The sequence below is a fragment of the Pseudomonas sp. 1L-B-1-E-C1 genome, assembly GCF_057291835.1.
Window position 1 is genome coordinate 115,344 of sequence record NZ_JBXAWN010000004.1, and the last position, 227,862, is coordinate 343,205.

203 protein-coding genes and 2 pseudogenes (2 of these 205 running past the window's edge) are annotated in these 227,862 nt (G+C 59.7%); 100 read left to right on the plus strand and 105 right to left on the minus strand.

What is annotated here, in order from left to right; all coding sequences use genetic code 11:
* The 4 genes in view from AC0Z4S_RS08795 to AC0Z4S_RS08810 are tightly spaced (at most 20 nt apart) and all read right to left on the minus strand, a layout consistent with a single transcriptional unit that may run on beyond the window.
* Positions 1-904, minus strand: partial view of an osmoprotectant ABC transporter ATP-binding protein OsmV gene (locus AC0Z4S_RS08795; RefSeq protein WP_039759487.1) — the 5' portion only. The gene continues 254 nt to the left of window position 1, outside the view; 904 of the gene's 1,158 nt are visible here — the first part of the coding sequence; its start codon is at positions 902-904; its stop codon lies off the left edge, out of view.
* A complete protein-coding gene (locus AC0Z4S_RS08800) occupies positions 901-1,554 on the minus strand; it encodes an ABC transporter permease (RefSeq protein WP_485622700.1) in 654 nt (217 codons plus the stop codon). Before AC0Z4S_RS08800 ends, AC0Z4S_RS08795 begins: the two co-directional genes overlap by 4 nt.
* 13 nt (positions 1,555-1,567) lie before the next feature.
* The gene (locus AC0Z4S_RS08805) at positions 1,568-2,461 is read right to left on the minus strand and encodes a glycine betaine ABC transporter substrate-binding protein (protein ID WP_485622701.1); all 894 of its coding nucleotides are present in this window, start codon (positions 2,459-2,461) and stop codon (positions 1,568-1,570) included.
* 20 nt (positions 2,462-2,481) lie between these two features.
* Positions 2,482-3,171: an ABC transporter permease gene (locus AC0Z4S_RS08810; RefSeq protein WP_166554532.1), complete on the minus strand. Its 690-nt coding sequence runs from the start codon at positions 3,169-3,171 to the stop codon at positions 2,482-2,484.
* Between the two features lie 449 nt (positions 3,172-3,620).
* Between AC0Z4S_RS08810 and AC0Z4S_RS08815 the strand changes: the two genes are divergently transcribed.
* The 3 genes from AC0Z4S_RS08815 (at position 3,621) to AC0Z4S_RS08825 (ending at position 7,556) form a co-directional block, all read left to right on the plus strand.
* On the plus strand, positions 3,621-5,204 hold the full coding sequence (locus tag AC0Z4S_RS08815; RefSeq protein WP_016771727.1) for a peptide chain release factor 3: 1,584 nt from the start codon (positions 3,621-3,623) through the stop codon (positions 5,202-5,204).
* A gap of 747 nt (positions 5,205-5,951) precedes the next feature.
* Positions 5,952-7,133, plus strand: a complete 1,182-nt coding sequence (locus AC0Z4S_RS08820) for an MFS transporter (protein ID WP_485622702.1) — start codon at positions 5,952-5,954, stop codon at positions 7,131-7,133.
* Positions 7,134-7,292: 159 nt separating this feature from the next.
* Entirely contained in the window at positions 7,293-7,556 is a 264-nt protein-coding gene (locus tag AC0Z4S_RS08825) for a hypothetical protein (protein WP_485622703.1), read from the plus strand.
* A 203-nt stretch (positions 7,557-7,759) separates the two neighbouring features.
* Here AC0Z4S_RS08825 and AC0Z4S_RS08830 read toward each other — a convergent pair whose 3' ends face one another.
* The 16 genes from AC0Z4S_RS08830 to AC0Z4S_RS08905 all read right to left on the minus strand — a co-directional run bounded on the left by AC0Z4S_RS08830 (position 7,760) and on the right by AC0Z4S_RS08905 (position 30,310).
* On the minus strand, positions 7,760-8,740 hold the full coding sequence (locus tag AC0Z4S_RS08830; protein ID WP_329515818.1) for a peptide ABC transporter ATP-binding protein: 981 nt from the start codon (positions 8,738-8,740) through the stop codon (positions 7,760-7,762).
* Complete coding sequence (locus AC0Z4S_RS08835) at positions 8,740-9,708, minus strand: ABC transporter ATP-binding protein (protein WP_039759474.1); 969 nt, start codon at positions 9,706-9,708, stop codon at positions 8,740-8,742. Before AC0Z4S_RS08835 ends, AC0Z4S_RS08830 begins: the two co-directional genes overlap by 1 nt.
* Before the next feature lie 10 nt (positions 9,709-9,718).
* Positions 9,719-10,645, minus strand: coding sequence for an ABC transporter permease subunit (locus AC0Z4S_RS08840; protein WP_016771721.1), 927 nt, complete (start codon positions 10,643-10,645; stop codon positions 9,719-9,721).
* A gap of 11 nt (positions 10,646-10,656) precedes the next feature.
* Positions 10,657-11,667 (minus strand): ABC transporter permease subunit, encoded by a 1,011-nt coding sequence (locus tag AC0Z4S_RS08845; protein WP_007917620.1) that lies wholly within the window; start codon positions 11,665-11,667, stop codon positions 10,657-10,659.
* A gap of 73 nt (positions 11,668-11,740) precedes the next feature.
* Entirely contained in the window at positions 11,741-13,336 is a 1,596-nt protein-coding gene (locus AC0Z4S_RS08850) for an ABC transporter substrate-binding protein (RefSeq protein WP_471879885.1), read from the minus strand.
* A gap of 76 nt (positions 13,337-13,412) precedes the next feature.
* A complete protein-coding gene (locus tag AC0Z4S_RS08855; protein WP_253498995.1) occupies positions 13,413-14,828 on the minus strand; it encodes an OprD family porin in 1,416 nt (471 codons plus the stop codon).
* Between the two features lie 176 nt (positions 14,829-15,004).
* Positions 15,005-16,603: an ABC transporter substrate-binding protein gene (locus AC0Z4S_RS08860; RefSeq protein WP_485622704.1), complete on the minus strand. Its 1,599-nt coding sequence runs from the start codon at positions 16,601-16,603 to the stop codon at positions 15,005-15,007.
* A 301-nt stretch (positions 16,604-16,904) separates the two neighbouring features.
* Positions 16,905-18,530 carry an ABC transporter substrate-binding protein gene (locus AC0Z4S_RS08865; RefSeq protein ID WP_042608790.1) on the minus strand — a complete coding sequence of 542 codons (1,626 nt, stop codon included), beginning with the start codon at positions 18,528-18,530 and terminating at the stop codon, positions 16,905-16,907.
* A 260-nt stretch (positions 18,531-18,790) separates the two neighbouring features.
* Complete coding sequence (locus AC0Z4S_RS08870) at positions 18,791-20,392, minus strand: ABC transporter substrate-binding protein (RefSeq protein WP_485622705.1); 1,602 nt, start codon at positions 20,390-20,392, stop codon at positions 18,791-18,793.
* A 242-nt stretch (positions 20,393-20,634) separates the two neighbouring features.
* Positions 20,635-21,483, minus strand: coding sequence for an aminotransferase class IV (locus AC0Z4S_RS08875; RefSeq protein ID WP_485622707.1), 849 nt, complete (start codon positions 21,481-21,483; stop codon positions 20,635-20,637).
* Between the two features lie 24 nt (positions 21,484-21,507).
* The gene (locus tag AC0Z4S_RS08880) at positions 21,508-22,416 is read right to left on the minus strand and encodes a 2OG-Fe(II) oxygenase family protein (protein WP_485622708.1); all 909 of its coding nucleotides are present in this window, start codon (positions 22,414-22,416) and stop codon (positions 21,508-21,510) included.
* 13 nt (positions 22,417-22,429) lie between these two features.
* On the minus strand, positions 22,430-23,359 hold the full coding sequence (locus tag AC0Z4S_RS08885) for a hypothetical protein (RefSeq protein ID WP_485622709.1): 930 nt from the start codon (positions 23,357-23,359) through the stop codon (positions 22,430-22,432).
* A gap of 47 nt (positions 23,360-23,406) precedes the next feature.
* On the minus strand, positions 23,407-26,586 hold the full coding sequence (locus tag AC0Z4S_RS08890) for an ATP-binding cassette domain-containing protein (RefSeq protein ID WP_485622710.1): 3,180 nt from the start codon (positions 26,584-26,586) through the stop codon (positions 23,407-23,409).
* Between the two features lie 198 nt (positions 26,587-26,784).
* A complete protein-coding gene (locus AC0Z4S_RS08895) occupies positions 26,785-27,870 on the minus strand; it encodes a cupin domain-containing protein (protein WP_485622712.1) in 1,086 nt (361 codons plus the stop codon).
* 20 nt (positions 27,871-27,890) lie between these two features.
* A complete protein-coding gene (locus AC0Z4S_RS08900) occupies positions 27,891-29,054 on the minus strand; it encodes an ATP-grasp domain-containing protein (RefSeq protein ID WP_485622714.1) in 1,164 nt (387 codons plus the stop codon).
* Between the two features lie 539 nt (positions 29,055-29,593).
* A complete protein-coding gene (locus AC0Z4S_RS08905) occupies positions 29,594-30,310 on the minus strand; it encodes an SIMPL domain-containing protein (RefSeq protein WP_329515824.1) in 717 nt (238 codons plus the stop codon).
* A gap of 313 nt (positions 30,311-30,623) precedes the next feature.
* Here AC0Z4S_RS08905 and AC0Z4S_RS08910 point away from each other — a divergent pair, with 313 nt between their 5' ends.
* The 4 genes from AC0Z4S_RS08910 (at position 30,624) to AC0Z4S_RS08925 (ending at position 35,185) form a co-directional block, all read left to right on the plus strand.
* Positions 30,624-31,886 carry an ATP-binding protein gene (locus AC0Z4S_RS08910; protein WP_485622715.1) on the plus strand — a complete coding sequence of 421 codons (1,263 nt, stop codon included), beginning with the start codon at positions 30,624-30,626 and terminating at the stop codon, positions 31,884-31,886.
* The gene (locus AC0Z4S_RS08915; RefSeq protein ID WP_003221630.1) at positions 31,879-32,439 is read left to right on the plus strand and encodes a response regulator transcription factor; all 561 of its coding nucleotides are present in this window, start codon (positions 31,879-31,881) and stop codon (positions 32,437-32,439) included. Before AC0Z4S_RS08910 ends, AC0Z4S_RS08915 begins: the two co-directional genes overlap by 8 nt.
* A gap of 96 nt (positions 32,440-32,535) precedes the next feature.
* Positions 32,536-34,263: an ABC transporter ATP-binding protein/permease gene (locus AC0Z4S_RS08920; RefSeq protein ID WP_485622716.1), complete on the plus strand. Its 1,728-nt coding sequence runs from the start codon at positions 32,536-32,538 to the stop codon at positions 34,261-34,263.
* A 175-nt stretch (positions 34,264-34,438) separates the two neighbouring features.
* The gene (locus tag AC0Z4S_RS08925; protein ID WP_110603732.1) at positions 34,439-35,185 is read left to right on the plus strand and encodes a FadR/GntR family transcriptional regulator; all 747 of its coding nucleotides are present in this window, start codon (positions 34,439-34,441) and stop codon (positions 35,183-35,185) included.
* A gap of 14 nt (positions 35,186-35,199) precedes the next feature.
* Here the strand turns inward: AC0Z4S_RS08925 and AC0Z4S_RS08930 are convergent, their stop codons facing one another.
* Positions 35,200-35,544: a hypothetical protein gene (locus tag AC0Z4S_RS08930; protein WP_485622717.1), complete on the minus strand. Its 345-nt coding sequence runs from the start codon at positions 35,542-35,544 to the stop codon at positions 35,200-35,202.
* 232 nt (positions 35,545-35,776) lie between these two features.
* Here AC0Z4S_RS08930 and AC0Z4S_RS08935 point away from each other — a divergent pair.
* Positions 35,777-35,968 (plus strand): annotated as a pseudogene (locus tag AC0Z4S_RS08935) (FCD domain-containing protein); the annotation flags it as partial.
* Between the two features lie 371 nt (positions 35,969-36,339).
* Here the strand turns inward: AC0Z4S_RS08935 and AC0Z4S_RS08940 are convergent.
* The 3 genes from AC0Z4S_RS08940 to AC0Z4S_RS08950 form a co-directional block, all read right to left on the minus strand.
* A complete protein-coding gene (locus AC0Z4S_RS08940; RefSeq protein WP_485622718.1) occupies positions 36,340-36,708 on the minus strand; it encodes a hypothetical protein in 369 nt (122 codons plus the stop codon).
* 212 nt (positions 36,709-36,920) lie between these two features.
* Entirely contained in the window at positions 36,921-37,271 is a 351-nt protein-coding gene (locus tag AC0Z4S_RS08945) for a hypothetical protein (RefSeq protein WP_485622719.1), read from the minus strand.
* Between the two features lie 172 nt (positions 37,272-37,443).
* Entirely contained in the window at positions 37,444-37,824 is a 381-nt protein-coding gene (locus AC0Z4S_RS08950) for a hypothetical protein (protein WP_485622720.1), read from the minus strand.
* A 298-nt stretch (positions 37,825-38,122) separates the two neighbouring features.
* Here AC0Z4S_RS08950 and kdgD point away from each other — a divergent pair, with 298 nt between their 5' ends.
* From kdgD to garD, 4 genes are all read left to right on the plus strand, one after another.
* Positions 38,123-39,034 carry a 5-dehydro-4-deoxyglucarate dehydratase gene (gene kdgD / locus AC0Z4S_RS08955; protein ID WP_039759443.1) on the plus strand — a complete coding sequence of 304 codons (912 nt, stop codon included), beginning with the start codon at positions 38,123-38,125 and terminating at the stop codon, positions 39,032-39,034.
* A gap of 71 nt (positions 39,035-39,105) precedes the next feature.
* Positions 39,106-40,551: an aldehyde dehydrogenase family protein gene (locus AC0Z4S_RS08960; protein WP_485622721.1), complete on the plus strand. Its 1,446-nt coding sequence runs from the start codon at positions 39,106-39,108 to the stop codon at positions 40,549-40,551.
* Positions 40,552-40,703: 152 nt separating this feature from the next.
* Positions 40,704-42,065 (plus strand): MFS transporter, encoded by a 1,362-nt coding sequence (locus tag AC0Z4S_RS08965; RefSeq protein WP_485622722.1) that lies wholly within the window; start codon positions 40,704-40,706, stop codon positions 42,063-42,065.
* A gap of 11 nt (positions 42,066-42,076) precedes the next feature.
* On the plus strand, positions 42,077-43,630 hold the full coding sequence (gene garD / locus AC0Z4S_RS08970; protein ID WP_253499016.1) for a galactarate dehydratase: 1,554 nt from the start codon (positions 42,077-42,079) through the stop codon (positions 43,628-43,630).
* Between the two features lie 186 nt (positions 43,631-43,816).
* Here garD and AC0Z4S_RS08975 read toward each other — a convergent pair whose 3' ends face one another.
* Positions 43,817-44,329 (minus strand): hypothetical protein, encoded by a 513-nt coding sequence (locus tag AC0Z4S_RS08975; protein ID WP_485622723.1) that lies wholly within the window; start codon positions 44,327-44,329, stop codon positions 43,817-43,819.
* Between the two features lie 246 nt (positions 44,330-44,575).
* Here AC0Z4S_RS08975 and AC0Z4S_RS08980 point away from each other — a divergent pair, with 246 nt between their 5' ends.
* The gene (locus AC0Z4S_RS08980; protein ID WP_485622724.1) at positions 44,576-45,517 is read left to right on the plus strand and encodes an AEC family transporter; all 942 of its coding nucleotides are present in this window, start codon (positions 44,576-44,578) and stop codon (positions 45,515-45,517) included.
* Positions 45,518-45,616: 99 nt separating this feature from the next.
* On the opposite strand, the gene AC0Z4S_RS08985 is transcribed toward AC0Z4S_RS08980, so the two are convergent.
* The 6 genes from AC0Z4S_RS08985 to gatC all read right to left on the minus strand — a co-directional run bounded on the left by AC0Z4S_RS08985 (position 45,617) and on the right by gatC (position 50,834).
* Positions 45,617-45,997 (minus strand): carboxymuconolactone decarboxylase family protein, encoded by a 381-nt coding sequence (locus tag AC0Z4S_RS08985; protein ID WP_485622725.1) that lies wholly within the window; start codon positions 45,995-45,997, stop codon positions 45,617-45,619.
* The gene (locus tag AC0Z4S_RS08990; RefSeq protein WP_485622860.1) at positions 45,994-47,070 is read right to left on the minus strand and encodes a calcium/sodium antiporter; all 1,077 of its coding nucleotides are present in this window, start codon (positions 47,068-47,070) and stop codon (positions 45,994-45,996) included. Before AC0Z4S_RS08990 ends, AC0Z4S_RS08985 begins: the two co-directional genes overlap by 4 nt.
* A gap of 31 nt (positions 47,071-47,101) precedes the next feature.
* Positions 47,102-47,473 (minus strand): septal ring lytic transglycosylase RlpA family protein, encoded by a 372-nt coding sequence (locus AC0Z4S_RS08995; RefSeq protein WP_042608775.1) that lies wholly within the window; start codon positions 47,471-47,473, stop codon positions 47,102-47,104.
* Positions 47,474-47,622: 149 nt separating this feature from the next.
* On the minus strand, positions 47,623-49,068 hold the full coding sequence (gene gatB / locus AC0Z4S_RS09000) for an Asp-tRNA(Asn)/Glu-tRNA(Gln) amidotransferase subunit GatB (RefSeq protein WP_016771702.1): 1,446 nt from the start codon (positions 49,066-49,068) through the stop codon (positions 47,623-47,625).
* A gap of 10 nt (positions 49,069-49,078) precedes the next feature.
* Positions 49,079-50,530, minus strand: a complete 1,452-nt coding sequence (gene gatA, locus AC0Z4S_RS09005) for an Asp-tRNA(Asn)/Glu-tRNA(Gln) amidotransferase subunit GatA (RefSeq protein ID WP_042608774.1) — start codon at positions 50,528-50,530, stop codon at positions 49,079-49,081.
* 16 nt (positions 50,531-50,546) lie between these two features.
* Positions 50,547-50,834 carry an Asp-tRNA(Asn)/Glu-tRNA(Gln) amidotransferase subunit GatC gene (gatC, locus tag AC0Z4S_RS09010; protein ID WP_024011606.1) on the minus strand — a complete coding sequence of 96 codons (288 nt, stop codon included), beginning with the start codon at positions 50,832-50,834 and terminating at the stop codon, positions 50,547-50,549.
* A 211-nt stretch (positions 50,835-51,045) separates the two neighbouring features.
* Here gatC and mreB point away from each other — a divergent pair, with 211 nt between their 5' ends.
* The 8 genes from mreB (at position 51,046) to tldD (ending at position 62,465) form a co-directional block, all read left to right on the plus strand.
* Positions 51,046-52,083 (plus strand): rod shape-determining protein MreB, encoded by a 1,038-nt coding sequence (mreB, locus tag AC0Z4S_RS09015; protein ID WP_002555108.1) that lies wholly within the window; start codon positions 51,046-51,048, stop codon positions 52,081-52,083.
* 305 nt (positions 52,084-52,388) lie between these two features.
* Positions 52,389-53,492 carry a rod shape-determining protein MreC gene (gene mreC / locus AC0Z4S_RS09020; protein WP_485622861.1) on the plus strand — a complete coding sequence of 368 codons (1,104 nt, stop codon included), beginning with the start codon at positions 52,389-52,391 and terminating at the stop codon, positions 53,490-53,492.
* Positions 53,492-53,983, plus strand: coding sequence for a rod shape-determining protein MreD (gene mreD / locus AC0Z4S_RS09025; RefSeq protein WP_042608773.1), 492 nt, complete (start codon positions 53,492-53,494; stop codon positions 53,981-53,983). Before mreC ends, mreD begins: the two co-directional genes overlap by 1 nt.
* Before the next feature lie 37 nt (positions 53,984-54,020).
* Entirely contained in the window at positions 54,021-54,617 is a 597-nt protein-coding gene (locus AC0Z4S_RS09030) for a Maf family protein (protein WP_485622726.1), read from the plus strand.
* Between the two features lie 58 nt (positions 54,618-54,675).
* The gene (gene rng / locus AC0Z4S_RS09035; protein ID WP_016771696.1) at positions 54,676-56,133 is read left to right on the plus strand and encodes a ribonuclease G; all 1,458 of its coding nucleotides are present in this window, start codon (positions 54,676-54,678) and stop codon (positions 56,131-56,133) included.
* A 75-nt stretch (positions 56,134-56,208) separates the two neighbouring features.
* On the plus strand, positions 56,209-60,012 hold the full coding sequence (locus AC0Z4S_RS09040) for a YhdP family protein (RefSeq protein WP_485622727.1): 3,804 nt from the start codon (positions 56,209-56,211) through the stop codon (positions 60,010-60,012).
* 145 nt (positions 60,013-60,157) lie between these two features.
* A complete protein-coding gene (locus tag AC0Z4S_RS09045) occupies positions 60,158-61,018 on the plus strand; it encodes a carbon-nitrogen hydrolase family protein (protein ID WP_485622728.1) in 861 nt (286 codons plus the stop codon).
* A gap of 4 nt (positions 61,019-61,022) precedes the next feature.
* Positions 61,023-62,465, plus strand: a complete 1,443-nt coding sequence (gene tldD, locus AC0Z4S_RS09050; protein WP_093104683.1) for a metalloprotease TldD — start codon at positions 61,023-61,025, stop codon at positions 62,463-62,465.
* 51 nt (positions 62,466-62,516) lie between these two features.
* Here the strand turns inward: tldD and yjgA are convergent, their stop codons facing one another.
* Entirely contained in the window at positions 62,517-63,041 is a 525-nt protein-coding gene (yjgA, locus tag AC0Z4S_RS09055; RefSeq protein ID WP_253499032.1) for a ribosome biogenesis factor YjgA, read from the minus strand.
* Between the two features lie 108 nt (positions 63,042-63,149).
* Between yjgA and pmbA the strand changes: the two genes are divergently transcribed.
* The 6 genes from pmbA to AC0Z4S_RS09085 all read left to right on the plus strand — a co-directional run bounded on the left by pmbA (position 63,150) and on the right by AC0Z4S_RS09085 (position 68,518).
* Positions 63,150-64,496 carry a metalloprotease PmbA gene (gene pmbA, locus AC0Z4S_RS09060; RefSeq protein ID WP_024011613.1) on the plus strand — a complete coding sequence of 449 codons (1,347 nt, stop codon included), beginning with the start codon at positions 63,150-63,152 and terminating at the stop codon, positions 64,494-64,496.
* Between the two features lie 252 nt (positions 64,497-64,748).
* A complete protein-coding gene (locus AC0Z4S_RS09065; RefSeq protein WP_485622729.1) occupies positions 64,749-65,156 on the plus strand; it encodes a FagA protein in 408 nt (135 codons plus the stop codon).
* Positions 65,137-66,513: a class II fumarate hydratase gene (locus tag AC0Z4S_RS09070; RefSeq protein WP_485622730.1), complete on the plus strand. Its 1,377-nt coding sequence runs from the start codon at positions 65,137-65,139 to the stop codon at positions 66,511-66,513. Before AC0Z4S_RS09065 ends, AC0Z4S_RS09070 begins: the two co-directional genes overlap by 20 nt.
* 27 nt (positions 66,514-66,540) lie before the next feature.
* Positions 66,541-66,981, plus strand: coding sequence for a hypothetical protein (locus AC0Z4S_RS09075; RefSeq protein ID WP_065615788.1), 441 nt, complete (start codon positions 66,541-66,543; stop codon positions 66,979-66,981).
* A gap of 1 nt (position 66,982) precedes the next feature.
* Complete coding sequence (locus tag AC0Z4S_RS09080; protein ID WP_485622731.1) at positions 66,983-67,594, plus strand: superoxide dismutase; 612 nt, start codon at positions 66,983-66,985, stop codon at positions 67,592-67,594.
* Positions 67,595-67,624: 30 nt separating this feature from the next.
* Complete coding sequence (locus tag AC0Z4S_RS09085) at positions 67,625-68,518, plus strand: ZIP family metal transporter (protein ID WP_485622732.1); 894 nt, start codon at positions 67,625-67,627, stop codon at positions 68,516-68,518.
* 34 nt (positions 68,519-68,552) lie between these two features.
* Here the strand turns inward: AC0Z4S_RS09085 and AC0Z4S_RS09090 are convergent, their stop codons facing one another.
* The 10 genes from AC0Z4S_RS09090 to AC0Z4S_RS09135 form a co-directional block, all read right to left on the minus strand.
* Complete coding sequence (locus AC0Z4S_RS09090) at positions 68,553-68,828, minus strand: HPr family phosphocarrier protein (RefSeq protein ID WP_071174390.1); 276 nt, start codon at positions 68,826-68,828, stop codon at positions 68,553-68,555.
* A 15-nt stretch (positions 68,829-68,843) separates the two neighbouring features.
* The gene (gene rapZ, locus AC0Z4S_RS09095) at positions 68,844-69,701 is read right to left on the minus strand and encodes an RNase adapter RapZ (RefSeq protein WP_485622733.1); all 858 of its coding nucleotides are present in this window, start codon (positions 69,699-69,701) and stop codon (positions 68,844-68,846) included.
* 2 nt (positions 69,702-69,703) lie between these two features.
* Positions 69,704-70,168: a PTS IIA-like nitrogen regulatory protein PtsN gene (ptsN, locus tag AC0Z4S_RS09100; RefSeq protein ID WP_253499052.1), complete on the minus strand. Its 465-nt coding sequence runs from the start codon at positions 70,166-70,168 to the stop codon at positions 69,704-69,706.
* 12 nt (positions 70,169-70,180) lie between these two features.
* Complete coding sequence (gene hpf, locus AC0Z4S_RS09105) at positions 70,181-70,489, minus strand: ribosome hibernation-promoting factor, HPF/YfiA family (protein ID WP_007912419.1); 309 nt, start codon at positions 70,487-70,489, stop codon at positions 70,181-70,183.
* Between the two features lie 73 nt (positions 70,490-70,562).
* Positions 70,563-72,053 carry an RNA polymerase factor sigma-54 gene (locus AC0Z4S_RS09110; protein ID WP_110603721.1) on the minus strand — a complete coding sequence of 497 codons (1,491 nt, stop codon included), beginning with the start codon at positions 72,051-72,053 and terminating at the stop codon, positions 70,563-70,565.
* A 166-nt stretch (positions 72,054-72,219) separates the two neighbouring features.
* The gene (gene lptB, locus AC0Z4S_RS09115; protein WP_024011621.1) at positions 72,220-72,945 is read right to left on the minus strand and encodes an LPS export ABC transporter ATP-binding protein; all 726 of its coding nucleotides are present in this window, start codon (positions 72,943-72,945) and stop codon (positions 72,220-72,222) included.
* Positions 72,945-73,490 (minus strand): lipopolysaccharide transport periplasmic protein LptA, encoded by a 546-nt coding sequence (gene lptA, locus AC0Z4S_RS09120; RefSeq protein ID WP_485622734.1) that lies wholly within the window; start codon positions 73,488-73,490, stop codon positions 72,945-72,947. Before lptA ends, lptB begins: the two co-directional genes overlap by 1 nt.
* A complete protein-coding gene (gene lptC, locus AC0Z4S_RS09125; protein ID WP_485622735.1) occupies positions 73,477-74,049 on the minus strand; it encodes an LPS export ABC transporter periplasmic protein LptC in 573 nt (190 codons plus the stop codon). The genes lptA and lptC overlap by 14 nt, the downstream gene beginning before the upstream one ends.
* Before the next feature lie 8 nt (positions 74,050-74,057).
* Positions 74,058-74,582, minus strand: a complete 525-nt coding sequence (locus tag AC0Z4S_RS09130; RefSeq protein WP_253499057.1) for a KdsC family phosphatase — start codon at positions 74,580-74,582, stop codon at positions 74,058-74,060.
* On the minus strand, positions 74,582-75,556 hold the full coding sequence (locus tag AC0Z4S_RS09135) for a KpsF/GutQ family sugar-phosphate isomerase (protein ID WP_042608754.1): 975 nt from the start codon (positions 75,554-75,556) through the stop codon (positions 74,582-74,584). The genes AC0Z4S_RS09130 and AC0Z4S_RS09135 overlap by 1 nt, the downstream gene beginning before the upstream one ends.
* Before the next feature lie 272 nt (positions 75,557-75,828).
* Between AC0Z4S_RS09135 and AC0Z4S_RS09140 the strand changes: the two genes are divergently transcribed.
* From AC0Z4S_RS09140 to hisC, 10 genes are all read left to right on the plus strand, one after another.
* Entirely contained in the window at positions 75,829-76,638 is an 810-nt protein-coding gene (locus AC0Z4S_RS09140) for an ATP-binding cassette domain-containing protein (RefSeq protein ID WP_039759369.1), read from the plus strand.
* Positions 76,638-77,435, plus strand: coding sequence for a lipid asymmetry maintenance ABC transporter permease subunit MlaE (mlaE, locus tag AC0Z4S_RS09145; RefSeq protein WP_042608753.1), 798 nt, complete (start codon positions 76,638-76,640; stop codon positions 77,433-77,435). The genes AC0Z4S_RS09140 and mlaE overlap by 1 nt, the downstream gene beginning before the upstream one ends.
* A complete protein-coding gene (mlaD, locus tag AC0Z4S_RS09150) occupies positions 77,435-77,902 on the plus strand; it encodes an outer membrane lipid asymmetry maintenance protein MlaD (protein WP_186547255.1) in 468 nt (155 codons plus the stop codon). Before mlaE ends, mlaD begins: the two co-directional genes overlap by 1 nt.
* An 11-nt stretch (positions 77,903-77,913) precedes the next feature.
* Entirely contained in the window at positions 77,914-78,567 is a 654-nt protein-coding gene (locus AC0Z4S_RS09155) for an MlaC/ttg2D family ABC transporter substrate-binding protein (RefSeq protein ID WP_129999927.1), read from the plus strand.
* Positions 78,564-78,869, plus strand: coding sequence for an STAS domain-containing protein (locus AC0Z4S_RS09160; RefSeq protein ID WP_485622737.1), 306 nt, complete (start codon positions 78,564-78,566; stop codon positions 78,867-78,869). The genes AC0Z4S_RS09155 and AC0Z4S_RS09160 overlap by 4 nt, the downstream gene beginning before the upstream one ends.
* A 114-nt stretch (positions 78,870-78,983) precedes the next feature.
* Positions 78,984-79,223 (plus strand): BolA family protein, encoded by a 240-nt coding sequence (locus tag AC0Z4S_RS09165; RefSeq protein WP_485622738.1) that lies wholly within the window; start codon positions 78,984-78,986, stop codon positions 79,221-79,223.
* Positions 79,224-79,245: 22 nt separating this feature from the next.
* Positions 79,246-80,511 (plus strand): UDP-N-acetylglucosamine 1-carboxyvinyltransferase, encoded by a 1,266-nt coding sequence (gene murA / locus AC0Z4S_RS09170; protein WP_186547252.1) that lies wholly within the window; start codon positions 79,246-79,248, stop codon positions 80,509-80,511.
* Between the two features lie 128 nt (positions 80,512-80,639).
* Positions 80,640-81,275, plus strand: a complete 636-nt coding sequence (hisG, locus tag AC0Z4S_RS09175; protein ID WP_016771668.1) for an ATP phosphoribosyltransferase — start codon at positions 80,640-80,642, stop codon at positions 81,273-81,275.
* 125 nt (positions 81,276-81,400) lie between these two features.
* On the plus strand, positions 81,401-82,738 hold the full coding sequence (gene hisD / locus AC0Z4S_RS09180; RefSeq protein WP_485622739.1) for a histidinol dehydrogenase: 1,338 nt from the start codon (positions 81,401-81,403) through the stop codon (positions 82,736-82,738).
* Between the two features lie 3 nt (positions 82,739-82,741).
* Positions 82,742-83,794, plus strand: a complete 1,053-nt coding sequence (hisC, locus tag AC0Z4S_RS09185; protein WP_485622741.1) for a histidinol-phosphate transaminase — start codon at positions 82,742-82,744, stop codon at positions 83,792-83,794.
* 193 nt (positions 83,795-83,987) lie between these two features.
* On the opposite strand, the gene AC0Z4S_RS09190 is transcribed toward hisC, so the two are convergent.
* The 3 genes from AC0Z4S_RS09190 to algW form a co-directional block, all read right to left on the minus strand.
* Positions 83,988-84,707: a DUF4198 domain-containing protein gene (locus AC0Z4S_RS09190; protein WP_485622742.1), complete on the minus strand. Its 720-nt coding sequence runs from the start codon at positions 84,705-84,707 to the stop codon at positions 83,988-83,990.
* A 12-nt stretch (positions 84,708-84,719) separates the two neighbouring features.
* Positions 84,720-86,825, minus strand: a complete 2,106-nt coding sequence (locus AC0Z4S_RS09195) for a TonB-dependent siderophore receptor (RefSeq protein ID WP_485622743.1) — start codon at positions 86,823-86,825, stop codon at positions 84,720-84,722.
* 88 nt (positions 86,826-86,913) lie between these two features.
* A complete protein-coding gene (gene algW, locus AC0Z4S_RS09200) occupies positions 86,914-88,071 on the minus strand; it encodes a Do family serine endopeptidase AlgW (protein WP_016770590.1) in 1,158 nt (385 codons plus the stop codon).
* Between the two features lie 104 nt (positions 88,072-88,175).
* On the opposite strand from algW, the gene AC0Z4S_RS09205 reads away from it, so the two are divergent.
* A complete protein-coding gene (locus tag AC0Z4S_RS09205; protein WP_485622744.1) occupies positions 88,176-88,934 on the plus strand; it encodes a Nif3-like dinuclear metal center hexameric protein in 759 nt (252 codons plus the stop codon).
* Positions 88,935-89,079: 145 nt separating this feature from the next.
* On the opposite strand, the gene AC0Z4S_RS09210 is transcribed toward AC0Z4S_RS09205, so the two are convergent.
* A complete protein-coding gene (locus tag AC0Z4S_RS09210) occupies positions 89,080-89,496 on the minus strand; it encodes a hypothetical protein (protein WP_485622745.1) in 417 nt (138 codons plus the stop codon).
* 304 nt (positions 89,497-89,800) lie between these two features.
* Between AC0Z4S_RS09210 and cysD the strand changes: the two genes are divergently transcribed.
* Together cysD and cysN are read left to right on the plus strand one after the other, a co-directional pair.
* Positions 89,801-90,718 carry a sulfate adenylyltransferase subunit CysD gene (gene cysD, locus AC0Z4S_RS09215; RefSeq protein ID WP_123375749.1) on the plus strand — a complete coding sequence of 306 codons (918 nt, stop codon included), beginning with the start codon at positions 89,801-89,803 and terminating at the stop codon, positions 90,716-90,718.
* A gap of 9 nt (positions 90,719-90,727) precedes the next feature.
* Positions 90,728-92,626: a sulfate adenylyltransferase subunit CysN gene (cysN, locus tag AC0Z4S_RS09220; RefSeq protein WP_485622746.1), complete on the plus strand. Its 1,899-nt coding sequence runs from the start codon at positions 90,728-90,730 to the stop codon at positions 92,624-92,626.
* Positions 92,627-92,805: 179 nt separating this feature from the next.
* Here the strand turns inward: cysN and AC0Z4S_RS09225 are convergent, their stop codons facing one another.
* From AC0Z4S_RS09225 to AC0Z4S_RS09235, 3 genes are read right to left on the minus strand one after another with little or no spacing between them, the layout of a single operon-like run.
* Entirely contained in the window at positions 92,806-93,708 is a 903-nt protein-coding gene (locus AC0Z4S_RS09225; protein ID WP_485622747.1) for an acyltransferase, read from the minus strand.
* Entirely contained in the window at positions 93,709-95,808 is a 2,100-nt protein-coding gene (gene pta / locus AC0Z4S_RS09230; protein WP_485622748.1) for a phosphate acetyltransferase, read from the minus strand.
* Between the two features lie 51 nt (positions 95,809-95,859).
* On the minus strand, positions 95,860-96,186 hold the full coding sequence (locus tag AC0Z4S_RS09235) for a DUF3565 domain-containing protein (protein WP_485622749.1): 327 nt from the start codon (positions 96,184-96,186) through the stop codon (positions 95,860-95,862).
* On the opposite strand from AC0Z4S_RS09235, the gene AC0Z4S_RS09240 reads away from it, so the two are divergent.
* The 3 genes from AC0Z4S_RS09240 (at position 96,155) to AC0Z4S_RS09250 (ending at position 98,545) form a co-directional block, all read left to right on the plus strand.
* Positions 96,155-96,640, plus strand: a complete 486-nt coding sequence (locus AC0Z4S_RS09240; protein WP_101159261.1) for an FKBP-type peptidyl-prolyl cis-trans isomerase — start codon at positions 96,155-96,157, stop codon at positions 96,638-96,640. The genes AC0Z4S_RS09235 and AC0Z4S_RS09240 overlap by 32 nt on opposite strands.
* A gap of 123 nt (positions 96,641-96,763) precedes the next feature.
* Entirely contained in the window at positions 96,764-97,246 is a 483-nt protein-coding gene (locus AC0Z4S_RS09245; protein ID WP_253499088.1) for a glutathione peroxidase, read from the plus strand.
* A 195-nt stretch (positions 97,247-97,441) separates the two neighbouring features.
* A complete protein-coding gene (locus AC0Z4S_RS09250) occupies positions 97,442-98,545 on the plus strand; it encodes an NADH:flavin oxidoreductase (protein ID WP_485622751.1) in 1,104 nt (367 codons plus the stop codon).
* Positions 98,546-98,673: 128 nt separating this feature from the next.
* Here the strand turns inward: AC0Z4S_RS09250 and AC0Z4S_RS09255 are convergent, their stop codons facing one another.
* Together AC0Z4S_RS09255 and cysZ are read right to left on the minus strand one after the other, a co-directional pair.
* Positions 98,674-99,873 (minus strand): glycosyltransferase family 4 protein, encoded by a 1,200-nt coding sequence (locus tag AC0Z4S_RS09255; RefSeq protein ID WP_485622752.1) that lies wholly within the window; start codon positions 99,871-99,873, stop codon positions 98,674-98,676.
* A gap of 40 nt (positions 99,874-99,913) precedes the next feature.
* Positions 99,914-100,666: a sulfate transporter CysZ gene (gene cysZ / locus AC0Z4S_RS09260; protein WP_253499095.1), complete on the minus strand. Its 753-nt coding sequence runs from the start codon at positions 100,664-100,666 to the stop codon at positions 99,914-99,916.
* A gap of 312 nt (positions 100,667-100,978) precedes the next feature.
* On the opposite strand from cysZ, the gene trxB reads away from it, so the two are divergent.
* On the plus strand, positions 100,979-101,941 hold the full coding sequence (gene trxB / locus AC0Z4S_RS09265; protein WP_042607647.1) for a thioredoxin-disulfide reductase: 963 nt from the start codon (positions 100,979-100,981) through the stop codon (positions 101,939-101,941).
* Between the two features lie 189 nt (positions 101,942-102,130).
* Here trxB and AC0Z4S_RS09270 read toward each other — a convergent pair whose 3' ends face one another.
* The 5 genes from AC0Z4S_RS09270 to AC0Z4S_RS09290 all read right to left on the minus strand — a co-directional run bounded on the left by AC0Z4S_RS09270 (position 102,131) and on the right by AC0Z4S_RS09290 (position 104,646).
* Positions 102,131-102,469 (minus strand): HopJ type III effector protein, encoded by a 339-nt coding sequence (locus AC0Z4S_RS09270; protein WP_485622753.1) that lies wholly within the window; start codon positions 102,467-102,469, stop codon positions 102,131-102,133.
* Complete coding sequence (locus AC0Z4S_RS09275; RefSeq protein ID WP_471877467.1) at positions 102,462-102,758, minus strand: DUF1244 domain-containing protein; 297 nt, start codon at positions 102,756-102,758, stop codon at positions 102,462-102,464. The genes AC0Z4S_RS09270 and AC0Z4S_RS09275 overlap by 8 nt, the downstream gene beginning before the upstream one ends.
* A 104-nt stretch (positions 102,759-102,862) precedes the next feature.
* A complete protein-coding gene (folX, locus tag AC0Z4S_RS09280) occupies positions 102,863-103,234 on the minus strand; it encodes a dihydroneopterin triphosphate 2'-epimerase (protein WP_016771653.1) in 372 nt (123 codons plus the stop codon).
* Between the two features lie 72 nt (positions 103,235-103,306).
* Positions 103,307-104,017, minus strand: coding sequence for a dihydromonapterin reductase (gene folM, locus AC0Z4S_RS09285; RefSeq protein ID WP_485622754.1), 711 nt, complete (start codon positions 104,015-104,017; stop codon positions 103,307-103,309).
* Positions 104,018-104,076: 59 nt separating this feature from the next.
* Positions 104,077-104,646, minus strand: coding sequence for an antibiotic biosynthesis monooxygenase (locus AC0Z4S_RS09290; RefSeq protein WP_485622755.1), 570 nt, complete (start codon positions 104,644-104,646; stop codon positions 104,077-104,079).
* Positions 104,647-104,857: 211 nt separating this feature from the next.
* Between AC0Z4S_RS09290 and AC0Z4S_RS09295 the strand changes: the two genes are divergently transcribed.
* A complete protein-coding gene (locus AC0Z4S_RS09295) occupies positions 104,858-105,817 on the plus strand; it encodes a MerR family transcriptional regulator (RefSeq protein WP_471877464.1) in 960 nt (319 codons plus the stop codon).
* A gap of 3 nt (positions 105,818-105,820) precedes the next feature.
* Here the strand turns inward: AC0Z4S_RS09295 and AC0Z4S_RS09300 are convergent, their stop codons facing one another.
* Both AC0Z4S_RS09300 and AC0Z4S_RS09305 read right to left on the minus strand, forming a co-directional pair.
* Positions 105,821-106,426 carry a hypothetical protein gene (locus AC0Z4S_RS09300; protein ID WP_485622756.1) on the minus strand — a complete coding sequence of 202 codons (606 nt, stop codon included), beginning with the start codon at positions 106,424-106,426 and terminating at the stop codon, positions 105,821-105,823.
* Between the two features lie 54 nt (positions 106,427-106,480).
* Positions 106,481-106,957 (minus strand): PAS domain-containing protein, encoded by a 477-nt coding sequence (locus tag AC0Z4S_RS09305; protein WP_253499107.1) that lies wholly within the window; start codon positions 106,955-106,957, stop codon positions 106,481-106,483.
* A 153-nt stretch (positions 106,958-107,110) separates the two neighbouring features.
* Here AC0Z4S_RS09305 and AC0Z4S_RS09310 point away from each other — a divergent pair, with 153 nt between their 5' ends.
* The 4 genes from AC0Z4S_RS09310 (at position 107,111) to AC0Z4S_RS09325 (ending at position 110,489) form a co-directional block, all read left to right on the plus strand.
* Entirely contained in the window at positions 107,111-107,566 is a 456-nt protein-coding gene (locus AC0Z4S_RS09310) for a flavodoxin (protein WP_485622757.1), read from the plus strand.
* A 172-nt stretch (positions 107,567-107,738) separates the two neighbouring features.
* Complete coding sequence (locus AC0Z4S_RS09315; RefSeq protein WP_485622759.1) at positions 107,739-108,521, plus strand: class II aldolase/adducin family protein; 783 nt, start codon at positions 107,739-107,741, stop codon at positions 108,519-108,521.
* A complete protein-coding gene (locus AC0Z4S_RS09320; RefSeq protein ID WP_485622760.1) occupies positions 108,521-109,423 on the plus strand; it encodes an alpha/beta fold hydrolase in 903 nt (300 codons plus the stop codon). The genes AC0Z4S_RS09315 and AC0Z4S_RS09320 overlap by 1 nt, the downstream gene beginning before the upstream one ends.
* Before the next feature lie 154 nt (positions 109,424-109,577).
* The gene (locus AC0Z4S_RS09325) at positions 109,578-110,489 is read left to right on the plus strand and encodes an SDR family oxidoreductase (RefSeq protein WP_101159275.1); all 912 of its coding nucleotides are present in this window, start codon (positions 109,578-109,580) and stop codon (positions 110,487-110,489) included.
* A 43-nt stretch (positions 110,490-110,532) separates the two neighbouring features.
* On the opposite strand, the gene AC0Z4S_RS09330 is transcribed toward AC0Z4S_RS09325, so the two are convergent.
* Entirely contained in the window at positions 110,533-110,793 is a 261-nt protein-coding gene (locus AC0Z4S_RS09330; protein WP_471877458.1) for a hypothetical protein, read from the minus strand.
* Positions 110,793-112,787, minus strand: coding sequence for an S-type pyocin domain-containing protein (locus AC0Z4S_RS09335; protein WP_485622761.1), 1,995 nt, complete (start codon positions 112,785-112,787; stop codon positions 110,793-110,795). Before AC0Z4S_RS09335 ends, AC0Z4S_RS09330 begins: the two co-directional genes overlap by 1 nt.
* Before the next feature lie 801 nt (positions 112,788-113,588).
* On the opposite strand from AC0Z4S_RS09335, the gene AC0Z4S_RS09340 reads away from it, so the two are divergent.
* From AC0Z4S_RS09340 to AC0Z4S_RS09355, 4 genes are all read left to right on the plus strand, one after another.
* Positions 113,589-115,382: a DUF1302 domain-containing protein gene (locus AC0Z4S_RS09340; protein WP_485622762.1), complete on the plus strand. Its 1,794-nt coding sequence runs from the start codon at positions 113,589-113,591 to the stop codon at positions 115,380-115,382.
* Between the two features lie 23 nt (positions 115,383-115,405).
* The gene (locus tag AC0Z4S_RS09345; RefSeq protein ID WP_485622763.1) at positions 115,406-116,773 is read left to right on the plus strand and encodes a DUF1329 domain-containing protein; all 1,368 of its coding nucleotides are present in this window, start codon (positions 115,406-115,408) and stop codon (positions 116,771-116,773) included.
* 138 nt (positions 116,774-116,911) lie between these two features.
* Positions 116,912-119,467 (plus strand): LuxR C-terminal-related transcriptional regulator, encoded by a 2,556-nt coding sequence (locus tag AC0Z4S_RS09350; protein WP_485622764.1) that lies wholly within the window; start codon positions 116,912-116,914, stop codon positions 119,465-119,467.
* Positions 119,468-119,618: 151 nt separating this feature from the next.
* Positions 119,619-123,068, plus strand: a complete 3,450-nt coding sequence (locus AC0Z4S_RS09355; RefSeq protein ID WP_485622765.1) for a dermonecrotic toxin domain-containing protein — start codon at positions 119,619-119,621, stop codon at positions 123,066-123,068.
* A gap of 31 nt (positions 123,069-123,099) precedes the next feature.
* Here AC0Z4S_RS09355 and AC0Z4S_RS09360 read toward each other — a convergent pair whose 3' ends face one another.
* On the minus strand, positions 123,100-123,888 hold the full coding sequence (locus AC0Z4S_RS09360; RefSeq protein WP_485622766.1) for an IclR family transcriptional regulator: 789 nt from the start codon (positions 123,886-123,888) through the stop codon (positions 123,100-123,102).
* 163 nt (positions 123,889-124,051) lie between these two features.
* On the opposite strand from AC0Z4S_RS09360, the gene hmgA reads away from it, so the two are divergent.
* The 3 genes from hmgA to maiA are packed head-to-tail and all read left to right on the plus strand — an operon-like array spanning position 124,052 to position 127,312.
* Complete coding sequence (hmgA, locus tag AC0Z4S_RS09365) at positions 124,052-125,356, plus strand: homogentisate 1,2-dioxygenase (protein ID WP_485622767.1); 1,305 nt, start codon at positions 124,052-124,054, stop codon at positions 125,354-125,356.
* 3 nt (positions 125,357-125,359) lie between these two features.
* Entirely contained in the window at positions 125,360-126,664 is a 1,305-nt protein-coding gene (fahA, locus tag AC0Z4S_RS09370; RefSeq protein ID WP_485622768.1) for a fumarylacetoacetase, read from the plus strand.
* A gap of 12 nt (positions 126,665-126,676) precedes the next feature.
* Positions 126,677-127,312, plus strand: a complete 636-nt coding sequence (gene maiA / locus AC0Z4S_RS09375; protein WP_485622769.1) for a maleylacetoacetate isomerase — start codon at positions 126,677-126,679, stop codon at positions 127,310-127,312.
* A 14-nt stretch (positions 127,313-127,326) separates the two neighbouring features.
* Here the strand turns inward: maiA and AC0Z4S_RS09380 are convergent, their stop codons facing one another.
* On the minus strand, positions 127,327-128,130 hold the full coding sequence (locus AC0Z4S_RS09380) for a SirB1 family protein (protein WP_485622770.1): 804 nt from the start codon (positions 128,128-128,130) through the stop codon (positions 127,327-127,329).
* 185 nt (positions 128,131-128,315) lie between these two features.
* On the opposite strand from AC0Z4S_RS09380, the gene AC0Z4S_RS09385 reads away from it, so the two are divergent.
* The gene (locus AC0Z4S_RS09385; protein ID WP_253499148.1) at positions 128,316-129,335 is read left to right on the plus strand and encodes a Glu/Leu/Phe/Val dehydrogenase family protein; all 1,020 of its coding nucleotides are present in this window, start codon (positions 128,316-128,318) and stop codon (positions 129,333-129,335) included.
* A 156-nt stretch (positions 129,336-129,491) separates the two neighbouring features.
* Here AC0Z4S_RS09385 and AC0Z4S_RS09390 read toward each other — a convergent pair.
* Positions 129,492-129,746, minus strand: a pseudogene (locus AC0Z4S_RS09390) (YebG family protein); the annotation flags it as partial.
* Between the two features lie 335 nt (positions 129,747-130,081).
* Between AC0Z4S_RS09390 and AC0Z4S_RS09395 the strand changes: the two are divergent.
* Complete coding sequence (locus AC0Z4S_RS09395) at positions 130,082-130,582, plus strand: phosphate-starvation-inducible protein PsiE (RefSeq protein ID WP_016771633.1); 501 nt, start codon at positions 130,082-130,084, stop codon at positions 130,580-130,582.
* Here the strand turns inward: AC0Z4S_RS09395 and AC0Z4S_RS09400 are convergent.
* Positions 130,579-130,896, minus strand: a complete 318-nt coding sequence (locus tag AC0Z4S_RS09400) for a DUF3509 domain-containing protein (RefSeq protein WP_016771632.1) — start codon at positions 130,894-130,896, stop codon at positions 130,579-130,581. The genes AC0Z4S_RS09395 and AC0Z4S_RS09400 overlap by 4 nt on opposite strands.
* A 263-nt stretch (positions 130,897-131,159) precedes the next feature.
* Positions 131,160-132,536: an L-serine ammonia-lyase gene (locus AC0Z4S_RS09405; RefSeq protein ID WP_485622771.1), complete on the minus strand. Its 1,377-nt coding sequence runs from the start codon at positions 132,534-132,536 to the stop codon at positions 131,160-131,162.
* A 135-nt stretch (positions 132,537-132,671) separates the two neighbouring features.
* On the opposite strand from AC0Z4S_RS09405, the gene AC0Z4S_RS09410 reads away from it, so the two are divergent.
* Positions 132,672-133,619, plus strand: a complete 948-nt coding sequence (locus tag AC0Z4S_RS09410; RefSeq protein WP_253499157.1) for a LysR substrate-binding domain-containing protein — start codon at positions 132,672-132,674, stop codon at positions 133,617-133,619.
* A gap of 200 nt (positions 133,620-133,819) precedes the next feature.
* The gene (locus AC0Z4S_RS09415; RefSeq protein ID WP_016771629.1) at positions 133,820-134,227 is read left to right on the plus strand and encodes an HPF/RaiA family ribosome-associated protein; all 408 of its coding nucleotides are present in this window, start codon (positions 133,820-133,822) and stop codon (positions 134,225-134,227) included.
* 305 nt (positions 134,228-134,532) lie between these two features.
* On the opposite strand, the gene fecA is transcribed toward AC0Z4S_RS09415, so the two are convergent.
* The 3 genes from fecA to AC0Z4S_RS09430 form a co-directional block, all read right to left on the minus strand.
* Positions 134,533-136,866 carry a TonB-dependent Fe(3+) dicitrate receptor FecA gene (fecA, locus tag AC0Z4S_RS09420; protein ID WP_485622773.1) on the minus strand — a complete coding sequence of 778 codons (2,334 nt, stop codon included), beginning with the start codon at positions 136,864-136,866 and terminating at the stop codon, positions 134,533-134,535.
* Positions 136,867-137,009: 143 nt separating this feature from the next.
* A complete protein-coding gene (locus AC0Z4S_RS09425; RefSeq protein WP_485622774.1) occupies positions 137,010-137,942 on the minus strand; it encodes a DUF4880 domain-containing protein in 933 nt (310 codons plus the stop codon).
* A complete protein-coding gene (locus AC0Z4S_RS09430) occupies positions 137,939-138,469 on the minus strand; it encodes a sigma-70 family RNA polymerase sigma factor (protein ID WP_485622775.1) in 531 nt (176 codons plus the stop codon). The genes AC0Z4S_RS09425 and AC0Z4S_RS09430 overlap by 4 nt, the downstream gene beginning before the upstream one ends.
* A gap of 146 nt (positions 138,470-138,615) precedes the next feature.
* Here AC0Z4S_RS09430 and AC0Z4S_RS09435 point away from each other — a divergent pair, with 146 nt between their 5' ends.
* The 6 genes from AC0Z4S_RS09435 (at position 138,616) to AC0Z4S_RS09460 (ending at position 145,003) form a co-directional block, all read left to right on the plus strand.
* Positions 138,616-138,921: a DUF3649 domain-containing protein gene (locus AC0Z4S_RS09435; RefSeq protein WP_485622776.1), complete on the plus strand. Its 306-nt coding sequence runs from the start codon at positions 138,616-138,618 to the stop codon at positions 138,919-138,921.
* Positions 138,918-140,501: a PepSY-associated TM helix domain-containing protein gene (locus AC0Z4S_RS09440; RefSeq protein ID WP_485622777.1), complete on the plus strand. Its 1,584-nt coding sequence runs from the start codon at positions 138,918-138,920 to the stop codon at positions 140,499-140,501. Before AC0Z4S_RS09435 ends, AC0Z4S_RS09440 begins: the two co-directional genes overlap by 4 nt.
* Complete coding sequence (locus AC0Z4S_RS09445; protein ID WP_485622778.1) at positions 140,501-140,827, plus strand: DUF3325 domain-containing protein; 327 nt, start codon at positions 140,501-140,503, stop codon at positions 140,825-140,827. Before AC0Z4S_RS09440 ends, AC0Z4S_RS09445 begins: the two co-directional genes overlap by 1 nt.
* A 1-nt stretch (position 140,828) precedes the next feature.
* Positions 140,829-141,395, plus strand: coding sequence for an RNA polymerase sigma factor (locus tag AC0Z4S_RS09450; RefSeq protein WP_485622779.1), 567 nt, complete (start codon positions 140,829-140,831; stop codon positions 141,393-141,395).
* Positions 141,392-142,381, plus strand: a complete 990-nt coding sequence (locus tag AC0Z4S_RS09455; protein ID WP_485622780.1) for a FecR family protein — start codon at positions 141,392-141,394, stop codon at positions 142,379-142,381. Before AC0Z4S_RS09450 ends, AC0Z4S_RS09455 begins: the two co-directional genes overlap by 4 nt.
* 195 nt (positions 142,382-142,576) lie before the next feature.
* Positions 142,577-145,003 (plus strand): TonB-dependent siderophore receptor, encoded by a 2,427-nt coding sequence (locus AC0Z4S_RS09460; RefSeq protein ID WP_485622781.1) that lies wholly within the window; start codon positions 142,577-142,579, stop codon positions 145,001-145,003.
* Positions 145,004-145,096: 93 nt separating this feature from the next.
* Here AC0Z4S_RS09460 and AC0Z4S_RS09465 read toward each other — a convergent pair whose 3' ends face one another.
* Positions 145,097-145,972 (minus strand): helix-turn-helix domain-containing protein, encoded by an 876-nt coding sequence (locus AC0Z4S_RS09465; RefSeq protein ID WP_485622782.1) that lies wholly within the window; start codon positions 145,970-145,972, stop codon positions 145,097-145,099.
* A 140-nt stretch (positions 145,973-146,112) separates the two neighbouring features.
* On the opposite strand from AC0Z4S_RS09465, the gene AC0Z4S_RS09470 reads away from it, so the two are divergent.
* Positions 146,113-147,015 (plus strand): DMT family transporter, encoded by a 903-nt coding sequence (locus AC0Z4S_RS09470; RefSeq protein WP_485622783.1) that lies wholly within the window; start codon positions 146,113-146,115, stop codon positions 147,013-147,015.
* An 18-nt stretch (positions 147,016-147,033) separates the two neighbouring features.
* Here AC0Z4S_RS09470 and AC0Z4S_RS09475 read toward each other — a convergent pair whose 3' ends face one another.
* The 4 genes from AC0Z4S_RS09475 to AC0Z4S_RS09490 all read right to left on the minus strand — a co-directional run bounded on the left by AC0Z4S_RS09475 (position 147,034) and on the right by AC0Z4S_RS09490 (position 151,188).
* Positions 147,034-147,543 (minus strand): DUF2165 family protein, encoded by a 510-nt coding sequence (locus AC0Z4S_RS09475; protein WP_471877437.1) that lies wholly within the window; start codon positions 147,541-147,543, stop codon positions 147,034-147,036.
* Positions 147,544-147,691: 148 nt separating this feature from the next.
* On the minus strand, positions 147,692-148,666 hold the full coding sequence (locus tag AC0Z4S_RS09480) for a 2-hydroxyacid dehydrogenase (protein ID WP_485622784.1): 975 nt from the start codon (positions 148,664-148,666) through the stop codon (positions 147,692-147,694).
* Between the two features lie 789 nt (positions 148,667-149,455).
* Positions 149,456-149,830 carry a DUF6124 family protein gene (locus AC0Z4S_RS09485; RefSeq protein WP_485622785.1) on the minus strand — a complete coding sequence of 125 codons (375 nt, stop codon included), beginning with the start codon at positions 149,828-149,830 and terminating at the stop codon, positions 149,456-149,458.
* Between the two features lie 389 nt (positions 149,831-150,219).
* Positions 150,220-151,188, minus strand: a complete 969-nt coding sequence (locus AC0Z4S_RS09490; protein ID WP_471877433.1) for a LysR family transcriptional regulator — start codon at positions 151,186-151,188, stop codon at positions 150,220-150,222.
* 277 nt (positions 151,189-151,465) lie between these two features.
* On the opposite strand from AC0Z4S_RS09490, the gene AC0Z4S_RS09495 reads away from it, so the two are divergent.
* The 4 genes from AC0Z4S_RS09495 (at position 151,466) to AC0Z4S_RS09510 (ending at position 156,364) form a co-directional block, all read left to right on the plus strand.
* Entirely contained in the window at positions 151,466-152,965 is a 1,500-nt protein-coding gene (locus AC0Z4S_RS09495; protein WP_485622786.1) for an efflux transporter outer membrane subunit, read from the plus strand.
* A gap of 139 nt (positions 152,966-153,104) precedes the next feature.
* Positions 153,105-155,297 carry an FUSC family protein gene (locus tag AC0Z4S_RS09500; RefSeq protein ID WP_485622787.1) on the plus strand — a complete coding sequence of 731 codons (2,193 nt, stop codon included), beginning with the start codon at positions 153,105-153,107 and terminating at the stop codon, positions 155,295-155,297.
* The gene (locus tag AC0Z4S_RS09505; RefSeq protein ID WP_041479478.1) at positions 155,287-155,487 is read left to right on the plus strand and encodes a DUF1656 domain-containing protein; all 201 of its coding nucleotides are present in this window, start codon (positions 155,287-155,289) and stop codon (positions 155,485-155,487) included. The genes AC0Z4S_RS09500 and AC0Z4S_RS09505 overlap by 11 nt, the downstream gene beginning before the upstream one ends.
* Positions 155,488-155,497: 10 nt before the next feature.
* Positions 155,498-156,364, plus strand: coding sequence for an efflux RND transporter periplasmic adaptor subunit (locus tag AC0Z4S_RS09510; RefSeq protein ID WP_485622788.1), 867 nt, complete (start codon positions 155,498-155,500; stop codon positions 156,362-156,364).
* Positions 156,365-156,460: 96 nt separating this feature from the next.
* On the opposite strand, the gene AC0Z4S_RS09515 is transcribed toward AC0Z4S_RS09510, so the two are convergent.
* The 3 genes from AC0Z4S_RS09515 to AC0Z4S_RS09525 form a co-directional block, all read right to left on the minus strand.
* A complete protein-coding gene (locus AC0Z4S_RS09515; RefSeq protein ID WP_485622789.1) occupies positions 156,461-157,456 on the minus strand; it encodes an SEL1-like repeat protein in 996 nt (331 codons plus the stop codon).
* 237 nt (positions 157,457-157,693) lie between these two features.
* Entirely contained in the window at positions 157,694-158,518 is an 825-nt protein-coding gene (locus tag AC0Z4S_RS09520; RefSeq protein ID WP_485622790.1) for an SDR family oxidoreductase, read from the minus strand.
* A 35-nt stretch (positions 158,519-158,553) separates the two neighbouring features.
* The gene (locus AC0Z4S_RS09525; protein WP_471877429.1) at positions 158,554-159,018 is read right to left on the minus strand and encodes a multidrug transporter; all 465 of its coding nucleotides are present in this window, start codon (positions 159,016-159,018) and stop codon (positions 158,554-158,556) included.
* A 169-nt stretch (positions 159,019-159,187) separates the two neighbouring features.
* On the opposite strand from AC0Z4S_RS09525, the gene AC0Z4S_RS09530 reads away from it, so the two are divergent.
* Positions 159,188-162,019, plus strand: coding sequence for an RHS repeat domain-containing protein (locus AC0Z4S_RS09530; protein ID WP_485622792.1), 2,832 nt, complete (start codon positions 159,188-159,190; stop codon positions 162,017-162,019).
* Positions 162,020-162,095: 76 nt separating this feature from the next.
* Here the strand turns inward: AC0Z4S_RS09530 and AC0Z4S_RS09535 are convergent, their stop codons facing one another.
* The 13 genes from AC0Z4S_RS09535 to yaaA form a co-directional block, all read right to left on the minus strand.
* On the minus strand, positions 162,096-163,547 hold the full coding sequence (locus AC0Z4S_RS09535) for a mannose-1-phosphate guanylyltransferase/mannose-6-phosphate isomerase (RefSeq protein WP_186568165.1): 1,452 nt from the start codon (positions 163,545-163,547) through the stop codon (positions 162,096-162,098).
* A gap of 208 nt (positions 163,548-163,755) precedes the next feature.
* Positions 163,756-164,412, minus strand: a complete 657-nt coding sequence (locus AC0Z4S_RS09540) for an alginate O-acetyltransferase AlgF (RefSeq protein ID WP_485622793.1) — start codon at positions 164,410-164,412, stop codon at positions 163,756-163,758.
* Positions 164,413-164,426: 14 nt separating this feature from the next.
* Entirely contained in the window at positions 164,427-165,599 is a 1,173-nt protein-coding gene (locus AC0Z4S_RS09545; RefSeq protein ID WP_471877427.1) for an alginate O-acetyltransferase, read from the minus strand.
* Between the two features lie 10 nt (positions 165,600-165,609).
* Positions 165,610-167,175 (minus strand): MBOAT family O-acyltransferase, encoded by a 1,566-nt coding sequence (locus AC0Z4S_RS09550; RefSeq protein ID WP_065615832.1) that lies wholly within the window; start codon positions 167,173-167,175, stop codon positions 165,610-165,612.
* A 210-nt stretch (positions 167,176-167,385) separates the two neighbouring features.
* Positions 167,386-168,510 carry a mannuronate-specific alginate lyase gene (locus AC0Z4S_RS09555; protein WP_281924680.1) on the minus strand — a complete coding sequence of 375 codons (1,125 nt, stop codon included), beginning with the start codon at positions 168,508-168,510 and terminating at the stop codon, positions 167,386-167,388.
* Positions 168,511-168,518: 8 nt separating this feature from the next.
* Positions 168,519-169,985, minus strand: coding sequence for an alginate O-acetyltransferase (locus AC0Z4S_RS09560; protein ID WP_471877425.1), 1,467 nt, complete (start codon positions 169,983-169,985; stop codon positions 168,519-168,521).
* Positions 169,986-169,996: 11 nt separating this feature from the next.
* Complete coding sequence (gene algG / locus AC0Z4S_RS09565; protein ID WP_485622794.1) at positions 169,997-171,568, minus strand: mannuronan 5-epimerase AlgG; 1,572 nt, start codon at positions 171,566-171,568, stop codon at positions 169,997-169,999.
* A gap of 26 nt (positions 171,569-171,594) precedes the next feature.
* Positions 171,595-173,076 carry an alginate export family protein gene (locus tag AC0Z4S_RS09570; RefSeq protein ID WP_485622796.1) on the minus strand — a complete coding sequence of 494 codons (1,482 nt, stop codon included), beginning with the start codon at positions 173,074-173,076 and terminating at the stop codon, positions 171,595-171,597.
* Positions 173,073-174,575, minus strand: coding sequence for an alginate biosynthesis TPR repeat lipoprotein AlgK (gene algK / locus AC0Z4S_RS09575; protein WP_485622797.1), 1,503 nt, complete (start codon positions 174,573-174,575; stop codon positions 173,073-173,075). The genes AC0Z4S_RS09570 and algK overlap by 4 nt, the downstream gene beginning before the upstream one ends.
* Positions 174,576-174,590: 15 nt before the next feature.
* Positions 174,591-175,760, minus strand: a complete 1,170-nt coding sequence (locus tag AC0Z4S_RS09580; RefSeq protein WP_024011680.1) for an alginate biosynthesis protein Alg44 — start codon at positions 175,758-175,760, stop codon at positions 174,591-174,593.
* A gap of 35 nt (positions 175,761-175,795) precedes the next feature.
* Positions 175,796-177,277 carry a mannuronan synthase gene (gene alg8, locus AC0Z4S_RS09585; RefSeq protein ID WP_371924006.1) on the minus strand — a complete coding sequence of 494 codons (1,482 nt, stop codon included), beginning with the start codon at positions 177,275-177,277 and terminating at the stop codon, positions 175,796-175,798.
* A 254-nt stretch (positions 177,278-177,531) separates the two neighbouring features.
* Positions 177,532-178,848, minus strand: coding sequence for a nucleotide sugar dehydrogenase (locus AC0Z4S_RS09590; protein WP_186551312.1), 1,317 nt, complete (start codon positions 178,846-178,848; stop codon positions 177,532-177,534).
* Between the two features lie 809 nt (positions 178,849-179,657).
* Complete coding sequence (gene yaaA, locus AC0Z4S_RS09595) at positions 179,658-180,437, minus strand: peroxide stress protein YaaA (protein ID WP_485622798.1); 780 nt, start codon at positions 180,435-180,437, stop codon at positions 179,658-179,660.
* A gap of 257 nt (positions 180,438-180,694) precedes the next feature.
* Here yaaA and AC0Z4S_RS09600 point away from each other — a divergent pair, with 257 nt between their 5' ends.
* The 6 genes from AC0Z4S_RS09600 to AC0Z4S_RS09625 all read left to right on the plus strand — a co-directional run bounded on the left by AC0Z4S_RS09600 (position 180,695) and on the right by AC0Z4S_RS09625 (position 185,977).
* A complete protein-coding gene (locus AC0Z4S_RS09600) occupies positions 180,695-181,819 on the plus strand; it encodes a polysaccharide deacetylase family protein (protein WP_485622799.1) in 1,125 nt (374 codons plus the stop codon).
* A 338-nt stretch (positions 181,820-182,157) separates the two neighbouring features.
* The gene (locus AC0Z4S_RS09605; RefSeq protein WP_042607708.1) at positions 182,158-183,552 is read left to right on the plus strand and encodes a PhoH family protein; all 1,395 of its coding nucleotides are present in this window, start codon (positions 182,158-182,160) and stop codon (positions 183,550-183,552) included.
* Positions 183,553-183,779: 227 nt separating this feature from the next.
* The gene (gene moaC / locus AC0Z4S_RS09610) at positions 183,780-184,253 is read left to right on the plus strand and encodes a cyclic pyranopterin monophosphate synthase MoaC (protein ID WP_008080206.1); all 474 of its coding nucleotides are present in this window, start codon (positions 183,780-183,782) and stop codon (positions 184,251-184,253) included.
* Positions 184,250-184,492, plus strand: a complete 243-nt coding sequence (locus AC0Z4S_RS09615; protein WP_016985014.1) for a MoaD/ThiS family protein — start codon at positions 184,250-184,252, stop codon at positions 184,490-184,492. The genes moaC and AC0Z4S_RS09615 overlap by 4 nt, the downstream gene beginning before the upstream one ends.
* Before the next feature lie 3 nt (positions 184,493-184,495).
* Positions 184,496-184,948 (plus strand): molybdopterin synthase catalytic subunit MoaE, encoded by a 453-nt coding sequence (gene moaE, locus AC0Z4S_RS09620; RefSeq protein ID WP_042607711.1) that lies wholly within the window; start codon positions 184,496-184,498, stop codon positions 184,946-184,948.
* Between the two features lie 252 nt (positions 184,949-185,200).
* Complete coding sequence (locus AC0Z4S_RS09625; protein ID WP_485622800.1) at positions 185,201-185,977, plus strand: ABC transporter substrate-binding protein; 777 nt, start codon at positions 185,201-185,203, stop codon at positions 185,975-185,977.
* 83 nt (positions 185,978-186,060) lie between these two features.
* Here AC0Z4S_RS09625 and AC0Z4S_RS09630 read toward each other — a convergent pair whose 3' ends face one another.
* From AC0Z4S_RS09630 to AC0Z4S_RS09650, 5 genes are all read right to left on the minus strand, one after another.
* On the minus strand, positions 186,061-186,687 hold the full coding sequence (locus tag AC0Z4S_RS09630; protein ID WP_253499243.1) for a helix-turn-helix transcriptional regulator: 627 nt from the start codon (positions 186,685-186,687) through the stop codon (positions 186,061-186,063).
* Between the two features lie 91 nt (positions 186,688-186,778).
* Positions 186,779-187,906 carry an NAD(P)/FAD-dependent oxidoreductase gene (locus AC0Z4S_RS09635; RefSeq protein ID WP_485622801.1) on the minus strand — a complete coding sequence of 376 codons (1,128 nt, stop codon included), beginning with the start codon at positions 187,904-187,906 and terminating at the stop codon, positions 186,779-186,781.
* A 139-nt stretch (positions 187,907-188,045) separates the two neighbouring features.
* Positions 188,046-188,990, minus strand: a complete 945-nt coding sequence (locus AC0Z4S_RS09640; RefSeq protein WP_485622803.1) for an ornithine cyclodeaminase family protein — start codon at positions 188,988-188,990, stop codon at positions 188,046-188,048.
* Between the two features lie 117 nt (positions 188,991-189,107).
* Entirely contained in the window at positions 189,108-190,586 is a 1,479-nt protein-coding gene (gene rhlB / locus AC0Z4S_RS09645; protein ID WP_253499252.1) for an ATP-dependent RNA helicase RhlB, read from the minus strand.
* 96 nt (positions 190,587-190,682) lie between these two features.
* Positions 190,683-191,339, minus strand: a complete 657-nt coding sequence (locus tag AC0Z4S_RS09650; RefSeq protein ID WP_485622804.1) for an alpha/beta hydrolase — start codon at positions 191,337-191,339, stop codon at positions 190,683-190,685.
* A 468-nt stretch (positions 191,340-191,807) separates the two neighbouring features.
* Between AC0Z4S_RS09650 and AC0Z4S_RS09655 the strand changes: the two genes are divergently transcribed.
* The 4 genes from AC0Z4S_RS09655 to AC0Z4S_RS09670 all read left to right on the plus strand — a co-directional run bounded on the left by AC0Z4S_RS09655 (position 191,808) and on the right by AC0Z4S_RS09670 (position 195,970).
* Entirely contained in the window at positions 191,808-192,839 is a 1,032-nt protein-coding gene (locus tag AC0Z4S_RS09655; protein ID WP_016771583.1) for an amino acid ABC transporter substrate-binding protein, read from the plus strand.
* Positions 192,840-192,905: 66 nt separating this feature from the next.
* Positions 192,906-194,087 carry an amino acid ABC transporter permease gene (locus AC0Z4S_RS09660; RefSeq protein ID WP_485622805.1) on the plus strand — a complete coding sequence of 394 codons (1,182 nt, stop codon included), beginning with the start codon at positions 192,906-192,908 and terminating at the stop codon, positions 194,085-194,087.
* Positions 194,088-194,097: 10 nt separating this feature from the next.
* Positions 194,098-195,192, plus strand: a complete 1,095-nt coding sequence (locus AC0Z4S_RS09665; RefSeq protein WP_042607719.1) for an amino acid ABC transporter permease — start codon at positions 194,098-194,100, stop codon at positions 195,190-195,192.
* 13 nt (positions 195,193-195,205) lie between these two features.
* Entirely contained in the window at positions 195,206-195,970 is a 765-nt protein-coding gene (locus AC0Z4S_RS09670) for an amino acid ABC transporter ATP-binding protein (RefSeq protein WP_007957337.1), read from the plus strand.
* 54 nt (positions 195,971-196,024) lie between these two features.
* Here AC0Z4S_RS09670 and AC0Z4S_RS09675 read toward each other — a convergent pair whose 3' ends face one another.
* Entirely contained in the window at positions 196,025-196,516 is a 492-nt protein-coding gene (locus AC0Z4S_RS09675; protein ID WP_414870895.1) for a type II TA system antitoxin MqsA family protein, read from the minus strand.
* Positions 196,513-196,824 (minus strand): type II toxin-antitoxin system MqsR family toxin, encoded by a 312-nt coding sequence (locus AC0Z4S_RS09680; RefSeq protein WP_485622807.1) that lies wholly within the window; start codon positions 196,822-196,824, stop codon positions 196,513-196,515. The genes AC0Z4S_RS09675 and AC0Z4S_RS09680 overlap by 4 nt, the downstream gene beginning before the upstream one ends.
* A 166-nt stretch (positions 196,825-196,990) precedes the next feature.
* Here AC0Z4S_RS09680 and AC0Z4S_RS09685 point away from each other — a divergent pair, with 166 nt between their 5' ends.
* The 5 genes from AC0Z4S_RS09685 (at position 196,991) to AC0Z4S_RS09705 (ending at position 200,968) form a co-directional block, all read left to right on the plus strand.
* Positions 196,991-197,650 (plus strand): FadR/GntR family transcriptional regulator, encoded by a 660-nt coding sequence (locus AC0Z4S_RS09685; RefSeq protein ID WP_253499267.1) that lies wholly within the window; start codon positions 196,991-196,993, stop codon positions 197,648-197,650.
* Positions 197,640-198,944 carry a CynX/NimT family MFS transporter gene (locus tag AC0Z4S_RS09690; protein ID WP_485622808.1) on the plus strand — a complete coding sequence of 435 codons (1,305 nt, stop codon included), beginning with the start codon at positions 197,640-197,642 and terminating at the stop codon, positions 198,942-198,944. Before AC0Z4S_RS09685 ends, AC0Z4S_RS09690 begins: the two co-directional genes overlap by 11 nt.
* A 190-nt stretch (positions 198,945-199,134) precedes the next feature.
* Positions 199,135-199,605 (plus strand): nuclear transport factor 2 family protein, encoded by a 471-nt coding sequence (locus AC0Z4S_RS09695; RefSeq protein ID WP_485622809.1) that lies wholly within the window; start codon positions 199,135-199,137, stop codon positions 199,603-199,605.
* Positions 199,606-199,645: 40 nt separating this feature from the next.
* Positions 199,646-199,948, plus strand: coding sequence for a GIY-YIG nuclease family protein (locus tag AC0Z4S_RS09700; RefSeq protein ID WP_485622810.1), 303 nt, complete (start codon positions 199,646-199,648; stop codon positions 199,946-199,948).
* A gap of 84 nt (positions 199,949-200,032) precedes the next feature.
* Positions 200,033-200,968 carry a glutathione S-transferase family protein gene (locus tag AC0Z4S_RS09705; protein ID WP_485622811.1) on the plus strand — a complete coding sequence of 312 codons (936 nt, stop codon included), beginning with the start codon at positions 200,033-200,035 and terminating at the stop codon, positions 200,966-200,968.
* Positions 200,969-201,051: 83 nt separating this feature from the next.
* Here AC0Z4S_RS09705 and AC0Z4S_RS09710 read toward each other — a convergent pair whose 3' ends face one another.
* Together AC0Z4S_RS09710 and yejK are read right to left on the minus strand one after the other, a co-directional pair.
* On the minus strand, positions 201,052-201,402 hold the full coding sequence (locus AC0Z4S_RS09710; protein ID WP_485622812.1) for a glutaredoxin family protein: 351 nt from the start codon (positions 201,400-201,402) through the stop codon (positions 201,052-201,054).
* Entirely contained in the window at positions 201,402-202,406 is a 1,005-nt protein-coding gene (gene yejK / locus AC0Z4S_RS09715) for a nucleoid-associated protein YejK (RefSeq protein WP_039759184.1), read from the minus strand. The genes AC0Z4S_RS09710 and yejK overlap by 1 nt, the downstream gene beginning before the upstream one ends.
* 395 nt (positions 202,407-202,801) lie before the next feature.
* Here yejK and AC0Z4S_RS09720 point away from each other — a divergent pair, with 395 nt between their 5' ends.
* Positions 202,802-203,083, plus strand: coding sequence for an HU family DNA-binding protein (locus AC0Z4S_RS09720; RefSeq protein WP_003221909.1), 282 nt, complete (start codon positions 202,802-202,804; stop codon positions 203,081-203,083).
* Between the two features lie 193 nt (positions 203,084-203,276).
* Here the strand turns inward: AC0Z4S_RS09720 and rlmF are convergent, their stop codons facing one another.
* A complete protein-coding gene (rlmF, locus tag AC0Z4S_RS09725; RefSeq protein ID WP_485622813.1) occupies positions 203,277-204,296 on the minus strand; it encodes a 23S rRNA (adenine(1618)-N(6))-methyltransferase RlmF in 1,020 nt (339 codons plus the stop codon).
* A 253-nt stretch (positions 204,297-204,549) separates the two neighbouring features.
* Here rlmF and AC0Z4S_RS09730 point away from each other — a divergent pair, with 253 nt between their 5' ends.
* Positions 204,550-204,939 (plus strand): hypothetical protein, encoded by a 390-nt coding sequence (locus AC0Z4S_RS09730; protein WP_485622814.1) that lies wholly within the window; start codon positions 204,550-204,552, stop codon positions 204,937-204,939.
* 49 nt (positions 204,940-204,988) lie between these two features.
* Here AC0Z4S_RS09730 and AC0Z4S_RS09735 read toward each other — a convergent pair whose 3' ends face one another.
* The 4 genes from AC0Z4S_RS09735 to AC0Z4S_RS09750 all read right to left on the minus strand — a co-directional run bounded on the left by AC0Z4S_RS09735 (position 204,989) and on the right by AC0Z4S_RS09750 (position 210,398).
* Positions 204,989-207,835, minus strand: coding sequence for a valine--tRNA ligase (locus tag AC0Z4S_RS09735; protein WP_485622815.1), 2,847 nt, complete (start codon positions 207,833-207,835; stop codon positions 204,989-204,991).
* A 191-nt stretch (positions 207,836-208,026) separates the two neighbouring features.
* Positions 208,027-208,413 (minus strand): hypothetical protein, encoded by a 387-nt coding sequence (locus tag AC0Z4S_RS09740; protein ID WP_056783087.1) that lies wholly within the window; start codon positions 208,411-208,413, stop codon positions 208,027-208,029.
* 8 nt (positions 208,414-208,421) lie between these two features.
* A complete protein-coding gene (locus tag AC0Z4S_RS09745) occupies positions 208,422-208,850 on the minus strand; it encodes a DNA polymerase III subunit chi (RefSeq protein WP_485622816.1) in 429 nt (142 codons plus the stop codon).
* Positions 208,851-208,907: 57 nt separating this feature from the next.
* Positions 208,908-210,398, minus strand: a complete 1,491-nt coding sequence (locus tag AC0Z4S_RS09750; protein WP_485622817.1) for a leucyl aminopeptidase — start codon at positions 210,396-210,398, stop codon at positions 208,908-208,910.
* A gap of 574 nt (positions 210,399-210,972) precedes the next feature.
* Here AC0Z4S_RS09750 and lptF point away from each other — a divergent pair.
* The 8 genes from lptF (at position 210,973) to pdxJ (ending at position 219,331) form a co-directional block, all read left to right on the plus strand.
* Positions 210,973-212,094, plus strand: a complete 1,122-nt coding sequence (gene lptF / locus AC0Z4S_RS09755) for an LPS export ABC transporter permease LptF (protein WP_101159337.1) — start codon at positions 210,973-210,975, stop codon at positions 212,092-212,094.
* Entirely contained in the window at positions 212,087-213,148 is a 1,062-nt protein-coding gene (gene lptG, locus AC0Z4S_RS09760; RefSeq protein ID WP_485622818.1) for an LPS export ABC transporter permease LptG, read from the plus strand. The genes lptF and lptG overlap by 8 nt, the downstream gene beginning before the upstream one ends.
* 173 nt (positions 213,149-213,321) lie before the next feature.
* A complete protein-coding gene (gene lepA / locus AC0Z4S_RS09765) occupies positions 213,322-215,118 on the plus strand; it encodes a translation elongation factor 4 (RefSeq protein ID WP_016771564.1) in 1,797 nt (598 codons plus the stop codon).
* Between the two features lie 9 nt (positions 215,119-215,127).
* Positions 215,128-215,982, plus strand: coding sequence for a signal peptidase I (gene lepB, locus AC0Z4S_RS09770; RefSeq protein ID WP_485622819.1), 855 nt, complete (start codon positions 215,128-215,130; stop codon positions 215,980-215,982).
* A 170-nt stretch (positions 215,983-216,152) separates the two neighbouring features.
* On the plus strand, positions 216,153-216,842 hold the full coding sequence (rnc, locus tag AC0Z4S_RS09775) for a ribonuclease III (RefSeq protein WP_024011703.1): 690 nt from the start codon (positions 216,153-216,155) through the stop codon (positions 216,840-216,842).
* Positions 216,835-217,737: a GTPase Era gene (era, locus tag AC0Z4S_RS09780; RefSeq protein ID WP_016771562.1), complete on the plus strand. Its 903-nt coding sequence runs from the start codon at positions 216,835-216,837 to the stop codon at positions 217,735-217,737. Before rnc ends, era begins: the two co-directional genes overlap by 8 nt.
* Positions 217,738-217,855: 118 nt before the next feature.
* On the plus strand, positions 217,856-218,545 hold the full coding sequence (gene recO, locus AC0Z4S_RS09785) for a DNA repair protein RecO (protein WP_485622820.1): 690 nt from the start codon (positions 217,856-217,858) through the stop codon (positions 218,543-218,545).
* A 39-nt stretch (positions 218,546-218,584) separates the two neighbouring features.
* Positions 218,585-219,331: a pyridoxine 5'-phosphate synthase gene (pdxJ, locus tag AC0Z4S_RS09790; RefSeq protein ID WP_485622821.1), complete on the plus strand. Its 747-nt coding sequence runs from the start codon at positions 218,585-218,587 to the stop codon at positions 219,329-219,331.
* Positions 219,332-219,416: 85 nt separating this feature from the next.
* Here pdxJ and mltF read toward each other — a convergent pair whose 3' ends face one another.
* Entirely contained in the window at positions 219,417-220,877 is a 1,461-nt protein-coding gene (gene mltF / locus AC0Z4S_RS09795; protein ID WP_080902468.1) for a membrane-bound lytic murein transglycosylase MltF, read from the minus strand.
* Between the two features lie 285 nt (positions 220,878-221,162).
* Here mltF and purL point away from each other — a divergent pair, with 285 nt between their 5' ends.
* The 3 genes from purL (at position 221,163) to AC0Z4S_RS09810 (ending at position 226,773) form a co-directional block, all read left to right on the plus strand.
* Positions 221,163-225,059, plus strand: coding sequence for a phosphoribosylformylglycinamidine synthase (gene purL, locus AC0Z4S_RS09800; RefSeq protein WP_485622822.1), 3,897 nt, complete (start codon positions 221,163-221,165; stop codon positions 225,057-225,059).
* A gap of 5 nt (positions 225,060-225,064) precedes the next feature.
* On the plus strand, positions 225,065-225,376 hold the full coding sequence (locus AC0Z4S_RS09805) for a YqfO family protein (protein ID WP_095050948.1): 312 nt from the start codon (positions 225,065-225,067) through the stop codon (positions 225,374-225,376).
* A gap of 1,037 nt (positions 225,377-226,413) precedes the next feature.
* The gene (locus AC0Z4S_RS09810) at positions 226,414-226,773 is read left to right on the plus strand and encodes a DUF6124 family protein (RefSeq protein ID WP_485622823.1); all 360 of its coding nucleotides are present in this window, start codon (positions 226,414-226,416) and stop codon (positions 226,771-226,773) included.
* Between the two features lie 95 nt (positions 226,774-226,868).
* Here the strand turns inward: AC0Z4S_RS09810 and AC0Z4S_RS09815 are convergent, their stop codons facing one another.
* A protein-coding gene (locus tag AC0Z4S_RS09815) for a membrane-targeted effector domain-containing toxin (protein WP_485622824.1) crosses the window boundary here: on the minus strand, positions 226,869-227,862 show its 3' end. Its footprint extends 4,736 nt past the window's final position; only the last 994 of its 5,730 coding nucleotides appear in the window; its start codon lies beyond the right edge, outside the window; it ends in the stop codon at positions 226,869-226,871.

Genomic DNA, 227,862 nt, shown 5'->3' on the forward strand with positions numbered 1-227,862 from the left:
CGCGACGGCGCACATAACCCAGTGCCTTGTTCTCGGCACAAGTGACCACGACATAGCGACGGTCGTGCTCGTCCATCAATTCCAGCGCATCGGCCACCGGCGTCTCAGGGCTCACCGACGGCGCGTTGTCCGCCGCATCTTCCGCCTTCACCAGCAACAGACGTTTGAGCGTGCTGTCCTGGCCTACAAAGTTGCTGACGAAATCATCCGCCGGATGCGCGAGCAGCGTGTCCGGGTGATCGATCTGCAGCAGTTTGCCGGCGCGGAAGATCGCGATCTTGTCGCCCAGCTTGATGGCTTCGTCGATATCGTGGCTGACCATGATCACGGTCTTGTTCAGCGCGCGCTGCATCTCGAAGAATTCATTCTGGATCATCTCGCGGTTGATCGGGTCGACGGCGCCGAACGGCTCGTCCATCAACAGCAGCGGAGCATCAGCGGCCAAGGCGCGGATCACGCCGATCCGCTGTTGCTGACCACCGGACAATTCACGCGGATAACGATGCAGATACTGCTTGGGCTCGAGCTTGATCATGCTCATCAGTTCGCGAGCGCGGTCGTGGCATTTCTGTTTGTCCCAGCCGAGCAGTTTCGGCACGACGACGATGTTCTCTTCGATGGTCATGTTCGGGAACAGACCGATCTGCTGGATCACGTAACCGATGTTGCGGCGCAGGGTCACTTCGTCGAGATCGGTGGTGTCTTCGCCGTTGATGAGGATTTTGCCCGAGGTCGGTTTGATCAGGCGGTTGATCATTTTCAGCGTGGTGCTTTTGCCGCAACCCGATGGCCCGAGGAACACGCAGATCTCGCCTTCATTGACGGTCAGGCTTACCGAGTCCACGGCTTTGACATCTTTGCCGTTGCTTTGGAAGGTCTTGCTGAGGTTTTGAAGTTCGATCATTTCAGGAGTCCTTTTGGAGTCAGCGAGCGTTGCAGCCACTGCAAAACGAGATCGGCGAAAATCGCCAGAAGACTGACCAGCTGCGCGCCGACGATAAGCATCGACATGTCACTGCGGCTGATGGAGGCGAGGATCAACACACCGAGGCCGCCGGCGCCGATGGTCGCGGCGATGGTCATTACGCCGATGTTCATCACCACGGCGGTACGCACACCGGCGAGGATCACCGGCACCGCAATCGGCAGTTCGACCATGCGCAGGCGCTGGCCGAAGGTCATGCCGATGCCGCGCGCGGCTTCGCGGATGCCCGGTTCAACGCCGGTCAGGGCGAGGTAGGTGTTGCGCATGATCGGCAGCAACGAATAAAGGAACACGGCGGTGATCGCCGGCAGCGGGCCAAGGCCCTGGCCGAACTTGGAATAGAACGGCAGCAGCAGGCCGAACAGGGCGATCGATGGCACGGTCAGCAGCACCGTGGCGCTGGCCTGCAAGGGGCCGGCGAGGCTCGGAAAGCGTGTCATCAGAATGCCCAGCGGCACGCCGATGACAATTGCCAGGGTCACGGCGATGCCGACCAGGGTGATGTGCTGCCAGGTCAGGTGCATCACCTGCTGCCAGTCGAGATGGGAAAAGGCGTTCAGAAATTCCATGACTTCTCCTCTCTTAATTCAGTGGATGCTGACGCAGGAAATCGGCGGCAACGGACGATGGGCTTTCATGATCGACATCCACCCGCGCATTGAGCTGGCGCATGGTTTCGTCATCGAACAGTTCAGCCAGCGGCTTGAGTTGCTCGGCCAGTTTCGGGTTGGCGTCCAGCGTGGCCTGACGTACTACGGGAGCTGCGGTGTAGTCGGGGAAGTAATGCTTGTCGTCTTCCAGCAATTTCAGGCCGAAGGCGTTGAGGCGGCCGTCGGTGGTGTAGACCAGACCGGCAAACACCTGACCGTTGCGCAGCGCGGTGTAGACCAGGCCGGCGTCCATCTGACGGATGTTCTTGCGGGTCAGGTTCATGTCGTAGAGCTTGACCATGCCGTCGAGACCGTCCGAGCGGTTGGCGAACTCGGTATCCAGCGCCACCAGATGATTGGTCTTGGCCTCGGCGCGCAGCACTTCGTTGAGCTGGCTGATGTTGCCGATCTGCGGATATTCCTCAGCCACCTTCCTGGGGAGGGCGAGGGCGTAGGTGTTGCTGAATTTCGACGGCGTCAGCCAGATCAGGCCTTTTTTCGCGTCGAGTTCTTTGACCCGGGCGTAGGACTGCGCGCTGTCGAGTTTTTCCGTGACGTGGTTGTAGGCCACCAGCGACACGCCGGTGTATTCCCAGAGCAGGTCCAACTGGCCGCTTTCGTGGGCGCTGCGGGCGAGGTTGCTGCCCAGTCCGCCGGTGATCTGCGCGTCGTAACCTTTGCTGCGCAGGTATTGCGCGGTGATTTCGGCGAGCAGGGTCTGCTCAGTGAACACGCGCGCACCGAGGCGGATGACCGGTTTTTCAGCGGCTTGCGCGATTCCTGCGAACAGCATGAGGCAGCCTACGATCAAGCTAAGTCGTTTCATAAATATTCCTTCGCAGAGCCTTAAGACGGGCGCAAACCGCGTTCCAGCCAGAGACGGCTGGCGAGGGTGACCACGCCATCGAGCAGCAGCGCCAGCAGCGCGGTGCACGCGGCGCCGAGCAGCAGTTGCGGCTGATTGTTCAGGGCGATGCCGGGGAAGATCAGGCTGCCGAGGCTGTTGGCGCCGATCAGGAACGCCAGCGGCGCGGTGCCGACGTTGATGGCCAGAGCGACACGCACGCCACCGACGATGATCGGCACGGCGTTGGGCAATTCGACTTTCCACAGCACTTGGCGCGGGGTCATGCCGATGCCGACGGCGGCTTCTTTCAGCGAGCCCTGCACATTTTTCAGGCCTTCGTAGGTGTTGCGCACAATCGGCAACAGAGAGGCGAGGAACAGCGCAAAGATTGCCGGGCCACTGCCGATGCCGAGGATGCCCAGCGCGATCGCGAGCACGGCAAGCGGTGGCACGGTGTTGCCGATATTGAAGATCTGCATGAAGCGTTCGGCGCGGCCGACCATGCTCGGGCGGCTGAGGAAGATGCCGGCGGGGATGCCCACGACAAGGGCGGCCAGCATGGAAGCGAGGACGAGAATCAGATGAGCTTGCAGGTAAAACAACAAATCGTCGCGGTAGTGTTCGATCGTGTTGATGCCGATCCAGTGGACCAGCAGGGCCAGGAGCGCGATCACCACCGCACCTCCCATCAGCCCTTTGCCATAGCGGATAGCCACAGGCGGACTCCTTTTTTTGTAGTCGGCGAGCGCTGCTCCGCGTGGCAAGACCATTCCTGGTTGCCGAAGTCAGCGTTCGCGAAAAGTAGCCGTTTTCCAGCACCGGCCAAGCGGCGTGAAAGCGAGCCATGAGCGCAGCCTCGTCAGGCTAACTTGCTGATTTTTCAGCCCCTGACGAAAATTCGTAACAGGGGATGGACGTCTCCGAGCTTTAAAAGGTTCCCACATAAGATGCCATCTGGCCACCTGTAGGAGCTGTCGAAGGCTGCGATCTTTTGACTTTGCTGGTAAAAAACAGGATCAAAAGATCGCAGCCTGCGGCAGCTCCTGCGGGTTTCGCGCGGCCGAGGGACGGTGGTTCGGCGATCACTTTTTAAGCTATACTCGCCGCCCTTTTTTGAATCACCGCCAGGCGATTTCCCATGACCCAACAGGCCGCCGAAGTCGCGAAACGCCGCACTTTCGCCATTATTTCCCACCCCGATGCCGGTAAAACCACGATCACCGAAAAGCTCCTGTTGATGGGCAAGGCGATTGCAGTGGCCGGTACGGTGAAATCCCGCAAATCCGATCGCCATGCGACATCCGACTGGATGGAGATGGAGAAGCAGCGGGGTATTTCCATTACCACGTCGGTCATGCAGTTCCCCTATCGCGAACACATGATCAACCTGCTCGACACCCCGGGCCACGAAGACTTCTCCGAAGATACCTATCGCACCCTGACGGCGGTGGACTCGGCCTTGATGGTTCTCGACGGCGGTAAGGGTGTCGAGCCACGGACCATTGCGCTGATGGACGTCTGCCGTCTGCGTGATACGCCGATCGTCAGCTTCATCAACAAACTCGACCGTGACATCCGCGACCCGATCGAACTGCTCGACGAAATCGAAGCCGTTCTGAAGATCAAGGCTGCGCCGATCACCTGGCCGATTGGTTGCTACCGCGACTTCAAGGGCGTGTATCACCTGGCCGACGACTACATCATCGTCTACACCGCCGGTCATGGCCACGAACGCACCGAAACCAAGATCATCGAAAAACTCGACTCCGACGAGGCGCGCGCGCACCTGGGCGACGAGTACGAGCGCTTCATCGAACAGCTGGAACTGGTGCAGGGCGCCTGCCACGAATTCAACCAGCAGGAATTCCTCGACGGCCAACTGACCCCGGTGTTCTTCGGTACTGCGCTGGGCAATTTTGGTGTCGACCACGTGCTCGATGCTGTCGTCGATTGGGCGCCGCGTCCGCTGGCCCGTGTGGCCAACGAGCGAACGGTCGAGCCGGTGGAAGAGAAGTTCTCGGGCTTCATCTTCAAGATCCAGGCGAACATGGACCCGAAACACCGCGATCGCATCGCCTTCATGCGTATCTGCTCGGGCAAGTACGAAAAAGGCATGAAGATGCGCCACGTCCGCACCGGCAAGGACGTGCGCATCGGCGACGCCCTGACGTTCTTCTCCTCCGAGCGTGAACAGCTCGAAGAAGCCTACGCTGGCGACATCATCGGTCTGCACAACCACGGCACGATCCAGATCGGTGACACCTTCAGCGAAGGCGAAGTCCTCGGTTTCACCGGTATTCCGCACTTCGCCCCGGAACTGTTCCGTCGCGTGCGTCTGCGTGATCCGCTGAAATCCAAGCAGTTGCGTCAGGGCCTGCAGCAGTTGGCAGAAGAGGGCGCGACGCAGGTGTTCTTCCCGGAGCGCAGCAACGACATCATTCTTGGCGCCGTCGGTGTGCTGCAGTTCGATGTGGTCGCCAGCCGCTTGAAAGAGGAATACAAGGTCGAGTGCTCGTATGAGCCGATCACTGTGTATTCGGCGCGCTGGATCGAGTGTGACGACAAGAAGAAGCTTGAGGAGTTTTCCAACAAGGCGGTGGAGAACCTCGCGCTGGATGGCGGTGGGCATCTGACCTATCTGGCGCCGACGCGGGTGAATCTGGCGTTGATGGAAGAGCGCTGGCCGGATGTGAAATTCCGCGCGACGCGGGAGCATCATTAAGCGTTGAGCTGAGTTGTGCGAAAGCCCCTGAGGTGAAGACTTGGGGGCTTTTTTTTGCCGGGTGTATATCCGTTTCTGCGGGTGTTGCGGCTGGCGGTTTCGCCCTTACGGCGAGTCACCTTTTTCAGACGCCAAAAAGGTAACCCAAAAGGCTTGCTCCTGCGTTCGGCCCTCGCAGGCTCGGGTCCCTTCGCTCCGGGACTGATCCGGGCGCAGCGGCTCCGGTTTGCTTCGCTGCACCTCCTTCCGCTGTGTCTGGCTGCGCCAGACGGTCGCTGCGCTCCCACGCCCGGATCAATCCCTCCGCTCAGCCTTCCGACGTCGCCGGTGGATCAAGATCAAGAGCAGGCGAGCTGACACTCGGCCTATTGAGTGGTGAAAAGCGTGCGATTGGCTTGAGTCTTGTATTGGATTCGCCCCTCACCCCAGCCCTCTCCCGAGGGAGAGGGAGCCGATTTTTGGGTTTTTCAAAAGCTGTGTTCGACGCGGTATCGCGCGTCGGCGTACCTTGCGCGAACAACGCGGTCAGTCCCCTCTCCCTCCGGGAGAGGGCTAGGGTGAGGGGCTTTTGATCTTCAGCGCCGCGTGAAAAACGGAGTTGCATCCAGGTCAGGTGATTTCTCTGTAAGGCATTTTCCTTCAGCGTCGTAGCCATACTCTGCTTTTACGTCGCCTGACCTCACCCCCACGACATTCCAACCCAACCCGTCTACTGTTCAGCGAACCCTCGCCCACAACGGACGTTACATGCTCAAAGGACTGACCCATCTCCTGCGCCCCAACGGCTACTTCACCCCCATGGCCTGGGTCCTCGCGGCTCTGTTGTTCATCAACCGCCTCAGCGCCATGGTCAAACTCTTCATGGCGTTGTACTTGCGTCAGGAACTGGGGCTGGCGATTGAAACCGTTGGCTGGTTGCTCTCGGCGTATGGCGCTGGCTTGCTGGTTGGTTCGATGCTTGGCGGCTGGCTCAGTGATCACGTGCGCACGGCGCGGCTGACGGCGGCGCTGTTTTTCGTTTCGGTGTGGGTGCTGATGCTGTTGGGGCTGGTGACGCAGGTGCCGTGGTTGGCCGGTTTGCTGTTGCTCAGCGGTGTCATCGACGGGGCGATTCGGACGTTGCACCAGCGGCTGATCATGGAGTATTGCGAAGTTGCGCAGCGCTCGCGGGCGCAAGCATTGAGTCGGGTGGCGCGCAATCTGGGCATGGCGGCTGCCGGGGTGGCGGGTGGGGTGTTGGCGCAGGCGGATTTTCGTTGGGTGTTTTTTGTCAGTGCGGCGATGACGATGCTGGCGTTGCTGTGGTTCGTGCGCACGACGTGGCGGCGACCGGTGCTGGTGCTTGAAGACAACTCCACCGATGGCTCGAGCGTGCCGTACCGGGACAAGCCGTTCCTCTGGCTGCTGGCGGCGACGGCCGTGCTCGGCATTGCATTCGACACGGTGTACAGCACGCTGGGCAATTATCTGCGGGATTATTACCACCTGAGCACGGAAGCGATCGGTTGGCAGTTCGCGCTCAATGCGCTGTTGGTGATCGCGTTGCAAATCCCGCTATCACACTCGGTCGAACGCTGGGGCTCGCGTTGGCAGATGCTCGTCGGCAGTGTGCTGTTGGCCTGTGGATTGGGGATGTTGCCGTTCGGTTCCGGCTTGGCTTTTGTCTGTCTGTCGACGCTGATCTGGACGCTGGGCGAGGCGCTGTTCATGCCGCCGTTGAATGTACTGGCAATGCACTTTGCCCAGAGCGGCAAGAGCGGTCAGTACTTCGGGCTGTTCTTCATGAGCTGGAGCGCCAGCGCGTTGTTGTCGCCGGTACTCAGCGGTCAGCTCTACGGCCAGTATGGCGGGCACAGTGTCTGGCTGATGAGTGCGCTGCTGGTGTTGATCTCTATTCCGCTGACCTGGCAGGCCACGCGCGCCGCTTAGCTGTTTCAGTTATTGGCTTTATTCGAAAGCAATCTGTCCGCCGATGGCATTTCTCCGCTAGCTGCCGCGTCCTAAGTGGTGAGCCGGGCGGATCGCGACTAGATTTCACACGGAGCCAGTCCGGCAAGCATGTCTTAGCGCAACAGGATGGAGTCGGCCATGAAAAGCAGATTGCTACGGATATTGATGTTGTTGAAAGTGATGGTGATGCTGTCCCTCGGTACCGCAACGGCGTGGGCCGAGTGTGAGGATCACGATTCGCAGGCGTTTAACGGCCAGGTCGGGCATAGCGGGCTGATGCTCGCCAAGTCCGAGTCGGAGCCGGGGGATATGAATCAGGGCGGCAGCGCCGATGATGACGACCCGACCACTGACGAGCCGGACACCGATGATCCGGATGACGAAGGCGACAGCCAGACCTAGATCGAAGGCCAAAGAAAACCCCTTCTGCCTCGACTGATGCGCAATCGAGGGGGAAGGGGTTTGGTTAACTCGGGTTCGACGCAAAACCCTTGTAGGAGCTGCGGAACGCTGCGATCTTTTGATCTTGCTTCTGAAAATCAAAAGATCGCAGCCTCGTTGCACTCGTCAGCTCCTACAGGTTTTGCGTAGGTCTCGGCATTTGTTTATGCCGCGCCGTCGAGGAACTGCTCGGCGTAATGGCAAGCCACCTGGCGATTATCCAGTTCCCTCAACAACGGCTCTTCCGTGCTGCAACGCTCGGTCGCGTACGGGCAGCGCTTGTGGAAGGCGCAGCCTGATGGCGGGTTCAGCGGGTTGGGCAGTTCGCCGACGATCTTGATTTTCGGCTTGTGCGGGTCCGGGTGAATGGTCGGGGTCGCCGACAGCAGCGCTTGGGTGTACGGATGCAGCGGGCGCTCGTAGATGTCGTTCTTCGGGCCCAGTTCCACCGGGCGGCCGAGGTACATCACCATCACGTCATCGGCCACGTGCTGCACCACCGCGAGGTTGTGCGAGATGAACACGTAGGCGGTGTTGAACTCCTGCTGCAGGTCCATGAACAGGTTGAGCACCTGGGCCTGGATCGACACGTCCAGCGCCGAGGTCGGTTCGTCCGCCACCAGCACTTTCGGTTGCAGCATCATGGCCCGCGCGAGGGCGATACGCTGGCGCTGACCACCGGAGAACATGTGCGGATAGCGCTGGTAATGCTCGGGACGCAAGCCGACCTGCTTCATCATCGCCTGGACTTTCTCGCGACGCTCGGTGGCCGACAGCTTGGTGTTGATCAGCAGCGGCTCGGCCAGTTGATCACCGATTTTCTGCCGTGGGTTCAACGACGCATACGGGCTCTGGAACACCATCTGCACGTCTTTGCGCAGTTGCTTGCGCTCGGCCTTGTCGGCGCCGGCAACTTCCTGGCCGGCGATCTGCAGCGAGCCCGACGACGGCTCTTCAATCAGCGTCAGGGCGCGGGCGAGGGTGGATTTGCCGCAGCCCGATTCACCCACCACGGCGAGAGTCTTGCCGGCTTCCAGTTCGAACGACACGCCGTTGAGCGCGCGCACGGTGGCGTGGCCCTTGAACAGGCCACGGGAGACCTCATAGTGACGGGTCAGGTCGCGGGCGGTAAGTACGACGGCCATTACGCCACCTCCTGATTCAGCGGGTAGAAGCAGCGGGCGAGGCTGTTGGCTTTCGGATCGAGGCCCGGACGCTGGGTGCGGCAGTTGTCCTGCACGTAAGGGCAGCGCGGCGACAGCAGGCAACCCTGCGGACGGTCGTAGCGGCCCGGGACGATGCCCGGCAGGGTCGACAGACGTGTGGCGCCGAGGCTGTGCTCGGGAATCGCCTTGAGCAGCGCTTCGCTGTACGGGTGCGCCGGGATATCGAACAGTTGCGGCACCTGGCCGACTTCCACGGCCTGGCCTGCGTACATCACGCAGACGCGCTGAGCGGTTTCCGCAACGACGGCGAGGTCGTGGGTGATCAGCACCAGGCCCATATTCTGCTCTTTCTGCAACGCCAGCAGCAGATCCATGATCTGCGCCTGAATCGTCACGTCCAGCGCGGTGGTCGGTTCGTCGGCGATCAACAGTTTCGGCTCGCCGGCAATCGCCATGGCGATCGCGACGCGCTGGCTCATACCGCCAGACAGTTGATGCGGGTAGGCGTCCATACGGCTGGCGGCGCCCGGGATTTCAACTTTTTCCAGCAGTTCGATGGCACGCTTGCGCGCTTGCTTGCCGGACATTTTCAGGTGCAGGCGCAGCACTTCTTCGATCTGGAAACCGACGGTGTAGCTCGGGTTCAGCGCGGTCATCGGGTCCTGGAAGACCATCGACAGGTCTTTGCCGACGATCTGCCGACGCTGACGATTGCTCAGTTTGAGCATGTCCTTGCCGTCGAAGCTGAGCGAGTCAGCGGTGACGATGCCGGGATGCTCGATCAGGCCCATCAGCGCCATCATGGTCACGGATTTACCCGAACCCGACTCGCCAACGATGGCCAGTACTTCGCCCTTGTCGACCTTGAGGTCGAGGCCGTCGACCACCGGGGTCGCGGTCTTGTCGCCGAAGCGGACGTTGAGATTCTTGATTTCTAGCAGTGACATTTGAATCTCCTCAGGCGGCGTTCTTGAGTTTCGGGTCCAGCGCATCGCGCAGGCCGTCGCCCATCAAGTTGATTGCCAGCACGCTGAGCAAAATGGTCAGACCAGGCAGACTTACCACCCACCAGGCGCGTTCGATGTAGTCGCGGGCCGAAGCCAGCATGGTGCCCCACTCAGGGGTTGGCGGTTGTACGCCGAGGCCGAGGAAGCCCAGTGCAGCGGCATCGAGAATCGCCGAAGAAAAGCTCAGGGTCGCCTGCACGATCAGCGGCGCCATGCAGTTGGGCAGCACGGTGATGAACATCAGACGCGGCAGACCGGCACCGGCCAGACGCGCGGCGGTGACGTAATCGCGGTTCAATTCGCCCATCACGGCAGCACGGGTCAGACGCACGTAGGACGGCAGGGAAACCACGGCAATGGCGATCACGGTGTTGATCAGGCCAGGGCCGAGGATGGCGACGATCGCCACGGCCAGCAGCAGCGACGGCAGGGCCAGCATGATGTCCATCAGACGCATGATGGTCGGGCCGACCACTTTCGGGAAGAAACCGGCGAACAGACCCAGGAGGATCCCCGGAATCAGCGACATCACCACCGACGACAAGCCGATCAGCAGCGACAGGCGCGAGCCCTGGATCAGACGCGACAGCAGGTCACGGCCGAGTTCGTCGGTGCCGAGCAGGAACTGCATCTGCCCGCCTTCCAGCCACGCCGGTGGCGTCAGCAGGAAGTCACGGTATTGCTCGCTCGGGTTATGCGGCGCGACCCACGGCGCGAAGATCGCGCAGAAAATGATCAGCAGCATGAACAGCAGGCCGGCAACCGCGCCCTTGTTTTTCGAGAACGCTTGCCAGAATTCTTTGTACGGCGAGGGGTACAGCAGGCTTTGATCCACGGCGGACGTGGCGGTGGCTACTGAGGAAGTTGGAGTGCTCATGGGTATTGACCTCAGCGCTGATGACGGATGCGTGGGTTGGCAAAGCCGTAGAGGATGTCCACCACGAAGTTGACCAGAATCACCAGGCAGGCGATTAACAGGATGCCGTTTTGCACCACCGGGTAGTCCCGGGCGCCGATGGCTTCGATCAGCCATTTACCGATGCCGGGCCAGGAGAAGATGGTTTCGGTCAGGACCGCACCGGCCAGCAACGTGCCGACTTGCAGGCCGACCACGGTCAGCACCGGAATCAGTGCGTTGCGCAGACCATGCACGAACACCACGCGCGACGGCGACAGGCCTTTGGCCTTGGCGGTGCGGATGTAATCTTCGCGCAGCACTTCGAGCATCGACGAACGGGTCATCCGCGCGATCACCGCCAGCGGAATGGTGCCGAGCACGATGGCCGGCAGGATCAGGTGATGCAGGGCATCGAAGAACGCGCCGACGTCATCGGCCAGCAGCGTGTCGATCAGCATGAAGCCGGTGCGCGGCTCGATGTCATACAGCAGGTCGATGCGCCCGGAAACCGGGGTCCAGCCCAGGCTCACCGAGAAAAACATGATCAGGATCAGGCCCCACCAGAAGATCGGCATCGAATACCCCGCCAGGGAGATGCCCATCACCCCGTGGTCGAACAGCGATCCTCGTTTGAGTGCCGCGATCACCCCGGCCAAGAGCCCCAGGATGCCAGCGAACAGCAGGGCGGCCATGGACAGTTCCAGGGTCGCCGGGAAAAGAGAGGTGAACTCGGTCCACACACTTTCACGGGTTCGCAACGACTCACCGAGATCGCCCTGGGCCAATTTGCCGATGTAGTCCAGATACTGGGCATACAGCGGCTTGTTCAGCCCCAGGCGTTCCATTGCCTGAGCGTGCATTTCGGGGTCGACCCGACGTTCGCCCATCATCACTTCCACGGGGTCGCCCGGAATCATGCGAATCAACGCGAAAGTCAGCAAGGTGATGCCGAAAAACGTGGGGATCAACAACCCCAGTCGGCGGGCAATAAAACTAAACATCTTGTGTGGTACCTCATCAGCCGGTTAGGCGTGTCCGGCGTCCCTCAGGTCAGGGACGCCGGGCGTTTCTTATCTACTTCACCTGGGTGGTGGCGAAGTTATTAGTGGTGAGAGGGCTGATGTGGTAGCCCTCTACATTTTTGCGCATTGCAGTGAACATCCGAGTATGGGCCATGCTGATCCATGGCTGGTCCTGATTAAACAGCACTTGAGCCTGTTCGTAGAGCGCGGCGCGTTCGGCCGGATCTACTTTAGCCCGTGCTTCATCCAGCAGTGCCTGGAATTTTTCGTTGCACCAGCGTGCGTAGTTTTCGCCGTTCTTGGCGGCCTCGCAACTGAGCATAGGCGTCAGGAAGTTATCCGGGTCGCCGTTGTCGCCCGCCCATCCGGCCGAGACCATGTCGTGCTCGCCGGCTTTGGCGCGCTTGAGCATCTCGCCCCATTCCATCACGCGGATGTCGATCTTGATCCCGACTTTCGCCAGGTCAGCCTGCATCATCTGCGCGCCGAGCATCGGGTTGGGGTTGGTCGGACCGCCGCCGTTACGGGTGAACAGGGTAAACGTAGTGCCTTCCGGAACCCCGGCTTCCTTGAGCAGCTTGCGCGCTGCATCGAGATCGCGTGGCGGGTTCTTCAGGTCATGGTTGTAGCCGAGCAGGGTCGGCGGGTACGGGTTGACCGCCACCGAAGCGTTGCCCTTGCCGAACAGCGCGTTGACGTAGGCTTCCTTGTCGAAAGCGATGTCGATGGCTTTGCGCACGCGCACGTCGCTCATGTACTTGTGCTGAGTGTTCATCGCGACGTACGAAACGGTCATCGCGTCGAGCTCGTCGACTTTCAGGTTGCTGTCTTTCTTGATGCTCGGAATGTCATCCGGTTTCGGATACAGCGCGACCTGACATTCGTTGGCCTTGAGCTTCTGCAGGCGCACGTTGTTGTCGGTGGCGATCGCCAGGATCAACGCGTCGGCCGGTGGCTTGCCACGGAAATAATCCGGGTTGGCCTTGAAGCGTACCTGGGCATCCTTGGCGTAGCGCTGGAAGATGAACGGACCGGTGCCGATCGGCTTGTTGTTGAGGTCGCCGGCCTTGTTGGCCTTGAGCAACTGGTCGGCGTATTCGGCCGGGTAGATCGACGAGAACGCCATGGCGAGGTCGGCGAGGAACGGCGCTTCGCGGCGGGTCAGGGTGAACTTGACCGTGTTGTCGTCGACTTTCTCGACGCTTTTCAGCAGTTCCTTGAAGCCCATGCTTTCAAAGTACGGGAAGCCCACGCTCGACAGTTTGTGCCACGGGTGATTCGGGTCCAGCTGGCGCTGGAAGCTCCAGACCACGTCGTCGGCATTCATGTCGCGGGTCGGCTTGAAATATTCGGTGGTGTGAAACTTGACGCCTTTGCGCAGGTGGAACGTGTAGCTCAGGCCGTCTTCGCTGATGTCCCAGGACTCGGCGAGCGCCGGGATCACTTCGGTGGTGCCGGGCTTGAAATCGGCGAGCCGGTTGAAGATGGTTTCGGCCACAGCGTCCGCCGTGACTGCAGTTGTGTACTGGACCATATCGAAGCCTTCCGGGCTGGCTTCGGTGCAGACCACCAAGGGTTTGGCCGAGGCGCCGACAGCGACACTCAGCAACGCAGCCGCGATGGCCGCACGTAGGGGAAGCATTTTCATCGATAACCCTCTGCAATCGGTTGAAGACAGAAAACCGAACGGCCGACTCATCATGAGTCAGCCGCCGGTTGCGTTTTTACAGAATGTTGAACGGGATGGTGGTCACGAGACGGAACTCGTTGATGCTGCCGTCAGCCTGGTTTTCGCTGGCACGGTGCGCGGTGTAGGTGCCGCGAATCGTCGTGGCTTTGAGCGGGCCGCTTTGTACTGCATAGGCTGCACCGACGCCGTATTCATAGTGGTGTTCGCCGTCCATCGCCTGCACGCCATCGTAGCCGCCACCCTTGTAGTGAGTGCCGTCGATGCCCCAGCCGCGTGCCTGGTAGATGTTGAATTTCAGGCCAGGCACGCCGTATTCGGCCATGTTGATGCCGTAGGAAACCTGGAAGGATTTCTCGTTCGGGCCGTTGAAGTCCGAGAGCAGGGAGTTGGCCAGGTAGATACCGTTGGTTTCGTGCAGGTAATCGAAGTACTCGTTACCGTTCACTTCCTGATAGGAGAAGGTCACGGTGTGCGCCTGATGCGTCAGGCCGAACGACAGCGAGTAGGTGTCGTTGTCGATGTCACCGAGCAGTTTTTTGCCTTCGTCGACCGTCTTGTAGTAGTTCAGGCCGGTGGTCAGGCTCAGGATCGAGCTGTCGCCCAACACATGGGTGGCGCCGAAATAGTACTGGTTCCACAGGTCTTCGGCCTGAGTGCCCCACAGGCTGGTGGTCAGGCTGGCGAACGGCTGGTAGGAAATACCGGCGGTGTTGACGTGATCGGCTTCGGCGTTGATGTCGCCGTATTCGGAGCGGAATTTGCTCAGGCTTTCTTCGGTACGCGGCGAAACGCGGTCGAAGGTCGCGAGGTCGAACGCCAGGTTGTTCAGCTCTTCGCTGTGGATCGCGATACCTTCGAAGCTCGATGGCAACGGACGGTTACCGATCACATCGACTTGCGGGCTGCTGAAGTTCATGCGGCCGGCGGTCAGGGTGGTGTTGGAGATGCGCGCCTTGACGTTGGCCAGGCCCAGCTTGCTCCACTGACCTACCGCGTCACCGCCTTCACGGGTCAGGGTACGGTTGTTGCCCGCGCCTGGGCGGGTGCCCGGAGCGCCGCCGTTGTTCGCGGCGAGGTTCTCGCGGTCGCGCTCAAGAGCGATTGCGTTGTATGCAGCCACTTCGGTGCTGAAGCCGACAGTACCTTCGGTGAAGCCCGAGTTGTACTTGATGATCGTGCCTTGCACCCAGTTGATCCGGCGATCGGTTTCGGTGGACTGGCCGTTCTTGCGGTAAGCGAACTTGCCGCCACGCTTGAGTTGTTCGTTGGCGTACCAGTTACGGGTCGAACCGCTGATCGATTGCCCTTCGACGAAGCCGGTGGCTTCGGCCTGGGCGCTCTTCTCGTTGACCGTTACCGGCGTAAATGCCTGGCTCTGGGTTTCCGCATAAGCCGTGGCGGTGATGCTGCTGATGGCCAAGGCCAGTATCGCGGTGCTGCTCAGTTTCATGGGTGAAGCTCCTTTACTTTCTTTTTATCCCGACTTTTTTTGGTATGCCGGTTATTGGTTTAGAACTCGTTCACACATCGCAAACGTTTGCAAAAGGCCGGATTGGCGAATTTCGGCAAAGCGCTTGCGTGAGGGGAGTAGACGGCTCCCCTCAGCATTGCGGCTAATCGGTTGGTTTAATCGATACTGACACCCGAGAACACGTTGCGGCCGAACGGGCTGACTTTGAACCCTTCGACCCGGGTGCTTAACGGCTGGTTGACCGTCGAGTGGGCGACAGGCGTGATCGGCACTTGCTGTTTAAGCAATTGCTGGGCCTGTTTATAAAGCTCGGTGCGCTGGTCGCGATCGGTGACGACTTTGGCCTGTTTGATCAGCTTGTCGTATGCCGGATCGCACCACATGGAGTAGTTGTTGCCGCCGATCGCGTCGCAGCTGTACAGCGTGCCCAGCCAGTTGTCCGGGTCCCCGTTGTCACCGGTCCAGCCGATCAGGCTGATGTCATGCTCGCCGTTCTTGGTGCGCTTGATGTACTCGCCCCATTCGTAGCTGACGATTTTCACTTTCAGACCGATCTTGGCCCAGTCGGACTGGAGCATCTCGGCCATCAGTTTGGCGTTCGGGTTGTACGGGCGCTGCACCGGCATTGCCCACAGGGTGATCTCGGTGCCTTCTTTCACACCGGCAGCCTTGAGCAGCTCTTTGGCTTTTTCCGGGTTGTAGGCGGCGTCTTTGATGGACTCGTCGTAGGACCACTGGGTCGGTGGCATGGCATTGACGGCCAGTTGACCGGCGCCTTGATAAACAGCGTTGAGAATCCCCTGTTTATTCACCGCCATGTCCAGTGCCTGACGCACTTCCAGTTGATCGAACGGCTTATGGCGCACGTTGTAGGCGATGTAGCCGAGGTTGAAGCCTGGCTTGGAAATCAGTTGCAGCTTCGGATCGGTTTTCAGCGCTTCGACGTCGGCAGGGCGCGGGTGCAGGGTGATCTGGCACTCGTTGGCCTTGAGCTTCTGCACGCGTACCGAGGCGTCGGTGTTGATCGCGAAAATCAGGTTCTTCAGTTTGACCCGGCTCGGATCCCAGTACTGCGGATTGCCGGTGTAGCGAATGTTCGAGTCTTTCTGATAGCTCTTGAACACGAACGGCCCGGTGCCGATCGGCTTCTGGTTGATGTCGCTCGGCTTGCCATCGGCCAGCAGCTTGTCGGCGTATTCGGCGGACAGAATCGAGGCGAAGCTCATGGCGATGTTCTGGATGAACGCGGCGTCAACGCTGTTGAGCGTGAACTCCACGGTCAGCGGCCCGGTCTTTTCGACCTTGGCGATGTTCTTGTTCAGGCTCATCCCGTTGAAGTACGGAAACTCGGTGGGGTAGGCCTTACGGAACGGCTGTTGCGCATCGAGCATGCGATTGAACGTGAACACGACATCGTCAGCGTTGAAATCGCGGCTCGGCTTGAAGTAAGGGGTTGTATGAAATTTCACGCCTTCACGCAGGTGAAAGGTGTATTTCAGGCCATCTTCGGAAATGTCCCATGTGGTCGCCAGACCCGGTACGACGTTGGTCGCGCCCTTTTCGAACTCGACCAGGCGGTTGTACAGCGGCTCGGCGGCGTCGTTGTCGGTGGCCGTCGTGTATTGCGCGGTATCGAAACCCGCCGGGCTGCCTTCCGAGCAGAACACCAGGCTGTCGCTGGCGGCGTAGCTTGCAGACGTGGCGGCCAACAGGCCGGCGCCCAACAGTGCGGAAAAAACCAAGGTATGGCGCATGACGCTCCCTCTTTTTTAGTGTTGTGCAATGCGCCTCGGTCCCGATCCCGGGACTTTCTGGTCACATCGAGCTCAATCCAATACGTACGGCAAAACCGGTGGCCCACGCAGACACTGGTCAGTACGCGACGGTAGGCACCGTGCTGCTGGCAGTAAATACGTAATTGCCTTAATGCTCGTAGGAAAAGTCGACGCACCTATACCGAAGCAATCATCTGCGGCGGATTTAGGTGTAGGCCTTTTCCTTTTTTCCCGGTAGATAAAGCAACGGCGACGTCAGAAACGCCGCCGTTGCAATGTCTTACTTGCTGACGCTGACGCCGTAGAAGGAATTCAGGCCAAATGGGCTGATCTTGAAATCCTGCACGTTGGCGCGCATGGGTTGATACACCGTCGAGTGAGCGATAGGTGTCATTGGAACTGCATCTTTGAGGACGTGTTGCGCCTGTTTGTACAGCTCGGTGCGCTTGCCCTGGTCGGTGGTGCGTTTGGCTTCTTTCACCAGGCCGTCGAACTTCTTGTCGCACCACTTGGAGAAGTTGTTGCCGCTCAGCGAGTCGCAGCCAAACAACACGTTGAGCCAGTTGTCCGGATCACCATTGTCACCGCTCCAGCCAATGATCATGGCCTGGTTCTCACCACCTTTGGAGCGCTTGATGTACTCGCCCCACTCGTAGCTGGTGATCTTCACTTTCAAGCCGATCTTGGCCCAGTCGGACTGGAGCATTTCAGCCATCAGCTTCGCGTTCGGGTTGTACGGACGCTGAACCGGCATCGCCCACAGGACGATCTCGGTACCTTCCTTGACGCCGGCTTCCTTGAGCAGCTGCTTGGCTTTCTCAGGATCGTACTTGGTGTCTTTGATGGTGGTGTCGTAGGACCACTGGGTCGGCGGCATGGCGTTGACGGCCAGTTGGCCAGCGCCCTGGTAAACCGAATCGATGATCTGCGGCTTGTTCACGGCCATGTCCAGCGCCTGACGCACGCGCAGGTCAGCCAGCGGGTTGGCCTCGTTGCTGCCCTTGACCTTGTCCATCACGTTGTAGGCGATGTAGCCCAGGTTGAAGCCGGCCTGATCCGGCATCTTCAGCGACTTGTCTTCTTTCAGCGCTTTCAGATCGGCCGGACGCGGGAACAGGGTGACCTGGCACTCGTTCTTTTTCAGCTTCTGGATACGCACCGACGGGTCGGTGGTGATGGCGAAGATCAGGTTGTCGATCTTCACGTCTTCAGGTTTCCAGTAATCCTTGTTGCCGGTGTAGCGGATGTTCGAGTCTTTCTGGTAGCTCTTGAATACGAACGGGCCAGTGCCGATCGGCTTCTGGTTGATGTCGGCGGCTTTGCCATCCTTGAGCAGCTGGGCGGCATATTCGGCGGACTGTACCGAAGCGAAGCTCATGGCCAAGTTCTGGATGAACGCAGCGTCGACTTCTTTCAGAGTGAACTTGACGGTGTGGTCGTCGACTTTATCGATCTTGGTGATGTTGGTGTCCATCCCCATGTCGGTGAAGTACGGGAATTCGGTCGGGTACGCCTTACGGAACGGGTCGTCCTTGTTGATCATGCGGTTGAAAGTAAACAGCACGTCGTCGGCGTTGAATTCACGAGTCGGCTTGAAATACGGGGTGGTGTGGAACTTGACGCCTTCGCGCAGGTGGAAGGTGTAAGTCAGGCCATCATCGGAAATGTCCCACTTGGTCGCCAGACCAGGAATTACGGCGGTGCCGCCGCGCTCGAACTGGGTCAGGCGGTTGAACATGGTTTCGGCTGAGGCGTCGAAGTCGGTTCCGGTGGTGTACTGGCCTGGATCAAAACCGGCCGGGCTCCCTTCGGAGCAGAACACCAGGTTAGTCGCAGCGGTGGCGAAAGGTGCGGAGGCTAACAAGCCTGCGCCGACTAGAAACGGAATGACCGCGTGTTTAAGCATGTTGGCCTCATGATTTGTTGTCATTTTTTAGTTGTGAGGTACGACCTCGTGAGTCGTGCCTGCGGATACTTATGCAGGGCCCATACCCAATGCAAGATCCAGAGCGGTTGGCGGCGTTAAACGGTGGCACGAACGTACCTTAATGTCGCATCCGTATAACTTTTGACGCATTTAACCGTTTGCGAGTGGTTTTTAAGGTGCAAATGGAGCCCCAAAACGGTGCGGTGGTCGCCTGCAGCGCGCCGCCTTGGGGCCGGGTGTTACTTATTTATACCCACGCCATAAAAAGGGGTTAGACCGAAGGGACTGATACGGAAGTCAGTGACCTCTTTGTGCAACGGTTGGAAGACTGTGGAGTTGGCGATCGGCGTAATCGGCACCTGCTGTTTAAGGATCAGTTGCGCCTGTTGATACAGTTTTACCCGTTGCGCTTTATCCGTGGCCACTTTGGCCTGCTGCACCAGTTTGTCGTAGGCGGGATCGCACCACTTCGCATAGTTACTGCCTTTGACGGCCGCGCAGCTGTATAGCACGCCCAGCCAGTTGTCCGGGTCGCCGTTGTCGCCGGTCCAGCCGTAGATCATGGCGTCATGTTCGCCATTCTTGGCGCGCTTGATGTACTCGCCCCATTCATAGCTGACGATGTTGGCCTTGATGCCGATCCTGTCCCAGTCCTGCTGGATCATCTGCGCCGACATTCGCGCATTCGGGTTCGAGGCGCGCTGCACTGTCATCGCCCACAGGTTGATGGTTGTACCGGGTGCAACCCCGGCTTCCCTGAGTAGCGCCTTGGCTTTGACCGGGTCGTAAGGTGCGTCTTTGATGTTCGGATCGAACGACCATTGCGCGGGTGGCAAAGCGTTCTGCGCCAGTTGGCCGGCGCCCTGATAAACCGCCTTGATGATCGCCGGTTTGTCGATGGCCATGTCTAGCGCCTGACGGACCTTGAGCTGATCAAGCGGCGCGTGGGTGGTGTTGTAGGCGAGGAAGCCAAGGTTGAATCCGGCCTGTTTAAGCACGCGCAGGTTCGGGTCTTTTTCCATCACCTCGATATCGGCCGGGCGCGGGTAACCGCTGACCTGGCATTCACCGGCCTTGAGCTTCTGCAGGCGCACGGCGGCATCGGGTGTGATCGAGAAAATCAGATTGTCGATTTTCACGTCTTCGGGTTTCCAGTAGGCCTTGTTCGCTGCGTAGCGGATCTGTGAATCCTTCTGATAGCGCTTGAACACGAAGGGGCCGGTGCCGACTGGTTTCTGGTTGAGGTCGGCGGGTTTGCCTTTTTTCAACAGTTGGGCTGCGTATTCGGCTGATTGCACCGAGGCGAAGCTCATGGCGAGGTTTTGCACGAAGGCGGCATCGACGTTGTTGAGGTTGAAGCGCACGGTGTGGTCGTCGAGTTTTTCCACCGATTGGATCGTGGTGTTCAGGCCCATGTCGGTGAAGTAGGGGGATTCGGCGGGGTAGGCCTTGCGGAAGGCGTTGTCCGGGTCGAGCAGGCGCTGGAAGGTGAACAGGACGTCGTCGGCGTTGAAGTCGCGGGTCGGGGTGAAGTAGTCGGTGGTGTGGAATTTCACTCCTTCGCGCAGGTGGAGGGTGTAGTGCAGGCCGTCGCTGGAGACGTCCCATTTGGTCGCCAGGCCGGGTTCGATGTCGGTGCCGCCGCGCTGGAATTGGGTGAGGCGGTTGAAGACGGTTTCGGCGGAGGCGTCGAAGTCGGTGCCACTGGTGTATTGGCTCGGGTCGAAGCCGGCGGGGCTGGCTTCGGAGCAGTAGACCAGGGTTGTGGCGGCGTTTGTGATCGGGGCTATGGCTGATAGTGCGAGGGTGATCAATAGTGGTTTCAGGGTGAATCTTTCCATGGAGTTCCCGGGGATCTGGAGGTGGTTGTTCCTTGAGGTTAGCGGGGAACGGGATGTTGGCGGAAATACCGTTTTTCCTGGAGACGCGTCTATCTCGGTATATCCGGCCCAAGTGGGCATCTCCGTTTCTTCGGGGATGAAGACCGGGTACATGCTTTACGTTTGAGATCGGGGCAGGTTTACGGGGACTCGTCATGGTCAGGGAGAGACTGACCATGTGATGGAATCAGTGTCACCGATGCTCAGGCCAATGTGTGCAAAACGCTTTGCTTGTATTGCGTTTCCAGCAATTCGATCCACCGGTTCCTTTTGTAATGCACGTCGTCGATGCAGCTGACTTCAGTGATCTCCATCGCGGTGCCGCACAAGAACGCGCCGTCGAACCCCTGCAATTCCGAAGCGGCAACCTCACGCTCTTTAACTTGCAGATCGAGTGCGGGGGCCAGTTCGTCAATGATGACTCGGCGGGTAACGCCGGCCAGTGCCATTTCTGTGGTCGGGGTGATCAGTTGGCGGCCCTTGACGAAGAATATGTTTGAGCCGCTGGACTCGCACACGGTGTCGGTTGTCGAGAGAAACAGTACGTCGTCGAAGTGTTCGCCCTTGTCACGAAAACTTAGAAAGCTCAGGGCATAGGTCGATGATGTTTTTGCCTGATACGGGTGGCAGTGGGCAGGTGCGCGGCGCCAATCGGCGATCTTCAGCCGGTAGGGCGTGGTGGCGGCCTTGGGTGCGAACGGCTGGACGAAGATCACCACCCGGCTACGACAGCCACGTCCCATGAAACTCACGTCTGCATCGTCAAGGAATACGATGATTTTTATATAGGCGTCCTGAAGGTTGTTGCGCTGCAGAAGCTGCCTGCAGGCATCGTTCAACGTGGCAGTGGAATACTCCAATGGTTGCCTGAACAGTTGGGCAGAGCGCTGCAGGCGCTGCAGATGATCTTCACACTTGAATATTTTCCCGCCGTAACTGCGAATGCCTTCATAGACAGAAGAGGCATACGAAAGTGAATGGGTGACAGGTGACAAGTTGATGTTTTCCTGCGGCAGGAACTCACCGTCCAGCCAAGCGATAGCAGGGGTCATAGTCTGATTCCAGGGTCGGTGTGGTTAGCGCTGGTGCGAAGTGGTCAATGTGCCGGCAACTTCCCGAGCACTGAGGGCATGGTAGAACTCACCCTTGATCAGACCGTCGCCTTCATAGCTGTTGGGAGTTTTACCCTGAAGTTCGAGCTCGCGGATGATGGTCTGGTAGTCATCGATCGGCACGATCCTGAAGTCCATGCTGACCCGAGTGGTGTTTTCAATATTCTCTGCCGTGCCGTGCAGGACCCGAGGATCGAACATCAGGCACTGGCCATAACGCAGATTTGTCGGCATGGCGTCGGCCCGCAGATCCTTCATCAATTGCGGCCGCTGTTTCGCGTAATCGAAAAAGGCGACCCGGCTCTCTTTGTACTGGTCGTAACCGTAACCCTGGTCACTGGCGAATTGCTTCAGGGCAGCGATGCTGACGTCTTTCGAGCAGACGCTGAGCGCCCCGGTGTTTTTCACATCGCAGAAGGGCAGCCACATATTGATCTGCTGGAAGTAGTCACCGAGCAACGTATCGGAGTGGTGAGTAAACAGTTCACCGTCAGCCAGTCGGTAACGGTCATCCAGTCGTCCCGGAATGTGATAACGGACCAATGGGTTGTTCTCGAATACGAAGTCGAATCCCAGGTCTTCGCTGAGCCAGCCGACGAAGCTGTAGTACTGCTCGACCATGGATCGGCCGAGGGTTTGCAGTGGGTCGTGCCAGTGGCCCGAGTCCTCGAGATGAGTGCTGATTTGCTCGGTGTTCAGGCATTCATGGATCTTGTCCAACGCAAAGTCGTTCGCCAGGTTGTACCGTTCGGCGAGGGTTTTTTGCAGCGTTCCCGCCAAGTCGAAAGAAGACGTCGAATAGTCCATGATCGAAACGCCGTTCTGAATGAGATGGGCGCTGCCCAGTTGCCGGTTGATATCAAAAAAAGACATATTGAACTCCTTGTTAGCTGTCTCTGTTGGAAAGTTCGCGCATCTGGTCGGCGCGGGTGGTGCGAAGCGGGATCAACCAGTTTTCCAGGTCGACAATCAGGTTGGCGCCCATGCGCTTCTTGATGTCGATGGCGCCGCGTCCCAGACAATGGGTGCGAAAACCCAGTTCGTCGGCGGTTTTATAGAGCTGGTAGTAATCGCTGACATACAGATTGAGGCCGGCGGCGACGCGATCGCGATCCTGGCCTTGGACCAGTTGGGAGAACACACCTTGCTGCTCATTGACGTAGCTGAGCGAGGCATACACAGGCACGTTGGTGGTTTTCTCGTAGTTGATTTTTATGTAGTACCGGGAGCTGTCCGCCGAGCGCGCCAGTGCCTGCATGGCCGCCAGGGAATACAGGTTTCGCACGTGCCGGTACTTGTCCACGTTCAATGACTGAAGTGTGGAAAACGCCTGCAGCACGGCGCTGTTTTCCGCTAGCCGGTCTAGTCGATGGAGCTCGGTATGGCAAAAGTCCTCGGCGCGACGTGTCAGGCGCACCATCTCCTTGAGTTGTTTTCTGCCCATCGACATCAACAGGCTGTTATCCAGCGTGGTGTCTACGCGCAGATAGGCGACCGGCATGAAGGGCATCGCAATGATCGGCCGGTCGTAAGGGCGATGCAAAGGCTGCGAAGCCTTCAGGGACGGAATCAGCAGCCAGTCGGCCTCTTGTGCTTCACTGACCAGGCGATCCAATTGCAGCGGATCGGGATGCTGCGAAACCGGCAGATAGAAGTAACCGGGCGCCACGCTAGTGAGTTCATCGTGCAGCGGATTTTGCTGGTGCACTGTGCCTTTGAACATCGCCTCCCAGTGGGCGATATTCCGCAAGGGCAATTGAGGGCGCGAGACGTCATAGCTGATACAAAACGCTTCCCGCTGCGCAAGCAACTCCATGTTTACGATCCTTAAATGACTGCGCTGGAAAGGGGGGGCCTTAATCTTCAGACCGGCTGCTCAACCAAGCGTTGTTGTTGATTGAAATTGAATGTTCGATTGCCCAGCTCGCACAGCGCAGGGTTGTGGGTAATGATGAAAAAAAGCGTCTGCGGTAGAGCGCGGACAACCTTGCCGATCAGTTCGACTTCCTCGGTGCTGCTCATTTCCGAAGTCGCTTCATCAAGAATCGCAATCCTCGGGGCAGTGAGTGTCAGGTCGAGCAATGCCAGGCGTTGCAGCTCGGATTTGCTCAGGCCCAGTTCACCGCTCCAGGGAATGTGCTGCTCAAAGCCGTCCTTGAGTCGCTCGACAACATCCGTCAGACCCAGCAACTGCACGTCTCGTTGCAACGCTTCAGGCGACGGACGGTTGAAGTGATCGGCGAGCAGGCCCGGTTTGAAGATGGGGCTGGAGGTCAGCAGGCGAACCTCTTGCGAATGGTGGCGGGACAGATACCCCTCCGTGCCGCCGAGCGTCGAAATCTGCCCTGCACTTGGCAGGAGACTGCCGATCACCAGGTTGGCGAACGTCGACTTGCCAACGCCGCTGGGGCCCATGATGACCACAACGTCGCGTTCTTCGAATGACTGGTTGAATTGTTCCAGCACGGTTGCGCCGCTGGCCGGATTGACGAAGGTGACGTCGCGAAACGACACCAGCGTTGCAGCGGATGAAGGCTGGATGCGGGACGACAGCGCGCGCGCCCCGTCCTGACCGACGATGAGCCGATCAGCGCTGGCCAATACCTGGCGCAGCTCGACGACGCATCTGCCGAGGCGGGCAAAAATCGCGATCAGGCTGTACGAGAGGCTGACCGCCAGCACGTTGGCGGTGCTGACGACGCCTGCGGAGTGAATGGCAATCGTCGACGCGATGATTCCTGACAGGAACAGCACGCCCATCAAGTCCAGCTTGTAGCTGTACCAGCGCCGTGTCGCGGCGTTGTCCAGCGAGGCAAAAGCGCGGGTTGCGAGGCCCGGTGCCAGCCAGTCCAGCGCCTGGGATTGATCCGCTGCAAGATCGAATCTGCCACCCGACCAGTTCAAGGCCTGGACACGGGACAGCACGGCGCCGGAGCTGTCGATCTCGGCGCTGTTGAACTGCGTGAGCAAAGCATCGGAGTGTCGCGCGCTGTTCCAGTAAACCGCGCCGATCACCAGAAATGGCAGCACGACATACGGGTTGCCAAGCACCACGTAGACGGTGCATATCGACAGCAGGGTCAGGGCGCTGATGGTTTCCAGCAGCAGCACGGGCAGCACTTCGTCGACACGTCGCTGATCGCGGGTCAGCTTGTTCTGGCTGTCGCGATCAATGGCTTGTTGGCGATCCCGATTCAGTCCGGGATTCATCAGTTGGCAAAAATACTGCAGGCAATGTGTCGTCGCAGCGTCGATGGTTCTTCTGACGGTCAGCAGGGCGCTGCCGATCGACAGCACGGCGCTGATCAGCAAGACACTGCTCAGCGCGATCAGCGACTCTTTCAGGTGCGAGGTCATGTAGCCGCTGGCAATGATGTAATCACCGGTGATGGTGAATATTTCCTTCATCGCAAGTAGGGCGAACGCCACGAGCGAGAGTTTCCAGATACCGAACTCACGCAGGCTGTCGAGCAGTGGCCGAGCCGTGGCAGCAGTCGTGGCTGGCTGCGGTTCATCGGCGGGTGACGGTTGCGCCCATGCAGGCGCGCTGTCGCCAGTCAATTCGTCGATTGAAGGGGGGCTCGGAACCGTTGTCGACGGTGAATTTTCTCTGACGTTTATCTGCCCGTTCGCGAGCGTCCAGACTTGCTGCGCCGCGTCTATTTCATCCTGGCGCTCGGTAACGAAAATGACCCGGGTGTCGCGCCACGGACCGCTTAGCAATGATTGCAGCAAACCGGCTGCGATGTCGTTGTCCAGGCCGGAAGTGGGTTGATCGATGAATAGCCATTGCGGTTTGTGGATCAGCGCCCGTGCCAGTTCGAGGCGTTTGCCCTGTCCCCTGGAAACGTTCCAGTGCCGATTTGCGCCGTGCTGCCGTTCGTTGAGGTAGTCGAGGTAAAAGTGTCTTGGCAAACGAGCGCAGCCAACGGCAACACGTACGTCTTTGTCGGTAAAGACAGCGCCGTACACACTCAGGTTTTCAGTCAGGCCACCCTCGACGATCCACGGCTCGTCAGGTATCAGCAATGCCTTGTCGTCGTCGGTCAGCCGTTCGGCACAGGACCTCAACAAGCTGGTCTTGCCGCTGCCGGCGGCGCCGACAATCGCGATGTGCCGGGCATTGAGGGGCGGGAGCTGGCGTGGCACGAACGGACTCTGCTCGCGCGTCTCGGCGAGTAAATACTCGGCAATGTTCCTATGTCCGACGACACCCTGCGACAGGCTTTGCACGATGTCCGGAATATTGTTGGCCACCGATCGCAAACCGCCGATCAGAGCGATGGCTGCCAAAACCCCGGGAGCGTCGATCTGGCCGGTGTAGGCCAATTGTAGCAACGCCGCACTCAGCAGCGCGGCAATCGGTGTCATTGACGATATCAGGCTGATGCCTGCGACCAAGCGTGCAGCCCTCTTCAGCGCGTGTTCTTCCAGGTGACGTTTGGTGGCGTATTCGCCGATCAGTGGGGCAGTCCAGTTTTTCAGCCAAGCCTGGTGTCGGTTCTTTACGGCAAACGCGCTGACCTCAAGGCGTTGCCTCGCGCTCAGCGAAAGCGCTTCGTAAGCCTGGTTCAGGCGACGGGCAATCCAGTAGACCGTTATTGAACTGATGGCTATGACCGCCAGCGCCGCGATCGCGCTGACACCCAACGAAAAAAAGAAGAATGTCGAGGTGAAAATGACCGTTGCCAATGCCAGCGAGAGGGTGATCAGGCCTGACCATGAAGACTCGACACGGGCCGCTTCGCGATCAAACAGGCTGGTCAGGTTCGGTGCAGGCGCAACCTTTTGCAACGCCGGTTTTTTGCGCAGCAAGCGTTGTTCCACGTATGAACGGCTGCCGATGCCCACCAGTTCTGCTAGGAAAAACGTATGGTTCAGTGCCAGCCAGGCGCAGTAGGTCAGCACTATGCAGGTGACGCCCAATGTCAGGTTGGACGTAATGTCTGACTCACCCTGCGTCAGTTGAGCAAGCAGTGACTTGAGGGTGACTGCGGCACCGAATGCCGCACTGGTATGCACGGCAATCGTTATCAGCGCCAAGCCGATATCGTGTTTGAGGGCGGCAAAAATCCTCGTAGGCAGCGGTTGTGTTCCAGCGTCCGGTCGAGCATCGCGCCTTGCGGCATTTGACCAGCGTTGCCAGCGATGAGCATGCTGTTGGGCTGCGGCGCGTTTTTTTTCCGGCTCGGGGAGCCGGAACCACAGGACTGCCTTGAGGAATTCTGCAATCTTCATCGGTCAGTTGTACGCCCGCGCTTGGGCGGTGGCAGAAACCGACGGATTATCTGGATGGTCGGCACGGGCAATGTCGGCAAACCGGTCGCACAGCAAGGTCATCATGTTCCAGCCTTCGCTCAAGGTCTCGCGCAGCTCTTCGATTTCCTTGGGAGATGCCTGATTCAACAGCTCGATGCCCATGCTGACGTGGCTGCCGTCGTCTTCGCCGTGTTCCTGGAAATGTGGCATGCCGGCGAATACGCGGGCGGCCTCGCTGTGGAAGATTTCGCCGCTGCCCTCCAGCACGATGTGCATCAGCAGTGTCTTGACCATATCGCTTTTGTAAAGCATCTGGTGCCGGAACCATTCCATCGTGGAAAGGAATGCCGCGTCCCCTACCGGGGTATGCAAGGCCTCGCGCTGGTCGCGCAAATTGTTGTTGTGTCCGAGCTCCTCGACCAAATGTTCGAGGGCAATTTTCTTGTGCGCAGGATCGAGCGTCATGGCGACCCGGATGTGCAGCAAGTCCTGGAACATGTCCGACCAGCTCTGCAGGCAGTCGAGCAGCTTTTCGCGAACCAGAGGGTGCTCGATGTCGGGGGAATTGACCAGCGCCAGTAAACGGCTGTTGCGGAAGTCTTCGAGAAATTGTTCGTTATCTTCCAGCAGCACTTCGGCAGGGCGAGTGCCAGTCGTGTCACGGGACTTGAACACTACATTGGGCTTGCTGCTGTCTTCATACAAAGCCTTGCCATTGAACTGAATGGACAGCGCCCAGAAACCGTCGTGAGTCCCTTTGAAACCATGCTGCGAGTGCGGCGGCACCAATACCATGTCACCGGCCTCGATAGCCTGTTCGGTATCGCCGAGGGTTTTCCCGGAACCGTCGCAGATCAGGACCATGCTGGGCTCGGGATGCTGATGAACGGAAAGTTCCTGATCTTTTTCGAGCCTGACCCAACTGATGGCCAGCTCGCTGTTGGCCGGGATGAATTGAGCCAGCGCGGGATGCCGGGAAAAAATCTTTACTACCCCCAGATCATGCAGGGCGCCGTTGATGGTCACATTGTTGAGGGGCTCGATGTCGCGTCGGGAGATGACTTCCATTTCTTCTTGTTCCTGGTTATTCAGTGTGCAGAAGTGAGTGTGTTCAAACGGCTGATGGCGCGATAGAACTTGTCGCGATCATTGCTGGCAATCACCAGCAGGCCAACTTTGTCGTCGTTGGTGTGCGATCGATCAAGTTGCGGATTGGCGTCGCCCATGATCAATCGAATAATGTCGACTTCCTGCATATAGTCCCTGATGACCTCGACGTCTACAGGTTCATAAAACAGGTGGGAGCCGGCGAATGTATAACGCTCTGGCGGGTTGTCTGAAGCTGGCGTGTTTATTGTGCTGTGGAAACTTAGAGTTTCTCTGAATAAGTCGACGCCCGTTGTCAGTTCGACCAGCAAGCCGATGTAGTCGCCGCCGACTCTATTGTTGATTTCCACCAAGTGTAGATTATTTTCGGAAATCATTATTTCAATATGACACGGGCCATGTCGATGGTTGATGGTAGTCAGCAGTTTTTCGCAGTAACGGCTAATCTTGTCGAACATTTGCTGGTCGACGTTATCCGGTGAAATGATGTGCTGTTCTTCAGCGAGCGAAGTTTCATAAAGTTGTTTGTTGGTGACGGCAAGGACACGATGCCGGGAATCGATCGTCAAGGTTTCCACACTGACTTCTCGTCCGTTCAAAAACTCTTCGGCCAGCAAGGTGAAAGGCGCTTGTCCGACTCTTTCCAGCGCGTGACACAGCGCCGCACGATCTTTGATGATGAAGACATTCTCGCTGCCGGAACCTTTGGGGTCTTTCAGCACGATCCCGTCGGTATGACTGAGCAGAAACTGCTCGACGTCTGCGCGGTTGTGGCAGGCCTTGCTGGAGACAGAGAACTCGCTGCCCTCCAGCCGCGAGCGCATCGAAGTCTTGTTGATGCACAGCTCGCAGGTGTCGAAATCGATCCCGGGGATCGCGAAATGCTTGCTGGCAAGTGCGGCTGGCAACAGACCGTCTTCGGTAAACGAGAAAATGAAATCGACACTTTGCGAGCTCAGGATTTCTTCCATCCTGGCCAGAACTGTCGCTTCGGAAAAATCGTTGACGAGATAAATCCGGTCGGTGAGTTCAGTCAGGTTGGGGCCTACCGAATCTGGAAGTTGCAGCACGGTAAAGTCAAAACCCAAACCGTTGTAGTGCATGAAAGTTTCATCATGCCCACCGATCATTACAATATTTTTCATGGTCAGCCTTATGCGGGGGGCGATGTAATATTGATAGCCGTTATGAAAACGCAGAAAAAAACGAATGGCCGCTGAATGTTGTTATTCGGGCAAGCGAAACTCAGGCTATTGAAAATTAAATGAGAGTAGCCGCGCGACTGGCGGCACAACTTGATGTTGTGAGCAGCCAGCATTCCGAAAAATGTTGTTTGTGGGCGATAGGGGCGTTGGATCCTGCAGCGGGATCGATAGAAAATAAACCGAGTTGGGTTGGAGCGGGCAGTGTGGAGGGTAGGCGAATACTAATCAGGGACTTTGTTTTTGAAGGCGCGGAAGTACGGCTTGAACGGTACATGCTAATCCCTGCTTTTTTAATTTTATTTTGAATAGCGAGTAAGTTCCTTTACTCGTGACGGATACTTTCATTGTTTTTTAAAGAAGTCAACATGGAAAATTAAGTTGACGATGGGTGAAATCTCGGAATGTTGTCCTTCGCTGAGTTTGCGCATCGGCCAAGTTGAAGCGAGGGGGCACCAGCAGTGGCGCCCCTCGTCGGGAAGTTACTGCATCAACACTTCAATCGAGCCATCAGCCGTCATGCTGACCTGGCTGGTGCCCGCTTCGACTTCCGGGGTCACCGGCGCGGAATCCATGGCGGCTGCCTTCATCATCATCGGCGCACGCAGGTACGGTTGTGGGTAACCGTTGCTGTTGAGGTTCAGGTTAACGATTTTATAGCCCTTGCCGCCCAGCGCATCGGTGGCCAGTTGCGCGCGGTTTTTGAAGGCGGTGACGGCTTCTTTTAGCAACTGGTCTTCGCTGGCCTTGCGGGTCGGGTCGGCGATGGCGAAGTCCATGCCGCCCATTTTCAGGTCGGTCAGCAGTTCGCCGGTGAGTTTGGACAGGGCGGCGAAGTCGGTGCTTTCCAGGCGCAGTTCGGCGCGTTCGCGCCAGCCGGTGATCTTCTGGCCTTTGGTGTCGTAGATCGGATAACTGTTGCGGCTGCCCGTGCGCAGGGTGATGTCTTTGACCTGTTTGGCCTGGGCGGTTGCCTTGTTCATGGTGGTGCTGATGGCGGCGGCGAGTTTGGCCGGGTCGGTGTTCTGCTCTTCGGTGTAGAGCGTCACGATCATCTGGTCGCGGGCGACTTCCTGGCTGACTTCGGCGCGCAGGGAAATCTGGTTGTAGTGCAGCTCATCGGCGGCCAGCGCCGGAAGGCTGGCGACGCTGCCGACGGTCAGGGCGAGGAGGGCGGCGCTGCGGCGAAATGTGTGCATGAAGGCTCCTTGAATGAGGCGCAGGTGTTGGGTCTCGGCCTGCGTGAACCATCAGACTCTAACTTCTCTGATCCGGTTCGCCCAGTTACAACTTCTATACACATGCCCGGGGCTGCTGCGCAGCCCTTCGCGAGCAGGCTCGCTCCCACAGAGGAATGCATTTCAAAAGTGGGAGCGAGCCTGCTCGCGAAGAGGTTTTCACAGTCGCCGAAAATCTTTTTGCCATGTGGTCGTTTGCCGCACTTTCGCCTCTGAACCCCGCGCCTTGGTTATACTCCGTGCGATCCGCCTGGAGCGCTCATCAGGAGAGCTCATGCTCGCCCCCGTACAACTGACTTCCGCCACTCGCCAGAACCTCTGGCGGCTGACTTTCATCCGCACTCTGGTGCTGGCCGCGCAGGCCGGGTCCGTGGGCCTGGCGTACTGGCTGCAATTGTTGCCGTTGCCTTGGGTGCAACTGGCGATGACCCTGGGCTGTTCGATTCTGCTCTGCGTGTTCACGGCTGTGCGCCTGCGTACGTCGTGGCCGGTGACCGAGCTTGAATACGCGCTGCAACTGGCCTGCGATCTGGTGATTCACAGTGCGCTGCTGTATTTCTCCGGCGGTTCGACCAACCCGTTTGTTTCCTATTATCTGGTGCCGTTGACCATCGCGGCGGTGACCCTGCCGTGGCGTTATTCGGTCATTCTGTCGGGCATCGCGCTGGCGTTGTACACGCTGATGCTGACGCGTTTCTATCCGCTGGAAACCCTGCCGGTCGCCCGTGAGAATCTGCAGATCTACGGCATGTGGCTGAGCTTCGCCCTCGCCGCTGCGGTGATCACCTTCTTCGCTGCGCGCATGGCTGAGGAGCTGCGCCGGCAGGAAGAGTTACGGGCGATTCGTCGCGAAGAAGGCCTGCGCGATCAGCAATTGCTTGCCGTCGCCACGCAAGCAGCCGGTGCCGCGCATGAGCTGGGTACGCCACTGGCGACCATGAGCGTGCTGCTCAAAGAGATGCAGCAAGACCACCCGGATGCGCTGTTGCAGGATGATCTGAAAGTGCTGCAGGATCAGGTCAAGCTGTGCAAGGAAACCTTGCAGCAACTGGTGCGCGCCGCCGAGGCCAACCGGCGTCTGGCGGTGGAGATGCAGGATGTCACCGACTGGCTCGACGAAGCGCTGAACCGCTGGCACCTGATGCGCCCGGAGGCCAGTTATCGCTTCCAGCGTCTCGGCCAAGGCACCGTGCCACGCATGGCGCCGCCGCCGGATCTGACCCAGGCGCTGCTCAATTTGCTGAACAACGCTGCTGACGCCTGCCCGGAAAATCTCCAGGTGACGCTGGATTGGGATGCGGAGACTTTGACCATCAGCATTCGCGACCACGGCGCCGGTGTGCCGCTGGCCATCGCCGAGCAGATTGGCAAACCGTTTTTTACCACCAAGGGCAAAGGTTTCGGCCTGGGCCTGTTTTTGAGCAAGGCCAGCGTGACACGCGCCGGCGGCTCAGTGAAACTCTATAGTCATGAGGAAGGCGGCACGCTCACCGAGCTGCGTCTGCCCCATGGCGCCCGAGGAGACCAACATGAGTGACGAAATCCAAGTCGAAGGCGAAGAGCTGCCGCATCTGCTGCTGGTCGACGACGACGCGACCTTCACCCGCGTCATGGCCCGTGCCATGGCCCGCCGCGGCTTTCGCGTCAGCACTGCCGGTTCCGCTGAAGAAGGCCTGACCATCGCCCAGGCCGATCTGCCGGATTACGCCGCGCTGGACCTGAAAATGGACGGCGACTCCGGACTTGTCCTGCTGCCCAAGCTGCTGGAGCTGGACCCGGAAATGCGCGTGGTGATCCTCACCGGTTATTCGAGCATTGCTACCGCCGTCGAGGCGATCAAGCGCGGCGCCTGCAACTACCTGTGCAAACCCGCCGACGCCGATGACGTACTCGCCGCGTTGCTATCCGAGCACGCCGACCTCGACAGTCTGGTGCCGGAAAACCCGATGTCGGTCGACCGCCTGCAGTGGGAACACATCCAGCGCGTGCTCACCGAGCACGAAGGCAACATCTCCGCCACGGCCCGCGCGCTGGGCATGCACCGCCGCACTCTGCAGCGCAAACTGCAGAAGCGTCCGGTGCGTCGCTGAACCTGCGCTGAACGACTATCGCCGGCCCTCGCGTTAAAACGCGCCGATCATCTATGATCGGCGCGTGTCTGTTGTTTTTTCTATCGAGCCTTATCCATGAATCAGAACGCTGAATATTCCGCGGTCAACGATGCCGTGCGCGGGCAGTTTTTTCGCAAAGTCTGGGCGATGACCACGCCTTACTGGCGCAGCGAAGAGAAGGGCAAGGCCTGGACGTTGCTGATTGCCGTGATCGCGCTGACGTTGTTCAGCGTGGCAATTTCGGTGTGGATCAACAGTTGGTACAAGGATTTCTATAACGCCCTGCAGAAAAAGGATGAAGCAGCATTCTGGCAGTTGATTCTGTACTTCTGCGGCATCGCCACGGTGGCAATCCTCGGCGCGGTGTATCGCCTGTACCTGACGCAGATGCTGACCATCCGCTGGCGGGCGTGGCTGACCGAGAAACACTTCAAACGCTGGCTCGACCACAAGAATTACTACCAGCTGGAGCAGGGCGGTTACACCGATAACCCCGATCAGCGCATTTCCGAAGACCTCAATACCTACACCGCCAATACCCTGAGCCTGGGCCTCGGGTTGCTGCGCACGATTGTCAGTCTGGTGTCGTTCTCGATCATCTTGTGGGGCGTGTCGGGCAGTATCGAAGTGTTTGGCATCGAGATTCCCGGTTACATGTTCTGGTGCGCGCTGTTGTATGCGGCGGTCGGCAGTTGGTTGACGCACTTGATCGGGCGCCGTCTGATTGGCCTGAACAACCAGCAGCAACGCTTCGAAGCGGACCTGCGTTTCTCCATGGTGCGCGTGCGCGAAAACGCTGAGAGCATCGCGTTATACAACGGCGAACCCAATGAAAACCGCCGTTTGAGCAACCGCTTCGGGCTGGTCTGGCATAACTTCTGGGACATCATGCGCGTGTCCAAGCGCCTGACGTTCTTCACTTCCGGCTACGGCCAGATCGCAATCATTTTCCCGTTTATCGTCGCGGCGCCGCGTTACCTGTCCGGCAAGATCGAACTGGGCGAGCTGATGCAAATCAACTCGGCGTTCGGCAACGTGCAAGAGAATTTCAGTTGGTTCATCACTGCTTATTCGGACCTGGCCGCGTGGCGCGCCACCTGTGATCGTCTGCTGAGTTTCCGTCAGGCCATGACTGACAACGAGGAGCGCACCCCGGCCATCGATGTGCAGAATCAGGGCAGCGAACTGCAGGTGCACAACCTCGGCCTGGATCTGTCCGACGGTCGTCATTTGCTGACCAACGCCGATATGACCGTGGAGCCGGGTGAGCGCGTGATGCTCAGCGGCCGCTCCGGCAGCGGCAAGTCCACATTGCTGCGGGCGATGGGGCATTTGTGGCCGGCGGGCCACGGCAATATCCGTTTGCCGGCAGCGCGTTATCTGTTCCTGCCGCAGAAGCCCTATCTGCCGATCGGCACATTGCGTGAAGCGCTGAGTTATCCACAACCCGGCGACACCTACACGCCAGAGCGTTATGCACAGGTGCTGGAAACCTGTCGCTTGCCGCACCTGGTTGGACGTCTGGATGAAGCCAATCACTGGCAGCGCATGCTCTCGCCGGGGGAGCAGCAACGCCTGGCCTTCGCCCGCGCGCTTCTTTATGCACCGCAATGGCTGTACATGGACGAAGCCACTTCAGCGATGGATGAAGAGGACGAGGCGACGTTGTATCAGGCGCTGATCGATCAGATTCCGGGGTTGAGCATTGTCAGTGTCGGTCACAGAAGCAGTTTGAAACGATTCCATCCGCGGCATGTGCGGATCGACAGCGGGCATTTGGTGGAGCAACCCGTGACTGCCTGACCCCACGGATCCCTTGTAGGAGCTGCCGAAGGCTGCGATCTTTTGATTTTTAAGATCAAGATCAAAAGATCGCAGCCTTCGGCAGCTCCTACATGGAGGTCGTGTTGACAGTGATCGTACAACTCGCTTGAGCTATGATGGCCGCAAGCCGAACTTTCGAGACAAGATGCAGACCATGGAAAAGCTGATCGACACCCCGCGCCTCCCCCGCAAGCGCCGCAGCCTCGCCCAGGAACTGGTGACGGTGTTGAGCGAGCAGATCCGCGATGGCCTGCTCAAGCGTGGCGACAAGTTGCCCACCGAGTCGGCGATCATGGAAGCCCATGGCGTCAGCCGCACCGTGGTGCGTGAGGCAATTTCCCGTCTGCAGGCCGCCGGCCAGGTGGAAACCCGCCACGGCATCGGTACCTTTGTCCTCGATACGCCGAGCCCGAGCGGTTTCCGCATCGATCCGGCCACTGTCGTCACCCTGCGTGACGTGCTGGCGATCCTCGAATTGCGCATCAGCCTCGAAGTCGAATCCGCCGGCCTCGCCGCGCAACGTCGCAGCCCCGAGCAACTGGCAACCATGCGCGCCGCCCTCGACGCCTTGAATGAAAGCGCCTCGCATGCCAGTGATGCGGTGTCGTCGGACTTCGCTTTCCACCTGGAAATCGCCCTGTCCACCGGCAACCGCTATTTCACCGACATCATGACTCACCTGGGCACCAGCATCATTCCGCGTACGCGGCTGAACTCGGCGCGCCTGGCCCACGATGATCAACAGCACTACATGAGCCGGCTGAGCCGTGAGCACGAGGAAATCTACGACGCAATTGCCCGCCAGGATTCCGATGCAGCGCGTGCAGCGATGCGGTTGCACCTGACCAACAGCCGCGAAAGACTGCGCCAGGCCCATGAAGAGGCGCAGGCGCAGGGGTGAAGCTGATCTTATCCTTATTTCACAACAGTTAACTCGAGCAGAGGAGACTTTGCTTTGTTTTGCACGGTTGTGACTGTGTAATAAATATGCGCTCGAGAATCTGATACCAGATTCTTCTCAAAAAAATCCTTCGGGATTAGTAGTTCAATGAGGCCGGGGACATTCTCGACTGTTGCTGACACTCTGTACGCACCGCTGCCTAGCTCCGTAACAAGCTCCACCTTGCTGTCTTTGGTAAAACCTGTTCCCGAAATAACAACCTGAGCGGTCGCATTCGCATCTAGATCACTGAGCTTCAACTGATTGTTTGTTGCTTCTTTAATCACTGGTGCAGGCAGTGCTTTGGTTTCAGCAGTCATATCGATATTCCTTTTCGAGGCTGGAGTAGGTGAGGTTTAGCCGAGCAGCAACCCTGGCTTACAACCTCACCCGCCCAGTTAAATCCGGCGCCCTTCATCCCACACCTGTAAAAACTACTAGTACCGACCAACGGTTAGTCACGATCATTCGTGCCAGTTGTCGGGCCTTTCCGCGCTTTTGAAGCGCACGGCCCGTGGGTATTGAGCAAATATTTCCCATTTTGCCCAGCATCATTCAGCCGGCTTGGCTGACGATGATCAACAGCACTACATGAGCCGGCTGAGCCGTGAGCACGAGGGAATCTATGACGCAATTGCCCGCCAGGACTCCGATGCGACGCGTGGGGCGATGCGCCTGCACCTGACCAACAGCCGCGAAAGACTGCGCCAGGCCCATGAAGAGGGGCAGGCGCAGAGGGGCTGAAGGTTAAGGTTGCAGTTTGAATCTGGCTTCAAGAGAGTCCACTGGAGCACTATCCGCTCTGGTGAATGTGTACGTTAAGGTGGCTTGTTCACCCGCAACCGCGCCTACTGCAAACGCGCTCTTTGGGATCGCAATCACAATGGGCTTCCCGACATGGTGGCCAGTAAGAGTGATTACACCGCTATTCCAAGGGGGCCCACCAGTTCTGTTTAGGGATAGCTTGACGCCGTCACCTACCGAGGCATCCGGTACTACAGGGACTACGGCTTCGGTCGGATCGTCAAGTCGGCTAATGTAGACTGTGTCGTTCTCGGCTCAAACAGCTTTCCCATTTCATGAAGAAGCAGGTGCAGGGTGGATTTCGATGGGAGTCAGGGCGTATCGACAATCGACAGAACCAGCGTGCCTGACGGTGTTGGAATTCCGCCTATCTCTGCGCAATAGCTGATCAAGGCCTGCCCGTCTTGGAAGCGATAACTGAACATGGATGTCCCGAGCTCGACTTGCTCCTCGCCGGCTAGTCGAGTGTCAAATCGAGCCACCCAGACCTGAGGCGGACTGAAGCGGTCGACTTTAACTTCAATGTGAATGTCGATCCGTTGATCGGGGGCTTTTCCCTCATAGAGAAAGTCGAGCAGGAATCCGTCAACCAGTTTTTGTGGATCCAGAATATTGCCTGATGCTTGAGGTGCCAACGGTGCCGCAAGCAACTCTACGGGTGAGGCGGTCAGCGACGTCATGGAAACGTTCTCCTTGGGGGCGGAAGATGTCAGGCAACGTATTGGCTGCCTGATTTTCCAGCTGCCCGTAATGACAGTTGAGAAAAGCGGTAGCTGTAGGCCCGATTCGAACGGGCCTCGAAGGCCCGATGCACCTCAGGCAATGCCTGACCAGCCGCCGCGACAGACTGCGCCAGGCCCATGAAGAGGCGCAGACGCAGGGGTGGCGGCAATTAACGCTCGAGTTGAACTGTCAGTACTTGTGAGTGCGAAACATTACCGGCGCGGCTAACGGTGTAGTGAAGTTTGGCGGTTGCGCCCCTAGCGAGGTTTTTCTCAAAAGTACTTTTGGGAATGGCGAAGATGAGGAGCTGTCCTACCGTCCCTGGAGACAATGTGATTTTCTCGTCAAAGTTGTTGCCGGTAGAGGTTGTTACGTACAGCACAACTTCATCGCCGGCAGCTGAGTTTTGATAAGGCGCCACCTCAGCGTGAGCGTCTTCCTTCAGTTTCCCTACATACAGAACTCCCTTAACCGCTTCTTTGAGTGCTGGTTCAGCAAGTGCTTTAATTTGTACAGTCATGGTCAATTCCTTTTTCGCTATGATTCAAACCGTTGACGGAGCGAAGGTGGGGCCCTGCACTGACGGAGCCGGTTCGTTAACTCCTCAGTCATTAAGGCCGGAACCGGATACCCCAGGCACCTGTAAGAAATACCAGTCCCGACCAACGGTCAGACCTCAAACGCGGAAATGCTTACGCCTCAACCCGCAACCTCAACGCCTGCGAATACGGCTCCATACTCGACTCATCACGAAACTTGTACCTCAGCTCCACCTCGCGGTTCAGGTACGGTTGCAACGCCTCTTTCGGCAGTTGCACCTCGATGTCGAACAGCTTTTCCATCTCGTCTTCGGCGTCGTCCCAGGCGCCAGTGTCCACCTCATCACCTTCCCACTCAGGTTCTTCGGCATCGCTGCCGAGGATCGCGTAGACGCTCCAGTTGGCCGCGAAATCGCTGGAATCCGGCACCTGCACGGTGAGGATGTCCGGCAGTTGCGACAGCTGAACAGTGACGCAATCGTCTTGCGCAGGGGCGGCGTGGGTGAGGGTGGGGGCGGCAAAATGCATCGACATAGCGGCTTCCTTAAAGTGGTCCGCCACGATCCTTCGTGGCAGTCGGCATACTTTACGAGCCGCTGGTCCTTCAGGAATTAAACGAATCCAGACCGGATATTTCCGCGAGCAAATGCTTCAAGAACGGGCCTTCCAGCGATTTCTGCAAGCGCAGAAAGCGATTTTGTCGGACAAAAAACTGCGGCCAACGATGAAATGCTGTTGACGGTTGTTTTTTAAGTTGTACGATGACCTACAACTTCGGCGAAGGCTGAACGGTCCACTCACAATAAAACGTTGCTACCAGGGTGTTCGAATAATGAATCCACAAGAACTGAAGTCCATCCTCTCTGCCGGCCTGCTGTCTTTCCCGGTAACCGATTTCAACGCGCAGGGCGATTTCAACCGCGCGGGCTACATCAAACGCCTGGAATGGCTGGCTCCGTATGGCGCTTCGGCTCTGTTCGCTGCCGGCGGCACCGGTGAGTTCTTCTCCCTGGCCGCCAGCGAATACTCGGAAATCATCAAGACTGCCGTCGACACCTGCGCCACCAGCGTGCCAATCCTCGCCGGCGTCGGTGGTTCGACCCGTCAGGCCATCGAATACGCTCAGGAAGCCGAACGTCTGGGCGCCAAAGGCCTGTTGCTGCTGCCGCACTACCTGACCGAAGCGAGCCAGGACGGTGTTGCCGCGCACGTTGAAGCCGTGTGCAAATCGGTGAAGATCGGCGTGGTCGTCTACAACCGCAACGTTTGCCGCCTCACCGCGCCGCTGCTGGAACGTCTGGCCGAGCGCTGCCCGAACCTGATCGGCTACAAGGATGGCCTGGGCGATATCGAGTTGATGGTGTCGATCCGTCGCCGTCTCGGCGATCGCTTCAGCTACCTGGGTGGTCTGCCGACCGCTGAAGTCTACGCCGCGGCCTACAAGGCTTTGGGCGTGCCGGTCTACTCCTCGGCGGTGTTCAACTTCATCCCGAAAACCGCGATGGACTTCTACCACGCGATCGCTCGCGAAGATCACGCTACCGTCGGCAAGATCATCGACGACTTCTTCCTGCCATACCTGGACATCCGCAACCGCAAGGCCGGTTACGCCGTGAGCATCGTCAAGGCCGGTGCAAAAATCGCCGGCTATGACGCAGGCCCGGTGCGTGCGCCGCTGACCGACCTGACCGGCGAAGAGTACGAAATGCTCGCCGCGCTGATCGACAAGCAAGGCGCGCAATAAACCAGAGAAGCGAAGCCGCTGAGCAATCAGCGGCTTTTTGCGTGAAGGCTTTTAGAGTTGAGGGCTGCCCTGTGACAACTGCAAAACGCTACGACAACTACATCAATGGCGAATGGGTCGCCGGTGCCGATTACTCGGCCAACATCAACCCGTCGGAACTCAGCGACACCATCGGCGACTACGCCAAGGCCGACCTGACCCAAGTCAACGCCGCCATCGACGCCGCCCGCGCTGCGTTCCCGGCGTATTCCACATCGGGCATTCAGGCCCGTCACGATTCGCTGGATAAAGTCGGCACTGAGATCCTGGCTCGTCGCGAAGAGCTCGGCACCCTACTGGCCCGTGAAGAAGGCAAGACCCTGCCGGAAGCGATTGGTGAAGTGACCCGCGCCGGCAACATATTCAAGTTCTTCGCCGGTGAATGCCTGCGTCTGTCCGGCGATTACGTGCCATCGGTACGCCCGGGCGTCAACGTTGAAGTCACTCGCGAAGCGCTGGGCGTGGTCGGTCTGATCACCCCGTGGAACTTCCCGATCGCCATCCCGGCGTGGAAGATTGCTCCGGCCCTGGCCTACGGCAACTGCGTCGTGCTCAAGCCTGCCGATCTGGTTCCGGGCTGCGCCTGGGCACTGGCCGAAATCATCTCCCGCGCGGGCTTCCCGGCCGGTGTGTTCAACCTGGTGATGGGCAGCGGTCGCGTGGTTGGCGAGGCGTTGGTCAACAGCCCGAAAGTCGACGGCATCAGCTTCACCGGTTCGGTAGGCGTTGGCCGGCAGATCGCGGTCAACTGCGTTTCGCGCCAGGCCAAGGTGCAGCTGGAAATGGGCGGCAAGAACCCGCAGATCATTCTCGACGACGCCGACCTCAAGCAAGCGGTCGAGCTGTCGGTGCAGAGCGCGTTCTACTCCACCGGCCAGCGTTGCACCGCGTCGAGCCGTCTGATCGTTACTGCCGGTATCCACGACAAGTTCGTCGAAGCCATGGCCGAGCGCATGAAGTCGATCAAGGTCGGTCACGCCCTGAAAGCCGGCACTGACATCGGTCCGGTGGTGTCCCAGGCGCAGCTTGAACAGGACATGAAGTACATCGATATCGGCCAGTCCGAAGGTGCACGTCTGGTCAGCGGTGGTGGTGTGGTGACCTGCGATACCGAAGGCTACTTCCTCGCTCCAACGCTGTTCGCCGACAGTGAAGCGTCGATGCGTATCAGCCGCGAAGAGATCTTCGGCCCGGTGGCCAACATTGTGCGCGTGGCCGATTATGACGCCGCGCTGGCGATGGCCAACGACACCGAATTCGGCCTGTCGGCCGGCATCGCGACCACCTCGCTGAAGTACGCCAACCACTTCAAGCGCCACTCACAGGCCGGGATGGTGATGGTCAACCTGCCGACCGCCGGCGTGGATTACCACGTACCGTTCGGTGGCCGTAAAGGCTCGTCCTACGGCTCTCGTGAGCAGGGCCGCTACGCGCAAGAGTTCTACACGGTCGTGAAGACCAGTTACATCGGTTCCTGATACACGCAATACCCCTGTAGGGGCTGCCGAAGGCTGCGATCTTTGCTTTTGAAGATCAAAAGATCGCAGCCTTCGGCAGCTCCTACAGGGAATAAATGCAAGACCAAAGAAGCTTCACCCCGCATAAAAATAATCAGTGGGAGTACATCTGCATGCAATCCTCCAAGCCGACTCACGTCCGCTATTTGATCCTGCTCATGCTGTTTCTGGTGACCACGATCAACTACGCCGACCGTGCCACGATCGCCATTGCCGGCTCCAGCCTGCAAAAGGATCTGGGCATTGACGCCGTTACCCTCGGCTACATCTTCTCCGCATTCGGTTGGGCCTACGTCGCCGGGCAAATTCCCGGTGGCTGGCTGCTCGATCGCTTCGGCTCGAAAAAAGTCTATGCCCTGAGCATTTTCACTTGGTCGCTGTTCACCGTGCTGCAAGGCTTCGTCGGTGAATTCGGCATGTCCACAGCGGTGGTTGCGCTGTTCATGCTGCGCTTTCTCGTGGGCCTGGCCGAAGCGCCATCGTTCCCCGGCAACGCGCGCATTGTTGCCGCGTGGTTCCCGACCGCTGAACGCGGCACCGCTTCGGCGATCTTCAACTCGGCGCAGTACTTTGCCACCGTGTTGTTCGCGCCGCTGATGGGCTGGATCGTCTACAGCTTCGGCTGGGAGCACGTGTTCATCGTCATGGGTATCCTCGGCATCGTGTTCTCGCTGGTGTGGCTGAAAGTCATCTACAGCCCGCGCGAACACCCACGTGTCAACGAGGCCGAGTTCAAGCACATCGCTGACAACGGCGGCATGGTCGACATGGATCAGAAGGGCAAGAAGTCCGACGGTCCAAAGTGGGATTACATCCGTCAGTTGCTGACCAATCGCATGATGCTCGGTGTGTATCTGGGCCAGTACTGCATCAACGGCATCACCTATTTCTTCCTGACCTGGTTCCCGGTGTATCTGGTGCAAGAGCGTGGCATGACCATTCTCAAGGCCGGTTTCATCGCTTCGTTGCCGGCGATCTGCGGCTTTATCGGCGGCGTACTCGGCGGGGTGATTTCCGACTACCTGCTGCGCAAGGGCCACTCGCTGACCTTCGCCCGCAAGGCGCCGATCATCGCCGGTCTGCTGGTTTCGAGCAGCATCGTTGCGTGCAACTATGTCGAAGTGGAATGGATGGTCGTGGGCTTCATGGCGCTGGCATTCTTCGGCAAAGGTGTTGGCGCACTGGGCTGGGCGGTGGTCTCCGACACTTCGCCTAAACAGATCGCCGGTCTGAGCGGTGGCCTGTTCAACACCTTCGGCAACATCGCTTCGATCACCACGCCAATCGTGATTGGCTACATCATCAGCTCCACCGGTTCGTTCAAATGGGCGCTGGTGTTTGTCGGTGCCAACGCACTGGTCGCGGTGTTCAGCTACCTGGTGATCGTCGGCCCGATCAAGCGTGTGGTCTTGAAAAAGCCGCCAGCCAAGGGCGGTAATGAAGCCACCGGCAATTTGTCTCAAGCGCATTCCTGAGGAGCGGCGTCATGCAGTTGATTGAACATTCCGACTCGCCGCGCTACATCCGCCTGCACGAGCGGGACAACGTGGTAGTGGTGGTCAACGATCAGGGCGTACCGGCCGGTACCGAGTTTGCCGATGGCCTGGTCACCGTGGATTTCGTGCCGCAGAGCCACAAGGTCACCTTGGAGGACATTCCCGAAGGCGGCCCGGTGATTCGTTACGGGCAGATCATTGGCTACGCGTTGCAGCCGATCCGTCGTGGCAGTTGGGTCAAGGAAGATCAACTGCGCATGCCGACCGCGCCGCCGCTGGACAGCCTGCCGCTGTCCACCGACGTGCCGGCCGCGCAGGCACCGCTGGAAGGCTTCACCTTCGAGGGCTATCGCAACGCCGACGGCACCGTCGGCACGCGCAATATTCTCGGGATTACCACGACCGTACAGTGCGTCACCGGCGTGCTCGATCACGCGGTCAAGCGCATCAAGGAAGAGCTGCTGCCGAAGTACCCGCACGTCGATGACGTGGTGGCGCTGACTCACAGTTACGGCTGCGGCGTGGCGATCACCGCCACCGACGCCTACATCCCGATTCGTACCGTGCGCAATCTGGCGCGCAACCCGAACCTGGGCGGCGAGGCGCTGGTGATCAGTCTGGGCTGCGAAAAATTGCAGGCCGGGCAGGTGATGCATGAGGACGATGCGTCTGTGGATCTCAGCGATCCGTGGCTGTACCGCTTGCAGGATTCCAGTCACGGTTTCACCGAAATGATCGAGCAGATCATGCAACTGGCTGAAGTCCGTTTGAAGAAACTCGACCAGCGCCGCCGCGAAACCGTGCCGGCCTCCGAGCTGATTCTCGGTATGCAGTGCGGCGGCAGCGATGCGTTCTCCGGGATTACCGCCAACCCGGCGCTGGGTTATGCCTCGGACTTGCTGTTGCGCGCGGGGGCGACGGTGATGTTTTCCGAAGTCACCGAAGTGCGCGATGCGATCTACCTGCTGACTTCACGGGCGCAGACGCAGACCGTCGCCGAAGAGCTGGTGCGCGAGATGGACTGGTACGACCGTTACCTGGCCAAGGGCGAGGCTGATCGCAGCGCCAATACCACGCCGGGCAACAAGAAGGGCGGGTTGTCGAACATTGTCGAGAAGTCGCTGGGCTCGATCGTCAAGTCCGGCAGCAGCGCGATCAATGGCGTGCTCGGCCCGGGCGAGCGTTTCAAGCGCAAGGGCCTGATTTTCTGCGCGACGCCGGCGAGCGATTTTGTTTGCGGTACGCTGCAACTGGCGGCGGGGATGAACCTGCACGTGTTCACTACGGGGCGCGGCACGCCTTACGGGCTGGCCATGGCGCCGGTGGTCAAGGTGTCGACACGGACTGAATTGGCGCAGCGCTGGCCGGACCTGATCGACATCGATGCCGGCCGCATTGCTACCGGGCGAGCGACCATCGAGGAACTGGGCTGGGAGTTGTTTCACTACTACCTGGATGTGGCCAGTGGCAAGCAACAGACCTGGGCGGAGAAGCACAAGCTGCACAACGACATCACCTTGTTCAACCCGGCGCCGATTACTTGAGGTGGTCGATACTCTCCGGGAATATGCCGGAATTCAGCATCCATAGGTGATGTATAGCGGCGCCGTTTTTCCATTGCTACCACGATTACTGGTTGCCTGTAGCAATGGAAAACGGCTTCTTGAAACGACTGAAATCCAAAGACTTGTGGATGAAGTAAAAAAGTTTTTTAGTGTGTATCAAGCCGATCAGGTTAGTGTAGTCCAAGTCACATTATCCAAATATAAGTCGCCCGCCGTCAGGGACCTCAATCCACTAAAACCAGTGATAAATAGCGTGTCCAAGGGCCTTGTTGGTGATTTTTCATATTCGACAGTGCCGATAGAGATAGGGTCGCCGCTTATCCCCGCACCACCTCCATATGCCCAAACATAGGCAGTTCCATCTGCGTTTGAGCTCACTGCCTTGACGTTGAAACTAACACTTTTTACCGATTCTCCAAATGAAAGCTTCAATCTGGAGCCAGCGGGCAAAAATAGACATTTAACTCCGAAGCCCGGCTGGTCGATTTTAGCTATCTTTGAATATGTTTCGGTCGGTTGATGCTCGATAGTGATGTCCAATCCGCTACTGAATGAAACTTTTTGACCTGTTTCAAAGGATTGGTAATTTTCATTTTCGAAGTTCTCGATGTGAATGGCTGAAACATCATTGATGTTCGAAGTACCTGAAGTTTTATCGTCTGATGATTGGGTTGACATTGTTGTATCTCCTGTAAGTTATTTTGTTTTGCGGGAGTTATTGAGCGCGCACGGCAGAAAGTCTGCCACTGTCAGATCTGACAGTTACGACGAACGGTCGTATAGGGAGCTGCCTACAATAATGAGATCTTCTATCAGAGGACCGGTACCGGATGTGGGATTGCCTGCCAAGATGTCCTTGCACACATGTGCCTCCCCGTCGCTTATCATTAGCCCCCTATCGACGCTCACCCAAGGCTCCCCGGCATGCTGGCAATCTTTCTTGAAACCCTGAACATCACCGCGCCGGTGTTTGCCATGCTGTTTCTCGGTGTGCTGCTCAAGCGCATCGACTGGATCAACGACAACTTCATTCACACCGCCTCGTCGCTGGTGTTCAACGTGACCATGCCGGCGCTGCTGTTTCTCGGCATCCTCCACGCTGACCTGCACGCCGCGCTGCAACCGTCGCTACTTATCTATTTTTCTCTCGCCACGTTGGTGAGTTTCGCCGTGGCCTGGGGCTGGGCGATTTTCAAGTGTCCGCGTGAAGATCGCGGCATTTACACCCAGGGCGCGTTTCGCGGTAACAACGGCGTGATCGGTCTGGCGCTCGCCGCGAGCATGTACGGCGACTACGGGATTTCCCTCGGCGCGATCCTCGCAGCCCTAGTCATCCTGTTCTACAACACGCTGTCGACCATTGTGCTGGCGGTGTACAGCCCGGTGATCAAGTCCGATCCGTGGAGTATCTCTAAGAGCGTGTTCAGCAACCCGCTGATCATCAGCGTGATTTCGGCGGCGCCGTTCGCCTATTTCAAGATCGGACTGCCGGGCTGGCTGGAAACCTCTGGCCAGTATCTGGCGCAGACCACATTGCCGCTGGCGCTGATTTGTATCGGTGGCACGCTGTCGCTGGCGGCATTGCGCAAGAGTGGCAAAATGGCGCTCAGTTCCAGTCTGGTGAAGATGATCGGTTTGCCGTTGCTGGCAACCGTGGGCGCGTGGCTGTGGGGCTTTCGCGGGGCGGAGCTGGGGATTCTTTTTCTGTACTTCGGCAGTCCGACGGCAGCGGCGAGTTTCGTCATGGCCCGGGCAGCGCAGGGCAATCATGAACTGGCGGCGGCGATTATCGTGATGACCACGTTGATGGCGGCGATCACCACCAATGTCGGGATCTTTGTGTTGCAGTGGGGTGGGTGGATCTGACAAGGATTTGCGGTGTCTGCCAGGGCCTCTTCGCGAGCAGGCTCGCTCCCACAGGGAAGCGCATTGCAAATGTGGGAGCGAGCCTGCTCGCGAAGGCGGTCACTGCGGTTTCCGATAACTGTCGATCACTTCCTGCGCCGCGCGAAACGCATCGATCGCCGCTGGCACGCCGGCATACACCGCGCAATGCAGCAGGGCTTCGCGAATCTCCTCGACGCTGCAGCCGTTGTTCAGCGCACCGCGCACATGGCCTTTCAACTCCTGCGGGCACTTCAATGCAGTCAACGCTGCAAGGGTAATCAGGCTGCGGGTTTTCAGCGACAGACCTTCGCGATTCCACACCCCGCCCCAGGCGTGTTCATTGACGAAATCCTGCAACGGCTGGGTAAATTCGGTGGCATTGCCCAGCGCGCGATCAACGAACGCATCGCCCATGACCTGACGACGGATCTCAACCCCGGACTGCTTCGACTCGCTCATGGCACATCTCTCTTGTGGTGTTGGCGACGCCAGGCGCGGATCGACGTGAACAGCAGAAACGTCAGCAGCGCCGGCAGGACATAAAACAGCATCAAGCGCTCGAGCTTGCCGGCCAGCGGCATGCCGGTGGTGAACGACACCACGTGCAGCCCGTAGACCAGATACAAACCGAGCAGCAGCAAGCCTTCGGCTCGGGTCACGCGATAGCCCGAGTAAAACACTGGCAGACATAGCGCAGCGACGCCGAGCATCACCGGCAGGTCGAAATCCAGCGCATTGGGGGAAACGGACAGTGGCGTCGGTGCGAGCAGCGCGGTCAGCCCGAGCACGCCGAGCAGGTTGAACAGATTGGCGCCGATCACGTTGCCCACGGCAATGTCGCGCTGCCCGCGCAACGCGGCGATCAGCGAGGTCGCCAGTTCCGGCAGCGAAGTGCTGACCGCGACTACGGTCAGGCCGATGACCCGCTCCGACAGGCCAAGGTCGGTGGCCACGACCACGGCGGCGCCGAGCAGCAAGCGGCCGGCGAACACCAGCATGGCCAGGCCAGCGACAATCATCAGCACACTGATCAGCCAGGATTGCTGCGTGTCCTCCGGTCTCGTGCTGTGTGGTCGGGTCGAATGCCGCGACTGGCGGAACAGCAAACCGAGGTACAGCGCCAAAGCCCCGAGCAGCAACACGCCATCGAAGCGGCCGAGGTCTTTATTCCAGGCAAGGATGAACACCAGCAGGCTGGCGCCGATCATCAGCGGGATATCGAGTCGCACCAGTTGTCGCGATACGCGCAGCGGGATGATCAGCGCCGACAGGCCGAGGGTCACCAGAATGTTGAAGATGCCACTGCCGACCACGCTGCCGACGGCAATGTCCGGGTTGTCGGTCAGCGCCGCTTGCAGGCTGACGGTCATTTGCGGCGCGCTGCTGCCGAGGGCGACGATGGTCAGGCCGATGATCAGCGGGCGCACATGCAGGCGCTCGGCCAGACGCACGGCGGCGCGCACCATCAGCTCGGCGCCGATGATCAAAAGAACCAGGCCGCTGAGCAATTCGATGACGTTGATCAGCGGCAGATCGGCTAGTCCGAAAATGGTCGGCGCTCCATCAGTCGAGGGCCTGTACGCGGACCCGTGCGGTGCCGCTGCGCAGCATGCCGATTTCGTCGGCAGCCTCGCGCGACAGATCGATCAGCCGGCCACGGGTGTGCGGGCCACGGTCATTGATACGGACCACGACCGATTCATCGTTTTTCAGGTTGGTGACCTTCACCCGCGTGCCGAACGGCAACTGGCGGTGGGCGGCGGTCAGGGAATGCTGGTTGAACGCTTCGCCGCTGGCGGTGCGTTTGCCGTGGTGTCTGGCTCCGTAATAGGAGGCGACGCCGGTCTGGTCGTAACCGTGCGGGTCGATGGTGTCAGTACTGGCGCAACCGGCCAGCAGGGAGAGCAGGGCGCTGCTCAAAAACAGGCGCTTCATTCAAGGTTTCCCGGATACAAATGTGGGAGCGAGCCTGCTCGCGATAGCGGTTCGACAGTCACTTTTTCAGTGTCTGACATTTCGCTATCGCGAGCAGGCTCACTCCTACAGGGGATGGAGCCAGGCTTTGGATCTGGCTCCATTTGTGGTCAGCCTTCGAGCTTGCTTTTCAGCAGTTCGTTCACCTGCTGCGGGTTGGCCTTGCCTTTGGAGGCTTTCATGGCCTGGCCCACGAAGAAGCCGAACATCTTGCCGCGTTTGGCTTCGTCTGCCGCGCGATACTGTTCGACCTGTTCGGCGTTGGCTGCGAGCATTTCGTCGAGCACCGCGGAGATTGCGCCAGTGTCGGTCACTTGCTTGAGGCCGCGCTTTTCGATGATCTCGTCAGCACTGCCTTCGCCGTTGGCCATCGCTTCGAACACCACTTTGGCGATCTTGCCGGAAATGGTGTTGTCCTTGATGCGCTGGAGCATGCCGCCCAGTTGCTCGGCGGACACTGGCGAATCCTCGATGTCCAGGCCCTGCTTGTTGAGCAGGCTGCCCAACTCGACCATCACCCAGTTCGCCGCCAGTTTCGCGTCGCCACCGATGGCCGCGACTTTTTCGAAGTAGTCCGCCTGCTCACGGCTGGTGGCCAGCACGTTGGCGTCGTAAGCCGACAGACCGAACTGGCTCTGGAAGCGTTCACGCTTCTGCGGTGGCAGTTCCGGCAGGGTCGCACGCACTTCACCGAGGAACGACTCTTCGATGACCACCGGCAGCAAGTCCGGATCGGGGAAGTAGCGGTAGTCGTTGGCTTCCTCTTTCGAACGCATCGGACGGGTCTCGTCCTTGTTCGGATCGTACAGGCGGGTCTGCTGAATCACTTTGCCGCCGTCTTCGATCAGTTCGATCTGGCGCTGGATTTCGGAGTTGATCGCCTTCTCGATGAAGCGGAACGAGTTGACGTTCTTGATCTCGCAGCGGGTGCCGAACTCGACCTGGCCTTTCGGGCGCACCGAGACGTTGCAGTCGCAACGCAGCGAGCCTTCGGCCATGTTGCCGTCGCAGATGCCCAGGTAACGCACCAGCGCGTGGATCGCCTTGACGTAAGCCACGGCTTCCTTGGCGCTGCGCATGTCCGGCTCGGACACGATTTCCAGCAGCGGCGTGCCGGCACGGTTCAGGTCGATGCCGGTGGCACCGTTGAATTCTTCGTGCAGGCTCTTGCCGGCGTCTTCTTCCAGGTGCGCGCGGGTGATGCCGACGCGTTTGACCGTGCCGTCTTCCAGCGCAATGTCCAGGTGGCCCTTGCCGACGATCGGCAATTCCATCTGGCTGATCTGGTAGCCCTTCGGCAGATCCGGGTAGAAATAGTTTTTCCGCGCGAACACGTTGTGTTGGCCGATCTCGGCGTCAATCGCCAGACCGAACATCACCGCCATGCGCACCGCTTCCTGGTTGAGCACCGGCAGCACGCCGGGCATGCCCAGGTCGATCAGGCTGGCCTGGGTGTTCGGCTCGGAACCGAAGGTGGTGGAACTACCGGAAAAGATTTTCGACCGGGTGGTGAGCTGAGTGTGAATCTCCAGCCCGATCACGACTTCCCATTGCATGTGTGTCTCCTCAGAAGCCGGTTGGGGTGCGGGTGTGCCAGTCAGTGTTGAGCTGATACTGGTGGGCAACGTTCAACAGGCGGCCTTCCTGGAAGTACGGCGCGAGCAACTGCACGCCCACCGGCAGACCGTCGACAAAACCGGCCGGCATCGACAGGCCCGGCAGGCCGGCGAGGTTGGCGGTGATGGTGTAGACGTCTTCCAGATAGGCTGCGACCGGGTCGCTGTTCTTCGCGCCGAGTTTCCACGCCGGGTTCGGCGTGGTCGGGCCGAGGATGATGTCGACTTCATTGAACGCAGCCATGAAATCGTTCTTCACCAGACGACGGATCTTCTGCGCTTTCAGGTAGTAGGCATCGTAGTAACCGGCGGACAGCGCATAGGCACCGACCATGATCCGGCGCTGCACTTCCGCGCCGAAGCCTTCGCCACGGGAACGCTTGTACAGGTCGATGAGGTTTTCCGGGTTCTCGCAGCGATGGCCGAAACGCACGCCGTCGAAACGCGAAAGGTTCGAGGAGGCTTCTGCCGGGGCGATCACGTAGTACGCAGGAATGGCGTGCTGCATGTTCGGCAGGCTGATTTCCTTGATCACCGCACCGAGCTTCTGCAATTGCTGGATGCTGTTCTGGATCAGCTCGGCGATGCGCGGGTCGAGACCGGCGCTGAAGTATTCCTTCGGCACGCCGATGCGCAGGCCTTGCAGCGAATCGCCCAGACTGGCGGAGTAATCCGGCACCGGCTCATCGATGCTGGTGGAGTCGTTCGGATCGAAGCCGGCCATGCCTTGCAGCAGAATCGCGCAGTCTTCGGCCGTGCGCGCCAACGGGCCGCCCTGATCGAGGCTGGAGGCGTAAGCGATCATGCCCCAGCGTGAAACGCGACCGTAGGTCGGCTTCAGGCCGGTGAGGTTGGTGAATGCTGCCGGCTGACGGATCGAGCCGCCGGTGTCAGTGGCCGTGGCCGCTGGCAACAGTCGAGCAGCAACCGCCGCCGCCGAACCACCGGACGAACCGCCCGGTACGTGTTCCAGGTTCCACGGGTTTTTCACCGCGCCGTACCAGCTCGACTCGTTGGCCGAACCCATGGCGAATTCGTCCATGTTGGTCTTGCCCAGGGTCACGGCGCCGGCAGCGGCCAGTTTCGCGACCACGGTGGCGTCGTAGGGCGCCTTGAAGTTGTCGAGCATCTTCGAGCCGCAGCTGGTGCGGATGCCCTGGGTGCAGAACAGATCCTTGTGGGCGATCGGCGCGCCGAGCAGGGCGCCGCTCTCACCATTGGCCCGGCGTGCGTCGGCGGCTTTCGCCTGCTCGATGGCCAGGTCCTCGGTGAGGCTGATGAAACTGTTGAGCTGCGGATCGAGCTGGGTAATACGCGCCAGCAGGACTTTGGTCAGCTCTTCGGAAGAAAACTTTTTATCGGCGAGACCGCGGGCGATCTCGGCCAGAGTCATTTGATGCATTGCAGGCTCTTTCCCTTTAGTCGATGACTTTCGGAACCAGATACAGGCCGTTTTCGACCGCTGGTGCGATGGACTGGTAGGCCTCGCGATTATTCGTCTCGGTCACCACGTCGGCGCGCAGGCGCTGACTGGCTTCCAGGGGGTGGGCCAGCGGCTCGATACCGTCGGTATCAACGGCCTGCATTTCGTCGACCAGCCCGAGAATGCTGTTGAGGGCGGAAGTAATGTGCGGAAGATCGGCATCGTTGAGGCCAAGGCAGGCCAGGTGCGCGATTTTTTCCACGTCGGAGCGTTCTAGCGCCATCGGGATTCTCCAGTGGAAAACAGAACGGACGGCGTCCGTGTGTTAGATTGTCGGAACACTACCGCACTTCTACGGTCATAAGGCCGCGATTGTGGGGCTTGGTGCACAGAAAAGCGGCCAATTTAACATATTGGCGCCTTGCCCAAAATCCCTGTCGTTGTTAGAGTTTGCCGCACTTTTTTACCCACGCGTTGCCTAGGGTCCCTTTCCCATGTTCAAGAAACTGCGTGGCATGTTTTCCAGCGATCTTTCCATTGACCTGGGCACTGCCAACACCCTTATTTACGTGCGCGAGCGCGGTATCGTCCTGAATGAGCCATCGGTTGTGGCCATTCGGACACACGGTAACCAGAAAAGTGTCGTCGCTGTCGGCACCGAGGCCAAGCGCATGCTCGGCCGTACGCCGGGCAACATTGCTGCCATTCGTCCGATGAAGGATGGCGTGATCGCCGACTTCAGCGTCTGCGAAAAGATGCTGCAGTACTTTATCAACAAGGTTCACGAAAACAGTTTCCTGCAGCCCAGCCCTCGTGTGCTGATCTGCGTTCCATGCAAGTCCACCCAGGTTGAGCGTCGTGCCATCCGTGAATCGGCCCTTGGCGCCGGTGCCCGTGAAGTGTTCCTGATCGAAGAGCCGATGGCCGCTGCGATCGGTGCCGGTCTGCCGGTTGAAGAAGCACGCGGTTCGATGGTCGTGGACATCGGTGGTGGTACCACTGAAATCGCCCTGATCTCCCTCAACGGTGTGGTTTACGCCGAATCCGTCCGTGTCGGCGGCGACCGTTTCGACGAAGCGATCATCACCTACGTGCGCCGCAACTACGGCAGCCTGATCGGTGAATCCACCGCTGAGCGCATCAAGCAGGAAATCGGTACCGCCTACCCGGGCGGCGAAGTGCGTGAAGTCGATGTTCGCGGTCGCAATCTGGCCGAAGGCGTTCCACGCGCATTCACCCTGAACTCCAACGAAGTGCTCGAGGCTCTGCAAGAGTCGCTGGCGACCATCGTTCAGGCCGTGAAAAGCGCCCTGGAGCAATCGCCGCCGGAACTGGCTTCCGACATCGCCGAGCGTGGTCTGGTGCTGACCGGTGGTGGCGCACTGCTGCGTGACCTCGACAAGCTGCTGGCCCAGGAAACCGGTCTGCCGGTGATCGTTGCCGAAGATCCGCTGACTTGCGTTGCTCGCGGCGGTGGCCGTGCGCTGGAAATGATGGATAAGCACACCATGGACCTGCTTTCGAGCGAATAATCAAACGGCGTGAAAGCTACTCAGGGCTGGGAGCCTTCGGCTTTACGCGCGCAATACTGCATTAAAAACAGGCTCGGAATGCTCATTTACAACCCGTAAACTCCGCTTCCTCGCCTGTTTTTGCCTTGTCTTGCCGTCGCTCGCTACGCTTTCACACCATTTGATGCTTCGAATGCAATACGTGGGTGAGCGCACAGGCAGCACTTTGCAGTGCTGCCTGTTGGCGTTTATCTTCTGTCAGTCTTCATCCAGGCCGGTTTGATGCCGTATGAATAAACAGAACATTTGCCTGGGAGGAGCGGCTTATTAAACCGCTTTTCACCAAGGGCCCTTCGTTGGGCGTGCGCCTGTTGGTGCTGGCCGTGCTCGCGGTCGCGCTGATGGTGGTCGATGCGCGTTTCGACCTGCTCAAGCCCGCGCGCAAACAAGCGTCGCTGGTGCTCATGGACGCCTACTGGATCACTGACCTGCCCGGCCGCTTGTGGGAAGGGGTCGCCAGCCAGTTCGGCAGCCGCACCGAGCTCGTCGCCGAAAACGAAAAACTCAAGACCGAAAACCTGCTGTTGCAGGGACGCATGCAAAAGCTCGCGGCCCTGACCGAGCAGAACGTTCGGCTGCGCGAGCTGCTCAATTCCTCTGCACTGGTCAACGAAAAGGTCGAAGTGGCCGAGTTGATCGGCATGGACCCCAACCCCTTCACCCATCGCATCATCATCAACAAAGGCGAGCGCGACGGCGTGGTGCTCGGCCAGCCGGTGCTCGATGCCCGCGGGCTGATGGGCCAGGTGGTGGAGTTGATGCCTTACACCTCGCGTGTTCTGCTGCTGACCGACACCACCCACAGCATTCCGGTGCAGGTCAACCGCAACGGTCTGCGCGCGATTGCCAGTGGCACCGGCAACCCGGAGCGTCTGGAATTGCGTCATGTCGCCGACACGGCGGACATCAAGGAAGGCGATCTGCTGGTCAGTTCCGGTCTCGGCCAGCGTTTCCCGGCCGGTTATCCGGTGGCCACGGTCAAGGAAGTCATCCACGATTCCGGCCAACCGTTTGCCATTGTCCGCGCCGTGCCGACCGCCGCCCTGAACCGCAGCCGCTACCTGCTGCTGGTGTTCAGTGACAGCCGCACCGCCGAGGAACGTGCCAATGATGCGGCGCAGGCCCAGGAACAGCTCGACGCCCACGGTGGCGGCCCGATGTTGCCGGCCAGCGTGCCGAAACCGTTGATCATGCCTGCCACGCCTTCCACCGCGACCGCCGCGCCGGCCGCCGAAGCTGCAGCGCCTGCCGCCACGCCAGTCAAGCCCGCCGCGAGCAAACCGCCCGCTGCCGCGCCGGCCGCGGCCAAGCCACCGGCCGCCAGCAAACCACCGGCGAAACCGCCAGCGACTACCGGGGGACGAGAATAATGGTCGGCGCGAAAAAATCCGCAAACGGCTGGATGATCTGGCTGACCTTCTTCGTCGGCATCCTGCTCAGCGTTTCACCGTTGCCGATCTTCATGGAAATCCTCCGCCCGCTGTGGCTGGCCTTGCTCGTGACCTTTTGGGCGCTGTACATGCCGCACACGGTCGGCATGGTCACGGCGTTCTGTCTGGGGCTGGCCGAAGATGTCCTGCAGGGTGACCTGCTTGGGCAGAACGCGCTGATCCTGACCCTGATTACCTTCCTGGTATTGTCGTTGCAGCAGCGTCTGCGCATGTTCCCGATGTGGCAGCAGTGCCTGGTGATCCTGGTGATCTTCGGCCTCGCACAATTGGCGCAACTGTGGCTGAGTGCTCTGACCGGCAACCGCCAGCCGACCCTGGCGTTGGTCTTGCCGGCGCTGGTCAGTGCCTTGCTCTGGCCGTGGGTCAGCTTCGCCCTGCGCGGGATGTGCCGACGCTACAGAATCTATTGAGCCGGTGAAGCAGGGCACTGAACAGGGAGATGTTTTGATGAAACTGCTTTACCTCGCCTCCGGCTCACCGCGTCGCCGCGAATTGCTCACGCAGATCGGCGTGCAGTTCTCCGCCATCAGCGCGGACATCGACGAAACCCCGCTTCCTGAAGAATCCCCTTCGGCCTATGTCGAACGCCTTGCGCGTGGCAAGGCTGAGGCCGGTCGCCGCTCGGTCGTCTCTGACCAGCCGGTCTGCGTGCTCGGCGCCGATACCGCTGTGGTGCTCGACGGCAAAATTCTTGGCAAACCGGTGGACGAAGCCGATGCATGCGCCATGCTGATGATGTTGTCCGGCAACGAACACGAAGTGCTGACCGCCATCGCCGTGCGCGAAGGCGAGCGCTGCGAGTCGCGGGTGGTACGCAGTCGGGTGCGTTTCCGCTCCATCAGTCGCGAAGAGGCTGGTGCCTACTGGGCCAGTGGCGAACCGCGTGACAAGGCTGGCGGCTATGGCATTCAAGGCCTCGGTGCGGTGTTTGTCGCCGGGCTCGAGGGCAGCTATTCAGCGGTGGTCGGCCTGCCATTGTGCGAAACCTGCGAGGTGTTGGGCCATTTCGGCATACCCTGTTGGCAAAACCTGAACACGCCCTGAGCGTCGTACGAATCCAGATGCGGCCACTATCGTGAACATGCCTGAACGAGATCCTGCCATGAGTGAAGAGATTCTGATCAACATCACGCCGATGGAGTCGCGCGTGGCGGTGGTCGAAAACGGTGTGCTGCAAGAAGTCCACGTCGAGCGCACGCAGAAACGCGGGATCGTCGGCAACATCTATAAAGGCAAGATCGTCCGCGTCCTGCCGGGCATGCAGGCGGCATTCGTCGACATCGGCCTCGATCGCGCCGCCTTCATTCACGCCGCTGAAATCTCCCTGCGCGAAGGCCCGGCGGTAGAAAGCATCAGCTCGCTTGTGCATGAAGGCCAGAGTCTGGTGGTGCAGGTCACCAAGGATCCGATCGGTTCCAAAGGCGCACGTCTGACCACGCAACTGTCGATTCCTTCGCGCTATCTGGTGTACATGCCGCGCACCGCTCACGTTGGCATTTCCCTGAAGATCGAAGACGAAGCCGAACGCGAGCGCCTCAAGCAGGTGGTCAGTGATTGCGTGGCCAAAGAAGGCATCAAGGAAGCCGGCGGCTTCATTCTGCGCACCGCCGCTGAAGGCGCGGGCGCTGACGAAATCCTTATGGACATCCGTTACCTGCGCCGCCTCTGGGACCAGATCAACGAACAGATCAAGACCATCGCCGCGCCGAGCGTGATCTACGAAGACCTCGGTCTGGCCCTGCGCACCCTGCGCGATCTGGTCAATCCGAAGATCGAGAAAATCCGCATCGATTCCCGGGAAACCTTCCAGAAAACCACGCAGTTCGTCGCCGAACTGATGCCGGAAATCGCTGATCGTCTGGAACACTACCCGGGTGAACGACCGATCTTCGATCTGTACGGTGTCGAAGACGAAATCCAGCGCGCGCTGGAGCGCAAGGTGCCGCTGAAGTCTGGCGGCTATCTGGTGATCGATCCGGCGGAAGCCATGACCACCATCGACGTCAATACCGGGGCGTTCGTCGGTCACCGCAACCTCGAAGAAACCATTTTCAAGACCAATCTCGAAGCGGCCACCGCGATTGCCCGGCAGATGCGCCTGCGCAATCTCGGCGGGATCATCATCATCGACTTCATCGACATGGAAGATGAAGAGCACCAGCGTCAGGTCCTGCGCACTCTGGAGAAGCAGCTGGAGCGCGATCACGCCAAGACCAACATCATCGGCATCACCGAGTTGGGCCTGGTGCAGATGACCCGCAAGCGCACCCGCGAAAGCCTTGAACAGGTGCTGTGCGAACCGTGCAGCAGTTGCCAGGGACGGGGCAAACTGAAAACCGCCGAAACCATCTGTTACGAGATCTTCCGCGAGATTCTGCGCGAGGCTCGTGCCTATCAGGCCGAGGGTTACCGGGTACTGGCCAACCAGAAAGTGGTCGACCGTCTGCTCGACGAAGAGTCCGGTAACGTCGCCGAGCTTGAAGGCTTTATCGGTCGCACCATACGCTTCCAGGTGGAAACCATGTATTCCCAGGAACAATATGACGTGGTGCTGCTCTGAAGCCCTGCAACACCTTTCATTCAACGCGGCTGGCCTCAGCTTTTCGCAGTTTTTTTGCCATGGGAGCCAACTGACATGGAGCGTCTGACACGCATACTGGCCGCACTCACCCGCTGGGGGCTGGGCCTGTGCGCGTTGGTTCTGGTGTTGATGGCGCTATACGTCAGCCTCGGCCGCGAGCTGACGCCTTTGGTGGCGGAATACCGCGCCGACATCGAAGACAAGGCCAGCGCCGCCCTCGGCATGCCCTTGCAGATTGGCGAGCTGGAAGGCAACTGGAGCGGTTTCGCGCCGATCCTGCTGGCCCATGACGTGATGGTCGGTGACGGCGCCAATGCGCTGCGCCTTGATCGGGTGCGGGTAGTGCCGGATCTGTGGGCCAGTGTGTTGGCCCGCGAAGTACGCCTCGCGCATATCGAACTCAACGGTCTGAAGATCAGCCTCAAGGAAGCCGAAGACGGCACCTGGGCGCTGGAAGGCTTGCCGGTGCAGAAGGATCAACCGTTCGATCCGGCGCAACTGTTCCAGCGCTCGCAGATGATCAAGCAACTGTCGGTGCTCGACAGCCAGGTGACCCTGCAACCGCTCGATCACCCGCCCATGACGCTCACCTATGTCGGCCTCAATCTGCGTACCGGCGCCAGCCGCCAGCGTCTCGACGCGCGTCTGACCTTGCCCGATGGCCAGCCCGTCGCGCTGAGCCTGCGCAGCCAGCTTCGTCCCGATCAATGGCAGAACAGCGCCATTGAGGGTTACGCCAGCCTGCCACAGAGCGACTGGTCGAAATGGCTCCCCGAGCGCCTGACCCAGCAATGGAATTTTTCCGAGATCAAGGCCGGCGGCGAACTCTGGATCGATTGGGCCGAAGGCGCATTGCAGAGCGCCGCGTTGCGCTTGAATGCGCCGCAAGTGACGGGGGCCTACGCCGAGCGCAAGCCAATCCAGATCAATAATCTGGCGCTCAACGCCTATTACCGCAACACAGCCGAAGGGGTGAAAGTCACCCTCGATTCACTGGCGATGAGCTTTGGCGAAACCCGCTGGGAATCCCGCGTGCAGATACAGCAGACCCGCGCTAGCGCCAAGGCTGAAGAGCTCTGGCATTTGCAGGCGGATCGCCTCGATCTGACCCCGATCACGCCGCTGCTCAATGCGCTGGGGCCGTTGCCGCAAAGCTTCGCCACAGTGGTCGAGCGTTTGAAGGTAACCGGCGGCCTGCGTAATGTGCTGCTGGACTTCCGCCCGACTGCCACCGACGGCAACAAATTCGGCTTTGCCGCCAACCTCGACAACGTCGGTTTCGACGCCTACCACGGCGCCCCGGCGGCGCGAAATGTCAGTGGCAGCCTCAGCGGCAATCTCGACGGCGGCGAGTTGCGCCTCGACAGCAAGGATTTCGTCTTGCACCTCGATCCGATTTTCGCCAAGCCGTGGCAATACCTGCAGGCCAATGCCCGGCTGACGTGGAAGCTCGACAAGGATGGCTTCACCCTGATTGCGCCATACCTCAAGGTATTGGGCGAGGAGGGCAAGATTGCCGGCGACTTCCTCATCCGCCTGCACTTCGACCATAGCCAGGAAGATTACATGGACCTGCGCGTCGGTCTGGTCGACGGCGACGGTCGCTATACCGCTAAATACCTGCCGGCCGTGTTGAGCCCCGCGCTTGATGAATGGCTGCGCACGGCGATCCTCAAAGGTGCGGTGGATCAGGGCTTCTTCCAGTACCAGGGTTCGCTGAACAAGAACGCCGGTGAGGCTGACCGCAGCATCAGTCTGTTCTTCAAAGTGCACGACGCCGAGCTGGCCTTTCAACCTGGGTGGCCGCATGTGAGCAAGGTCAGCGGTGACGTGTTCATCGAGGACAGCGGCGTGCGCATCTGGGCCAGCAAAGGCCAGTTGCTCGATACGCAAGTCAGCGATGTCTTCGTCAATATTCCTCATGTACCGGCCGGGCAGAACAGCCATCTGTTCCTCGATGGTGCGTTTGCCGGCGGCCTCGGCGATGGCTTGAAAATTCTTCAGGATGCGCCGATCGGTACCGGCGAAACCTTTGCCGGCTGGGAAGGCGCGGGTGATCTCAATGGCAAGCTCAAGCTCGATATTCCGCTGGCCAAGGGCGATCAGCCAAAAATCCTCGTCGATTTCAAAACCGCCAATGCGCGGCTGAAGCTGGCCGAACCGAAGCTGGAACTGAGCCAGCTCAAGGGCGATTTCCGCTTCGACAGTAACAAGGGCCTCAGCGGTCAGAACATTTCTGCGCGGGCCTTCGACAAACCGGTCATTGCGCAGATCTTCGCCGATGGCAGCCCCAACCAGATCAAGACTCGGGTGGCTGCGTCGGGGCAGGTCGAAGTCAAAAAGCTCACCGACTGGCTGGGCGTCACCCAACCGTTGCCGGTGTCCGGGATCATTCCTTATCAGTTGCAGCTGAATCTCTCCGGGGCCGATAGCCAGTTGATGGTCAGCTCCAGCCTCAAAGGCGTGGCAGTGGATCTGCCGGCGCCGTTCGGCATGGCCGCCGATGTCGGGCGGGACACGGTGTTCCGCATGACCCTGCAAGGGCAGGAGCGGCGTTACTGGGTCAACTACGACCAATTGGCCAATTTCACCTTCGCCGCGCCGCCGAGCAATTTCGCCGATGGCCGTGGCGAGCTGTTTCTCGGCACGGGCGAAGCGGTCCTGCCGGGTGCCAAAGGCCTGCGGATTCGCGGCGTGCTGTCGGAGCTGGACGTCGCGCCATGGCAGGATCTGGCCAATAAATACGCCGGCCAGGATCCGGGCGGCAGCGCCAAGCAATTGCTCAGCAGCGCTGACATCAAGGTCGGCAAACTAACCGCGTTCGGCACCACACTGGACCAGGCCTCGGTGCAGATCAATCGCAAGCCCGGCGCATGGAATCTCGCTCTCGACAGCCAGCAGGCCAAGGGCAGCGCCAGTCTGCCGGACGCCAAGGGCGTGCCGATCGCGGTGAATCTGCAATACGTGAAACTGCCGGCGCCGGACCCGGCCGTTCAGGCTGACGAAAACGCGCCGGATCCACTGGCCTCTGTCGACCCGACGAAAATCCCGGCGTTGGATATCACCCTCAACCAACTGTTCCTCGGTCCCGATCTGGTCGGTGGCTGGTCGCTGAAAGTAAGGCCGACCGCCAAAGGCATCGCCCTGAACAACCTCGACATGGGTCTCAAAGGCATCCTCCTGCAAGGCAATGGCGGCTGGGAAGGCACGCCGGGTTCGACCAGCAGTTGGTACAAGGGCCGCATTGGCGGCAAGAACCTGGCTGACGTGCTCAAGGGCTGGGGCTTCGCGCCGAGCGTGACCAGTGAAGAATTCCACATGGACGTCGACGGCCGTTGGCCGGGTTCGCCGGCGTGGCTGGCGACCAAGCGTTTCTCCGGCACTCTCGACGCCTCGCTGAACAAGGGCCAGTTCGTTGAAGTGGAGGGCGGCGCTCAGGCGTTGCGGGTGTTCGGCCTGCTCAACTTCAATTCGATCGGCCGGCGCCTGCGTCTGGATTTCTCCGACCTGTTCGGCAAAGGCTTGAGTTACGACCGGGTCAAAGGTTTGCTGGTGGCGAACAACGGCGTCTACGTTACCCGTGAGCCGATTCGCCTGACCGGGCCTTCGAGCAACCTTGAGCTGGACGGCACGCTGGACCTGGTTGACGACAAGGTCGATGCGAAATTGCTGGTAACCTTGCCGGTGACCAACAACCTGCCGATTGCTGCGCTGATCGTCGGCGCACCGGCGGTAGGCGGCGCGTTATTCCTTATCGACAAGCTGATCGGTGACCGCGTGGCGCGCTTCGCCAGCGTCAAGTACACCGTCAAAGGCCCATGGAAAGAGCCGAAAATCACCTTCGACAAGCCTTTTTAACTAGCAGACACTACCCCGGTAGGAGCTGCCGAAGGCTCGGGCCGCGATCGGACGATCTTTTGATCTTGTTTTTGAAGATCAAGATCAAGAGATCGCAGCCTTCGGCAGCTCCTACACAGTTCTGCGTAAATCCCGAGGAGCGGCCATGTCTTTAGCGGTGATTCAAATGGTCAGCCAGAGCGACGTGCTGGCCAACCTGGCCCAGGCCCGCCGCCTGCTCGAGCAGGCAGCCGCTGGCGGGGCGAAACTCGCGGTGCTGCCGGAAAACTTCGCCGCCATGGGCCGTCGTGACGTTGCCGATATCGGCCGCGCCGAGGCTTTGGGCGAAGGGCCGATCCTGCCCTGGTTGAAACAGACCGCCCGCGACCTCACCTTATGGATAGTCGCCGGTACATTGCCGTTGCCACCGCTGGGTCAACCCACGGCCAAGGCCAATGCCTGCTCGCTGTTGATCAGCGAACACGGCGAATTCGTCGCGCGCTATGACAAGCTGCATCTGTTCGATGTCGACGTGGCGGATAATCGCGGCCGGTACCGCGAATCCGATGACTATGCTTATGGCGGTAATGTAGTGGTGGCCGACACCCCGGTAGGTCGCGTTGGTCTGAGCGTGTGTTATGACTTGCGCTTCCCGGAGCTGTACAGCGAATTGCGCGCCGCCGGTGCCGAGTTGATTACCGCACCGTCGGCGTTCACTGCCGTGACCGGCGCCGCGCATTGGGATGTGCTGATCCGTGCACGGGCCATCGAAACACAATGTTATGTGCTGGCGGCAGCACAGGGCGGCACCCATCCGGGGCCGCGCGAAACCTTCGGGCATGCGGCGATTGTCGACCCGTGGGGACGCCTGCTGGCCCAGCAGGATCAAGGCGAGGCGGTGTTGCTGGCCGCACGCGACAGCGATGAACAAGCGTCCATCCGGGCGCGCATGCCGGTGACGCGTCATCGGCGGTTTTTCTCGCAGGGCGCCCAGCGGCCTGCTTCAGAACACGAATTTAAGGCGTAAACCTATGAGCGAGTTGTTGTCCTCAGTCAGTGATCACCTGTTGGCACCCGGCGGTGTCACGATCGAGAGCCTGCAAGGCGTGCTCGGCGATCTGGCCGGGCCGGGCATCGATGCCGCCGACCTGTATTTCCAGGGCCAGATCTCCGAGTCGTGGGCGCTGGAAGACGGCATCGTCAAGGAAGGCAGCTTCAACCTCGACCAAGGTGTCGGCGTACGGGCGCAGTCCGGTGAAAAAACCGGATTTGCCTACAGCAACGCGATCACCCTCGAAGCCCTCGGTGCCGCGGCCCGTGCCGCGCGCTCGATCTCCCGCGCCGGGCAGAACGGCACCGTGCAGGCGTTCAGCACTCAGGACGTCGCGCAACTGTACGCGCCGGATAATCCGCTGGAAGTGCTCAGCCGCGCGGAAAAAGTCGAATTGCTCAAACGCATTGACGTCGCCACCCGCGCGCTCGATCCACGGATCCAGCAGGTCAGCGTGAGCATGGCAGGGGTCTGGGAGCGAATCCTTGTCGCGTCCACCGATGGCGGTCTGGCCGCCGATGTGCGACCACTGGTGCGCTTCAATGTCAGTGTCATTGTTGAGCAGAATGGCCGGCGCGAACGCGGCGGGCATGGCGGCGGCGGGCGTACCGATTACCGCTACTTCCTAGCCGAAGACCGCGCCATGGGCTATGCCCGCGAAGCACTGCGTCAAGCACTGGTCAATCTGGAGGCGATCCCTGCGCCGGCCGGTACCTTGCCGGTGGTGCTCGGTTCCGGCTGGTCCGGCGTCCTGCTGCACGAAGCGGTAGGCCATGGTCTGGAAGGCGATTTCAACCGCAAGGGCAGTTCGGCCTATAGCGGACGCATGGGCGAAATGGTTGCCTCCAAGCTGTGCACCATCGTCGATGACGGCACCTTGAGCGGCCGTCGCGGCTCGCTGAGTGTCGATGACGAAGGCACGCCAACCGAGTGCACCACGCTGATCGAAAACGGCGTACTCAAGGGCTACATGCAGGACAAGCTCAACGCGCGGCTGATGGGCGTGGCGCGTACCGGTAACGGTCGCCGCGAATCCTATGCGCACCTGCCGATGCCACGTATGACCAACACCTACATGCTCGGTGGCGAAAGCGACCCGGCGGAAATCATTGCCTCGGTGAAGAAGGGCATCTACTGCGCCAACCTCGGCGGCGGTCAGGTCGACATCACCAGTGGCAAGTTCGTGTTTTCCACCAGCGAGGCCTATCTGATCGAGGACGGCAAGATCACCGCGCCGGTCAAAGGCGCGACGTTGATCGGCAACGGCCCCGAGGCGATGAGCCGGGTGTCGATGGTCGGTAACGATCTGGCGCTGGACAGCGGTGTGGGCACGTGCGGCAAGGATGGGCAGTCGGTGCCGGTGGGTGTCGGCCAGCCAACGCTGAAAATCGATGCGATCACCGTGGGTGGCACGGGCGCATAAGAAAGGTGGGGCTTTCGGGTGGCGCGCAGCACGGCCACCCGGTGGCGATTTTCAACGCAGGCCGCGTTGAGTCTCGTCCAGCTCCCGAATGTATTTGAAGATCTTGCGGCTCGAGGCAGGTGGTTTGTTTTGCGCAACCTCATGCTGGGCCTGACGGATCAAGGAACGCAATTGCTGGCGATCGGCGTCCGGGTACTCGACGACGAATTTCTCCAGCACGGCGTCATCGCCCGCGATCAGGCGGTCACGCCAGCGTTCCAGATTATGGAAACGCTCGTTGTACTGGCGAGTGGAGGCATCGAGTTGATCGAGCAGAGTCAGAATCGCGTCAGTGTCCTGATCGCGCATCAGTTTGCCGATGAACTGCAAATGCCGTTTACGCGCGATGTTCGCGGTGTGCTTGGGCGCATCGGCCAGTGCCCGGCGCAGAGCGTCGGTCAAGGGCAGTTTGGCGACCAGATCAGGCTTGAGTGTGGTCAGGCGCTCGCCGAGGTCAACCAGCGCATGCAACTCGCGTTTGACCTGAGATTTGCTTTTTTCTCCCGTATCGAGGGAGTCGTCGTAAGAATCAACCATGGTGGCAGTCCGCAAAGAAACGCCGCCATGATAACCAGTCGGGGGCCGCTTGTCCGGCCCGGTCGCTCGATGACCCCAGCCGAAAGCAGAATTTGAGTGGAGATGAGCATGAGTGCAGTTCAAAGCGTCGGCCCGCAGGCATTGCCGGCACTGCAAGAACAGGTCGAGCAGATCATCGCCGAAGCCAAGCGCCAGGGCGCCAGCGCCTGTGAAGTCGCGGTGTCGCTGGAGCAGGGCCTGTCGACCTCGGTGCGTCAGCGCGAGGTCGAAACCGTTGAATTCAATCGTGATCAGGGCTTTGGCATCACCCTGTACGTCGGCCAGCGCAAAGGCTCGGCCAGCACCTCGGCCACTGGCCCTGAGGCGATTCGTGAAACGGTAGCAGCAGCGCTGGCCATCGCCAAACACACCTCCGAGGACGAAGCCTCGGGCCTCGCCGATGCGGCACTGATGGCCAGGGATGTGCAGGATTTCGACCTGTTCCACGAGTGGGACATCACGCCTGAGCAGGCCATCGAGAAGGCCCTGCTCTGCGAGGCCGCGGCTTTCGATGCCGATGCGCGGATCAAGAACGCCGACGGCACCACCCTCAGCACCCATCAGGGCTGCCGGGTTTATGGCAACAGCCACGGTTTTATCGGCGGTTACGCGTCGACCCGGCACAGCCTCAGTTGCGTGATGATCGCTGAAGCCGATGGCCAGATGCAGCGCGATTACTGGTATGACGTCAATCGTCAGGGCAGTTTGCTCGCCGATCCGGTGAGCATTGGTCAGCGAGCTGCGCAGCGGGCGGCCAGCCGTCTGGGCGCGCGTCCGGTGCCGACCTGCGAAGTGCCGGTGCTGTTTTCCGCGGAGCTGGCGGGCGGCCTGTTCGGCAGCTTCCTCTCGGCAGTGTCCGGTGGCAGCCTGTATCGCAAATCGTCGTTCCTCGAAGGTACCCTGGGCCAGAAACTGTTTCCGGAATGGCTGACCATCGATGAGCGTCCGCATCTGATGCGCGCCATGGGCAGTGCGTCCTATGACGGTGATGGCTTGGCGACCTACGCCAAACCGTTCGTCGAGAAGGGCGAATTGGTCTCGTACATACTTGGCACCTACTCCGGGCGCAAACTGGGCATGCCGAGCACCGCCAACGCGGGCGGTGTGCACAATCTTTTCGTCACCCACGGCGATGAGGATCAGGCAGCGCTGTTGAAACGCATGGGCCGAGGCTTGCTGGTTACCGAGTTGATGGGCCATGGCTTGAACATGGTGACTGGCGATTACTCGCGCGGGGCGGCGGGTTTCTGGGTCGAGAACGGCGAGATCCAGTTCGCCGTGCAGGAAGTGACCATCGCCGGCAACATGCGCGACATGTTCAAGCAGATTGTTGCGGTGGGTAATGATCTTGAGCTGCGCAGCAACATCCGCACCGGTTCGGTATTGATCGAGCGGATGACCGTCGCCGGCAGCTAAATCGAAATTCCGCCCATTCAAAAAGGCGCGCCATCCGTTCTGGATGGCGCGCCTTTTTTATTCGCTTCGCCACAAATTCCTTGTGGGAGCGAGCCTGCTCGCGAAAGCGGTGGACCGGACAAAACATCCCAACCGGCCAGAAGCATTCGCGAGCAGGCTCGCTCCCACAAATGAGCAGCGCAAATTCGATCTCTTGTTTTGGTTCTCATTATCATCTAATAATAAATCTCATCTCCGAACGAGTCCCGGATCATGAGTTCTGCCTTGCACGAGCAGCCCTACCTCGAAAGCTGGCGCTGGATGAGCCGCCAGATCCGTTGCGCACTGGATCCTGACGAACCGCGTCTGATCGAACACTATCTCGCCGAAGGGCGCTATCTGTCCTGTTGCACAGCCACTTCGCCGTGGATCGTCGCTGAAACGTCTTTCCGCCTGCTGCTCGATACCGCCACCGATATCGCGCTGCCGTGGCACTGGCGCAGCGTCTGTCTCGATCAAGCCTGGCGCCCGTTGCGTGAAATGGAGCGCCTGTCGCTGTGCCAATGCCGCTTGCAGCGCTGGCAACTCTACACCTGGCAGCTCGCCACCTGCGAGTTGCAACCGTCGATTCCTCTCATTGATTTGCTGCAAGGACATTCGAATGACCAAGACACGTATTGAGCGCGACAGCATGGGCGAGCTGCAGGTGCCGGTCGACGCGCTCTACGGCGCGCAGACCCAGCGCGCAGTGGACAACTTCCCGATCAGCGGCAAGCCGATGCCGACGCAGTTCATCCGCGCGCTGATTCTCGCCAAAGCCGCTGCCGCGCGCGCCAACGTCGAGCTGAACCAGATCAGCGCTTCGCAAGGCAAAGCCATCAGCGACGCCGCGCAAGGTCTGCTCGAAGGCGATTTCATGCAGCATTTTCCGGTGGATATCTTCCAGACCGGTTCCGGCACCAGCTCAAACATGAACGCCAACGAAGTGATCGCCACGCTGGCCAGCCGCATGCTCGGCGAGCCGGTCAATGCCAACGATCAGGTCAACTGCGGGCAGAGCAGCAACGACATCATCCCGACCACCATTCACGTCAGTGCCGCGCTGGCGCTGCATGAACAATTGCTGCCAGCGCTGTTGCATCTGGTCCAGGTCATCGAGCGCAAGGCTGAACAGGTGCACCACCATGTCAAAACCGGCCGCACCCACCTGATGGACGCGATGCCGGTGCGCATGAGCCAGGTGCTCAACGGCTGGGCGCAGCAGCTCAAGGCCAACATCGGGCATCTGCAGGACTTACTGCCGAGTCTGCAATCCCTGGCGCAGGGCGGTACCGCGGTGGGCACCGGGATCAATGCGCATCCGGAGTTTGCCGCGCGATTCAGTCGGCATTTGAGCCAGTTGACCGACGTGCAATTTACCCCCGGCAAGGATCTCTTCGCTTTGATCGGCTCGCAGGACAACGCCGTCGCTGTCTCCGGCCAGCTCAAGGCCACTGCCGTGTCGCTGATGAAAATCGCCAATGATCTGCGCTGGATGAACTCCGGGCCGCTGGCCGGCCTCGGCGAAATCGAACTCGAAGCGCTGCAGCCGGGTTCGTCGATCATGCCCGGCAAGGTCAACCCGGTGATTCCGGAAGCCACGGCCATGGTCGCCGCGCAAGTGATCGGCAACGACTCGGTGATCACCGTGGCCGGTCAATCCGGCAATTTCGAACTGAACGTGATGCTGCCGATCATCGCGCAGAACCTGCTGAGCAGCATCGAACTGCTGGCCAACTCCAGTCGTCTGCTCGGTGACAAGGCGATTGCCAGCTTCAAGGTCAACGAATCGCGCTTGCAAGAAGCGTTGTCGCGCAACCCGATTCTGGTCACCGCCCTCAACCCCATCATCGGCTACCAGAAAGCTGCCGACATCGCCAAGCAGGCTTACCGGGAAGGCCGCGCGGTGATCGACGTTGCTCTGGAACACACCGACCTGTCGCGCAGCCAGCTGGAAGAGTTGCTCAACCCCGAGAAGCTCACCGCCGGCGGCGTGTAAAACCTGCAACCGCTTTGGAGGCTCACCATGGAGCACTGGAAACGCACGATCGAACGGGCCAATCGCTGCTTCATGCTGGGCGAATTGATCGACGCCCGCGAGGCTTACCTGCAAGCCCTGGCCCTGGCGCAAGTGCTGTTCGAACGCTGGGCGGATGCCGACGAAGCGGTGGCGGCCTGCGTCGTCTCTCATCACAACCTCGCCGACCTGCATCTGCGCCTGAACCAACCGGAGGAGAGCGCCGAGTACCTGTGCGCCATCCATCAACGCCTGTTGCAGACCATGCAGGACGAACGCCTGCGCCCGGCCCTGCGTGAGGCGGCGCTGCGCCAGAGCAGCAAGACCTACGTCGAACTGTTGAATTTCATCAGTGAGCATGGTGAATACCCGCGCACCCAACGCCTGCTGCATCCCGACACCGGCAATGCCCGCCGCGCCTCAACTTCTCATCAGCATGGAGTCCATTGAAATGGCTTTTACCTTGCCTGCCTTGCCTTACGCCTACGATGCCCTCGAACCGCACATCGATGCGCAGACCATGGAGATTCATTACACCAAGCACCACCAGACCTACATCAACAACCTCAACGCGGCGGTTGAAGGCACCGAGTTTGCCGAGTGGCCGGTGGAAAAGCTCGTCGCCAGCGTTGAGCAACTGCCGGAAAAACTTCGCGCGGCGGTGATCAACCAGGGCGGCGGTCACGCCAATCATTCGCTGTTCTGGGAAGTGATGGTGCCCAATGGGGGCGGCAAACCCGACGGCGAGCTCGCCAAGGCCATCGACGAGCAGCTGGGCGGACTCGACAGTTTCAAGGAAGCGTTCACCAAAGCCGCGCTGACCCGCTTCGGCAGTGGCTGGGCCTGGCTCAGCGTGACACCGGAGAAAAAGCTCATCGTGGAAAGCAGTGGCAACCAGGACAGTCCGTTGATGAACGGCAATACCCCGATTCTCGGGCTCGACGTCTGGGAGCACGCCTACTACCTGCGCTACCAGAACCGTCGTCCGGAATACATCAACGCCTTTTACAACGTGATCAACTGGCCGGAAGTTGCTGCGCGCTATCAGGCCGCACTGGTTTAAGCCTTCAATAAAAACAATCCAGGGCTGACTATGGGCACTGAAACACTGGCGATTGGCAGCAGGCGGATGTTTCGTTACGCGGTGGGCTCGCTGTTGCTGTTGGCGGGGATGACTTTGCTGGTCGCCCACGGTTTGCACTGGCTGAATCTGGAACCGAAGCTGCTGCGCGCGCTGCAGGGCGGCGCTATTTGTGCCTTGGGCACGGCACTCGGCGCGGTGCCGGTGCTGGTGATCCGGCGCATGCCGCAAGCGCTCAGCGACACCTTGCTGGGATTTGGTGCCGGGGTGATGCTGGCGGCGACGGCGTTTTCGCTGATTGTACCGGGCATCGCTGCGGCTGAGAGTCTTGGCCTGACGCCGTGGGCCGCCAGTGGCCTGATCTGCTTTGGCATCCTGCTCGGCGCGTTCGGCCTGTATCTGGTGGATCGCAGGGTGTCCGGTGCCTCGCCGGAGATGCTCGTCGGCACGCTCGAGCATCCGGTGATTCCACCGCGCATCTGGCTGTTCGTGTTCGCCATCATCGCGCACAACATTCCGGAAGGCATGGCGGTCGGCGTGTCTGCCGGTGGCGGCATGGCAGACGCCGACAGTCTGGCGATGGGCATCGCGTTGCAGGATGTGCCGGAAGGTCTGGTGATTGCGTTGGTGCTGGCCGGGGCGGGGATGTCGCGGGTCAGGGCCTTTCTGATCGGCGCGGCGTCAGGGCTGGTCGAACCGGTGTTCGCGCTGTTGTGTGCGTGGCTGGTGAGTCTGGCTCAAGTGCTGTTGCCACTGGGGTTGGCACTGGCGGCCGGGGCGATGTTGCTGGTGGTGACTCACGAAGTGATCCCGGAGTCGCGTCGTCATGGGCATGACAAACTGGCGAGTCTTGGTTTGCTGATCGGGTTTTGTCTGATGATGGTGATGGATACGGCGTTGGGTTGAATGGAGGCGAGGAACGTTGTCCTCGCCCCAAGGATTACTCGCCTTCGTCGAAATACCTTTCGATCAGATCGACCAAGGCGTCCATGGCTTCCTGAGCCTGTTCGCCTTCAGTACTCAGATAAATTTTGGTGCCCTTGCCAGCGGCCAGCATCATCATCGCCATGATGCTCTTGCCGTCGACAGTCGTCTCTGGCGTGCGACCCACTCTGATCGTGCAGTCTGGGTACTGACCCGCTACGCCGACAAATTTGGCTGACGCCCGGGCGTGCAGACCCAGCTTATTGATGATTTCGATTTCACGAGCAGGCATCGCGGTGTGAATCCTTTAGGTGAGGTCGCGGTGGCGAACCTGGACGTTCTTCAGGGTTTTCTGCAGGGCCTGACCCAGGCGTTCGGTCAGGTAGACGGAGCGGTGGTGCCCGCCGGTGCAGCCAATGGCAATGGTGACGTAGGCGCGGTTGCTGGCGGCGAAACGTGGCAGCCACTTGTTCAGGTAGGTGTAGATGTCCTGATACATTTCTTCGACATCCGGCTGTTCCGCCAGGTACTCGGCCACAGGTGCATCGAGTCCGGACTGCGCGCGCAGCTCCGGTTTCCAGTACGGATTGGGCAGGCAGCGCACATCGAAGACCAGATCGGCATCGACCGGCATGCCACGCTTGAAGCCAAAAGATTCAACCAGGAATGCGGTACCGGGCTCCGGCTGATTCAACAGGCGCAACTTCAGGGTGTCGCGCAGTTGATACAGATTCAGGTTGGTGGTGTTGATTTTCAGGTCGGCCAGATCGGCGATCGGCCCGAGAAGGGCGCTTTCATCCTGAATCGCTTCGGCCAGTGAGCGATTGGCGTTGCTCAGCGGGTGGCGACGGCGTGTTTCGGAAAAACGCTTGAGCAGGGTTTCTTCGTCGGCGTCCAGATACAGCACATCGCACTGGATATGCTTGGCACGCACATCTTCGAGCAATTCCGGGAAACGTGACAGATGGCTGGGCAGGTTGCGCGCATCGATCGACACGGCAACCAGCGGCTGCGCGAGCTCGGTGTGGATCAGCGCGCGCTCGGCCAGTTCCGGCAGCAAGCCGGCCGGCAGGTTGTCGATGCAGTAGTAACCGTTGTCCTCAAGGACATTCAGGGCGGTACTTTTACCCGAGCCCGAACGGCCACTGACGATAATCAAACGCATGATCAGTGCCCGTTCTGCTCGTCCAGTACGACCTGGTACAAGGCTTCGTTACTCGGGGCGCTACGCAGTTTGTCGCGCACTTCCTTGCGATCGAGCATGCTGGCGATCTGGCGCAGCAATTCCAGATGCGCATCGGTCGCGGCTTCCGGGACCAGCAGCACAAACAACAGGTCTACCGGGGCGCCGTCGATGGCGTCGAAATCAATCGCAGCTTCGAGGTGCAGCAGGGCACTGACTGGCGCCGTGCAGCCCTTGAGGCGGCAGTGGGGAATGGCGATGCCGTTGCCAAAACCGGTGGAACCGAGTTTTTCACGGGCGATCAGCGCCTCGAAGACATCCTGCATCGCCAGATCCGGCACTTCGCGGTGGATCAGGTTGGCAATCTGTTCGAGGGCTTTTTTCTTGCTGCCGCCCGGCGCGTTCACCTGGGAACGGCCGGGGGTCAGGATGGTTTCAAGTCGGATCATGGGATAGGGGTGTTAACGACCGGTCGCGCCCTGGAGGAGGCTCTGGGTCTTTTCCTTATGCTTTTTGAGTTGGCGATCCAGCTTGTCGGTGAGTGAGTCGATCGCAGCGTACATGTCGGTATCTTCTGCGTTGGCGACCACTTCGCTGCCGGGGATATGCAAGGTGGCTTCGATCTTCTGCTTCAGCTTTTCGACGCACATCGTGACTTGCACGTTGGTGATCTTGTCGAAATGTCGCTCCAGTCGTTGGAGTTTTTCCTCGATGTAGGAACGCAGAGGTTGGGTCACTTCCAGTTGGTGTCCACTGATGTTGACTTGCATACAGCTTCTCCTTCGTTGCCAGTGCATAAAGCGGCAGGCCGAAAAGCCTGCCACTGGAACGCTGTAACGTGGCTTACATCAACCGCTTGCGTTCGCTCGAAGGCGCGATTCCGAGGGATTCGCGGTACTTGGCGACGGTGCGGCGAGCCACCTGAATGCCTTGTGCCTCCAGTAAACCAGCGATCTTGCTGTCACTCAACGGCTTTTTCTGATTTTCCGCCGCGACCAGTTTCTTGATGATCGCGCGAATCGCCGTGGACGAGCATTCGCCGCCTTCGGAGGTGCTGACGTGGCTGGAGAAAAAGTATTTCAGCTCATAAATACCGCGCGGGGTATGCATGAATTTTTGCGTGGTCACTCGGGAAATCGTCGATTCGTGCATGCCGACCGCCTCAGCGATGTCATGCAGTACCAGCGGTTTCATCGCTTCGTCGCCGTATTCCAGGAATCCGCGCTGATGTTCGACGATCTGCGTGGCCACTTTCATCAGGGTTTCGTTGCGGCTCTGCAGGCTCTTGATGAACCAGCGGGCTTCCTGCAATTGATTACGCATGAAGGTATTGTCGGCGCTGGTGTCGGCACGCTTCACAAAACCGGCGTACTGGGCGTTGACACGCAGGCGTGGCACCGATTCCTGGTTCAGCTCGACCAGCCAGCGCTCGTTGTCCTTGCGCACGATCACGTCAGGAATGACGTATTCGGCTTCGGTCGACTCGATCTGCGAGCCCGGACGCGGATTGAGGCTCTGCACCAGTTCGATGACCTGGCGCAGTTCGTCTTCCTTGAGCTTCATGCGCCGCATCAACTGGCTATAATCGCGGCTGCCGAGCAGGTCGATGTAATCGGCGACCAGACGCTTGGCCTCGGACAGCCACGGCGTCTTGGCTGGCAATTGGCGCAGTTGCAGGAGCAGGCATTCGCTGAGGTTGCGTGCGCCGATCCCGGCGGGTTCGAATTGCTGGATGCGATGCAGGACGGCTTCGATCTCATCGAGCTCGATATCCAGTTCCGGATCGAATGCTTCAAGAATTTCTTCGAGTGTCTCGTCCAGATAACCCTGATTGTTGATGCAGTCGATCAGGGTGACGGCGATCAGGCGATCGGTGTCGGACATCGGCGCCAGGTTCAGTTGCCAGAGCAGATGGCTCTGCAGGCTCTCCCCGGCGGAGGTGCGGGTGGTGAAATCCCACTCGTCGTCATCGCTGCTGGGCAGGCTGCTGGCGCTGGTCTGGTAGACGTCTTCCCAGGCGGTATCCACCGGCAGTTCATTGGGGATGCGCTCGTTCCATTCGCCATCCTCGAGGTTGTCCACCGTCGGGGCGGTTTCCTGATAGGAGGGTTCCTGGATTTCGGCGGGCTTCTGTTCGGCGTTGTCGGCCAAGGGATCGGCGTTGTCGAAGTCGTCGCCTTCTTCCTGGCGTTCGAGCATCGGATTGGATTCCAGAGCCTCCTGAATCTCCTGTTGCAGGTCCAGGGTCGACAATTGGAGCAGACGGATGGCCTGTTGCAGCTGCGGTGTCATCGTCAGCTGCTGGCCCATTCTCAAGACTAGCGATGGTTTCATGGCAGGGGCTTAACACCTTATTCGCCGGCGCTTTGCGCCATCCACTACAGGGCGCCGAAGCGCCAAACTTAAGCAAATTATATGCCTGAAACTGAAGTGTTTGCCTAGAGCGCTGTAACAATTAAAGCGGATAAATGCGCCTTGAATCGATACAGCGCTGTCGCGCTTACAGGCGGAACTCGTGACCCAGATACACTTCCTTGACCAGATCGTTGGCCAGGATGGTCTCGGCATCGCCCTCGGCGATCAGTTGACCGTCGTTGACGATGTAAGCGGTTTCGCAGATATCCAGCGTCTCGCGGACGTTGTGGTCGGTGATCAGCACACCGATGCCCTTGGCCTTGAGGTGGTGGATGATCTGCTTGATGTCGCCGACCGAGATCGGGTCGACACCGGCGAACGGTTCGTCGAGCAGGATGAATTTCGGCGCAGTGGCCAGAGCGCGAGCGATTTCCACCCGGCGGCGTTCACCACCGGACAAGCTCATGCCGAGGTTGTCGCGGATGTGGCTGATGTGGAATTCCTGCAGCAGGCTTTCCAGCTCCTTGCGACGGCCGGCCTTGTCGAGTTCCGGGCGAGTCTCGAGGATCGCCATGATGTTGTCGGCGACCGACAGCTTGCGGAAGATCGACGCTTCTTGCGGCAGATAGCCGATACCGGCTTTGGCGCGGCCGTGCATCGGCTGGTGGCTGACGTCCAGATCGTCGATCAGCACCCGGCCCTGATCGGCCTGCACCAGGCCGACGATCATGTAGAAACAGGTCGTCTTGCCGGCGCCGTTCGGGCCGAGCAGGCCGACGATCTGACCGCTGTCGATCGACAGGCTGACATCACGCACGACCTGGCGGCTTTTATAGGCCTTGGCCAGGTGCTGAGCTTTCAGAGTTGCCATTACTGGGATTTCTCTTGGGTTTTCTTCTTCGGCTGGATCACCATGTCGATGCGCGGACGCGATTCGGTGACTTTGCTGCCGGTAGCGCGACCGGCGCTGGCCAGTTTCTTCACGGTGTCGTAGACGATTTTCTCGCCCTGGGTGGTGTTGTTGTCTTTATCGACAACCTTGGCCTTGTCGATCAGTACGACGCGATTTTGCGCGGCGAGGTACTGAATCGTCACGCCCCAGCCCTGAACTGGCTTGGTGTCGCCGGCAGTCTGCAGTTGTTCGAAGTAGGCGAGGTTGCCGACCGACGTCACAACGTCGATATCACCGGTCGAGGTGCGGGTGATGGTCACGGTGTTGCCTTTGACGATCATCGAGCCCTGAGTGATGATCACGTCACCTTTATAGGTAGCTACGCCGTTCTTGTCGTCCAGCTGGGCGTCGTCGGCCTGAATGCGGATTGGCTGCTCTTGATCGTTCGGCAGGGACCAGGCGCTCGCGCTTCCCAGTGCTGCGCCCAGACTGAGCAAAATAGGGAGGGTTTTAACGAGCCTCATACTGTCCTCTTACGTTCGATTGCAGGTGTATCCTGCTGTCCTTCAGGTACGCTTTCATTCCGACGCCAGTCGACACGCCGCCAGCGCCCTCGATTCTAACGGGTTGCGCAGTCTGCGCATATTCCTGCTGCGGGAACACGGTCATGCGGGTGCTGGTGATCAGGGTGCCGCGATTTTTCTCATCGGTGCGCTGTACGCGGACCGAGTCGATCAATTCCACCTCGGTACCGCCCGAGTTCACTTCGCCGCGCTCGCTGGTCACGTGCCACGGGAAGTCGGTGCCGCGAAACATGTTCAAATCAGGCTTGGTCACCAGAGTGACATCGGTGGCCTTGACGTGCTCGGCCTTGTCGGAGGTCATCTCGTACTGCACCTTGCCGTCGGGCAGGTACTGAATGGTGTGCGTGTTGGTCGCGTACCAGTCGATAGGGTTCTCGGCAGTCGAGACCGGCGGCTTGTCGAGGAAGCGTTCCGGGCTGATGTTCCAGTAGCCGACCGCGGCGAAAATCGCCGCGATGCAGCCGAACAGCAGGAAGTTGCGAAACTTTTTGCTAAACATGGTCTGGCTCACAGGTACGCGGCGTTGGCCGCTTCGAGGCGGCCCTGGGCGCGCAGGATCAATTCGCAGAATTCGCGGGCGGCACCTTCGCCGCCACGGGCGCGGGTAACGCCGTGGGCGTGTTCGCGGACGAAATCGGCAGCGTTGGCCACCGCCATGCCCAGCCCCACACGGCGGATCACCGGCAAGTCTGGCAGATCGTCGCCCAGATAGGCGACTTCTTCATAGCTTAGGCCCAGTTGCGCGAGCAGGCCGTCGAGCACCACCAATTTGTCTTCGCGCCCCTGAAACAGATGCGGGATGCCGAGGTTCTTCGCGCGGCGCTCGACCACCGGGGTCTTGCGACCGCTGATGATTGCGGTCTCCACGCCGGCATTCATCAGCATCTTGATGCCCTGGCCGTCGAGGGTATTGAAAGTCTTGAACTCGCTGCCGTCTTCGAGGAAATACAGACGGCCGTCGGTGAGCACACCGTCGACGTCGAAGACTGCCAGTTTGATCGCTTTGCCGCGTTGCAGCAGATCGTTGCTCATTACATGACTCCTGCGCGCAGCAGATCGGAGAGGTTGAAGGCGCCGATCGGGCGATCCTCCTCGTCGACGACTACCAGGGCGCTGATTCGGTGGTCTTCCATGATTTTCAGGGCTTCGGCGGCAAGCATGTCGGGCCGCGCGGTTTTGCCGTGTGCGGTCATCACTTCGTCGATGGTGGCGTTGCGAATGTCGATGGTGCGATCCAGGGTGCGGCGCAAATCACCATCGGTGAAGATCCCGGCGAGTTTGCCGTCGGCTTCAAGGATAGCGGTCATGCCGAGGCCCTTGCGGGTCATTTCCATCAGCGCATCCTTGAGCAGGGTGCCGCGTTGTACTTGCGGCAACTCCTCCCCGGCATGCATGACGTTTTCCACTTTCAGCAACAGGCGCCGGCCAAGGGCGCCGCCCGGATGCGAGAAGGCAAAATCTTCGGCGGTAAAACCGCGCGCTTCCAGCAAGGCCACGGCCAGGGCGTCGCCCATGACCAGCGCTGCAGTAGTCGAAGACGTCGGTGCCAGATTCAGCGGGCAGGCTTCGTGCTCGACATGCACGTTGAGATTGACCTCGGCAGCCTTCGCCAGCGGCGACTGCGGATTGCCGGTAACGCTGATCAACTGGATGCCCAGGCGCTTGATCAATGGCAGCAGCGTGATGATTTCGTTGGTCGAGCCGGAGTTCGACAGCGCCAGAATCACGTCGTCGCGGGTGATCATGCCCATGTCGCCGTGGCTGGCTTCGGCCGGATGGACGAAAAACGCCGGAGTGCCGGTGCTGGCCAGGGTCGCGGCGATCTTGTTGCCGATATGCCCGGATTTGCCCATGCCGACCACGACCACACGGCCCTTGCTGGCCAGAATCATCTCGCAAGCGCGTACGAAATCGGCGTCGATATGGGCCATCAAGCCTTGGACGGCTTCCACTTCGAGGCGGATGGTGCGTTGTGCCGATTGAATCAGGTCGCGGGTTTTGCTCATGTCAGAATCGTATGGGCCGATGAAAAGGCGGCGATTATAGCGGTTATGTGGCAAAGCCTCACGCAAGTTCGTCGTGCTTTGTCATTACTGGTTACCAAAACCCTGTGAAAGTCGCTGCGACCCTCATCTGTCGGCGATTCTGGCCGGGTTCTCGCTTGGGCGCTCAGCCTTTGCAGTGATATAGTTCGCCGCCAGTTCGGCCTGCCCGGGATGCAGGTGTTTCCGAGGAAAGTCTGGCATCCCGATGAAAGGCTGCATCGCAAGGAGTTTAGATGAGTGCCGATAACGCCTACGCGGTCGAGCTGAAGGGAGTCTCCTTCAAGCGCGGTGCGCGGAGCATTTTCAATAACGTCGATATCCGCATCCCGCGCGGCAAGGTCACCGGCATCATGGGGCCTTCCGGCTGCGGCAAGACCACGCTGCTGCGCCTGATGGGCGCGCAGTTGCGACCGTCCAGCGGCGAAGTCTGGGTCAACGGGCAGAACCTGCCGACGCTGTCGCGCAGCGATCTGTTCGATGCGCGCAAGCACATGGGCGTGCTGTTTCAAAGCGGTGCGCTGTTCACCGATCTCGATGTGTTCGAAAACGTGGCCTTTCCGCTGCGGGTTCACACGCAGCTGCCGGAAGACATGATCCGCGACATCGTCCTGCTCAAGTTGCAGGCCGTGGGGCTGCGTGGCGCCATCGAGCTGATGCCGGACGAACTGTCCGGCGGCATGAAGCGCCGCGTCGCGCTGGCCCGGGCAATTGCTCTCGATCCGCAGATTCTCATGTACGACGAGCCTTTCGTGGGCCAGGACCCGATCGCCATGGGCGTGCTGGTGCGCCTGATCCGCCTGCTCAACGATGCACTGGGCATCACCAGTATCGTGGTGTCTCACGATCTGGCGGAAACCGCGAGCATTGCCGACTACATCTATGTAGTGGGCGATGGTCAGGTGCTGGGGCAGGGCACGCCGGATGAGCTGATGAACTCGGATGAGCCGCGTATCCGCCAGTTCATGACCGGCGATCCCGATGGCCCGGTGCCGTACCATTTTCCAGCGACGGATTACCGCGCAGATCTTCTGGGGAAGCGCTGATGCGCAGAATTTCATTGATGGAACGCGTGCGTCGGTTCGGCGAATCGGCGATCGACGCGGTCGCGGTGTTTGGTCGGGCGACCCTGTTCCTGTTTCACGCCCTGCTGGGCCGTGGTGGTATCAGCGGTGGTTTCGGCCTGTTGGTCAAGCAGCTGCATTCGGTCGGCGTCATGTCGCTGGTGATCATCGTGGTCTCCGGCATTTTCATCGGCATGGTGCTCGCGCTACAGGGCTTCAGCATTCTTTCCAGCTATGGTTCAGAGCAGGCGGTGGGGCAGATGGTCGCCCTGACATTGCTGCGTGAACTGGGGCCGGTGGTCACGGCGTTGCTGTTTGCCGGTCGCGCCGGCTCGGCGTTGACCGCCGAGATCGGCAACATGAAATCCACCGAGCAGTTGTCCAGCCTGGAAATGATCGGTGTCGATCCGCTCAAGTACATCATTGCCCCGCGCCTGTGGGCCGGCTTCATTTCCCTGCCGGTGCTGGCGATGATCTTCAGTGTCGTCGGCATCTGGGGCGGTTCGTGGGTCGCGGTCGACTGGCTGGGCGTCTACGAAGGCTCGTACTGGGCGAACATGCAGAACAGCGTGACCTTCACCAGCGATGTGCTGAATGGCGTGATCAAGAGTGTCGTTTTCGCCTTTGTCGTGACCTGGATCGCCGTATTCCAAGGCTATGACTGTGAACCCACTTCCGAGGGAATCAGTCGTGCCACCACCAAGACCGTGGTGTTTGCCTCGCTGGCAGTGCTCGGCCTGGACTTTATTCTGACCGCTTTGATGTTTGGAGATTTCTGATGCAAAACCGCACCCTGGAAATCGGTGTCGGCCTGTTCCTGCTGGCAGGGATCCTGGCTTTGCTGCTGCTCGCCTTGCGCGTCAGCGGTCTGTCTGCGACTTCGTCCACCGACACTTATAAACTTTATGCCTATTTCGACAATATCGCCGGTCTGACGGTCAGAGCCAAAGTGACCATGGCCGGTGTGACCATCGGCAAGGTCACCGCGATCGATCTGGATCGCGACAGCTTCACCGGTCGGGTCACGCTGCAGGTGGATAAAAAGGTCGACAACCTGCCGGTTGATTCGACTGCGTCTATCCTCACCGCGGGTCTGCTGGGCGAAAAATACATCGGTATCAGCGTCGGCGGTGAAGACACCCAGTTGAAAGACGGTGGAACCATCCACGACACACAGTCGTCACTGGTACTGGAAGACCTGATCGGTAAATTCCTGCTCAATACCGTTAGCAAAGACGCCAAATGAGGAGCTTTTGAATGATCTCTATCTTGCGACGTGGCCTGTTGGTGTTGCTCGCGGCCCTGCCGTTGATGGCTAACGCTGCACCGGGACAATCGGCTCATGACCTGATTCAGGACACCACGAACCGGATGCTTGCCGATTTGCAGGCCAACAAAGAGAAGTACAAGCAGGATCCGCAGGATTTCTATGCGGCGCTGAATAGCATCGTCGGCCCTGTGGTGGATGCCGAGGGCATCTCCAAAAGCATCATGACCGTGAAGTATTCGCGCAAGGCCACGCCCGAGCAGATGCAGCGTTTTCAGGAGAACTTCAAGCGCGGTCTGTTCCAGTTCTACGGCAACGCTCTGCTGGAATACAACAACCAGGGCATTACTGTTGACCCGGCCAAAGATGAATCGGGCGACCGCACCAGCGTCAACATGACCGTCAAGGGCAGCAACGGTGCGATTTATCCGGTGCAGTACACCCTTGAGAAGATCGGCGGCGAGTGGAAACTGCGCAACGTGATCATCAACGGCATCAACATCGGCAAGCTGTTCCGTGACCAGTTCGCCGACGCCATGCAGCGCAATGGCAACGATCTGGACAAGACCATCGATGGCTGGGCCGGTGAAGTGGCCAAGGCCAAGCAGGAAACCGACAAAGCCGCCGCGAAGCCAGCGCAATGAGTGAGGCGGCAGTACGGATGAGTGATGTCGACGAACTGGTGCTCAGCGGCGTGCTGGATTACCGCACCGGGCCCGACCTGCGCAAGGAAGGTCAGGCACTGATCAAGTCGAGCAAGGCGTCGGCGCTGGTCATCGATTGTTCGGCGGTGCAGAAGTCCAGCAGCGTCGGCCTGTCGTTGCTGCTGTGCTTCATGCGTGATGCGCACGCGGCCGGCAAGTCCGTCAGCATCCGTGCGATGCCCGAAGACATGCGCGAAATCGCTCAGGTCAGCGAGTTGACCGAGCTGTTGGCGCACCCCTGAACCCACATCTATAAAGAAGCCCCCCGTCAGAGTCCTGCGTTGCGGGGTTCGCAGGCGCGGGGCTTTTTTGTATGATGTCCGACCGTGCGCACAGGGCGCCGATTGAGGTTGAGCATGCAGGCCGTAGAAGTGAAGAGCTTCCTTGAAGAAAAGCTGCCAGGAACGCTGGTAGAAGTTGAAGGCGAAGGCTGCAACTTCCAGCTGAACGTGATCAGCGATGAACTGGCGGCGTTGAGCCCGGTGAAGCGTCAGCAGCAGGTCTATGCCCATTTGAACCCATGGATCGTCGATGGCAGCATCCATGCGGTCACTATGAAATTTTTCAGCAGCGCGGCCTGGGCCGAGCGCACCTGAGCCCTAGGGCGTCGAGATACTAATGGATAAATTGATTATTACCGGTGGCGCTCGTCTTGATGGCGAGATCCGCATTTCCGGGGCAAAGAACTCTGCCCTGCCGATCCTGGCCGCGACCTTGCTGTGCGATGGCCCGGTCACCGTTGGCAACCTGCCGCACCTGCACGACATCACCACCATGATCGAGCTGTTCGGGCGCATGGGCATTGAGCCTGTGATCGACGAGAAGCTCAGCGTCGAAATCGACCCGCGCACCATCAAGACCCTGATCGCGCCGTACGAACTGGTGAAAACCATGCGTGCGTCGATCCTTGTGCTCGGCCCGATGGTCGCGCGTTTCGGTGAAGCCGAAGTGGCATTGCCTGGCGGTTGCGCCATCGGCTCGCGTCCGGTCGACCTGCATATCCGTGGTCTCGAAGCCATGGGCGCAATCATCGACGTCGAAGGCGGCTACATCAAGGCCAAGGCGCCTGAAGGTGGCTTGCGCGGCGCGCACTTCTTCTTCGACACCGTCAGCGTGACCGGTACCGAAAACATCATGATGGCTGCTGCTCTGGCCAAGGGCCGCAGCGTGCTGCAGAACGCCGCCCGTGAGCCTGAAGTGGTCGACCTGGCGAACTTCCTCAACGCCATGGGTGCCAAGGTTTCCGGCGCCGGCACCGACACCATCACCATCGATGGCGTCGAGCGTCTGGGTTCGGCTTTCTATAAGGTCATGCCCGATCGTATCGAAACCGGCACCTATCTGGTCGCCGCTGCCGTTACCGGTGGCCGCGTCAAGGTCAAGGACACCGATCCGACCATCCTCGAAGCGGTGCTGGAAAAGCTCCGTGAAGCCGGCGCGGAAATCACCTGCGGTGAAGACTGGATCGAGCTGAACATGCACGGCAAACGCCCGAAAGCGGTCAACGTGCGCACCGCGCCGTACCCGGCGTTCCCGACCGACATGCAGGCACAGTTCATCTCGCTCAACGCCATTGCCGAAGGTACTGGTGCGGTGATCGAGACGATCTTCGAAAACCGCTTCATGCACGTTTACGAACTGCACCGCATGGGCGCCAAGATCCAGGTCGAAGGCAACACCGCGATCGTCACCGGTACCGAAATCCTCAAGGGCGCGCCTGTGATGGCCACCGACCTGCGGGCTTCTGCCAGTCTGGTGATCTCGGCACTGATGGCCGAAGGCGACACGCTGATCGACCGCATCTACCACATAGACCGTGGTTACGAGTGCATCGAAGAAAAACTGCAGATGCTCGGCGCCAAGATCCGTCGCGTTCCGGGCTGATCGCTGCATCGGGACACACGGACGTGTCCACTGAATTCGTTTCGAGTCGAGGGTGTGCGCACCCTCGATGTGTGTCCGGCGCCGATTGCGACCGGGCATGAGTACCTTGATAAGGACTGACGTTTCCCATGTTGACCATCGCACTGTCCAAGGGCCGCATCCTTGACGACACACTGCCGCTTCTCGCTGAAGCGGGCATCGTGCCGACCGAGAATCCGGACAAGAGCCGCAAGCTGATCATCCCCACGACCCAGGACGACGTGCGTCTGCTGATCGTGCGTGCCACCGATGTGCCGACCTATGTCGAGCATGGCGCGGCCGACCTCGGCGTCGCCGGCAAGGACGTGCTGATGGAATACAGCGGCCAGGGCCTGTACGAGCCGCTGGACCTGCAGATCGCGCAGTGCAAGCTGATGACCGCCGGCAAGATCGGCGCCGCCGAGCCCAAGGGCCGTCTGCGCGTGGCGACCAAGTTCGTCAACGTCGCCAAGCGTTACTACGCCGAGCAGGGCCGTCAGGTTGACATCATCAAGCTGTACGGCTCGATGGAACTGGCGCCGCTGATCGGTCTGGCCGACAAGATCATCGACGTGGTCGACACCGGCAACACCCTGCGCGCCAACGGCCTGGAGCCCCAGGAACTGATCGCCACGATCAGCTCGCGCCTGGTGGTCAACAAGGCTTCGATGAAAATGCAGCACGCCCGAATCCAGGCGTTGATCGACACCCTGCGCAACGCAGTGGAATCGCGACACCGCGGCTGATCTACCTGCGTGGCCCAAAGCCGCGCCGTCTATCCGCCTCATAGCCAGAATTCTCAGGTGCCCAAGCGGATCGAATGCTAGTTTCGGGCGCCTGAGTTATTTGCCATTCCTATGAGGCTCTCGCTATGACCGCAACCACTGCAATTCGCCGACTCAACGCTGCTGACCCGGATTTCGCGCATCATCTGGATCATCTGCTGAGCTGGGAAAGTGTGTCTGACGACTCGGTCAATCAGCGCGTGCTCGACATCATCAAGGCTGTGCGCGAGCGTGGTGACGCGGCGCTGGTCGAGTTCACCCAGAAGTTCGACGGCCTCGAAGTCGCCTCGATGGCCGACCTGATTTTGCCGCGCGAGCGCCTCGAACTGGCCCTGACTCGCATCACCGTGCCACAGCGCGAGGCCTTGGAAAAAGCCGCCGCCCGGGTGCGCAGCTATCACGAAAAGCAGAAGCAGGATTCCTGGAGCTACACCGAAGCCGATGGCACGGTGCTCGGCCAAAAGGTCACGCCGCTGGATCGCGCCGGTCTGTATGTGCCGGGTGGCAAGGCGTCGTATCCGTCGTCGGTATTGATGAACGCGATTCCGGCCAAGGTCGCCGGCGTGACCGAAGTGGTCATGGTCGTGCCAACTCCGCGCGGTGAGCTCAACGAACTGGTGCTGGCCGCTGCCTGCATCGCCGGTGTCGACCGGGTGTTCACCATCGGCGGTGCGCAAGCAGTTGCCGCGCTGGCGTACGGCACTGAAAGCGTGCCGCGTGTCGACAAAGTGGTCGGCCCGGGCAACATCTATGTCGCCACCGCCAAGCGTCACGTTTTCGGTCAGGTCGGTATCGACATGATCGCCGGCCCTTCGGAAATCCTTGTGGTGTGCGACGGCCAGACCGATCCGGACTGGATCGCCATGGACCTCTTCTCCCAAGCCGAGCACGACGAAGACGCGCAAGCGATTCTGGTCAGCCCCGACGCCGAGTTCCTCGACAAGGTGGCCGCGAGCATCGACAAGCTGCTGCCGACCATGGACCGCGCAACCATCATCGAGACCTCGATCAATGGCCGTGGCGCGCTGATCCAGGTGAGTGACATGGCCGAGGCCATCGAAGTCGCCAACCGCATCGCGCCGGAACACCTGGAGTTGTCGGTCGCTGATCCGCAAGCCTGGCTGCCGCAGATCCGTCACGCTGGCGCGATCTTCATGGGCCGCCACACCTCCGAAGCCTTGGGCGACTACTGCGCCGGCCCGAACCACGTGTTGCCGACTTCCGGCACCGCGCGTTTCTCCTCGCCGCTGGGCGTCTACGACTTCCAGAAGCGCTCGTCGATCATCTTCTGCTCCGAGGCCGGCGCTTCCGAGCTGGGCAAGACTGCATCGGTACTGGCCCGTGGCGAATCGCTGAGCGCCCACGCGCGCAGCGCCGAATACCGCATCAAAGACGAAGACTTTCTGAAAGGGCAGGGGAACTGAGCGATGAGTAAATTCTGGAGCCCGTTCGTCAAGGATCTGGTGCCCTACGTGCCGGGCGAACAGCCGAAGCTGACCAGACTGGTCAAGCTCAACACCAACGAAAACCCATATGGCCCGTCGCCGAAAGCGCTGGTGGCGATGCAAGCCGAGCTCAACGACAACCTGCGCCTGTATCCGGACCCGAACAGTGATCTGCTGAAAAACGCCGTGGCCCAATACTACAGCGTGCAAACCAGTCAGGTGTTCCTCGGCAACGGTTCGGACGAAGTGCTCGCGCACATTTTCCACGGTCTGCTGCAACACGATCAGCCGCTGCTGTTCCCCGACATAAGCTACAGCTTTTATCCGGTGTACTGCGGGCTGTATGGAATCGAGTTCGACGCGGTGCCGCTGGATGCGCAATTCCAGATCAACCCGGCCGACTACGCCAAACCGAATGGCGGAATCATTTTCCCCAACCCGAACGCCCCGACCGGCTGCTTGCTGGCGCTGGACGCGGTCGAGCAGATCCTCAAGGCCAGTCCGGATTCGGTGGTCGTGGTGGACGAGGCTTATATCGACTTTGGCGGCGAAACCGCGATCAGTCTGGTGGACCGTTATCCGAACCTGCTGGTGACACAGACATTGTCCAAGTCCCGTTCGCTGGCTGGCCTGCGTGTCGGTCTGGCGGTAGGGCATCCTGATCTGATCGAGGCGCTGGAGCGGATCAAGAACAGCTTCAACTCCTATCCGCTGGATCGTTTGGCGATTGTCGGTGCGGCGGCGGCTTTCGAAGATCGCGAGTATTTCGACAAGACCTGTCGTCAGGTGATCGAGAGCCGCGAGTGGGTGGTGGCGCAGTTGCAGGCCAAAGGCTTTGAAGTGCTGCCGTCGGCGGCGAACTTCATCTTCGCTCGCCACCCGGAGCATGACGCGGCGGGGCTGGCGGCGAAACTGCGCGAGCAGGGCGTGATCGTGCGGCACTTCAAGCAAGAGCGGATTGCGCAGTTCTTGCGGATTTCGATTGGCACGCCGGAGCAGAATCAGGCGCTGATCGATGGGCTCGGCGACCTCTAAAAGCAAAAGCCCCTCACCCTAACCCTCTCCCATAGGGAGAGGGGACTGATCGGGGGATATTGCTGAGGTACGCCGACCTGAATTTGCTTTACCGAATCCATAATCGACTCGCTCTTTCAGGTCGATGTCCCCCGCAAGACAACTTGGTCGGCTCCCTCTCCCTCCGGGAGAGGGCTGGGGTGAGGGTGTGCTTTTATTCGTGATGCGGCTCGCCGAGAAACGTCAGCGAACTGAACAATCCACGACTATCCACATCCACACTGTCCTTCACCGGCACCTCAACCTGCGCCGCAATCACATTCAACCCTTCGTTCCTCACCAGCACCTGCGCGCGGCCATCCTTGTCGGTCTCGGTGCTCAGCGTGTTTGGCGCGCTGCGATAGTCGCCATACAACTTCACTCCTGCCGCCGGTTTGCCATCAAGCAACACCCGCACCGGCAACGATTTGCCTGGCCCTACCGTCAGCGGATCGACCTCCGGCAGGATCAGCAATTTGATCTGATCAAGCTTCGGCAATTTCGCCCCCGGCTGATAGATCGCCAGGCTGTATTTGAATGTCTGCGTAGCCTCGGTGGCGCCGGGCACTTTGCTGCGTCCTTCGTTGATCCACTTCTTGTCCGCCGTCTGCGACCACATGCCATTGTTCAGCGCTACGGCCATCACTGCCGGCGGCTTCAATGGTTTCAGTCGGGCATGATCGGCCAGGCGCTCGACGCTGACCGGGATCATCTTGCCGCTCGCGTCATAAGCCCATGCGCCGCTGATTTTCTGTGCCTTGAAGGCGTTGTCTTCAGCGCCGTGACCGTAGACCACTTCGATGTTGCCGCGTCGTTCCTCTGTCCACAGGCCATGGGCCGACGCCTGAGCGGTGAACAGCGCAGCGATGAGCAGAAGGGGTTTGCCGTAGTGCATGGTGACGTCCTTTTACAGGTTGAGTGTCAGGCTGACGGTGAAATTGCGCGGTTCGCCGGGGTTGACCCAGTAGTTGCTGTAGGAGCGCTCGTAGTATTTCTCGTCAAAGATATTGTTCAGGTTCAGGCCCACCGTGACGTTGTCGCTGGCCTTGTAATGGGCGAGCAAGTCGACGGTCTGATAGGCCGGCAATTCGAAATCGCTGCCTGACTCGCCCGAGCGATCGCCGACGTAAGTGAACGCTGCGCCGACGTCTGAACCGCGCAGACGGCCATCCTGAAACTCATACACACCCAGCACACTGCCGCTGCGTTTGGCCACGCCGAGGATGCGGCTGCCGGTGGGAATGGTCGCATCGCCCTTGGTCACCTCGGCGTCGATGTAGGCGAAGGCGCCGATGACCCGCACCGCATCGGTTACTTGCCCGGTGACCTGCCAATCGAAACCCTGACTGCGCGCCTTGCCCATGGCGCGGCTGGTGTCGGTCCCCGGATCGAGAGCAAGGACGTTTTCCTTGTCGATGTGGAAGAAGGCGAGGGTGCTGCTTACGCGCTCATCGAACAGCTCGTTCTTGATCCCCACTTCATAACCGACACCTTCTTCCGGATCGAAGGATTTGCCCGAAGCATCCAGGCCGTTGTTCGGTTTGAACGAGGTCGAGGCGTTGGCGAACAGGCCAGTGTTCGGCGTGAGTTGATAGAGCAGGCCGGCGCGTTGGGTCAGTGCGTCGTGGCGCTGCTGGCTCTTGGCGTTACGGCTGTGGTCGTCGATGCGCTGATCGAAGTGCTCGAAGCGCGCGCCAAGCGTGCCGCGCAACTTGTCGGTGAAGACGATCTGGTCTTGCAGATTCAGCGCATGACTTTCGACGTGTTCGAAGAAGTCAGTGCCCGAGCGCGCACCATTGGGTTTTGGCTGGCCGTAAACCGGCTTATAGATGTCGATGGCGTAGGGGCCGCCGGCGACGGTGGTGACGCGTTCGTCCTTGCGGTAATTCTCGTATTCGGTGCCGATCAGCAATTCATGCTGCCACAGGCCGAGGTCGAACAGACCGCGCAATTCCAGTTGGGTGATGCTGTCGTGCCAATTCGTATCGCGTTCGCGCAAGCGGCGGTTGACCGTGTGGCCGTCGGCGTTCAGCGCGCGTTGTTCCGAGGCGTCGCCCCAGAGTTTGCCTTCCTTGTAGTGGCTGGCCAGACGCAGTTTCCAGCTGTCATTGAGATGGTGTTCAAGCGTGGCCTGGAGCAGGTTGTTGTGATTGTCGATATTGCCGTCGTCGGGTTCGCCGAGGAACGTCGAACGGGATACACCGCTCCATTTATTGTTCGGCGCCACTACACCACGATCGAACGTCGAGTTGTGACGGACGATTTCGCTTTCCACCAGCAGCGAGGTGTCCGGGTTCAACTGCCAACTGATCGAAGGCGCGACGAAGACCCGCTGGCTGTCGACGTGGTCGCGGAAGCTGTGGTTGTCCTCTACCGCGAGATTGATGCGCGAGAGCACATCGCCCTGTTCATCAAGGGGCGTGTTGACGTCCAGCGCGGTGCGATAGCGATCCCAGCTGCCGGCGCTGGTTTGCAGGGTGGTGAACGCTTCAGGCTGCGGTTTCTTGGTGACGATGTTCACCGTCCCGCCAGGATCGCCTCGACCGTAGAGACTGGCGGCCGGGCCTTTGAGCACTTCGATGCGCTCGATGTTGGCCGCGTCCGGCGTGCTCGGGTAGCCGCGATTGGCGCTGAAGCCGTCCTTGTAGAACTCGGACGTGGTGAAGCCGCGCACGCTGTATTCGTAGAGGGTCAGGCCGCCGAAGTTGTTCTGCTTCGACACGCCGCCGGCAAAATCCAGCGCGCGCTCGACACTGGTGCTGCCCAGATCCGAAAGCACACTGGCCGGGACCACGCTGATGGCTTGCGGGATATCGCGAATCGCCGCGTCGGTTTTGGTCGCACTGGCAGAGCGGGTCGCGCGATAGCCGCTGACCGGGCCGGTTGGGGATTCATAATCGGAAGTGACGCTGATGGCTTCCAGCTCAACGGGCTGCGGCTCTTCGGCGAAGGCGGGATCGCAGAGCAAACCCAGAGTAAGGCCCAGCAGCGAGGCCTTTTTGCGAGACGACATGTTATGTTGTTCCAATTGTCAGAATTGAAACAATATAACATGCCTGTTGAGAATGTCTGTTATTCGCGCCGCTGGCGCGAAAACATTTTTATTCTTCTTTTTCTTTGACCGGTGCCGGCGGTGGCCGCAGGCCGATTTCAGCGGTCAGCTTGAGCTCCTTGCCGTTGCGCATGACCTGGATCGTCACCTTGTCGGTCGGTTTGATTCGCGCCACCTGGTTCATCGAACGGCGACCATCGCCGGCCGGTTCACCATCGATACTCAGAATCACATCGCCCAGTTGCAGCCCGGCCTTCTGCGCCGGGCCGTCACGGAAAATACCGGCGACGACAATTCCCGGGCGCCCGGACAAACCAAACGACTCGGCCAGTTCCTGGGTCAGCGGTTGTACTTCGATGCCCAGCCAGCCACGAATCACCTGACCGTGCTCGATGATCGACTTCATGACTTCCATCGCCAGTTTCACCGGAATGGCAAATCCGATGCCTTGCGAGCCGCCCGACTTGGAGAAGATCGCCGTGTTGATGCCAGTGAGGTTGCCGTTGGCATCGACCAGCGCACCGCCGGAGTTGCCCGGGTTGATCGCCGCGTCTGTCTGGATGAAGTCTTCGTAGTTGTTCAGGCCCAACTGATTACGCCCGGTGGCGCTGATGATGCCCATGGTCACGGTCTGGCCGACGCCGAACGGGTTGCCGATGGCCAGCGCGACGTCGCCGATGCGAATGCTGTCGGAGCGGCCGACAGTGATCGCCGGCAGGTTTTTCAGATCGATTTTCAGGACGGCGAGGTCGGTTTCCGGATCGCTGCCGATCACGCGGGCCAGCGTCTCGCGACCATCCTTGAGCGCCACGACAATCTGGTCGGCGCCGCTGGTGACGTGGTTGTTGGTGAGGATGTAGCCTTCGGGGCTCATGATCACCCCGGAACCGAGGCTCGATTCCATGCGCTTCTGTTTTGGCGAGTTGTCACCGAAGAAGCGGCGGAACTGCGGATCCTCGAACAAGGGATGCGCCGGTTTGTTGATGACCTTGGTGGTGTACAGGTTGACCACCGACGGCGCGGCGATGCCCACCGCATCCGCATAGGACACCGGCCCCTGTTGCACGATCGTGGTCTGAGGGGCCTGTTGCAGATTGACGTCGAGGCTCGGCAGCCCGACCCACTCGGGGTAACGCTGAATAATCAACAGAGCGATAAGCACACCGGCCAATAGCGGCCAGCCAAAAAAACGCAGCGCCTTGAGCATTAAGCACGTTCCTGGAAAGGTTGCAGGCGAGGTCAGACCGCCCATAATGTCGCGCATTATACGAGGCCGCGCGCGCCTCTGAACGGGATATTTAGGAGTCTTTCATGGCCGTAGCCCTCAGCACCCTCGTCGAAGAAGCCGACCGTTACCTGGCCAGTGCGAAAATCTCCGATTATTGCCCCAACGGTTTGCAGGTCGAAGGCCGCCCGCAGGTGATGCGCATCGTCAGTGGCGTCACCGCCAGCCAGGCTCTACTGGACGCTGCCGTGGAAGCCGAGGCCGATCTGATCCTGGTCCACCACGGTTATTTCTGGAAAGGCGAGAACCCCTGCGTCACGGGTATGAAGCAGCGCCGCTTGAAGACCCTGCTCAAGCACGACATCAGCCTGCTCGCCTACCACCTGCCGCTGGATCTGCACGCGGACGTCGGCAACAACGTGCAACTGGCGCGTCAGCTCGACATCACTGTCGAAGGGCCGCTCGACCCGGGCAATCCGAAAGTCGTCGGGCTGGTGGGTTCGCTTAATGAGCCAATGACTGCGCGGGATTTCGCGCGCAAGGTGCAGGAAGTCATGGGGCGCGAGCCGCTGTTGATCGAAGGCAGCGGCATGATCCGCCGCGTCGGCTGGTGCACCGGTGGCGGCCAGGGTTATATCGATCAGGGCGTGGCGGCGGGGGTCGACCTGTTCATCAGTGGCGAGGCGTCCGAGCAGACTTTCCACAGCGCCCGCGAGAATGACATCAGCTTCATCGCCGCCGGCCACCACGCCACCGAACGCTACGGCGTGCAGGCGCTGGGCGATTATCTGGCGAAGCGCTTTGCCCTCGAGCATATCTTCATCGATTGCCCGAATCCGATCTGACCTTTGACAGAGGCGAGGACTTGATCGGATTCGACGTAACTATTGCCAAATATGCGATAAAGGTTTTCAGGTCGTCAGGCCAAGTTGGGAATCTGGTTATAGCGCGGATATGATGAAAGGGTTATAGCCTCTTCTCCTGACCCTGTTAACCAAGCTTCAAGTCGAAATCTCCTTTTAAAATGGTCAATCCGTTTGTTATAAAAACGAAATTACCGTTGAGCTTTGTTCCGGATTCGCTAATGGTCAATTCGAGCGTGCCGGTATCAGCTCCCTGGTAATTGCCGTTGTCGGTGTACCCCCAAGTCCAATAGCTCATACCGTCAAAGCTTTGCGGGTAATTCACGGTATAAATTCCATCTATTTTTTTGGGAAAAGAGATGGCCATTCCATTCTTTCGTTCTCTATCTTCGAATGCCAGAACAACACCTGCAGTCTCGTCAGTGCCGAGAGAGCAGCGAATATCTTCTTTAATATTGAATTGCCGACCGGTATGGGCGGTGGCTATGACATGACCGCGAACATTTGCACGGGCAGGTTCGTTTTTGTGGAAAACAAAATTCATAGCGGTATCCTTTCATCGAATTGAGGTAAGTCTGATGGTTATGACTCCGATTGAAGTGTCGGCCAGTGTTGGCTTAATAGAGAACTGTAATAAATGACAGTTTTTTAGAATTGTTTTAATGTGTGCACTGGTTTCTTATAACCTGAACTGGTAGCAGGGGCACAGCGATGCAGCCGAACTGGCAGGTATATTCATATACCCTTTCGATCTAGTTGGCGTCCTGATTAGAAGAGGTCGCTGTGCTAGGATTCCCCGCTCGAACACGGCCCGCTGGCCGTTCATAAGAAAGCTTTCGTGAGTAGCCATGGTCGACAAACTGACGCATCTGAAACAGCTGGAGGCGGAAAGCATCCACATCATCCGCGAGGTGGCCGCCGAGTTCGATAACCCGGTGATGCTGTACTCCATCGGTAAAGACTCCGCCGTGATGCTGCACCTGGCACGCAAGGCGTTCTTCCCGGGCAAACTGCCGTTTCCGGTGATGCACGTCGACACCCGCTGGAAATTCCAGGAGATGTACAAGTTCCGCGACAAGATGGTCGAAGAACTGGGCCTGGACCTGATCACCCACATCAACCCCGATGGCGTGGCGCAGAACATCAACCCGTTCACCCACGGCAGCGCCAAGCACACCGACATCATGAAAACCGAAGGCCTGAAACAGGCACTCGACAAGCATGGTTTCGACGCAGCCTTCGGCGGTGCCCGTCGCGATGAAGAGAAGTCCCGCGCTAAAGAGCGCGTCTACTCGTTCCGCGACAGCAAGCACCGCTGGGACCCGAAAAACCAGCGTCCAGAGCTGTGGAACGTCTACAACGGCAAGGTCAACAAGGGCGAATCCATCCGTGTGTTCCCTCTGTCGAACTGGACCGAGCTGGACATCTGGCAGTACATCTATCTCGAGGGCATCCCGATTGTGCCGTTGTACTTCGCCGCCGAACGCGATGTGATCGAGAAAAACGGCACGCTGATCATGATCGACGACGAGCGCATCCTCGAACACCTGTCCGATGAAGACAAAGCGCGTATCGTGAAAAAGAAAGTGCGGTTCCGCACCCTTGGCTGCTACCCGTTGACGGGCGCGGTGGAGTCCGAGGCCGAAAGCCTGACGGATATCATCCAGGAAATGCTCCTGACGCGAACTTCCGAGCGCCAGGGCCGGGTCATCGACCACGATGGCGCAGGCTCGATGGAAGATAAAAAACGTCAGGGTTATTTCTAAGGGGTTGTCATGTCGCACGCATCTGATTTGATCAGCGAGGACATCCTCGCCTACCTGGGCCAGCACGAACGTAAAGAGCTGCTGCGCTTTTTGACCTGCGGTAACGTCGACGACGGCAAGAGCACCCTGATCGGGCGCCTGCTGCACGACTCGAAGATGATCTACGAGGATCACCTCGAAGCGATCACCCGCGACTCGAAGAAATCCGGCACCACCGGTGACGACATCGATCTGGCATTGCTGGTCGACGGCCTGCAGGCCGAGCGTGAACAGGGCATCACCATCGATGTCGCGTACCGCTATTTCTCCACCGCCAAGCGCAAATTCATCATCGCCGACACTCCTGGCCATGAACAGTACACCCGCAACATGGCCACCGGTGCCTCCACCTGTGACCTGGCGATCATCCTGGTCGACGCCCGTTACGGCGTGCAGACCCAGACCCGTCGCCACAGCTTCATCGCCTCATTGCTGGGGATCAAACACATCGTCGTGGCCATCAACAAGATGGACCTGAAGGACTTCGATGAAGGCGTGTTCGATTCGATCAAGGCCGACTACCTGAAGTTCGCCGAAGGCTTGAAGATGAAGCCGACCAGCATGCACTTCGTGCCGATGTCTGCTCTGAAGGGCGACAACGTGGTGAACAAGTCCGAGCGCTCGCCGTGGTACACCGGCCAGTCGCTGATGGAAATCCTCGAGACCGTCGAAGTCGCAGGCGATCGCAACTTCACCGATCTGCGTTTCCCGGTGCAGTACGTCAACCGCCCGAACCTGAACTTCCGTGGTTTCGCCGGCACCCTGGCCAGCGGCATCGTGCACAAGGGCGACGAAGTCGTGGTGCTGCCGTCGGGCAAGAGCAGCCGGGTGAAATCCATCGTCACCTTCGAAGGTGAGCTGGAACACGCAGGTCCTGGTCAGGCGGTAACGCTGACCATGGAAGACGAAATCGACATCTCCCGTGGCGACCTGTTGGTGCATGCCGACAACGTGCCGCCGGTGACCGACAGCTTCGAAGCGATGCTGGTGTGGATGGCTGAAGAGCCGATGCTGCCGGGCAAGAAATACGACATCAAACGCGCCACCAGTTACGTGCCGGGCTCAATCGCCAGCATCGTCAACAAGGTCGACGTCAACACCCTGGAAGAAGGCCCGGCGAGCGCGTTGCAGCTCAACGAGATCGGTAAGGTGAAAATCGCGCTCGACGCGCCGATCGCCCTCGATGGTTATGAAAGCAACCGCACCACCGGCGCATTCATTGTCATCGATCGCCTGACCAACGGCACCGTAGGCGCCGGCATGATCGTCGCTCAGCCAGTGGCTCATGGCACCGCCACGCACCACGGCAAACTGGCGCACGTGGCCACTGAAGAGCGTGCCCAACGCTTCGGCCAGCAACCGGCTACCGTGCTGTTCAGCGGCCTGTCCGGTGCGGGTAAAAGCACCCTTGCGTATGCGGTCGAGCGCAAGCTGTTCGACATGGGCCGTGCGGTGTTTGTACTGGATGGCCAGAACCTGCGTCAGGATCTGAACAAAGGTCTGCCACAGGATCGCGCCGGTCGCACCGAGAACTGGCGTCGTGCCGCGCATGTAGCGCGTCAGTTCAACGAAGCGGGCCTGCTGACCCTGGCTGCGTTCGTTGCACCAAGTGCTGAAGGTCGCGAGCAGGCCAAGGAACTGATCGGCAAGGATCGCTTGCTGACGGTTTACGTGCAGGCCTCGCCAACCGTCTGCGCCGAGCGTGACCCGCAAGGTTTGTACGCCGCTGGTGGCGATAACATCCCGGGCGAATCCTTCCCGTACGACGTGCCGCTCAACGCCGATCTGGTGATCGATACGCAGTCGCTGAGTCTGGAAGAAAGCGTCAAGCAAGTGCTGGAGCTGTTGCGTCAGCGTGGCGCAATTTAAGCACTGAAGCAGCGACAAGCTTCCAGTTTCAAGCGGCAAGAAAAAGCCCGTCGATGAGCAATCATCGGCGGGCTTTTTTGTCGCTTTGAGAATGTCAAAAGATCGCAGCCTTCGGCAGCTCCTACAGGGTGTGCGCCGATTCAATGTAGGAGCTGCCGAAGGCTGCGATCTTTTGATCTTTAACGCTTTGGATATTCGCGGTGCATCTGCTCCAGCAACGCATCCTTGTCCAGCCACAGCTGGTTGATCCAGCCCTGAAACTGCAAACGGTACTCGCCGTCCTGGTCGTAGTTCTTGCCGATGAACGCTGGCGGGATTTTGAGTTCTTCAAAGTGCACCACCACATCACGCACATTGCCGCAGAGCAAATCCCAGAACCCCGGACGTCCGGCCGGGTAATGAATCGTCACGTTGACGATCGATTCCAGCTGTTCGCCCATCGCATCGAGCACAAAGGCGATCCCGCCAGCCTTGGGCTTGAGCAGGTACTTGAACGGTGACTGCTGCTGCGCATGCTTGCCTTCGGTGAAGCGTGTGCCTTCGACGAAGTTGAAAATCCCCACCGGGTTATGCCGGAATTTCGCACAGGTCTTGCGCGTGGTCTCCAGATCCTTGCCTTTCTTCTCCGGATGTTTTTCCAGATACGCCTTGGAGTAGCGCTTCATGAACGGAAAACCCAGCGCCCACCACGCCAGACCGATCACCGGCACCCAGATCAGCTCCTGCTTGAGGAAGAACTTCAGCGGTTGAATCTTGCGGTTGAGCACGTATTGCAGAACCAGAATATCCACCCAGCTCTGGTGGTTGCTGGTGATCAGGTACGAGTGCTGATAGTCGAGACCTTGCAGACCGCTGAGGTGCCAGCGGGTGCGTCGTACCAGATTCATCCAGCCCTTGTTGTTGCTGATCCACGCTTCGTGGGTGTGGCTCATCAGCCAACCGGCAACGCGCTGGGTAAAGGCAAACGGCAGGGCCTTGACCAGCGCCACGCAGAACAGGAACGAGCAGAGCAGAATCGTGTTGAGCGCCAACAGCAGCGAGGCGATCACGCCACGCAATGGTGCAGGGAGAAAGTCCAGCATTTACACATCCATAGGTCGGTTGGCGGCTTGAATCGCGGTGAGGGCGATGGTGTAGACGATGTCATCGACTTGCGCGCCGCGCGGCAAGTCATTCACCGGTTTGCGCAGGCCTTGCAGCATCGGCCCGAGACTGACGCAATCGGCGCTGCGTTGTACCGCTTTGTGCGTGGTGTTGCCGGTGTTCAGATCGGGGAAGACGAACACCGTGGCGCGTCCGGCGACCTGACTGTTCGGCGCCAGTTGTCGGGCGACGTCGGCGTTGGCGGCAGCGTCGTACTGCAGCGGGCCGTCGATCAGCAGCGAGTGTTGTTGTTCGTGAGCGAGCAGAGTCGCCTCGCGGACTTTTTCGACTTCTTCACCACGGGCCGATTCGCCGCTGGAGTAACTGATCATCGCCACCCGTGGGATGATGCCAAATGCCGCCGCCGAGTCCGCGCTTTGCAGGGCGATCTCCGCCAATTCGGTTGCACTTGGGTGCGGGTTCATCACGCAGTCGCCGTAGACCAGCACTTCTTCTGGAAAGAGCATGAAGAACACTGACGACACCAGCGTGCAGCCCGGTGCGGTCTTGATCAGTTGCAGGGCCGGGCGGATGGTATTGGCGGTGGTGTTGATCACCCCGGACACCAGCCCGTCGACCTCGTCCAGCGCAAGCATCATGGTGCCGATCACCACGGTGTCTTCCAGCTGCTGCTCGGCCATCGGTGCGTTGAGGCTTTTGCTTTTGCGCAGGGCGACCATCGGTTCGACGTAGCGCTCGCGGATGTGGTCCGGGTCGAGAATTTCCAGACCCGGCGGCAACACGATGCCTTGCGCCCGGGCGACGGCTTCGACGTCTGCAGGTTTGGCCAGCAATACGCAGCGAGCGATCCCGCGTTCCTGGCAGATCGCCGCCGCTTGTACGGTGAACGGCTCGCTGCCTTCTGGCAGGACGATGCGCTTGTTTGCCGCCTGCGCACGCTGGATCAATTGATAGCGGAACACTGCCGGCGACAGGCGCATTTCCCGTGGCGTGCCGCAGCGCTGATGCAGCCAGTTGGCGTCGAGGTGGCTGGCGACGAAATCGGTGATGATCTCCGCGCGCTCGCGGTCATCGATGGGGATTTCCTTGTTCAGGCCGTTGAGCAGGTTAGCGGTGTCGTACGAGCCGGTGCTTACCGACAAGACTGGCAAGCCGGCCTGCAACGCGCCTTGGCACAGGTCCATGATGCGCGGATCGGGCAGGGTGTCGCTGGTCAGCAGCACGCCGGCCAGCGGCACGCCGTTGATCGCCGCAAGGCTGACGGCGAGGATGATGTCGTCGCGATCACCCGGCGTCACCACCAGCACGCCGGGCTTGAGCAGCTCGACGGTGTTGCGCATGGTTCGCGCGCAAATGATGATTTTGTTCATGCGCCGGGTTTCGTAATCGCCAGCGTTGAGCACCTGCGCGCCCATCAGGTCGGCGACGTCGCGAGTGCGCGGCGCGTTGAGTTCCGGCTGGAACGGGATGCAGCCGAGCAGGCGGAAGTCACCGCTGCGCAGCAACGGCGAATGCTCCTTCAGCCGCGTGGCGAAGGCCTCCATGCTCTCGTCGGTCTTGACCTTGTTGAGGATCACGCCGAGGACTTTCGGATCCTTCGGGCCACCGAACAATTGCGCTTGAAGCTCGACCCGACCAGAGAGTTCGGCGAGCACTTCGTTTTCCGGCGCCGAAACCAGAATCACCTCGGCATCCAGACTCTTGGCCAGGTGCAGATTGACCCGGGCGGCGTAACTGGCGCTGCGGGTCGGCACCATGCCCTCGACCACCAGCACATCCTTGCCGACTGCCGCTTGCTGATACAGGGCGATGATTTCTTCGAGCAACTCGTCGAGCTGACCGTCACCGAGCATGCGCTCGACATGCGCCAGGCCCAACGGTTGCGGCGGTTTCAAACCGTGGGTGCGTGCCACCAGTTCGGTGGAACGCTCGGGGCCGGTGTCGCCCGGGTGCGGCTGGGCGATCGGTTTGAAGAAGCCGACTTTGAGGCCGGCGCGTTCAAGCGTGCGTACCAGCCCGAGGCTGATGGAGGTCAGACCCACGCCAAAATCGGTGGGGGCGATAAAAAAAGTTTGCATGGGAATTCTCTATGCAAGGGTGCCAGCCTATGTCTGGCCGACTACCGAAATTCAGTCGCCAAGGTTAGCGCTAACCGAGCCCTGTGCACACCAACCGCAGGCAAAGGGTTGACCTGTTTTTTCAATACGTTGCGCCAGATCCAGGACCCAGGCGCGGGTTTGCCACGGCGGCTGGTGGCGCAGGTGCTGGGTGTGGCCACAGGAAAGCTCGACCACCCAATGGCCGTCTTCGTCCTGATGAAAGCCCGTGATGGTCGAAACCCGTTTGTCCGGGTTGTGGTCGCTTTCACGCGATTGCTTCGCTAAACTTGGCCTTTCTATATTCTTATGCAAAAGGTCTCGCCCCATGCTGATCGCCGCCAATAAGGCTGTCTCCATCGACTATACCCTGACCAACGACGCTGGTGAGGTCATCGACAGCTCCGCCGGCGGCGCTCCGCTGGTTTACCTGCAAGGCGCAGGCAACATCATCCCGGGCCTGGAAAAAGCCCTCGAAGGCAAAGCCGTCGGTGACGAGCTGCAAGTAGCCGTTGAGCCTGAAGACGCTTACGGCGAATACGCCGCCGAGCTGGTCAGCACCCTGAGCCGCAGCATGTTCGAAGGCGTTGACGAGCTGGAAGTCGGCATGCAGTTCCACGCTTCGGCGCCGGACGGCCAGATGCAGATTGTCACCATTCGGGACCTGGACGGCGACGACGTCACTGTTGACGGCAACCACCCGTTGGCCGGTCAGCGCCTGAACTTCCAGGTGAAGATCGTTGATATCCGTGACGCCAGCCAGGAAGAAATCGCTCATGGTCACGTCCATGGCGAAGGTGGCCATCACCACTGATTTTCTGCGCTAAGCTTCGAGTACTGGAGAGGCGCCTGTGGGCGCCTTTTTAGTCCGCGGCTGTCCTTGGTGGCCTCGCCAAGTGGCTGTTTCGAGTAGAACACGAGAATCCTGGAGTTCGGCATGAGTGCTTTTCACGACCTTAAGTTGACAGCCCTGGATGGTCAGGAGCTACCGCTGGCGCCGTTCAAGGGCCAAGTCGTGCTGGTGGTCAACGTAGCCTCCAAATGCGGCTTGACCCCCCAGTACGCAGCACTGGAAAACCTCTACCAGCAATACAAAGACAAAGGCTTTACTGTGCTGGGCCTGCCATGCAACCAGTTTGCCGGACAGGAGCCAGGCTCGGAAAAGGAAATCCAGGAGTTCTGCAGTCTCAACTATGGCGTGACGTTCCCGTTGTCGAGCAAACTCGAAGTCAACGGCCACGAGCGGCATCAGTTGTATCGTCTGCTGGCAGGCGAGGGCGCCGAGTTTCCCGGTGACATCACCTGGAATTTCGAGAAGTTTCTGCTCGGCAAGGATGGCCGGGTGCTGGCGCGATTCTCGCCGCGAACGGCGCCGGATGATCCGACCATCGTGCATGCGATTGAAAAAGCGCTGAGCTGAAAAGCAGGATCAAAAGATCGCAGCCTTCGGCAGCTCCTACAAGGGGGACCACAAATCCCGTGTAGGAGCTGCCGAAGGCTGCGATCTTTGCTTTTCAATCTTTTGATGGTTAATCACCCAAATCAATAATGCTGTTCAAAGGCTCCGGCTCTCCATATTATCGCCGTCATAAAGCGATCGCCCTGGAGCCTCCCGATGCCCGTTCAAGCCCTGTTCAAACCCTTTCACCTCGGTGCCCTCGAACTGCCGACCCGCGTGGTGATGGCGCCAATGACCCGCTCGTTCTCGCCGGGCGGCGTGCCCAATTCCAAAGTCATTGAATACTACCGCCGGCGCGCGGCCGCTGGGGTTGGTTTGATCATCACCGAAGGCACCACGGTCGGCCACATCGCCTCCAACGGCTATCCCAATGTGCCGCAATTCTTCGGTGACGCGCCGCTGGCCGGCTGGAAAAAGGTCGTCGACGCCGTGCATGCCGAGGGCGGCAAGATCATCCCGCAACTATGGCATGTCGGCAGCGTACGCCGCCTCGGCACCGAGCCGGACGCCAGCGTGCCGGGCTACGGTCCGTCGGAAAAACTCAAGGACGGTCAGGTCGTGGTGCACGGCATGACCAGACAGGACATCCAGGACGTAATCTCTGCGTTCGCCCAGGCTGCCAAAGATGCGCAGACCATCGGCATGGACGGCGTGGAAATCCACGGTGCCCACGGCTATCTGGTTGACCAGTTCTTCTGGGAAGGCAGCAACCAGCGTACCGACGAATACGGTGGCAGCCTGGCCAACCGCTCGCGTTTTGCCATCGAGTTGATTCAAGCCGTGCGTGCGGCGGTCGGTGAAGGCTTCCCGATCATCTTCCGCTTCTCGCAATGGAAACAGCAGGATTACACTGCGCGTCTGGTGCAGACCCCCGAGGCGCTGGGCGAGTTTCTCAAGCCGCTTTCCGACGCCGGCGTGGACATTTTCCACTGCTCGACCCGCCGTTTCTGGGAGCCGGAGTTCGACGGCTCGGATCTGAACCTCGCTGGCTGGACGCGCAAGCTGACCGGCAAACCGACCATCACCGTCGGCAGCGTTGGCCTGGACGGCGAGTTCCTGCAGTTCATGGTCAACACCGACAAGGTCGCGCAACCGGCCAGCCTGGAAAATCTGCTGGAGCGCCTGAACAAAGAGGAGTTCGATCTGGTGGCGGTTGGCCGTGCGCTGTTGGTCGATCCGGACTGGGCGCAGAAAGTCCGCGAAGGGCGTGAGCAGGATATCTTGCCGTTCAGCCGAGAGGCGTTGATGACCTTGGTCTAAGCGGCGCCAGTTCGAACCATTCGCGAGCAGGCTCGCTCCCACCCTTGATCGCATTTCATATGACGGAATGCGGTGCCCATGTGGGAGCGAGCCTGCTCGCGAAAGCTGTTTTTTATGTCGACGAAAATCTAAGGCTGTGTCTGCGCCCGAGGAATCACTTGCTCCCCGATACAAGCCCCGCGCAAATACCCCTCGAACTGCTCGATAATCGCTCCCCAGCCCTGACGACTACCATGCTGCCGCGCATTCAGCCTTACACAGCGCAAGCGCTCATTCTCTTCCAGCAACCACACTGCCGCTTCGCAAAACGCCTGCTCATCGCCGGGCATGGCTGACACGCCGTTGTAGCCGTGGCGAATATGTTGCGCCGCCGCTGCCTGATCATAAGCCACTACGCCGAGTCCCGAAGCCAAGGCCTCCAGCACCACATTGCCAAAAGTCTCGGTCAGGCTGGGAAACACGAACACATCCCCTGACGCATAGTGCGCCGCCAATGCTTCCCCACGCTGTGCGCCGCAGAAAATCGCTTCGGGCAATTCTTTTTCCAGCGCTGAACGCTGCGGGCCATCTCCCACCACGATCAGTTTCAAACGGCGCTGTGGATAAGTTTCCCGCAGGGTGCCAAAGCAGCGTTTGAGCAGCCCCAGATTTTTCTCCGGGGCGAGCCGTCCTACGTGAATCACAGCGATATCCTGCTCGGACAGTCCCCATTGCTCACGCAACGCGTTCTGCCGTTTGCTCGGGTGGAACAGCTGGCTGTCCACTCCCCGCGACAACAACGCCAAGCGCTCGAAGTGCCGGCGCTCCAGCTCCATGCGTTGGCTGACGCTTGGCACCAGGGTCATCGCCGATCGATTGTGAAACCAGCGCAAATAATGGGTGAGCATCCGCGTTAGCAAACCGAGGCCATACTGGCTGGTGTACTGCTGAAAGTTGGTGTGGAAACCGCTCACCACCGCAATGCCCAGGCGCCGTGCCGCACGCAATGCCGACAACCCGAGCGGCCCTTCAGTGGCGATATACAGCACATCCGGGCGCTGTCGTTTCCAGCGCCGCAGCAGCTTATGCATCGACGATTGGCCCCATTGCAGCCCCGGATAGCCCGGCAATGGCCAGCCGCGGCACAGCAACAGGGCATCGTCCTCGCTGCGCTGCGGATCGCTGGCCTGACGCGGGCGCACCATTTCCACTTGATGCCCGCGAGCGCGCAATCCTTCGCACAAGCGGCCAAGGGTATTGGCCACGCCGTTGATTTCCGGTGGGAAGGTTTCGCTGATGAGAGTGATGTGTAGAGCTGTCGTCATGACCTCAGTGTCGGCTGAGGCCATGTCGACGTTGTGACGTTCGGATGATGGATTTGTGACGCAGTCAGTGCTGCGTCACCAGATTCTCGGCGCCACGCTCACGCACCCAGAAAAGAGTCGCGCCGGCCACCGCCGCCGGCATCATCAGGATGTTCACCACTGGAATCAACAGCACCAGATAGACGATCCCGCCAAAGCTCATGCTTTGCCAGCGCTTCTGCCGCAGCCAGGCGAGCATTTCGTTCCAGCCCAGTTTGTGGTTGTCCGCCGGGTAGTCGATGTACTGGATGGCCATCATCCACACGCCGAACAACAGCCACAGCGGCGCGGCGACGATGTTCACTACCGGGATAAACGAGAGGATGAACAAGCCGATGGCGCGCGGCAGGAAATAGCCGAGCTTGCGCATTTCCCGGGCGAGGGTGCGCGGGATCATCGCGATCAGTTCACCCCAGCTGAACGCCGGGAAATCATCGGTCCCGCGCACCACCACTTCGACTTTCTCTGCGAGGAAGCCGTTGAACGGGGCGGCAATAATGTTGGCGAGCATGGTGAACGTGAAGAACACCATCAAGGCCACCAGAACCACGAACAGCGGCCACAGGATATAGCTGAGGAAACTCAGCCATTCAGGCAACGACGGCATCAGTGTGTCGACCCACAGGCTGAACTGGTGGCCGGCCAGGTAGATCAATCCGACGAACAGCACCAGGTTGATCGCCAGCGGCAGCAACACGAACAGGCGCAGGCCCGGGCTCAAGACCAGTTTGAGGCCTTCGCGCAGGTATTGCGGGCCGGACAGAACAGGGGCGGGCATAAGGTGCTCCGAAGCAAGGGAAAACGCGCCGACGTTACCGGCTTTGCCACAGCGGCGAAAGCGTGGCAGAGCAATCGACATTCACTGTAACAAAGACGCTCATCTGGTCGGCGCCTCCGCATAGAGACCACCTATGAGCTGGATTGTTAAACCGTATTTCCTTAATCTTGCCCCCCTCGATACGCTGCACCCAACTTTTTCCAGGACTGTCGAGTTCAAGCCTTCCCCAAGGTGTCCACGGTCCTTTTTTATTCCGCCGGCCGTCCGGCGTCCGCGCCAGATTTTTCATGGCCGGCCAACAGGAGCAGATTCATGTCTGAAGTCCGTCATTCGCGAGTGATCATTCTCGGTTCCGGCCCTGCCGGTTACAGCGCTGCGGTCTACGCGGCCCGCGCCAACCTCAAGCCACTGCTGATCACCGGCATGCAGGCCGGCGGTCAACTGACGACCACCACCGAAGTCGACAACTGGCCAGGCGATGTGCACGGTCTGACCGGCCCAGTGCTGATGGAGCGCATGCGCGAGCACGCTGAGCGTTTTGAGACCGAGATCGTTTTCGATCACATCAACGCCGTGGACTTCGCAGCCAAGCCATACACCCTGACCGGCGACAGCGCCGTCTACACCTGCGACGCGCTGATCATCGCCACTGGCGCCAGCGCCCGCTACCTGGGCCTGCCGTCGGAAGAGGCGTTCATGGGCAAAGGCGTGTCGGCCTGCGCGACCTGCGATGGTTTCTTCTACCGTAACAAACCGGTCGCCGTGGTTGGCGGCGGCAACACTGCGGTGGAAGAAGCGCTGTACCTGGCCAACATCGCCAGCACCGTGACCCTGATCCACCGTCGCGAAACCTTCCGCGCCGAGAAGATCCTGATCGACAAGCTCAACGCCCGTGTGGCCGAAGGCAAGATCATCCTCAAGCTGAACGCCAACCTGGACGAAGTCCTCGGCGACAACATGGGCGTCACCGGTGCGCGGCTGCGCAACAACGATGGCAGCTTCGACGAGATCAAAGTCGACGGCGTGTTCATCGCCATCGGCCACACCCCGAACACTTCGCTGTTCGAAGGCCAGTTGACCCTCAAAGACGGTTACCTGGTGGTGCACGGTGGCCGTGAAGGCAACGCCACTGCCACCAGCGTCGAAGGCATCTTCGCTGCTGGCGACGTGGCTGACCACGTTTACCGTCAGGCCATCACCTCGGCCGGTGCCGGTTGCATGGCGGCGCTGGACACCGAGCGTTACCTGGACGGTCTGCAGAACGCCACGTTCTAAGACCGCGGGGCACAAAAAACCGGCCAGAGATTGGCCGGTTTTTTTGTGCTCGCTATTCACCGCCACCACCTATCCAGTGTGGGAGCGAGCCTGCTCGCGAAAGCGGTCTATCAGTCGACATCAACGATGAATGTCAATCCGTCTTCGCGAGCAGGCTCGCTCCCACAGGGGTTATGGGTGGCTTTGGGATCAGCGGCGGGTCAGTGGCTGCGCGGTGAACTTTACCCCAGCCAGGCCGTGCTTGATCAACGCGCGAATATTGCCGTGATCGCTGCCCTCAGGCGTCGCCAGCACCGAACGGTAATGTTCGCCGAACGCCAGCAGCGCTTCTTCATCGCCCAAGCCTTCCAGCAGGGCTAGGCCCAGCGTCTTGCACGAACCTTCGTTTTGCCCGGCAGTGTTTTCCACGCCGCCATTGTTGAACGCCTGAGGCTGGTAGTCATAACCGGCGGCGATGAATGCCAGGGTGTCGGCAAAAGCGTGTTCGCCGCTCTTGAGGCTGGCGCGCAGGGTGTTCAGATCAGTCATTGGATTTTCCTTTGGCGAACGCCGCTTGCTGTTCGGCGCTGGCTTCTTGCTGGTATTGGGCTTTCCACTCGGCGTAGGGCATGCCGTACACCACTTCGCGGGCGTCATCGAGGCTGACCTCGATCTGACGCTGGTCGGCTTCAGCCTTGTACCACTTGGACAGGCAGTTGCGGCAGAACCCGGCGAGGTTCATCAGGTCGATGTTTTGCACGTCCTTGCGGCTGTCGAGATGGGCGACCAGTCGGCGGAAGGCGGCGGCTTCAAGTTCCAGGCGTTGTTGCTCGGTCATAAGGGGCTCTTCGAGACAGCTTCAAGCGGCAAGCTACAAGCTGCAAGATTGAATGGTGGGGGGCTTTAGATTAACGCCTACGGCTTGAAGCTTGAAGGTCGTATTCAACGGCTCGCCGCTAGCGTAATCGATACCGATTCGGCAAAGCGCAGCGCGTGGGGTTTGTCGACTTCGACTTCGGCATACAGCACCGATGCGTTGGTCATCACCAGATCGAGCAATTCTTGCGTCAGGCGTTCGAGCAGCGCGAAGCGGTTGCCTTCGACGTGGGCGATGATCGCCTTGGTGATGGTTCGGTAATTCAGCGCGTGGTCGATGTCGTTGTCGCGCACGGCTTCCTGGGCCGCGTACAGGATTGTCAGATTGATCAGCACATCCTGCTTGTTGAGGATTTCGTCCTCGTTGATGCCGATAAAGGTGCGCAGGCGCAGATCCTTGACCCGGATGCGCGCCATTCCCGGTTGAAGTTGTGGCATTGATTTGCTCCGTCCAGTCTATTGCAGGCGTTCTGGTGGATCTTACTCGACTCGCGGCCGAAGCGGGACGGCCTATTTGACGTGCCGGCCGCCGTTGACGGTGAGCGTCGTGCCGGTGACATAGGGATTGTCGAGCAGATAGCGCAGGCTCTGGTAGATCACTTCGCTGCCGGGCTCGATGCCCAGCGCCGATTTGGCCAGCGCCTTGGCGCGGTACGCTGCGTCGTCGTCGGGGTTGAACAGCAACAGCGCCGGCGCTATGCCGTTGACCTTGATGGCGGGTGCAAAGCGTGCGGCAAACGACAGGGTCAGGCTGTCGAGCCCGGCTTTGCAGGCGCAATATCCGATGTGTTTGCTGCTGCCCTTGCGCGTGACGTCGTCACTGATGTGGATGATGTCGGCTGGCGTCGAGCGCTGCAGCAACCCGGCGCAGTGCAGGTTGATCAGATAGGGCGCGAGCATATGAATGTTGAACATGCGATTGAAGGCTCCGGCTTCGCTGTCCGGGCTTTCCGCCAGCCATTCGGAAGCGTTGTGCACGATCGCGCGCAGGCTCTCGGTGTGGGCTTTCAGTACTTCGATAAAGGCAAGAATCCCGGTCTCACTGGAAAAATCCGCGAACAGGCCTGTCGCGCCCAGATCGCGCAATCGCTGTACGCCCGGGCGCTCGGTCCGGTACGTGAAAATGACTCGATGGCCATCCTCGAGCAGGCGCAGCGCACAGTGCAGGCCGACACGCTGGCCGGCGCCGGTGATGAGGATCGGGGCTGCGGAATCTGGCATGGGCGGCTCGCATCGCGGTTGGAGCGAAAACTATAACAGGCTCGCCGCCCCCCTGAAGATCAGCGATTCTGCGCCGGCGCTGTGGCCGGCAATGGTCTCGTCGGCGCGCTGTTCAACCAGTTCGCCAGCAGGCGTGTCGACAACGGGATAAAGAAGTACACCATCAGTGGCGTCAAACACGCCGTGCCGATCAATATCCTCGGCAAAAGGCTTAACTCAGCGAGCAGCGGGCCGAGGACAAAGTTGAAAATCAGCGACACCGGAAAAAACGCCAGCCAGATCGCAACGGCCTGTTTCCAGCGAGGCGGGCGTTGTCCGGCAGCACCAAACCAGCCTTCAATGCCGCTGACGCGATGTTCTTTGGGATGCTCGAACAGATCACTGCCTCGGTTCAGCCAGGCTGTGCGCGACGCAGAGTATTCCCAGGCATGCAGCGTCTGCTCATCGACGAAACGGAAAATAATCTGGAATTCGTTATCGCCCGGCGGTGGCGCAAGGACGCCGGAGCCGAGGTAGCCGGGAAAGTCGGTAGCCAACTGTTCGCCTTCGCGCAGCCAGGCGATCAAATCGTGATAACGGCCATCGGCAACGCGACGCGCTACCATCAGCGTGACGGGGTAAGTAGACATTTTGTATCTCCGTATTTCGAGTGCGTCACTCCGGATAAGAGCTTCGCCTGACGCCGGCCGGGGTAGAGGCCCGCGCTTTACAACAAGCAAGGATTATTCCTGATTTTGCCGATTAAACCAGCCACGTTCGTCGTAGATCATTACTTGAACCTTTCCAGTCCGTCATGTTTAAAATGGGATCCAATGAACCGACAAGGAAGTTGACCGCCAGATGCCTGTAATCACGGACACTCGCCCGGCTTCGACAGTACCCGGCATGCTTGAGCGCGAAGAGCTGTTCCCTATCCGTGAAGTGGCGCGCTTGACCGGCGTCAACCCGGTGACCCTGCGCGCCTGGGAGCGTCGATATGGTCTGATCCAGCCAACCCGCACCGAAAGCGGGCATCGTCTGTACTCAATGAACGATATCGAGCGCGTTCGCAGCATCGTCGACTGGATCGATCGCGGTGTGGCCGTGAGCAAGGTCGGCAAGATTCTGGCGAAGACAGAGCCTTTGAAGGTCCTGGCAAACTTCATCCCCGATGACCATGTGCAGGCCGATTACAAGCAATGGCAGGAGCAGATTCAGCAGGCGGTCAGCGAGTTCGACGACCAGCAGCTGGATCGCGTCTACGGGCAGATTTTTTCGTCGTACACGCTGGCAGTGGTTTTTGAAGCCATCATCATGCCGTTGTGGCGGCAGTTACTTCAGCGACAAGAGTCCTTCGGGCAGACCAGCGAATGGTTGTTTTTCGACGGTTTTCTCCGGGCGCGCGTGCTGCAGCGCATCGTCATGTTGCGCGGCGCCCAACCGCGCCGGGTGATAGTCAGCGCACTCGCAGGGCAATGCAGAGAGCTTGAGTTGCTGGTAGCGGCGCTGTTTCTCAGCGGCAACGACTCTGGCGTGCGGGTGTTGACCACCGGCCAGCCTTTCGATGAATTGACGTTGGTCTGCGAAAAGGTCAAACCTGACGCACTTGTGCTGTTTTCCAATCATGCCCCTGGGCCAGAGCTGCCCCGGCGCCTGAATCGTCTGGCGCTAAGCCTGGATTGTCAGTTGCTGCTGGCCGGCGACGCCTCCGAACTGGCCGAAGACAGCCTGGCCGGCTCGGCAGTGGCGTGCCTTGGGAACGAGGGCGCGACAATGCGCCAACGCATGAAGCAATTCATGGCAGGCAAACTGGATACCTGAAGCTCAGGCGTGCAGGGCGGGGTGGGTCAGGCGATGTTGCTGCAGGATGAACTGGCGCAGGCGTTCAGTTTCATCGGCGTCAGTCTGGCTCAGCTCGTAGGCGTAGAAACCTTGCTCGGTTTCACGTTCGAAATGGCCGCGCAGGGATATACGCTCATAACCGGAAGGGCTGAACCACAGAGCGAAGTTTTTCGGCGGTTTGGTCTTGTTGCGCACTTCCAGCAGCACACCTTTGTGCGAAACCTCGTGGACCCACAACGCTCCGGGCTGGCCTTTGGCGTTTTCCAGCGCCACTGGCTCTTCAAGTATCAGGCGCCACGGGCGCACCATCGGGCCGTCTTCATAGATGGTCGGCACGCCGAGACGCAGATGCAGCGCGTGGAATTCGTCTTCCACCAAGTGCAAAGGGAAGGTCATCTGCTGATTTTCGAAATTGGCCTGGATCGTCACCTGCTCGTGCGCCGCAAGGCGAGTGAGCAGATCACGGATCTGCGAGCCACCATTAACCAGCAGACTCGACGTCGCATCCCGCACATTCAGTTGCGGGTTGTGCTGCATGGTCTGGATAAAATCCAGCTCGTCCTGGGTCAGGAGGGCGTCGCGTTGCATGGTTAACTCGAAGTGGATAGTTACAAAGTCATTGGTGATTGTAGTTAATGACCATCAGTTCGCGGTTTTGTTTGCGCCGTTCGTCGCTTTCAATGCCGCGAGTTCACCTTGCAGAGCTGCAACCTGTGCTTCGAGCTGCGCAACCCGTTGTTGTGCCTTGACTTGAACCGTCACATCCTTTTGTACACCAATGAAGTAAGTCTGCCCGTCATCGGCATTTTTCACCGTCGACAGCGACAATTCGTTCCAGAACGGCGTGCCATCCTTGCGATAGTTACGCAGGATTTCCCGGCAGGAACCGCCTTCACGCAATGTCTCGCGAATCAACTGCAGGCTTTGTTGGTCGCGGTCTCCAGCCTGGAGGAAGCGACAGTCCTGGTAGAGGATCTCCTCGCTGCTATAGCCGGTCAGCCGTTCAAAAGCGGGGTTGACGTAAATCAGGATGTTGTCCTGCTCACCTTCTTTTTCCGCCACCACGATCCCATCGTTCGAAGCGTTGATCACCATTTGCAGCAGACTGGCATTGATCATCCGAGAATCCCTTCCGTTGTGTCAGTGGCAGGCATTCTAGAAGAAAGGTGCGGACTGTCTATAGTTCATCAGCGTGCAGTGAGGGCTGATCGCAACGGCGGCGCGTGGGCTGTTACTATCGCGGCTCTTTTTTTCAGTTTCAGGATCAGATTGATGAAAGTCGCCATCCTCTCCGGTTCGGTCTACGGCACCGCCGAAGAAGTCGCCCGCCACGCCCAGAATCTGCTGAAAGCCGCCGGCTTTGAAACCTTCCATAACTCCCGCGCCTCGCTGGCCGATATTCAGGCGTTCGGCCCCGAGGCCCTTCTGGCCGTCACTTCGACCACTGGCATGGGCGAACTGCCGGACAACCTGCAACCGTTGTATTCGTCGATTCGCGATCAATTGCCCGCTGCCTGGCGCGGCCTGCCCGGTGCGGTGATTGCCCTCGGAGATGCCAGCTATGGCGATACCTTCTGCGGCGGTGGCGAGCAGATGCGGGAATTGTTTGCCGAACTGGGGGTGAACGAGGTGCAGGAAATGCTGCGCATCGACGCCAGCGAAAGCGTGACGCCGGAAACCGATGCCGAGCCCTGGCTGGCGCAATTGATTGCAGCGCTCAAGGGCTGATCCCTCAAAATCTTTGCACCTTGCAAGCGTTGTTGCCTGGGAACAGCTCCAGGCTGTTTGCCCGACTGACTCGTTCAGTCATCAAGCTGGCTGCCAATGCAACTACGCGATGCTCTGCGCCTGACTAGACTGCTGACACGAGCAGAACAAGAAGAACGCAGAGGTGCATACAGTGAGCGTAGCCCCCGTCCAATCGCCGCCGAATATCAAAGACCAGGTCAGCGCTGCCGAGTGGCAGACCCGTGTCGATCTTGCCGCCTGTTATCGCTTGGTCGCGCTGCACGGCTGGGACGATCTGATCTTCACGCATATCTCGGCCAAGGTGCCCGGCACCGAAGATTTCCTGATCAATCCGTTTGGCCTGATGTTTCATGAGATCACCGCCTCAAGCCTGGTGAAGGTCGATCAGGCCGGCAACAAACTCATGGACAGCCCGTACGAAATCAACCCCGCCGGCTACACCATCCACAGCGCCGTCCACGAGGTTCGCCACGATGTGGTTTGCGTGCTGCATACGCACACCGCGTCAGGCGTTGCCGTGTCGGCGCAAAAGCAGGGGGTGTTGCCGATCAGTCAACAGTCACTGTTTGTGTTGTCGAGCCTGGCCTATCACGCCTACGAGGGCGTGGCCCTGAATCATGAAGAAAAGGCGCGCCTGCAAGCCGATCTCGGCGACAACAGTTTCCTCATGCTGCACAACCACGGTTTGCTGACTTGCGGCGGCACTATCGCTGACACTTTTCTGATGATGTTCACCTTCCAGCGTGCCTGCGATATCCAGGTCATGGCGCAAACCGGCGGGGCGGAACTGATCGCCATCGAATTGCAGATTCTCGCCGGCGCCAAGGCAATGATTGCCGGCGTCACCAAGAGCGCGCAAGGCATGGGCGGCGCGCTGGCGTGGCCGGCGCTGCTGCGCAAACTCGACCAGCAGGATCCGGGGTATAAATTCTAATGCCACTTGCCGAGATTCCTCTGAGTGTCTGGCGCAAGCGCAGCCGGACCTTTGTTTTTCGTGGCCAGACCATCCATTACTGGGTGGCGGGACAGGGTGAGCCGCTGTTGTTGATTCACGGTTTTCCGACCGCCAGTTGGGATTGGCACTATCTGTGGCAACCACTGACTCAGCGTTATCAGGTGATCGCCTGCGACATGCTCGGCTTCGGCGACTCAGCGAAACCGCGCAATCACACCTACAGCCTGCTGGAACAGGCCGATCTGCAACAGGCGTTGCTCGCCCATCTGCAGGTCGAACAGCCGGTGCATGTTCTCGCTCACGACTACGGCGACAGCGTTGCTCAGGAGTTGCTCGCCCGGCATTACGAAAAACGCATAGACGTCGCCAGTTGCGTGTTCCTCAATGGCGGTCTGTTTCCGGAAACCCACCGGCCGTTACTGATGCAGAAATTGCTGCTCAGCCCGATTGGCTGGTTGCTTGGCCGCGCATTCAGCCGTGAGGCCCTGGTCAAAGGTTTCCGGCAGATTTTCGGCCCGCAGACCCAGCCGAGTGAAAGCGAACTGGATGATTACTGGAGTCTAGTCGACAGCAACTGTGGCCCGCGCATCCTGCACAAGTTGATTACTTACATCCCCGAGCGTCGTACTCAACGTGAGCGTTGGGTAACGGCCATGCAGCGTGGCGACATCCCCTTGCGGGTGATCGACGGCGCAGTCGATCCGATCTCCGGTGTGCACATGGTTGAGCGTTATCGCGAGTTGATTGCTGATGCGGACACCGTGCTGTTGCCGGGCATCGGCCACTATCCTCAGACCGAGGCTCCGACGCAGGTGCTCAAGCACTACCTGGCATTTCGTGATCGTCTGGTATTGCCTCCGCGCAAAGTCGCGTACTCCTGATTCTCGCCGGGAGCACAGACTCCCGGCGATCTGACACTCTCGATCATCCCGCAACCTTATCGCACACCATTCAGCCCCAGCCGTGTTCGTTGTGAGCCAAAGCGTCGTGCCTGACACTCGAGACCATATCCCTTGGCCTGCTGGAGTTACCGCGATGAATGAGCCTGTGCGTTTCGAAGATAAAGTCGTGATTGTCACCGGCGCCGGTGGCGGCCTCGGACGTGCGCATGCGCTGCTGTTCGCCAGACAGGGCGCCAGGGTGCTGGTCAACGACCTCGGCGGCTCGACACAGGGCGAGGGCGCCAATGCCTCGGCCGCTGACCGCGTGGTGGCGGAAATCCGCGAGGCTGGCGGTATTGCCGAAGCCAATCACGACTCGGTCACTGATGGCGACAAACTGGTGCAGAACGCCCTCGATGTCTTCGGCCGTGTCGATGTGGTGGTCAACAACGCCGGGATCCTGCGCGACAAATCGTTTCACAAGATGGACGACGCCGACTGGGATCTGGTCTATCGCGTCCACGTCGAGGGCGCCTATAAAGTGACCCGCGCCGCATGGCCGCATCTGCGCGAGCAAAACTACGGCCGGGTGATTTTCACCGCGTCGACGTCCGGCATTTACGGCAACTTCGGTCAGTCCAACTACGGCATGGCCAAACTCGGGCTTTACGGATTGACCCGCACCCTGGCGATCGAAGGGCGCAAGAACAACATTCTGGTCAACGCCATCGCCCCCACCGGCGGCACACGCATGACTGAAGGCCTGATCCCGCCACAAGTGTTCGAGCAACTGAAGCCGGAACTGGTCAGCCCGCTGGTGGTATATCTGGCCAGCGAGCAATGCCAGGAAACTTCCGGGCTGTTCGAAGTGGGTGGTGGCTGGATGGGCAAGGTGCGCTGGGAACGCAGCCTCGGTGCCGGCTTCGATCCGCGCGAAGGGTTCTCGCCGGAGGATGTGGCGGCGCACTGGCAGCAGATTTGTGACTTCGAAGGGGCGGCGCATCCGAAGGACAATATTGAAGCGCTGAAGGAAATGATGGCGAATTTGCAGAAGTATTCGATTTGAAGGTAACGGAGCCACCAGCCCTCGTGCCTGGTGGCTCCAGTTTTCAAATGTATCTTTTTTCTGTCATGAACTTGGGCGGCGTCCAGTTAGGTCCTTTGATAGCCAGGCCCTTTTCTCCCTCCAGCAAAATTCCGGCAGCGAAGAGCCGAGAGTACGATGCTTCCAGGGTTCCATACTCCTTGATCAGGTCTCGATTGTGCCGTCTGATCATCATGTCCAGATGTGGCGTTGCCTGAAGTAACGCGAACACAGTGACTATGTCATCCAGAGGTTCATTTTTAACAATCATCTCTACGGTGCTCATTACCACATCTCCTTCAGCAGTTTCTGGTAATCACGTTCTTCCTGCTCCATTGCTGCAGCCAGTGCTTCGGGCGTGTAGAGAAGTGTGGGATCGTCTTTCAACTGGAAATCTTCCAACGTTGCCGTATGCACGTTATTCCAGATCGGTGACCCGATCTCTGGCATCTCGGTATCACCAAAGCCTAAAGCTCTGAATCTTTCGAACTCCCTTATTTCGTGAGTGTAGAAACGTTTGTCAGTGTCGGTGGCTTCGAGTTCTCCACGAGCTATTCGCTCCAGGCGATCAAGCATTACGTCATTGGCAGCTGATTGCGGAAACTTTGAAATATGTAATTTCACGATGTCCGTTCCTTCCGGTGAAACAATGGCTGTTGTCCACTGCAGATCTGATATTTCATCTCCAATCTCGTCAGGGTTGAAACCTCGCCCGCTGTGCTTCCCCTCTTCGGTCGCCCCCTCATAAGGACTGCTGAACACCACATAAAGCGGCTCTATCCCCGAATCAGCCGGAAACACGATGATGAATCGATCCCAGCCTTCAACCAGGATCGGGTTCAGATCCAGCCGCCCTTCAACCGGAACAATGGAAGCGCCGGAATAGGCGGGAGAACCGGTATCCACTATTGGCAAGGCGGTCGATTGGTCTCCCGGCGAGATTGCAGGTGTCCAGGTCAGGAAGTCAGTGGGCGAGTCCGATAGTGCGACCTTGTACACGTCGTTGAGCAAATCGTAAGCGGCATTCAAAACCAGCACACTTGAGCGAATATGGAAGTCATCGCTCGTAGCGACGAACACTTGCGTACCAGCCCCGAGTCGCCTGATGCCTAGCCCGACCTGCACCTCCAAAGTACCTTGCCGGTCTGCGATTTCACGCAGCGTCTCGGCTGGCTCGGACGATAACTCGGCCAGTGGAACGCTCATGGCAAAGCGTTCGCCGTTGCCTAGGGGTGAAGGCGTCAACAGCGCTGCGAATCCCATCAGTACCGGGCTTCCGAACAGTGCCGTGCCCGTCGCTGTCAGGGTCGCTGTTGCCGTGCGTAATGTATTGAGTATTCCCGCCGAGGTAGCCGGGCCGAGCGAGACTGCTGTCGAAGCGAAAGAAACGGCCGGGCCGTTGCTGGCCATTGCTCCAGAAGCCGGAAAGACATGCTTCCTTTCCTCCTGTAACCGAGCCTGTTCTGCCACATGGGCCAGCGCCGCAGCTTCAGCATCGGCTTGTGCCTCGGCCTGGGCGATTTTCAACGCAGCCAGCCGCTCTTTCTCCCGAGCTTCAGCCTCAGCATTCAGGCGCGCGGTCTCAGCCGCCAGTCGAGCCTGTTCGGCCTCGCGACGCTGTTTCTCCGCCAACGCGGCCAGACGCGCCTGTTCGCGTGCGCGGATTTCTTCCTGCTCCCGGCGCGCCGCTTCGGCAATATCACGCTGGCGCTGTTGCTCCGCGGCAATGCGGGCACGTTCTGCAGCTTGGCGTTGCGCCTGTGCCGCTGCCGCCTGTGCCTGATCCTGGGCCTGTACGGTGGCCAGCCAATTGAGTACGCCAGCCTGTTGCTGGTTGAGCAGCGCCAATGTCTGGCCCAGCAGCCGCGCTTCGTGGGCGGCCCGAAAGGACTCGCTCCACAACGCTCTGCTGCGGACCGCTGCGCCATGCGCGCGCCGATTGGCCGATGCCTGATTCAGGTAATCCTTGAAGGTTTTTCCCAACGGATCGCTGCCATAAAATCGGTTGGCGATGGCAGTCTGCCGTTGAAACTCGGCGCTCTTGCGTTGAATCAGCGTGTTCCTGACGCCCACTTCGCGGGCCAGTGCTGCGGCAGGTGGCAGAGGATTCGTCGGCCCTTCCAGCCTGGTCGCCGCCAGTTCGACCTCAATGGTTCGGGGAATCGAGGCGGTTCTTGCGTTGAATTCCTGTTCCACGGCGACTTGCGTTTCATGCATCAATTCACGCGTCTGCGGATTGGCGCCGGCAGGGCCGAACATGCCGCTGTAGGAGTAATTCATGTCGCGTTCTTTGAATGGTTCGAAGCCATCAGGGCCGAGCTCCCTGATATGTACTGGATCCAGTTCTAACGGTGGAGGCTTTTGCATATTCATGTCCTTTTGAATGTGCGTAGTCACTCGCTCGAAAAAAGTGCGCACGGGTGGCGATGACATCCGTGTCACCAGCGAATGGTTGAGGTGTTTCAAGTTACCTCAGAGTGACGGTTATCAAATCCGAGAAGCCCGTCAGTAACAGGGCGTTGTGTTGAAAGGATTTTCGCGGGCTGCTAACCGTGCACAGCGAATTCGTCCGGGCTGCTAGGAAATCTCCGACGCAAGAGTCGGAAGATCTTGCAGAACTGCTTTTCCGCCCTTTTAAACGCCCATAAAAAAGGCCGCTGCAAACGCAGCGGCCAAGGTAAGACGTTGGATCAAGGAGCTACAAATCAACGTCAGTGAACAGCGGGGCGGCAAACCGAAAACATCGATTTATCCAGAATCTGTAGCCAGTCGCTCACGCATCCAGCGTAGCGGGCTTCGTGCTTTCCGACTTGGGTCGGGGAAGCGCGCTCAGAATAAGGTCTCAAGCCTGTAGGAAAAATACCTATTCCAGACATGCACTGTTACGGGGCGCGCAACAGTCGTGTGCCCATGCATGGCGCTGATGATGCGCCATCCAGCCAGTCCATGAACCGCTCCAGGCCCCGCCGTACAAGGCCATTCATCCTTTCGAGCGACAACGCAAATACCTCCTTGGTGCGCTTATCGACCGCTTCACCCGGCAGTAGGGTGGGGCCTTCTGTCACTCACCGGGGAAGACGCATGACAAAAACAACAATGCGCGCCATCTTCACACCGCAGGCGCTGGCCGCTGCGGTAGCTCTGGGTTGCTGCACCCAGGCACACGCGGTTGCCTTCAACATCGGCGAAATCGAGGGCACCTTCGACTCGTCACTGTCGATCGGCGCGAGCTGGGGCCTGCGTGATGCCGACAGTTCGCTGGTCGGCACGGTCAATGGCGGCAGCGGACAATCCTCCACCGGTGACGACGGGCGCCTGAATTTCAAGAAGGGTGAGACCTTCTCGAAAATTTTCAAGGGCATCCACGACCTCGAACTGAAATACGGCGACACCGGCGTGTTCGTCCGTGGCAAATACTGGTACGACTTCGAACTCAAGGACGAAGACCGCGAGTTCAAACAGATCAGCGACAGCGGTCGTAAGGAGGGCGCCAAGTCTTCCGGTGCGCAGATTCTCGATGCCTTCGTCTATCACAACTACGCCATCGCCGATTTGCCTGGGACCGTGCGGGCCGGCAAGCAGGTGGTGAGCTGGGGCGAAAGTACCTTCATCGGTAACTCGATCAACAGCGTCAACCCGATCGACGTCTCGGCATTCCGGCGTCCTGGTGCGGAGATCAAGGAAGGCCTGATCCCGGTGAACATGCTGTTCGGTTCGCAGAGCCTGACCGACAAACTCTCGGTCGAAGGCTTCTATCAACTCGAATGGGACCAGACCGTTCTCGACAACTGCGGCACGTTCTTCGGCGTCGATGTAGCGGCGGACGGTTGCAACAACGGCTACACCGTCGGCAGTCCGGCGGTGGCGCCACTGGTGCCCCTGACCACCGCGTTCGGCCAAGGCATTCAGGTCACCCGCGAAGGCGTGGTGATCCCCCGTGGCGGCGATCGTGACGCGCGGGATTCCGGGCAGTGGGGCACGGCGCTGCGCTGGCTCGGCGAAGACACCGAATACGGCCTCTACTTCATGAACTACCACAGTCGTACGCCAACGGTCGGCACCACCACGGCCGGACTTTCGACACTCGCGGCGTTGCCTGGCATGGTCGGTATCGCCAATGGCCTCGCGCCCGGCAGCGGTGCGGGGCTGGCGCAAAGCGTCATGCTGGGGCGCGGTCAGTACTACCTCGAATATCCGGAAGACATTCGCCTGTACGGCGCCAGTTTCTCAACCACTCTGCCGACGGGCACCGCGTGGACCGGGGAGATCAGCTACCGGCCGAACGCGCCGGTGCAGGTCAACACCAACGATCTGACTCTGGCGCTGGTCAACCCTATTGCCGGCGGCACCGCATCGCCACTTGCCACGTCACCGGGTGCGGACAACAAAGGCTACCGGCGCAAGGAAGTCACGCAGATCCAGAGCACCCTCACGCACTTCTTCGACCAGGTGCTCGGTGCTGAACGCCTGACCGTGGTCGGCGAAGCGGCGGTGGTGCATGTCGGTGGTCTGGAGTCACGCAGTGAGTTGCGTTATGGCCGAGATTCGGTCTACGGCCAGTACGGCTTCGGCGGCGACACTGACGGTTTCGTCACCTCGACATCGTGGGGCTATCGCGCCCGGGCAATTCTCGATTACGCCAACGTCATCGGCGGGATCAACCTCAAGCCCAACCTGTCGTGGTCGCACGACGTCGCCGGTTACGGCCCCAACGGCCTGTTCAACGAAGGCGCTAAAGCCATCAGCTTCGGTGTTGATGCCGACTACCGCAACACCTACACCGCGAGCCTCAGTTACACCGACTTTTTCGGTGGCGATTACAACATCCTCGAAGACCGTGACTTCGTGGCCCTGAGCTTCGGCGTGAACTTCTGATCTGCCCGAGAAGGATGACTGCAATGCGCAAAACGATTCTGCAATGTGGCGTGCTGGCCTTGAGTCTGCTGGCGGCCGACGTGATGGCGGCGGTGTCGCCGGATGAAGCGAACAAACTCGGCACCAGCCTGACCCCGCTCGGTGCCGAGAAGGCCGGTAATGCGGACGGATCGATTCCGGCGTGGACCGGCGGCATCCCGAAGAACGCCGGCGCGGTGGACAGCAAAGGCTTCCTCGCCGACCCCTTCGCCAACGAAAAACCGCTGTTCACCATCACTGCGGCGAACGTCGAGCAATACAAAAGCAAGCTCTCCGATGGCCAGGTGGCGATGTTCAAACGCTACCCGGAAACCTACAGGATCCCGGTTTACCCGACTCACCGCACCGTGGGCGCGCCGGCGGAAATCTACGAGTCGGCCAAGCGCAGCGCGCTGAACGTCAACGCCATCAACGACGGCAACGGTCTGGCCAATTTCACCGGCAACCGCTACTACGCCTTCCCGATTCCGAAGAACGGCGTCGAGGTACTGTGGAATCACATCACCCGCTATCACGGCGGCAATTTGCGGCGGATCATCACCCAGGTCACGCCGCAGACCAATGGCAGCTACACGCCGATCCGCTTCGAGGAAGAGATCGCCGTGCCGCAACTGATGAAGGACATCGACCCGGAAAAAGCCGCCAACGTGCTGACCTTCTTCAAGCAATCGGTGACCGCCCCGGCGCGGCTGGCCGGTAACGTGCTGCTGGTCCATGAAACCCTCGATCAGGTGAAGGAACCGCGTCTGGCGTGGATCTATAACGCCGGTCAGCGCCGGGTCCGGCGCGCGCCGCAAGTGGCTTATGACGGCCCGGGTACCGCTGCCGACGGCCTGCGCACCTCCGACAACTTCGACATGTTCTCCGGCGCGCCGGATCGCTATGACTGGAAACTGGTCGGCAAGAAGGAAATGTACATTCCCTACAACAGCTACAAGCTTGATTCGCCGAAGCTCAAGTACGACGACATCGTCAAGGCCGGGCATATCAATCAGGACCTGACCCGCTACGAACTGCACCGGGTATGGGAAGTGATAGGCACAGTGAAACCGAACGAGCGGCACATCTATGCCAAGCGCCACATGTACATCGACGAGGACAGCTGGCAAGTGGCACTGGCCGATCATTACGACGGCCGCGGGCAACTGTGGCGCGTCGCCGAAGGACACGCGCAGTACTACTACGATCACCAGGCCCAGGCCTACACGCTGGAAGCGCTCTACGACATTATCGCCGGCCGCTACATTGCGTTGGGCATGAAAAACGAGGAGAAGCACAGCTTCGAATTCGGCTTTGAAGCCAAGGCCGCCGACTACACCCCATCGGCCCTGCGCGCCGAGGGCGTGCGCTAACGGTTCTTCAACACCGCTGGACAAAAGGCGACCGCACGGTCGCCTTTTTTATGGTCATCAATCAGCGTGCTGAATACTCGTCAACAAGCTCGCGGTAGAGGGCTAGGGTGAGCGCACAACGATAAGAAGGCTCACCCGATGACCGCCATGACAGCATGCCTGAATCGACCCGGATTTGTGCCCAGGCTTTCTTCACATCATCAGCCTCGCGCTCGCTTGAGCGAACCGTTGCTGGCATCAAGCGCGCGGGTCAGGCTGTTGTGTGCGCCGGCAGGCAGCGGCAAAACCGCGCTGCTGACCGAATGTCTTCTGCAAGTGCGTGCGGAGTGCGAGGCAATCTGGCTGCCGCTGGCGGGAGTTGCGCTCAACCCCGAGGAGTTCTCTCTGCGTCTGACTCGGGCGCTCGGGCTCGTCGAAGGCCTCGACGTTACGCAACTGATGGCGGAGCTGGCAGATTGGTCCAGGCCGACTTCGCTGTTTATCGACGATTACAGTCGTCTGCCGGATCCGGCGCTGGACGCGCTACTGGATCGTTTGCTGGCGGTCAGCAGCCCGGCAATCACCTGGTGGATCAGCACTCGCCGCCGGCCGCAGTGCAACTGGCCGCGCCTGTTGCTCGATGACGAACTCTACGAATCCGAGCACGCCAGCCTGGCGCTGACGCACGATGAAGTTGTATCGGTGTTGTGCCATTTGCCGCCAGACCAGGCGGACCGTGTTGCTACTCGTATCATCCAGCGTACCGGCGGTTGGTGTGCGGGGGCGCGCATGGCACTCCTGCAAAAATGCGACTGGTCGCAAAACCTGCAGCCGCAGCAGCGTGTCGACACTCTGCTCGATTACCTGCAGCACGAACTGTTCAGCAACCTGACGCCGGAGCAGGATGAGGCATGGCGTGTTCTGGCTCAGCTGCCGCGGTTCAACGCGCAGTTATGCGAGCATTTGTTCGGTCCCGGTGAAGGCGCGCAGCTGCTGCATGATCTGCAAGTGCTGGGCTGCTTTATCGAGCCATGGCAACAATCCGCTGACTGGCTACAGGTGTTCAGCCCGCTGTCGCGAATCATGCAGGAGTCACATTGGCCGTGTGCGCGTTCCTGGCACCGGCGCGCCTGTCAGTGGTTCACCGCGACGCAGGATTGGCGAGCAGCGTTCGAGCAGGCGTTGTTGGCCGAGGAGTATGAAACCGCCGTAAGCCTGTTGCAGCATTTGAGCTTCGAAGATTTGTTCGAAGACCAGATCGTGGTCCTGCTGTTGCGCTTGCACGAGCGTCAGAGCCAGCAGCTGACCCTGATGACACCGCAGTTGATCGGGCTGGTCACGGGGGCGTTGCTGTTCGCCGGCCGATTCGAACACGCCGGGCAATGCCTGGCCCATCTTGCCCGATTCATGCCGCAGCCGACAGCGCAGCTGGAGCAGCAATTGCTGGCACGTTGGCAAGCACAACAAGGCTGGCTCTGGCACCTGCAAGGGCAGATGGAGCCGGCGCGCGTCTGTTTTCAGGAGGCGTTGTCGGCGTTGGCTGCCGATGCCTGGCAGGCGCGTTCGATGTGCCTGTCGGCACTGACTCAGCAGGCGTTACTGTGCGGTGAACTCGATCAGGCTCATGCCCTCAACCGTGAAGCTCTGTGCCTGGCGCGTGCGCACGGCTCCTTGCTGTTCGAAGGGTTGCTCGAGCTTGACCATGCGCAATGGCTCGAGCAGCGAGGAGCGCCATTGCGCGCCGAAAGTCTACTGGTGGACATCGAGCACTTGCTGCGCCAGCGCGCCATGGTACCCACGCCGCTGCTGGGCCGGATTGCGCTGCGCCGCGGACGGCTGGCGCTGTGCATGGGCCTTGAAGCGCAGGCTGCGGATCTGTTCAGCCGCGGCCTTGAAGATTGCTTGCGCAGTCGAGACAAACGCGTCTTGTATGGTTACTTGGGGCAGGCGCAACTGGCCGGCAATCGAGGCGATTATGCCCGGGCTTTTGAACGCCTGCGCGAGGCCGAGAGGGTCATGCAGCAGCGACAGATTCCCGATACGGTCTATCGCGGTGTCGTGTTGCAGGTCAGCAGCCAGTTCTGGTTGCAGCAGGGCCGGCCGCAACGGGTGCAGGAGGCGTTGAGCCGGCTGTTACGGCATTACCGCGGCCCTTGTGCCCTGCAGGCGCCTCCTGCGACCTTCGAGCTGATTACCCGTATCGAATATCTGCTGGCCTGCGCGAATGCACAGTTGAATCCATGCGACAACACTCTGCCGACGGTAGAAAGATTGTTAAAAAGGGCCCAGGCGAAGGGCATGCTGACGATGGAGACTGAGCTGCTCCTGGTCATTGCGCAGCTGGCCGAGTCGCAGGGCAGCAGTGCAATGGCGCAGCAAGCTCTACACCGCGCGCGGATGCTGGCCGAGCGCTGTTTTCTGCATCAAGCCATGCGGGAGTGGCAATTGCGCCGGGGTCATGTAGTTACAGGGCCGCTCATGGCAGTTGCGACTTCGCAACCTGAGGGTGACGGCCCTTCCTCAGGCCTTAGTCGCCGGGAACGCGAAGTGCTTGTGTTGATTGCCCAGGGTGCTTCGAATCAGCAAGTTGCCGATCAACTTTATATATCGTTACATACGGTCAAGACGCATGCCAGACGAATTAACGGTAAGTTGGGTGTGGAACGCAGGACCCAAGCTGTAGCGAGGGCAAAGGCAATGGGTATATTGGGCTAGGAAGTTATGGTGGTGTTGGCGTTGTTATGTCTTTTTGTTGTGCATGGTTTGTAAAGCATTGGCGCTATAGGTTAGTTGGAAAAAGATTTACCTTGCAACTATCTGCAGTGGCTGCAATACGCAGCTCTGGATAATCGAGCAAGGACATGCTGTGAGTAAGTTATTCAAAAGTTTGATGCGCAATTCTTTTGCTGAGCTGGTTTCCTGGACTGATGAGTGGGAGAAGGCGAGTCGGGCCAAGTCCGACCTTTATGCAATTATCGATAATATTCCGACTGTTCGGACTATTTTACGTAATATGCTCGAAAGCGAATTGAAGCGTTTAGGTAAGAGCATTGATATCGATAAGGTCTATGTCAATGCGGACAATGCTTTTCCTGCCAGCAAAAACCGCCCGACGGGTACGCTTCATGAAGTGGTTTTTGATTGTCTGAATAACAATGTGACGCCTGCCTACATCCATGGCGGTGACGGAGTTTTTTTTCTGCCTGATACACTGAATGATCAATTCAAAGTCAGCGGGCTGAATCTTTTGATTGTTGAGGATTTGATTGAATTCGCCTCTGCGGGACTGGAAAAAAGACTGCGAACCGAGCTGCAAAGGTTTTGGGCGGCTGCGGTGCATTCCCCACATGGCGACAGCGCGGTGTTGTCCAATAAGCAGGCGTTTATCCAGGCTTATGGCTTGCTCACAAGTGCAGAGTTGTCGCTGTCGGTCATGGCCAACAACTTTGACGTGCAATGGGGCGAGCGTTTCGCTTGTCTGCTCGACTCGGAGAGCGGCCAGGGAATGTATGAAGTCAATCTGCGGGGAGGGCGGGATTATCTCGAATCGCTGCAGCCCTGTTTCGTCCTCGACAACGCCGAGCGTTCGGATGCAGGAATGACGCTGGTTGATGAGTCAACCGGTTACCTCATGCACACGCCGGAAAACGGCTTCGAATTTTTCGAAAAAAACACCGACGTGCATAGCAAGCTACAAGCTCGATTGTCCGTGGACAGCAGTCAGATCCAGTACCTCAAAGCCACGCAAGGTCTGCATGCCTATTGTGCTGAGGTGCATCTCAAAGGCCAGCTGGAAAGTGTCTCGTCGCTCTTGGAAAGCCGTGATCAGCTGGAAACTACGCTGATGTCGGTGCTGCAGGATAATCAGCGCATGCACGTGCTGCGTTACGGACTGGACACCCGCTTCCTGTTGTTGTGGGCCGCATTGAAGCGTACAGAGTGGCCGCATTGGGTGAAGAATGCTGGCAACGCCGTTCAAAAACGCTACAGCGAACTGGAGGACTCGAAGGATCAATATCAGATCGAGTTTCAAACGGCCTTCAACGCATGCTTCTCGTTCAAGGATTACGTACTGCGTACGTTTTCCGAGTGGGCAGACAGGGGGCTGGGCGAAACGCTTGATCCGGAAGCAATCACTGTACAGAGCTCGTACACCTTGCAAATTGCAGGTCGCAGCATTGAACAGGAAGAGTCGCGAACGCTCACTGAGTTCATCGTCGTCGGTCTGCATGATAATGCTCACAAAGCCCAACTGAAGATTATCGGCGTCCCAAGCGGTAGCCGCTTTACTGCCAGTGCGCTTGAGCAATGGCTAGAGCATCGAAACTTGCGTCTGGATTTTGCAGGCGATCTTGCACCTTATCCTTCCGGTGATTATCAGGCCGCCTATCGTGACTATTTTTTCAGTCTGATGGAGTTTGCACTGTTTATCGCTCGCGAGTCGGGTGAGTTCAACGACACGGATGCGAAAGTGATTAATCGCGCGCTGGCCAGCGATGCCTCGGTCAAGATTCGCGGCTTGAAATTCTGGCAGGGGCCAGCATTGAAAGAGGTATTGGTATTTACTGCGCAAGGATACTCAGGCTATCTCGTGTTTCTGCCAAACGCTGACGGCGCGTTCATTTTTCGCAAGTTTTCCAATGTCTTCGATATGAACACCTCGGTTGAGGCCGCTCTATCTGCGGACCGTGAATACGCGGCATTGTTGATTCATCCCGATTATCTGCACGAGGCGGGTGTCTCGCTCGGTGGCCACGGTTATCGTTACAAACTGGAAGCCACGCAGGCGGATTTGTACCTGGATGCCAAAGCGCCATTGGCTGACTATGTCAATGTCGCTTACCGGGCAGAGCTTGCCCTGCACAAGGCAATTGCACCGGTTGGTTATCGAGCACTGGGAGTCGAAGGCCGCAAGCGTTATACCCGGTTCCAGACCGAGTACAAGGCACTCTCGACCGTTGATACGCGAGACAACGGCTTTCCTTCATTCGAGCAATTCACTCATGACTCAGTGAAAATCCAGATCGAGGAGCTTCTACGCACTCGTGGAGTGCAGGTAAACGTTGATCCTGATCGGATAATTGTGCAGACCGAAGAGTTTCGCAAAAGCGTCACTGATCTCCTGATTGAAGGACTCTCCTTTTATGCGGTAGATCCTGCCTTTGAAACCAAATTCAGCCCAAAATATTATTTACTGAATGGCCAGCAGGCCATCGACAAACTGGATATTCGCGATCTTTCATCGTTGTCGAGAACGTTTCGCCCCGGCGATCGCTATGCCGCGATGCTGAAAGAACAATACCTGGACAAAGCACATCCCGACTACGCATTCAAGCGGGCTGTCCACGCCCGGAAAGTTCGTTCTGAAATGTATTGCAACGCATTTGCCGATTTTACCAATGGCAGGTTGTCAATTGAGGTTTTTGCAGCTGTTCAGCGAGTTATCAATAGCCTTAAAGAAAGCGGCGGTTATCAACCGGTCACAGATAATCTCGGCGAGGGGGATGAAGGTGTTTATAAGTTCAATATCTGGAATCTGGGTTTAACGACAGCCTGGGACCGTACGGTGGGCGGTGTCTATATATTCCGCATTAAACTATCGTCGGGATTCTATGACTTGCTCTATACACCTGACGCTCCCGATCTTGTCAGCTTTCGACCTATAGCGGAATTTATTCCCTCGATTCGTTTTCGCCAAGGCCCGTTCAGGGAGTATTACATCAAGCGGATACTGCTCGTTGATCAAAAGGTGATCAACGATTATTTTGACGACCTTGTCGCGACTCTTGATAACAAGCCGGTGATCAGCACGCAGAACCGGGCGAAACTGCCCGACCTGTATACTTTTCATGATGAGCATGTTCGGCGCGTGCTCAGTGATATCGATGAGCGTACCACCAGCTTGAACGAGATGATCGCCGGTCTCATTTACGATAACGTGTTGAAAGCCGCGAGCGTTGTAAGCCTGCTGGTACCTCCGATCGGTACGGTGGTAGTGGCCGTTCAGATGATGAAGAGCCTGTACGACGGCGCACAGGCGCACAGGCGTGGTGATTACTCCGCCGCGCTGGGTCATGTAAAAGACATGGTGATCGGACTGGTGACGCTGGGCAAAGCCGCAGCGGCGGGCGCCCCTGTCAAAACAGTCAACCAGGCGCAACGGTCGTTCCTCAGTTTATTCAAGGATGCGCGTACGGTCGCGGAATTGGCGACTTATTACACTGGCCACGACACACCGAAAGAAGTTCTGGTCGGGTTCTTCAACACGCTGATGAACAGCGCCGATACGGCATTGAGTAAGACAACGGTGCACTGAGTTTTCAGCACTCACATTGTTTTTTCATGAGTCAATACGCTGACTTTTCATACCCCATGCGCCAACTCACGGCCCGCGTCGCAGCCAATAACCGCTGCGCCGCCGGGCCGTTTTCGTCGGCATGAAACAGCGAGGTCGGGCCGACGATGGTCAGTACTGCAGCGACCTGGCCGACGGCGTTGAACACCGGCGCAGAAAGCGCATCCACACCCGGCATCAACAAACCGTGAACATGATGCAGACCGCGTTCGCGGATCTGTTCACACAGCGCTGCAAATGTTTTTTCGTCTTTGAGCGGATGATTGCCAACAGCAATTTCCTGCTCGCGCAACTCGTCGGTTTCGCGTTGCGGCAAATAGGCGCTGAACACCAGCCCGGTCGAAGAGCTGAGCAACGGCAACACCGAGCCCAGTTGCGTGACCACCGTCACCGCACGTACCGCCGGTTCGATGTGCACAACAGTTGCGCCCTGATTGCCCCATACCGCGAGGAAGCAGGTTTCGTTGAGGTCATCGCGCAACTCGGACAGCGGCAGGGCGGCGACTTTCAGCACGTCCATGCTGTTGAGTGCGGCCAGGCCCACGCGTAATGCCTCGCGACCGAGACCGTAGTGGTTGGTGGCGGCATTCTGTTCGGCAAATCCCGAGGCAATCAGTGCCTGCAAATAGCGATGCACCTTGCTCGCCGGCATCTGCACGTGTTCGGCCAGACGCGACAGGGAGGTCGACGGTGACAACTCGGCGAGGGCCTTGAGTATGTCGGTGCCGACCTCGGCGGAGCGGACTTTCTGTTTGCCGTTGCTGTCGCTGGTTTTTTCCATGGGGATGGCGGTTCCGGTTCGAATGGGCGTCTTTATAGCTTGACGCTGAATAGCGAGCAAATTACGTTATGCGTAATCAGATTACGATAATAACAACCCCGGCGTGCCGAGACCTCTGAGCCAGAGCGATTGGCCACTGCCGACTCCCTGTTCAGGAGGCGCCATGAACCTCGATTCAACCGCGCAGGCCTTGGCTTATCAGTCAGGCTTCGGCAACGAATTCAGCACTGAAGCGTTGCCCGGCGCGCTGCCCGTTGGCCAGAATTCCCCGCAAAAAGCCCCGTACGGCCTGTATACCGAACTGTTCTCCGGCACTGCGTTCACCATGCCGCGCAGCGAAGCGCGACGTACCTGGATGTACCGGATTCAGCCGTCGGCCAATCACCCGGCGTTCGTCAGGCTGGAGCGGCAATTGGCGGGGGGACCGTTGGGTGAAGTGACACCCAATCGTCTGCGCTGGAATCCACTGGATCTGCCGACCGAGCCGACGGATTTCATCGACGGTCTGGTCAGCATGGCCGCCAACGCTGGCGCCGAGAAACCGTCCGGCATCAGCATTTACAACTACGTCGCCAACCGTTCGATGGAGCGTGTGTTCTTCAACGCCGACGGTGAAATGCTGCTGGTGCCGCAACTGGGCCGGCTGCGCATCGCCACCGAACTGGGGGTGTTGGAAGTTGCGCCGCTGGAGATCGTGGTGCTGCCGCGTGGCCTGAAATTCCGCGTCGAACTGCTTGATCCGCAGGCGCGCGGTTACCTCGCCGAGAACCATGGCGCGCCGTTGCGCCTGCCGGATCTAGGGCCGATCGGCAGCAACGGTCTGGCCAATCCGCGGGATTTCCTCACGCCGGTCGCCGCCTACGAAAACCTGCAGCAACCCACCACACTGGTGCAGAAATTCCTTGGCCAGTTATGGGGAACCGAACTCAATCATTCACCGCTCAATGTGGTCGCCTGGCACGGCAACAACGTGCCGTACAAATACGACCTGCGCCGTTTCAACACTATCGGCACGGTGAGTTTCGATCACCCCGATCCGTCGATCTTCACGGTGCTGACTTCGCCGACCAGCGTGCACGGTCTGGCCAACCTTGATTTCGTGATCTTCCCGCCACGCTGGATGGTCGCCGAAAACACCTTCCGGCCGCCGTGGTTCCATCGCAACCTGATGAACGAATTCATGGGCCTGATCCAGGGCGAATACGACGCCAAGGCAGAAGGCTTCGTGCCCGGCGGCGCGTCGCTGCACAGCTGCATGAGTGCTCACGGCCCCGACGGCGAAACCTGCACCAAAGCGATCAATGCCGAACTTGCCCCTGCGAAGATCGACAACACCATGGCCTTCATGTTCGAGACCAGTCAGGTGCTGCGCCCAAGCCGCTTCGCCCTCGACTGCCCGCAACTGCAATCCACTTACGATGCTTGCTGGGCGACGCTGCCCGCGACGTTCGACCCGACCCGGAGATAACCCATGACGCAGAATTCCATCACCCGCAGCTGGGTCGCTTCGGCCAATGGTCACAGCGATTTCCCCTTGCAGAACCTGCCGCTGGGCGTGTTCAGCCTGAGCGGTTCGACGCCCCGTGCGGGCGTGGCGATCGGCGAGCACATCTTCGATTTGCAAGTCGCGCTTGAGGCCGGTCTGTTCGACGATGTCGCACGCAGTGCAGTGGAAGCCATGCATGGCGGGCAGTTGAACGCGTTCTTCGAACTCGGCCGTGAGGCCAGGGCTGCTCTGCGCGAACGCCTGCTGGAATTGTTCAGCGAAGGCAGTACGCACCGTGGTGCTATCGAAGCGCAGGGCGCGAAACTGCTGCCACTGGCCGCCGATTGCCAGATGCATCTGCCGGCGCGGATCAGCGATTACACCGACTTCTATGTCGGCATCGAGCACGCGCAGAACGTTGGCAAACTGTTCCGCCCGGACAACCCGCTGCTGCCGAACTACAAGCACGTGCCGATCGGTTACCACGGTCGCGCCTCCACGGTGCGAGCGTCGGGCACCGAGGTGCGCCGGCCGAAAGGCCAAACCCTGCCGGCCGGGCAGACCGAGCCGGTATTCGGCCCGTGTGCGCGTCTGGATTACGAACTGGAACTGGGCATCTGGATCGGCCCGGGCAACGAGATGGGCGAGCCGATTGCCATCGGCGACGCCGCCGAGCACATCGCCGGTTTCTGTCTGCTCAATGACTGGTCGGCACGGGATATCCAGGCCTGGGAATACCAGCCGCTCGGGCCGTTTCTGTCGAAGAGTTTCATCACCAGCGTCTCGCCCTGGGTGGTAACGGCCGAAGCACTCGAGCCGTTCCGCACCGCGCAACCGGCGCGCCCTGAAGGTGATCCGCAGCCGCTGCCGTATCTGCTCGACAAGCGCGATCAGGACGGCGGCGCCTTCGATATCGAACTGGAAGTGCTGCTGCGTACCGAAACCATGCGCGAGCAGAACTTGCCGGCTCATCGTTTGACACTGAGCAACACCCGTTACATGTACTGGACCGTGGCGCAAATGGTCGCGCATCACAGCGTCAACGGTTGCCAGCTGCAGGCCGGTGACCTGTTCGGTTCGGGCACGCTGTCTGGCCCGGAAAACGGGCAGTTCGGCAGCCTGCTGGAAATCACCGAGGGCGGTAAGAAACCGATCGAACTGGCCTCCGGCGAGGTGCGCAAATTCCTCGAGGACGGTGACGAAATCATCCTGCGCGCGCGCTGCGCCCGCGACGGTTTCGCCCCGATCGGCTTCGGCGAATGTCGCGGCATCGTGATTGCGGCGCGCTGACAGGAGCGGCTCATGGATCTCTTTACCTATTACCGCTCCACTTCGTCGTACCGGGTGCGGATTGCGCTGGCGTTGAAGGGACTTGATTACCAGGCGCTGCCGGTCAACCTGATCGCACCGCCGGGTGGCGAGCATCGGCAAGCGGCGTATCTGGCAATCAATCCGCAGGGCCGAGTGCCGGCGCTGCGCACCGATGACGGCGCGGTGCTGATTCAATCGCCGGCGATCATCGAGTACCTGGAGGAGCGTTATCCACAGGTGCCGTTGCTGCCGGATGATCTGGTGGCGCGTGCGCAGGTGCGCGCTGTCGCAGCGGTGATCGGCTGCGATGTGCATCCGCTGCACAACGTCAGCGTGCTCAATCGCCTGCGTCAGTCGGGGCATGATGAGGCGCAGGTGGTGGAGTGGATCAGCCACTGGATCAGCCAGGGTCTGGCGACGGTGGAGCAGTTGATCGGTGACAGTGGCTTTTGTTTTGGCGAGTGGCCGTGCGTGGCGGACGTGTATCTGGTTGCGCAGTTGTATGCGGCAGAGCGGTTCAATGTCAGCCTCGAGGCGTATCCGAAAATCCGCCGTGTGGCTGCGTTGGCGGCTGAACATCCGGCGTTCATCAAGGCGCATCCTGCCAATCAGCCAGATACTCCGTAACCCTGTGGGAGCGGTTAATGTACGACGGAGTTGGGCGGCAGGTGGCCGAGGCGTTCGGTCAGGCGCAGGCGCTGGATCGGGTCTTCGCTGAGCAACAGCGCGTGTTCCAGATCGAAGCGCTCGGCGTTGGGGCAATCCAGCCGTTGATACAAGCTGGCGCGAGCCATGTAGTCGGCGGCCTTGGCGCCGCCCAGCTCGAGTACCCGTTCCGCGTCGATCAGCGCGGCGATGAAGTTGTCGTGGGTCAAGTGCAATTGCCGCAGGTTGCGCGACAGGCGCTGGAGCATCTGCACCGGCGTTGCCGTCAGCAGATGCTCGGCGCTGAGCTGCATGTTCGGCCCGTACTGGCGCTGCAACAATTCGCGACAGTCATTGGGATACAACCGCCGCCCGCCGCAAGGGTCGAGCAAATGATCGGCACCGGGAACCCGAAGCAGAAAATGCCCGGGAAAATTCACCCCGACCAGAGGAATCTCCAGGCCGTGGGCCAACTCCAGCGCAATCAACGCCAGTGCCAGCGGCTGCCCGCGTTGGGTGTGCAAGACGCGATGCAGCAGCGCCGCCTGTGGACGCAGCGGCAGGAAATCATCCTGGGCAAAACCGAGATCGACCATGCGCCGCAACAGCGGTTGCGCCAGTTCGCTGACGGGAAGCATCGGCAGGCCATAGCTGACGCGTAGCTGCAGGTCCTTGAAAGTACGCAGCCAGGCGTCGGGTTCGAGGGTTTTGTCGTGCTCGGCACTTATCCACAGCGCAGCTTCCAGCAGGGCTGGCGGCGAGCGGTGCAGGCAGTCGAAAAAGCGTTGGCGCGGACTCATTTAAATCTCCCTCCAATGCCTCGTTTTAGCCCCGTCCGGGTTGTTCGTCCAGTGGCTGACGTCCTGAGTGCGAGTTATGGCCGCCTGACATTGTCCGCTCGGCGGCTCATGGCGGCGCGCGCCAGCAATTTTCAGGGGCAAGCCTATACTGGCGTTCTACAAGAAGTGATTCGGGGAGCCTGTCGATGTTCGCTCTCATGCAAAGCACTCGCCTGGAATCGCTGCACCTGAGCGTGGACCCGGTTAGCGGGTTGAAGGCGGTCATTGCCATTCATAACAGCCATCTGGGGCCTGCCCTGGGCGGGTGCCGTTACCTTGCCTATCCCAACGACGAATCCGCGGTCGAGGACGCCATTCGCCTGGCGCAAAACATGAGCTACAAAGCGGCACTCGCCGGCCTTGCGCAGGGTGGTGGGGTGGCGGTAATCGTGCGGCCGATCCATGTCGAGAATCGCGGCGCGTTGTTCGAAGCTTTCGGTCGTTGCATTGAGCAGCTCGACGGCCGCTACATCACCGCCATCGACAGCGGTACCTCGGTGGCGGATATGGACTGCATCGCCCAGCAGACCCGCCACGTTACCAGCACCACTTCGGCAGGCGACCCGGCACCGCATGCCGCCATGGGTGTGTTCACCGGAATTCGCGCGACGGCAATGGCGCGCCTGGGCAGCGACAACCTCGAGGGTTTGCGCATCGCCATTCAGGGGCTTGGCAATGTCGGTTATGCGCTCGCGGAGCAACTGCACGCTGCCGGCGCCGAGTTGCTGGTCAGTGACATCGACCACGGCAAGGTGCAACTGGCGATGGAACAGCTCAATGCCCATCCGATCGCCAACGATGCGCTGCTCAGCACGCCTTGCGACATTCTTGCGCCGTGCGGGTTGGGCGGTGTGCTCAACAGTCATTCAGTGTCACAGCTACGATGTTCGGCAGTTGCCGGCTCGGCTAACAATCAACTTTCCCATCTGGACGTGGCGGATCAACTGGAACGGCGCGGGATTCTTTATGCGCCGGATTATGTGATCAATGCCGGCGGGCTCATCTACGTTTCGCTGAAACATCGTGGCGAGGAGTTGCCGACCATCACTGCGCATCTTTCGAAGATCAGTTCGCGGTTGACCGAAGTGTTTGCTCACGCCCAGGCGGAAAAACGTTCGCCGGCGCGGGTAGCGGATGAGTTGGCCGAAAAGGTCTTGTATCGCTGAAAAGCAAAAGATCGCAGCCTTCGGCAGCTCCTACAATCGGAATGTAGGAGCTGCCGAAGGCTGCGATCTTTCTGATTACTTCGGCGCTTTCGCTGCTTTGGCGGGCTTTGCCGGTGCCTCGTCAGGTTCTGCAACTTCGGTCTTTTCCACGGGCTCGGCCGGCGCATTGATCAGCTCCGACAGCGCATCGGGCTGGCTCTTGAACGCGCGGGCGAACACATCGCGATTCTTCGCCATGTAGATCCCGGCTTCTTCCACTTGCTGTTCGGTCAGGGACGGAACGGCTTTTTGCAGCACATCGGCCAGATATTCGGCCAGTTCGAGCATTTTGTCATGACGATCAGCTTCGGCTTTATCCATGAACAAGCGCTCCAGATCTCGGCTGCTGCGGTATACCACTTCGACGGCCATTCACCACCTCACATGCCTTCACGTTAAGTTGTCTTGACGACTACTGTATCCATATACAGCGAAAAGGATAAGCGAATCCCGGCGCCATGGGTAGTGGCTTTTCAATGTAGACCGGATTTGGCGTTTGTCAGGGGACGGTGTCGCTGCTATAGCGAGCAGGTTCGCTCACACAGAAACTCCAGCGGTGCGACCAAACGCCACGGCGCGGGATTTGCTGCGGATCGCCATGATGCGTGGCCCTGAACCTGCATGAAAACCGTAGCTACAAGGCGCGCGCGCAAAACCGTCACGTGCGATACGCATCATCCGCCCGAAACGGGCTAAGGAAACTCATCGTGAAAATCAACTGGGCCGAGAAACTGCGGCGTAACGTGCATCAACTGGCCGAGTCCCTGGGCAACCTGTTCGTCGAAACCTTTCACTACCTGGCGTTGTTCGCCATCGGTGCGGTGACGGCGTGGGCGGCGGTGATGGAGTTTCTTGGCATGCTCGAAGTCGGGCACATCAAGATCGATGACATTCTGTTGCTGTTCATCTATCTGGAACTGGGCGCGATGGTCGGGATTTACTTCAAGACCAACCACATGCCGGTGCGCTTCCTGATCTACGTGGCGATCACCGCACTGACGCGCCTGCTGATCTCCAATGTCTCGCACCACAACCCGCCGGACATGGGCATCATCTACCTGTGCGGCGGCATTCTGTTGCTGGCATTTGCGATCCTGGTGGTGCGTTACGCCTCGTCGCAGTTCCCCTCGGTGAAGATCGAGAACCCGCAGCGCAAGATCGGCACGGGCTCCAGCGAACATCCTGAAGTGGAGAAGGGCGAGCTTTAAAGGCCCGCCGCCTGGCCCGGCTGGCCTTTGACGCGAGGCGGTGGCGGGGTCAGTCCGGCGCCGCTGGTCATGGCTTCGAGAATTGACATGGCGCTGTGGCCTTGTTCGATGGCAATACCGAACTGAATGCTCTGCACCAGCCGTTTCAAACGCTCGGGGTCGTTGCGCTGTTCGGCGCTGATCATGCGCTTGGCCACAATGCGGCCGGCGTTGGACAGGGTCAGCATGATGCTGCCGTCCAGGCCCTGAATGCTCAGATTGATCTGATAGTCCGGCGCAAAAGCATCGGTAATGATTTGAAATGGGTTGTCCATGATGCGTCACCGCCTGATTGAACGTGCAGTTGTTGACCGGCCATGATCCGATTTGGTTCGCAACACCAGACCACTGGCATCTCGTTCGCTGAGGTTTGCAATGTCCGTTTGCCTCAAGAGTGATGTAGCAAGGCGCATGCCGGAAAAATTGTCGAACAATGAACACGGTGCAAAAGACGGCGAGCCTCGCGGCTCGCCGTTTTTTATGGCGCGTTTTCGGGGCAGTAATGGGGCGATGATCGCTGACGGTGCAGTCAGGCCGATCAGCACTCCACCCAGTTCACGGCCAGCCCGCCCCGTGAAGTTTCCTTGTATTTGTCGTGCATGTCGGCGCCGGTGTCGCGCATGGTGCGGATCACCCGATCGAGGGAAATGAAGTGGTTGCCGTCGCCGCGCAGGGCCATTTGCGTGGCGTTGATCGCCTTCACCGCCGCGATGGCATTACGCTCGATGCATGGCACTTGCACCAAGCCACCGACCGGATCGCAGGTCAGACCCAGGTTATGCTCAAGGCCGATTTCGGCAGCGTTTTCCAATTGCTCTGGCGTGGCCCCGAGTACGTCGGCAAGACCAGCAGCGGCCATTGCGCAAGCCGAACCAACTTCGCCCTGACAACCGACTTCGGCACCGGAGATCGAAGCATTTTTCTTGCACAAAATGCCGACGGCGGCCGCGCCGAGAAAGAACGCGACGACGTCATCGTCAGACGCATCCGGATTGAATTTCATGTAGTAGTGCAAAACGGCCGGAATGATCCCCGCGGCGCCGTTGGTCGGCGCGGTGACCATGCGCCCGCCGGCGGCGTTTTCTTCGTTGACGGCGAGGGCGAACAGGTTGACCCATTCCATCGCCGACAGGGTCGAACTGATCACATTCGGTTTGCCGATTTCCAACAGGCTGCGGTGCAGTTTCGCGGCGCGGCGGGGCACTTTCAGACCGCCGGGCAGAATGCCTTCGTGGCGCAGACCTTGTTCGACGCATTCGCGCATCACCGACCAGATGTGCAGCAGGCCTTGGCGAATCTCGGCGTCGCTGCGCCAGGCGCGCTCGTTGGCCATCATCAATTCCGACACGCGCAGATTGTGTTGTTTGCACAAAGCGAGCAGTTCGGCGGCGCTGGAAAAATCATAGGGCAACACCACGTCGCTGGTCGGCGCCATGCCAGACTCGGCTTCAGCGGCTTCGACGATGAAACCGCCGCCCACCGAGTAATAGATTTGCGTGAACAACTCGGCGCTTTCGCCAAAGGCGGTCAGCGACATGGCGTTGGGGTGGTAGGGCAGGCTCTCGTCGAGCAGCAGCAGATCACTCTGCCAGTCGAAAGCAATCGAACGCTGACCAGCGAGGCACAGTTGCCCGGTTTCGCGCAGTTGCTGGATGCGTGGATCGATGGTCGACGGATCAATGCTGTCGGGCCACTCGCCCATCAGGCCCATCACGGTGGCGCGGTCGGTAGCATGGCCAACGCCGGTGGCGGACAGCGAGCCGTACAAACGGATCTCCACCCGTCGCACGTCATTGAGCAGGCGCTGATCGATCAAGGCCTGGGCAAAGGTCGCCGCTGCGCGCATCGGGCCAACGGTATGGGAACTGGACGGGCCGATGCCGACTTTGAATAGATCGAAAACACTGATAGCCATGCTAAACCCTCACAAGCAATGGAGTAGGAATCGCTGCCATTTTTTGTCGGACAAGCGCAATGTCAGCGATACTGCCTCGCTCGGTCTGAGGTGACCAACGAAACCTCCTAAGACAGCCTTTAGCAGGACTAAACAATGAGTCGTCAATTGCATGCCCAGACCTACGTCTGGCTGCAGGTGTTTGCCTGTGCGGCGCGGCACCTGTCGTTCACCCGCTGTGCCGAAGAGCTGCACATCACCCCGGGCGCGGTCAGCCAGCAGATTCGTCAATTGGAAGAACGCCTGGGCTTTCGCCTGTTTCATCGGCGCGCCCGCGGCGTTGAATTGAGTGCGCAGGGGCAGCGGCTGGCGATTACCGTCAACGAAGCCTACGGCAGCATCGATGCAGAATTGCGTCGACTGGACGCCGGGATGATCAGCGGGACTCTGCGGTTGCGTTCGATCCCGTCGTTTCTCGGCAAGTGGCTGACTCCGCGTCTGCCGCGCTTGCAGCAACGCTTTCCGGACATCCAGTTGCGCCTGGTGGCCGAGGACAGCAGCGTGCCGCTGCATGAGGGCGATTTCGATCTGGCCATCGACCTCAACGATGGCAGTTACCCCGGCTTGTTATCAACAGCCTTGCTCGATGAGCAGATTTTCCCCGTGTGCGCGCCGAGCCTGCTGCGTGGGCGCCCGCCGTTGCACGGGCCGGCGGATCTGGTGCATTTCCCGCTGCTGCACGACATTACCGCCTGGCGTGGCAGTTACGAATATGCGGAATGGGAGTTTTACTTGAACGCGATCGGCTTCGAAGGCGCCGATGTGCGACGCGGCCACACCTTCAACCGCAATCACCTGACCATCGAAGCGGCGATTGCCGGCATGGGCGTGGCGATTGCCCGGCGCACTTTGCTCAACGATGAGCTGGAGCGCGGCACTCTGATCGTGCCGTTTGGCTTGTCGGTGCCCAACCATAAACGCTATGTGCTGCTGTATGCGCCGGGGGCGTTGAGTCATCCGGGCGTGCGTGCCGTGCATGACTGGCTGGTGGAGGAGGCGGGGATTTTTCGCAGTCAGCACCCGCTGAATGAGCAGCAGATGTGAGCGGATTTTGCCGCGAGGCGAGGCGATCCAACTCCCGACCTTAGCAGCGCTTTGCTCGGTTGTCCGGCTTTTTTTGCGAATGAATATTTTTCTTTTTTCAGGGGTTGAAATGTTCGCCGCTCGGGCCGATTGTTGTAACCAGGAGGTCAGGAAATTCACTTCAAGGCCTCCAGCGAGCTAGCTGAAATAAGGGATGAACTATGCAAATCCAAGTCAACAGCGATAACCATATTCAAAGCAGTAAGCGACTGGAGGAGTGGGTACGTACAACTATTGAGAGCACGCTCGACCGTTATGAAGAAGACCTGACCCGTGTCGAAGTCCACCTGAGCGACGAGAACGGCGAGAAACCAGGTCCCCATGACTTGCGCTGCCAACTGGAAGCGCGGCCTAAAGGCCACCAACCGATTTCCGTGACCCACAAAGCCGATTCGCTGGAACAGGCGATCGACGGTGCTGCCGAGAAACTCGAGCACAAACTGGATCATTTGTTCGGCAAACTGCGAGGTAAACCACGCGCCGCTGTAGTGCCATTTACCGGCAAGGCCAACGACAAGCTGTTGGCGGAAGAATTCGACGAGAACGAACAGGCAGCGATCAACAGTTGATGCGCTGATTTCACAAGTCACCAAAGGAGAACGGGCCTGCTGATGCAGGCCCGTTTTTTTGTTTGGGGTGTTGGTTGTTTCGCGGCAGGGTTTGAGATCGTGGCCCCTCACCCCAGCCCTCTCCCGAGGGAGAGGGGGCCGACCGAGTTGTGTAGCGTTGTGTATCGACCTGAAACACCGAGTCGATTATGGATTCCGTACGGCACTTTCCGGTCGGCGTATTTATCGGGCATCCCCCAATCAGTCCCCTCTCCTCCTGGGAGAGGGTTAGGGTGAGGGACTTTTGATCTTCAACCGATCACGGCTCAGAACGCCACCGAAGTCTGCACATACACCGTCCGCGGCTCGCCAACGTACTTGCCCTTGTTGTTGTCATCGAACGAGCGCGTGAAGTACTGCGTGTTGAAGATGTTCTTCACCCCCACCGCCACATTCAAATCCGACAGTTGCGGTCCGAAGTCATAACCAGCGCGGCTGCTGAACAGCATGTAACCGGGGATCTTGCCGGTGCTGCCGTCGGCGCTTTCCTTCGAGGTATTGGCGTTGTCGGCAAACTGATCGCTCTGGAAGCTGCTGTCCAGATTCAGCTTCCACGGCCCTTCGGTATACCCGACGCCAATCGTGCCTTTGTGTTTGGAGGAAAACGGCACGCGGTTGCCTTTGTTCGGCCCGTCCTCGCGGATGGTTGCGTCGACGTAGGCATACGTGGCGTACACGTCGAAACCGGCCAGCGCCGGGCTCAAGTCATCGAGGGCGTAATTGACGCTGGTCTCGATACCTTGATGGCGGGTTTCACCGCGGGCGATCACCGAATCGTTGGTTTGATTGCTTTCGTACTGGTTGTCGAAGTTGATCAGGAATGCGCCGATTTCCGCGCGCAGGGCACCATTGTCATAACGCGTGCCGAGCTCCCAGGTGCGAGCCTTTTCCGGTTTCACTTCGCCGCTGCTCACGCGATTCGGCATCTGACTGTATTGCACACTGCCGAACGAGCCTTCGGTGTTGGCGTACAGGTTCCAGCTGTCGGTCAGGTGATAAAGCACGTTCAGCGCCGGCAGCGCGGTGTTGTAGTCGCCCTTGTATTTGACGTTGGTCAGGTTGTTGGTCTGCTGCGACTCGATCATCTCGTAGCGCACGCCCGGGGTGATGGTCCATTTGCCGATGTCGATGCGGTCGTCGACGAAGAACGCATTGGCCTCGGTGCCGCCACGGGTATCGCGGTCGTTGCGGCTGCTGGTGGTCGGGTATTCGTTGGCGCTGATCGGCGTGCGGTAGCGCAGTTCGTGGCCCGCCTCGTTGATGTAGCGGTAGCCGATGCCGACCTCATGGCTGCTCGGACCCAGGTCGAAGCCTTGGGCGAAGCGGGTTTCCAGGCCGCGCACCCAATATTCGCGCGGCGACAGCGAAAGGAACGTGCCCTGATCCAGATAACCGCTGCGCAAAGTTTTGGTGAAGAAGGTGTTGGCGGTGAACTCGCGGCGATCTTCCTGATAGCGATAGCCGAAGTTGAACATTGTGCGGCGCCCCCAGAACTGATCTTTCGGCCGCGTCGACTGATAGGGATCGGCATCGTAATCGGCGACGTTCAGACCGCCGGGCATGTCGGCCTTGCCTTCGTAATACTGGGCCATGGCGTTGAAACTGTTGGCTTCGTCGAGCTGGTATTTGCCCTTGAGAATCAGGTCGTCGATCTCGGTATCGCTGTGCTCACGCCAGTCACCACCACGGGTGCCGGAGTACAGCAAAGCGCCGCCCAGGCCGTTGGCGTTGGTGCCGCCGGCCAGCAGATTGGCGCTGGTCTTGAAACCGTCGTGGCTCGACGACGGGCTGGTTTCAGTCTGGAAACCACCCTTGACCGTCGGCTCGTCGGGGATTGCCCGGGTCACGAAGTTGACCACGCCGCCGACGTTCTGCGGACCGTATCGCACCGCGCCGCCGCCACGCACCACGTCCACGGCATCCATGTTGCCCATGCTGATCGGCGCGAACGACAACTGCGGCTGACCGTACGGCGCGAAAGGCACCGGGATGCCGTCCATCAATACTGTCGAGCGCGCGGCCAGGCGTGGATTCAAACCGCGAATGCCGAAATTCAGCGCCATGTCATGGCTGCCGGTGCCGTTGTTCTCCGGCGCATTGACGCCCGGGATGCGGTTGAGTACGTCGCGGGCCTGGGTCGCGCCCTGGCGTTCGAATTCTTCGCGGCGGATCACATCGCGCGCGCCCGGGTGTTCGAAGACGTTGACTTGCGCCGCATCGCCGAGCCAGTCGCCGACCACGGTCGAAGTGCCCAACTCAAGCGCGGAATCTCCCAGTGGTTGCAGGCTGAAGGCATTGTCGCCCTCGGCGCGGGCTTGCAGGCCGGTGCCTTCGAGCAAGGCATCGAGGCCTTGCTGCGTCGTGTAATTGCCTTCCAGACCACGGCTTTGCACACCGCTGGTGACTTGCGAGCCGAAGGAGATCAGCACGCCGGCTTCACGGCCAAACTGGTTGAGCGCGGTTTCCAGCGACGCCGGGGCGATGTGATAAATCTTGGCTTCGGCGGCCAGTGCGGCGGGCAGGCCGGTAAAACTCAGGCTGGCGCCGAGCAGCAGATTGCGCAGGCTGCGGGCCAGGGGCGTAAGGCGGGTGGGCTGCATGTGGATGATCCTGAGAAGGTGGAATCAAGGGGGCTTTCCTTCTCTGTCACGCCAGATCTGAAAAACGGCTCATTTTTTTTTAAATCAAAAATCGCAGCCTTCTGTAGGAGCCGCCGAAGGCTGCGATCTTTTGATCTTGCTGTTCAAACCCGCGCTTCAACGCTCACCCAATAACGGGTAAAGCGCTTCACTTGCACCGGCAAACTGATCTGCAGCAGGTCGAGAATCCGCTCGCTGTCATCCAGCGGATACGTTCCGGAAATCAGCAGATCGGCGACTTTGCTGTCGCAACTCAACTGGCCGCGGCGGTAGCGGCCAAGCTCTTCGAGGAAATCGCCGAGGCGCATATGCGCAGCGACCAGCATGCCGTCGGTCCAGGCGCCGCTGTTGGCGTCCAGCGGCTTGGCTTCGCTGACGGAGCCGGCAGAAAAACTCAGTTGACGCGCGACCGGGAGCAGCAGGGGCGCGCGCTGCTTGGCGGTGAGTTCGACTCGCCCTTCAAACAGGGCGATCTGCGTGCGATCGGCGAACTGGCGCACATTAAGGCGCGCGCCCTGGGTTTTCAGCACGCCGTGCGCCGTGCGTATTTCGAATGCATTAGCAGCGCTCAACAGCATTTCGCCCTCGAGCAGACGAATCAAACGCTGCGCGTTGTCGACATCGGCGGAGCTGGCGGTATTGAGCTGCAAGGAATCGGCGCCGCCCAAGGCAATCTTGCGCCGCTGTCCGACCGGCGTGCGGTAATCGGCGAGCAGCGACGGCAGCGGCGTGTGCTCGCGCAGGCCCCAGGTCGCCGCTGAGCCAGCACCGAGAATCAGCAGCATTTTCAGCGCCTGACGACGGCTGGCGGACTTCGGCCCGTTCAACGTCGCGTGGGCCAAGGGTGATGACACGCCGCGCAAGCGCTGGTTGACCCGTTGCATGTGTTCCCATGCCCGGCGGTGTTCGCTGTGCGCATCCAGCCATTGTTGCCAGGCCTGTTGCTGGCGCGGAGTGAGCGTACCCTGCTGCATCTCCAGCAGCCAGTGCACCGCCTGTTCGGCGACTTGCGCGGAGAAATCCGGCACTCGATTCATAAAGCGAAATAGCAGCGCATCGCCGCTTTGTTCAGATGGCGTTTGACCGTGGCTATCGAGATACCCAGTTCGGCGGCGATCTGTGGATAAGTCAGCCCATCGATCTGCGCGAGCAGGAATGCGCGTTTGACCGGGCGCGCCAAACCGTCGAGCAGCTCATCGAGTTCGACCAATGTCTGCAGGATGATCGCTTTGTGCTCTTCCGACGGCGCGGCCATTTCGGGCATTTGCGCCAGGGTCTCGAGGTAGGCGCGTTCCAGATCCTGCCGGCGGTAATGGTTGAACAGTACGCGCTTGGCCAGCGTGGTGAGAAAGGCGCGCGGGTCGATGATCACCGGTGGTTCGCGAGCGCTCAGCACTTTAATGAACGTGTCCTGCGCCAGATCCGCCGCGCTGTCCGGGCAGCCGAGCTTGCGCCGCAGCCAGCCGGTGAGCCAGCTGTGATGGGCGTGGTAGAGCGATTCGACGGGATGAGCGGGCGGCAACGAAATGACTCCGGACGCAAAGTTTGCGTAGAGAACGCGCATTAGAGAACAAGAACGGTTCGCATTGTAGAGGCTGGCGACCGTGTCCGGCAATCAGATGCTTTTGCGTATGAGAATATTTATCATTAATATTGCTCGCCTGTAGATTCGGCTTGTCGGCCGGGCGTTTTTGGTTTCAGGGTCGAAACATGAAAGGCAAACTCACCACGCTTCCCATGTCCTATCGTCTGGCTGTCACCTCACGGGTGCTGGCGGCGGTTTTCGGCGGCTATCTGGTCGCGGCGCTGGCCAGTGTCACCCTGACGTTGTGGCTGCCGCTGAACCGCGCCGAAGCGGTGGTGACCGGCATGACCGTGTCCTTTCTGGTCTATCTGGTCGCGGTGCTCTGGTGCTTTGCCTGCCGCAGCGCGTGGTCAGCGTGGGTCGGCCTGCTGGTGCCGAGCGTGTTTCTCGCCACCATTTCCGGCGCCACACGCGGTCTGGGGCTGGCATGAAAGAGGGCTTCCGGCAGGCGATGGCCTGGCTGCACACCTGGACCGGGCTGGTGTTCGGCTGGTTGCTGTTCGCGATTTTTCTCACCGGCACGCTCGCTTATTTCAAAGACGAAATCAGCCACTGGATGCAGCCGGAAATAGCTGCGCATTCGCTCGACGCCGAAGCGAGCCTGACCCTGGCGCAAAACTATCTGCAGCAACACGCCGCCGGTGCCTCGCGCTGGCTGATCGATCTTCCCGATGCCCGCGATCCCGGGCTCACCGTGCGCTGGCAACAGGCGCCGGGCAAACCCGGCGAGCGCGGCCGCTTCGAATCCCGAACCCTCGACGCCCAGAGCGGGGCTGAAGTCCAGGGCCGCGAAAGCATGGGCGGCGAGTTCTTTTACCGCTTCCACTTCCAGTTGCAGATGCCTTATCCGTGGGGGCGCTGGCTGGCGACCATCGCCGCGATGGTGATGTTCGTGGCGTTGATCAGCGGCATCATCACCCACAAGAAAATATTCAAGGACTTCTTCACCTTCCGCCCGCGCAAGGGCCAGCGTTCCTGGCTCGACGGGCACAACGCCGTTGGTGTGCTGGTGCTGCCGTTTCATTTGATGATCACCTACAGCAGCCTGGTGATTTTCATGTCGATGGTCATGCCCGCCAGCATCGTTGCCTCTTACGGCAGTGACGTGCGCAAGTTTTACGACGAAGTCTTTCCCGCCTCGAAGACGCCGGAACGTGCTGAGATCGCCGCGCCGTTGACCGCCATGGCGCCGCTACTTGCCAAGGCCAGCGAGCAATGGTCGGGCGGCCACACCGCGCGCCTGTCGGTGAGCAATCCGGGCGATGCCAGCGCCACGGTGGTGCTGTCCCGCGCGGGCGATCGGGTGGTGCATGATTTCGGCCGGGCGGTGACGTTCAACGGCGTCACCGGGCAGCTTCTGAGTAGTACCCCCGATCAACCCATGGCGATGGCGGTGGGTGGCGCGTTCTACGGTTTGCACATGGGTCATTTCGCCGGGCCGCTGTTGCGCTGGTTGTATTTCATCTGCGGACTGGCCGGCACGGCAATGATCGGCACCGGGCTGGTGATCTGGCTCGGCAAGCGTCAGCTCAAGCACGTGAAAAGCACGGCGATGCCGTTCGAATTGCGCCTGGTCGAGGTATTGAATATCGCCAGCATGGCCGGGCTGGTGTCGGCGGTGGCGGGGTTCTTTTTGGCCAATCGGTTGTTGCCGGTGGGTCTGCCCGGAAGAGCCGATTGGGAAGTGAATGCATTCTTTATTGCCTGGGGCCTGAGCGTGGTGCACGCGGTGTTGCGTCCGGGACGCCAAGCGTGGATCGAGCAGCTGACGCTCGGCGCCGCGCTGTTTATCGCCGTGCCGCTGATCAATGCGCTGACTACGCCGTGGAATCTTGGCGCGACCCTGATGCAGCGCGACTGGGCACTGGCCGGATTTGATCTGACGTGCCTTGTGACCGGGATTTTCCTCGGCTGGGCTGCGCGCAAAATGCAGCGTGCGGGCAGCCGCGTCAGCGTTCGCAAAGCAAGTTCTTCGCCTCGGTCGATCACTGTCGAACAGGGTGCCAACTGATGCTGCTGGCCCTGTTGCTCACGTATGCCGGGTTCACCGCATTGTGTCTGTCGATGCCTCGCCATCATGCTGAATTGCTCGGCGCCAAACCTTCGACTGGACGGCAGCGAGCGATGGCGTTGGCCGGCTGGCTGTTGCTAGCGCTGTCGCTGTGGGCGGCGGTGGCAGCCAATGGCTGGAGCTTTGGTCTGGTCGACTGGTTTGCGTTGCTGATGCTCAGTGCTTTGGCACTGGTGCTGTTGCTGCCGTATCGCCCGCGTCTGGCCTTGGCGCTGGCCGGTTTGAGCCTGCTGGCGAGTCCGGTTGCGGCCTGGGCGCAGTGCTGACGTGCTGATCGGTCTGCCGCCGGAATCACGCGATGACGAAGTGCATGGCGCGCGTGCGCATTTTCTCCAGGTGTTTCTGTCCCAGCGTGCGCAAATGGAAGCGTTGGTGAACCGCCGCGTCGGTTGTCGGGCAACGGCGGCGGATCTGGTGCAGGATCTGTTTTTGCGCTTCTGGCGGCGGCCGCTGGTCCAGGTCGAAGAACTCAGCACCTACCTGCTGCGCTGCGCCGGCAATATCGCTATTGATCATTTGCGCAGTGAAGGCACGCGCACGCGGGTCAACGAAGGCTGGCAGCCGGACGAGCCCGACAGCCACGGCAGCGAACCCCAGGCCGCGCTCGAAGCCGGCAATGATCTGCGGCATGTCGAAGCGGCGTTGCGCGCCTTGCCCGAACGCACGCGGCAGATTTTTCTGCTCAATCGCATTCACGGGCGCAAGTATGCCGAAATCGCCAAAGCCATGGGTCTGTCCCAAAGTGCCGTGGAAAAACATATGATGCGCGCCCTCGAAGCCTGCAAGGCCAGCCTGCGCGACCCCGCGCCACGTCTGCCAGGGAAAGCACCGTGAAGCCATCCAACCCGATCACACCGACCCCGGCTCAGGAGCAGGCCGCGCTGGCCTGGCTGAGCCTGCTGCATGACCGCCCGAGCACTGGCGATCAACTCACTTTCAGTCAATGGCTACGCGCCGATCCCGCCCATGCCGAGGCGTATGCGCAGGCGCAGGTGCTCTGGGAGCTCAGCGAAAGCCCGGCGCGTACCCTGGCTGATGAAGATGCGGGCGCGCTGCAAGGTTATCTGCAGGCGATGGATGCCCCGCGTCGTTCGCCGTTGTTGCGTTGGTCTGGAGCGCTGGCGATGGCCGCGTGTCTGCTGCTGATGGTCAGCCTCGGCACGGGGTGGCAAGCGCAGCGCTGGCTCGACGATCTGCGCGCCGATCATGTCTCGGCGCCCGGCGAAATTCGCACGGTGACCTTGGCGGACCAGTCGCAAGTGACGCTGGATGCTGACAGTGCGATTGCCGTGGATTTCAGCCACGGTCAGCGCAGTGTGCAATTGATCAGAGGCGCCGCTTTCTTCAGCGTCACCCACACCGGCGATCCGTTTGTGGTGGCGGCGGAGCAGGGCGAGGCTCGAGTGCTGGGTACCCAGTTCGAAGTGCGTCGGCAACCTCACGGAGCGCAGGTCACGGTGTTGTCCGGGCGTGTCGCGGTGACGGCGGATGAGCATGGCGAACAGCAGATTCTCACTGCCGGCCAGCAAGTCGCCTACGCCGACGGCACGGCGGAAAAACTGCATACCGTCGACAGCGATGCACAACTGGCCTGGCGCCAGGGTTGGCTGACTTACTACAAGACCACGCTGGCTGATGTGGTGGAGGATTTGCGCCGCTATTACCCGGGGCGGATTGTGCTGCTCAACGACGAGCTGGCGGCGCGCAAGGTCAGCGGCAGCTTTCCGAGCAAGGATCCGCAGGCGGTGCTCAATTCGCTGCAAGGGGTGTTGGGGTTTGAGCAGCATCGGGTGTTGGGGCAGTTGATCATTCTGCGTTGAGGCAGCAAAAGATCGCAGCCTTCGGCAGCTCCTACATTGGAATGCGTTCCCCTGTAGGAGCTGCCGAAGGCTGCGATCTTTTGATCTTCAAAATTATTTTCGATTTATGGTGAGGTAACTCCGGGGCCCATCCGTGTAGTGACTGAAACTGCGAGCCATTCGCATCCGTTGCGGTTCTACACAGGTCATTGAGCAATGAAGTCCAGGGCAAAATCCGGTTCGGTCAAACAGTGGTTAAGCGTGTCGGCGTTGAGTTTTTCCGCGTTGGCAGCGTTGCCGGTGAGTGTGGCGCTGGCCGCTGAAGCGGTGAGCAATCACGCGCAGCAGTACACTTTTTCCCTCGCCGCGAAACCGTTGCCGCAAGCCCTGAGCGACTTCAGCCGCGTGACCGGGCAAAGCGTGGTCTACACCGACGAAGCGCCGTACGGCCTCAATGCTCCGGCCGTCAACGGCCAGATGAGCGCCGAGCTGGCCCTGCAACGCCTGCTGGGCAATTCCGGCCTGAGCTTTCGCCGCACTGACAGTCATACCCTGGCGCTGGAGCCGATGCCGACCGAAGGCGCGCTCAATCTCGGCGCTACAACGATCACCTCGACGCGCGATGAATCGCTGAGTTATCAGCCGCCAGAAACCAGTTCGGTGATGCGCTCATCGGCGTCGTTGCAGGAAATACCGCAGACGATCAATGTCATCCCGGCGCAGGTCATTCGCGATCAGGCGCCGCGCAATCTCGATGACGCGCTGGCCAATGTCAGCGGCATCACCCAGGGCAACACCCTGGGCAGTACGCAGGATTCGGTGATGACTCGCGGCTTTGGCGACAACCGCAACGGCTCGATCATGCGTGACGGCATGCCGCTGGTGCAGGGCCGTGGCATGAACGCCACGGTCGATCGCGTTGAAGTGCTCAAGGGCCCGGCCTCATTGCTTTACGGGATTCAGGATCCAGGCGGCGTGGTCAATCTGGTCAGCAAGAAGCCCGAACTCACCGAGTACAACGCTCTGACCCTGCGTGGTTCGACCTACGGTGACGGCAAGAACGGCAGCGGCGGCGCCTTCGACAGCACCGGTGCGCTGGGCGATTCCGGCTTCGCCTATCGCATGATCGTCGATCATGAAGACGAAGATTACTGGCGCAACTTCGGCACCCACCGCGAGACGCTGATCGCACCGTCGCTGGCTTGGTACGGCGAGCGTACCAAACTGTTGTTTGCTTACGAGCATCGCGAATTTCTCACGCCGTTCGACCGTGGCACGCTGATCGATCCGCGCACCAACCATCCACTGGATATCTCGCGCAAAGAGCGTCTTGACGAGCCGTTCAACGACATGGAAGGGCGCTCGGATCTATACCATTTCGAAGCCGACCACGAACTCAACGACGACTGGAAAGCCCACTTTGGCTACAGCTGGAACCGCGAAACCTACGACGCCAGCCAAGTGCGCGTGACTGCGATCGACACCAACAAAGGCACACTGACCCGCAGCATGGACGGCACCCAGAATGCGATCAGCACCGACCGCTTCACCACCGCCAGCCTCGAAGGCAAAGTGAATGTACTGGGCATGCAGCATGATCTGGTGTTCGGCGTCGATGACGAGTACCGCAAGATCTACCGCGAAGATCTGATCCGGCAGAAAAGCCTGACCACGTTCAGCTATCTCAACCCGGTGTATGGCCGCGAAGTGATGGGCACTACGGTGAGTGCGCCCGACAGCGCGCAGACCGATAAGCTGCGTAGCGATTCGCTGTTCCTGCAGGATTCGATTCACCTCAACGAGCAGTGGATTCTGGTCGCTGGTGGACGTTTTCAGGAGTACGACCAGTACGCCGGCAAAGGCGTGCCGTTCAAGGCCAACACCGACAGCAACGGGCAGAAGTGGGTACCGCGCGCGGGCCTGGTCTATCGCTACACCGATGCCTTGTCGTTCTACGGCAGCTACACCGAATCGTTCAAACCCAACTCGACCATCGCCCCGCTGAGCGGCAGCAGTACCGTGCTTGACGGCAGCATCGCGCCGGAAGAGGCCAAGTCGTGGGAGCTGGGCGCGCGGCTGGATATGCCGGGCAGCATCACCGGCAATATCGCGTTGTTCGACATCAAGAAACGCAACGTGCTGGTGGCCAACTCCGAAGGCCCGACGACGATTTACAGCGCCGCCGGCGAGGTGCGTTCACGCGGTCTGGAAGTCGATGTCAGCGGGCAACTCAGCGAGCGCTGGAACCTGATCGGCAGCTACGCCTACACCGATGCCGAAGTCACCGAAGACCCGGAATACAAAGGCAAGCGTCTGCAGAACGTGGCGAAGAATTCCGGGTCGCTGTCGGCGGTGTACGACTTCGGCAATGTGTTTGGCGGTGATCAACTGCGTGTCGGGGCGGGGGCGCGGTATGTCGGCGAGCGCGCAGGCAATGCGGTGAATGATTTCGATCTGCCGAGCTATACCGTGGCGGATGCGTTTGCCACTTACGACACCACGGTCGAGGGGCAGAAGGTCAAGTTTCAGTTGAACGTGAAGAACCTGTTCGATCGCACCTATTACACCTCGTCGGCGAGCCGCTTCTTTGTCTCGATGGGGGATTCGCGGCAGGTTTCCTTGTCGAGCACTCTGGAATTTTGAGTCAACGTCAAAAGATCGCAGCCTTCGGCAGCTCCTACATTTGGAATGCGTTTCCCCTGTAGGAGCTGCCGAAGGCTGCGATCTTTTGACCTTCTAACGCAAAAACGCCTGCCGATACTCGCCCGGCGTCCCGCCTAAAACCTGCCTGAAACGGTTGGTGAAATGACTGGCACTGGCAAACCCGCACGCCAGCGCAATCTCCCCCAATGGCAGCGCTGTGCCGCGCAGCAATTCCCGCGCCCGGCTCAAGCGTCGCGCCAGCACGTACTGGTGCGGCGGTAGCCCGAAGCTCAGGCGAAACATCCGCGCGAAGTGGTATTCCGACAACGCACACAGCCCGGCCAGTTGCCCGAGGCTGATCGGCTCGGCTATCTGATTGTCAATGAACTCCACCAATTGCCGGCGCTGATGCGGCGCCAGCCCGCCCTTCAAGCGCAAGCCCTGCCGCGCGCCGACCTGACTGAGCAAGGTGTGGCTGATCAATTCATGGGCGAGGCTACTGCTCAGCAGACGTTCAGCAGGCTCGCCCCAATTCAGCGTCAGCAACTGCCGAAAGCGCTTCGCCTGCTGCGGATCTTCAAGAAAAGTCTGTTCGCGTAATTGCATCTCGCGCGGCTCGCGATCCAGCAAAGTGACGCAACCGAGGGCGAATTGTTCGGCGCTGAAATACAGGTGCGCCAGACGAATATCACCGTTGATCACCCAGCCCGATTCATGATCGGCCGGCAGGATGCACAGCTTGTCCGGCCCGCCCTTGTGGCCCGGATGGCCGCGCCGGAATGTGCCGGTGCCGCCGGCGATGTAGCAGGACAGCGTGTGATGACTCGGTGCTTCGTATTCTTGGGCGTCGTGGTGGTTGGTCCACAAGGCCGCTGACAAGCCGTCACCGAGCTCGGCGCTGTGCACCAGACGTGCATTCTGCGAGCGGTTGAGGGCTTGAAAGACTTGCAGGGTGTCGATTGCGGCCATGTGCGGTTCTCTCCAACGACTCGCATCCTACTCCGTAGAGGCGACGCTGCCAGCCTGCTGGCTGACAAAAGCGCAAGATTGTGCAAGCGTCGAGGGATGGCGGAGGAAGACACTCAAGGCCTGTTCAAGGAGTGTTTGCCATGAATCTGTCGTTATACCTGCTGACCGTGCTGATCTGGGGCACCACGTGGATTGCGCTCAAATGGCAATTGGGCGTGGTGGCGATTCCGGTGTCGATCGTCTATCGCTTCGGCCTGGCCGCGCTGGTGTTGTTTGCGCTGTTGTTGCTCTGCCGGCGCCTGCAACCGATGAACCGCCGTGGGCACTTGATCTGCGTGGCGCAGGGCCTGTGCCTGTTCTGTGTCAACTTCATGTGTTTCCTGACCGCCAGCCAGTGGATTCCCAGCGGACTGGTGGCGGTGGTGTTTTCCACGGCAACGCTGTGGAACGCACTGAATGCGCGGGTATTCTTCGGTCAACGCATCGCGCGCAATGTGCTGATGGGCGGTGCGCTGGGCCTGTTCGGCCTGGGCATGCTGTTCTGGCCGGAACTGGCCGGCCACCGCGCCAGCCCGCAAACCTTGCTGGGGCTTGGTCTGGCTCTGTGCGGCACCTTGTGTTTCTCGGCGGGCAACATGCTGTCGAGTCTGCAACAGAAGGCCGGCCTCAGACCGCTGACCACCAATGCCTGGGGCATGGCCTATGGTGCGGCGATGCTGACGGTGTGGTGTCTGCTCAAAGGCATTCCCTTCGACATGGATTGGTCCCCGCGGTATGTCGGCGCGTTGCTCTATCTGGTGATTCCCGGCTCGGTGATCGGCTTCACCGCGTACCTGACGCTGGTCGGGCGCATGGGCCCGGAGCGTGCGGCTTACTGCACAGTGCTGTTTCCGGTGGTGGCGCTGAACGTGTCGGCATTTGCCGAAGGTTACCAATGGACCGCGCCGGCGCTGGTCGGGCTGGTGTTGGTGATGCTGGGCAACGTATTGGTTTTTCGTAAACCGAAAACGCTGTTGTCAGCAGGGCAGGGGAAGTTGGCCTGATAGAACGAGCGCTGCTGTTCAGCGCTCAACTTTCAATGTGATGTAAATCATCACCGGGAAGATGAAGTCGACAATATGTCTTGCCCAGTCCTTGGCATTCCATGATTGCGAAGTGTCCATGTCGAACCATTCGACGCCGACCGTTTGCAGGCACACGTAGTAAATGAAGATGGCAACCAATATGCCCATGATCGAAAACTTCTTGGCTTCATGAAATTCCGCGGCCGATGCATCGACGTAGCGATATAACTGGTAAGTGCCGATCAGGCACAGCACCGTATAAGTGACTTCCATGGTGATGATGAACCAGTAGATCCGGTGATGGATCATGGGTGAGTCAATCGCCCGATACATGATGTTTTCGCTGGCATTGGTAGTGTCCATGCTCAGGATGTGCGCGACGTAAGTGTAGTTGGACTCGTAGTCGGTGAAGTTGTGAATCATTACCAACAGGCCAAAGAAACTTATATAAGCCATCAGAATTACTTTGCTGTAACGAATGAGTTTGTCGGTGGTCAGGGTGTTCACGGAACTTGCTCTCCATGGCAATCAATCAATAAGTTGATAAGTTGCGAGAGCTTATAGTGCAGTTGCTTGGTCTGGCTTTTTTGTTCGGTTGCAAGTTATGTACGAAGAGTAAGTGAAGCGCCAGCGCAACAGTGCACTGGCGCTCTTTTCAGCCGCGCCAGACTTCCGGATTGACCAGATCCTGCGGACGTTCGCCGAGCAGGGCGCTGCGCAGGTTGGCGAGGGCTCGGTTGGCCATGGCTTCGCGGGTCTCGGTGGTGGCCGAGCCGATGTGCGGCAGGGTGACGGCGTTTTTCAGCTGGAACAGCGGAGATTCGGCCAGCGGTTCTTTTTCGTAGACGTCCAGCCCGGCACCGCGGATGCGGTTGTTTTGCAGGGCTTCGATCAACGCCGGTTCGTCGACCACCGGGCCGCGCGAAATGTTGACCAGAATGGCACTGGACTTCATCAGCGCCAGCTCGCGATGACTGATCAGATGGCGTGTCTTTTCGCTCAACGGTACTACGAGGCAGACGAAATCGGCTTCGGCGAGCAGCTCATCGAGGCTGCGGAACTGCGCACCGAGTTCTTGTTCCAGTTCAGTCTTGCGGCTGTTGCCGCTGTAGATGATCGGCATGTTGAAGCCGAAGCGACCGCGTCGGGCGACGGCGGCGCCGATGTTGCCCATGCCGACGATGCCGAGGGTCTTGCCGTGCACGTCACTGCCGAACAGCGGCGCGCCGACACTGGCTTGCCATTGGCCGGCCTTGGTCCAGGCGTCGAGTTCGGCGACGCGGCGGGCGCTGCTCATGATCAGCGCAAAGGCGAGGTCGGCGGTGCTTTCGGTGAGCACGTCGGGGGTGTTGGTGAGCATGATCCCGCGTTCGTTGAAGTAGTCGAGGTCGTAGTTGTCGTAGCCGACCGAGACGCTTGAGACCACTTCGAGTTTTGTCGCGGACTCCAGTTGCGCGCGGCCGAGTTTGCGACCGACGCCAATGAGACCGTGGGCGTGGGGCAGGGCTTCGTTGAACTGGGCGTTGATGTCACCGTTCTTTGGATTTGGGACGATGACGTCGAATTCTTCTTGCAGACGTTCGATCATGGGCGGGGTGATGCGGCTGAAGGCCAGGACTGTTTTTTTCATTGGGTTTGGGCTCGTCGGGGCTTGATTGCAAGCACGCTAACATTTTCTCGCTCGGGTTGTCTTGGCGGCCTCTGGGCCGACCAGGTTCTTGGGGTTTTGGGTGAATATCCGTTTCTTCGGGTGTTGCTGATTACGGTTCCGCCCTTACGGCGGGTCACCTTTTTCAAACGCCAAAAAGGTAACCCAAAAGGCTTGCTCCTGCGTTCGGCCCTCGCAGGCTCGGGTTCCTTCGCTGCGGGATCGATCCGGGCGCAGCGGCTCCGGTTTGCTTCGCTGCACCTCCTTCCGCTGTGTTCGACTTCGTCGAACGGTCGCTGCGCTCCCACGCCCGGATCAATCCCTCCGCTCAGCCTTCCGACGTCGCCGGTGGATCAAGATCAACAGCACTCGAGCTAACGCTCATTGTTGAGTGGGGCGGCTTTGCCGCGGGCAGCTGCGCTGCTTTGGTTTTGCTTTTGTAGGAGTGAGCCTGCTCGCGAAGGCGGCCTGACAGCCGACCTGTTTCTTACGGTTGTACCCAATCCAACTGTAGGAGCAGCCGAAGGCTGCGATCTTTTGCTTTTGCTTTTGCTGTTTTGTGGGAGCGAGCCTGCTCGAGAAGGCGGCCTGACAGCCGACCTGTTTCTTGCGGTTGTACCCAATCCAACTGTAGGAGCAGCCGAAGGCTGCGATCTTTTGCTTTTGCTTTTGCTGTTTTGTGGGAGCGAGCCTGCTCGCGAAAGCGGTTTATCTGACACCTCGCATGTTGGATGTGCCCAAGCCTTCGCGAGCAGGCTCGCTCCCACGGGGTCAGCTGTGTGTCGGGGATTGGTGGATTTCGTAATTATCCAGCACCCGATTCACCGCCAGTTCCGCCAGCATGATCACCTGCTGGATGGCCAATATCGTGTGCCGCTGTGGGCTGTCGACGTAGGCAGCGATGTCGCTGCTCATGATGCTGGCCGAGGCCAGGGATTCGCAGGCGTGGGCCAGCAGGCTTTCGTTGTCCTGGTCGGGGGCGACCTGGAACATGGTGCTGGGTCTGTGGCTTTGTTGCGCGTTGGCGGACGGTTTGAGGTAGGGATCCAGCGCACGCTCTGCGGCGTCGTGGAGTTTTTTCGAGTCGGGGGATTGGTAGGGTGAGGTGCTTTCGGATTCGGGGGGATTGGGTGTGGGTTTGAACATGGTGAAACTCCATTCGGAAGTGGAGTTCGCGCACTGACTGCGACCAAGCAATCGGGTGGCGAACCGTACGCGGGTTGGTCGACCAGGGAATGGAAACCCGGCAGGGCCGAAGCCCTCCCACGCACAGCTCGCCATTAAGCATGCTTGAAAATGTGCGCCATTCTAAACCCGGACGACCAAGCCCGGTCGCTGATTCGTCAGCAACCGCCAAATCCTAGCCAGCGCACTTCCGACGGACAACCTGCAAAACCTGTCGGAAACTTCCGTGAAAATACCGTGGTGTAGGAGCGGCCGTAGGCTGCGATCCGTTGATTTTTAAACAGCAAGATCAACAGATCGCAGCCTCGTTGTACTCGTCAGCTCCTACACGAAGTCAGCGGTGTTTAAAGTCAGGTGGCGACGCGCGCGCCAGCCAGACTCCCGCTCAATTCATACGCGACCAGTTCCGCCTGATGCGCCGCCAATATCTCCGGCAACGATCCGCGCAAATATTCCACCCAGGTCTTGATCTTCGCATCCAGGTACTGCCGCGACGGGTAGATCGCATACAGGTTCAGTTCCTGCGAACGGTAGTTCTGCATCACTCGGACCAGGGTGCCGTTGCGCAGGCCTTCGATGGCGGCGTAGACCGGCAGCACGCCGACGCCCATGCCGCTGGTGATGGCGGTTTTCATGGCGTCGGCGGAGTTCACCAGAAATGGCGAGCTGTTGATGGTGACCGTTTCCTGGCCGTCCGGGCCGTCGAAGGCCCATTTCTCCAGCGGAATCACCGGGCTGACCAGGCGCAGGCAGGCGTGGTTGAGCAGGTCGCTGGGTTTCTGTGCGGCGCCGTTGGCTTTCACGTAGGCCGGCGAGGCGCAGACGATGCTGTAGGTGATACCCAGGCGCTGAGAAACGAAGCCGGAATCGGGCAGTTCACTGGCGAGCACGATCGAGACATCGTAGCCCTCGTCGAGCAGGTCCGGCACGCGGTTGGCCAGGGTCAGGTCGAAGGTCACGTCGGGGTGGGTCTTGCGGTAGCGGGCGATGGCGTCGATGACGAAGTGCTGGCCGATGCCGGTCATGGTGTGCACTTTCAGCTGACCGGCCGGGCGCGCGTGGGCGTCGCTGGCTTCCGCTTCGGCTTCTTCGACGTAGGCGAGGATCTGTTCGCAGCGCAGCAGGTAGCGTTTGCCTGCCTCGGTCAGGGCGATGCGCCGGGTCGTGCGATTGAGCAGGCGGGTTTGCAGGTGGGCTTCCAGGTTGGAGACCGCGCGCGAGACGTTGGCGGTGGTGGTGTCCAGTTGCACGGCGGCGGCGGTGAAGCTGCCCGCTTCGGCAACACAACTGAAGGCGCGCATGTTTTGCAAAGTGTCCATGGGGTGCTCTCAAGGGAGATGGCAAATTGTGACACGAAGTTTCGGAGGCTGAGACCCCCGACCAAGGGATTATCTCGTTAACCGTAACAAAGATTCACAGAAATCCCAGCTTATCGCCGCACAGGCACCTCCATAGAATTGCGCCGGTCCCTGTGCAGGAGCTGCCGAAGGCTGCGATCTGTTGATTTTGTTTTAAGGGAAGCAAGATCAAAAGATCGCAGCCTGCGGCAGCTCCTACACGGTCTTCGATCTATCCCTCTCTCAGGAATTCGCAGCTGTGCCGCGTCGCATCAACAGAGCGCTTTTGCCGCTCAGTGTTCTGGCTTTAACCCTGGCTCTCGGCGGCTGCATCTCTACCCAAGGCATTGCCCCACATGGCGAGTCGCTGGAGGCCGATTCACTGGCCACCGACGCGGCCATTGCCGAGGCCGCCAAAGACGCCCACTGGCCCACCGCCCAATGGTGGCAAGCGTTTGGTGATGCGCAACTCAATCGCTGGATCGACCTCGCCGTGCAGGGCAGCCCGAGCATGGCCATGGCCGCCGCGCGTGTGCGTCAGGCGAAAGCGATGGCCGGTGTTGCCGAGGCGGCCGAGGCGTTGCAGATCAACGGCCAGTCGACCCTCAAGCGCCACAACTGGCCGACCGATCAGTTCTACGGCCCTGGCGATCTGGCCAACACCACCACGTGGGACAACAACGCCGCGCTCGGCTTCAGCTACGCCCTCGACCTGTGGGGCCGCGAGCGCAATGCCAGCGAGCGGGCGGTGGATCTGGCGCATGTGAGCGTGGCGGAGGCGCGACTGGCGCAGCTGGAACTGCAGAACAACATCGTCCGTGCCTACATCGAGCTGTCGCTGCATTACGCCCAGCGCGACATCGTCGCGGCGACGCTCAAGCAACAACAGCAGATTCTCGATCTGGCGCAGAAACGCTTGAGCGGCGGCATCGGCACGCACTTCGAAGTCAGCCAGGCCGAAACGCCGTTGCCGGAAACCCATCGCCAACTCGATGCGCTGGACGAGGAAATCGCTCTGAGCCGCAACCAGATTGCTGCGTTGGCCGGCAAGGGCCCGGGCGCTGCTGCGCAACTGCAACGGCCGACGCTGTCCCTCGCGGCGCCATTGAAGTTGCCCTCGGCATTGCCCGCCGAACTGCTCGGCCAGCGTCCGGACGTGGTCGCCAGTCGCTGGCAAGTGGCGGCGCAGGCACGCGGCATCGATGTCGTCCACGGCGGGTTTTATCCCAACGTCGATCTGGTCGGCAGCCTCGGTTACATGGCCACCGGCGGTGGGGCGCTGGAGTTTTTGACCGGCAAGAAACTCAACTACAACGTCGGCCCGGCGATCTCGTTGCCGATCTTCGACGGTGGCCGATTGCGCGGCGAATTGGGCGAAGCGGCGGCCGGTTATGACATCGCCGTGGCGCATTACAACCAGACGCTGATCAACGCGCTGAAGAACATTTCCGATCAGTTGATCCGCCGCGAGTCGATGGACAAGCAGCAGGACTTCGCCGCTGAATCCGTGGCGACGGCGCAGAAGACTTACGACATCGCGATGATCGCCTATCAACGCGGCCTCACCGATTACCTCAACGTGCTGAATGCGCAGACCTTGCTGTTCAAGCAACAGCAGGTGCAGCAGCAAGTGCAGGCCGCGCGGTTGAGTGCGCATGCGGAATTGGTGACGGCCTTGGGTGGCGGCCTCGGTGCGGGTAATGACGTGCCAACAGCGGAGCAAACCCAAGCCCCGAAAACCCCGGCGCTGCTGCGGTGAACACAGCATCCATTGTGGGAGCGAGCCTGCTCGCGAAGAGGGTGTATCAGTCAATGAACATGTTGCGTGACACGCCGCTTTCGCGAGCAGGCTCGCTCCCACAGGTTTCGAGTCCGCATTGCATGCCTGAGTATTTTCAATGACCTCCTTGCCCGCCCCTCTACGCTGGCTCCACTCTCTGGAATGGCGTCGCGGTTTTTTCGACTGGGCACGCAGCGATGGCGTGACCTGGGTCTATATCTTCAAGGTGTTGCTCGCCGCGTTTCTCACTCTGTGGCTGGCGATGCGTCTGGAATTGCCGCAGCCGCGCACGGCGATGATCACCGTGTTTATCGTCATGCAGCCGCAGAGCGGCCAGGTGTTCGCCAAGAGTTTCTATCGCTTCCTCGGCACGCTGGCGGGGTCGGCGATGATGGTCACGCTGATCGCTTTATTCGCGCAGAACACCGAACTGTTTCTCGGCTCGCTGGCGATCTGGGTCGGCATCTGCTCGGCCGGTGCCGCCCGTTGCCGCAACTTTCGCGCGTATGGTTTTGTCCTTGCCGGTTACACCGCGGCGATGGTCGGATTGCCGGCGCTGGCGCATCCCGACGGCGCATTCATGGCCGCGGTGTGGCGGGTGCTGGAGATCTCGCTGGGGATTCTCTGCGCGACGCTGATCAGCGCCGCGATTCTGCCGCAGACCGCCAGCGCAGCGATGCGCAACGCCTTATATCAGCGCTTCGGTGTGTTCGCCCTGTTCGTCACCGACGGCTTGCGCGGGCGCAGCAAAGCCGAGGCGTTCGAAGCCAGCAACGTGCGCTTCATTGCCGAAGCCGTGGGCCTGGAAGGCTTGCGCAGCGTGACCGTGTTCGAAGACCCGCACATGCGCCGGCGCAACGGTCGCCTGAGTCGTTTGAACAGCGAGTTCATGGGCATCACCACGCGCTTCAACGCCTTGCATCAGTTGCTTGAACGCCTGCGCGGCAATGGTGAAGAACATGTCGTGGTAGCGATCAAACCCGGTTTGCAGGACCTCGCCGAAGTGCTCGACGGCTTCAGCGGTCGCGCCCTGACCAGCCCCGATGCGGCACGTTTGGCCACCGCGCTGGCGACTTACAAGGAAGGCCTGCCGACACGCGTTCGAACCCTGCGCGGGATCTTTCAGGACACAGGTCCGAGCGAAGCCGAACAGTTGGATTTCCACACCGCCTACGAATTGCTCTACCGCTTCGTCGACGACCTGCACAGTTATGCACAGACCCACGCTTCACTCGCTGAGCATCGCCACGAACGCGAACGCTGGGACGAGCCGTTCACCCCGCAAACCAACTGGTGGGCGGCGGCCGCCTCAGGGATCCGTGCCTCGTTCATCCTGATCGTGCTGGGCAGTTACTGGGTCGCGACCGCGTGGCCGAGCGGGGCGACCATGACCCTGATCGCCGCCGCCACTGTCGGTTTGTCTGCGGCTACACCGAACCCGAAACGCATGGCTTTTCAGATGGCCTGCGGGACTTTTCTCGGTGCGCTGGTCGGCTTCGTCGAGATGTTTTTCATCTTCCCGTGGATCGACGGCTTCCCCTTGCTCTGCGTGATGCTCGCGCCGGTGATTGTGCTCGGTTCGTTCCTCGCTTCGCGGCCGCAGTACGCCGGGGTGGGTCTGGGCCTGCTGATTTTTTTCAGCACCGGTTCGGTGCCGGACAATCTCACGATCTACAACCCTTACACCTTCATCAACGACTACATCGCCATGGTCATGGGCATGCTTGTGTGTGCCGCATCGGGGGCGATTATTCTGCCGCCAAACAGTCGCTGGCTGTGGCAGCGCCTGGAGCAGGATCTGCGCGGGCAAGTGGTCTATGCGATCAGCGGCAGACTCAAAGGCCTGGCCTCGAGTTTCGAGAGCCGCACCCGCGACCTGCTGCATCAGGCCTATGGCCTGGCGGCGGGCCAACCGAAGGTGCAGAAGAGTCTGCTGCGCTGGATGTTCGTGGTGCTCGAAGTCGGTCACGCGATCATCGAGTTGCGCAAGGAACAGGCGATCCTGCCGGTGCACCCGGCGTATGCCGAATCGCAGCCGTGGCGCCAGGCAATTCGGGTGATGGGGCGCGCGCTGGTGCGCCTGTTTCTGCAGCCGAACGCGAGCAATCTCGAACGTGCACTGGTGGCTGTCGATCACGCGATCAGCCGCGTCGCCGCCACCGATGAGCCGTTCGCGCCGCACTTCGATACCTCCGCGTTGCGGCGGGTGAAGAGCTACCTGCACTTCATCCGCACCTCGTTGCTCGACCCGCAATCACCCCTTGCCGAATTCGCTCCCGCCAGGCCTGAAGGACTTGCCCATGCCTCGTGAAATCGCCTTCCACGGCGTGTACATGCCGACCATGACCCTGATGTTTTTCGTTGCTGCGGGGTTGGCCTGGGCGCTGGACCGCTTCCTCTCGGGGTTCGACCTGTACCGTTTTTTCTGGCACCCGGCGCTGCTGCGTCTGAGCCTGTTTACCTGTCTGTTCGGCGCCATGGCGCTGACTGTCTACCGTTGAGAACATCTTGATGAAAAAGTTTTTCAGCCTGCTCGCGACCCTGCTGGTGCTGGCCCTGGCGCTGTGGATCGGCCGCACGTTGTGGGAGCACTACATGAACACGCCGTGGACTCGCGATGGCCGCGTTCGCGCCGACATCATCAACGTCGCCGCCGACGTCACTGGCGAAGTGGTCGAGGTGCCGGTGCATGACAATCAGTTGGTCAAGAAGGGCGATCTGCTGATGCGCATCGACCCTGAGCACTACCGCATCGCGGTCAGGCAGGCGCAGTCGCTGGTCGCTTCGCGCAAGTCGACCTGGGAGATGCGCAAGGTCAACGCCCACCGCCGCGCCGACCTCGACAATCTGGTGATCTCCAAGGAAAACCGCGACGACGCCAGCAACATCGCCGACGCCGCGCTGGCCGATTACCAACACGCCCAGGCGCAGCTGGAGGCCGCCGAACTCAATCTCAAACGTACCGAAGTGCGCGCGGCGGTGGACGGCTACGTGACCAACCTCAACGTGCATCGCGGCGACTACGCACGCATCGGCGAGGCGAAGATGGCCGTGGTCGACATGAACTCCTTCTGGGTTTACGGCTACTTCGAAGAAACCAAACTGCCGCATGTGAAAATCGGTGACAAAGCCGATATGCAGCTCATGAGCGGCGAAGTGCTCAAGGGCCATGTCGAGAGCATTTCACGCGGCATCTACGACCGCGACAACCCGGAGAGCCGCGAGCTGATCGCCGATGTGAACCCGACGTTCAACTGGGTGCGCCTCGCGCAGCGGGTGCCGGTGCGCATTCACATTGATGAAGTGCCGGAGGGCGTGTTGCTGGCGGCGGGGATTACTTGCACGGTGGTGGTGAAGCAGGACGTTGTGGATAACTGACAGACCGCGTTGACTGAATCGCGAGCAGGCTCACTCCTACACTGGATCTGTATCACTCCGAAGATCCACTGTGAGCGAGCCTGCTCGCGATCCGGGTTATCGGTAGAACGTTTTGACCACCCGCAGTCCGGACTCGATGGTCTCATCCACTGTTAACCGTTTGTCTTCAATGAGGGTGATTATCCGCTGATCATTGGCAATATTTGCGTCAGGTTTTTTCAACTGAGCGGCGCGATTGATCACGATGTAGATCAATACATGATCTCGGTTCCTGATGAATGGCAGGTCCATGGCATCGCCGATCGACTGAGTCATGTAGGCATGACGTTCAGCGGTCGTCAGGCCCTTGAAGGTATCCGGATAGTCCTGATAGATCTGGGCGGAGTAGCGGGCGACGTCCTCTGCTCGTTCTTCTGCGGCCAATGCCGCCTTGCTGGCGACCTGAGGGACGAGGTCGTTGTAGCGTTTGTCAGCCTCGGCAATCTGGCTCGGGCTCATCCGGGTTTTGAGTGTGGTGCCGATGGCGGCGTCCTCAGTATTGATGAGGAATTTGCTCCACGCGTAAGCTTCGGGCAGGTTGTCCTGTTTTTCGTACTGTTTGATCAGTTCCTTCTGGGCATCCGGATAACCGTGTTGCGCTGAGCGCAGCAGCCAGCGCATGGCAAGTTTGGCGTCTTTTTTCGCCCCGAGAGTGCCGGAACTGTACATATCGTACAGGCCGTACTCCGCACACCAGTCATTTTGCTTTGCCGCGTAGGCTGTGTAGTTGAAAACCTGATTTTTGTTTTTGCTCAGGTCGCCGGACTGCATCACCATTGTGGACAGGTAGCAAAACGCTCGAGGGTGGTTCGGAGCCGCCATGACCAGGCAAGTTTGGGCGACATCCCGCGATCCGTCCTCGAACATCAGCAAACCTGTGCCAAACAGAATGTCGCTGTCCATCTGTGGATTGCAGTATTCATTTGCGGTGACGGCTGGCAAGGGCGCTTGCGCGGTCAATTTCGGCAGGGTGTCGTTGAGGGGCACTTCTTGAGTGGAACAGCCCGCCAGCCATGTGAGCAATGCCAAAGGCAATACGTTGAGAAGTTTCAAAAGTTGGTCCTGATCTGAAGTGAAGCATACGCAGGGCGGCGTCAGGCAGGCAAACAAAGCAGCGACGTTTCCGTAGAGAAAGGCCGGGGGAGGGGGATATCAGTGTTCAGCAGTTCCCTTGCTTCGATGCGTGCACCAGCGATTCCATGCGCTATACGGTTCACTTGAAGCATTGCATGCTTCAAGTGCGGCGCATTCTACGTTGATCGGCTGATTTGGCAATTTCACTAAAGTGAATCAGAGCTTCCCACGCAAGCCGAACCGCTTCATCAACGTCGATTCCAGCAAACCCTTGGGCAGCAATCCCGCCAGCAACGGCAACGCCCGGCTGCCGTTGCCAATGCGCACCAACCGTGGCGGCTTGCTCTGCTGCACAGCCGTCAACAACTGCGCGGCGAACTCGACCGCTGGCGTCGGTCTGTCCTGCGATGCCTTGGCCCGTGCGCGAATGCCTTCACGCAGTGGAAACCACGGCGATTGCTCATTGATCAACTGTTCCGCTTCGTGCCCTGCATTCTTCGCGAAGCTCGATTCAATTGCGCCGGGCTGGACCTCCATCACGCGGATGCCGAACGGCGCCAGCTCCATGCGCAGGGCATCGCTCAACGCATGCACCGCGGCTTTCGAGGCGCAGTAGGCGCCGGCGAATGGCGTGACCAGCACACCGGAGACACTGCCGATATTCACCACCAGGCCCTGGGTCTGACGCAGCAGCGGGAACAGCGCGCGGGTGACGCCGACAATCGAGAACACATTGGTTTCAAACTGGCGCTGCATGGCCGGCACGCCGCCGTCGAGCAACGGCCCCATGGCGCCGTAACCGGCGTTGTTGATCAACACATCGAGGCCGCCATGTTGCTGGTTGAGGCGCTCGGCGAGTTGCGCCAGCGCGACGCTGTCGTTGACGTCCAACTGGATGGCATTGAAACCGGCGGCGCTGAGCGCGGCGACATCTTCAGCCTTGCGCGCACTGGCCCAGACTTCGTAGCCGGCCGCTTTGAACGCGTCGGCGAGGGCGCGGCCAATGCCGCTGGAGCAACCGGTAATCAACGCAACGGGCATGGCGCATTCCTTGTGCAAAAAATCAACGGAGGGGATCAGTCGGAGAAACTACCCTGTAAATGCTCGGCACGGAACTCCAGGGTTTGCGGGCGATAGCCGGGGCGTAGCGGCGGCAGCGGCAGGCAGTCTTCCCAGGTCGCGCCGGCCTGCAGTTCGCCGGGGCCGCGATAGCGTGGCGCGGTGTATTGATTGTCGGCCAGGTTGACGGTATCGCCTGGCGCATAGGCCGCGATGCGCCAACGCAGTTCGGTCAGCGGCACGTCGTTGCCGTTGTTCATGTTCAATTGCAGCGGCCGGTCGGCCGGGCATTGTTCGGGAGCGTAGGCAATGCGTAGCTCCAGGCGCGCCAGTTGTTTGATCTCGCGGTTGTCCAGCCACAGCACCCACATCGCCACGCAGCCCAGACCGATCGCGGCCGCTACGGACACCGGCACAGCCTTGGCGGGATAGCGCAGCAGCAGGATCAGCCAGGTGATGATCAGCAGGATGCCGATGAACATGCTTGAACGCTCCGTGGGTAAGTCAGCCTCATCCTACCGAAGGCGTCGCACAATGGATATTCGGAGCGGCAACAAGCCTGCCGTTGGTCGGGACTGTAATTTCTGACAGTGGCCTTACCGGCTTGCTCTTGTTCAGATGGTCCGAGACACACACGGACGTTGACTGACCATGGGTATCTACAGCAAAACGCCAACCCTTGCCGTGAACGATCCGCGCGGTTTGGCCATCCTTGCGGTGAATTACTGGCGCACCGATGCCGCCGTGGCAAGCGAGCGCCGGATCGAGCGGACGTTGCGCGACGTTGACGGGCGTGCGCTCAAACAATGGGATGCCCGACTCTGGGCGCTGCAAGCGATTGACCCGCAGGCGCCTGCCAGTCTCACCGATGTCCATGCGTTGGACGATACCCTGCTGCGCTCGGACAGTACCGACGCGGGGATTCAGGTGCAGTTGCAGGGGTTGGCTGGCGAGCTGCTGTACAGCTGGGACAGCCGCGGCACCTGCCGCGATATTGAATACGATGATTCGCTGCGCCCGGTCGCAGTGTTCGAACAGGGCACTGGCGTGCCTCGCCGATGTGCCGAGCGTTTTACCTATGGCCACCCCGACGCTGGCGACCCGCTGCGCAATCAGCTCGGTCAATTGATTCGACATGACGATCCGGCCGGCAGCGTGCTGTTCGAGCAATTCGCAATCACCGGCCAGTGCAGCGAAAACACCCGCCACTTCACGCTTGAGCCGGCTGCCCCGGATTGGCCGCAAGCCTTGGTCGATCGGCAGAAACTGCTCGAAGCCGGGGCCGGGGCAACCACGCAATGGCGCTATGCCCCGCTGGGAGCTGTGCTCGAACAGCTCGATGCCGGTGGCAACCGGCAGACGTTCGCACTGACGCTCGACGGTCGGTTACGCGGGATTGATCTACGGCTCAGGCTTCAGACTCAAGACCATCCTGTCCTCAGCGATATTCGCTACAACGCCGAAGGTCAGGTCACCCGCGAACTGGCGGGCAATGGTGTGTTGACCGAACTGAGCTACCGTTCCGAAGACGGCCGTCTGATTACGCGCCATGCTCAGGATCGGTCGGGCAGCGTATTGCAACACCTGCTGTATGCCTATGACCCGATGGGCAATGTACTGAGCATAGAAGACCAGGCATTGCCTGTGCGCTGGTTTGCCAATCAGCGCATCGAGCCGGTCAGTCGTTACCGCTACGACAGCCTCTACCGATTGATCCACGCGACTGGCTGGGAGGCCGGCGCTGCCGGTGGTGGACCGACAGCGGTGGCCAATTACACCCAGGACTTTCGCTATGACGCCGGCGGCAATCTTCTTGAGTTGACTCACCTTGGCGCACAGAGTCCCGGTCATCGACTGCAGGCCGCGCGCTACAGCAATCGGTGTCTGCCCTGGCTTGATGGTGTGCCGCCCGATGAGGCAGAGATCGCCGCAGCCTTCGATGCGCGGGGCAATCTGCTGTTGCTTGATCAGGGACGCCGGTTGCAGTGGAATCTGCGTAACCAGCTGGACTCGGTCGTGACAGTTCGACGCGAATCAAGCGCCGATGATCGCGAAAGCTATCTCTACGACGGTGCCGGCCAGCGTGTGCGCAAAACCGGTTTCTCTCTGAGCAATGCACGCGAAATGCTTGCGGAGGTCCGGTATCTGCCGGCACTCGAGTTGCGCACGGACACCGGCACGGGCCAAAGCCTGCAAGTCATTACCGTGCAGGCCGGCCTCAACAGTGTTCGCATACTGCATTGGGAAAGTCCGCCTCCGACGGGCATTAACGATCAATACCGATACAGTTCCAGTGACCACCTGGGGTCGATCAGTCTTGAGCTGGACGCTGACGCGAAGGTCGTCAGCCGTGAGCATTTCTATCCGTTCGGTGCGACTGCGTGGGTCGACGAGCCCGACGTCAGCTATAAAACCGTGCGTTATTCGGCCAAGGAACGCGATGCGACCGGACTGTATTACTACGGTTATCGCTATTACATGCCCTGGTTGCAGCGTTGGTTGAATCCTGACCCGAAAGGCTTTATCGACGGGCCAAACCTTTACCAGATGGTCGGTAACTCGCCCATGGGTTATGTCGACAGCGATGGGGGCGGGAAGACTGCCCCGTCAGAGTTGGCTGACAGTGTGCAAAAGCAGCAGTCGTTAATGAGCGCGATGACCTCGGCGGCCGGGGACGTCAGAAACTCGTTGCTCAACCACACTCAGGCGCGACACCGTTTTCAGGCCTTGGCCAGGCGAGTCGGGACGCAACTGGCCAGTAGCGCTTTCAGCGCAGGCGCTCAAGCCGTAGGTGGCACGATCGGCACTGCAGTGGGCGCCGTGTTCGGACCGGCAGCAGGCTCGTTCGCAGGCATGGTTGGCACCAAGGCCGGTGCGAAGTTGGCGGACGCAGCAATCGACAAGGTGGTGGACACCTATCAGTTGAACCGACCTATCAACTTCAAGGGCAGCGAACTCAATCCCAAGGCTCTGGTTGAAAGCGTTGAACCGAAAAACAGGCTGAGCCTTGCCACAGTGAAACTGCAATTGGCAGCGCATGATCCGCGCACGGCCGACGGTCGATCACGATTGACCAAAATGGCGCGCGCCAAGGTCGAGGACAAAGTAATTGAGACCGTCTCGGCAAAACTGGGACCGGAAACCCGGGGACTGATCCAGACCGGACGGGAATTCATCCATGCCGCGCAGGGATTGAATGCTGAGGCGTTAAGCAACACTTACGAACATCTTTCGGTAGGCATCGATATGGTCGAGTTCAGGACGCAAGCCATCGTTACCGAGCTGGCAACCACCGGCAGCGCGGATCCGAAGCTTTTTGAAGCGGTCTCCGATTTGTCGATGCAAACGTCCAGTACGATCCAGACCCTGGTGCGAACCCAGGAATTTATCGGACTGGTCGCACCTGCGCCCTATGCAGGAAGGCAGCAATCGCTGGGGGAACATTCGCGGTCGAGACTGACCCGACAACATTCGTTCGGTTGAAAAAAAGCCCCCGCCCAGCCCGCTGCGGATAGGGGACGCAACGGGCTGGACGAGGGCTTCTTGTTTCAGCGGGGGATCACTGCGCGATGGTTTTCACCGACACGCCGCGTTCGATCGGGGTGGAGCGGCCGTAGATATCTTCGAAACGCTCGATATCGTCTTCACCCAAGTACGAACCCGACTGCACTTCGATGATTTCCAGCGGGATCTTGCCCGGGTTGCGCAGGCGATGCACCGAGGCGATCGGGATGTAGGTCGACTGGTTTTCGGTGAGCAGGAACACGTTCTCGTCGCAGGTCACTTCGGCAGTGCCGCTGACCACGATCCAGTGTTCGGCGCGGTGGTGGTGCATCTGCAGCGACAGGCACGCACCCGGCTTGACCGAGATGTGCTTGACCTGGAAACGCCCGCCCATGTCCACCGAGTCGTACGAGCCCCACGGACGATAGACTTCGCAGTGGTTCTGGGTTTCGCTGCGGCCCTGGGCATTGAGGGTGTTGACCATCTGCTTGACGCCCTGGACCTTGTCCTTGTGGGCAATCATCATCGCGTCCTTGGTTTCGACCACGACGATGTTTTCCAGGCCGATCACCGAGACCAGTTTGCCGTTGCCGTGGATCATGCAGTTCTTGCTGTCCTGAATCACCACGTCGCCCTTGCTGACGTTGCCGTTGGCGTCTTTCTCGTTGACTTCCCACAGCGACGACCAGCAACCGACATCGCTCCAGCCGGCGGACAGCGGCACCACGCAGGCGCGCTGGGTTTTTTCCATCACCGAGTAGTCGATGGAATTGTCCGGGCAGCAGGCGAAGGTGGCTTCGTCCAGGGTCACGGTGTCGGCGTCCTGCTGGCTGCGCTCAAGGGTCAGCAGGCAGGTGTCGTAGATGTCCGGATCGTGCTTTTTCAGTTCCTCGAGGAAGCGGCTGGCGCGGAACAGGAACATGCCGCTGTTCCAGTAGTAACCGCCGGACTCGACGTACTCGGTGGCGCGCTTGACGTCGGGTTTTTCGACGAAGTGCGAGACGCGGCTGACGCCTTCGGGCAGCAGCGAATCAGCGGTGGATTTGATGTAACCGTAGCCGGTTTCCGGTTTGGTCGCCGGCACACCGAACAGGACCATTTCGCCGTTTTCCGCCGCGACGGTGGCCAGAGCGAGGGCGCGTTGCAGGGCTTTCTGGTCTTCCAGCACGTGGTCGGCCGGCAGGACCAGCATCAGTTCGTCACGACCTTCATTGACCAGCATCATCGCGGTCAGCGCCACGGCGGGCGAAGTGTTGCGACCGAACGGCTCCATCAGAATGCGCTGGCATTCCAGATTGCGTGCGGCCAGTTGCTCGTTGACGATGAAACGGTGTTCCTTGTTGCAGACCACGATCGGCGTGTCCATGCCTTCGAACACCAGGCGCTCGAGGGTTTGCTGGAACAGGGTGTGTTCGCCGGTCAGGGCGAGGAATTGCTTGGGGAATTGCTTGCGCGAAAGAGGCCACAGACGCGAACCGCTACCACCTGACAAGATCACCGGAATCATAGTGTTTACTCCATAAAATCAATTTGGTTAGAGCAACGAACGTTGTGTCGTTTCACTCTTGTTTTTGTCTCGTGTCCGAAGACGCCGCATCCCTTGTAGGAGCTGCCGAAGGCTGCGATCTGTTGATCTTGATCTTCAAAATCAAAAGATCGCAGCCTCGTTTCACTCGACAGCTCCTACAGGGATCAGCGTCTCTGCGGGAAAAGGGTTAGCGAGTCGACACCGGGCGTTTCACCCAGACTGGCGACAGGTTGCTGCCGTTGCCAGTGACGTACAGCACCGCTGCCTCACCACGCTCCAGCGCGACCGGTTTCACGTCGCCGACTTTCTTGTCGCCTTCGTACAGCGCCAGGCTGACTTTCACCGGGTTGATTTCACGTTCGCCACGACCTTTGGCAGCCACGTTCGGCACCACGTCGGTCTTGCCGTCAGCGGTTTTCAGGGTCAGCGATTTGTCGCTGAGGTTCTGTACGCGCACCAGGGATTTCTGCTTGTTCTTGAATGGCGGCTCTTCGATCAGTTGTGGCGCGCCGGAAGCGTTGTTGACCAGGGTGTAGTAGTGGTCACCGGCGAGTTTCACCGGCAGGGTCTGGCTGCCGATCTTGGCGCTGTAGTCGCCGCCCGGCATGAAGCTGAAGTCGCTGCTGGCCAGTGGCGCGATATCGCTCAGGCTGGTGCTGCCGACAGTGGCGCTGACTTCAGCGTTGCTGGCGTTGTAGACACGTACGAAGGTCGAGCCTTTCGGCGCGGTCGGGCCGTACAGTGCAGCATCGCCACCGGCGAAGGCTGGGACGGAAAGCACGCTGAGGCCAGCAACCAGTGCGAAGCTTTTAGCGAGACGACGAGGAGTAGTAGTGAAAGTCATGGTGTACCTCTCTTTCAGTTTTGCGCCCGATCGGGCGTCTCGGATTTAGTGTTGATGGCTACGTTTTGTTGGCGGGCGCCGGCTTGTTTGAGCTCTGCGACCCACTGTGGGTCGGCGTCGCCGATTTCGTTGTTCACAGGCAGATATCGTTCAGGAAACTCCCAGATCAGCACTTGTGGCGGGCTGTTCTTGAAGTCATCGCTTTTCAGGTAGCTGAGCATTGGCAGAATCGGGCCGTGGCCGTCTTCGGCGTAGTTGACGACGTCGCTGTGCAGCGCTTGTTTGAGCGCACCGACGAAGTTCCAGTTGGGGTTGGCGCTGTAGCTGGTGCCGATCAGTGCTACCGGTACTTCGCTGTTGGCGAACAGGGCGTCGTCACCGGCAGGCTGCTCGGCGGCCACGGTGTTGCGTTTGAGCAGAGGCTCAGGCGCCGGCATCATGTTTTCGAACAGCGGATCGAGCGGCAGGAACAGACGCAGATCGCCCTTGTGCGTGACCTTCTCTGCTGGCGTGGTGACGAAGCGCTGTGGCTCGCCGCTCAGCGGGAATTTCTCGGCAATGGTCTTGGCCAGCGTATTGGCTGCGATTTCGGCGCCTTCCGGGGTCCAGTGGGTGTCGGTGCGCAGGAACACTTGCTGACCGTTCTGCTTGGCCTGTTGCAGCGGGCCGAGCAGGTCGGGGGCGAGGATCTTGTCGGCAGCGACACGGGCGTGGAAATCCTGATACAGATTCTGGTGAATGCTCGAAGGCTTCACTTCACCCAGATGCTCCGGGTACAGACGCACCTTGGCCGGCACGATCGCCATCACCAGCTTCACGCCTTTCTCTTTCAGGGTCTGGCGCACGCCTTCGACCAGCGCGTAGTTGCCTTGCAGGTTCTGCTCTTCGTTGACGATCGGGTTGAATTCCTCATCGCTGTACAACCACTGGTCGCGGCCGAGCACAACGCCCGGACGACCTTCGTTGAACAGTTTGAAATCCAGCGCGGCCCAGAGGTTGGTGCCCAGGCGCTTGATCGGGAATTCATCGTCGTAGTGGGTTTCCACAGCTTTGGTCCAGCGGCCGTTGAGCACCGTCGCGTCGGCATTGGTGCTGAAGCCGAAGAAGCTGCGAACCGACCACAGACCCAGGACCAACAGCGTCACCAGGAACAGGGCGATGTAGAAGATGCGTAATGAGCGGGTCATGTCAGATCCCTCAGAACTGGAAGTAAAGGAACGGCGAGAAGCTTTGCGCCGAAAGTTTGAGAATCGAGGCGATGAACAACAGCAGAATCAGCCCGCGCATCACGTAGCGCGACCAGTCCGCGGTCCAGTAGGCCGGTTGCACCTGGGCTTCGACGCCGACGGTGTAGCCAGGTTCATGGATGCTCGCCGGATTTTCACCAGGCGCTGCCTTGATCATTCCAGGGGTCGCAGTGGCAGGGCCATCGGCCTCGACGTTGACTTCAGGTTTGGTCTTGGCTGGCGGCTGATTGGTGTACAGATCGCGCAGGCCGAAGAACGCCAGGGTCACGTAGGCCACCACCAGAGTTGCCACTTGCAGACCGGTGAGGCTGGCCTGATTGAGTTCCGACAGCGACCAGTCGCCGAAGCTGAACATCGCGCCGTACATACGACCGGCGACGTGCAGGTTCTCGGCACGGAAGATCACCCAGCCCATCACCACCAGCAGGAAGGTCAGTGCCCAGCGGATCGGGTTGAGGCTGCGCGGCGAAGTGTTCAGGCCGAGCATTTTTTCGATCGCCAGCCACATGCCGTGCCAGGCGCCCCAGATGATGTAAGTGATGTTCGCGCCGTGCCACAGACCACCGAGCAGCATGGTCAGGAACAGGTTGCGATAGGTCATCAGCGTGCCTTTGCGGTTACCGCCGAGGGTGATGTACAGATAGTCACGCAGCCAGGTCGACAGGCTGATGTGCCAGCGGCGCCAGAACTCGGTGATCGACTGGCTGATGTACGGCTGCTTGAAGTTTTCCATGAAGCGGAAACCCATCATCAAGCCCAGGCCGATGGCCATGTCGCTGTAACCGGAGAAGTCGAAATACAGCTGCGCGGTGTACGCCAGCGCACCCAGCCAGGCGTCGCCCGTGGTCGGGTTCTGCAGGGCGAAGCAATGGTCGGCGACCACGGCGAGGGTGTCGGCGATGAAGACTTTCTTGATGAAACCCTGCATGAACCGCGTGCAGCCCTCGGAGAACTTGTCGAGGGTGTGCGTGCGATTGTTGAACTGGTCGGCGAGGTCGCGGAAGCGCAGAACCGGACCAGCGATCAGGTGCGGGAAGATCGCCACGAATGCTGCGAAGTCGATCAGGTTGCGCGTCGCCGGCGTGTCGCCACGGTACACGTCGATGATGTAGCTGATCGATTCGAAGATGTAGAACGAAATACCGATCGGCAGCAGCACATGAGTCAGGATGAACGGCTCGAGACCGAACGAAGTCATGATCGCGTTGATGCTGTCGACGCCGAAGTTGGCGTACTTGAAGTAGCCGAGGATGCACAGATCCACCGCCACGCCGAGCAACAGCCAGCGCTGCGCCGGTTTGGTTCGCACACCGGCGGCGCCAACTTTCAGGCCGATCCAGTAGTTCCACAGCGTGACGCCGGCGAACAGTGCGAGAAAGTCCACTCGCCACCAGGCGTAGAACACGTAGCTGGCGATCAGCAGCAGCAGGTTGCGATAGCGTTGCCCGCTCAGGTAGTACAAGCCGAGAAAGATCGGCAAGAACAGAAACAGGAACACGTTGGATGAAAATACCATCCCGATCTCTCCATGTTTGAACCAACAGTCAAGGGCCAGAGCCCCCCCAAACCCCCCACAAAAAACCGGAGGGTCAACTCACAAATCTTTAAACCTGACACTTATCCCTGTAGGAGCTGCCGAAGGCTGCGATCTTTTGATCTTGATCTTCAAAGGCCAGATCAAAAGATCGCAGCCTTCGGCAGCTCCTACAGGGTTTCGCGTTCGGTCTTACGAACCCTTGTTGCCCTTTTCATGCGTCGGGTCGTAGACCTTGGTCAGGTCGCCGCCGAGGCGGAAGGTCTTGAACGGTTGCATGTCGCGTTTCTTCTCGATCACATCCGGCGCACAGGTGTAGAGGGTGCAGAACGGTTCGAGCCAGGCGAATTTCATGTCCTCTTTCAAGTCGGTCATGTCCTGCTTTTTGCCGTTCTTTTCTTCGAACTCGTCAGGGTCCTTCACGCCGGCCAACACACGATCACCCAGACGCTTCAGCGCACCGTTGTTTTCCTGACGCAGATCGACCCCGTTGACCTGGGCGAAACTGGCGATCATCGCCAGCGGCGGCAGGGCGTAGTTGTGATAGGCGAGGGCGCGTTGCTGGCGCTTGAGTTCGTTAGGCAGGAAGCCATCGGCGTCGACTTGATTGACGCCAACCTTGTATTCCTTCACCGCCCAATCAAACAGGTCGCGGCGGTTGGTGGCGACGGCGGTGGCCATCACCGACCAGGCGGCCCAGTACGAGTGGTTGTTGGTTTTTTCCAGCGGCAGGTTGTCCCAGTCGCTGACCACCTGATCGGCCATTTTGCTGAACCAGGCTTCGATCAACTGCGCTTCCTGCTGGTGCTGGGCCAGTGGATGCGAGTCGGAAAACTTCAGGCGAATGTACGACGAGGCCATGCTGCCCAGCGCCCATTTGCGCATCGACTTGCCGGTGTGGTTGAAGTCTTTGGACATCAACGCGTCAGCCTTGGCCCATGCGGTCAGCCAGTTGAGCGTGCATTCGAGCTGCTCCGGGCGACCGTCGCGCATGAACTGCATGACGCGCTTGGCGGTGCCGCGCTCCAGCGTGGTGATGTCTTTGGTGGTGTCGCGAAAGGCTTTTTCCGACTGCACGTTCAGCGTTGCGCGAGCCTTGTCGGAACCTTCGTATTTGCTGCGAAATTGCAGCGGACCGGTGTATGGCGCCGGCATCGCGTCGCAGCCGTCGCTGTTGTCGCCGGTCTTGAATTTGTCCACCGGGGCGAAGTAGCCCTGTGGTGGACGCAATGGCGCGGCGGCCTGAGTCGCCCCGGCGAACATCGCCAGGCTCAGCAGCGTCGGTGCCAACAGGTTTTTCAGTTTCGGATTTCGCATAGCAGACCTCATTGCCCGAGCTGCGCGGTCTGTTGACCAGCGCCCGGGAATACGTTGCGTTTGCAGATTTTCGCTTCGACTTTTTGTGGCGCGGCGCCAGGTCCGGCTTCAGGACCCTGGACTTCGACCGCCAGCAGGTTTTGCGAGGCCCAGTCTTCGTCCGTGCGCAGCTCAAAGGCGAAACGACCGTCGGTGTCGGAGGTTTCCGGTTTCTCGATCTTGATGTCCTCGTGGCGACCGTTCATGTACCAGAGGGTGGCTTGCAGGGTTTTCACCGAGGTGTCGGCGAAGCGGATGTCGACCTGATGACTGGCGTTCTGCAGGTTCAGGTTCTTGCTGTTGACCAGCAGTTCTTGCTTGCTGCCCGGCTTCAGCGTGGTGCTGGCGGACATCTGCGCATCCTTGCCTTCGCAACCGTTGTCGAGCAGCGCCATCATCTGGCGATAGATGGTTTCCTGGTCGAGGCGATACAGCGGCGAGAATTCCCAGATGAGAATCTTCGGCGGGGTCTTCTGGAATTCTTCGCTGCCCAGGTACTGCAGCATCGAACCTTCGAAACCGCCGCCGGGGAAGGCCACGTTGAGAATGTCGGCGCCGATGGCTTCTTCAAGGAAACCGGCGAAGTTGTAGTTCTTGCCGCTGTGCGACGTACCGACCAGGGTGATCTGCGGATTGCCGGAATCGCCGAACAGATCGCCGTCGCCTGCCTCGCCTTTCGGCTCGGTGGTGAACTGGTCCATGTACTGGATCGCGTAGCTGGTGCCACACAGTTGCCCGGCCATGTTGTGCAGGGTACCGGTCTTGCCCATGCGCCCGGACTTCTTGGTCTCGAATTCACGCTTGGGTATGTCGGCGAAAGCGGGGATCTGCTTGACCTTTTCCGCCACGATTTTTGCCGTGCGCTGAGCGCCATATGGCGTCCAGTGCTGGTCGCCACGGAAGTAGAAATCGTGGGCGGGCAGGGTGTCCGGCAGCGATTCGTTGGTCAGCGGCGATAGGTCCGGCACGACGTAACCCATCTTGGCGAAACGGCCAAGCATGGTCTTGTAGTTGCCCAGCGCTTTCTCGTAATCGAACGCGGCTTTTTCCTGCGGGTTGAGCTTGTTGCGATTCACCAGGCCACGGGTCGGCTGGTAGACGATCACCAGCTCCACGCCTTTGCTCTTGAACGCATCGTGCAACTGCTGCAGACGCTTGTAGCCGGCCGGCGTGGTGTTGAACTCGGTGCGCAGGTCTTCCTGGGTACGGAACAGCCAGTCGCCCTGAGCCTGTACCAGCGTGGTGAAGTTCTGCTGATAACGCGTGGTGTAATTCTTCGCGTCATGGGCAGCCGGGCAGAGGTTGCAGCACGGCTCGGCGGTGAACTTCGGTGGCGTGACGCTTGCGCCTTCAGCGTCGGCGCGGGCGTTGCCGGCAGCGAGAATGCCGAGGGTCAGGGCCGAGAGGCTGAGCAGTTTGATCATGTGTGGGTGCATAAAAATTATCCTCAGTCCTGCATTTCGGTCTGGCGTTCGACAGGGTCGATCAGCACGGCTTTCTGCTGGCGCACCAGCAAATCGAGAATTTCATCCTGGCGCTCGCCGAGGATGCCGTTGAAGCTGATGCCGCTGGATTTGGTCGGCGCCAGCATCGACACGCGATACAGCTCGACACTCAGCGGCGAGTCGATCGACAGCGGGCCGCTGCCGTTGGCCGCCAGCTCGCCACCGACCACGATCAGCGAGACCTGCGCGTCGAACGGGTCGAGCTTGATGTCACGGTCGGTGTCGGTCAGGTCCTTGATGTGGCCGTAGATACCGGTCAGGCCGTTGGTCATGGCAACGTTTTCGTACAGGCGGATGTTCACGCTGTTACGAATACGAATGCCGTGACGGGTATTGCTGATGACCTTGTTGCCCCACAGCAGGTTGTCGGCGGACTCGTAGAGCGTGATGCCGTCAGTGTGGTTCTTGTAGATCTCGTTGTAGGCAATGATGTTGTTGACGCTGTTACGGTCGATCACCAGGCCCGACAACTTGTTGTCGTAACTCTTGTTGTTGAAGATGAAGCTGTCGTTGACCTCACGGGAAATGATGATCCCGTGCTTCTTCTTCGTGCCGTAAACAGTGTTCTCGGCAATGATCAGACGGTGCGAGCGGTCATGCGGGTCGATGCCGTAGACGATGTTGTCTTTGTAGGTGTTGCCCTTGACCACGAAGTCGCGGGTTTCGTAGCAGTAGAAGCCGTACCACATGTCCGAGAACTCGGAGCCGACGATCCAGCCGGTTGGCTCGGGACGCTTGAGAACCTTGGCCATGTTCGGCGTGTACTGGGAAATACTCACCCCGTACGACTTACTGTTGGCGTAACCGAAACTGGCCATCTTGCTGTTGACGATGTAGGTCTCGGTGCCGCCCCAGGCGAGCAGGAACGGACGGAATTCCTTCGGCGAACGGAAGGTTGCCGGGCCGTTGTCCTTCTCGCGCCAGCCGGTGACTTTGGTGTCGCTGACGAACAATTTGCCGTCGTTGACCAGGAACGAACCGGCCTCCTGCGACAGGCGCAGTTCCTGGGTCTGACCGTCGATTTCGAGGATGCCTTTCTCGCCAACGACGATCGGCAATTTGGCCAGGTACACGCCCGGTGAGGTCTCGCTGAAATACTGCTTGGGCAGTTTTTTCGCCAGGTCCTTGAGGTTCATGTAGCCGTCGTCGATGAAGATCGCCTGCGGGATGCCGTGCTGACGCACGACCCATTCGGCCATCTTGTTATCGCCGCCGATGAAGTCCTTCAGGGCGTTTTCCTGCATCATCCGGCGCACGCTGATCTTGCCCGGCTTGCTGCGCACGATCTTCGCGGCAGCGGCTTCGGCGGTGAAGCCGGACAGGTCGGGCAGTTTCGGCTTGGCCAGTTGCAGCGCCTCGGTCGGCGCGCTGCTGACGGTGTAGGTCTTGGCCTGTTGCAGTTCTTTGGCCACGGTCGCAGGCTTGGCCGGTTCAACATTGGCGAAGGCGCCGGCGCTGGCCAGCAGCATCGCGCCGGCCAGCAGGCTGAGTGAGCCTGTTCTGGTGCTGATCATGTCGGGCACTCCCTTGGCGGTTTGCATCAGAAGCGCCAGATCACGTCAATGAATGCGCGGTGCATGTAGGAATCAACCTGGCTGCCATAGGCATCGCCCGGTTTGAACACACCGCCACGGAAACGCACCAGTGCCGAAGGCTCGTCGATCGACTGGCTCAACGCCGCCGGCAACAGGCCTTGCTTGAAGTACTTGGTGACGACCAGGTCCATTTCCTGACCCAGGTCCTTGTTGCCATCTTCAAGCGGCAAGGATGTGCTGGAGAGGATTGCGCCGGTGACGTCGTCGGTGTTGTTTTCCACCGCGTTGATGCCGTTGCTGCCCACCGGCTTGTTGCCGTCGACACGCCAGAACTTGTGGTAAATCAGGCTGGCGTCGTACTCGTCGTTGATCATCCACGAGCCGAACAGGGTGGCGGTCTGCATGTTGTTCATTTCGCCACGGAAGGCTTCGCCGAAACGGTGCACGCGCGAGCGGGTACCGGTGTAGTTGGAGCGGTTGCTCTCCAGACCGTTCTGTTCGTAATCGGCACTGGCGCGGGCGTATGCACCGCCGACTTGCCACTGCGGATCGAGGCGCAGACGCACGCCGACATCGGCTGCCCAGCCGCTGATGTCATCGCTGCGCTTGGCTTGTGTCGGGCGCGTGCCGTCGGCGTTCAGCGCGTTGACCGTGTCGCGGTCGCCGCTCATGCCGGTGATGCTGCCCCAGTAGTTGACGGTGTTGGTGTTGCGCCAGTTGTAGGCGTCGCTGTCGGCGGTCAGGCCGATCCAGCTGATGTCGCCGTTCTGAGTCTTGTCCAGCGAGTCGCGCGGGACGCCCGGCTCGGCGTAATCGAGTTTGCCGTCATCGTGGGTGTGGTGACCGCGAATGCCGACCCATTGGCCCGGCGTCCACTGGTAAGCGGCGTCGGCGTAGGCGTGCAGGCGATCCTTGTCTTTCGGCGCCAGCTCTTTCAAGTCGGTGCGGTATTCGCTGAAACGCTCGGCAACACCGGCATTGGCGCGCAGCAGGGTGGTGTCGAAGGTCCAGTTCAGCGCTTCGATGTTGGTGTCACGCCATTGGCCGTCGTCATTGCGCAGACGCTGGCGACCGAACTTGAGCATCTCGCCCGGGTACGGGGTGAGGCCGCTGTAGCCGACCCAGAACTCGCGCATCGCCAGGTAGTTCTTCTTGGTTTTGCGATCACTGTTGTCGGTGGCTTGTTCACCGTCGGATTGTTGCAGGGTGTCGGTCTCGATGATGTCGGTCGAGGTCACCGCCTGACCCATCGCGTAGGCGCTCCACGCGCCGCTTTCGCCGTAGATCCACGGACGCAGGTCGAGGCCCACGCCATTGACGTCGCCGCCGCCGGCAGTGCCGAGGTCACGGTCGTCTTCGGACTGGCCGGTGAGTTTCACTTCCAGACCGAAGTTCTTGCTTTCAGTCATCGCAGCCAGCGTCGGGCAAGACCAGATCAGCGCGAAGGTGAGGCCAATACCGGCCTTCACGAATGGGTTCAGCTTCATAGTTTTTCCTCGCCGTCTTCTTCTTGCAGGGCGTGCAGTTGCAGCGTGTTCGAGTTCAGGGCGCCACGGCTGGCCTGTTCCTGTTGCAACAGGCGGCGGGCTTCGGGCAGGCGCTCGGGCGGCAGTTGCGCCTCAAGGGTCGCTGCCAGTTCATCGGCTTGCGGGGTGTTCTGGGCCTTGGCCAGTTGGCTGAATACGTAAGCGTTCAGCGGATCAGGCTTGGTGCCCTTGCCTTGGGAGAACAGCTGGGCGATGGCGAAGTCGGCACTGTTCTGCCCGTTGCGCGCAGCGGTCAGCAGGTGGTCCAGAGCCTTCTGCGGATAGACCTTGCCGAGGTAGCCACGGCGATAGATCTGGCCGAGGTAGTAGTCGGCGGCGACTTCGCGGCCCACGGCTTTCTGGAAATGTTCCTCGGCAACCTTCGCGTCAGCCGGAACCATTTTGCCTTCGTAGTAGACCTTGCCCAGCAACAGTTCGGCGCGCGGCTGGTCGGCGGCGCGGCCATTGTCCAGATACTTCATCATCTGGTCGACGTCGCCCAGTTCGGGGAAGTCGTAAAGCAATTGGGCGAGGGTCACCCACGACGCCGGGTAGCCTGGAGCGATCGGTTCGAGCAACGCCTGCGCGGTTTTTTCGTCGGTCTTGCCCAGGGTCGAATCGGCCAGCACACGGGCCACGGAATCGACACGCTGCGCGGTTACGGTGCCACGGCTGTAACCAGCCTGCATCTGCTTGATCAGCTCGGCCTGTTGGTCCGCCTGGCCGCGCTTCTGGTAAACGGTGGCCAGTTCGACGTAGCAGATGTCGGTGGTGTTGAGCGCGGCCTTGCAGATTTTTTCCACGTCATCCAGATGTTGGTCGTAAGTGCCCTGGGTGCGATACAGCAGCACCTGCGCCAGACCGGCTTCCGGGTAACCGGACTTGCGCCACTGATCGATCTGCTGCTGAGCGTTGATGTTCGGGAAGCTGTGCGGGTATTGCAGGTACAGCATCGCCAGCGGGATCAACGTGTTGCCTTCGCCATTGGCGGCGGCTTTTTTCAGCAGGGTTTCGGCTTCGTGGTGTTCGGCTTCGGTCGAGCCAGGCTTGGCCACCAGCAGACGACCGAGACGTGCCTGGGCACGCGGCGACACGCTGGCCGCTGCGCGGTAAGTCGCCTCGGCCTGTTTCATCTGCGCCGGGTCGCGGCTGTCGACCTGGATATCGGCCAGGCCGACTTGCGCCTCGCTGTAACCCAGATCGGCCAGTTGCTGGTAATTCTGCGCAGCGGTGGCGGTGTCGCCACGCTTGAGCGCTTCGTTGGCCAGACGCTGATCGGGCAGCCCGGCGCAACCGGCCAGAGAGACTGCCAGCGCCAGCGAGCACACCATCAACCCCATGTGGGAGCGAGCCTGCTCGCGAAGCAGTCGACTCGGTACTTCAGACAGACCGCGCTGGCCCTTTCGCGAGCAGGCTCGCTCCCACAGGGTCGGCGGTGTGTTCAAGTTATGCGTAGTCACAGGCATGTCCTCGACTTAAAGACCGGCAGCCATGGCTTTGTCGATCAGCCAGTTCAGGTTCGGGCCACGGTCGCTGTTCACCTCCACCGGGCGGCCGGCGAGGCTGCTGTCGAGCGGCTCGTCAGGCTGGATCTGCACGCGGATGTCGGAGGACAGGTCGGCGCTCTTCAGGCTGGTGCTGCTGACGATCTTGCCGGTGCGGGTCTTGTCTTCGCCGGCGATCTGGAAGCTCACCGGAGTGCCCGGACGCACGTCGCCGAACTGGCGATAGGAGAAGCGTGCTTCAACGTTGGCCTGGGTGTTGCGCGGCACCAACTGGAAGATCACGTCGCCCTTGCTCGCGTACTGACCGTCAGCCACCAGTTGTTGGGCCACGGTGCAGTCGCACGGCGAAGTCAGGGTGCCGGTCATTTGCTTGCCGAACAGTTCTTCAACCTTGGCCGGGGCCAGTTGATCTTCGGCCAGATGACCCTTGAGCACGTCGAGCATGCTGGTGCTGAAGGTCGCCAGTGGTGCGCCTTTGGCAGCGACGCCATCGGACTTGACCAGGCTCTGTACGGTGCCGTCGCGCGGCATAGTGATGTTCATCCCCGGCACGCTGACCAGACCGGCCTGGGCGTGGCTGACGAAGTACATGCCGTACACCGACTTGAAGATGAAACCGGCAGCGACCAGGCCGACGGCGAAGATACCGGCGCTGAAGGTCACGGCTTTGAGACGGCCGAACGGGGTCATGCCGGTGTCATTGGTCTTGTTCTTGCGCGCCTTGGTGAAGTTGTCGCGCTGCAGGGTCGCCAGCACTTCGCCGATGCTGACGATGTCGCCGGCCAGGTGCGAAGTGATCAGGTGGCGCAGGGTGGAAATGTCCTGCGGCTCGAGGTTCTGGAACTGGCAGCCGGCGCGGCCGGTGGCGCGATCGAAGGAACGCACCTGCAGTTCAACGTCCATGGCCAGGCCGAGGTTGTCGATGACGAATTGCAGACGCGCCTTGTACACCTCGCCGATGGTCAGCGGCATCTGCCCGGCGTTGAACGCCAGGCCGCCAGCGGACAGATCGAGGACCCGCGCTTCGAGCGGAGTCCGGTCAGGGCCGAAGAAACGCAGCTTGGCCGGGATTTTCACGCGAGCGTGCTGGCGCTGGGCTTCGGATTCATGCACTACGTTGACGTTGACGGCGGTATTCATAGGGGCGATTTCCTTGTTAATTCAATAGGAGCGGGTCAGACCATCATCAGCAGCACGGCGACAAAAATGCTGCCGGCGGAGAAGGTCATGGTCCGAGACGACCAGGTGTTGAACCAACGTTGAAAGCTGGCGAGATCACGGGTCAGGGATGTGGGCTGGCGAGTCCAGGATTGTTGGTCGAGGCGGAAGAACACGTAGATCTTCACCAGGGCGCCAACGATCTGGTTGTAATACAGAATCGCCGGGTAAGCAGGGCCGATGCGGTGGCCGGAACACGACAGCAACAGCGTCAGGATCAGGCGGGTGATACCGATCCACAGCAGGTACACGAGGATGAACGCGGTGCCGTACTTGAAGCTGGCGATCAGCGCGACGGTGAGGCCGAGCAGCGAGGTCCACATCGACACGCGCTGGTCGAACAGCACCACCGAGGTGAACGCGCCGAGGCGGCGGATACCCAGACCCAGTGCACGCGAGTTCTGGCGCAGGTTGTTGCCGTACCAGCGGAACATCAGCTTGCGGCTGGCCTTGATGAAGCTCTTTTCCGGCGGGTGCTCAACGGTATTGATCGCGGCGTCCGGCACGTAGAAGGTGTCGTAACCCAGGCGCATCAGGCTGAACCAGCTGGACTTGTCGTCACCGGTCAGGAACTTGAAGCGGCCCAGACGCCAGTGCTGCAGCGAGTCGCTTTCTACGTCGGCGATGAATTCCGGATTGGTTACTACGGAGGCTTTGAACACCGACATCCGGCCGGTCATGGTCAGTACGCGCTTGGACAGGGCCATCGAGCACATGTTGATGTGACGCTGGGCGAAACGCAGCTTGTGCCATTCGCTCATGATGTAGCCGCCGCGCACTTCGCAGAACTCGTTGGTGGTCAGGCCGCCGACATTGCCGAACAGCTGGAACCACGGCACGGTCTTGCGCACGACGCCTTCGCCGAGCACGGTGTCGCCGTCGATCACGGCCACCACGGCACGGTCGTCCGGCAGGTGACGGGAGATCGCGCGGAAACCGAAGGCCAGACCATCGCGCTTGCCGGTACCGGGAATGCGCACGAAGTCGAGCTTGACTCGCTCCGGCGGATTCATCCGCGCCCACAGCGCCTTGACCAGCAACTCGTCGGACATTTCCACGATCGAGCAGACAATGGTGGTCGGCAGTTCGCAGTCGATGGCTTCGCGGATCACCGAGCTGTAGACCTGCGCGGTGGTCAGCGCGTCGATACGAAAGCTGGTGACCATCAGAAACACATGCGACGGGTCGGCCGCTTTACCCAGCTTGCGTACTTTGCGACGCAGGTGCGGGTAAACGATGTAGAGAAAAATCATGCCGCGCACAAAGTGCGTTGCACCCATCGAGTAGCGCCAGATACCCACGGCGCCAATCAGGAAAATGAAGTCCTTCGACTCGGAGTCGAATGTGGACGTGGGCAGCATCAAGGCCAGGCCCATCAACAAACTTAGGTAAAACAGCCAACCGGCGGCCTGAAGTAGGCCGTGTTTTAGCCTGTGCATAATCTGCATCCGTCTCTATCTCGGGCAGGGCCCGATGGGGTTAAGGCAGGCTTACGAAAATTGCGATGTCATGCGCAATTCGGGCGATCCCTGTAGGAGCTGCCGAAGGCTGCGATCTTTTGATCTTCCGAGTGTTCACTCGGGACTCAAGTGAGCCGGTAAAGATCGCAGCCTCGTTTCACTCGTCAGCTCCTACCAAGGGTTCACACAGTCATTGCGCGGCGACGCGGTACGCGACGCCGCGCAATGTCTGCTTACCAGCAGATCCCTTCGGTGCGGCTACCGGCGCTGGTGGCCTTGGACATGAAGCCCACCAGGTCGATGACTTGCTTGCCCTGTGGTGCTTCCTGGGCCAGCGCACGGAATTTCTCGTCGCGGTTGCCGAGGATGATCACGTCGGAGTTGTCGATCACCGAGTCGAAGTCGGAGTTGAGCAGGGACGACACGTGTGGAATCTTCGATTCGATGTAGTCCTTGTTCGCACCGTGGACACGGGCGTACTCGACGTTGCTGTCGTAGATGCTCAGGTCGTAACCCTTGCCGATCAGCATTTCTGCCAGTTCAACCAGCGGGCTTTCGCGCAGGTCGTCGGTGCCGGCCTTGAAGCTCAGACCGAGCAGGGCGACTTTGCGTTTTTCATGGCTTTCAACGATGTCGAAGGCGTTCTGCACTTGCGATTCGTTACTGCGCATCAGCGAGTTGAGCAGCGGCGCTTCGACGTCCAGGGAACCGGCGCGGTAGGTCAGCGCACGTACGTCTTTGGGCAGGCACGAACCGCCGAAGGCGAAGCCCGGGCGCATGTAGTACTGGGACAGGTTCAGCGTCTTGTCCTGGCAGACCACTTCCATCACTTCACGACCATCGACGCCGACCGCTTTGGCGATGTTGCCGATCTCGTTGGCGAAGGTCACTTTGGTCGCGTGCCAGACGTTGCAGGTGTACTTGATCATCTCGGCAACGGCGATGTCCTTGCGGATGATCGGTGCGTCGAGTTCTTCGTACAGCGATTGCAGAACGTCGCCCGAGGCGGTATCGAACTCGCCGATAACGGTCATCGGTGGCTGATCGTAGTCAGCGATGGCGGTGGATTCACGGAGGAATTCCGGGTTGACCGCAACGCCGAAATCGACGCCGGCCTTCTTGCCGGAGCAGTCTTCCAGAATCGGGATGACCACGTTGGCCACGGTGCCTGGCAGCACGGTGCTGCGCACGACGATGGTGTGGCGGGTGGTTTTTTCACGCAGGACAAAACCGATCTCGCGGCAAACGGCCTCGATGTAGTTCAGTTCCAGGTCGCCGTTCTTTTTGCTTGGCGTGCCGACGCAGATCATCGACAGGTCGGTATCACGAATCGCCTCGGCGAAGTTGGTCGTGCCGCGCAGACGACCGGTCTGGATACCCTGTTGCAGCAGTTCGCCCAGGCCCGGTTCAACAATCGGCGATTTGCCGGCGTTAATCATGTCGATCTTGTCTTTGGCAACGTCGACGCCAACTACGTCATGGCCCCGTGCAGACAGGCAACCGGCACATACTGCGCCAACGTAACCCAAACCAAATATGCTGATGCGCATCGCAATTACCTCTGTATATATCAGGCCTTAGAAGGCCGGAGTTAATGGTGTTCAGCGGTCACTAGTGCACTCGGAAGTGCGGCTTACAGGCGCCACAATGCCGTGTGCAGGCATACAAAGTTCCGAGTGTCTAATAAGTGCACTCAAGAAGTGCGCAACTAGGCCTTGTTGTTATGACTTGCCCTGTTATGCAGCCGATCTTCCGTGCGGGAAGACTCTAGTGCAGTCGTGTAGCCTGCTCGACGTCCGGTAGGGAGCCGGTAAATCAAGCAGTTAGGTGCTCAGGCGAGCACGTTTATAGGGGCGCGGCCTTGGCCTTTGTAGGGGATATTAATGGTGCGTATCTCCTGTCCTTCGATTGTTTTGAGACTCGTTAGTCACTCAGGCAAGTTGTTGTGACAACTTGGTTACATGGCTATCTGCTCTGCGTAAGTTATCTCGTACAAACTCGGCGAGAATCGTTACCGGTGGTATGAGCAACGCATTTGGACATAGTTCCAGCCCGCTCATCGTGCCGGTCGAAATTTTTTGAAATATTGACAAAGATGGCACTGGGTGCAAATTGATAGCACTAACCATTTCGCCCTTTACTGATCGGGGTGAAACCGGGGTCGATAGTTTTGTGCCACTACCGGTAAAAAATTTAAGTGCCACTACTGAAAAAAAACTTCAGTGTCGAGTGAAACTAAAATTAGAAAACAGGGTGTGGTTTTATTGGCGCCATGAAATTGGCGATAAGTAGCGAGGGGATTTTGACTTCGGGCGGACTGCACGACTCATCGTGAAAAGAGTCGTGCAAAGGGCATGCTTTATTCCGGGGCGTGGTCGCGCAAAAACACCAGATTGTCGGGTTTCGAATGTTCGGCGCTGTAGCGATAACCCTGCACATCGAATTGCTTGAGCTGTGCCGGATCGTCGATGCGTTCCTGAATCACAAAACGACTCATCAGGCCGCGCGCTTTCTTCGCGTAGAAACTGATGATCTTGTACTGGCCGTTCTTCTGATCCTTGAACTCGGTGTTGATGATCCGCGCCTTCAAGGCGCTGCGCTTGACCGCGGAAAAGTATTCGTTGGATGCAAGGTTGAGCAGCACGTCATCGCCCTGATCGGCCAACGCTTCGTTCAGCCATTCGCTGATGCGGGTGCCCCAGAACGCGTACAGATCCTTGCCACGGGCGTTGGCCAGTTTGGTGCCCATCTCCAGGCGATAGGGTTGCATCAGGTCCAGCGGGCGCAGCAGGCCGTAAAGGCCGGAGAGCATGCGCAGGTGCTTCTGCGCGTAATCGAATTGCGCCTCGCTGAATGACTGCGCGTCGAGGCCGGTGTAAACATCACCCTTGAATGCAAGCAGGGCCTGCTTGGCGTTCTCTGGTGTGAAGGCCGGTGTCCAACTGCCGAAACGCGCGGCATTGAGGCCACCGATCTTGTCGGACACGTGCATCAACTCGCTGATCTGCGCCGGACTGAGTTCGCGCAGTTGCTGGATCAATTCCTGCGAATGGTCGAGGTACTGCGGCTGGGTAAAGCGCTGGGTCGCCGGCGGTGTTTCGTAGTCGAGGGTCTTGGCGGGGGAAATCACCATCAGCATGAAGTCGTCTCCTTTGATCGTGGGGGCGATTCTAGGGGGTTGTCCTTGTTGACTCCAGCTATGAGCGTGATAGGTGATCGGTGGTGTCATGGAACAAGATCGCAGCCTTCGGCAGCTCCTACAGATTGCGCTCGACATGAAACCGCAATGAATTCAATGGGGACAGGTAGGAGCTGCCGAAGGCTGCGATCTTTTGATCTTTGTTTTGATCCACCCGCGATATAGTGCCGCGCGGGTTTTGTTATGGAGACATCCCTTTGCGCATTGTTCTTTTATTCACCGCGTGGCTGCTGAGCTTCACGGCCGTGGCGGCGCCCGGCGATGCGGCGACGCTGGATCGCACGACCTGGCCGGAGCAGCTGAGCAATCCGACCCTGTTCGATGTTGCGTCGCGGGCGGAAATCCTCATGTTCGCTCGCGGCCTGCTCGGCACCGAGTCCATCGACGAGGCGGCACTTGCCCAGCGCCTGGGTCTGCGCACGGTCAATATCGATGCGGTCAACCAGCTGCGCCAGCGCCTCTGGCAGCGTCTGCTCGCCAACTACAACCACGCCCAGCAAAGCTGCGATCAGGACGCCTCGTTCTGCTTCCTCGTCGAAGACCTGCCGACCCTGCGCGAGCAGGCGGCCAAGTTCGTGGTCAGCGATGACAGCTATTACACCAAGTGGGCCGAGCCGAGCCGGATCTTCCATTTGCAGTACCTCGACGAGCTGATGCGCAAGGCCGCGCTGTCACCGCAAACCAGTAATGAATTCGATCGTTTCGGCGACTACGAACGTAACGGCGAGGAAATGCACGACCGGCTGTTTCTGCTGACTTTCGACAGCGCCGCCAACGTGCAACCGGACAACACCGACTGGCTGACCGAGTACCTGCGCAAGTCCAATCTGAGCGCAACGTTCTTTGTGCTGGGCAAGGATATTCAGGCACGACTCGCCGGCCGTTCGGTCAGCAGCCTGCAGGCGAGCTTTTCCCGGCAGTGCGTGGGCGTGCAGGGCTGGGAATTCCGCTCCCACAGCCATTGGCAGGACTGGCAGGATTCAGTGCGGCGCAGCGCCGATCTGGTGAAGAACAAGTTGCCGGAAAACTACGTGCCGCTGTTCCGTCCGCCGGATGGCCAGCGCCGCAGTGACGCGCAAGGTTTCTTCAATACCCAGGGCCTGCAAGTAGCGCTGTGGGACATCGATGCTCAGGACGGCGCCGGCAAGCTCAAGGGCCCGGCGAGCGCGCAGCGGGTGCTGACCCTGATGCTGCTGTGGCGTCACGGGGTGATCAATTTCAACATGAAACAGGATGCGGTGAAGACGTCCTTGCCGTGGCTGATTACCCAGACTGCGCAGAGCGGCATCGGCTGGGAAGACTGTCAGGACGCGTTTCGTTGAGAAACGACAAAAAGCCCGGAAACATTGGGCTTGGGGTGATTTTAAGAAGGAATTCACTGCAGGCGGACTTCCGACTTTAGCGGTGTCTGGGGAGTCCGCCAAGGGCTTTTCGTCACTCTGCAAAATAAACTTAAAAAAACCGTCAAAGTACTTTTTTATGTCATCGGTTTTGGAGTATTACGAAGACAGACCGCCGAAACCTGCAACACAGGTGGCGTCTTCCCAGACTCCTATTGTGTGCAGTTCATCCAGGCCCTCGTGGATGAATTCGGCAGTCACCTCGAGGCGCAGCACTGTCAAGGTATTGCGTCGAATGGCTCCCACATAGGTGACCGAGTATGGATGATCACGGACGCAGCCCTTCCTCCAACCAGCCAATCCTGTATGTACTCGATACCAACGTATTGATTCACGATCCAAATGCCCTGCTGAATTTCGAAGAACACCACGTCGCCATCCCGATGACCGTGCTGGAAGAGCTGGACAAGCTCAAGAGCGGCCATCACAGCGTAGCCGCCGAATGCCGCCAGGCGATCCGCCTGATTGACAAGACCCTGGGCGATGCGTCCCCCGAAGACGTCGAACTGGGCGTGCCGATTCAGCGTGGCAAGGGCGGGCCGAAGGGCTTGCTGTCAATTCTGATGAGCAAGCAGGCCGAGTCGAACCTGATTCTGCCCGAGCACCTGAACGACAACAAAATCATCAACCAGTTGATCGATCTGCACACCCGTGACCCGCAGAAGCCAGTGGTGCTGGTCACCAAAGACATCAACATGCGCCTCAAGGCGCGCGCCTGTGGCATCGATGCCGAGGACTACAGCACCGACCAACTGGTCGATGACGTGTCCCTGCTGCCCAACGGCTACCACAACATGACCGGCTCGTTCTGGGACCGCGTGAGCAAGGTCGAAACCCGTCAGGACCATGGCCGCACCTGGCATCAGGTGCAATTGATCGACAACCTGCCGGCGGTGCACATCAACGAATTCATCATCGACGAGCAGGGTTTTGTCGGCTGGATCAAGGAAATCCAGGAAGACAAACTGCTGATCCTCGACCTGCATCAGGAACCGCTGCTGCATCAGGAGGCCTGGGGCCTGAAGCCGCGCGACATCTATCAGAGTCTGGCGCTGTACGCGTTGCTTGATCCGGACATTCATCTGGTCAACCTGTCCGGCGCTGCCGGGTCCGGTAAAACCATTCTGGCGCTGGCCGCTGCGATCGAGCAGACCATGGTCAGCAAACGCTATCGCCGCATCATCGCCACCCGCAGCGTCCAGGGTCTGGACCAGGAAATCGGCTTCCTGCCCGGCACCGAAGCGGAAAAAATGGAGCCCTGGCTGGGCGCCATCACCGACAACCTTGAAGCCTTGCACATGGATGACGAAAACACTCATGGCAGCGTCGATTACATCCTCAGTAAAGTGCCGTTGCAGTTCAAATCGCTCAACTACATTCGTGGTCGCAGCTTCCAGCAGAGCCTGATCCTGATCGACGAATGCCAGAACCTCACGCCGCACCAGATGAAGACCATCATCACCCGTGCCGGTGCCGGTTCCAAAGTGGTGTGCCTGGGCAACCTGGCACAGATCGATACCCCTTACCTGTCCGCGACCAGCTCCGGGCTGACCTACCTGACCGAACGCTTCAAGGATTTCCCCAACGGTGTGCACATCACCCTGCAAGGGGTGCCTCGCTCGATCCTGGCCGAATACGCCGAATCGCATTTGTAACCCTTCCCACAAGACCGGGCGGCCCTTAAAGCCGCCCGGTTTTTTATGCCTTACGCAGATCCCAATGTAGGAGCTGCCGAAGGCTGCGATCTTTTGATCTTGTTTTTAAAAATCAAAGTCAAAAGATCGCAGCCTTCGGCAGCTCCTGCACGAAGAACGCCATATTCGTGCGTGCGGATATCTGACCCACAGGTTTACAATCCACGCTCCTGATCAGGAGTAATTCCGTGCTGACTCATCTCGATTCCCAAGGTCGCGCCAACATGGTCGACGTCACTGAAAAAGCCGTGACGTTCCGTGAGGCGACGGCTCAAGCGCTGGTGCGCATGCTCCCCGAAACCCTGCAGATGATTGTCAGCGGTGGTCATCCCAAGGGCGACGTATTCGCTGTGGCGCGCATCGCCGGGATTCAGGCGGCGAAGAAAACCAGTGATCTCATTCCGCTGTGCCATCCGCTGATGCTGACGGGCGTCAAAGTCGAGCTCAGCGCCGAAGGCGAAGACAGCGTACGCATCGTCGCCCGCTGCAAGCTGTCCGGGCAGACCGGCGTCGAAATGGAGGCGCTGACCGCCGCCAGCGTCGCCGCCCTGACCATCTACGACATGTGCAAAGCCGTCGATCGTGGCATGACTATCGAAAGCGTGCGTCTGCTGGAAAAAGTCGGCGGCAAGAGCGGCCACTTCCAGGCGGAGCAGCCATGAACCTGACCGTGAAGTTTTTTGCCCGTTACCGTGAAGCGCTTGGCGTGGATTCGGTAAAGGTTGAAGGTGATTTCGCCACCGTCGATGACGTACGCGCACTGCTCGCGCAACGTGACGGCGCCGAGGTGTTGAGCGAGCAGAACCTGATGTGCGCGCGCAACGAGGATCTTTGCCAGCTCGACGAGCCGGTGGTCGATGGCGACGAAGTGGCGTTTTTTCCGACCGTGACCGGAGGCTGAGCTATGGCGATTCGGGTGCAGGCCATGCCGTTCGATCCGGGCGCTGAAGTCAATGCGATGCACGCGGCCAATGTTGGCGTTGGCGCGGTGGTGAGCTTTGTCGGTTACGTGCGCGACTTCAATGATGGTCTCGACGTGGCGGGAATGTTCCTGGAGCACTATCCGGGCATGACCGAAAAAGCCCTCGGCAAGATCGCTGTCGAAGCCGAGCAGCGCTGGCCGCTGCTGAAGCTGGAAGTGCTGCACCGCATCGGCGCGCTGGAACCGGGCGAGCCGATCGTCTTCGTCGGCGCCGCCAGCGCTCATCGCCAGGCCGCGTTCGATGCCTGCGCGTTCGTCATGGACTACCTGAAAACCCGCGCACCGTTCTGGAAGAAAGAAAACACCAGCGATGGACCGCGTTGGGTCGAAGGGCGCGACAGTGATCATGCTGCCGCCGATCGCTGGAAGAAGTAATTCCTGTAGCGCCCTCCAGTCAGTCTTCGCGAGCAGGCTCGCTCCCACAATTGGAATGCGTTCCCCTGTGGGAGCGAGCCTGCTCGCGAAGGCGTCATCTGCGACACCGAAAACCTCCACTCTCTACCCGATTGACGATTTGTACCTGAGAGTCCAGTATGGAATTCCAAGTACAAAAAAAGCTTCTGTCTTGCAGCTGATAGCTTGCCGCTTGTAGCTGCTTTCTTGCCAACAACCCGCGAGAGAACGAACATGAAGAAACTCCCCCTGATCACCGGTCTTGTCCTCAGCCTGCTGGCCTGTTCCAGCTCCTTTGCCGCCGAGAAAACCCTGCGCATCGGCATCGAAGCGGCTTATCCGCCGTTCGCATCGAAAACCGACAAAGGTGAAATCGTCGGTTTCGACTACGAAATCGGCAATGCCCTGTGCGCGCAGATGAAGGTCAAGTGCGTGTGGGTCGAAGGCGAGTTCGATGGGCTGATTCCTTCGCTGAAAGTGAAGAAGATCGACATGGCGCTGTCGTCGATGACCATCAACGAAGATCGCAAGAAGTCGGTGGATTTCAGCCACAAGTATTACTTCACGTCCTCGCGCCTGGTGATGAAGGAAGGCGCCAGCGTCGATGATCAGTACGCCAGCCTCAAAGGCAAGAATGTTGGTGTGCAGCGTGCGACCACCACTGATCGTTTCGCCACCGAGGTGTTCGAACCCAAAGGCATCAACGTCAAGCGCTACAGCAACAACGAAGAAATCTACATGGACCTGGCGGCGGGGCGCCTCGATGCGATTTTCGCCGACACCATTCCGCTCAATGACTTCCTGTCAATGCCGCGTGGCAAGGGTTATGCATTTGTCGGGCCGGAGTTGAAAGATCCCAGGTATGTTGGCGAGGGCGCGGGGATTGCGGTGCGCAAGGGCAATGCCGAGCTGGTCAGCCAGTTGAACAGCGCCATCGACGGGATTCGCGCGAGTGGCGAGTATCAGAAGATTTCCCAGAAGTATTTCCAGACCGACATCTACGGCGACTGATAAAAAGATCGCAGCCTTCGGCAGCTCCTACATGGGAATGCGTTCTCCTGTAGGAGCTGCCGAAGGCTGCGATCTTTTGCTTTTCAGCCCTTCAGTTCCTTCAAATGCTTGTACACCGTCGCCCGCCCCATGTTCAGCACATTGGCCACGTAGTTCGAGGCGCTCTTGCCCTTGAACGCGCCTTCGGCGTGCAGCGCCAGCACCAGTTCGCGTTTGTGATCGCGGGTCAGCAGGTTCAGGCTCAACTGCCGCTCGCGCAGCCAGGCGTGGAGGAAGGTGTTGATGCGTTCCTGCCAGTCATCACGGAACAGTGAGTCGGGCTGCGGAATCAGTTTGCTCGGCGAGAGAAACAGGTCCAGCGCCGCCTTGGCGTTCTCGAACAGGGAAATATTCAGATTGATGCACAGCACTGCGAGCGGTCGATCTTCACTGTCGCGCAGCACAGTGCTCAGGCTGCGAATCTTCTGACCGTCCCAGTTGAGCTTTTCGTACGGGCCGATGTTCCTGTCGCTGACATCGTCACTGAGCATGTCATCCAGCGACGAGTCGTCGCCGATCTCACGCTTGGACAGGTTGTTGGCGATGTAGTCGACCTTCTGCGTGCGCAGGTCGTGCAGCACCACTTCGGCATGGGGAAAGAACAGCGTGGCGATGGCGTCGGCGATGGCGCGGAAGTTATCCAGCGCCGGGTCGAATTCGGGGGCGGTCATGACAGTGGAGCTCCAGGCAGCGTCAGCGCCCCTTGTGCCGGGGCGCTGCGAGTGTGCCGCAATCTTTTCAGTGAGTCATCCGCAGGCTCGCTCAAGCGAGGCGGGCGGGGGAGAGCATGGCGCTGTCGAGGCCGAATTGCTGCAGGTGCTCGGGGAACGGCTCACCGCGCACCAGTGCCGCACTGGCCTGGCCCATCGCCGGCGACGTCTGGATACCGTAACCGCCCTGTGCGGCGACCCAGAACAGCCCCGGCACTTTTGAATCGAAACCGCTGAGCAGATCACCGTCCGCCACGAAACTGCGCAGACCGGCCCAGGTGCGAGTCGGGCGGCGGATGGTCAGCGTGGTGGCTTCTTCGATCTGATAAATGCCCATGGCGATGTCGAGTTCTTCCGGCTGCACGTCGTGCGGTTCGACCGGGTCGGCGTTGGCCGGCGAGCCGAGGAACATGCCGGCGTCGGGTTTCATGTAGAAGGATTCGTCGAGGCTGACCAGCATCGGCCAGTGATGAATATCCACGCCTTCCGGGCCGGCAAAGATAAATGCAGCGCGACGTTTCGGTTGCAGCCCCAGCGGCTGCGCACCGGCGAGGGCACCGATCCTGTCGGCCCAGGCACCGGCGGCGTTGATGAGCACCGGTGCGCTGAATGTCTCGCCATTGGTCTGCACGATCCACAGGCCATCGGCATCGCGGCTCACGCCGAGCACTTCGCAATCGGTGTGGACTTCGCCGTGGTTGCGTCGGATGCCGCGCAGGTAGCCCTGATGCAGCGCATCGGTATCGATGTCGCAGGCCGAAGGGTCGTAGATCGCGCCATGGACTTTGTCCCGGCGCAGGATCGGCAGGCGTGCGCAGGCTTCGTCGGCGCTGAGCAGTTGCATCTGCGGGACCGTGGCTTTGGCGCTGAGGTATTGATTGTTAAGTTCGGCAGGATCACCGATGAAGTCGACGGTCATTTCGCCGCGCGGGGTCAGCAGCGGATGCTCGCAGAAACCGCTCGGAGGACTGTCGAAGAAGGCGCGGCTGGCTTGGGTCAGTGCGCGTACCTGTGCGGTGCCATAAGCTGCGGTGTACAGCGCGGCGGAACGACCGGTGGAGTGATAGCCGGGATGGGTTTCACGCTCGAGCACGATCACTTTGCCGTGCGGCGCCAGCCAGAACCCGGTGGAAGCGCCGGCAATCCCGCCGCCGATGATGATGAAGTCTGCGTGGTTCATGAAAACTCCCAGGTAACGAGAACCCCGTAGGAGCTGCCGAGTGAAACGAGGCTGCGATCTTTTGATCTTGATCTTGATCTTGAAAAAACAGGATCAAAAGATCGCAGCCTTCGGCAGCTCCTACAGGGGATGTGTGGTGTCAGTGGTGCAGGTGATAAACCGCATTGGCCAAGGCAATGTCTTCCAGGCCCAAACCGATCGAGCGGAAAAACACATGCCGCTGGTAATCAGGGCGCGGGACTTTGTCGCTGAGCAAATCCGCCAGATCGCCCACAATCGATTCCTTGTGCCATCCATGCTGCTCAGCGGCAATCAACATCTCACCCGCCGACCCTGGCGTGGTCTGACGATAGTCGCAGAACACCTGCATGTCGTTGAGGCTGCCCGGCGGCACTTCATGTGCGCGGGGGGCGTTGGTGCTGATCGAGGTGATCAGCGCCGGTTTGCTCAATTCGGCAGGATCGATCACCGGCCCGGCAGACGAGGTGCAGAGCATGATCACGTCAGCTTCGGCGATAGCGGTCTCGCGGCTGTCGGCAATCTTCAGTTGCGGCGCGGTGGTCCTCAACACGGCCTGTGTCTCAGGATCTTCCAGCAGCGACGGCGAGTACACGCTGATGCTCTGCCAGTCGCGCAACGAATTCACGTAGTGCAGATGCGCCTGAGCAACCTTGCCACTGCCAATGATCGCCAGTCGTTTGGCATTCAACGGCGCGAGAGCGTCAACCGCTACAGCCGTGGTCGCGGCGGTGCGGGCGGTGGTCAGCTCACCGGCATCGCAGAGCAGCAGCGGCTGACCGGTTTTCATCGACATCAACAGTGTCCACGCTGTCACCAGCGCACCCTGATCACGAACGATGTACGGCGAAGTTTTCATGCCGTATACGCCGTCCTTGGCCAGCACGCCCAGATAATTGATGAAATCGCCGGCACCTTGCGGAAACTCCACCAATTGCTGAGCTGGCTGCACGGCGTTACCGCAGGCGAGATCGCGAAACAGCTGGCGCAGGATCTGCGGCACATCGATTCGGGCCAGCAGTTCACGGGCGTGGGCTTGATCGATCACATACGGCGTACTGGACATTTCGCGCTCCAAACCTAAACTTATTTTTCCATTATGGACTTTTAGTTTTGTTGGGCAACCGTCAGGCAAAAAAAAAGCGCAGTCCGTTTCCGGCTGCGCTTTTTCATTTCTTGCGCTTCACTGCGGGCGCTTGCGCTCAACTGCGCGCAGCAGATGCGTCGGCGGCGTTTCGCAGCTGATTTTGCGACCAAGCTTTTCTTCGATGGACGGCAACTGATAGGAGTCGTCTTCACCGGCGAAGCTGATCGAAACACCGTCAGCGCCCGCGCGACCGGTACGGCCGATGCGGTGCACGTAGTCGTCCGGCACTTCCGGCAGGGTGAAATTGATCACGTGGCTGATGCCGTCGATGTGAATACCGCGACCGGCGACATCGGTGGCCACCAGCACGCGAATCTTGCCTTCGCGGAAACCTTCCAGGGTCTTGATGCGCTTGTGCTGCGGCACGTCGCCGGACAACTGCGCGGCGTTGATGCCGTCACGCACCAGGCGCTCTTCGATACGGCGCACTTCGTCCTTGCGGTTGGCAAAGACGATGACCCGCTCCCAACCGTTGTCGTTGACCAGGTTGTAGAGCAGTTTGTATTTGTCGGCTGCGGCCACGGCGTAGATGTGCTGCTCGACGTTCTCGTTGGCGACGTTGGTGATTTCGATTTCGACAATGGCCGGGTCGGTGGTCCATTGCTTGGCGAGGTTCATTACGTCTTCGGTGAAGGTCGCGGAAAACAGCAGGGTCTGGCGCTCGGACTTCGGCGGGGTCTGGCGAATGATCTGTCGCACTTGCGGGATGAATCCCATGTCGAGCATGCGGTCGGCTTCGTCCAGCACCATTACTTCGACCATGTCCAGGTGCACGTCGCCGCGCTGGTTGAAGTCGAGCAAGCGGCCCGGTGTCGCAACGAGAATGTCGCAATGGCGCGCTTCGAGGTGCTTGAGCTGTTTGTCGAAGTCCATGCCACCGACGAATGTCATCACGTTGAGGCCGGTGTACTTGGTCAGGTCAGCGGCGTCCTTGGCGATCTGCACCACCAGCTCGCGGGTCGGCGCGATGATCAGTGCGCGCGGTTCGCCCATGTAGCGCTCTTTCGGCGGCGGCGTCTGCAGCAATTGGGTGATGATCGAGATCAGGAACGCGGCGGTCTTGCCGGTGCCGGTCTGCGCGCGGCCGATGGCGTCTTTGCCGGCGAGGGTGAAGCCCAGCACCTGCGCCTGGATCGGCGTGCAATACGGAAAGCCCAGGTCCTGGATGGCGTGCATCAGTTCCGGAGCAAGCTTGAAATCGTGAAAGCGGGTTTTGCCTTCCTGTGGCTCGACGACGAAGTCTTCGAGTTTCCATGGAATTACCGGTGCCTTGGGCTTCGGTTCGCGACGCGGTCTGGCCGGTTTCGGCGCTTCGCTGCGCGCAGGCTCGACGGCAATTGGCGCGGCCGTAGCGGGTTTTTCTTCTGGCTTCGGTGTGGCTGCGGGAGCGGGGCGGTCGGCCTGCGGGGCATCGGTGCGATGACCGGGGGCGTGCGACGGCGCGCTGGAAACTGGCGCGAGCTGCTCAGCCTCGCTTTTACCGAACATCTTCTTGAGTGCTTTGAGCACGGTCATCTCATCAATTGGTTAAGGAATGTACGCCGGCCAGTGTAATGCAAGAATCGGGCGCGGCGTAGTAGGAGGGATCAAAGGGCAGGGATTGGTCGCCAATCAGCGCAGACGTTCGCTCAACCAGGCGCCGATGTCGCGAATCTCTTCAGGTAACACTTCGTGCTCCATTGGGTATTCCTGCCATGTCACGGTGACACCATGCTTCTTCAAATGCTCGTAAGCGCTGCGGCCCATCGAGTTCTGTACCACGTTATCGAACTGGCCATGCAGTGAGAGCACCGGAATGCGCTGCTGACTGGCGGATAATTCCATTTCATCGCTGAAAGTCGGTGCGTAAGTCGACAACGCCAGCACCCCACCCAACGGCCCCTGCCATTTCACAAATGCGGTATGCAGCACCACCGCACCGCCCTGGGAAAACCCGGCAAGAAAAATCCGCGAGGCGTCTATTCCGCTGGCGCGCTCGCCTTCGATCAGTTCGATGATGCGATCTGCCGACGCTTCCAACTGGTCACGGTCAATCGCCCGCGCCGGGCTCATCGCTTTAATGTCGTACCAGCTGGGCATGGCATATCCGCCATTTATCGTCACTGGAAGGGTGGGTGCCTGGGGCAGCACAAAACGTGTGCTCAGCAGAGTTTCCTGCAGCGCCTCGGCAACCGGCAGGAAGTCGTAGCGGTCGGCGCCGAGGCCGTGCAGCCAGATTACGCAGGCATCTGCGGGCTTGACAGGCTGAAGAATCAAGGGCTCGGTCATGTCTGCTCCAAAAATGTGCGGGCGCTCTCATTGAGTGCGTGATGAAAGTGCGCGCCCGGCTGATCCGTTAACAAGTTGTCGCAAGGTTACAAGTTTAGCTATTGACGTGTCGCGCATTCACTTTGGCAAGCGGTGTGGTACGGCCTTTGCTATGGAGGATTCCGTACGAAGCGTCCTACGCGTGTCGGTAACACTATCAGTCTACGTCGCGCGATGGGACAGCAACGAATCCGGTGATGGATGTTCGCCAATGGCCGCTACGGGCTTAGCGAACGTGAAAGGGCTACAGCCCGTTCGGCCGATTGGTGAGAAGTGAGTGATCCATGATGTGGATTTTCTCCTACTAGACTCATAGCGAAGGTCTTACGTCGGTTGACCCCAAAAAAAGCCAACACGGGTCAACAACGCCTCAAAAGGGTGCGACAGGGCTCAAGCTCCGACACAACAAGAGCAAAACTGGAGGTTTGAATGAAGATGTTGAAATCCACTCTGGCGGTCGTGACTGCTGCAGCAGTACTCGGCGTCAGCGGGTTCGCTCAGGCGGGTGCAACCCTGGATGCGGTACAGAAAAAAGGTTTCGTGCAGTGTGGCGTGAGCGACGGCCTGCCGGGCTTCTCGGTACCGGATGCGACCGGCAAGATCCTCGGCATCGACGCCGACGTCTGCCGCGCTGTGGCCGCAGCCGTTTTCGGCGATGCCAACAAGGTCAAGTTCAGCCAGTTGAACGCCAAGGAGCGCTTCACCGCGCTGCAATCGGGCGAGATCGACATCCTGTCGCGCAACACCACCATGACCAGCTCCCGTGACGCGGGCATGGGCCTGAAATTCCCGGGCTTCATCACCTACTACGACGGCATCGGCTTTCTGGTGAACAACAAGCTGGGCGTGAAAAGTGCCAAAGAGCTCGACGGCGCTACCATTTGCATCCAGGCCGGTACCACCACCGAACTGAACGTTTCCGACTACTTCCGTGGCAACGGTCTGAAATACACCCCGATCACCTTCGACACCTCCGATGAAAGCGCCAAGTCGCTGGAATCCGGTCGTTGCGACGTGCTGACCTCCGACAAGTCCCAGCTGTTCGCCCAGCGCAGCAAGCTGGCCTCGCCGAAGGACTACGTGGTTCTGCCGGAAACCATTTCCAAGGAACCACTGGGCCCGGTCGTACGTAACGGTGACGACGAGTGGCTGGCGATCGTGCGTTGGGTTGGCTACGCGCTGCTCAATGCCGAAGAAGCCGGCATCACTTCGAAGAACGTCGAAGCTGAAGCCAAGTCGACCAAGAACCCGGACGTGGCCCGTATGCTCGGCGCTGACGGCGAGTACGGCAAAGACCTGAAACTGCCGAAAGACTGGGTCGTGCAGATCGTCAAGCAAGTCGGCAACTACGGTGAAATCTTCGAGAAAAACCTCGGCAAGAGCACTCCGCTGGAAATCGACCGTGGCCTGAACGCCCTGTGGAACAACGGCGGCATTCAGTACGCACCACCAGTGCGCTAATGGTTCTATCACCCGGCGGGCCAACCGCCGGGTGATGTTCTTGTTCCATTTCTTTCGGGGCACTTCATGCAAAATTCTATCGGCGCACCAAAGCAGAGGCTCAGCCTCAGCGATCCACGAGTGCGTGCGTGGCTATTCCAGATCATCACAGTTGTGGCGGTGGTCTCGCTTGGCTGGTACCTGTTCGACAATACGCAAACCAACCTTCAGCACCGGGGCATCACCTCCGGCTTCAGCTTTCTGGAGCGCAGTGCCGGGTTCGGCATCGCTCAACACCTGATCGACTACACCGAAGCGGACAGCTACGCCCGGGTGTTTGTCATCGGCCTGCTCAACACCCTCCTGGTGACCTTTATCGGCGTGATTCTGGCGACGATTCTCGGTTTCATCGTCGGCGTGGCGCGGCTGTCGCAGAACTGGATCATCGCCAAACTGGCGACGGTGTATGTGGAAGTGTTCCGCAACATTCCGCCACTGCTGCAGATCCTGTTCTGGTACTTCGCGGTGTTCCTGACCATGCCAGGACCGCGCAACAGCCACAACTTCGGCGACACCTTCTTCGTCAGCAGCCGTGGCCTGAACATGCCGGCCGCACTCGCAGCTGACGGCTTCGGGGCGTTCGTGGTCAGTATCGTGCTGGCGATCGTCGGCATCGTGCTGATGTGCCGCTGGGCCAACAAGCGTTTCGAAGAAACCGGCGTGCCGTTCCACAAGTTCTGGGCCGGCCTGGCGATTCTGCTGGTGATCCCGACCCTATCCGCGCTGATCTTCGGTGCTCCGCTGCATTGGGAAATGCCTGAGCTCAAGGGCTTCAACTTTGTCGGCGGCTGGGTGCTGATCCCGGAACTGCTGGCCTTGACCCTCGCACTCACGGTGTACACCGCAGCGTTCATTGCCGAGATCGTGCGTTCCGGGATCAAGTCGGTCAGCCATGGCCAGACCGAAGCGGCGCGTTCCCTCGGCCTGCGCAACGGCCCGACCCTGCGCAAGGTGATCATCCCGCAAGCCCTGCGCGTGATCATTCCGCCGCTGACCAGCCAATACCTCAACCTGGCGAAAAACTCTTCGCTGGCCGCCGGTATCGGTTATCCGGAGATGGTGTCGCTGTTCGCTGGCACCGTGCTCAACCAGACCGGGCAGGCCATCGAAGTGATTGCCATCACCATGAGCGTGTACCTGGCGATCAGTATCAGCATTTCCCTGCTGATGAACTGGTACAACAAGCGCATTGCGCTGATCGAGCGGTAAGGAAAAGCGCATGAGTACTCATACTTTCAAACCCGACATGCCTCCACCCAACAGCAGCATCGGCGTGGTGGCGTGGATGCGCGCGAACATGTTCTCCAGTTGGCTCAACACCCTGCTGACGCTGTTTGCGTTCTACCTGATTTATCTGGTGGTACCTCCGATCCTCAGTTGGGCCATCGTCGATGCCAACTGGGTCGGCACCACCCGCGCCGACTGCACCAAGGAAGGCGCCTGCTGGGTGTTCATCCAGCAGCGGTTCGGCCAGTTCATGTACGGCTATTATCCGACCGAACTGCGCTGGCGCGTCGACCTGACCGTGTGGCTGGCGGTCATCGGCGCAGCACCGCTGTTCATCTCGCGCATGCCGCGTAAAGCGGTCTATGGCCTGAGCTTCCTGGTGCTGTACCCGATCATCGCCTTCACCTTGCTGCACGGCGGTTTCGGTCTGACCACCGTGCCGACCAGCCAGTGGGGCGGGCTCATGCTGACCCTGGTGATTGCCACCGTCGGCATCGCCGGGGCGTTGCCGCTGGGTATCGTGCTGGCGCTGGGACGGCGTTCGAACATGCCGGCGATTCGTGTGGTCTGCGTGACCTTCATCGAGTTCTGGCGCGGCGTGCCGTTGATCACGGTGTTGTTCATGTCCTCGGTCATGCTGCCGCTGTTCCTGCCCGAAGGCATGAACTTCGACAAACTGCTGCGGGCGCTGATCGGCGTGATCCTCTTCCAGTCGGCATACGTCGCCGAAGTGGTGCGCGGCGGTCTGCAAGCGATTCCCAAAGGGCAGTACGAAGCGGCTGCGGCGATGGGCCTCGGTTACTGGCGTTCGATGGGCCTGGTGATTCTGCCGCAAGCCCTGAAGCTGGTAATCCCGGGCATCGTCAACACGTTCATTGCGCTGTTCAAGGACACCAGCCTGGTGATCATCATCGGCCTGTTCGACCTGCTCAACAGCGTCAAGCAAGCCGCCGCCGACCCGAAATGGCTGGGCATGGCCACTGAAGGCTACGTGTTCGCCGCCCTGGTGTTCTGGATTTTCTGTTTTGGTATGTCGCGCTATTCCATGCATCTGGAACGCAAGCTCGACACTGGCCACAAGCGTTAGGAGTTCTCTGTAAATGAGCGAAGCAATCAAAAAGCCTGTGGGTCCGGAAGGCATCATCCAGATGCAGGGCGTGAACAAGTGGTACGGCCAGTTTCACGTACTCAAAGACATCAACCTCAACGTCAGGCAGGGCGAGCGCATCGTGCTGTGCGGCCCGTCGGGTTCCGGTAAATCCACCACGATCCGTTGCCTGAATCGTCTGGAAGAACACCAGCAGGGCCGCATCGTCGTCGATGGCGTGGAACTGACCAACGACCTCAAGCAGATCGAAGCGATCCGCCGCGAAGTCGGCATGGTGTTCCAGCACTTCAACCTGTTCCCGCACCTGACCATATTGCAGAACTGCACCCTGGCGCCGATGTGGGTGCGCAAGATGCCCAAGCGCAAGGCCGAGGAAATCGCCATGCATTACCTGGAGCGCGTACGCATTCCGGAGCAGGCGCACAAGTATCCGGGGCAACTGTCCGGCGGTCAGCAACAGCGTGTGGCGATCGCCCGCGCCCTGTGCATGAAGCCGAAAATCATGCTGTTCGACGAACCGACTTCAGCACTCGATCCGGAGATGGTGAAGGAAGTGCTGGACACCATGATCGGTCTGGCCGAAGACGGCATGACCATGCTCTGCGTGACCCACGAAATGGGCTTCGCCCGCACCGTGGCCAATCGCGTGATCTTCATGGACAAGGGCGAAATCGTTGAACAGGCGGCGCCGAACGACTTCTTCGACAATCCGCAGAATGATCGGACCAAGTTGTTCTTGAGTCAGATTTTGCATTGATGGTTTGTGGGTAAAAACGAACCCGGCCTTGTGCCGGGTTTGTTTTTTTGTGGGTCAGGATACGGTCAGGGTTTCGTGTTCTTTGTGGATGGTGTACTTGAACGCACCTCTCAAGTCAGCTCCTTCGGCCAAGACTTTCGCATCGGCAAGCAAGTGCGGGTAACGATCCAGCAACCGCATCAAAAGCATCAACGCCTTTGGCGGCAGCAATTCGCCTCGTTCGTACCTTGAAAATGCGTTGTGGCCTCCACCTGACAGCAGTTGCACCGTCTCTTTTTGCGTTAAGTGCAATTTGCGCCGGATGCGCTTCATCTCGGAACCGATCATTTGCCGAGCAGCGATGACCAGTTCATCGCCCGCTTCCGTGTAACGATCAGCGCTATCGGTGCTGTCATCCCACTCGACCTCCCCGCACTGCCGGCATTCCCAGCCAGCAAGATCATCTACGCGGCGCTCCATGCCTTTGACACTCAGGGTCTCACCGCGACCCTCGAAATGCCTCATTCCCTCACGGGCACCACAGCTGAAACATTGCCGGGTTTTCATGGGTTTTTCTCCTTGAAGGAGATTACCGGTGCTCCGCCGGCAGGGCGGTATGTCACCTTGATGTAAATCTCCAGGCCTTTTGAGTTGATGTGATACACGTCCTGCCAGACTCGGTGATCGTCATAGGTGGTCATCGATTTGTACAACATCCAGTTCTGCAACTCGAAAATGATCTCCTGCATTTCTGTGAAGCTAAAACCGAGGTCGAGACCGGTTTTTTCCGCGGTCTTGGTGAAAGCTTGTCTGCCAAGTCGTCTGACGTCCGCCTTGATCACCGCCAAGTCGTAATGGGGTGTGTTCTTTTCCATAAGAAGCCCAAACCCTGTCCCTGAAATTACCCTTAAAGGGTAATTTTGACCAATCGAAAATGCCGCTCCATGTGTCTCCGATTGACCCTAGGTGGTTGCCGTCCTACATGGGTCTGACTAACATGTCGGAAAATTCATCCTATGATTGGATGAAAAGGCGAGGCTCATGTCCGAAATTTTCCCTTTGATCAAGCGATCCCTGGTCGATCAGGCGCTGGACCAACTGCGTCAGCGCATCAACAGCGGTGCGTGGCAGGTCGGAGAGCGGCTACCGACGGAGCCTGAGCTATGCGCCGAGCTGGGCATCAGCCGCAACACGGTGCGCGAAGCGATGCGCGTCCTGGCGTTTTCCGGGCTGATCGAAATTCGCCAGGGCGACGGCAGTTATCTGCGTGCAGTGGTCGATCCGCTGGATACGCTGAAAGCGTTGTCCCGCTGTTCCCTGGAGCAGGCCCGGGAGACCCGGCACATCCTTGAAGTCGAGGCCATTGGCCTGGCGGCGTTGCGTCGTACCGATGAGGATCTGGCGGCGCTGCGTGAAGCGCTCGGCACCAGCGGCAGCCACTACCACGGCGATCTCGACACCTACATCGCCTGCGATCTGGTGTTCCATCGGCGTCTGGTCGACGCCGCGCACAACCCGACCCTCAGCGAGCTGTATCGCTATTTCTCCAGCATCGTCGGCGCGCAATTGCGCCAGACCCTGAATATCTCCCCGCGCCGTCAGGAAGTGTTCGACTTGCATATCGACTTGCTCGATGCGGTCGAGCAACGCGACCCGGAACGGGCCAAAGCCTTGTCGAGGCAGTTGATCAATGAACCTTGAAACCGAGAAAACCATGTCCCGCACTGAGTTATCCACAGGGTCGAAACGCACCCCCGAGCTGGATGAGTTGCTGATCGATGCCGAGGCTGATGACGAGCAGGTGCAGCAAAGCCATCCGTTGGTAAAACGCCCGTGGCTGTTGCTGCTCGGGCTGATTCTGGTGGCGCTGAACCTGCGTCCGGCGCTGTCAAGCATGGCGCCGCTGCTTAGCGAAGTCTCTAGAAGTCTCGGACTGTCTGCGGCGCAGGCGGGCTTGCTGACCACTTTGCCGGTGCTGTGCCTGGGCTTGTTCGCGCCGCTGGCGCCGATCCTGGCGCGACGTTTCGGCGCTGAACGGGTGGTGTTGGGCATTCTGCTGACGCTGGCCTGCGGGATTATCCTGCGCAGCAATTTCGGTGAGATCGGTCTGTTCGCCGGCAGTGTGCTCGGCGGCGCCAGCATCGGCATCGTCGGCGTGCTGCTGCCGGGCATCGTCAAACGCGACTTCGCCAAGCACGCCGGGACCATGACCGGCGTCTACACCATGGCCCTGTGCCTGGGCGCGGCGATGGCGGCGGGTTCGACCGTGCCGCTGAGTGAACACTTCGGCAACAGTTGGGCGATGGGCCTGGGCTTCTGGGTGATTCCGGCATTGGTGGCGGCGGTTTTCTGGCTGCCACAAGTCGGCTCCAAACATGGCGCACACAACGTCGCCTATCGCGTGCGCGGGTTGCTGCGTGATCCGCTGGCCTGGCAGGTGACCTTGTACATGGGCCTGCAATCGTCGCTGGCCTACATCGTGTTTGGCTGGTTGCCGTCGATCCTCATCGGGCGCGGGCTGACACCGACTCAGGCCGGATTGGTGCTGTCCGGTTCGGTGATCATTCAGCTGGCCAGTTCGCTGGCCGCGCCGTGGCTGGCGACCCGGGGCAAGGATCAGCGCCTAGCGATCGTCGTGGTCATGGCGCTGACCCTGGCGGGCCTGTTCGGTTGCCTGTACGCACCGATCGAAGGTCTGTGGGGCTGGGCGATTCTGCTCGGGCTGGGGCAGGGCGGGACGTTCAGTTTGGCCCTGACCCTGATCGTGCTGCGCTCGCGCGATTCCCATGTTGCGGCAAACCTGTCGAGCATGTCCCAGGGCTTTGGCTACACGCTGGCGTCCATGGGGCCGTTCGCCGTGGGCGTGGTGCATGACTGGACCGGGGGCTGGAATGCGCTGGGCTGGATCTTCGGCATTATTGGCGCCGGTGCGATCATTGCCGGGCTGGGTGCAGGGCGCGCGTTGTACGTCCAGGTGCAAAGCGAAAAGATCTGAATGCACTGGTTGCAAATGTGGGAGCGAGCCTGCTCGCGAAATCGGTATTTCAGTCAACACGAATGTTGAATGTTGAATTGCCTTCGCGAGCAGGCTCGCTCCCACAAGGGTTTTGCGTATTGCCGATAGTGTTTCTTCGCGCGGCGGATTATGGTGCTGGCAATCTGTACCTATTTCTTTGGAGATTGCCTTGAGCGAAGCCCACAGCGCCCTGATCACCCGCTTCTACCAGGCCTTCCAGCGCCTCGACGCCGACGCCATGGCCGCGTGCTACACCGATGACGTGGTCTTCAGCGATCCGGCCTTTGGTGAACTGCGCGGGCGCGATGCCGGCGACATGTGGCGCATGCTCACCACCCGCGCCAAAGACTTTTCGTTAACCTTCGACAACGTCCGCGCCGACGAGCGTACCGGTGGCGCACATTGGGTCGCGACTTACCTGTTCAGCCAGACCGGCAATGTCGTGGTCAACGATATCCAGGCGCGCTTCGTCTTCCGCGACGGCAAGATCTGCGAGCACCACGATCACTTCGATCTGTGGCGCTGGTCGCGGCAAGCGCTGGGCTTCAAAGGCCTGCTGCTGGGCTGGACGCCGCTGGTGCGCAACGCCGTGCGGGCCCAGGCGGGCAAGGGACTGAAGGCATTTCAGGCCGGGCGCTGATAAGATCGCCGCCTGTTTTCCTACACGTTCATATCCCGAAGTGACCAGCCTGAGCGAAAAATCCGTAGACGCTGCCGAACCAGTGTGCAAATCCTGGTTCGTTTACCTCGTGCGTGCTGCCAATGGCTCGTTGTACTGCGGAATCAGCGACGACCCGGTGCGTCGTTTCGCCAAGCACCAGAGCGGCAAAGGCGCGCGGTTCTTCCTCTCCAGTCCGGCCATGGCGCTGGTCTACACTGAACGTTGTCGCGACAAAAGCGATGCTCTGCGTCAGGAGCGGCTGATCAAGAAACTCAGGAAAAGCGCCAAGGAATGCCTCGTCGCCTCTTATCAATCTGACTGATTGGTTCCCATCAGGCAGATCGGTAGGCCTGTCAGGCAATGCGCGCTAAGCTGCGCATTCACTTTTCCAGCGGCGGAGCCGAGCATGTCCGAGTTGATTCTCCATCATTACCCGACCTCTCCATTTGCCGAGAAGGCCCGCCTGCTGCTGGGCTTCAAAGGCTTGTCGTGGCGCTCGGTGCATATCTCGCCGGTGATGCCGAAACCGGATCTGACCGCTCTGACCGGCGGCTACCGCAAGACGCCGGTGCTGCAGATTGGCGCAGACATTTATTGCGACACCGCACTGATCGCTCGACGCCTGGAACAGGAAAAAGCCCTGCCGGCGTTCTTCCCCGAAGGCCAGGAGATGACCAGCGCCAGTTTTGCGGCGTGGGCCGACTCGGTGGTGTTTCAACACGCGGTGAGCCTCGTATTCCAGCCGGAATCGGTGGCCGTGCGTTTCGGCAAATTGCCGCCGGAAGCGATCAAGGCGTTTCTCGCCGACCGTGCCGGGTTGTTCAGTGGTGGGAGTGCCACGCGTCTGTCCGCCGAGCAGGCCAAGCACCAGTGGCCGACGATCATGGCGCGGCTGGAGCAGCAGTTGCAGCGCGAGCAGGGTGACTTCCTGTTTGGCGAACCATCGATTGCCGACTTCGCCCTGGCGCATCCGCTATGGTTCCTCAAGGCGACCCACGTGACGGCGCCGCTGGTGGATGAGTATCCGGCGGTTGCGGCGTGGCTGGGTCGGGTGCTGGGTTTCGGCCATGGTGCGGCGAGCGAGATGTCTTCCGCCGAGGCATTAGAGGTAGCGCGCAACGCGACGCCAGCTGTATTGCCGGATGAGCAGTTCGTTGATCCGAACGGGTTCCAAGCGGGGCAGCAAGTGGCGATTGCAGCGACGGATTACGGGGTTGATCCGGTGCTGGGTGAGTTGCTGTTTGCTGGCAGTGAAGAGCTGATCATTCGCCGTGAAGACGAACGTGGCGGTGTGGTGCATGTGCACTTTCCGCGTTTTGGTTTCCGTATCGAAGCGCGCTAAAAGCAAAAGATCGCAGCCTTCGGCAGCTCCTACACCGATCTCATGTAGGAGCCGCCGAAGGCTGCGATCTTTTGATCCTGATTTTATTTCAGGGCTGCGAGGATTTCGTCCGGATCAAACCCGCGAATCAACGTGCCGTTCACATCGATCAGCGGAATGCCGTGTCCACCCAATGCCTCGTACGCCTTGCGCGCATCGGCATCCTTCTCGATATCAAACTCCTTGAACGGTATGCCCTTGCTGTCGAGAAAGCGTTTGGTCTGTTTGCAGTAGCCGCACCAGTCGGTGGCGTAGAGCACGACATTGGCCTGCGCCTGCGTCTGCTGCGAGACCATCTGCGAGGGATTGAATACCCGCTCGATCTTGCCCCAGTTCTGATAGACCACGACCACCAGCAGCACCAGGGCGACTTTTTTCAGTACATTGCCGAGCATCAGTTACGCCGCTTCAGCTGGTCGGTCAGCGAAGTCGGCAGGCCTTTGATGATCAGGGTACCGTTCTCTTCGTCGTACTCGATCTTCGAGCCCAGCAGGTGCGCTTCGAAGCTGATCGACAGGCCTTCGGCGCGGCCGGTGAAGCGGCGAAATTGATTGAGGGTGCGTTTGTCCGCCGGAATCTCTGGCGACAGGCCATAGTCCTTGTTGCGGATGTGATCGTAGAAGGCTTTCGGGCGTTCTTCGTCGATCAGCTCCGACAGTTCTTCAAGGCCCATCGGTTCGCCGAGCTTGGCCTGGCTGCTGGCGTAGTCGACCAGGGTCTTGGTTTTCTCGCGGGCCGAGTCTTCCGGCAGGTCTTCGCTTTCGACAAAGTCACTGAAGGCCTTGAGCAGGGTGCGCGTTTCGCCGGGGCCGTCGACGCCTTCCTGGCAACCGATGAAGTCGCGGAAATACTCCGAGACCTTCTTGCCATTCTTGCCCTTGATGAACGAGATGTACTGTTTCGACTGCTTGTTGTTCTGCCATTCGGAAACGTTGATCCGCGCTGCCAGATGCAACTGGCCAAGGTCCAGATGGCGCGATGGCGTTACGTCGAGCTCGTCGGTTACCGCCACACCTTCGCTGTGGTGCAGCAGGGCGATGGCCAGGTAGTCAGTCATGCCTTGCTGATAGTGGGCGAACAGCACGTGGCCACCCACCGACAGGTTGGATTCTTCCATCAGCTTCTGCAGATGCTCGACGGCGACTTTGCTGAATGCGGTGAAGTCACGGCCGCCTTCCATGTACTCCTTCAGCCAGCCGCTGAAGGGGAACGCGCCGGATTCCGGATGGAACAGGCCCCAGGCTTTGCCCTGTTTGGCGTTGTAGCTTTCATTGAGGTCGGCAAGCATGTTTTCGATGGCGGCGGACTCGGCCAGTTCAGAGTCACGGGCGTGCAGAACTGCGGGCGTGCCGTCGGGTTTTTTGTCGATCAGGTGGACGATGCAATGACGGATCGGCATGGGCTTCTCGGCTGTTGGAAGGGAGGAAGGCAGGCTCCCCCGAAAAAGCGCTCAGTGTACCGCAACCACTGGTTTTGGCGCGGGTTGCACGGCAAAACCGGGGCGCGCGCCCGGCCTTAAGCGATTTTTTACCGATTTAGCGCAATAAAGCTGACCAAATGGGTAGCTAGAGGCGGATATTTCCTTGTCGCTGTGCTAGTTTTGCGCGGTCTTACGCGAAGTCACTGCGTTAAGCGTGCATTCAGCATTTGTCAGGTCGAACCAAACCCTGATTTCGGCATCTATAACCCGACTCGTCGTGGTAATCGCCGAGGGTGCCAGATCCAGAAGATCGGGCTCGATGGCTGACACTGCACTCTGCAATCCATATGAATTTGATAGGGAAGGAACACTACATGGCTCTTACTAAAGACCAACTGATCGCCGACATCGCTGAAGCTATCGACGCGCCGAAAACCACCGCGCGTAACGCTCTGGACCAACTGGGCCAAATCGTTGCCGATCAGCTGGAAAACGGCGGCGAAATCACCTTGCCAGGTATCGGCAAGCTGAAAGTGACCGAGCGTCCTGCCCGCACTGGCCGTAACCCTTCGACCGGCGCTGCCATCGAAATCCCTGCAAAGAAAGTGATCAAGCTGGTTGTGGCCAAAGGCCTGACCGACGCTGTGAACAAGTAAGACGCAGCGATAAAAAAACCGTGCTTCGGAGTGATCCGGGGCACGGTTTTTTTGTGTCTGTGATTTGACGGTCAAGTCGCGGGCAAATGTGGGAGCGAGCCTGCTCGCGAAAGCGGTGGGTCAGTCGATATTGAAGCTGACTGACAGGCCGCTTTCGCGAGCAGGCTCGCTCCCACAGGGGGAATCCGCTGTGCTAGCGCGTCCAGCGCTCGCGCCGCCAGATCTGCTGCTCGGACTTGGTCTGGAAGGTCCAGGCGACAAAGCGGCTCTGCTTCTGCCCCTGCGACATTTCCACCACCTGGCTCTCCAGCACACCGGCCTTCTTCAGCGCGGTTTCAATGGCCGGCAGGTTCGAAGCTTTCGACACCAGCGTGCTGAACCACAACACCTTGTGCTGGAAGTTCGCGCTCTCGGCGATCAATTGCGTCACGAAACGTGCTTCGCCACCTTCACACCACAGCTCCGCCGACTGGCCGCCGAAGTTCAGCACCGGCAGCTTGCGTTTCGGATCGGCCTTGCCCAGGGCGCGCCACTTGCGCTCGCTGCCCTTGGTCGCTTCTTCCATCGAAGCGTGGAAGGGCGGGTTGCACATGGTCAGGTCAAAGCGTTCGCCCGGCTCCAGCAAGCCGATCAGGATGTGCTTGCGGTTTTCCTGCTGGCGCAGCTGGATGACCTTGCTCAGATCGTTGGACTGCACGATGGCTTTGGCCGCCGCCACGGCGGTCGGGTCGATTTCCGAACCGAGGAAGTGCCAGCGGTATTCGCTGTTGCCGATCAGCGGATACACGCAGTTGGCGCCCATGCCGATGTCCAGCACATTGACGATCGCGCCGCGCGGCACCTTGCCGTCGTTCATGCTCGCCAGCAGGTCGGCGAGAAAGTGCACGTAATCGGCACGGCCCGGCACCGGTGGGCAGAGGTAGTCTGCCGGAATGTCCCAATGTTGAATGCCATAGAACGACTTGAGCAGCGCACGGTTGAACACGCGCACCGCGTCGGGGCTGGCGAAGTCGATGCTTTCCTTGCCGTACGGGTTGGTGATCACAAACCTGGCCAGTTCCGGCGTGGTCTTGATCAGCGCCGGGAAGTCGTAACGACCCTGATGGCGATTGCGCGGGTGCAGGCTGGCCTTTTCACGCGGCTCAACGGCTTTGGCCGGGGTCGCGGAGTCAGGCTTCTTGCGCGCAGGTTTAGGTGTGCGGGGGGCGTTCATGGCGTGGTCGATTCGGGTATGGCTGAAAGTGGCGGGTATTGTCCCACATCTACTCTCATGTTGGTCTGCATTGCTTGGCTATCAATTTTTAATATGCAAAATTGATCTAAAAAACTGTCATTTATGACAGTGGTTAGCCCGCTTGATTGCATGTCTACTTATTCCGTGCCTGTTTCGATTTAAATTGAATCTTTTTATCGCGGGCACATTAAGACTTCGGAAAAGACCATCAAATTAGTTATGGAGAGCTAACATGAAATCATCTATTTCGTTTCCAGATGTCCATCCAGAGTTCGGCATTAATTGCAGTTCGAATCCGATGGAGGGGATCAGAGTGGCAATTGGGCCGCTGAACGGGTTTAGAGTGGGGGATGTACTGAATCTTTCGTGGGAAGGATTTTCAGACCCGGAGCTGACTAAGCCTGTGCCGGAAACACTGACATCTCTCAATCATTTTGTTCAACAGGATGACATCGACAACGGATTGATAAAAACAATAGGTGAATATTATCAGCACATTAAGCCGATTCGAATTGGATGGGGAAAAGCGTCTTACGCGATTAATGGTAACCAACTTACTCAGGCTAGTGTCCGGGTGCATTTGCTCAACGGGGTCGGACAAACCTGCGATGAAATCAAATGAATAAAAAGAGGAGGCCATTGCGGCCTCCCTTTTTCATTGCGGTTCACCGTTACAGGCTGGCGATCCGCGCATGCTGCTCGGCCAGTTTGCCCAGAGCCTGTTCGGCCTCAGCCAGTTTGGCGCGTTCCTTCTCGATGACTTCAGCCGGAGCCTTGTCGACGAATCCGGCGTTGGACAGCTTGCCGCCAACACGCTGGACTTCGCCCTGCAGGCGCAGGATTTCCTTGTCCAGACGTGCCAGTTCCGCGCCCTTGTCGATCAGACCGGCCATCGGCACCAGCACTTCCATTTCGCCCACCAGTGCGGTGGCAGACAGCGGTGCTTCTTCGCCAGCGGCGAGTACGGTGATCGATTCCAGACGCGCCAGCTTCTTCAGCAGCGCTTCGTTCTCGGTCAAGCGGCGCTGGTCGTCAGCGCTGACGTTCTTCAGGAAAATCGGCAGTGGCTTGCCCGGGCCGATGTTCATCTCGCCACGAATGTTGCGCGTGCCGAGCATCAGTTCCTTGAGCCATTCGATGTCGTTTTCCGCCGCCGGATCGATGCGCTCTTCGTTGGCCACCGGCCAAGGCTGCAGCATGATCGTCTTGCCCTGAATGCCGGCCAGCGGCGCGATGCGCTGCCAGATTTCTTCAGTGATGAACGGCATGAACGGGTGCGCCAGACGCAGTGCTACTTCCAGTACACGAACCAGCGTACGACGAGTGCCACGCTGACGTTCGACCGGCGCATTCTCGTCCCACAGCACGGGCTTGGACAGCTCCAGGTACCAGTCGCAGTACTGGTTCCAGATGAACTCGTACAGCGCTTGCGCGGCGAGGTCGAAACGGAACTGATCCAGTTGGCGGGTCACTTCGGCTTCGGTGCGTTGCAGTTGCGAAATGATCCAGCGATCGGCCAGCGACAGCTCGTAGGCTTCGCCGTTCTGGCCGCAGTCTTCGCCCTTGTCCAGAACATAGCGCGCGGCATTCCAGATCTTGTTGCAGAAGTTGCGATAGCCTTCGACGCGACCCATGTCGAACTTGATATCGCGACCGGTGGACGCCAGCGAGCAGAAAGTGAAGCGCAGGGCATCGGTGCCATAGCTTTCGATGCCGTTGGCGAATTCTTCGCGGGTGGCTTTCTCGATCTTCTTCGCCAGTTTCGGTTGCATCAGGCCCGAGGTGCGCTTCTGCACCAGGGTTTCCAGGTCGATGCCGTCGATGATGTCCAGCGGGTCCAGGACATTGCCCTTGGACTTGGACATCTTCTGGCCCTGGCCGTCGCGCACCAGGCCGTGTACGTAAACGGTCTTGAACGGAACCTGCGGCGTGCCGTCTTCGTTCTTCATCAGGTGCATGGTCATCATGATCATCCGGGCAACCCAGAAGAAGATGATGTCGAAACCGGTGACCAGCACGTCGGTGGAGTGGAATTTCTTCAGGAACTCGGTCTGCTCAGGCCAGCCCAGGGTCGAGAATGTCCACAGGCCGGAGCTGAACCAGGTGTCGAGGACGTCGTTGTCCTGTTGCAGCGCCACGTCCGGGCCGAGGTTGTTCTTGGCACGCACTTCGGCTTCGTCGCGGCCGACGTAGACCTTGCCCGACTCGTCGTACCAGGCCGGAATCCGGTGGCCCCACCACAGCTGACGGCTGATGCACCAGTCCTGGATGTCGCGCATCCACGAGAAGTACATGTTTTCGTACTGCTTGGGCACGAACTGGATGCGACCGTCTTCAACGGCAGCAATCGCCGGCTCGGCCAAAGGCTTGGTCGATACGTACCACTGGTCAGTCAGCCACGGCTCGATGACGGTGCCGGAGCGGTCGCCTTTTGGCGTTTTCAGGTTGTGATCATTGACGCTCACCAGCAGGCCGGCGGCGTCGAACGCGGCGACGATCTGTTTGCGCGCTTCGAAACGCTCCAGGCCAGCGAACTCGGCCGGAATCTTGCCGTCGATGCTCTCGTTCAGCGTGCCGTCAAGGTTGAACACCTGTGCGGCAGGCAGCACGTTGGCGTTCTTGTCGAAGATGTTCAGCAGCGGCAGGTTGTGGCGCTTGCCGACTTCGTAGTCGTTGAAATCGTGGGCCGGGGTGATTTTCACGCAGCCGGTGCCGAATTCTGGGTCGCAATAATCGTCGGCGATGATCGGGATGCGGCGGCCAACCAAGGGCAGCTCGACGAATTTGCCGATCAGGGCTTGGTAGCGCTCATCGTTCGGGTTAACCGCGACGGCGGAGTCGCCGAGCATGGTTTCCGGACGGGTGGTGGCGACGATCAGGAAGTCATTGCCCTCGGCGGTTTTTACGCCGTCGGCCAATGGGTATTTCAGGTTCCACAGGAAACCCTTCTCTTCGTGGTTTTCCACTTCGAGGTCGGAAATCGCCGTGTGCAGTTTGGTGTCCCAGTTGACCAGGCGCTTGCCGCGGTAGATCAGGCCGTCTTCATGCAAACGCACGAAGGCTTCCTTGACCGCTTCCGAGAGACCGTCGTCCATGGTGAACCGTTCGCGGCTCCAGTCGACGGACGAGCCGAGACGACGGATCTGTCGGCTGATGTTGCCGCCGGACTGATCCTTCCATTCCCAGACTTTCTCGAGGAATTTTTCCCGGCCCAGATCGTGACGATTCTGGCCCTGGGCTTCGAGTTGGCGCTCCACCAGCATCTGCGTGGCGATACCGGCGTGGTCGGTGCCCGGCTGCCACAGGGTGTCGCGACCTTGCATGCGGCGGAAACGGATCAGGGCGTCCATGATCGCGTTGTTGAAGCCGTGACCCATGTGCAGGCTGCCGGTGACGTTCGGCGGCGGGATCATGATGGTGTAGGACTCGCCCGCGCCTTGCGGGGCGAAGTAGTTCTCGGACTCCCAGGTCTTGTACCAGGAAGTTTCAATGGCGTGCGGCTGGTAGGTCTTATCCATGCGCGGCGGGACCCTATTGGCATTTATTCAGGAAAAGCCGGGAAGTATAGCGGGGCATGGTGCCGAGGGCGAGCGGGGGAGGCCGGATGGAGATCTAAATGTAGGAGCTGCCGAAGGCTGCGATCTTTTGATCTTGTCTTTAAAAAAAGGTCAAAAGATCGCAGCCTGCGGCAGCTCCTACACGGGGTGTGTTATTCGTACTGGCTGAGCAGCCGCTCCATCCGTGCATCGAGGCGGCGTTTGATTTCGGTTTCGATGTGCGGAGCGAAGTCGTCGATCACGTCTTGCATGATCAATTGCGCGGCGGCGCGCAGTTCGCTGTCCAGATGCAGCAAGGCGTCGGGGCCTTTATCGACCGGTGCGGCAGCCGGGGCAGCCGGCGGCGCTGGTGGCGGCTCGACAGCTGCCGGCTGGTTGCCTACGGAATCGAACAGCATTGGAATCTGTTCCTGTTCGCCGTCATCGACCGTATCGGTCAAGAGCGGCGGTTGCAGGTTGTCATCGCCGAGCAACTGGCGGATCGATTCAAGATCGTCCAGCAGGTGTGCGGATTTCTGTTGCGGTTTCGGAGTGTCCATTGGAATGCTCAGAGTCGCTGTAAACGGTGGTCTTGCAGAGAATAGCCCTGTTCGCGGTAGAAGCGGAAACTCTCCCGCGCCGCCGCTCGGATGGTCGGGTCTTCCACCACCACTTCCGCCACTCGGGCGAAGTTGCTGGCGAAGGCCGGGACTTTCAGGTCGAGGTTGACCAGAAGATCCTGATGCTCACCGCAGTCTTCCCCGAGTCCCAGCACGATCAAGCCGTCCGGTTCACTGTCGGCAGGGCCATGGGGCACGAAGCTTTCGCCCTTGAATGCCCACAGGCGCGCATCGAGATCGTCCCGCTGGCTTGCATCGCTGCAATGCAGGTAGATGCGATGGCCCATGCGCCAGGCTTTCTCGGTGAGCTTGCAGGCAAAATCCAGGCGCGCCGAAGGATCGGCGCTGGGCAGGATGTAGAAGTCGACTTTGGTCATTGCGGTTCCAGAGCGGCGAGTGGCGTCACCCGAGAGTGACGCCACCTTTCAGCGGTTTCAGGCCTTGGCGCGATCCAGCAGGTACTGGGTCAGCAGCGGAACCGGACGGCCAGTGGCGCCCTTGTCCTTGCCGCCGCTGGTCCACGCGGTGCCAGCGATATCCAGGTGCGCCCAATTGAGGTTCTTGGTGAAGCGCGACAGGAAGCAGGCGGCGGTGATGGTGCCAGCCTTCGGCCCGCCAATGTTGGCGATGTCGGCGAACGGGCTGTCGAGTTGCTCTTGATACTCATCGAACAGCGGCAGTTGCCAGGCGCGGTCGTCGGCGGCCTTGCCGGCGCTGAGCAACTGGTCGATCAGTTCGTCGTTGTTGCCCAGCAGGCCGGAAGTATGGGCGCCCAGGGCTACCACGCAAGCACCGGTCAAAGTGGCGATGTCGATCACCGCTTGTGGCTTGAAGCGCTCGGCGTAGGTCAGCGCATCGCACAGCACCAGACGACCTTCGGCGTCGGTGTTGAGGATTTCCACAGTCTGGCCGCTCATGGTGGTAACGATGTCGCCCGGACGCGACGCGTTGCCGCTCGGCATGTTTTCGGCGCAGGCGAGGATGCACACCAGATTGATCGGCAGTTTCAGCTCAAGCACCGCACGCAGCGTACCGAACACAGAGGCAGCGCCGCCCATGTCGTACTTCATTTCGTCCATGCCGGCGCCCGGCTTCAGGCTGATGCCGCCGGTGTCGAAAGTGATGCCCTTGCCGACCAGCGCGTACGGCTTCTCGGATTTCTTGCCACCGTTGTACTGCATGACGATCAGGCGCGGCGGCTGGGCGCTGCCCTGGCCAACGGCGTAGAACGAGCCCATGCCCAGAGACTTGATCTTCTTTTCATCGAGCACTTCGACTTTCAGATCTTTGAACTCTTTGCCGAGGTTCTTCGCCTGTTCGCCCATGAACGTCGGGTGGCAGATGTTCGGCGGCAGGTTGCCCAGATCGCGGGTGAAGGCCATGCCGTTGGCGATTGCGGTGGCGTGATTCACGGCGCGCTGCACTTCGGCCTGCGCAGCCTTGATGGTCAGCAGGGTGATTTTCTTCAGGGCGCGGGGTTCGGCTTTCTGGCTCTTGAACTGGTCGAAGGTGTAGCCGCCGTCGACCAGGGTTTCTGCCAGCAAACGTGTCTTGCCGTAGCTGTCGCGACCTTTGACGATGATTTCATCGAGCGCCAGTACGGCATCGCCGCCGCCTAGGCCTTTAAGGGTATTGAGGATGCCGGTAACGATCTTGCGGAATGGACGGTCGCCCAGTTCTTCGTCCTTGCCCACGCCGACCAGCAACACGCGCTCGGCTTTCAGGTTTGGCAGACTGTGCAGCAGCAGGCTCTGACCGACCTTGCCGGCCAGGTCGCCACGCTTGAGCACGGCGCTGATCGCACCGCCGCTCGACTCGTCGACCAGTCTGGCGGCGACACCGAGTTTGCGGCCTTCGCCGACGGCAACCACCAGGGTGGCGGTTTTCAACGTTTCTGGGCTAACGCTTTTTACAACCAGTTCCATGTCCGGATCCCTAATGAATGGTCAACATGCAGGCGTTCGACGCTGTCCGCAGTCGCCTGCTAATAAATAGAAGAGGCGCAGGCCAAAGCCCGCGACAAGGGCCGCAGTTTGAACCTCGCTCCCCGCGCCTGACAACCCTAGGGGGCGTTCTCAATTAGTTTTCACACCGCGTTGTCGCCTTAAAGCCAGCCAGGCAAGGCGCAGGCCGCTGGGAATGGTTGTTCCCTTTCCAAGGCCTGCAACGCAGACTGGCCGGCTTTAAGGCACAACCCGAAGGGCCGGGCCTGCTGTTGTGCAGGGCTGCGTTGCTCGAAGCTTATTTGGAATGACCAAACCACGCTTCTCGCGCCTTGTCCTGCACAACAGCAGACCCGGCGCGGTGTGAAAACTAATTGAGAACGCCCCCAGGTTGTACGATCAGCAAAGGATTACAGCGATGGATGAGTGTGCGCAGTGACAGGCGCACCCAATCACAGGATAATGCCGCATCTTTTTTCGACCGCTCTGCATGGCGGGCCGGTCGATGTGTTTGCTTGTTTGGCCGCCTTAGCCTGACAACCCTGGAGTGTCTGGTTTGATCGTCTTCCGTTATCTGTCCCGCGAAGTCCTGTTGACCCTCAGCGCCGTAAGTGCCGTGCTGCTGGTCATCATCATGAGCGGTCGCTTCATCAAATACCTGGCGCAGGCTGCGGCCGGTCAGCTCGATCCGGGCTCGCTGTTCCTGATCATGGGCTTTCGTCTGCCGGGCTTCCTGCAACTGATTCTGCCGCTGGGCCTGTTCCTCGGGATCCTGCTGGCCTACGGTCGCCTGTATCTCGAAAGCGAAATGACCGTGCTCTCGGCCACCGGCATGAGTCAGCAGAAGCTGTTTCGCATGACCCTGTTTCCGGCGACGCTGGTGGCGCTGGTGGTGGCGTGGCTCAGCCTCGGTCTGGCTCCGCAGGGCGCCAACCAGTTTCAGCTGCTGCTGAACAAGCAGGACGCGCTGACCGAGTTCGATACCCTTGAGCCAGGCCGTTTCCAGGCGCTGCGTGACGGTACTCGGGTGACCTACACCGAAACTCTGAGCGACGATCGCGTCAATCTCGGCAGCGTGTTCATCTCGCAGAAGAACCTCGGCGCCGATAAAAAGGACCGCGGGATTTCCGTGCTGGTGGCCGAGTCGGGCCGTCAGGAAATTCGCCCCGACGGTAATCGCTACCTGATCCTCGACAATGGCTATCGCTACGACGGCAGTCCGGGTCAGGCCGACTATCGTGCCATTCATTACGAAACCTACGGCGTGCTGCTGCCCAAGCCGGATGTCAGCGAAGAAGTCACCGACCGTGACGCGATGCCGACCTCGTCCCTGTGGGGCAGTGATGACATCCGTTCGAAAACCGAACTGCAATGGCGCATGTCCCTGCCGTTGCTGGTGTTCATCGTGACCCTGATGGCGGTGCCGCTGTCGCGGGTGAATCCGCGTCAGGGGCGTTTCCTCAAGCTGCTGCCGGCGATTCTTCTTTATATGGCTTACCTGACCATCCTGATTGCCGCCCGCGGCGCCCTCGAAAAAGGCAAGATCCCGCCGGCCCTGGGCTTGTGGTGGGTACACGCGATCTTCCTGGTCATCGGCCTTGGCCTGCTCTATTGGGAGCCGATGCGCCTGAAGCTGGCCAGCCGTCGCAGCGCCGCGCTGGAGGTGGCCCGTGGTTAAACTCGACCGCTACATCGGCAGCAGCGTGTTCATGGCGATCATCGCTGTGCTGGCGATCATCCTCGGTTTGGCGACGCTGTTTGCCTTCATCGATGAAATGGGTGACGTCAGCGACACCTACACTCTGGTCGATGTGCTCAGTTTCGTATTGCTGACTGCACCGCGCCGCCTCTATGAAATGCTGCCGATGGCCGCTTTGATCGGCTGCCTGATCGGTCTCGGCAGTCTGGCCAGCAGCAGTGAGCTGACCGTCATGCGTGCTGCCGGTGTGTCGATCGGCCGTATCGTCTGGGCTGTCATGAAGCCAATGCTGGTGCTGATGCTCGCTGGCGTGCTTATCGGCGAATACGTCGCTCCGGCCACCGAGAGTATGGCTCAGGCCAATCGATCGCTGGCCCAGGGCAGCGGCGATGCGCAAAGCGCCAAGCACGGTATGTGGCACCGTCAGGGTGAAGAATTCATCCATATCAACGCCGTGCAGCCGAACGGTCTCTTGTATGGCGTGACGCGTTATCACTTCGACAAGGAGCGCCATCTGCTCAGCTCCAGCTTCGCCAAAAAGGCCGAGTTCGACGGCACCAAGTGGCAGCTTACCGACGTTGCCACCACGCTGTTCAAGGAGCGCAGTACTGAAGTCGTCAATACCCCGAGCGAGCAATGGGACGTGGCGTTGAGCCCGCAACTGCTCAGCACCGTGGTCATGGCGCCGGAATCGCTGTCGATCAGCGGTCTGTGGGGCTACATCCACTATCTGGCCGAGCAAGGCCTGAGCAATGGCCGTTACTGGCTGGCATTTTGGGTCAAGGTGTTGCAGCCGCTGGTGACTGCGGCGCTGGTGCTGATGGCGATCTCGTTCATCTTCGGTCCGCTGCGTTCGGTGACCCTCGGTCAGCGGGTCTTCACGGGTGTGCTGGTGGGGTTCACCTTCCGCATCGTCCAGGATCTGTTGGGGCCGTCGAGCCTGGTGTTCGGTTTCTCGCCGCTGTTTGCGGTGCTGGTGCCGGCCGGCGTGTGTGCGCTGGCGGGTGTCTGGCTGCTGCGCAGGGCCGGTTGATGAACATCTGTTCATCTTTGCCTTGAACCTCGAAAACGCCTCGGTCAACAGACCGGGGCGTTTTTGCATGCGATCCGGGTGACAGGCGAACGTGACGCTTGCGCCGTGTATCAGGTACAATTCCCGGCTATTTTTCGGCGGGCCAAGCCTGCAGCCTTTTTGAGTGTTGATCCGTGAGTGATTTGAGTCATATCCGCAATTTCTCCATCATCGCCCACATTGACCATGGCAAGTCGACGCTGGCTGACCGTTTCATCCAGATGTGCGGCGGCCTGGCCGAGCGTGAAATGGAAGCCCAGGTACTGGATTCCATGGATCTTGAGCGTGAACGCGGGATCACCATCAAGGCCCACAGCGTTACCCTCTATTACAAAGCCAAAGATGGCATCACCTACCAGCTGAACTTCATCGACACCCCGGGTCACGTCGACTTCACCTACGAAGTCAGCCGTTCCCTGGCCGCGTGCGAAGGCGCCTTGCTGGTGGTCGATGCGGGGCAGGGCGTGGAAGCCCAGTCCGTGGCCAACTGCTACACCGCCATCGAGCAGGGCCTCGAGGTCATGCCGGTGCTTAACAAGATCGACCTGCCACAGGCCGAGCCGGATCGCGTCAAGGACGAGATCGAGAAGATCATCGGCATCGACGCCACCGACGCCGTCACCTGCAGCGCCAAGACCGGCCTGGGTGTCGACGAAGTGCTCGAGCGTCTGGTCCACACCATTCCCGCGCCGACCGGCAACATCGAAGATCCGCTGCAAGCGTTGATCATCGACTCCTGGTTCGACAACTACCTGGGCGTTGTCTCCCTGGTACGTGTACGCCATGGCCGGGTGAAGAAGGGCGACAAGATTCTGGTCAAGTCCACCGGCAAGGTGCACCTGGTCGACAGCGTTGGCGTGTTCAACCCGAAACACACCGCTACCGTTGACCTCAAGGCCGGCGAAGTGGGCTTCATCATCGCCAGCATCAAGGACATTCACGGTGCGCCGGTCGGTGACACCCTGACCCTGAGCTCAACGCCAGACGTTCCGGTACTGCCCGGCTTCAAACGCATTCAACCGCAGGTTTACGCCGGTCTGTTCCCGGTCAGCTCCGACGACTTCGAGGATTTCCGCGAAGCACTGCAGAAGCTGACCCTGAACGACTCGTCGCTGCAGTACACCCCGGAAAGCTCCGACGCCCTGGGCTTCGGCTTCCGTTGCGGCTTCCTCGGCATGCTGCACATGGAAATCATCCAGGAGCGCCTCGAGCGCGAATACGACCTGGACCTGATCACCACTGCGCCGACGGTGATTTTCGAGCTGGTGCTGAAAACCGGTGAAACGATTTACGTCGACAACCCGTCGAAGCTTCCGGATGTGTCGGCGATCGAGGACATGCGCGAGCCAATCGTACGCGCCAATATCCTCGTACCGCAGGAGCACCTGGGCAACGTCATCACCCTGTGCATCGAGAAACGCGGCGTTCAGGTCGACATGCTGTTCCTCGGCAATCAGGTGCAAGTCACCTACGACCTGCCGATGAACGAAGTGGTCCTGGACTTCTTCGACCGTCTTAAATCCACCAGCCGCGGCTATGCTTCGCTGGACTACCATTTCGATCGTTACCAATCGGCTAATCTGGTGAAACTGGACGTGCTGATCAACGGCGACAAGGTCGATGCCCTGGCATTGATCGTGCACCGTGACAATTCGCACTTCAAAGGTCGCCAGTTGACCGAGAAGATGAAAGAACTGATTCCTCGTCAGATGTTCGACGTGGCGATCCAGGCCGCCATCGGTGGTCAGATCGTAGCCCGGACAACCGTCAAGGCGCTCAGAAAGAACGTATTGGCCAAATGCTACGGCGGTGACGTCAGTCGTAAGAAGAAACTGCTCGAGAAGCAGAAGGCCGGTAAGAAACGCATGAAACAGGTCGGCAACGTGGAAATTCCACAGGAAGCCTTCCTCGCCGTGCTCAGGTTGGAATAATCAGGTCCTATGTCGCTAAATTTCCCGCTGTTGCTGGTCATCGCCGTGTTCGTCTGCGGCCTGTTGGCGTTGCTCGATCTGCTGTTCCTGGCGCCGCGCCGGCGGGCTGCCATTGCCTCGTATCAAGGCAGTGTCAGCCAGCCCGAGCCTGTGGTGGTCGAGAAACTGAACAAAGAGCCGCTGCTGGTCGAATACGGCAAGTCGTTCTTTCCGGTGCTGTTCATCGTGCTGGTGCTGCGTTCGTTCCTGGTGGAGCCGTTCCAGATTCCGTCCGGCTCGATGAAACCGACCCTGGACGTCGGCGACTTCATTCTGGTGAACAAGTTTTCCTACGGCATCCGTCTGCCGGTGATCGACAAGAAGGTCATCGAAGTCGGTGACCCGCAGCGCGGCGATGTCATGGTGTTCCGTTATCCGAGCGACCCGAACGTCAACTACATCAAGCGTGTGGTTGGCCTGCCGGGTGACACGGTGCGTTATACCGCCGACAAGCGTCTGTTGGTCAACGGCGAATCGATTGCCGAGAAGATGGTCGGCGCCGAAGCGGGTTCGCTGGGCAGCGCTGAGCTCTATCAGGAAAAACTCGGCGCAGCCGAGCACCTGATCCGCAAGGAAATGAGCCGCTACCGCGCCACTCCGGATCGTTCGTGGACGGTGCCTGCCGGGCACTACTTCATGATGGGCGACAACCGCGACAATTCGAACGACAGCCGCTACTGGGATGATCCGAACATTCCCAAGGATCTGCTGGGCATGGTTCCCGACAAGAATATTGTCGGCAAGGCCTTCGCGGTCTGGATGAGCTGGCCGGAGCCTAAACTCAGCCACCTGCCGAATTTCTCGCGGGTCGGCCTGATCAAGTAAATTACACACGGCGCTGTTGACCACAGCGCCGAATGCATTTCTGGAGCCGGCACAATCGGCTTCGCAATCGCCAGGATCTAATTTTTGAACACAGCGTTAATTGTCCCAGGCCTGCGCCGTACCCCGGCGGTGGCAGTGGAAACCAGCCACGAACTCAGCGTGGGTAAACCGTGAGCGTTTCTCTAAGCCGTCTCGAGCGCCAGCTCGGTTACACCTTCAAGGACCAGGAGCTGATGCTGCTGGCCCTCACGCACCGCAGTTTTGCCGGGCGCAACAACGAGCGTCTGGAATTCCTCGGTGATGCCATCCTCAATTTCGTCGCTGGCGAGGCGCTGTTCGATCGCTTTCCGCTGGCCCGCGAAGGCCAGTTGTCGCGTTTGCGCGCACGCCTGGTGAAAGGTGAGACGCTGGCCGTACTGGCTCGCGGTTTCGACCTCGGTGATTATTTGCGCCTGGGTTCGGGTGAACTGAAGAGCGGCGGTTTTCGCCGTGAATCGATTCTCGCCGACGCCCTCGAAGCCCTGATCGGTGCAATCTACCTCGATGCCGGCATGGACGTTGCCCGCGAGCGCGTGTTGGCCTGGCTGGCCGGCGAGTTCGAAGGCCTGACGCTGGTCGACACCAACAAGGATCCGAAAACCCGCTTGCAGGAACACCTGCAATCGCGCGGTTGCGAACTGCCACGCTACGAAGTGGTGGATATCCAGGGCGAACCGCACTGCCGAACCTTCTTCGTCGAATGCGAAGTGGTCTTACTGAATGAAAAAAGCCGAGGTCAGGGTGTGAGCCGTCGTATTGCCGAACAGGTAGCGGCCGCCGCAGCACTGATTGCCCTGGGCGTGGAGAATGGCAATGACTGATACAAACGCAACTCGCTGTGGCTACGTTGCCATCGTCGGCCGTCCCAACGTCGGGAAGTCGACGCTGCTCAATCACATCCTCGGGCAGAAGCTTGCGATCACTTCGCGCAAGCCGCAGACCACGCGGCACAACATGCTCGGCATCAAGACCGAGGGTGACGTGCAAGCGATTTACGTCGACACCCCGGGCATGCACAAGGGCGGCGAAAAGGCCCTGAACCGCTATATGAACAAAACCGCTTCGGCGGCGTTGAAAGACGTCGACGTGGTGATCTTCGTCGTCGACCGCACCAAGTGGACCGACGAAGACCAGATGGTGCTCGAGCGTGTGCAGTATGTGACCGGTCCGCTGATCGTCGCGCTGAACAAGACCGATCGGATCGAAGACAAAGCCGAGCTGATGCCGCATTTGAGCTGGTTGCAGGAACAACTGCCGAACGCGCAGATCATCCCGATTTCCGCGCAGCACGGGCACAACCTCGAGGCGCTGGAAAAGGTCATCGCCGATCACCTGCCGGAGAATGATCACTTCTTCCCGGAAGACCAGATCACCGACCGCAGCAGCCGTTTCCTTGCCGCCGAACTGGTGCGCGAGAAAATCATGCGCCAGATGGGTGCCGAGCTGCCGTACCAGATCACCGTCGAGATCGAAGAGTTCAAGCAACAGGGCAAGACCCTGCACATTCACGCGCTGATTCTCGTAGAGCGTGACGGCCAGAAGAAAATCATCATTGGCGACAAGGGCGAGCGCATCAAGCGCATCGGCACCGAAGCGCGTAAGGACATGGAGTTGTTGTTCGACTCCAAGATCATGCTCAACCTGTGGGTCAAGGTGAAGGGCGGCTGGTCCGATGACGAGCGCGCGCTGCGTTCGCTGGGTTACGGCGACCTGTAATCGACTCGAAGATCAAAAGATCGCAGCCTTCGGCAGCTCCTACAGGTGTACACAAGACATTGTAGGAGCTGCCGAAGGCTGCGATCTTTTTTGCAATCCCGACCGGGAAACTACATTCATGTCGCAAACCCCACCACCCGCCCAACCCGCCTACGTCCTGCATTCGCGTGCCTACCGCGAAACCAGTGCGCTGGTCGATTTCCTCACGCCGCAAGGGCGGCTGCGGGCGGTGTTGCGCAGTGCGCGGGGCAAGGCCGGGACGCTGGCGCGGCCGTTCGTGGCGCTGGAGGTCGAGTTCCGTGGCAAGGGCGAGCTGAAGAATGTCGGGCGCATGGAGAGCTCCGGCACCTCGGCGTGGCTCAATGGCGAGGCGCTGTTCAGCGGTCTCTATCTCAATGAATTGCTGATTAGACTGCTGCCCGCGGAAGATCCGCACCCAGGAGTGTTCGACCACTATGCCGCGACCCTGCTGGCGCTGGCCGAGGGGCGACCACTGGAACCGTTGCTGCGCTCTTTCGAATGGCGATTGCTTGATGATCTCGGCTACGGTTTTTCCATGAATACCGATATTCACGGTGAGCCCGTCGCTGCGGACGGTCTCTACCGGTTGCAAGTTGACGCCGGACTCGAGCGGGTTTATCTGCTGCAGCCGGGCGTGTTCAACGGCACTGAACTGCTGGCCATGGCCGAAGCCGACTGGTCGGCGCCCGGTGCACTTTCTGCCGCCAAGCGTCTGATGCGCCAGGCGCTGGCGGTGCATTTGGGCGGGCGTCCGCTTGTCAGTCGCGAGCTGTTTCGCAAGCCCTGATATGCTGTGCGCCGAATCTCTCAATTCAGGAGCGCATCCGTGACCAGCAGCAATCGCATTCTTCTCGGCGTGAACATCGACCACGTCGCCACCCTGCGTCAGGCCCGTGGCACGCGTTACCCGGATCCGGTCAAGGCAGCGCTGGATGCAGAAGAGGCGGGCGCCGACGGCATCACCGTGCACCTGCGTGAAGATCGCCGGCACATTCAGGAGCGCGATGTGCTGCTGCTCAAGGATGTGCTGCAAACGCGCATGAATTTCGAAATGGGCGTCACCGAAGAAATGATGGCATTCGCTGAGCGCATTCGCCCGGCGCACATCTGCCTGGTCCCGGAAACCCGCCAGGAGCTGACCACTGAAGGCGGTCTGGATGTAGCGGGGCAGGAGGAGCGCATCAGAGCTGCGGTCGAGCGGTTGTCGAAAATCGGCAGCGAAGTGTCGCTGTTCATCGACGCCGACGAGCGCCAGATCGCTGCGTCCAAGCGCGTCGGAGCGCCGGCCATTGAGCTGCACACCGGGCGCTACGCCGATGCCGAAACCCCCACCGAAGTGGCTGAAGAGCTCAAGCGTGTCGCTGATGGCGTGGCATTCGGTCTGACCCAGGGCCTGATCGTCAATGCCGGGCATGGCCTGCATTACCACAACGTCGAGGCAGTGGCGGCGATCAAGGGCATCAACGAACTGAACATCGGCCACGCGCTGGTGGCACATGCGCTGTTTGTAGGGTTCAAGTCCGCGGTGTCCGAAATGAAAGCGCTGATTCTCGCGGCCGCTTTGAAGGGTTGAAGATCAAAAGATCGCAGCCTTCGGCAGCTCCTACAGGGACATGTGTACACCTGTAGGAGCTGCCGAAGGCTGCGATCTTTTGCTTTTAGAGCGGGGCGGGCTCTTGCGCCGGTTTCGATTTGTCGATCGCCGGGACATGCAGGTTGCCCTCGGCTACCTGATCGCCCTCCAGCTGCGGCTGGGTCACCCAGGTCAGGATGTCGTAGTAGCGCCGGATGTTCGCCACGAAATGCACCGGCTCACCGCCGCGGGCGTAGCCGTAGCGGGTCTTGCTGTACCACTGCTTCTGCGACAGGCGCGGCAGGATCTTTTTCACGTCCAGCCACTTGTCCGGATTCAGGCCTTCCTTCGCCGCCAGTTTGCGCGCGTCATCCAGATGGCCGCTGCCGACGTTGTACGCCGCCAGGGCGAACCAGGTGCGATCCGGTTCCTGGATCGAATCGTCGAGCTGATCTTTCATATAAGCCAGATACTTGGCACCGCCCATGATGCTCTGCTTGGGATCGAGGCGGTTGGACACGCCCATCGCCTGCGCGGTGTTCTGGGTCAGCATCATCAGGCCGCGGACGCCGGTTTTTGACGTCACCGTCGGCTGCCATAGGGATTCCTGATAACCGATGGCGGCGAGCAGGCGCCAGTCGACTTTCTCTTTCTTCGCGTAATTCTTGAAGTGCTGTTCGTATTTCGGCAGGCGCTGCTGCAGGTGCTGGGCGAAGGTGGTGGCGCCCATGTAACCGAGCACATCGACGTGGCCGTAATAGCGGTCTTTCAGGCGTTGCAGGGTGCCGTTCTTCTGCACCTTGTCCAGGTAAGCGTTGATTTCGTTGAGCAGGCTGTTGTCCTCGCCCGGGCCAACCGCCCAGCTCTGGCTGCGCGCGTCACCCAGATCGAAGGCCACGCGGATGTTGGTGAAGTACACCTGATTCATCGCCACTTCGTTGGAGTCGACCAGCGTCAGGTCAATCTGGCCTTCATCGACCATGCGCAGCAGATCGACGACTTCAACCGCGTCGGATTCTTCGTATTCGATCCCGGGATATTTCTGTTTCAGCTCGGCCAGTTGCTCGGCGTGGGTGCTGCCCTTGAGCACGGTGATCTTCTTGCCGACCAGATCCGCCGGATCGGTTGGCCGCGACTGGCCATTGCGGTAGATGATCTGCGGAGTGACTTCAAGATAGGAGTGGGAGAACCGCACCTGCTTCTTGCGCTCGTCGCTGCTGACCAGCCCGGCCGCCGCGAGCACCGGGCCGTTCGGCTTGCCGACCTGATTGAACAGGTCGTCGAGGTTGTCGGCGGTTTCGATCTTCAGCTCAACGCCCAAATCGTCGGCGAAGCGCTTCACCAGCTCGTATTCGAAGCCGGTTTCACCGCTGCGATCCTGAAAGTAGGTGGCGGGGCTGTTGCGGGTAACCACGCGCAGCACACCGTCCTCCTTTACGCGCTCGAGTGTGTTGGGTTTATCAACACAACCACCGAGCATCAGGAAGAGTCCGGTTGCGATCAGCCATTTGGCGTATCGCGGACGCAAAGCCGTTGGGAAAAACATCTGCGCAGTATACGCAAACGGCCACGGGCGCCATATCTCGACAGCGTAGGACGAGTCTGCTAGCGATCACAAATCCGAGCGAAATCCCTTGAATACGGGGCCTCAGGGCATTTTGTTACAGTAAAAATAAGCCGCGCTGAAACCCTCGATTTACCTGACCCCGAAGGCAGAAACACAGATTGCTACCCGAGTGCAACCGTGCGTAGCGTTTCGGGTGATGTTGAGGTCGGTTTAGGCTAGAATGCACGGCCTCAAAGCACACCCCTTCCCGAGGCTGTCCCGAAGATGTTGATCCTGCGCGGCGCTCCTGCCCTTTCTGCCTTTCGCCACAGCAAACTCCTTGAGCAACTGAGCCAGAAGGTTCCAGCTGTCAGTGGCCTGTATGCTGAATTCGCTCACTTCGCCGAGGTCACCGGCGTCCTGACCGGCGACGAACAGCAGGTGCTAGCGCGCCTTCTGAAGTACGGCCCAAGTGTTCCAGTTCAAGAGCCGGCCGGTCGTCTGTTTCTGGTGTTGCCGCGTTTCGGCACCATCTCGCCGTGGTCGAGCAAGGCCAGCGACATCGCCCGCAACTGCGGCCTGAGCAAGATCCAGCGCCTGGAACGCGGTATCGCCTTCTACGTCGCCGGCCAGTTCAGCGAAGCCGAAGCCCGGCTGATTTCGGACGCCCTGCATGACCGCATGACCCAGATCGTGCTGGCCAACCTCGAGCAGGCTGCCGGTCTGTTCAGCCACGCCGAGCCGAAGCCGCTGACCGCCATCGACATTCTTGGTGGCGGCCGCGCCGCGCTGGAGAAGGCCAACACCGAGCTGGGCCTGGCCCTGGCCGAAGACGAGATCGACTATCTGGTCAACGCCTTCAACGGTCTCAAGCGCAACCCGCACGACATCGAACTGATGATGTTCGCCCAGGCCAACTCCGAGCACTGCCGCCACAAGATCTTCAACGCCAGTTGGGACATCGACGGCCAGAGCCAGGAAAAAAGCCTGTTCGGCATGATCAAGAACACCTATCAGATGCACAGCGAAGGCGTGCTGTCCGCTTACAAGGACAACGCTTCGGTGATCGTCGGCAACGTTGCCGGCCGCTTCTTCCCGAACCCTGAAACCCGCCAGTACGGCGCGGTGCAGGAGCCGGTGCACATCCTGATGAAGGTTGAAACCCATAACCACCCGACCGCGATCGCCCCGTTCCCGGGCGCATCCACCGGTTCCGGCGGCGAGATCCGTGACGAAGGTGCAACCGGTCGCGGCGCCAAGCCAAAGGCTGGCCTCACCGGTTTCACCGTATCGAACCTGCAGATTCCGGGCTTCGAACAGCCGTGGGAAGTGCCGTACGGCAAGCCTGAGCGCATCGTCACCGCGCTGGACATCATGATCGAAGGCCCGCTCGGCGGCGCCGCGTTCAACAACGAATTCGGTCGTCCGGCCCTGACTGGCTACTTCCGTACCTTCGAACAGTCGATCAGCACCCCGCACGGTGACGAAGTGCGCGGTTACCACAAGCCGATCATGCTCGCTGGCGGCATGGGCAACATCCGTGAAGAGCACGTCAAGAAAGGCGAGATCGTCGTCGGCTCCAAGCTGATCGTGCTCGGCGGCCCGGCGATGTTGATCGGTCTGGGCGGCGGCGCCGCTTCCTCGATGGCCACCGGCACCAGTTCGGCGGATCTGGATTTTGCTTCCGTACAGCGTGAAAACCCTGAAATGGAGCGTCGTTGCCAGGAAGTCATCGACCGTTGCTGGCAGCTGGGTGACAAGAACCCCATCAGCTTCATCCACGACGTCGGCGCGGGCGGTCTGTCCAACGCCTTCCCGGAACTGGTCAACGATGGCGACCGCGGAGGCCGTTTCGAACTGCGCAACATCCCTAATGACGAGCCGGGCATGGCCCCGCACGAAATCTGGTCGAACGAATCCCAGGAACGTTACGTGCTGGCGGTCGGTCCTGAAGACTTCGAGCGCTTCCAGGCGATCTGCGAACGCGAGCGCTGCCCTTTTGCCGTCGTCGGTGAAGCCACTGCCGAACCGCAGCTTACTGTCACGGATAGCCACTTCGGCAACAACCCGGTGGACATGCCGCTGGAAGTGTTGCTCGGCAAGGCGCCGCGCATGCACCGTTCGGTGGTTCGCGAAGCCGAGCTGGGCGATGACTTCGATCCGTCGAACCTCGACATCACCGAAAGCATCGAGCGCGTTCTGCATCACCCGGCTGTGGCGAGCAAGAGCTTCCTGATCACCATCGGCGACCGCACCATCACCGGCCTCGTTGCCCGTGACCAGATGGTCGGCCCATGGCAAGTGCCGGTGGCCGACGTTGCCGTCACCGCCACCAGTTTCGACGTCTACACCGGTGAAGCGATGGCGATGGGCGAGCGTACTCCGCTGGCTCTGCTGGACGCGCCGGCGTCGGGCCGCATGGCCATCGGCGAAACCATCACCAACATTGCCGCGTCGCGCATCAACAAGCTCTCCGACATCAAACTGTCGGCGAACTGGATGTCGGCGGCCGGCCACCCGGGCGAAGACGCGCGTCTGTATGACACCGTGAAAGCGGTCGGCATGGAGCTGTGCCCTGAGCTGGGCATCACCATTCCGGTGGGCAAGGACTCGATGTCCATGGCCACGCGCTGGAACGACAACGGCGAAGACAAGACCGTTACCTCGCCAATGTCGCTGATCGTCACCGGTTTCGCGCCAGTGGCTGACATCCGTCAGACCCTGACCCCGGAACTGCGCATGGACAAGGGCACCACCGACCTGATCCTGATCGACCTCGGTCGCGGTCAGAACCGTATGGGTGCTTCGATCCTTGCTCAGACACACGGCAAACTCGGCAAGCATGCGCCGGACGTCGATGACGCTGAAGACCTGAAAGCCTTCTTCGCAGTGATCCAGGGCCTCAACGCCGACGGTCACCTGCTGGCCTACCACGACCGTTCCGACGGTGGTCTGCTGACTTCCGTGGTGGAAATGGCTTTCGCCGGCCACTGCGGTCTGAGCCTGAACCTGGACAGCGTTGCCGAATCCGCCTCGGAAATCGCCGCGATCCTGTTCAACGAAGAACTCGGCGCAGTGATCCAGGTGCGTCAGGACGCCACCCCGGACATCCTTGCGCAGTTCAGCGCCGCCGGGCTGGGCGACTGCGTGTCGGTGATCGGTCAGCCGATCAACAATGGCCAGATCAACATCACCTTCAACGGTGACACCGTGTTCGAAGGCCAGCGTCGTCTGCTGCAACGTCAGTGGGCCGAGACCAGCTACCAGATCCAGCGTCTGCGTGACAACGCCGACTGCGCCGAGCAGGAATTCGACGCGCTGCTGGAAGAAGACAATCCGGGCCTGAGCGTCAAGCTCAGCTACGACGTCAATCAGGACATCGCCGCGCCTTACATCAAGAAAGGCATCCGCCCACAGGTTGCCGTGCTGCGTGAGCAGGGCGTCAACGGTCAGGTGGAAATGGCCGCCGCATTCGACCGCGCCGGTTTCAGCGCGATCGACGTGCACATGAGCGACATCCTCGCCGGTCGTGTCGACCTCAACGAGTTCAAGGGCCTGGTGGCCTGCGGTGGTTTCTCCTACGGCGACGTGCTCGGCGCCGGTGAAGGCTGGGCGAAGTCGGCGCTGTTCAACAGCCGCGCCCGCGACGCGTTCCAGGGCTTCTTCGAACGTAACGACAGCTTCACGCTGGGCGTGTGCAACGGTTGCCAGATGATGTCCAACCTGCACGAGCTGATCCCGGGCAGCGAGTTCTGGCCGCACTTCGTGCGCAACCGTTCCGAGCAGTTCGAAGCGCGCGTGGCGATGGTGCAGATCCAGGAATCGAACTCGATCTTCCTGCAGGGCATGGCTGGTTCGCGCATGCCGATCGCCATCGCCCACGGTGAAGGACATGCCGAGTTCGCCAGCGAAGAAGCGCTGCTGGAAGCCGATCTGTCCGGTTGCGTGGCGATGCGTTTTGTCGACAACCACGGCAAGGTCACCGAAGCCTACCCGGCCAACCCGAACGGCTCGCCGCGCGGGATCACCGGTCTGACCAGCCGTGACGGTCGCGTGACGATCATGATGCCGCACCCGGAGCGTGTATTCCGCGCGGTGCAGAACTCGTGGCGTTCGGAAGACTGGAACGAAGACGCGCCGTGGATGCGCATGTTCCGTAATGCTCGCGTCTGGGTTAACTAAGCGTCGTGTACAAGCTGGCGTTTTTTGTTCCTGACAGCCATGTCGAGGTGGTCAAAGGGGCCGTATTCGCTGCCGGTGGTGGGCGGATCGGTGACTATGACCACTGTGCCTGGCAGGTGCTTGGCTCTGGTCAGTTTCGGCCTTTGGATGGCAGTCAGCCGTTTATCGGTGAGGCGGGGCAGGTTGAGCGGGTTGAGGAATGGAAGGTTGAGCTTGTGGTGGCGGATGAATTGATTGTTGCTGTTGTGGCAGCGTTGAAGCTCAGTCATCCGTATGAGACGCCGGCTTATGAGGTGTGGCGGTTGGAGGATTTCTGATCTTCTTTGCTGCTTGAACGGGAGACCCGCAGATGAGTGATTGTCTGCGGGTTTTTTGTTGGTCTTGGTTTTATGTTGATTTAAGTGAATATCCGTTGCTTCGGTAGCGGCTGCTGGCGGTTTCGCCTGACGGCGACTCACTTTTTTTACAAACGCCTAAAAAAGTAAGCAAAAAAACGCTTGCTCCTGCGTTCGGCCCTCGCAAGCTCGGGTTCCTTCGCTGCGGGATCGATCCTGGCGCAGCGGCTCCGGTTTGCTTCGCTGCACCTCCTTCCGCTGTGTTCGACTTCGTCGAACGGTCGCTGCGCTCCCACGCCCGGATCAATCCCTCCACTCAGCCTTCCGACGTCGCCCGTGGATCAAGATCAAAAGCCTTACTCGAGCTAACGCTCATTGTGTTGAGTGGTGAAGAGCGTGCGCTTGGCTTGAGTTTTGTATTGGATTTGCCCCTCACCCCAGCCCTCTCCCGAGGGAGAGGGAGCCGTTTTTTGGGCTTTTCAAAGCTGTGTTCGACGCGGTATCGCACGTCGGCCTATGTCGCCCAAACAACCCGGTCAGTCCCCTCTCCCTCCGGAAGAGGGTTACGGTGAGGGGCTTTTGATTTTCTGCATATTTGCATCGACTCGGTATCTCAGGTCGGCGTACCTCGCCTGTACAACTCGGTCAGTTCCTTCTCCCTCCGGGAGAGGGCTAGGGTGAGGGTGGCGATCTGGAGTGTGTTTAAAGCAGTGTCTTAGTTCGCAGAACCTTCCCACAATGTTTTCAGGTTGTCCGTCGGACGTGCGAGCTCTAGTCTCTTGGTGTCGCCGAAACTTCGGCGATCGGGTGTGAGAACCCTTAGGAACTGTTAATCCACAGTCAGTACCACCATAATCGCCGCCGGCATTTCTGCTGTCTGCATTGTTATGGCGGCTGTGTGCGGGCGGGCTTCGGTCCGGCCGGGCTTGTTCCTACCGGTTTCTCACCCCGCACACTGCTGCCACCACTCCGCCGCGTGAGAAACGGCAAGTGATTGGCTATTGATTAGGAACGTATCAATGTCAAAACCTGTCCCCGACCCACCCCTCGAACCCACCCCCCTCGAACAAACCATCCGCGCCGACGACCTCGCCAAAAACCGCGAAGCGATCAAGCGTGCTCTGGATTTTTACCTGTGCCCGCAGCCAGCCAAACCGCACCCACCCAGCACGATGTTTGTGATCCAGCCGGAAATCGACACCGAAACCCTGCTGGCCCATGCCTGTGAGTCACTCGCTTCGGCCAACACCCTGGCCAGTGATTTTGCCGATCAACTGGGGCGGCCGCAGCGCAATACGGCGTTGGCGATCCAGCAGATCATCATGCTCGCGGAGCTGGCGGTGAATCGGGCGCTGGATCGGGTCGATTCGCAAGTCTGAAATCCGGTCGCTCGCAGTTCGCTTGCTCTTGGTCATAAAAAAACCACTGGGCTGTCAGACTCAGTGGTTTTGCACAACGTTCAAGCGAACCTGCGTTATTTCACCTGCGTCAACTTCACATCTGTTTCAAGCATCTCGATCAGCGTCCGCAGGTATTTGAATCCCTGATCTTTCTTCTCCCAACGGTCAACGAACAACAAGCCTTTGTCATTGACCTGGATCGGCGTGACAACAATTTCACCGGTTTTGGATTTATGCACCAGACGGGTTCCGCTCGTGCCTTCAGATTCAACCAGGAACATACCGGGGTGTGTCAGTTTGCTGCGACTGACCGACGGCGCCGGGGAAGGTTTTTTCTTGCCGGCAACAGCGACTTTGACAAGAAAATCACTTTGCACCGCGCGCTGGCTGGTTCCGCCCTTTTCAGTCGAGTCGGCGAGGATTTCCGCTGTGCCGCGGTGGACACCTCTGGCCAGTTCAGGAGCGGTGTCACGCACGTGGAGACTGACAGCAGACAGGGTGTCCGCCAGACCCGGCACACCGAGGTTGTAATTGGTATGGGAGTTGCCGATGAGGGCAACCCATTTATGCGGCCCGTTGGCAAGCTGGTCAGCCTCGATCACTCGGGTTGCGAAATAACTGAACATCTCGTTTCGGGAAATATCCGGGTCATGAATACCCTTCAAGTGGTAAGAGGCTGTGCAATCGAGCGCCCTGATTCGAATGTTGTACTTGGCTGCCGTCTGATAGAGCTCGGTGTACGTATCGCTGCCTTTATAGGTAGGCATGTGCCCTGCATCCTGACGGTGCAGATAATTCTTGAGCCTCTCCGGCATGCGTTGGGTCTGACGAAAGATATCCAGATCAGCCTGGTGCACATCGGTCAAGAGGTGCTCCACATACAGTGTGTCGTAACCGGCTTGCTTGAGCGCTTTCATGTGCTTTTTCAGGAGCGCTTTGCTCGATACACCTGCATGTGCTTCGCCAATCAGCAGGTTCAAGCGTTGATCGGACAGCTGTTTTAAAAAAGCTTCGAACGTAGTATCGGACGCGAGCGACGGCAGGACCGGCGCTTCGGGAGGGATGTAA

Excerpts from the sequence above, each read along its gene's own strand:
- AC0Z4S_RS09635 (WP_485622801.1), bottom strand. The coding sequence starts at position 187,906 with ATGAACCACGCAGACTTCATCATCATCGGCGGCGGGATTGCCGGCGCT.
- AC0Z4S_RS09530 (WP_485622792.1), top strand. The coding sequence starts at position 159,188 with ATGGGTATCTACAGCAAAACGCCAACCCTTGCCGTGAACGATCCGCGC.
- AC0Z4S_RS09205 (WP_485622744.1), top strand. The coding sequence starts at position 88,176 with ATGGCCGTAGCCCTCAGCACCCTCGTCGAAGAAGCCGACCGTTACCTG.
- AC0Z4S_RS09310 (WP_485622757.1), top strand. The coding sequence starts at position 107,111 with ATGAAAGTCGCCATCCTCTCCGGTTCGGTCTACGGCACCGCCGAAGAA.
- yejK (WP_039759184.1), bottom strand. The coding sequence starts at position 202,406 with ATGCCGATCCGTCATTGCATCGTCCACCTGATCGACAAAAAACCCGAC.
- AC0Z4S_RS08815 (WP_016771727.1), top strand. The coding sequence starts at position 3,621 with ATGACCCAACAGGCCGCCGAAGTCGCGAAACGCCGCACTTTCGCCATT.
- gatB (WP_016771702.1), bottom strand. The coding sequence starts at position 49,068 with ATGCAATGGGAAGTCGTGATCGGGCTGGAGATTCACACTCAGCTCACC.
- AC0Z4S_RS08950 (WP_485622720.1), bottom strand. The coding sequence starts at position 37,824 with ATGTCGATGCATTTTGCCGCCCCCACCCTCACCCACGCCGCCCCTGCG.
- mlaD (WP_186547255.1), top strand. The coding sequence starts at position 77,435 with ATGCAAAACCGCACCCTGGAAATCGGTGTCGGCCTGTTCCTGCTGGCA.
- AC0Z4S_RS08875 (WP_485622707.1), bottom strand. The coding sequence starts at position 21,483 with ATGACCCCTGCTATCGCTTGGCTGGACGGTGAGTTCCTGCCGCAGGAA.
- AC0Z4S_RS09155 (WP_129999927.1), top strand. The coding sequence starts at position 77,914 with ATGATCTCTATCTTGCGACGTGGCCTGTTGGTGTTGCTCGCGGCCCTG.
- murA (WP_186547252.1), top strand. The coding sequence starts at position 79,246 with ATGGATAAATTGATTATTACCGGTGGCGCTCGTCTTGATGGCGAGATC.
- AC0Z4S_RS09040 (WP_485622727.1), top strand. The coding sequence starts at position 56,209 with ATGGAGCGTCTGACACGCATACTGGCCGCACTCACCCGCTGGGGGCTG.
- AC0Z4S_RS08855 (WP_253498995.1), bottom strand. The coding sequence starts at position 14,828 with ATGAAACTGAGCAGCACCGCGATACTGGCCTTGGCCATCAGCAGCATC.
- AC0Z4S_RS09660 (WP_485622805.1), top strand. The coding sequence starts at position 192,906 with ATGCAAAATTCTATCGGCGCACCAAAGCAGAGGCTCAGCCTCAGCGAT.
- folX (WP_016771653.1), bottom strand. The coding sequence starts at position 103,234 with ATGCCACAACTTCAACCGGGAATGGCGCGCATCCGGGTCAAGGATCTG.
- AC0Z4S_RS09525 (WP_471877429.1), bottom strand. The coding sequence starts at position 159,018 with ATGTTCATCGGCATCCTGCTGATCATCACCTGGCTGATCCTGCTGCTG.
- AC0Z4S_RS08895 (WP_485622712.1), bottom strand. The coding sequence starts at position 27,870 with ATGGAAGTCATCTCCCGACGCGACATCGAGCCCCTCAACAATGTGACC.
- AC0Z4S_RS09485 (WP_485622785.1), bottom strand. The coding sequence starts at position 149,830 with ATGTTCAAACCCACACCCAATCCCCCCGAATCCGAAAGCACCTCACCC.
- lptA (WP_485622734.1), bottom strand. The coding sequence starts at position 73,490 with ATGAGGCTCGTTAAAACCCTCCCTATTTTGCTCAGTCTGGGCGCAGCA.
- folM (WP_485622754.1), bottom strand. The coding sequence starts at position 104,017 with ATGCCAGATTCCGCAGCCCCGATCCTCATCACCGGCGCCGGCCAGCGT.
- AC0Z4S_RS09410 (WP_253499157.1), top strand. The coding sequence starts at position 132,672 with ATGAGTCGTCAATTGCATGCCCAGACCTACGTCTGGCTGCAGGTGTTT.
- AC0Z4S_RS09250 (WP_485622751.1), top strand. The coding sequence starts at position 97,442 with ATGCCCGTTCAAGCCCTGTTCAAACCCTTTCACCTCGGTGCCCTCGAA.
- AC0Z4S_RS09490 (WP_471877433.1), bottom strand. The coding sequence starts at position 151,188 with ATGGACACTTTGCAAAACATGCGCGCCTTCAGTTGTGTTGCCGAAGCG.
- AC0Z4S_RS09540 (WP_485622793.1), bottom strand. The coding sequence starts at position 164,412 with ATGACTTTCACTACTACTCCTCGTCGTCTCGCTAAAAGCTTCGCACTG.
- rapZ (WP_485622733.1), bottom strand. The coding sequence starts at position 69,701 with ATGCGTTTGATTATCGTCAGTGGCCGTTCGGGCTCGGGTAAAAGTACC.
- AC0Z4S_RS09440 (WP_485622777.1), top strand. The coding sequence starts at position 138,918 with ATGAAAGAGGGCTTCCGGCAGGCGATGGCCTGGCTGCACACCTGGACC.
- hisD (WP_485622739.1), top strand. The coding sequence starts at position 81,401 with ATGACCGCAACCACTGCAATTCGCCGACTCAACGCTGCTGACCCGGAT.
- hpf (WP_007912419.1), bottom strand. The coding sequence starts at position 70,489 with ATGCAAGTCAACATCAGTGGACACCAACTGGAAGTGACCCAACCTCTG.
- AC0Z4S_RS08805 (WP_485622701.1), bottom strand. The coding sequence starts at position 2,461 with ATGAAACGACTTAGCTTGATCGTAGGCTGCCTCATGCTGTTCGCAGGA.
- mreD (WP_042608773.1), top strand. The coding sequence starts at position 53,492 with ATGGTCGGCGCGAAAAAATCCGCAAACGGCTGGATGATCTGGCTGACC.
- AC0Z4S_RS09405 (WP_485622771.1), bottom strand. The coding sequence starts at position 132,536 with ATGGCTATCAGTGTTTTCGATCTATTCAAAGTCGGCATCGGCCCGTCC.
- AC0Z4S_RS09110 (WP_110603721.1), bottom strand. The coding sequence starts at position 72,053 with ATGAAACCATCGCTAGTCTTGAGAATGGGCCAGCAGCTGACGATGACA.
- mltF (WP_080902468.1), bottom strand. The coding sequence starts at position 220,877 with ATGTTTTTCCCAACGGCTTTGCGTCCGCGATACGCCAAATGGCTGATC.
- AC0Z4S_RS09580 (WP_024011680.1), bottom strand. The coding sequence starts at position 175,760 with ATGAATACCGCCGTCAACGTCAACGTAGTGCATGAATCCGAAGCCCAG.
- AC0Z4S_RS09325 (WP_101159275.1), top strand. The coding sequence starts at position 109,578 with ATGAATGAGCCTGTGCGTTTCGAAGATAAAGTCGTGATTGTCACCGGC.
- kdgD (WP_039759443.1), top strand. The coding sequence starts at position 38,123 with ATGAATCCACAAGAACTGAAGTCCATCCTCTCTGCCGGCCTGCTGTCT.
- AC0Z4S_RS08870 (WP_485622705.1), bottom strand. The coding sequence starts at position 20,392 with ATGGAAAGATTCACCCTGAAACCACTATTGATCACCCTCGCACTATCA.
- AC0Z4S_RS09480 (WP_485622784.1), bottom strand. The coding sequence starts at position 148,666 with ATGAAAAAAACAGTCCTGGCCTTCAGCCGCATCACCCCGCCCATGATC.
- AC0Z4S_RS09555 (WP_281924680.1), bottom strand. The coding sequence starts at position 168,510 with ATGCGAAATCCGAAACTGAAAAACCTGTTGGCACCGACGCTGCTGAGC.
- fecA (WP_485622773.1), bottom strand. The coding sequence starts at position 136,866 with ATGCAGCCCACCCGCCTTACGCCCCTGGCCCGCAGCCTGCGCAATCTG.
- AC0Z4S_RS08885 (WP_485622709.1), bottom strand. The coding sequence starts at position 23,359 with ATGGAGTTGCTTGCGCAGCGGGAAGCGTTTTGTATCAGCTATGACGTC.
- AC0Z4S_RS09140 (WP_039759369.1), top strand. The coding sequence starts at position 75,829 with ATGAGTGCCGATAACGCCTACGCGGTCGAGCTGAAGGGAGTCTCCTTC.
- moaE (WP_042607711.1), top strand. The coding sequence starts at position 184,496 with ATGGCGATTCGGGTGCAGGCCATGCCGTTCGATCCGGGCGCTGAAGTC.
- AC0Z4S_RS09335 (WP_485622761.1), bottom strand. The coding sequence starts at position 112,787 with ATGAATTACTCCTACAGCGGCATGTTCGGCCCTGCCGGCGCCAATCCG.
- AC0Z4S_RS09810 (WP_485622823.1), top strand. The coding sequence starts at position 226,414 with ATGTCAAAACCTGTCCCCGACCCACCCCTCGAACCCACCCCCCTCGAA.
- yaaA (WP_485622798.1), bottom strand. The coding sequence starts at position 180,437 with ATGCTGATGGTGATTTCCCCCGCCAAGACCCTCGACTACGAAACACCG.
- AC0Z4S_RS08925 (WP_110603732.1), top strand. The coding sequence starts at position 34,439 with ATGGAAAAGCTGATCGACACCCCGCGCCTCCCCCGCAAGCGCCGCAGC.
- AC0Z4S_RS09670 (WP_007957337.1), top strand. The coding sequence starts at position 195,206 with ATGAGCGAAGCAATCAAAAAGCCTGTGGGTCCGGAAGGCATCATCCAG.
- hisC (WP_485622741.1), top strand. The coding sequence starts at position 82,742 with ATGAGTAAATTCTGGAGCCCGTTCGTCAAGGATCTGGTGCCCTACGTG.
- AC0Z4S_RS08880 (WP_485622708.1), bottom strand. The coding sequence starts at position 22,416 with ATGTCTTTTTTTGATATCAACCGGCAACTGGGCAGCGCCCATCTCATT.
- AC0Z4S_RS08810 (WP_166554532.1), bottom strand. The coding sequence starts at position 3,171 with ATGGGAGGTGCGGTGGTGATCGCGCTCCTGGCCCTGCTGGTCCACTGG.
- lptC (WP_485622735.1), bottom strand. The coding sequence starts at position 74,049 with ATGTTTAGCAAAAAGTTTCGCAACTTCCTGCTGTTCGGCTGCATCGCG.
- AC0Z4S_RS09330 (WP_471877458.1), bottom strand. The coding sequence starts at position 110,793 with ATGAGCACCGTAGAGATGATTGTTAAAAATGAACCTCTGGATGACATA.
- AC0Z4S_RS09535 (WP_186568165.1), bottom strand. The coding sequence starts at position 163,547 with ATGATTCCGGTGATCTTGTCAGGTGGTAGCGGTTCGCGTCTGTGGCCT.
- AC0Z4S_RS09275 (WP_471877467.1), bottom strand. The coding sequence starts at position 102,758 with ATGACCGAGCAACAACGCCTGGAACTTGAAGCCGCCGCCTTCCGCCGA.
- AC0Z4S_RS08860 (WP_485622704.1), bottom strand. The coding sequence starts at position 16,603 with ATGCGCCATACCTTGGTTTTTTCCGCACTGTTGGGCGCCGGCCTGTTG.
- cysN (WP_485622746.1), top strand. The coding sequence starts at position 90,728 with ATGTCGCACGCATCTGATTTGATCAGCGAGGACATCCTCGCCTACCTG.
- AC0Z4S_RS09590 (WP_186551312.1), bottom strand. The coding sequence starts at position 178,848 with ATGCGCATCAGCATATTTGGTTTGGGTTACGTTGGCGCAGTATGTGCC.
- recO (WP_485622820.1), top strand. The coding sequence starts at position 217,856 with ATGTCGCAAACCCCACCACCCGCCCAACCCGCCTACGTCCTGCATTCG.
- AC0Z4S_RS09240 (WP_101159261.1), top strand. The coding sequence starts at position 96,155 with ATGCTGATCGCCGCCAATAAGGCTGTCTCCATCGACTATACCCTGACC.
- yjgA (WP_253499032.1), bottom strand. The coding sequence starts at position 63,041 with ATGGTTGATTCTTACGACGACTCCCTCGATACGGGAGAAAAAAGCAAA.
- hisG (WP_016771668.1), top strand. The coding sequence starts at position 80,640 with ATGTTGACCATCGCACTGTCCAAGGGCCGCATCCTTGACGACACACTG.
- algW (WP_016770590.1), bottom strand. The coding sequence starts at position 88,071 with ATGCTCAAGGCGCTGCGTTTTTTTGGCTGGCCGCTATTGGCCGGTGTG.
- AC0Z4S_RS09425 (WP_485622774.1), bottom strand. The coding sequence starts at position 137,942 with ATGAATCGAGTGCCGGATTTCTCCGCGCAAGTCGCCGAACAGGCGGTG.
- gatA (WP_042608774.1), bottom strand. The coding sequence starts at position 50,530 with ATGCATCAAATGACTCTGGCCGAGATCGCCCGCGGTCTCGCCGATAAA.
- AC0Z4S_RS09710 (WP_485622812.1), bottom strand. The coding sequence starts at position 201,402 with ATGCTCGGCAATGTACTGAAAAAAGTCGCCCTGGTGCTGCTGGTGGTC.
- rhlB (WP_253499252.1), bottom strand. The coding sequence starts at position 190,586 with ATGACCGTGCTCAAAGCACTCAAGAAGATGTTCGGTAAAAGCGAGGCT.
- AC0Z4S_RS08945 (WP_485622719.1), bottom strand. The coding sequence starts at position 37,271 with ATGACTGTACAAATTAAAGCACTTGCTGAACCAGCACTCAAAGAAGCG.
- AC0Z4S_RS09210 (WP_485622745.1), bottom strand. The coding sequence starts at position 89,496 with ATGAATTTTGTTTTCCACAAAAACGAACCTGCCCGTGCAAATGTTCGC.
- AC0Z4S_RS09740 (WP_056783087.1), bottom strand. The coding sequence starts at position 208,413 with ATGGACACTCCGAAACCGCAACAGAAATCCGCACACCTGCTGGACGAT.
- pta (WP_485622748.1), bottom strand. The coding sequence starts at position 95,808 with ATGCAAACTTTTTTTATCGCCCCCACCGATTTTGGCGTGGGTCTGACC.
- AC0Z4S_RS09380 (WP_485622770.1), bottom strand. The coding sequence starts at position 128,130 with ATGAGTCCGCGCCAACGCTTTTTCGACTGCCTGCACCGCTCGCCGCCA.
- AC0Z4S_RS09465 (WP_485622782.1), bottom strand. The coding sequence starts at position 145,972 with ATGGCCGCAATCGACACCCTGCAAGTCTTTCAAGCCCTCAACCGCTCG.
- AC0Z4S_RS09235 (WP_485622749.1), bottom strand. The coding sequence starts at position 96,186 with ATGGAGACAGCCTTATTGGCGGCGATCAGCATGGGGCGAGACCTTTTG.
- AC0Z4S_RS09435 (WP_485622776.1), top strand. The coding sequence starts at position 138,616 with ATGAAAGGCAAACTCACCACGCTTCCCATGTCCTATCGTCTGGCTGTC.
- AC0Z4S_RS09460 (WP_485622781.1), top strand. The coding sequence starts at position 142,577 with ATGAAGTCCAGGGCAAAATCCGGTTCGGTCAAACAGTGGTTAAGCGTG.
- AC0Z4S_RS09415 (WP_016771629.1), top strand. The coding sequence starts at position 133,820 with ATGCAAATCCAAGTCAACAGCGATAACCATATTCAAAGCAGTAAGCGA.
- AC0Z4S_RS09665 (WP_042607719.1), top strand. The coding sequence starts at position 194,098 with ATGAGTACTCATACTTTCAAACCCGACATGCCTCCACCCAACAGCAGC.
- AC0Z4S_RS09570 (WP_485622796.1), bottom strand. The coding sequence starts at position 173,076 with ATGAAGCTGAACCCATTCGTGAAGGCCGGTATTGGCCTCACCTTCGCG.
- AC0Z4S_RS09385 (WP_253499148.1), top strand. The coding sequence starts at position 128,316 with ATGTTCGCTCTCATGCAAAGCACTCGCCTGGAATCGCTGCACCTGAGC.
- AC0Z4S_RS09165 (WP_485622738.1), top strand. The coding sequence starts at position 78,984 with ATGCAGGCCGTAGAAGTGAAGAGCTTCCTTGAAGAAAAGCTGCCAGGA.
- tldD (WP_093104683.1), top strand. The coding sequence starts at position 61,023 with ATGAGCGAGTTGTTGTCCTCAGTCAGTGATCACCTGTTGGCACCCGGC.
- AC0Z4S_RS09065 (WP_485622729.1), top strand. The coding sequence starts at position 64,749 with ATGAGTTCTGCCTTGCACGAGCAGCCCTACCTCGAAAGCTGGCGCTGG.
- AC0Z4S_RS09345 (WP_485622763.1), top strand. The coding sequence starts at position 115,406 with ATGCGCAAAACGATTCTGCAATGTGGCGTGCTGGCCTTGAGTCTGCTG.
- purL (WP_485622822.1), top strand. The coding sequence starts at position 221,163 with ATGTTGATCCTGCGCGGCGCTCCTGCCCTTTCTGCCTTTCGCCACAGC.
- AC0Z4S_RS09545 (WP_471877427.1), bottom strand. The coding sequence starts at position 165,599 with ATGACCCGCTCATTACGCATCTTCTACATCGCCCTGTTCCTGGTGACG.
- AC0Z4S_RS09295 (WP_471877464.1), top strand. The coding sequence starts at position 104,858 with ATGCCTGTAATCACGGACACTCGCCCGGCTTCGACAGTACCCGGCATG.
- AC0Z4S_RS08940 (WP_485622718.1), bottom strand. The coding sequence starts at position 36,708 with ATGACGTCGCTGACCGCCTCACCCGTAGAGTTGCTTGCGGCACCGTTG.
- AC0Z4S_RS08980 (WP_485622724.1), top strand. The coding sequence starts at position 44,576 with ATGCTGGCAATCTTTCTTGAAACCCTGAACATCACCGCGCCGGTGTTT.
- AC0Z4S_RS09430 (WP_485622775.1), bottom strand. The coding sequence starts at position 138,469 with ATGCGCGTTCTCTACGCAAACTTTGCGTCCGGAGTCATTTCGTTGCCG.
- AC0Z4S_RS09340 (WP_485622762.1), top strand. The coding sequence starts at position 113,589 with ATGACAAAAACAACAATGCGCGCCATCTTCACACCGCAGGCGCTGGCC.
- AC0Z4S_RS08800 (WP_485622700.1), bottom strand. The coding sequence starts at position 1,554 with ATGGAATTTCTGAACGCCTTTTCCCATCTCGACTGGCAGCAGGTGATG.
- AC0Z4S_RS08985 (WP_485622725.1), bottom strand. The coding sequence starts at position 45,997 with ATGAGCGAGTCGAAGCAGTCCGGGGTTGAGATCCGTCGTCAGGTCATG.
- AC0Z4S_RS09195 (WP_485622743.1), bottom strand. The coding sequence starts at position 86,825 with ATGTCGTCTCGCAAAAAGGCCTCGCTGCTGGGCCTTACTCTGGGTTTG.
- cysD (WP_123375749.1), top strand. The coding sequence starts at position 89,801 with ATGGTCGACAAACTGACGCATCTGAAACAGCTGGAGGCGGAAAGCATC.
- fahA (WP_485622768.1), top strand. The coding sequence starts at position 125,360 with ATGACGCAGAATTCCATCACCCGCAGCTGGGTCGCTTCGGCCAATGGT.
- AC0Z4S_RS08820 (WP_485622702.1), top strand. The coding sequence starts at position 5,952 with ATGCTCAAAGGACTGACCCATCTCCTGCGCCCCAACGGCTACTTCACC.
- cysZ (WP_253499095.1), bottom strand. The coding sequence starts at position 100,666 with ATGCCCGCCCCTGTTCTGTCCGGCCCGCAATACCTGCGCGAAGGCCTC.
- AC0Z4S_RS09650 (WP_485622804.1), bottom strand. The coding sequence starts at position 191,339 with ATGACCGAGCCCTTGATTCTTCAGCCTGTCAAGCCCGCAGATGCCTGC.
- mlaE (WP_042608753.1), top strand. The coding sequence starts at position 76,638 with ATGCGCAGAATTTCATTGATGGAACGCGTGCGTCGGTTCGGCGAATCG.
- AC0Z4S_RS08830 (WP_329515818.1), bottom strand. The coding sequence starts at position 8,740 with ATGGCCGTCGTACTTACCGCCCGCGACCTGACCCGTCACTATGAGGTC.
- AC0Z4S_RS09505 (WP_041479478.1), top strand. The coding sequence starts at position 155,287 with ATGCCTCGTGAAATCGCCTTCCACGGCGTGTACATGCCGACCATGACC.
- AC0Z4S_RS09520 (WP_485622790.1), bottom strand. The coding sequence starts at position 158,518 with ATGCCCGTTGCGTTGATTACCGGTTGCTCCAGCGGCATTGGCCGCGCC.
- AC0Z4S_RS09730 (WP_485622814.1), top strand. The coding sequence starts at position 204,550 with ATGAAATCATCTATTTCGTTTCCAGATGTCCATCCAGAGTTCGGCATT.
- AC0Z4S_RS09510 (WP_485622788.1), top strand. The coding sequence starts at position 155,498 with ATGAAAAAGTTTTTCAGCCTGCTCGCGACCCTGCTGGTGCTGGCCCTG.
- AC0Z4S_RS08840 (WP_016771721.1), bottom strand. The coding sequence starts at position 10,645 with ATGAGCACTCCAACTTCCTCAGTAGCCACCGCCACGTCCGCCGTGGAT.
- AC0Z4S_RS09045 (WP_485622728.1), top strand. The coding sequence starts at position 60,158 with ATGTCTTTAGCGGTGATTCAAATGGTCAGCCAGAGCGACGTGCTGGCC.
- AC0Z4S_RS08930 (WP_485622717.1), bottom strand. The coding sequence starts at position 35,544 with ATGACTGCTGAAACCAAAGCACTGCCTGCACCAGTGATTAAAGAAGCA.
- AC0Z4S_RS08975 (WP_485622723.1), bottom strand. The coding sequence starts at position 44,329 with ATGTCAACCCAATCATCAGACGATAAAACTTCAGGTACTTCGAACATC.
- AC0Z4S_RS09625 (WP_485622800.1), top strand. The coding sequence starts at position 185,201 with ATGAAGAAACTCCCCCTGATCACCGGTCTTGTCCTCAGCCTGCTGGCC.
- rlmF (WP_485622813.1), bottom strand. The coding sequence starts at position 204,296 with ATGAACGCCCCCCGCACACCTAAACCTGCGCGCAAGAAGCCTGACTCC.
- AC0Z4S_RS09225 (WP_485622747.1), bottom strand. The coding sequence starts at position 93,708 with ATGCTGGACTTTCTCCCTGCACCATTGCGTGGCGTGATCGCCTCGCTG.
- AC0Z4S_RS09400 (WP_016771632.1), bottom strand. The coding sequence starts at position 130,896 with ATGGACAACCCATTTCAAATCATTACCGATGCTTTTGCGCCGGACTAT.
- AC0Z4S_RS09640 (WP_485622803.1), bottom strand. The coding sequence starts at position 188,990 with ATGTCCAGTACGCCGTATGTGATCGATCAAGCCCACGCCCGTGAACTG.
- AC0Z4S_RS09550 (WP_065615832.1), bottom strand. The coding sequence starts at position 167,175 with ATGGTATTTTCATCCAACGTGTTCCTGTTTCTGTTCTTGCCGATCTTT.
- AC0Z4S_RS09685 (WP_253499267.1), top strand. The coding sequence starts at position 196,991 with ATGTCCGAAATTTTCCCTTTGATCAAGCGATCCCTGGTCGATCAGGCG.
- AC0Z4S_RS09135 (WP_042608754.1), bottom strand. The coding sequence starts at position 75,556 with ATGAGCAAAACCCGCGACCTGATTCAATCGGCACAACGCACCATCCGC.
- AC0Z4S_RS09160 (WP_485622737.1), top strand. The coding sequence starts at position 78,564 with ATGAGTGAGGCGGCAGTACGGATGAGTGATGTCGACGAACTGGTGCTC.
- era (WP_016771562.1), top strand. The coding sequence starts at position 216,835 with ATGACTGATACAAACGCAACTCGCTGTGGCTACGTTGCCATCGTCGGC.
- AC0Z4S_RS09675 (WP_414870895.1), bottom strand. The coding sequence starts at position 196,516 with ATGAAAACCCGGCAATGTTTCAGCTGTGGTGCCCGTGAGGGAATGAGG.
- AC0Z4S_RS09690 (WP_485622808.1), top strand. The coding sequence starts at position 197,640 with ATGAACCTTGAAACCGAGAAAACCATGTCCCGCACTGAGTTATCCACA.
- AC0Z4S_RS09445 (WP_485622778.1), top strand. The coding sequence starts at position 140,501 with ATGCTGCTGGCCCTGTTGCTCACGTATGCCGGGTTCACCGCATTGTGT.
- AC0Z4S_RS09085 (WP_485622732.1), top strand. The coding sequence starts at position 67,625 with ATGGGCACTGAAACACTGGCGATTGGCAGCAGGCGGATGTTTCGTTAC.
- AC0Z4S_RS09680 (WP_485622807.1), bottom strand. The coding sequence starts at position 196,824 with ATGGAAAAGAACACACCCCATTACGACTTGGCGGTGATCAAGGCGGAC.
- AC0Z4S_RS09030 (WP_485622726.1), top strand. The coding sequence starts at position 54,021 with ATGAAACTGCTTTACCTCGCCTCCGGCTCACCGCGTCGCCGCGAATTG.
- AC0Z4S_RS09705 (WP_485622811.1), top strand. The coding sequence starts at position 200,033 with ATGTCCGAGTTGATTCTCCATCATTACCCGACCTCTCCATTTGCCGAG.
- AC0Z4S_RS09245 (WP_253499088.1), top strand. The coding sequence starts at position 96,764 with ATGAGTGCTTTTCACGACCTTAAGTTGACAGCCCTGGATGGTCAGGAG.
- AC0Z4S_RS09470 (WP_485622783.1), top strand. The coding sequence starts at position 146,113 with ATGAATCTGTCGTTATACCTGCTGACCGTGCTGATCTGGGGCACCACG.
- AC0Z4S_RS09360 (WP_485622766.1), bottom strand. The coding sequence starts at position 123,888 with ATGGAAAAAACCAGCGACAGCAACGGCAAACAGAAAGTCCGCTCCGCC.
- AC0Z4S_RS08850 (WP_471879885.1), bottom strand. The coding sequence starts at position 13,336 with ATGAAAATGCTTCCCCTACGTGCGGCCATCGCGGCTGCGTTGCTGAGT.
- AC0Z4S_RS09630 (WP_253499243.1), bottom strand. The coding sequence starts at position 186,687 with ATGACCGCCCCCGAATTCGACCCGGCGCTGGATAACTTCCGCGCCATC.
- mreB (WP_002555108.1), top strand. The coding sequence starts at position 51,046 with ATGTTCAAGAAACTGCGTGGCATGTTTTCCAGCGATCTTTCCATTGAC.
- AC0Z4S_RS09500 (WP_485622787.1), top strand. The coding sequence starts at position 153,105 with ATGACCTCCTTGCCCGCCCCTCTACGCTGGCTCCACTCTCTGGAATGG.
- algG (WP_485622794.1), bottom strand. The coding sequence starts at position 171,568 with ATGATCAGCACCAGAACAGGCTCACTCAGCCTGCTGGCCGGCGCGATG.
- AC0Z4S_RS08825 (WP_485622703.1), top strand. The coding sequence starts at position 7,293 with ATGAAAAGCAGATTGCTACGGATATTGATGTTGTTGAAAGTGATGGTG.
- AC0Z4S_RS09130 (WP_253499057.1), bottom strand. The coding sequence starts at position 74,582 with ATGAGCAACGATCTGCTGCAACGCGGCAAAGCGATCAAACTGGCAGTC.
- AC0Z4S_RS09090 (WP_071174390.1), bottom strand. The coding sequence starts at position 68,828 with ATGCCTGCTCGTGAAATCGAAATCATCAATAAGCTGGGTCTGCACGCC.
- ptsN (WP_253499052.1), bottom strand. The coding sequence starts at position 70,168 with ATGATCCGACTTGAAACCATCCTGACCCCCGGCCGTTCCCAGGTGAAC.
- AC0Z4S_RS08845 (WP_007917620.1), bottom strand. The coding sequence starts at position 11,667 with ATGTTTAGTTTTATTGCCCGCCGACTGGGGTTGTTGATCCCCACGTTT.
- lptB (WP_024011621.1), bottom strand. The coding sequence starts at position 72,945 with ATGGCAACTCTGAAAGCTCAGCACCTGGCCAAGGCCTATAAAAGCCGC.
- alg8 (WP_371924006.1), bottom strand. The coding sequence starts at position 177,277 with ATGCACAGGCTAAAACACGGCCTACTTCAGGCCGCCGGTTGGCTGTTT.
- AC0Z4S_RS09305 (WP_253499107.1), bottom strand. The coding sequence starts at position 106,957 with ATGATCAATGCCAGTCTGCTGCAAATGGTGATCAACGCTTCGAACGAT.
- AC0Z4S_RS08865 (WP_042608790.1), bottom strand. The coding sequence starts at position 18,530 with ATGCTTAAACACGCGGTCATTCCGTTTCTAGTCGGCGCAGGCTTGTTA.
- AC0Z4S_RS09320 (WP_485622760.1), top strand. The coding sequence starts at position 108,521 with ATGCCACTTGCCGAGATTCCTCTGAGTGTCTGGCGCAAGCGCAGCCGG.
- AC0Z4S_RS09560 (WP_471877425.1), bottom strand. The coding sequence starts at position 169,985 with ATGCACCCACACATGATCAAACTGCTCAGCCTCTCGGCCCTGACCCTC.
- AC0Z4S_RS09605 (WP_042607708.1), top strand. The coding sequence starts at position 182,158 with ATGGATGATCACGGACGCAGCCCTTCCTCCAACCAGCCAATCCTGTAT.
- AC0Z4S_RS09070 (WP_485622730.1), top strand. The coding sequence starts at position 65,137 with ATGACCAAGACACGTATTGAGCGCGACAGCATGGGCGAGCTGCAGGTG.
- AC0Z4S_RS09255 (WP_485622752.1), bottom strand. The coding sequence starts at position 99,873 with ATGGCCTCAGCCGACACTGAGGTCATGACGACAGCTCTACACATCACT.
- AC0Z4S_RS09300 (WP_485622756.1), bottom strand. The coding sequence starts at position 106,426 with ATGCAACGCGACGCCCTCCTGACCCAGGACGAGCTGGATTTTATCCAG.
- AC0Z4S_RS09745 (WP_485622816.1), bottom strand. The coding sequence starts at position 208,850 with ATGACCAAAGTCGACTTCTACATCCTGCCCAGCGCCGATCCTTCGGCG.
- AC0Z4S_RS09290 (WP_485622755.1), bottom strand. The coding sequence starts at position 104,646 with ATGTCTACTTACCCCGTCACGCTGATGGTAGCGCGTCGCGTTGCCGAT.
- AC0Z4S_RS09075 (WP_065615788.1), top strand. The coding sequence starts at position 66,541 with ATGGAGCACTGGAAACGCACGATCGAACGGGCCAATCGCTGCTTCATG.
- gatC (WP_024011606.1), bottom strand. The coding sequence starts at position 50,834 with ATGGCGCTAGAACGCTCCGACGTGGAAAAAATCGCGCACCTGGCCTGC.
- AC0Z4S_RS08835 (WP_039759474.1), bottom strand. The coding sequence starts at position 9,708 with ATGTCACTGCTAGAAATCAAGAATCTCAACGTCCGCTTCGGCGACAAG.
- AC0Z4S_RS09735 (WP_485622815.1), bottom strand. The coding sequence starts at position 207,835 with ATGGATAAGACCTACCAGCCGCACGCCATTGAAACTTCCTGGTACAAG.
- AC0Z4S_RS08965 (WP_485622722.1), top strand. The coding sequence starts at position 40,704 with ATGCAATCCTCCAAGCCGACTCACGTCCGCTATTTGATCCTGCTCATG.
- garD (WP_253499016.1), top strand. The coding sequence starts at position 42,077 with ATGCAGTTGATTGAACATTCCGACTCGCCGCGCTACATCCGCCTGCAC.
- AC0Z4S_RS09655 (WP_016771583.1), top strand. The coding sequence starts at position 191,808 with ATGAAGATGTTGAAATCCACTCTGGCGGTCGTGACTGCTGCAGCAGTA.
- maiA (WP_485622769.1), top strand. The coding sequence starts at position 126,677 with ATGGATCTCTTTACCTATTACCGCTCCACTTCGTCGTACCGGGTGCGG.
- AC0Z4S_RS08995 (WP_042608775.1), bottom strand. The coding sequence starts at position 47,473 with ATGAAGCGCCTGTTTTTGAGCAGCGCCCTGCTCTCCCTGCTGGCCGGT.
- hmgA (WP_485622767.1), top strand. The coding sequence starts at position 124,052 with ATGAACCTCGATTCAACCGCGCAGGCCTTGGCTTATCAGTCAGGCTTC.
- AC0Z4S_RS08905 (WP_329515824.1), bottom strand. The coding sequence starts at position 30,310 with ATGCACACATTTCGCCGCAGCGCCGCCCTCCTCGCCCTGACCGTCGGC.
- AC0Z4S_RS08915 (WP_003221630.1), top strand. The coding sequence starts at position 31,879 with ATGAGTGACGAAATCCAAGTCGAAGGCGAAGAGCTGCCGCATCTGCTG.
- AC0Z4S_RS08910 (WP_485622715.1), top strand. The coding sequence starts at position 30,624 with ATGCTCGCCCCCGTACAACTGACTTCCGCCACTCGCCAGAACCTCTGG.
- AC0Z4S_RS09270 (WP_485622753.1), bottom strand. The coding sequence starts at position 102,469 with ATGACTGATCTGAACACCCTGCGCGCCAGCCTCAAGAGCGGCGAACAC.
- AC0Z4S_RS09190 (WP_485622742.1), bottom strand. The coding sequence starts at position 84,707 with ATGCACTACGGCAAACCCCTTCTGCTCATCGCTGCGCTGTTCACCGCT.
- AC0Z4S_RS09080 (WP_485622731.1), top strand. The coding sequence starts at position 66,983 with ATGGCTTTTACCTTGCCTGCCTTGCCTTACGCCTACGATGCCCTCGAA.
- AC0Z4S_RS09720 (WP_003221909.1), top strand. The coding sequence starts at position 202,802 with ATGGCTCTTACTAAAGACCAACTGATCGCCGACATCGCTGAAGCTATC.
- AC0Z4S_RS09750 (WP_485622817.1), bottom strand. The coding sequence starts at position 210,398 with ATGGAACTGGTTGTAAAAAGCGTTAGCCCAGAAACGTTGAAAACCGCC.
- lepB (WP_485622819.1), top strand. The coding sequence starts at position 215,128 with ATGTCGCTAAATTTCCCGCTGTTGCTGGTCATCGCCGTGTTCGTCTGC.
- AC0Z4S_RS08900 (WP_485622714.1), bottom strand. The coding sequence starts at position 29,054 with ATGAAAAATATTGTAATGATCGGTGGGCATGATGAAACTTTCATGCAC.
- AC0Z4S_RS08920 (WP_485622716.1), top strand. The coding sequence starts at position 32,536 with ATGAATCAGAACGCTGAATATTCCGCGGTCAACGATGCCGTGCGCGGG.
- rng (WP_016771696.1), top strand. The coding sequence starts at position 54,676 with ATGAGTGAAGAGATTCTGATCAACATCACGCCGATGGAGTCGCGCGTG.
- AC0Z4S_RS09615 (WP_016985014.1), top strand. The coding sequence starts at position 184,250 with ATGAACCTGACCGTGAAGTTTTTTGCCCGTTACCGTGAAGCGCTTGGC.
- trxB (WP_042607647.1), top strand. The coding sequence starts at position 100,979 with ATGTCTGAAGTCCGTCATTCGCGAGTGATCATTCTCGGTTCCGGCCCT.
- pmbA (WP_024011613.1), top strand. The coding sequence starts at position 63,150 with ATGAGTGCAGTTCAAAGCGTCGGCCCGCAGGCATTGCCGGCACTGCAA.
- AC0Z4S_RS09350 (WP_485622764.1), top strand. The coding sequence starts at position 116,912 with ATGACCGCCATGACAGCATGCCTGAATCGACCCGGATTTGTGCCCAGG.